Source organism: Cardiobacterium valvarum (assembly GCF_900460955.1).
GTDB classification, from domain to species: domain Bacteria; phylum Pseudomonadota; class Gammaproteobacteria; order Cardiobacteriales; family Cardiobacteriaceae; genus Cardiobacterium; species Cardiobacterium valvarum.
The window spans coordinates 454,044-684,729 of sequence record NZ_UFUW01000001.1 but is presented as its reverse complement, the minus strand read 5'-3'; the positions used below and the strand labels follow the sequence as shown (position 1 = coordinate 684,729).

Below are 230,686 nucleotides of genomic sequence, written 5' to 3'. Positions count from 1 at the left end.
ACGGTGAGGCCTTTACCGCCGACGGTGATATCCACTGCTTGCGCACGGTTAACGGCATCGCGTTGCCAGCCATCCACGTGAACGGTCATATCGATAGCAGGGTTGGCGGTGATAGTGATGACTTCCATTGGTTCTCCTTAGATCTTTGGGGGGATGTCAGACGCCGCAAGCGGCGGGTTAAGGGTAAATTTAGTAAAAATTTGCGCGCATTATACGGTTTCGTTATAGGGGCGGCGTTTTTTGTGCCCGTTTTCCGGCATGACGCCCGCCAAATGGAGCCTGCGCGCGGTTTTAGCCATCGCTGTGCTTGGCGCTTCGGCTGTAAAAACGGCGCAGTTCTTCGGCAAAAGCCGGAGCACGCCAAGTGTTGCTGGCGGTGATATGTGCGGCATGCGGGATGATCCACAAATCGGCATCGGGGATGGTGTGATACATCTCGCAGGCGTCCGTCAGCGGGGCAATGGGGTCGCGGTCACCGGTGATGATGAGGACGGGACAGGTGATGGCGGCAAGGTCGTGCAGGCGGTGCGCATGTTCGCTGCCGGTGGCGTGCAGGGCGTCGCCGACGCGGGCAATGACTTGTTTCCACGCGTCCGCACCGCCTTGCGGGCTGTGCAGTTTTGATAACCAGGCGGCGAGTCCGAAGTTTTCCCAGTAGCCGGGGTCGGCCATGCTGTGTACTTGTGCGTGGATGTCGGTATTGCTGCGGTAGCTGATGCGGTAGAGGGCGAGGCGTTTGACGCGTTCGGGGTGTTTCAGGGTCAGCCACAGGGCGACGGCGCCCCCCATGCTGGAGCCGCAGAAATTGGCTTCGCGGATGCCTTCGGCGTCAAGCATTTCCAGCACGGCATCGGCCATCAGGCTGATGGTGAGGCGTTCGCTGTCGAGCGGGCTTTTGCCGTGCCCGGGCAGGTCGGGAACGAGGACGCGGTAACGCTGTGCGAGGGTGGGGATTTGCGGCTGCCATTCTTCGCCGGCCATGCCGCCGCTGTGCAGGAGGACGGCGGCTTGCGAGGCTTCGTGGCCGTAGGTTTGGTAGTAGATCATGGATCGAGTTTTTTCAGCAGGTAGTTCATGAGGTGGGAAATGGGTTTGTCACGGCCGTGAGTGGCGTAGTAGAGCTCGTGTTCATCACGTGCGGCACGCTGCATCCGCCAGCCGATTTCTTCGCGGTGGTAGAGGATCAGCACCTGGTCGCCCGCTTGCAGCGAGGTGGCGGCGTTAGGCAGGACGAGTTCCTGCTGGTTGCGTAGCAGTAGCAGTGGGATGGCGTCGTTAGCGGTCTGCGGGTCGTTCGGCAGCATCCACAGGCTTTGCAGGCGCAGCAGGTGGCCACTCTGCATTTCATTCATGATGGCGGGCGCGCGCTGCGCATCAACTTTGAGGACGAAGTGATGCGGGTTGTGTTCGCCGGTGAGCAGGGTAATGCGTTGCAAGAGGCGCTGGCCCCAAGTGTCGTCCTGATGCCAGAGGACTTTCATGAAGCGGCTGAGCAGGGACTGGGCGATGCGCGGGAAGACTTCGCTGACGATAAGGTCGGCTTCGGCCATGACGCGGTCAAAGCCAGCAACGGCAAAGAGGCGCTGGTCGGCGCTGTGGTTCTGTTTGCCGACAACGAAGAGCGAGGGGTGCATGGCTTTGGCAGTGACGGCGATGGAAAGGTTGTCCGAGTCCGATTTGTAGGCAGCGACGATGGCCTGGGCGCGGTCGATACGCGCTTCACGCAGGGTGACGGCTTCGGTGCCGAGGCCGCGCACTTGCCCCGGTGCACTTGGCAGGCCGGGGTCAATCATGGTGCAGTCCACTCCTTCGTAATCGAGGAAGCGTTTCAGGGTTTTGCCGAGGGCGTCGTTGCCGCAGATGATCCAGCGTCCGCCGGGCGGCTGTGGCGGCGGTTCATGGCGCTCACCAGGGCGGCCTTGCAGGCGGGCGACGAGTTCGGCGATTGCCGGGCGGCGCAGCGCGGTGATGAGGCGCAAGGCAAAAATCTGGTTGGTATTGATGACGGCGTCGGTGTTGAAGGATTTGGCGTTGGCGCTGCCGGCTCGGGTGTAGGTGCGGCAGATAATCTGGAAACGCGTCTGATCGGTGGTGAGTAAGCGGGCGGCCAGCGCCACCTTGATGTTCACCGCTTCAGAATCGGTGATGGCGATGACGGCGCGGCAGTAAGGCGACTGAATCCCCGATTTGAGCAGGAGTTCGACGCTGAACGCGTCGCCATTGATGGCAAGCACGCTGTGCATCACGGGATCAAGCGCCATGCGACTGATGCGCACGGGATCTTTATCAATGACGATGCACTGGTAACCGGCATTCAGCAGCAGATGGACAAGGCGCTGCCCCGCTTCGCCAAAACCGCAGACGATACAGAAACGGCGCCGCTGCTTCGCCACCTGGCGGGCAAAACGGCTCTCGCTGAGGGCGTGCTGGAAGGTCGGGTCCTGCAACAGCGCGATGACTTTACCGATGGCATAGAACCACGCCGGTACGGTGTAATAAATGCTGAGAGCCACCCACATCCGCTGCCACTCGGAAAACGGTAGCGGCAGCTCGCCATAGCCGATGGTGGTCGCGGTGTAGCTGACCCAGTAAAACGCCTGAAAAAGAGTGAGGTATGAAGGTTCGCCCTCGCTATTCATCGTCGGAATCAGGGTGATACCGAGCATGGCGACGGCGTAGGCGATGAGCAGAATCAGCGCCGGGCGGCGCATCTGCCGCAGAATGAGATAAACGACTTCATTCATTGCGCGTCAGCGGCGCAGGGTGGCAGCTTCGATGACGACCAGCACCACCGAGACAATATTGGCAATGAGCGCGCCGGCAGTGAAAGAGACGATAGTCGCCATCGTGCTGGATTCAAGCAACGAGACGGAAAACGTCCAGGCACAGACGGCGCAGAAAAGCTGGACATCGGCGACGAGGCTGGCAGCGAGCATGAACGAGCCGAGATGCGAGCGGTCACCAAATTTCATGATGGTGCAGACCAGGCTGATGATAAAAGCAAAGAACAGTTCGAGCTTGTCGTGATGCTCAGGATTGGCGACATCGCCATAGACGAACCCGAAATTGAGGGTCAGCGCCAAAAGGACGAAAAAGCCGAACCAGACACGTTCACTGCGCATGATGACTCCGTAATCAAAAGAAAAGCGGCGGTATTCTAGCAGCGACGGGCAGGAGAATTAGCAAAGGGACGGCAACTGCCGCATAACACCTTGAACAGGCAATAAAAAAGCCGTTTGCGGAAACAAACGGCTTTTATTGGAAGCAATATTGGTAGGCCCGGAGGGACTTGAACCCCCGACCAAGCGATTATGAGTCGCCTGCTCTAACCGACTGAGCTACAGGCCCGAAAAGAGGCGCGAATCATACGGGATTTACTGCCCGTTGTGAATGGGGTACGCCACTTTTATCCCGCACAGCATTAGTCATCATCGTCACGGTCAAGATAATAACCGTCGCCGTGGCCATGTTTGCCGTAATAACCGTAATAACCGTGTGGATCATAATTGCTATCGGGATAAACCCGTACATTGTCATCGGTATGAGGATAGACATCGCCATTATCATCCGGATATACCTCGATATCATCATTGTTATACCTGTCTATTATCTGGCCGGTTTTAGCATCCACATAAACCTCATAATCGCGACCACCTTTGCGGATTTCGACTTCATAATAACCGCGACCGTCGCGGCGCTCATAATCCACATCCACCACACGCCCCTGCACGACCGAATTGGCGATGAGTGCCGCCTCTTCTGCGCTGATGCGATGTTTCTTGGCCAGTGCCGCCGGACTGGTCATGGCCAGTGCCGTTGTGGCAAACGCTGCCAGCAGCCATTGTTTTTTCAGCATAATACGCTCCGGTTGTTGAAGTGCGGGCATTGTAGCGCCGGGCAGATGAGCGGGGGCAGACGATAAAATGAAAAGCTGCTCATCATTGGGGCGTGATATATACTCGCCGCCCCTATCTCTCATTCCATCTTTCATCTCTATTTATATTACGGTCGCTACACCCTCCCCTTTCCCCTTATATCAAGGAATCCTGCCATGTCATCACAACCAGTCATCCAGACCGTCCACCTCTACAAACGCTTTGGCGACATCATCGCGCTGGACGACGTCAACATCACTGTCGCGCGCGGCGAATTTGTCGCCATCATGGGCTCAAGCGGATCGGGCAAAACCACCCTGATGAACATCCTTACCTGCCTTGATACCCCTAGCGAGGGACAGGTTCTTCTGAACGGCACTGACGCCGCCGTACTCGACGAAGAAGCCCGCCGCACTTTCCGCGCCCGCACCATCGGCCTCGTCTTCCAGCAATTCCACCTCCTGCCCTACCTCACCGCCTGCGAAAACGTCATGCTGGCGCAGTATTACCACAGCGTGACCGACAAGGCAGCGGCGCTGGCCGCGCTCGAACGCGTCGGCCTTGGCCACCGCAGCAGCCACCTGCCAAAACAGCTCTCCGGCGGAGAACAGCAACGCGTCTGCATCGCCCGCGCACTCATCAACGAACCGGAAATCCTCTTTGCCGACGAGCCAACCGGCAACCTCGACGCCGAAAACGAGCGCATCGTCCTCAATATCTTCGCTGAACTGCACGCACAGGGGCGCACCATCGTGATGGTGACGCACAACCCCGACCTTGGCCAACAGACCGACCGCATTATTCAGCTGCAACACGGAAAAATCATCGAATAACACCGAATAACGGCAAAAGCAGGCATTGGCCTGCTTTTTTGCGCTGGTGTTTTGTCATAAAAATCCCTTCCCCAACGAGGCAGGTTCTTTGGTAAGAAGAGCTGTCAAGCGGAGCCACGCCACTATAAAAAACTGCCCCGGAGGGCTGTTGTGTCGCTGCCGTTTATAAGCTCGGAGTCAATATAGCCTTTCTCACCACCGTTGAACATGGTGGCGCAGTCGGGCGTGTTCAGCGGGGCGTTTTGGCGGAAACATTCCGGCAAGTCGGGGTTGGCGAGGAAGCTGCTGCCAAAGACGACCAACTTGGCAATGCCGCGTTGCGGCTCGGCTTCTGCCGTGTCGCAGGTGTAGGCGGTGCCGGCAATCAGCGTTTGTACGATGCTGACGGCAATGGCGACGCTGCAAAACAACGCGCTGGAGCAGATCAATCACAACAGCTTCACGCTGATTTGAGACCCTGCGGGTCGTGCCATTCTTTTCTGGACGGGCTGAACCCCGCCTAGCATCATCTTCGCCCGACGATGCCGGATGCCCCGTGAAAAAATCCTTGCACCGCCGCATCCGCGTGGGGCGTAAACACTGACTCCGCCAAGCGGCGTAAACGCTGGTTTCGTAGGGTGAAGTTCAACTTACCGAGCAGGCGCAGCCTGCCACCTTGCGGCCGGTAATCGGGAAAGAGGGTGTTTCGCTCCATGTTTTTGCCATCGGTTGGTGGCGGAATTTGGCCTGAACGAAGATAGACTATCCCGGACGGTTACCTATGGCTCCGGCCTATCCCGCCACAGGGCGGGATTTTTGGTGCCTAGCGGCAGCCACGGTAATCATCCCGCTTGACGATCCATCCCAACCACAACAACGACAATCTATGGCACGCAAAAAAATCCACGGCGTCCTCCTGCTCGACAAACCCGTCGGCATCAGCAGCAACAGCGCCCTGCAACAAGCCCGCTGGCTCTACCAGGCCGAAAAAGCCGGGCACGGCGGCACCCTCGACCCCTTCGCCAGCGGCCTCCTGCCTGTCCTCTTCGGCGAAGCGGCGAAGTTTGGCCGCTACTACCTTGACGGCGACAAAACCTACGAAGCCACCCTTGCCTTCGGTCACGAGACGGACAGCGGCGACCTTACCGGCACGCCTACCCGCCATGCGCCCGTGCCCAATCTTGACTGCGTGGACTGGGCTGCCCTTTGCGCCCGCTTCAGCGGCACGCAACAACAAACCCCGCCCGCCTACTCCGCGCTGAAAATCGACGGCAAACGCGCTTACAATCTCGCCCGACGCGGCGAAACCCCAGAACTCGCCGCCCGCCCCATCACCATCCACGAACTGCACTACCTCGGCCCCGCCCCCGCCGTAGCGGATAGCGCCCGTTTCCGGGTGCGGTGCAGCAAAGGCACCTATATTCGCAGCCTGCTGCAAGACCTCGCTGCCGCCCTGGACAGCGCCGGACACACCGCCGCCCTGCGCCGCATCGCCGTCGCCGACCACCACGACATGACCCCGCTCGCGACCCTGCGCGACTGGCAGGAAAGCGGCGACGAAGCCGCCATGCAACACATCCTGCTGCCGCTGGATACCTGCACTGCCCACCTGCCGCGTCTCGACATCCCCGCCGCCAAACAGCGCTTCATCCGTAACGGCAACGACATCGCCTGCGCCAACGCCGGCGGCGAATACGCCCTCTATGCCGACGGCACCTTCATCGGCGTCGGCCTCGGCAAAGACGGGCGCATCTATCCCGTGCGCCTCTGCGCCCTGCCGTCCACGGAATAAAACGTTTTCAGCCTGCCAAGCGGAATAAACACAGGGTTCGTAGGCAGCCGTCAAGCGGAATAGACACTGGGCTTACGGACTGCCGCCAAGCGGGATAAACCCTGGGTTCGTGGGCAACCGCCAAGGGAGAAATCCTGGTTTTGTATTCCCCCCTTCCGGCCTTCGGCCACCTTCCCCCGCAAGCGGGGGAAGGGATTTTTTCGTGCAATGTTCGGACTTGGGAGCGCGCCAAGCAGGATAAACGCTGGGCTCGTAGCCGGGCCGTCAAGCGGGATAAATGCTGGGCTCGTGGCGAGCCGCCAAGCGGGATAAATGCTGGGCTCGTGGGCAGCCGCCAAGCGGGATAAACGCTGGGCTCGTGGCAAGCCGCCAAACGGGATAAACACTGGGCTTACGGACTGCCGCCAAGCGGGATAAACACTGGGTTCGTGGGCAACCGCCAAGGGGAGAAATCCTGGTTTTGTATTCCCCCCTTCCGGCCTTCGGCCACCTTCCCCCGCAAGCGGGGAAAGGGATTTTTTCGTGCAATGTTCGGACTTGGGAGCGCGCCAAGCAGGATAAACGCTGGGCTCGTGGGCAACCGCCAAGGGGAGAAATCCTGGTTTTGTATTCCCCCCTTCCGGCCTTCGGCCACCTTCCCCCGCAAGCGGGGGAAGGGATTTTTTCGTGCAATGTTCGGACTTGGGAGCGCGCCAAGCAGGATAAACGCTGGGCTCGTAGCCGGGCCGTCAAGCGGGATAAATGCTGGGCTCGTGGCGAGCCGCCAAGCGGGATAAATGCTGGGCTCGTGGCGAGCCGCCAAGCGGGATAAATGCTGGGCTCGTGGGCAGCCGCCAAGCGGGATAAACGCTGGGGTCGTGGCAAGCCGTCAAGCGGGATAAATCCTGGTCTCGCGGCCTTTTCACCCGTTCAGACGGCGCAGGGCGGCGGCGATTTGTGTGCGGGCGTCGTTTGTGTCTGCCGGGCGGAGGGTGTTTTGCCCGTCGTGGTGGACGAGGGCCGGCAGGTCGCGCAGGTAGGTTTCGATGTCGTGCGCTTTGAGCAGGCGGCCATGCAGGTCGTAGCCGACGTTGAGCAGACGGCCGGGCAGCGGCGCGAGGCGGTCGTGCACGTGGCCGTAGAGGTGGTAGCGGCCTTTGCCGCAGCCGTCCCATTCTTGGATCGGGTAATGGAAAAGCACCAGAGGCTGGCTGCAACCGTCGCATACCACCTGGCGGTAGTTTTTGATGGAGGCGAGCAGCGGCCTGCCATCGGCTTTCGTGGTATGGAGGAAGTAGTCGCGGTTTTTGGCGATGACTTCGTCGTGGTTGCCGAGGATGAGGTGGTGCTCGCCGTTGAGCTGATGCAGGACGCGGGCGATGCTGGCGGCGTCACGGGCGAAGGAGATGTCGCCGAGGTTATAGACGGTGTCTTCCGGCGCAACAGTCGCGTTCCATTGGGCAATCAGCGCCGCATCCATTTCTTTGATGGAGGCATAGGAACGGAACTGCGGGCAGAATTTCATGATGTTTTTGTGCGAGAAGTGCAGGTCGGAGGTGAAGTAGGTCGTAGGCATGGTTTTTCCGGGGTTTTGAGCTGATTTGCGGCAAGGGATTTGCTGCGCAGGGTTCAGATGCTGTTGCGCAGGTATTCCTGGATGTAGGCTATTTTTTCTAATTCGGTCATCGCCTTGAAGGTCTCGCGGTTTTCTTTGAGGTGGTCAATGAGCGAGTAGTATTCTTCGTCCACGTGTTTTTTATCCAGTTTGTGGTTGAGGTTTTTGTCGTTGCTGCGTCCCAGGAATTTGGAGATGAGGTAATACGGCGATTTGAGTTTAAAGAGCATTTCTTTGTTTTCGCCGTCAAAGACCATATAGCCTTCGTGTTCGACGGTTTTCAGTTTTTCTTTGAGTTCGCCGAAGGTCAGGTTTTCTAAAAGCGGCGGGCGGTGCAGCGGGTTGGCGTGCGTCGCGTTGTAAGCGGCAGCGATGTCGTTCAGTTCGCGTTCGCTGTATTGGCGGCCGGTCGCCACGTCGATGAGGCCGATCAGGGTTTCGCCCAGTCTTTCTTTGATGATGTGCACGTCGTCGGCGTCGGTGATTTCAAAGAGGAAGGTGTGGTTGGGGTAGGCGCGGAAGAGGTCTTCGTATGGTTGGCAATGCGCGCGCGTCAGGTCGGCAAAGCGGCTGTCCAGCGAGCCGGTGGTGGAGTAGAGCACTTGGTGGTTGTGGTTTGCCGCGTCGTCCGCGCGCGCAACGTAGGTGCAGCAGCCGAGAAAGCCGTTGATTTTCTGCACGGCTTCGACCGGGTGGTCGTCGACAAGGTGCAGCGGGTAACGGCTGTTTTCGGCGGTGCGCTCGCTGTAATTGAAGACTTTTTTGAAAGGGCGGACGATGATGTTGTCGTCGTCATCCAGGATGATGCCGCGCATTTCCAGCAGGGCGTCGTCGAAGCGGTTTTCGTAGAAGACGCTGCGCGCGTATTTGAGGACGCGCAGGGCGGGGTAGCGCGCGGATTTTTTCGCGATGTAGTCGCGGTGGCCGCCGCGCAGGTAAGCGGCGGTGATGTAGGTGTGGCGGGCCGTGTCGTATTCGGGTTTGCGGCTTTGGTGCGCTTCTATTTCGGCGATGAGGGCGGCGGTGGCAGCATCCATCGGTTTTGTCGGCGGCACGTCTTCTTCGTCGCGCAGGCGGTTGTGGTTCAGACGGACGTAGGCGGCGAGCACTTCGGCTTCGCGCACGCCGTGCTGGTTCGGATAGAAGTTGTGCAGGCGGTAGATTTTTTCGGCGAATTTGTGTTTGCGCGCGAGTCGCAGCAGGTGGATGCAGGCGGCGGATTTTTGGTTGGTGTTGGAGTTGATGATGAGGATGTGTTCGTGCGGGTTGGCGCGGCCGCGTTCGCAGGCTTTCTGCATCATGGCGAGGCCTTGTCGTTGTGCGGCGTCCACTGCTTTGCCGGAGAAGCGGTATTCGCCGTTTTCGTCGGTCATGAGCAGGTCGTTTTCGATGTGGACGATGTGCGCGTCCGGGTATTGTTTTTGGAAGGCGGCGATTTGTGCGTGGGCGAAGGTGGTTTTGCCCGATCCTTGGTGGCCGCGCAGGAGGATGAATTTTTGCATGGGGTTTCCTTTTGTCATGTTGGTGCTTTTTGTTGGTCAGTACGTTGCCGAGGCGATGATGCCGGTGTAGCGGCCGTTATGCGGGCTGTACACCGTCCAGAAGTGAGCGCCCCACCATTCTTTGCCGGCATCGAAGTAGTCGCTGCAAGCGGTGTCCCAGGCGTAGGCTTCGATGTCGTGCAGGGTGCCGAACAGCAGGGTGCAGAAGTCGAGGAAGTATTGGCCACTCTCGCGGATGCTGCGCCCGAAGGTGGCCGGATAGGGTGGCTCCAGGAAGGCGTGGCAGAAGGCGGGGGTGTTTTCCCGCAGGATGACGGCGTTGTCCGGGGTGATGGCGGCGTCGTGGCGGTAGTAGCGGTTTTCTTGCGCGCGGATGAGCAGGCGTTGCTGCGCCGGTTCGTATGTCGGCCCCCAAAAGGCGGCAGCGTTGATGCGTCTGCCATGTTGTTCTGCCAACGGGAAATGTTGCCGATAGGCGTCGGGCAGGGTGTCCGCCCCGGCACGGGCGGCGAGTCGCCGTCGTTCTGCGCTGCGGACGGTGATGACGCTGTGCAGGGTGTATGCCGCTGCGCGCAGGTGTTGCTGATGACTTGGTGTGCCGTCGGCACTGGTGCAGGTTCTGATATCCAAAACGCCGCCGCAGCGATGGTAGTCGCGGATAGCGGCGGCGATGGCAGGGTTTTCTTCGGCACTGAGGCAGGCGGTTTTCATAGCTGTGGTGGGGTTGTTCGGGCGGTGTTTTTTGCCGCTTGGCGGACTGGATTTATTGGGTTGAAGACGCGCCAAGCGGCGTAGATGCCGGTTTTTGTTGTTTTTCGATGGTTTTTGTCAACCATCGGGGTTTGAAAGTTCGTCCTGCGGACGAATGCCCTCTCCCCAGCCCTCCCCCACGGGGGAGGGGACATTGCGCTGCGCGCAAGGTCGGGTTTTATCCCGCTTGGTGGAAGTTGTCATTTATTTGGCGGGCTGAAGCCCGCCCTACAAGAATGCAGGTTTTGTCCCGCATGGCGGGTTTATGCGGCGTAACGGTTTCCCGCGCCACCCTCCCTCGTTATTTCAAGCCGATATCTGGTTGTATGGGTTCGTTGTGTGGGTTGCTGTTGCGCTGTTGGATGAGCGATGTTGGGCGGTCGTTGTTCGGTTTAACGGTAGCCCGCTACCAGCTCCAATTGCTTTTAAGGGTTTGACATCCACATCTTGAAGTAACTACTGAAACGGTTATGCCGCTTGGGTTTTATGGTCCTTTTTGCTGCATGGCGTAAGGGTTATGAGGAAGTATTTTCCATCCCCCATCCTTTCGCCGCTTGCCCGCCAAAACGCTTGCGTGGTTGTGGGCGCGGCCACGGGGAAGGGCCTCAATGCCATGATTTTATGCCTTAGCCAGCCTCCTCTTCCGCAATGTCGTTTTCCCAGTTTGCCTGCTGGATTTGGATGTCCAGTTCGCGGCAGCGTTTGGCGACGTTGTCCGCCTCAACCCGCAGGGCACGGATGTCCACGGCGGCGAGGGTGCGGATTTCGCTGCGGCTGTAGCGGGACTGGTCGGCCATGGCAGCGTCGGCGACTTTGCCGAGCATGGCGTGTTCGGCTTTCAAGCGGTCGCGCTCGGCCAGCGCCGCCAGCATGGTGGTGCCGTCGGCGAGGGTCACGTTGTGGTTGGCGCGGTTGATGGCAACAATAAGACGGGTCAGCGCCGCCGCACTGCGGCGGTAGTCGGTGAGCAGGTCCTGCGGGTCTTCGGCAGGCGCTTCGCCTTCCTGGTATTGGGCGTTTTGTTGCAGGCGGGCGCCGAGTTGCGCCAGTTTGCGTTGCAGGTCGGCGCGTTCGATAAGGGCTTGGGCAAGTTTCATGGTTGTTGTTCCTTTTTATTCAAATGGGTTTTCCAGCATCAGCGGTAATCCTTGGAAATCTCGCACGTTACGGGTAACAAGGGTCAGGTTATGCGCGATAGCGGTTGCCGCGATATAGGCGTCGTTTATTGGCCGTTTAGCGGGGATGTGTAATTGTGCGCATATGAGCGCGACTTCTGTATCAACTGACAATGTCCTGGTACGGTAGGCAGGCAAGAGGCGGTTGGTGAACCAGTTATCGAGCGATGCCGCCTGCGCTTGGTCTTTGCGGGCAAGGGACAGGATGCCCGTGCGTATTTCGGTGATGCTGACGACGCTGACTTTGGTCTGCATCAGGTTAATGCTGTATGCCCAACGCTGTACTTGCGGGTGTATTTTTCCTGAATCGAGCTTTTTCAATTCGGAAATGATGTTGGTGTCGAGCAGATACATTTAGTCAAACTCTATGGTGCGGGGTAATGATTTGTCACGCTCAAATTCGATTTCTATTTCTGCGGCGGGATGGTAGCCGCCAAGGGCTTCCGCGATGGTGAGTGTTTCCGGTTCTGCCGGTTCGGTTTGCCGGGCGATAAAGCTGCGCATGTAATTGCGCAGGAGTTCGGCGGCATCAAGGTGTTGACGGGCAGCGGCACGGTTAAAGGCTTGTTGCAGGGCGTCGTCGACGCTGAATGTGTAGTGGCTTTGGTGCATGGTGTTTTCCTTTTTCCGGTGATGTCCGGCTACTTTATGTTGTCCCGCTTGCCTGGGCAATGCGTTATCGCATCCCCTTCCCCCGCAAGCGGAGGAAGGGATTGGGCGTTATGCCGCTTCGCGCAGCAGTTCGATGGCTTCAATGCTGCGCACCCAGTGGTCGTCGCCGCTGTTCTGCGTCGCGAAGTCGCCGAGCAGGGTGAAGACGTGGTCGCTGAAGCCGCCGATGTTGAGGATGTCCGCGCGGTTTTTCGCGGGCGTCGTCACATATGGCTGGATGTCGATGCAGACGAGTTTGGCCTGCGGGCAGCGTCGTTTCAGGGTATCCCATTCGGCAAGCAGGGCGCTTTTGTGGCCGTGCGCCTGATCCGCCCACGATTCGTTGTCCGAGACGATGATGACCATGTCAACGCGCGCTTTTTCGCGATTGAGCAGGCGTAGCGGCGCGCTGCACGCGGTGCCGCCCCCGCCGATGTCCGCCAGTTTTTCGGCGTTGGTCATGATGCTGTCGCGCGGGTTGAGGCGCACGTTCACCGTGACCATTTCGAACGGGATGACGCGCGCCTGCGGGTTATGGCGCAGCACGGCGGCGCTGATGAGCGCGGCGACGTCGATACAGCGGGTTTTGCTGGTTGCACCTGCGCGATAGCCGGTAACGGGGCTTTGCATCGAGCCGGAGACGTCCGGGCAGACGACGATGTTGCCCGGTAGCTGCGGCACGTTCTGCACCGCGATTTCCATCGCATCCTGCAAGGCGTCGCGGATGGCACCCGGTATGGCATCACCGGCGGCCTGCCAGGTGGTCAGCAGTTGGTACGGCATGGCGCGGGCACGGGCGATGGCAGCCGGGTCGCGCAGTTTGGCGGCGACGCTGCGGATGTATCTGTCTTTGTTGTGTTTGTCTTTATCAAAAACGCCGTGGCGCGCGAAGGTGTTGAGATTCTGCCGCACTTGCTGCCATGAGCCGTTCTTCGCGATTTGCGCCCAGGCATCGCCGTCCAGGTTGAGCGCGGTCAGCATCTGGAAGGGGACAGGCGGCAGCGCGCCACGCGGTTTGCTTTTGTTGCGTTTGTAGGTTTCAAAGGCGGCGGTCAAAGGCGGCAGGGCGGCGTATTCGTACGGCTTGCCGATGAGCCAGGCGAACCAGGCGGCGCGCCATGCTTCGCGCGGCTGCGGGTGCACCATTTTCACTACGTCCGCCAGCGACGGGTTGTTGCCGATGGCGGCATTAAGCAGTTGCGTTTCCGTCGCGGTGTTCAGCCAGTGCTGAATGAGTTTTTTCGGACGGGTACCGAAGGATTTGCGCCCTACTACGCCGCTGCGCACGATTTGCGCGAAGTTGCGCAGCATTTTGCCGCTGTCCACGACGCGGTCAAACACCGCCGCACACAGCGCTACGTCGCGCGCCGCCAGCACCGCCAACAGCAGCGCGGGCATGTCTTTCATGTAGCCGCGTTCGCGGGCGTAAATCGCGGTCTTGGCGAGAAATTCCGGGGAAACCTGCCGGGCGAGTTCGAGCACTTGCGTCAGTTGGGTTTCCGCGCTTGCGTAGTAGGTGCTGTTCAGGCAGCCGGTAGCGGCAAGCTGCGCCAGTTGTTGTGCCGGGGTTTGCGTGTAGGCGCGGCCGCCCGCTTCGTTGTAGGTGTCGGTGGCAGTCTGTTTTTGTTTGCGCGATGGGAACAGTTTGAAATTAGCCATGATTTTTGTCCTTCTTATATGAATTTGTGATGGCGACAAGTCGTGGCAGGACGTCATTTTCGAGATGTAATCCTGCCGGCATTCGCCAGATGCGCCGTGCTGCACGGCAGCGTGATGCGGCGGGTTGCCCGGATGCCCACAACGGACATCCGGCAAACAAAACGGCTATGCAACCCGCCAGGCCACAGCGGCGCAACGCAGAGCGGACAACAAGAGTGAAGAAACAGACGGTCGTGTTCTACCGCTAAACTACCCTGCCATCGTGCAGCAGGGGCGAGATTCGAACCCGCGCCACGACCCGGGAATGCTGTAATTCCTTCGGCATTTGTCCGCTCTGCGCTACACCGCGCGACGCAGCGCAGGACAGTCAACGAGGGGTGAAGAAATCGTTACGTGCTCTACCTCTGAGCTACCCTGCCATTGATGGCGGCAGGGGCGGGATTCGAACCCGCGACCACGAGCGTTGGAGGCTGTAATTCCTTCGGCATTTGACTGCCCTGCGCTACGCCGTAAGGGCATAGCGCCGCGCCGACGAGGTTGCGGGAAACGCTCCATGTTCTATCCAACTGAACTACCCGTTGGCGGGCCAACGGGGCGGGACTCGAACCCGCGACCTTGTTTTTCTGTAGTTTCCCGCGCATTCGGCGCGTACAGATAACGAGGGGTGAAGAAACCCTTTCCGCGCGGCTACCCTTTCGCCTCGGCATCCGGAGACACCGGCGGGACTCGAACCCGCTCTCACGGAACCCTTGATGTAGTTCCTTCGGCATTTATCTGCACTTACCCTATTGCCGAAAATGTGCCAACTCGCGAAAGGCAGCAAAAAACTTTCACAACACACTGATAATAAAGAGAGAAATTGAAGAACATGTGGCAAGAGATTTATCCAGGAATCGTAAGAAAACTATCCAGATAAATCGTTATCTAGAAAATAAGATAGCTATCTTGCGCGAGCCTGCCCTGCCCGCTTGGCAGTGTTCTTGCAAAGGACGCAGAAAGCAGGCGGCGCTTGCCCGGTGGGCTAAAGTCCATCCTACGCGCGAGCCCAGATTTATCCCGCTTGGCGCCCTGCCCTTCCCACAAACCCAGTGTTTGTCCCGCTTGGCGGCTGCTCACGAGCCCAGCGTCTATCCCGCTTGGCGGCCTGTTCAGTCTTTTTCGAATTCGTAGAGGAAGTCGATGGCGTTGCCGCCGCTTTTGCTGCCCGCGCCGGCGCTGCCCTCCACGCTGAAACGTTTGTTGATCTGGTAGCGGGCGATAAATTCGGTCACGCCGGTGAAGAAGTTGCTTTTCATGCCGACGTAGATATCCGAGGTGAGGTATTTGCCCGCTTTGAGCCCGCTGACACCGAGGTCGAATACGTCCAGCCCCGTTTGTTTGCCGATGCTGCCGCCGGGCAGGACGCCGCCCAGCGACAGGCCGGCGGCGGTTTGCAGCAGCGCTTCGTTGTCCATGGTGCCATCCGGTGATTTGCCGAAGAGGAGGTAGGAGAGGATGGCGGAGTCCGGCATTTTCGGGGTGGAGGTGAGTTTCAGGCGCAGGCGGTCTGCGGCGCCGGTCACGGAGGCGCCGACCTGGATATCTTTGTTGTCAATGTTGCGCAGGGCGAGGACGTCGATGGTGGGGTTGGCGATGCTGCCGCCGCTGTAGGTGGCGCGGCCATGTTTGATGTCAAGTTCCTGGCCGTAGAGTTGGTAGATACCGCTCGCGACTTCAATGGTGCCTTTGGCGGTGAGCGGGCGTTTCGGGCGCTCGATGATGGTGATGCCGCCTTTGAGGCGGATGTTCACGTCTTTGTTTTTGAAGTAAACCTTGTCCCCCAGGGTAACGGCGATGTCAGCTTTGAAGGGCACGGGGGGCGGTGCCGCCAGGCGCTTTTTTGCGGCTTCTTCTTTGCTTTCGCCTTCGCCGAGGACGACCACGTCTTTGGAGATGTCCACGCCGCCGCTGGTGTCGGGGATGGAGATGTTGGCTTTGGGGACGTGGATTTTGCCTTGTACGTCGATGCCGTCTGCGGGGTCGATGCGGATTTTGAAGTCCGGGCTGATGGTGATTTGCATTTTTTTGCTGTTCGCAATCAGCATGTTGTGTCCGTTCAGGCGCAGGTCAAGGCGGGTGGGGGCAAGGTTGAGGGTGCCTGTGGTATCGAGGTTGCCGTCCGGGGTGCCGATGTTGCCGTTGATGTCGATTTGTCCGCTGCGCGCAGCGCTGAGTTTGAGGCGGATGTTGTTGAGTTCGGTGGCGTATTCGGGGATTTTCAGGCTGCCGCCTTCGAGTTGCAGGCTGCCGCTCGCGACCGGGGCGCTGACGGTGCCGCCGAGATTGAGGGTGCCGTTGATGCGGCCTTTGAGTTCGCTCGCTTTGGGGATGAAGTTGCGGTATTTGCCGATGTCGGGCAGGTTGAGGCTGATGTCGCCGCTCAGGTTTTGCCGGCGGTAATCGCTGATGCGGGCGTGGCCGTTGATGTGGCCGTTGTCGCCCATGTCGATGGTGAGGGTGCTCTCGGCCTGTTTGTCGGTGAAGCGGGTGGCAAGACGCGCGGTTTTGAGCGGCAGGTTGAGCGGCGGTTGGCCTTTGGCGCGGATGGTGATGTTGCCAGGTTTGAGTTGCAGGTCGGCATCGCCCCGGATTTGGCCGCTGGCGCTGCGGGTGAGGTTGCCGTTGCCGGTGAGGACGGTGTTGAGCGAGACGCTATCCGGCAGGTGTTTGCCGAGGCTTTTCGGGTTGATTTCGCGGATGCGGTAGGCGAGTTCGGTTTGTTTGTCGTGTTTGAGGTCGAGGCAGAGGCTGCTGTATTGGTCGGCGAGGCAGAGGTCGCGCACGGCGAGGTTTTTCGCGCCGAGTTCCAGGGCGGCGCGGTGTTGCAGGCGCAGGGTGTTGTCGTAGGCGGCGAGTTCGAGGGTGCTGAGGTCGCCGCGCCATTGATCGGCGGCGCTGAAGCCGCCCTGCATGGCGAGTTTGAGGTTGGCTTCGCCACCGGTGGTCGCGAGGTTGAGGCGGTGGTTTTGGTAGGTGCCGTCGGTGGTGAGCTGGATGTTCTGCCAGCGCTGGCCGCCCGTTTGCACGCCGCCGAGCTGGATGCGGTTGTGGTAGGCGCCGTTTTTTTGGTGCGCGGTGTTGATGTCGGCTTGCAGGCTGGCGATTTTGTGCACGCCCCAGGCAAGGTTTTGTCCGCTGAGTTGGCTTTGGATGGCGGGGTTCGCGAGTTTGCCGCTGAGTTTGCCTTTGCCGCGCAAATTGCCGCCAAGGCCGGGGTAGAGGGCGGCGAGTTGTTTGCCGTCGGCGCTGTAGTTGAGGTCGAGGTCGCTGCCGTGCAGTTTGCCGCTGGCGGTGAGTTGGTTGTCGCCGAGGCGCAGGTCGAGGGTGTCCAGGTCGAGGTTTTGGCCGTCGAGTTTGATGGCGGCGTTGCCACTGAGCGGCTGTTTGCGCCAGTTGCCGCGCAGTTTGTTGATGCTGGCGGTGAGGGTGGTTTTGTTGTCGCGGTAGCCGCCTTTGCTCGCGAGTTCGGCGCTCAGGCTGCTGTTTTGCAGGGTTTTGAGCAGCGGCCAGTCGCCGGGGTGCAGGTTTTCGGCGGTGGCGCGGGCATCCCAGGCAACGTGCGGCAGGTAGTCGCTGCTGCCGGTGAGGTGGATTTTGCCTTGCAGGCTGCGGATGTCGAAGTCGATGTTCTCGACGCGGTGCAGCGGGTCGAGGGTGGCGGTGCCTTTAAGGGTGAGCGGCGGATAGTGTCTGCCGCGCGCGTCGCCGTTCACGGTTACGGCGAGGCGGTTAAACGGGCCTTCGGCGTGGGCGCTGCCTTGTTTTGAGTAGGTGATGGGGTTTTGTTTGTCGCCAACGGTGAGGTTGCGCCAGTTGAGGTCGCCGTTGATGGTCGGGGCGAGCAGGTTGCCGCCGAGGTGGACGCGCGCCTGGATGTCGCCAGCCACAATGGGGACGAGTCGTTCGAGGGCGGGCACGGTGAGGTTGAGGTCGAGGTCGGCGCGCTCCGGTGCGGCGCTGCCGTTGGCACGGACGCTGTTGCCGGCGAGGGCGAGTTGCAGGTCGCGCGCGGTGAGGGTGTTGCCGTCGTAGTCGAGGCTGCCGCTGCCGCTGACGGGGTGGTTTTGCCAGCGCCCTTTGAGGCTTTCGATGGTGAGGGCGGCGTGGCCGTCGCCGCCGTGGGTGCGGATGTCGCCGTCGAGTTGCAGGTCAAGGGCGGTGTTGTGTTTTTTGCTGTCGATGTCACGGATGGTGAGAGTGCCGTGCCATGCGGGACTGCCGCTGAAATCGGCGTCGCCGCTGTATTCGGCGCGGCCACCGAGGGCGGCGAGGTTGAGGCGGGTGTTTTTCAGGGCAGCGCCGTGGATGTCGGTATTGAGGGTGAGGTGGGCCGGTGGGGTGCCGGGGTGACTGTAGTCAGCGTCGAGGGTGGCGCTGAGGGTATCGAAGGTGCCGTTGAGGTCGAGGCTGCCGTGGCTGCGGTGTTCTTCGTAAGCGAGGTTGTGCCAGGCGAGGGTGCTGTGCAGGCGGCGCGCTTCAAGGTCGATGTTGCCGTCGAAGTCAATGCTGCCGCTTGCCATGCCGCCAAGGGCGAGGCTGAGTCGGGGTTTGAGCAGGCTTTGTTGCCAGTCGAGGGTGAGGGTTTGCGGCGGGGTGGTGAGCGGGGTGTCGCCACTGAGTTTGAGGGTGATCGGGTAGTCGTCGCGGGTGGTGAGGCTGGCGTCAAGGTCGAAGCTGCCTTTGTCGGTGTGGGCGTTGCCGCGTGTAGTGAGGGTGCTGTCGCGGTAGGCGGCAGCGAGGTCGGCGCTTTCGATGTGCAGGATGGGTTTTTGTTGTTGGTTCAGGGTGATGTTGGCGAGGCGGAGTTGGTCGATATTGAGGTCAACGGGCAGGTCAATAGCAGGCAGTTGGGCGGGGATGGTCGCGGGTTCGCCGGTGCTGGCGGGTTTGGGGGCGTCGCTGGCAGGCGGCAGGGTGATGGTGGCGTCGCTCAGGGCGACTTCTGCCAGATGGATGTTGCCGTGCAGCAGTTCGCTTGCGCGCAGGTCGAGGTACAGTTCGGCGGCGCGGATGTCGAGGCCGCCGCCGCTGAGGTGCAGGTTCTGCCAGCGCTGGCTGCCGAGCAGGGCGCCGTCAAGCTGGTCGTAGGTGAGGGTGTAGGGGGTGAGGTGGTTGATGAGCTTGGGCAGTTGGCGGTAACCGCTGGCGATACCCAGCAGCCAGTAGGCGAGCGCAAGTATAAGCAGGAGGAGGGTGATGAGGGTCAGCAGGATGCGCTTGACAAGGCGGCGCCAACGGCGGGGACGGCGCGGAGCGGAGACGGGGGCTTGGTCGGCAGTGGTCGGGGTGGTCATGGGAGGCTGGGTTCGTGTGGGTTATGTATGGGCCGGAGATTGGGAATAGTCTATCAGGCTTCGCGCAGGTCCATACCGGCAGGCGGGGCACAGTTACACGGTCAGGTTATTTTTGGATGGATCTTTGCACACGATAAAAAGCCCCTCGCGCGGGGCGAGGGGCTTGGGTTTGTGGAGCGGCTATGCTATTCGCCGCTTCACAAGGTGCCATAGAGCGCGTCGTAGGCATTGGCGGCTTTATGCCAGCCGAAATCGGCCTGCATCGCGTTGTGCTGAATGCCCGCCCATTGTCCGGTGTTCTGCCAGGTCTCCAGCATCCGTCCGGCGGCGCCGAGCAGGGCGTCCGCAGTCGGCTGGTGGAAGACGAAGCCGGTCGCACTGTGGCTGGCAACGCTGTCTTCGTTGCTATCAACGACGGTATCGGCGAGGCCGCCTGTGGCGCGTACCAGCGGCAATGTGCCATATTTGAGGCCGTAGAGTTGGGTGAGGCCGCAGGGTTCGAAGCGGCTCGGCACAAGGATGACGTCGCCACCCGCGATCATTTGGTGCGAGAGGGCTTCGTTATAGGTAATGCGCACGCCGACTTTGTCCGGATGACGCCCGGCGAGGTCGCGGAAGGCGGCTTCGAGGTCGGGCGCGCCGGTGCCGAGGATGGCAAGTTGTAGTGGCCGTGAGAGCAGACTTTCGGCGGCGCCGAGGAGGATGTCCGCACCTTTTTGTTCGGTGAGGCGGGTGATCATCACGAGTAGCGGCACACTGTCATCTGTCGGCAGATTGAAGGTTTGTTGCAGGGTGTGTTTGTTGGTGCGTTTGCCCTGCATGTAATCCATGGTGTAGGGCTTATCAATATGCGGGTCGGTGCCGGGGTTCCAGGTGGTATCGTCCACGCCGTTCAGGATGCCGGTAAGCCGTCCTTGTGCGGCACGTTCGCCGAGCAGGCCATGCAGGCCATAGCCGTGTTCAGGCACGGTGATTTCGCGCGCGTAGGTCGGGCTGACGGTCGTGATGTGGTCGGCGTAGTAGAGGCCTGCTTTGAGGTAGGACATTTGCCCGTAGAATTCGAAGCCGTAGGGACCGTACATGTTTTGCGGCAGGCCCAGCTCAATCATGTGACGGCTGTTGAAAATGCCCGCATAGGCGAGGTTGTGGATGGTGAAGACGGTTTTGACCGGCACTTCCCAAGCGGCGAGGTAGGCGGGCGCGAGGCCGGCCTGCCAGTCGTGGCAGTGCAGGACGTCTGGGCGCCACCAGCTATCGGCTCCGGCGGCGAGCGAGGCGCCGACCCAGCCGAGGAGGCCGAAGCGCAGGTAGTTGTCGCCGTAGTCGGCGTAGTGCTGGTCGTGGTAGGGGTTGCCCGGCCGCTGGTAGAGGTGCGGGCAGTCTATGAGGTAGATGCCGACGCCGTTGTAGTTGGTATGACGCAGTTCGATATCGCCCGCGAAGGTGTGGTAGTAGCCAACATGGCCGGTTTCGCCGATTTTTTCCGCAACTTGCGGATAGAGCGGCAAAACGACGCGCACGTCTTGTCCCGCAGCATGTTGGGCAAAAGGCAGGGCGCCCAAAACATCGGCCAGGCCGCCGGTTTTGATGAGCGGGTAGAGTTCTGAACATACGTGCAGGATTTTCATGGTGGGTTCCTCTTGTCAGGTGGTTCTGGTTGGTAGGTTAGTGGTTGGGTTTGTATTGTCTTGCCGGGTTGGTCCTTTCGCGTGGTTCTCCCGCTTGGCGGGGCTATTGGTCAACGGTAAAGATGACGTGGCGATTTGCTGCCGCTGCGCGTTGGTAGAAGTCGCGGACGTTTCGAAACCAGTCCCAGACATAGTCGCAGTCATCTTCACTCAGGGGGTAGCCGTATGCTTTCTCGTCGAGAGCAAAATAGCGGCGGCGGAGGGTTTCTTCGTCTATGGTCATCAGGGCTTGGGCGATGTCCTGTACTTGTGCCGGTGTTTTCAGGCTGATGATGTAGGTGTCGTCTTCGCCCCTACCGATAAGGATTTCACCGCCTATCACGGTGTGGTTGAGCGGGTATTCGCCATTTTGGTATTCCAGTCGCCCATCAGTCAGAAGGCGGTGCATGGCGTCCCAGGCTTTGCCGCTTTCTGCGCTGTGTTCCCCGCCTTCTTCGCCGAGGTAACGCGCTTCGAGGTTAGCGAGGTAGTTTTGTAGTGCCTCTTCGTCGTGCAAGTCTGTTTGGCGCAGTTCGGCCATGTCGTCGGCATTGAGTGCGAAATGTACACCTAAGCAGCTCATGGTCTATCTCCAATTGGTTTTTGTTCAGGTTGTGTGCTTGTTCCGCTTGGTGGGGTTGTCTCTTACGCGGTTCTCTAACCTCTCCCCTCCTCCCAATGGAGGAGGGGGGCTGTGTCAGCGGGAAGCCGTGTGGTTTCCCGCTTATGGGGTTATTGTTCGGCGGCTTCCTCCGCTTGTTTTTGTTTAGCGGCAAGGGCAGCCAGCATGGTTTTGGTGACGAGCACGACGCCGCCTTTGCTGACGCGGAAGCGCTGTTTGTCCAGCTCGGCATCAACGCCGATTTGCATGCCATCCGGGATGCCGCAGTTGCGGTCGATGATGCAGCGGCGCAGGACGCAGTTCTTGCCAATACGCACTTGTGGCAAGACGACGGCGTATTCGATGTGGCTGCCTTCGGCGACCTGGACGCGGTCAAAGAGGACGGAGTTACTGATTTCCGCATCGGTAATCACGCCGCTACCGCCGATCAGCGAGTTGTCGATGGTGCGGGTATGGTTGTGCTTGTAGAAGAATTTGGTCGGTGCGGTTTGTTTCGGCACGGTACGGATCGGCCAGCTTTCGTCAAACATGTCGAGTTGCGGGTATTCGCTAACGAGGTCGATGTTCGCGCTCCAGTAGCTGTCGATGGTACCCACGTCGCGCCAGTAGATGGTGCCCTGGGTGTTGCGGCCCTTGCTGGATTTTTCGAAGGGGTGGGCATAGAGCACGCCTTCGCGCACGGCAGCCGGGATGACGTCGTTACCGAAGTCGTGCGAGGTATCGGGACTCGTCGCTTCGCGTTCGAGGACTTCGTAGAGGTAGTCGGCGTCGAAGACGTAGATGCCCATCGAGGCCAGTGATGAGCCGGGGCGGTCAGGCATGGCGGGCGGATCTTCGGGTTTTTCGACGAAGGCTTTGACTTTGAGTTTTTCGTTCACCGCCATGACGCCGAAGGCGACGGCTTGTTCGCGCGGGACTTCGATGCAGCCGACGGTGGCTTTGGCGCCAGCGGCGACGTGGTCACGCAGCATTTGCATGTAGTCCATTTTGTAGATGTGGTCACCAGCGAGGATGAGGACGTATTTGGGCCGGTAGTGATCTCTCATGATATGCACGTTTTGCCACACGGCATCAGCGGTGCCCCGGTACCAGGTTTGGTCATTGAGCTGCTGACGCGCCGGCAGCATATCGACGAACTGGTCACGTTCGCGCGGCAGGAAGGACCAGCCGTGTTGCAGATGGCGCAGCAGTGAGTGCGCTTCGTATTGGGTGATGACGCCGATTTTGAGGAGACCCGAGTTGATGCAGTTAGATAGTGCAAAGTCGATGATGCGGTGACCGCCGCCGAAGTACACGGCCGGTTTGGCACGCTGATCAGTCAGTTCGTAGAGGCGTGAGCCGCGTCCGCCGGCCAGGATCAGGACAAGGGTTTGGTTGGCGATTTCTTCGGTGGAAGGCAGGGTATTTTCTTTAGCACTCATGTTTGTCTCCGTTATGTTGCCGGTTGTGTTTTCGCGCTGTTTTTGCGCAGGATGGTGATTCCTTTGTGGGCAAGGGTGGCGCGGTCGTTTTCTTGGGTATAGCCATCGTCAGCGAGCAGCGGTTGCCACGAGCCTTCGGGTAGGCAGTAGGTTTGCGGGCAGCGGTTGGCATTGATAAGCAGCAGGTAGTTGTCCTGCAACGCCAGCACCAGCGCTTTGCTCGCTTCGTTGTGCCAGTCGGCATCTTGCATCGGTTGTCCGTCTGCGCTGTACCAACGGGCGTCGTCGTGGTGCCACCAGTTGTCGTACACACCTGCTTGCGCCAGCTCGCGGCGCAGAGTGATAAGGGTGCGGACGTATGGCACCAAAGGGGCCGGTTTTTCCCAGTCCAGCCAGGTGGTTTCGTTGTCCTGGCAGTAGCTGTTGTTGTTACCGTGCTGGGTGTGGCCAAGTTCGTCACCAGCAAGCAGCATGGGCACGCCGTTGGCGAGGAGCAGGCTGGCCAGCAGGGCTTTCTGGCTGTGGTGGCGGGCAAGGTTAATGGCAGGATCGTCGGTTTCGCCTTCGACGCCGTGGTTCCAGGAGTAGTTGTGGCTGTCGCCGTCCCGGTTGTCTTCGCCGTTCGCTTCGTTGTGCTTGTAGCTGTAGCTGGTGAGGTCGCGCAGGGTGAAGCCGTCGTGGGCGGTGTTGAAGTTGATGGAGCTGTACACGCCGCGCCAGTCGTGGCGGTAGATGTCGCTGCTGCCAGAAAGGCGCTGCGCCAGCGCACCAAGCCAGCCGTTTTCCCACAGCCAGAAACCGCGCATGTCGTCGCGGTAGCGGCCATTCCATTCGGCGAATCCTTGCGGGAAGCCGCCGAGGTTGTAGCCGTCGGAACCGGTATCCCAGGGCTCGGAGATGTGTTTGCAGCGCGAGAGGATGGGGTCCTGGCGGATGGCGGTGAAAAAGGCGGCGTAAGGGTCGAAGGTCGGTTTCCGCCCCAAGGTGGCGCCGAGGTCGTAGCGGAAGCCGTCAATATGGAATGCTTCTACCCAGTAGCGCAGGCTGTCAAGCATCCAGCGCAGGACATGCGGTTCGCTGGCGTTTAGGGTGTTACCGCAGCCGGTGTTGTTGATGTAGTCGCCGTGTGCGTTCTGCCAGTAGTAGAGGCGGTTGTCGATGCCGCGCTGGCAGAGCATGGGGCCGTGAATATCCTGCTCGGCGGTGTGGTTGTAAACGACGTCGAGGATGACTTCTATCCCCGCGCGGTGCAGGGTTTTGACCATGTCGCGCAGGTCATTGTGGCTGCCGTAGCGGCGGTCGGGGATGTTGTGCGCATAGACGTTGTAGCCCCAGTAGTTGCTCATGCCGCGCCGTTGCAGGTGGACTTCGTCAAGGTGCTGGCTGATGGGCAGGAGCTCAACGGCGGTAATGCCAAGCTCTTTGAGGTGGCGGATGCTGGCTTCGTGCGCAAGTCCGGCAAAGGTGCCGCGTATGGCTGGCGGAATGGCAGGGTTACGCTGGCTGTAGCCTTTGACGTGCAGTTCGTAAATGATGGTGTCGCGCCACGGGGTGCGCAGCGGAACGTCGCCTTCCCAGTCGTAGTCGCTGGGAGCGACGACGATGCTTTTCGCCGCCACCGCCGCGTTATCGCGCGGATCCGTATGGTGATAGAGCGCGAGTTCGTCCGCCGTGCGGTATTCCGGCAGGTGGTTCAGCGCGCGGGCGTAGGGATCCAGCAGGAGTTTCTGCGGGTTGTAGCAATTGCCCGCTTCCATAGGGCCGTCCACACGCCAGCCGTAACGCTGCCCCGCTTTGATACCTGCCACGAAGATGTGCCAGATGTCGTCGCTGCGGTTCTGCACGTCAATACGGGTCTCCACCCCATCCCGGCCATAGAGGCAGAGGGTCACGGCGCTGGCATGGCGACTGACCAACGCGAAGTTCACGCCGTCTGTGTCGCCGATAGTGGTGGGGGTGCTGCCGAGCGGATAGGGTCGTCCACGATGGCAGCGCAGCGGGGAACGCTGTTGTTTCATCGTTTTTTGTTTCCTTTTTTGCCGTGTTTATCGCTGTTATCCGCGTGCTGGACGGCAGCTTCTGCAATTTGTTCGTAGGCCAGGAAGATGGTGCCAAGCGGCGGCAGAGTAAGGTTGAGCGATTGGTCTCTACCGTGGCTGGGAATGTCTTCAGTGTGCAGGTGTTCACCTCCACTGACGCCACTGCCGTTGTATTGGGTACTGTCAGAGTTGAGGATTTCGCGGTAATGCCCCGCCTGGCTGACGCCGATGCGGTAGTTTTCGCGCGGCACCGGGGTGAAGTTGCTGACGATGATGACGGGTTTGCCGTCGCCGCCGTGACGGGCAAAGGCGATGACGGATTGTTCGGCATCATCCACCACCAGCCATTCGAAGCCTTCCGGATTGCAGTCTTGTTTCCACAATGCCGGGTGTTCCTGGTAGGCGTGGTTAAGATCGCGCACCCATTTTTGTACGCCTTCGTGCCAACCGCCGTATTGCGGTTCAAGCAGGAACCAGTCAAGGCTTTCCTGGTAGTTCCATTCGCGACCCTGGGCAAATTCGCCGCCCATAAAGAGCAGTTTTTTGCCCGGGTAACCCCACATGTAGCCGTAGTAGGCGCGCAGATTGGCGAATTGTTGCCAGCAGTCGCCCGGCATTTTCGAGAGTAGCGAGCCTTTGCCGTGCACGACTTCGTCATGCGAGAGCGGCAGCACGAAATGTTCGCTGTACTGGTAGATCATGCCGAAAGTAAGCAGATTGTGGTGGTATTTGCGGTGTACCGGGTCTTCTTGCATATAGCGCAGGGTGTCGTTCATCCAGCCCATGTTCCATTTGTACTGGAAGCCGAGGCCACCGCTTTCCGTCGGGTGGCTGACACCGGTGAAGGCGGTGCTTTCTTCGGCAATGGAGACGGCGCCGCGCTGTTCGTTTTGCAGGATGGCGTTGGTGCGTTGCAGGAAGTTGATGGCTTCGAGGTTTTCGCGCCCGCCGTAGCGGTTCGGTATCCATTCGCCTTCTTTGCGCGAGTAGTCGCGGTAGATCATCGAAGCGACGGCGTCCACGCGCAGGCCGTCCACGCCGTAGTGTTCGATCCAGTAGAGGGCGTTGGCGGTCAGGAAGTTGCGTACTTCGTAGCGACCGAAGTTGTAAATGAGGGTATTCCAGTCCTGATGGTAGCCTTCGCGCGGATCGGCGTGCTCGTAAAGCGGGGTACCGTCGAAGCGGTTGAGGCCGTATTCGTCAGTCGGGAAGTGACCGACCACCCAATCAAGGAGGACATGGATGCCCGCATCGTGGGCTTTTTCGATGAAGTCGCACAATTCTTGCGGAGTACCGAAGCGGCTGGTCGGCGCGTAGAGCCCCAGCGGCTGATAGCCCCAAGAGCCGTCAAACGGGAATTCGGCGACGGGCAACAGTTCGATGTGGGTGAAGCCCATGTCCTTGACGTAGGGGATGAGTTCGTCGGCAAGCTGGGCGTAGCTGAGCCAGAAGTTGTTTTCGGGGTTTCGGCGCCAGGAACCGAGGTGAACTTCGTAGATGCTGATCGGCGCATCAATGCTGTTCGCGGTGACGCGCTCAGGGTCATAGGGCAGGCGTTCCGGCAGGCGGGTAACGACGGAGGCAGTATCCGGCCGCAGTTGCGCGCCGAAAGCGTAGGGATCCGATTTCAGGCGGATGTTGCCGTTTACATCCAGGATTTCGTATTTGTAGAGCGCGTGCTCACCGATACCGGGGATGAAGATGTCCCAAATGCCGCTTTGCGGGTGGAAACGCATGACATGGCGGCGACCATCCCACAAGTTGAAGTCACCGACGACGGAGACGCGCCGCGCATTCGGCGCCCAGACACTGAAGCTGACACCTGCAACACCATCGATTTCGACGAGGTGCGAACCGAATTGTTCGTAAGGCCGTAGGTGGGTGCCTTCGGCAAGCAGCCAGTTGTCATAGTCGTGCAGGGTAGTGCCGAAGCGGTAGGGGTCTTCAATGGTGACGGTGTTTTTGTCGCCGTAGCGGACTTGCAGGAGGTAACGGCGCACATCCGCTTCGAGGCGGGCGATAAAGAAACCCCGCTCATCCAGGAGGCTCATGTCGGCCAGCACTTTTTTCGGGTTGTCATGATCAAGCACGCGCACGGCTTCGGCACCGGGCAGGAGGACGCGCAGGGCAGTGCCATTGCTGTTTTCATGCGGCCCCAAATAAGAGAAGGGGTCGGCAAAGGTTCCAGAAAACAGTTGGTCTATCAGGTATTTATCGACGGATGTCACTTCGATTCCTCCGGTAGTAGTAGTGATGGCGGTGGTAGCGGCCGTGATAGGGAGCGGCTCGCGTGGTTGAGCACGAGTGGCGACGATTTGCCGCAGCATGTCATGCAGTTGGGGGTTTTTGCCCATGGCAGCGGTGTCTTCCGGCAGGCGGTAGCGCCAGTTGGGGTAGGTATTGGCAATACCAGGGATGTTGAAGGAGGCGGTGACGCCCAGGAGGTTTTCCGGCTGGATGGCAAAGAGTCGGCTACGACTCATCGCCACGAAGCGGTGCAGTGCCAGGGTGATGGTGTCATCAAGTTTGCCGCCGTCTTCGCTTTCACCCAGCAGTTCAGTCTGATGCAGCGCAGCGATGATTTGCCCTTTGCGGCTTTCGCGCTGGGCGAGCAGGTTCTGGTATTGGGCATCGCTGGTGAAGACGCCGAGACGCTGCATGGTGTCGAGATCGTTCTTTTCCCAGTAACCGGCGAGCGGCGCGAGATCGTGTGTGCTGACGACGGCCAGGGCGTGCTCCGGATATTCTTCCGGCAGCAGATAGCGCGCGCCGTTATGGTTGAAGTACATCACGCCGTAGGAATAGACGCCGTATTCACCGAGAGCGACACGCATTTCGTCCGGCACGATACCGAGGTCTTCGCCGACGATGACGCAACGAGCGCGGCGACTTTCTAGGGCAAGGATGGCCATCAGTTCAGCCAGCGGGTAACGCACGTAAGCACCGAGATTGGCGCTGTTGCCGTAGGCAATCCACCATAGACGGTGTAGCGCCATGACGTGGTCAATACGCAGGACGCCGTAATAGCGCATGTTGGCGCGCAACATGTTGATAAAGATTTGATAGCCGCTGCGTTTCAGGCGTTGCGGATGCAGTGGCGGCAAGCCCCAGTTCTGCCCTGTGGGACCGAATTCGTCCGGCGGCGCACCGACCGAGACTTGCAGGCAGTACATATCGCGGTGCATCCAGGTATCCGCCCCGCCGCGCGAGACACCGACGGCCAGATCGCCATAGAGGCCGAGAATCATGCCCTGTTCACCGCAGTAATGGCGCAGGTTGTCGAGTTGATCAGCCAAAAGCCATTGCAACCACATGTAATAACGGATGTCCGCCTCATGCGCAGCGGAGAAAGCAAGAACGGCGGCACTATCCGGATAGCGATAAGCCTCCGGCCAGCCCAGCCAGCCGACACTATCTTCGCTGAACGGCACAGTGGCATTCTGCGCATAGAAGTAGTGATCCAGCGCTTCAAAGGTGCCGTAGAGACGCAACTCGCGCCCCTGTTCTTCGACGAATTTGGCAAAAGCTTCGCGTGCGGCGGCAAAGATAGGGTCATCGCTATCACAGAAGTCGCGGAAGACGAGATACAGCGCGCGCAGCTTGAAAGGCAACACCTGCGCATAATCCACCCATTCGGCGGCCCGTAGTTCGGCTAGCTGCTTCTGTGTCGCAGCTTCGTTGTACCACGCCTGCGCCGAAGGCGAGATGTGGAAGAGCCGCATGTCGTCAATGTCGAGATAGATAGGGTTCAGCCAACGCCGTGAAGAGGGGCTGTATGGGCTCGCCCAATTAGGATGGGTGGTAAAGAGGGCATGCAGCGGGTTGATACCGATGAAATCAATGCCGTCAGTGGTGAAATCGGCTACCAGGCGGCGCAAATCCCCAAAATCCCCAATTCCCCAGTTGTGCTGTGAACGCAGGCTGTACAGCTGCACATTGATTCCACTCAACCGCTCGCCACGCCGTAACGCCGCCGGCTGGTACACGGAATGCGGGGCAACAATCAGCAGACAACGCCGCATCTGGTGCGCGCTATGCAGTTCCAGCGAATAATAGCCGCTGGGCAGTGGCGGCAGCTCAATGCGTCCACCCTCTATCATGATGGATGAACAGGGAATGCTCTGCCCGTGTTCATTCAAAAGAAAGACCGCTGCCACGCGTGGCAACAGCCCGCCAATCGGCAGCAACGCCACCATTTCCGGCAACACCGTGAATACTTCGTCGAAATGAACACTCGTGGAGAGATGCTGTCCGGGAGCGGTAAGAATGGCTGCCAGCGAGGACAACACCTCATCAGAAACGCGCACAAAACTGCCATCTGCGGCAAAGTAATCCGTTTCAATTCCCAGCAACCTGAACTGTTCGCTGTTCATGACGCGCTCCTGGCCGTCTTCTCTAACGGTCGTGTTAATTTCACATAATGTAAAAATAACACATCCGCATGCAATGTCTAACAAAAAAACACACAACATTGTTTTATCAACAATTAAATCCTCAAACTAACGTGCTTTTTTGTGTTGCAAAACCCTACTACCCGCCTGTTATTCAAGAACATGTACGCCAGCAAAAGCATTTGGCAATGAAATGTTAAGCCGCTAAAATAATTGCCCTCATAATGTCCAACTCACCCATCGCGAGAAGAGAATACCGTGAAAGACCTCATCCTGTCGGGACTGACCAGCGCCCTGCAAGCGGTTGCGCATGAGCGCGCCATTGACGCAGAACTACTTGATTTGCCAAAGGAACTGGAACGCTGCAAAAATCCGGAACATGGGGATTTCGCCAGTAACGTTGCCCTGCAAAACGCCAAAATTTTCAAGAGCAACCCGCGTCAACTCGCAGACGCCATTGTTGCCGCCATGCCACAGGGCGCGGGTATCGCTGCGCTGGAAGTCGCCGGACCGGGATTCATTAACATACGTCTCGGCAGTGGGCATGACAGCGCCGTGCTGGTCAGCATTGTCAAAGAAGGTGGAAACTTTGGCCGTCATCAGGCGGCGAACCCGCAAAAAATCCTGCTTGAATTTGTCTCGGCCAACCCGACCGGGCCGCTGCACGTTGGCCACGGACGCGGTGCGGCCTATGGCGCGACACTGGCCAACATCCTGCGCGCCAACGGGCATCAGGTGGACAACGAATACTACGTCAACGACGCCGGGCGACAGATGGATATCCTTGCCCTGTCCGTCTATTGGCGCTATATGCAGCACTGCGGCAGCGACCATGCCCTGCCGCAGGGTATCTATCAGGGCGACTACGTTATCGACATTGCCCGCGAACTCTACGCTCAGCAGGGCGAAATGCTCTACCGTACTCCGGAAAACTGGGTGCCGCCACACCCTGATACATGGACGGCAGAAGCGGTGGATAACGGCGAACGCGACGCCTGGATTGACGCCGCCATTGCTGCGCTGAAAGCAACATTGGGCGAAACGGATTATCGTATCGTGTTCGATGCCGGACTTGATGCTGAAGTCGCCGACATCCGTGAAGACCTGCTGCAATTCGGCGTACGCTTTGACCGCTGGTTTTCCGAACATTCCCTCGTCACCAGTGGACGCATCACAGAAATGCTGGATGTGCTGTGCGCACGCGGCTACCTCTATGAAAAAGACGGTGCCCTGTGGTTCCGTGCCAGCGACTTCGGCGACGAAAAAGACCGCGTCGTGCGTCGCGAAAACGGCGTAACCACCTACTTCGCGTCCGATATCGCCTACCACTATGACAAATACGAACGCGGTTACGACCACATGATCGACATCTTCGGCGCCGACCACCACGGTTACATGGCGCGCGTTCGTGCCTCGCTTGCCGCCCTCGGTTTGGAACCGGACAAACTCACCATCGCCCTGGTGCAGTTTGCCGTGCTCTACAAAGACGGCGCAAAAATGCAGATGTCCACCCGCAGCGGGCAGTTCGTCACCTTGCGCGACCTGCGCGCACAAGTTGGCTCGGATGCCGCGCGTTTCTTCTACGTCATGCGCCGCCCCGAACAACACCTGGATTTCGACCTTGACCTCGCTGTCTCACACAGCAAGGACAACCCCTACTACTACGTCCAGTACGCGCATGCGCGCACCAGCCGCGTCCTTGAACGCGCCGCAGAAGCGGGCATCACCTTTGATCCGCAGACAGCACTCGCCGAGCGGGAACGTCTCGTTGAGCCTGCCGAAAAAGCATTGTTGCGCGAACTCGCCCGCTACCCTGACATCATCACTGCCGCCGGCAGCCAGATGGCAGGGCATCTTGTCGTCAACTACCTGAAAGAACTCGCGGGTGCCTGGCACCAGTACTACGACGCCGGACACAAAGTCCTGCACGACGACCCTGCCATGCGCGAAGCACGCCTGCTGCTCACCCATGCCGTGCGCCAAGTGCTGCGTAACGGTCTTGATATCATCGGCGTTGCCGCCAGGGAAAGGATGTAATGGCCAGAAAACGTAAAAACCAGCCCAAGGACAACTACCTCGCCGCCCGCCTGCTCGGTGGCTCAATGATGGCTGTCGTGCTCATCGTCTTCGGCTTCGTCCTCGGCAACATGTTCGGACAAAAAGACGGCCACGACGGCACCGCCGCGCATGCTCAATCGCCACTGAGTAAAGCCACCCAACCGCGCCCATCCATAGGTGCCGCCCGCCCTGTCAACCGCAGCGGAGAGCCAAAATATTCCTTCTACGACGAACTGCAAAAACGCAGCAATGAAGTCCGCTTGGCTCCTCCGCCACCACCGCTCCCTATGCCGGAACCCGTTACCCTCAGACCGGCCAAGGCACAACCGGAAACCGTCACTAAAACCAAACCAGCGAAAAAGACCGCTGCCGAAAAACTGACTGAAGCACCTGCCGCCAAGCCTGCAGCAGCAGGCAAAGTAGCGAAAACACTGACAGAACCTGCAAAGCCGGTAAAAAAAGCCGCCGCCGAACACCTGAGCACACCGCCAGAGCCTAGCGGCAAAGCCACTGCCAAAGCGGATGCCAGACGCAGCAAAACCGACTCTGCCGCCAAAACAGATGCCAAACCGACAAAAGCCGAGCCGGCAGCAAAAACAGCCAAAACCGAGAACAAACAGCCCGCCAATAGTCGTCTGACTGCTCCGCCTGAATCCGTCGGCAAAACCAGCGCGAAAGTAGACAGCAAACTTGCCGCCAAGGACAGCAAGGAAAAGGAAACCGCCACAAACAGCAAAGACGCAAAAAAAAGCCACCCTGTTACCGGCAAGCGGATAAATTACCGCATCCAGGTTGGCGCTTTTAAAAATAAGGCTCAGGCGGAACAACTGCGTGCCAAAATGGCTCAACGCGGCCTGCCGGTGGACATCCGTCCACCAAGCGACAACAACAAGCTCTACCTCGTACAAATCGGCCCTTACGCCAGCGAGAGCCAGGCTACGGGCATCCAGGCCAAGCTGAAAGCGGACGGGCAGGCCGCCCAACTGAAAACCTTTAACAGCGGCGCCGACAGCAAATAACGATGACACTGGTACTCTGGCATTACCTGCTGCTTGTCGTTCTCGGCGTTATTTGCGGTGTTATCAACGTCATGGCGGGCGGCGGCTCCAATATCATCTTGCCGGCCATGATGATGATGGGCTTCCCGCCGCAAGTGGCTAATGCTACCAACCGCATCGGTATCATCCTGCAAAGCATCATTGGTGTACGCGGCTTTTACCGCGCCGGCAAACTGCCGACGCACGACCTGTCCGGCATCCTTGCCCCGACCATCATCGGCGGCATCTGCGGTTCCATCATCGCCGCCTTTGCCCCGCATGACCTCATCAAACCACTCCTGCTTGGCACCATGCTGGCCATGGCCGGCATCATGCTTTTCGTGCCATCCGTGGTCATGCCGCCGCCCGGTACCGTACCGCTCACCGTCAAAGAAAGCGGCGCGCGCGCCTGGTTCTGGCTGTGGCTCGGCGGCGTCTATGGCGGTTTCGTGCAAGCGGGCGTCGGTTTCGTGCTGATTACCGCCATCGCCGGCTGCCTGCGCTACGACATCGTCCGTTCCAGCGCTCTGAAACTCGCCTGCACCCTATTCTTCACCCTGCCCGCCCTCGTCATCTTCGTCGCGCGCGGTCAAGTCGAATGGCTGCCGGGCATCGTCCTCGCCGCCGGCAACATGATAGGCGCCCATTACGGCGTGCGCCTTGCCGTCAAAATCCAGCCGAAAACCCTCAAATGGGTCATGTTCCTGATGACCCTCGTGGCAGTCGTTGCCGCTTTCCTGAAAAAATAACGTCAACCCTACCCAAGGAGTCCCCATGACCCAGCACATCCAATGGCACAAAACCCTGTCCACCGAAGGCCTTACCGCCTTGCAACAACCGGGTGGCGTCATCGTCTGCCCGACCAAAGTCGGCTACATCATCATGGCGACCGACAAAGCAGGCTTAGAGCGAAAATTCGACGCCAAAGAGCGCAAGCGTAACAAACCCGGCGTCGTCCTCTGCGGCAGCATGGAGCAACTGCGCGCGCTGGCCCAGCTCAACCCCGAAATTGAGGCTTTCTACCAAAAACACTGGGATGAAGACATCCTGCTTGGCTGCATCCTGCCGTGGCGGGCGGACGCCAAAGCAGCGCTGACCAAAGACGGACGCGAAGAGCTGATGATGGATAAACGCGGCACCAGCTGCTTCGTCATCAAATTCGGTCTGCCGGGCGAACAACTGGCCGAACACCTGTGGCGCAGCGAAGGCAAGATGATCTACGCCTCATCCGCCAACCCGTCCGGCAAGGGCAATCGCGGCAAAGTCCAAGGCATCGGCGAGCGCATCGAAAGCAAAGTGGATCTGGTGATAGAGGCCGACGACTACGTCGCTTCCATCCAGCCGGACAAGACCGTGGAAACCCGCTATGAGCAGGGCGTGATGGTGTCAATGGTCGATAAAGACGGCAAGCTCGTTCCTGAACAGAAAAGCGAACGCAGCGTGCATCCCTGCCCGGTCGTCATCCGCAAAGGGCTGGCCATCGACCGCATCATGATGCACCTTGCCGACGGCTTTAACACCTGGGACTACCGCCACGGTGAATACTACTGATGAAACGCGTTATGACCGCATGGGACGACTTCCTCGCCCCCGAATTTGCCCACATCGTTGACCTGCTGCAAGAACTGCCGCACAGCGAAGCCCAATTCGTCATCCTTGACCGGCACAACGAAAACGACAGCTTCATTCAGGCGACACTGGCAAACCCTGAGCAGGACGAAAACAGCCGCTTCCTGATCGAAACCCGCCGCTACGAGACCGACGGCAGCTGGCGGCACTACCGCCGCTTCAGCGCGAACGCGACGGAAGCCCTACCCTACTTCGCGCAGTTCTACCGCGACGAACCCTTTGCCGCCGACGGCTGGGAAGACGTCAGCGACGAATTCGAGGACTGAGCGATGCGGGTGCGCGTCAAAATCTGCGGCCTGACCCGTCTTGAAGATGTGCAGGCGGCAGTGGACGCAGGTGCGGACGCACTCGGTTTCGTCTTTCACCCACGCTCGCCACGCCACCTCGACCTCGCCCAGGCAGCGCGCCTTATCGCCGCCGTACCGCCGCTGGTCAGCGTCGTCGGCCTCTTCGCCGATGCCGATGCCGATACCGTGCGCGCCGCCTGCGCCGTGCTGCCGCTGGACCAGCTGCAATTCCACGGTTTTGAAACTGCCGCCTACTGCCGCCAGTTTGGCCGCCGCTGGTACAAGGCCGTGCCGATGCGCGACCTTGGCGATGCGCAAGCGGTCACGGACTGGCTCGCCGCTTACCCGGACAGCAGCGGTTTCCTTTATGACACTTACGGCAAGAGCCATAGCGGTGGCAGCGGTACGGCCTTTGACTGGGGCAAATTGCCCGTCCATTGCGCACCTCGCCTTCTCGCCGGCGGCCTGAATCCCGATAACGTCGCCGCCGCCATCCGGGCCTGCCATCCCTTTGCCGTGGACGTATCCAGCAGCGTGGAAAGCGCGCCCGGCATAAAGTCCTCTGCTAAAATGCAGCGCTTCATTACTGCAGTACATAACGCCTATGACGACTAACACCTACCCAGACGCGCGCGGTTACTTCGGCCGCTATGGCGGCCAATTCGTCGCCGAAACCTTGATGCAGGCTGTCCTGCAACTACAAGACGCTTACAGCGCCGCGCAAAATGACCCCGCCTTCTGGGCACGCTTCCGCCAAGAACTTGCTGACTACGTCGGTCGCCCTTCCCCGCTTTACCACGCCAAACGCCTCAGCGACAAAAGCGGTGGTGCGGAAATCTGGCTGAAGCGGGAAGACCTGAACCACACCGGTGCCCACAAAATCAACAACACCATCGGTCAGGCCCTGCTCGCCGAACGCCTCGGCAAGCACCGCGTCATCGCCGAAACCGGCGCCGGACAACACGGCGTGGCCAGTGCCACCATCGCCGCCCGCCTCGGTATGGAATGCATCGTGTACATGGGTGCCGATGACGTCATCCGTCAGGCGCCAAACGTGTACCGCATGAAACTGCTCGGTGCGACCGTTGTTCCCGTGACCGCCGGCAGCCGTACCCTGAAAGACGCGCTAAACGAAGCCCTGCGCGACTGGGCGGCCAACGTCGATAACACCTTCTACATCATCGGCACCGCCGCCGGCCCGCACCCCTATCCCATGCTGGTGCGCGACTTCCAGAAAATCATCGGCGAAGAAGCCAAAGCACAGGCGCAGGCCCACTTCGGCGCCCTGCCCGATGCCGTTGTTGCCTGCGTCGGCGGCGGCTCAAATGCCATCGGCCTCTTTTACCCCTTCTACAACGAGCCCGTCGCCCTCTACGGCGTGGAAGCGGGCGGACACGGCCTCGCCAGCGGTGAACATGCCGCCCCTCTAAGCGACAGCACCACCCCGGTCGGCGTCCTGCACGGCAACCGCACCTACGTCATGTGCAACGCCGACGGACAAATCGCCGAAACCCATTCCGTCTCGGCCGGCCTTGATTACCCCGGCGTCGGACCCGAACATGCCTGGCTGAAAGACACAGGCCGTGCCCGCTACGTCGCCATCAACGACGACGAAGCCCTGGCTGCCTTCCACGACCTCTGCCTGCTTGAAGGCATCATCCCCGCGCTCGAATCCGCACACGCCGTCGCCTACGCACAAAAACTGGCGCGTGAACTGGGCAAAGGCAAACGCATCATCGTCAGCCTGTCCGGGCGCGGTGACAAAGACATCAATACCATCGCCACACGCGACGGCATCACCCTGTGAGGCAGCCATGACCCGACTCTCAGACCGCTTCGCCGCCCTGCGCGCGCAACAACGCAAAGCACTCATCCCCTACATCAGCGCGGGCGACCCCGACCCGGTACAGACCGCCGCCATCCTGCACGGCCTCGTCGCCGGCGGCGCCGATGCTCTCGAACTCGGCATACCCTTTTCCGACCCCGCCGCTGACGGCGAAACCATCCAGCAGGCCAACGAACGGGCACTGGCGCGCGGCGTCACCCTGCAACAAACCCTCGCCATCGTGCGTGAATTCCGCCGCAGCGACACGACCACCCCGCTCATCCTCATGGGCTACCTCAACAGCTTCGAGCGCGCCGGCTTCGCACACGTCATGAGCGAACTCAGCGCCGCAGGTGGTGATGCCGTCATCCTCGTGGACTGCCCGGTTGAAGCCCTGCCGGACTACGCCGCCGACCTGCAACACAGCGGCATCACCCCCATCCTGCTCGTCACCCCGACCACCAATCCTGAGCGCCGCCGTGCCATCGTTGCCCATGCAGGCGGCTTCCTCTACTTCGTTTCCCTGCGCGGCGTGACCGGCACCCAGCAGGCTGACGCCGATGCTATCGCTGCCGACATCCGGGCGCTTAAAGCCGATACCGACCTGCCCGTCTGCATCGGCTTCGGCATCCGCGACGGTGTGACCGCCCGCCGCATGGCTGAACTCGCCGATGGTGTCGTCATTGGCAGCACGCTCGTCGCCCGCCTGCACCAGGCGGCAGAAAGCGGGCAAAACCTGGCCGATACCGCACGTACCTTCACCGCCGACATCCGCGCCCACCTTGACCAAAAGGACTAACCCATGAGCTGGTTCGACAACCTGATGCCCTCGCGCATCAAAACCAAAAACAAAAACCAACAAGTGCCGGACGGCCTGTGGAAAAAATGCGACGGCTGCAACGAAGTCCTCTACGCGCAAGACCTCGACTACAACCAGCAAGTCTGCCCCAAATGCGGCTACCACATGCGCATCAGCGCGCGCAAACGCCTCGAACAACTCTTTGACGAAGGCTGCATGCCGACTGAAATCGGCCTCGGCCTGCAACCCGCTGACTTCCTCAAATTCAAAGACAGCAAACGCTACCGCGACCGCATCACCCAGGCGCAGAAAAAAACCGGCGAACATGACGCCCTCGTCGCCATGAGCGGCCTGCTCTACGACCGCCCGCTCACCGCCGCCGCCTTTGAATTCAACTACATGGGCGGTTCAATGGGCTCCGTCGTCGGCGAGCGCTTCGCCCTGGCTGCCGAATACGCCCTGGCCGAACGCACCCCCTTTGTCTGCTTCAGCGCCAGCGGCGGCGCGCGGATGCAAGAAGGCCTGACCTCGCTCATGCAAATGGCGAAAACCAGTGCCATCCTTACCCGCTTGGGCGACGCCGGCCTGCCCTTCATCTCGGTGCTGACCGACCCAACAATGGGCGGCGTCTCCGCCTCGCTGGCCATGCTCGGCGACATCAACATCGCCGAACCCGGTGCCCTCATCGGCTTTGCCGGCCCGCGCGTCATCGAACAAACCGTGCGTGAAAAACTGCCGGACGGCTTCCAGCGCAGCGAATTCCTGCTTGAAAAAGGCGCCATCGACATGATTGTGGACCGCCGCCACATGCGCGAAGAACTCGCTACCCTGCTCGGCTTGCTCATGCAAGAACCGCCGCTGCCGCACACCGCAGAAGACGAAGAAAACCCGCCAAGCGAGACAGCCACTGCGTCCGACTCTGTTGCCGACGTCCCCGCAGACGCCTCTCCCGATACAGCCCACAGCGCAGAAAACACAGAAACCCCATGAAACGCACCCTGAGCGAGTGGCTGGACTGGCAAGAAACCGCACACGACAAAGCCTGGGATCTCGGCCTCAAACGCGTCAGCACCGTCTGGCAGGCACTCGGTGCGCCGCGCCTCGCCACGCATATCATCACCGTCGCCGGTACCAACGGCAAAGGCTCTTGTGTCTGCTGGATTGAAGCCATCTGCCGCGCGCATGGCATCAGCGTCGCCAGCTTTACCTCGCCGCACCTGCACGACTACCGCGAACGCATCCGCTTTGACGGCGAATGGGTCACGGCGGACGCCCTCGTCGCCGCCTTTGAAACCATTGATACCGCGCGCGGCGACATCTCGCTCAGCTACTTCGAATGGTCGGCACTCGCCGCCTTCTGGCTCACCGCCCAACGGCAACCCACCATTGCCGTCCTTGAAGTCGGCCTCGGTGGCCGCCTGGACGCCACCAACATCATCGACGCCGACGCGGCCATCATCACCCGTATCGGCCTTGACCACCAGGACTGGTTGGGCCACAACATCCCCACCATCGCTGCCGAAAAAGCAGGCATCCTGCGCCCCGGTCAACGCGTTTACCTGCCTGACGCCCACCCGCCCGCCGTCCTCTGCGAACATGCCGCTGCCTTGGGGGCAAGCACATACCGCTACGGCCAAGAACTGCGCGTGGACGCCCAGGCGGATGGCCTGCACCTTGACCTGCCCGGCTACCACGGCATCCTGCCCTACCCGACCCACATGCACGGTGCGCACCAATACGGCCACCTCGCCGCTGCCATCGCCGCCCTTGCCCCGTGGCTGGCACTGGATACCGCCAAACTCGCCGCTGCCTGCGCCAGTGCGCAAAACCCGGCCCGTCTCACCCTGATTGACGGCGAACCACGCTGGCTCTACGACGTCGCGCACAACGCCGACAGCGCCGAAATCCTCGCCCGCTACCTGCACGACCTACCGCGCCGGGGCGGACGCACCATCGCCCTGTGCAGCATCCTGCGCGACAAAGACCAGCACGCCATCTACCGCCACCTTGCGCCGGAAATCGACGAATGGGTGCTGTCCGGCCTGCCCGGCGCACGCGGCAGCGACAGCGCCACCCTCACCGCGCACGCCATTGAAGCCGGCATCCCGCGCGAACACATCCACCCCTGCGACGACATCCCCACCGCCTGCCGGCGCGCCCGCGTCCTGGCAAACCCGGCTGACACCATCGCCGTCTTCGGCTCCTTCGTCACCGTCGCCGCCGTACAAAAAGAACAACTGCCATGAACAAATGGACCGTCCGCCTCATCGGCATCGCCATCCTCTTTGCCGCCACCCTCATCCTCTTCGACCGCTGGTTTACCCCGGACATCCCGCCCGCTATCCAGCAAAGCATCGAACTCAGCGTGCGCGGCGGCGAAACCCACACCATCAGCCCACCACCAGCGACTAACAGCGACAGGAGGGATCCCCGGCCCCCCTCACCGCCGCCACAGCCCGCCTTCACCCTCGCTTCACTTGACGAAGACAGCAGCGAACCCCAGCCTATCCTCAGCAACCCGAACGGCGGCGACAAAGCCAAAGCCCGCGAAGCCGAACAAACGGCAGCCAACCAGAAAGCCGCCGGCCAAGAAAAACCCGCCAATAGCGCCCTCGTCGAAAACAACGCAGAAACCGCCCCCGCCGCCGAAAAGCCGGCCGAAAAGCCCAAACCGCGACGCGGCGGCTCCTGGGTCCAGGCCGGCTCATTCAGCAGCAAAGAAAACGCGGACAAAATGATCGCGCAGCTGAAAAAACGCGGTTGGCCGGTTGAAACTGAAATCGCCAACATCAACGGTAAAGACTGGCACCGCGTCTTTATCGGCCCGCTCTCGGCGGCTGATGCCAACACTTATATTGACATCCTCGGCAAAGAAGGCACCAACGCCCGCCAAGTCAATCGTTGAGACCGCCAAGCGGGACAACCACGGGCTTTCGACCCCCCCCCTACCCCCAAAACCAACCGGAGAAAAACCACACCATGAACCTCGACACCCTCAACTGGATAGATGTTGCCCTCGGCGGCATCCTCGTCATCTCGGCGCTCATCGGCCTGATGCGCGGCTTCGTCAAAGAAATCCTCTCGCTCATCGCCTGGGGCGTTGCCGCCTACGCCGCCTGGATGCTGGCCGAACCCGTGGCCAAAGACTACGTCAGCCGTGTCTTCAATGACGAAAAAATCGCCTACATCGCCGCCCTCGGCGCCATCTTCATCGGCACCCTTTTCCTCATCGGCGTCGTCAACCTGCTCATCTCGCAAGTGCTGAAAATGACCGGCCTCGGCTTCCTTGACCGCCTGCTCGGTCTCATCCTCGGCACCGTGCGCGGCGTCCTCATCGGCGCACTCATCACCTTTGCCGCCCTGCTCTTCAGCGACGGCCACCCTGAAAAAGAACTGCCCGGCCCGCTTGACCAACAATGGAACAGCTCAATCCTCGCGCCCTACTACAAAAGCGCCGCCCAGTGGGGATACGACCAGATCGCCCCGACTGTGGACAGCTGGATACAAGACAAACTGAAAAAACAAGGTCGTGACCAAAAAAAGCCCGAAACAGCGAACGCCGATAACGGCGCTAATCCGGCAGCCGCTACCCTGCGCCCCAGCGGCGAAGACGTCGGCATCCTGCAAAGCCCGCCGGCCACCGCCCCTGCCGTACCCCAGCCGGAAGAACCGACCCTGCACGGCCTCGAATCCGCGCAATAACAGAATCCATAGCCAAAACGCCGCCCGTCAAACGGCGGCGTTTCTACCTACCATCCCAGCCGGGAACCCACCATGACCGACCACAACGACAAAGCCTTCGCCACCCGCGCCATCCGCGCCCACGAACAACAAAGCGCAAACCGCGAACACTCGCCCGCGCTCTACCTCACCTCATCCTTCACCTTCACGAGCGCCCAACAAGCTGCCGACATCTTCGCCGAACGCGAAGCCGCCTACCAATACAGCCGCTTCGGCAATCCCACCGTGCAACTCTTCGAAGCGCGCATGGCGGCGCTTGAAGGCGGCGCGCGCGGCACCGCGACCGCGAGCGGCATGGGCGCCGTCCTCACCCTCGGCCTTGCCGAACTCGAAGCGGGCGACCACATCATCTGCGCGCGTAACTGCTTCGGCTCCATCCTCAACATGTTCAGCAAAACCTTCGCCAAATACGGCATCGAAACCACCCTCGTCGAAGTGACCGACCTTGACGAATGGAAAAACGCCGTCCGCCCGAACACCAAACTCCTCTTCCTCGAAACCCCGTCCAACCCGCTGCTCGCCATCGGCGACATCGCGGCCATCGCCGACATCGCCCACCAGGCAGGCGCCAAACTGGCGGTGGATAACTGCTTCGCCACCCCCTACCTGCAACGCCCGCTCGACCTCGGCGCCGATTACAGCGTCCATTCCGCCACCAAATACCTTGACGGCCAGGGGCGCACCCTCGGCGGCATCATCATCAGCAAAAGCGCGGAAGACGGCGAAAAAATCTACCAACTCATGCGCGGCATCGGCACCACCATGAACGCCTTTGAAGGCTGGATCTACGCCAAAAGCCTGGAAACCCTGCACGTGCGTGTGCAGCGCCACAGCGAAAACGCCCTGCACGTCGCGCACTGGCTCGAACAACAACCGGAAGTCGCGCGTGTGTACTACCCCGGCCTCGAAAGCCACCCGCAACACGCCCTCGCGCAAAAACAAATGCACGGCGGCTTCGGCGGCATGGTCAGCTTCGACGTCAAAGGCGGCAAACAGGCGGCCTGGCACCTCATCGACAACTGCGACTGGCTGAGCGTCACCGGCAACCTCGGCGACGCCCGCACCATCATCACCCATCCGGACAGCACCACCCATGCCCGCGTTGCGCCGGAAGAAAAAGCCCTTATCGGCCTCGGCGAAGGCGCTATCCGCCTCTCCGTCGGCCTCGAAGACGCCACCGACATCTGCAACGCGCTCGCCAAAGGCCTGCGTTAAACGACCTTTACAACAAAAAAGCGGCGGGGAACACCCGCCGTTTTTTCATACCTGCTGAACCTGTGCTTCGCAAGCCCCGTGTTTATCCCGCTTGGCGACCTGCCCCAGTGTTTGACGGCTTCTTTATCTATTTTGCTTCCACAGCCATTTTTACAATTTTTGAGGTGTACAGATGCCTATGGCCAAGTGGGATAAACCTTCGCGCCACAAACAGCGCAACCGCGCTTCGTCAGATGACTTTGGAGAAGCGCTTGGCGTTTTCCGCCTTGTGCAAGTAAGCGTCGAAGATCATGGCGATGTTGCGGATGAGCAGGCGGCCAAGCGGGAGGACGTTGAGACGCTGTCCGTCCAGTTGTACCAGGCCGTCGGCGGCGAGCGGTTGCAGCGCCTGCCATTCGCGGGCGAAGTAGGCCGGGGCGTCGATGTGCCAGCGCGCGCTGACGGCGTCGAGGTCGAGGCGCAGGTTGCACATGATGTCGGTGATGACGTGCTGGCGGATGTGGTCGTCTGTGCTGAGTTCGATGCCGCGCAAGACGGGGATACCGCCGCCGTCCAGCGCTTTGTAGTAGCGGCTGCGCGCTTTTTCGTGCTGGCTGTAACAGCCGCCAAGCATGCTGATGGCGCTGATGCCGAAGCCGAGCAGGTCGCAGTCGGAGAAAGTCGAGTAGCCCTGGAAGTTGCGGTAGAGCGTGCCTTCGCGCTGGTGGCGGACGAGGCTGTCTTCCGGACGGGCGAAGTGGTCGAGGCCGATAAATTCGTAGCCGCCCGTGGTGAGCTGCTCGATGGTGGTTTGCAGCAGTTGCAGTTTGCCAGCGGCATCGGGCAGGTCGGCGGCATTGATTTGTTTCTGCGCACCGAAGATGTGCGGCATGTGCGCGTAGTTGAAAACAGCGAGGCGGTCGGGCGCCAGTTCGCCGATTTGTTCCAGGGTGCGGCGGAAGCTCGCCACAGTTTGCAGCGGTAGGCCGTAGATGAGGTCGGCGCTGATGCTGTGGTATCCCGCTTCGCGCGCCGCGACGATGGTATCGCGGACGTGTTCAAAGGACTGGATGCGGTTCACCGCTTTCTGCACGCGCGGGTCGAAGTCCTGCACGCCAAAGCTGACGCGGTTGAAGCCCAGTCCGCGCAGGAACCCAAGGTCGGCCGGGGTGACGGTGCGCGGGTCGATTTCGATGCTGAATTCGCCTTCGTTATCCGCAGCAAAATGCGGGAAATGCGCGTGCAGCATGGCAAGCAGGCGCTGCATCTGCGTGTGGTCAAGGAAGGTGGGCGTGCCGCCGCCGAGGTGCAGCTGGATGACGCGGCGGGTTTTGTCGATATGCGCCGCCTGACGGGCGATGTCGCGTTCGAGGTAATCAAGGTAATCGTCGGACTGGCCGTGGTTGTGGGTGATGATTTTGTTGCAGCCACAGTAGTAGCAGACGTGTTCGCAGAAGGGGATGTGGACGTAGAGCGAGAGGTCGCGTTTGCTCGCGTTGCTGGCGTCAAGGTGGCGGGTGTAGTCGGCGGCGGTGAAGCGGTCGTGAAATTCAACGGCGGTCGGGTAGGAGGTATAGCGCGGGCCGCTTTGGCTGTATTTCTGGATCAGTGCGGCGTCAAAGTATTGGCTCATGGTGATTCGGGTGTCGGATGAAAAGTGGCGCGATTGTAGCAAGCGGCAGACGGCGCAGCGTTGACTTCGGGCAGGCGGACGGCAAGCGGGATAAATGCTGGCTTTGTCTCTGGGCGGTTTGTTTGCTACCCCCATCCCAGCCTTCCCATTGTGGGAAGGAGATAAACGCCGCCAAGCGGCGTAATGACTGGCTTTGTCTCTGGGCGGCTTGTTTACTACCCCCATCCCGGCCTTCCCCCACAGGGGGAAGGGATAAACGCCGCTAAGCGGCGTAATGACTGGCTTTGTCTCTAGACGGCTTGTTTGCAGCCCCCATCCCGGCCTTCCCCCACAAGGGGAAGGAGGTAAACACCGCCAAGCGGCGCAAGTACTGGGCTCGCCAAGCGGGATAAATCTTGGGTTTTTATTCCCCCCTTCCGGCCTTCGGCCACCTTCCCGGGTACCCATGAAAAAAATGCGAGCATTTTTTTCATGGGAGCCCCGTCCCCCGCAAGTGGGGGAAGGGATTTTTCCCGTGCAAGTTTTGGGATTGCGCAGCGCGCCAAGCGGGATAAACGCTGGGCTCTCCCCCAAGCGGGATAAAACCTGAATTTGCCGCCAAGCGGCGTAATTACCGGGCTTTGTCTCTAGACGGCTTGTTTGCTGCCCCATCCCGGCCTTCCCCCACAAGGGGAAGGAGGTAAACACCGCCAAGCGGCGCAATTACTGGGCTCGCCAAGCGGGATAAATGCTGGCTTTATCTCTGGGCGGTTTGTTTGCTGCCCCCATCCCGGCCTTCCCCCACAGGGGAAGGAGGCAAACGCCGCCAAGCGGCGCAATTACTGGGCTCGCCAAGCGGGATAAATGCTGGCTTTATCTCTGGGCGGTTTGTTTGCTACCCCCATCCCAGCCTTCCCCCACAGGGGAAGGAGGCAAACGCCGCCAAGCGGCGCAATTACTGGGCTCGCCAAGCGGGATAAAACCTGAGTTTGCCGCCAAGCAGCGTAATTACCGGGTTTTGTCTCTGGGCGGCTTGTTTGCAGCCCCCATCCCGACCTTCCCCCACAAGGGGAAGGAGATAAACACCGCCAAGCGGTGCAATTACTGTGCTCGCCAAGCGGGATAAATGCTGGCCTCAGTCTTTCGGCGTGATGTCGGTGAGCAGTTGTTCGAGTTCGGCGAGGCGGTGCGTGAGGTCGGGGCTGTCGGGGTGGTGGATGGTGACGGCGGTGTTGCCGTTCAGGCGGTAGCGGTGCGGTTCGGTTTGCAGGCGCGTGAGCAGCGGTTCGGGGTTGATGCGGGTCGGGTCGGCAAAGCGGATGCGGGTTTCTGTTTCGCTCAGGCTGATGTGCTCAACGCCGAGCGGGTCGGCTTGCAGGCGCAGGCGGGTGCGGCTGATGAGGTTTTTTGCCGCTTCCGGCTGTTTGCCGAAGCGGTCGGTGAGTTCGGCGCTGATGGCGGCAAGCCCCGCTTCGTCTTTACTCTGAGCAAGGCGCTGGTAGAGATCGAGGCGTTCTTGCGGGTCGTAGATGTAGTCGGCGGGCAGGAGTGCGGGCGCGCCGAGTTCGATGGTGATGCGCGGCGCGTCCAGCTCGATGTCGCCGCTGCCGTTTTTGAGGGCGGCGATGCTGCGCTCCAGCAGGTCGAGGTAGTAGCTGATGCCGATTTGCTGGATTTGGCCGGATTGTTCGTCGCCAAGGATTTCGCCCGCGCCCCGGATTTCGAGGTCCTGGCTGGCGAGCAGGAAGCCGGCGCCGAGGCTGTCGAGGGTGGTGAAGGCCTCAAGGCGGCGTTGGGCGTCTTTGCCGAGGGTGTTCCAGTTGGGGATGATGAGGTAGGCGTAGGCCTGGTGGTGGCTGCGTCCGACCCGCCCACGCAGTTGGTGCAGTTGGGAGAGGCCGAGTTTGTCGGCGCGGTTGATGATGATGGTGTTGGCGTTGGGGATGTCGATGCCGGATTCGATGATGGTGGTGGCGATGAGGATGTCGTGGTGGCGGTTCTGGAAGTTCTGCATGATGTGTTCGAGTTCGCGTTCGCGCATTTGCCCGTGGGCGATGGCGATGCGTTGCTCGGGCAGGTGTTCCTGGATGAGGCGGGCGATGCGTTCGATGCTGTCGATGTCGTTGTGCAGGATGTAGGTTTGCCCGCCCCGGCGGTGTTCGCGTTCACAGGCGTCGGTGATGGTGTCGATGTCCCATTCGCTGAGGATGGTCTGGATGTTTTGTCGTCCGGCGGGCGGGGTGGCGATGATGCTGATGTCGCGCAGGCCGCTGAGGGCGAGGTTGAGGGTGCGCGGGATGGGGGTGGCGGTGAGGGTGAGCAGGTTGGTGTCGCTTCTGAGGCTTTTGAGTTTTTCTTTGTGGCGGACGCCGAAGCGTTGTTCTTCGTCGATGATGACGAGGCCGAGGTTGTGGAAGGCCACGTCTTTTTGCAGGAGGCGGTGGGTGCCGATGATGAGGTCGGTTTGTCCCGCTTTAAGGCGCTCGATGGCTTTTTTGGCTTCAGTGGCGCTTTTGAAGCGGCTGATGTTGTCGATGGTGATGGGGTGGTTGGCGAAGCGGTCTTGCAGGTTGTGGTAGTGCTGTTCGGCGAGCAGGGTGGTCGGGGCGATGAGGGCAGTCTGGTAGCCGGCGCTGGCGACGGCGTGGATGGCGCGCACGGCGACTTCGGTTTTGCCGAAGCCGACGTCGCCGCAGATGATGCGGTCCATCGGCTGTGCTTTGGCGAGGTCGGCGAGGACGGCGTTGATGGCGTGCTGCTGGTCGGGGGTGGCGGTATAGGGGAATTCGGCGGCAAGCGCAGCTTGTGTGGCGGGGTCGTGGGGGATGGTAATGCCGCTTGTTGCTTCGCGTTTGGCGTAGAGGGCGAGGAGTTCGGCGGCGGTGTCGTGCAGGTTGTCGCGGATTTTGCGGCGGGTGGTTTGCCATTGTTTGCCGCCGAGTTCGTGCAGCGGGGCGTTGTCCGGATCGGCACCGCCGTAGCGGCTGATGAGGTCGATGTCGGTGGTGGGGACGTAGAGTTTGGCGCCTTTGGCGTAGTCGATCTGGATGAGTTCGTCGCCGCCTTCTTCGAGGGTGGTGAGGCCCTGGTAACGGCCAACGCCGTAGTCAGCGTGGACGACGGCGGTGCCGGGGGTGAGGTTGTGCAGGTTGTGGATGAGGCTGGCCGGATCGCGACCGGGCGGGCGGCGGTAGTCGGTGGTGGGCGGACTGGTGTGCAGGTCGGCTTCGGCGAGGTGGATGGTGTCGCCATGCCGGAAGCTGTGGCGGTTCGGGCTGACGGTGTGGGTGATGGCGGGATAGGCGCCGAGGCGTTCTTGCCATTGTTCGCGCACGCCGCCCGTCGGATAGTGGATGGTGATGCTGCCGCCCTGTTTGGCGAGGGCGAGCCATTCTTTTTCGCGTTCGGCAGCGCTGCCGTGGATGTCAATGGGCGTGGCTCTTTCGGGGTAGGGGTGGGTGGGGATGCGCGCGAGTTTGGCAAGGACTTCGTCCGGTTGTAGCCACAGTGCGGCGGGCGGCAGGAGTTGGTTTTCGCGTAACGGGTTGGTGCGCTGGTAGCGTTTTTCGCACCAGGCGGCGTGTTGGGCGAGGGTGTCCGCGAGGTTGTCGCAGGCGATGTGGCGGCTGTGCGCGGGCAGGTAGTCGAAGAGGGTCGCGGTCTCGTCGTAGAAGAGCGGCAGGTAGTATTCGAGGCCTTGCGGGGTCTGCCCGTCGCTGATTTGCCGGTAGAGCGGGCTGTTGGTGATTTTTTCGCCGTAGTGCAGGCGGGCGTTCTGGCGGTAGCAGACGCGGCCGGCATCGGAGAGGTCGATTTCGCTGCGCGGCAGGATGCTGATGTGCGGGTGTTTTTCGAGGGTGAGCTGGCTATCGACCGCGAAGGTGCGGATGCTGTCGATGTCGTCATCGAACCATTCAAGGCGGATGGGATCAGGCGCGTTCATCGGGTAGAGGTCGATGATGCTGCCGCGCGCGGCGTATTCGCCTTTGCTGGTGATGTGGACGGTGTGCTGGTAGCCCGCCTGTCCGAGGCGGTGGATGAGGTCGTCACGTTTGAGGCGGTCGCCAACGCTGAGGTGGATGCCGTAGCGGTCGAGGTGGGTCTGCGGGCAGAGGCGCTGGCTGAGTGCGGCGGCGCTGGTGACGACAACGCCGCGTTCACGCGTCGGCAGTTCGGCAAGCACGCGCAGGCGCTCGGCGATGAGGTCGGGATGCGGGGTGTATTGGTCGTAAGGCAGGGTTTCCCAGTCGCTGAACCAGTAGAGGTGTGCGGCGTCATTCGTCCAGTATTTGAGGTTCTGGTACCAGTATTCGGCCTGGCGGGCATCGGCGGCGATGAGGAGGTGGACGTGTTTGCCGGAGAGGTGGCGGTGCAGGTTATAGGGCAGGTAAAGGGGGTTCATGGTTTGTGCGGCGTTCGTGGGGCGCGCAATTATAGCGCTTGCGCCTGTAGGGGCCGGACGGCGGTTTACAGTAACAGGCTGTCCATTGGCAGAAACCGTATGCAATTCAGGAGCGATGCGTTCGCCACTATTCACGAAACGGCGGTCAATCTGTTTGCACACGGCATCATCAGCAAAAAGATGATGTGGGATTTTGATGCTGCCTGTTTGCGGCCATTGGTACCGTTATCGGCGGCGGAAATCCGCGCAGAGCGGCGGCAACACGATTCATAGCCCGCCAGCGGATATAGTGTTCTGGATAGCACGGCAGCACTACGACAGCGCGGAAAATGTAGAGACGTTGCCGACAACATCTCAAATAGAGAAACCGGCATTTATCCCGCTTGGCGGGGTTTGTATTGGCTGTGCCTTCGTACACGACAAAAATCTGCCAAGCGGCGTCGTTACTGGGCCCGTCAAGCGGTATAAATACTGGGCTCGCCGAGCGGCATCGTTGCGAGGCTTTTTGTCGTGTACGAATACGAAGGGCTGTGCATCAAAAAGCCCCGGCAGGCGGGGCTTTACCCGCTGGCAGCCTGTTCGAGCAGTTGCTGCGTGGCGTCGTCGAGGGGCAGGGTGATGTGGGACATGGTCGTTATCCGTGGTGGAAGTGATGCCGAGATTATGGTGCTTGCCCGCGAAGCCGGTATTTACGCCGCTTGGCGGGCAACCAGTGCCTATTTGTGGGAATTCGGGAGGACCCATTTCCGGCATCCTTCCGGTATCGGAGGGAGTGAGATGTATAGGCGCGATGCCATGGGCGACTCTTCGCAAGCTTTCAAATAGCGGGTGCGGGTGCCGTCATCCAGAAGCGGCTCAGCGAGGCGGCACCATTCGCGGCGCACTTTATCGTGGGCGGGGACGTTGTAGGGGTAGCAGGGCCATGCCGTCCACGCGCGGGCAAGATATTCATTTGCCATCCGGTGGCGGATAGCATTGTCCCAATGGCGATAGGCGGCGGCATGGTTGCCGGCGTCGTAATCCATGCTGCCAAGCAGCATCCGGACGGTATCGTCATAGTCAGCCTTGACGGATTTTTCCCAGTAGTAGCGGGCAGCGGCGTAACGCCCCTGCCGGTAGTACCAGTCGCCGGTCTTGATGCAGCTTGGGCCGCCCCAGATCTCGCAATGTCTAATCAGGTTTGCGCGTGGCGGGGTGGGATCGCCATCCGTCTTTGCCTGTGCGACGGCGAGGCGGGCGAGCCAGCGGGCGGTGGTGCGTGCGGCGGGGCTGTCAGACGATTGTTGCAGATAGAGGTAGCGCAGATAGTTTTCTGCAACGCTATCGCCGCGCGCAGCAGCTTTTTCCAGCCAGTGCCGCGCGGCAAAAGTGTGCGGCGGGCTGAGACTGAGGTAGTGCAGGCCGAGGCGGGTCATCGCGGCGGTACTACCGTTTGCTGCTGCCCGACGGTAATCCGCCAGCGCACGGGCGGCGTCGCCTGTCTGTTCTTCCTGCGAGGCGAGCAGCCATAAGGCAGTGGGATCGCCTGCAGCAGCAGCGGCATCCAGCATAGCGGGGTCATCAACAGCGAGGCGTAGACGAGCGCGATTGTCGCCAACGGCGGCAGCACGCTGCCAATGCTCGCGAGCACGGCTGGGATCATGCGGAAAACCGCTGCGTCCGCTCTCGTACAAATCGCCCAGCAGGACGTCAGCAGCGCTGATGCCGCTTGCGGCGGCGTAGTCCAGCAATTCGTGCAGATTGCGGGTCACGCCGTCGCCATAGTTGAGGATGGCGAGGTTGTACACGAGGGCGGGGTCGCCGCCGATGCTGGCAGACTCACCGTCGTGGCCGATCGCCTCCTGATACCAGTAACGCGCTTCGGCGATGTGGCCGGCGGCCAGCGCCAGTTCTGCCTGATGACGTGCGACATCGGCAGAGGATGGCTGGACTTCCTTGGCATTGACGGATGCGATGGCGATGAAGAAGGCGAGCAGGAAGGGCATGGCAGCGGGTTCGCCGTTGATATAAAAAAGCCCCGGCAGGTGGGGCTTTGCTCATGAGCGCTTATTTCCGTTCATCCAGAAAGACGACTTCTATCTGCGTCTTGCCGCCTTCCGGCAGGAGGACGTAATTGACGCTGTATTCCAGCTCGTCGCCGTTCATCTTCTTGTATTCGAATTTGGCGCTGTCTTCGCCGACTTCGTTCGCCGCCTCGGTCCAGCCGCGTTCCTGTGCTTTGGCCTGAATGTCGGCGGCAATATCGGCGAGTTTACCGCTGCTTTGTACGGTGAAATCAACGCCGCCGGTTTCGTCATCCGCGCCTTCAATGAAGGTCACGCCAGCGGGAATGTAGGCATCTTTCGGCAGGTCTTGCAGCGCTTTCAGCGGCACTTCGGCAAAAGCAGCTCCGGCGGTGAGGGCGGCGGCAAGTGTGGCGAGCAGGGTTTTTCTCATGGTTGTCTCCTTAGTGGGGGATTGAGGCGGCGCATCTTAGCGGATTCGCGGCGATGCGTCCTTTACGCTTGGTTAGGATTGGCGCCGCGCGGCATCCGCCTGCCGGGTCAACCACGCGCTTTCACCGCAGCATGACAAAGCGGCAGGATTGCCCGCGCAAGCGGTAAAGTATGCGCCCATCCCGCTATAATGCGGGTAGTTTTTCAACCGGAGTCAGCCATGACCTACCCGCTTCGTTCCCTCCTCGCCGCTACCCTCTTCACCGCCCTCACCACCCCTGTCACACTGGCGGAACAAGCTGCCCCTGCAGCTGCCCCGGAAACCACCACCCCTGCCGCCACCTCAGAAACCACTGCTTCTGCCGCTACCACGGAAATGGCTGCCGATGCGGTGCCAACCGGTACCGCCGTGCCGACCGCGCCGCCCGTCATCGGCGATACCTACCACTTCGCCCTGACCGGCCCGGAAGACAAACCCGTGACCGATGCCGATGCGCCTTTTGCCGACAAATACCTGCTGCTCGCCTTCGGCTTCACCTCCTGCCCGGACGTCTGCCCGACGACCTTGTACGAATTCGGTGAAATGCTGAAAAAGGTGAAAGAGCCGGACGTCATCCAGCCCGTGTTCATCAGCATTGACCCGCTGCGTGACAATTCAAAAGTGCTCAACCAGTACACCAATTATTTCAGCCCGCGCATCATCGGCCTCACCGGCGACATGCCGACCATTGAGGCAACCGCCAAGCGCTTCAATGCCACCTTCGGCTACCGCCACAAAGGCAAAAAAGTGACCCCGCCCGACCTGCCCCAGGGCTACACCGTCTATCACAGCACCATGATTTACCTGCTCTCGCCGAAGCGCGAAATGATCGACGTCTTCGACTACCAAAGTGGCGCAGACAAACTCGCGCGCGACATTGAAAAAGCCATCGCCAAAGACCGGGGGGACAAGGCATGAAAACCCGTCACGCCCTTGCTGCCCTGCTGCTCGCCGCTACGGCGGCGCTGGCGGGGCCAGCGGTTATCCTGCCCATGAACCCGCCCAAAGCCGAATGCACCCCGCCGGAAGGTTTCCTGCCTGCCTCCGCTGCTACCCCGCTGGGCGAACTCATCAAATATGACGGCAAGCACAAAGTAGCGCTGCTTAACGTCTGGGCGCTGTGGTGCACGCCCTGCCGCGCCGAACTGCCGCTGCTTGACCAGCTCGCGCAACGCGAAGACACGCCATTTGACATCATCACCCTCAACCTCGGCGATGATGCCGCGCAAATAGATGCCCTCTTCGCCGATCTGAAAATCAACAAACTGCCGCGCGATAACAGCGGTGACAGCAGCCTGCTGAAGAGACTCGGCGGCGTCGGCCTGCCGCTCTCCGCCTGGTATGTGGACGGCAAAATGGTCGCCAAATCCACCGGCGCCCTGCACGACGGCGACGCGCTTCTCGCCTATGCGCAGTGCCTCGCCAGGCAGGCAGGAGATACGCCATGAAGCGTCGTCACCTCGTTCTTGGCGGTGCAGCGCTGCTTGCCCGCCCGCTCTGGGCGCAAGATGCGCCTGAAACGCCCGCTGCCACGCCGGAAAGCCTCTATGATCCGACCCGCTACGTCTTCGTCGGCAGCAGCGGTATGCCGCAAGTCGCCGTCGTTGACCTCGAAGCCGGGCGGCAGACCGATACCATCCGCTTCCCCGTCGCCGTGCGCGTTCTCTCATCCAGCACCGACAAACCCTACCTTGCCGTCAGCGACCAGCTCCGCTACGCCATCGTCCTCTACGACCTCGAAAACCGCGACATGCGGGAAATCCCCATCCCCAGCCGCGCCATGCGCCTCGTCTTCGTGCCGGAGAGCAGCAAACTCGCCGTCGTCTTCGAAGACCGCATCGGCATGATCGATTACCGCAGCGGCGAAGTGAGCGTGCCGGAAAAAACCTTCCAGAACCTCTACACCCGCTTCTCCACCATCTTCAGCATCTACAGCCAGACCTTCTGGGTGCTGCAAGAAAACACCCCGCTGATTTACCAATACAGCTTCCTGAACCCGGAGGCGGGCTGGCAGACCATCGATATCGGTGAAACGCGTGGCTTGGGGCGCGGCGCACCGAGCTTTGAAGACCGCCTCATCGCCTTTAACACCTACTACGCCGACGAAGGCATCATCTACTTCGCCGACAGCGGCAAAATCATCAAAACCGGGCCGATGTACAAATCGCGCAAGCTGAACGAACCGCTCCTGGAGCCCTTCATCGACAACGGCATGCGTCACGTCATCTTTGGCGACACCAGCGGGCGGCTGCTCATCTACGAACTCGACAAAGGCGACGAACCGCAGCGCCTTGACCTCGGCTACCGCCCGCGCGTCTTCCGCACCGGCTGGCTGGACCGCTACCTTGTCGTCGGCGGCGACCGCCACCTCAGCATCCACCCCTTCGCTGACTTGAACAACCGCACCCAGCTCGATTTCGGCTACGACGAAGACGTGCTCGATATGTGGATCAGCGGCGACAGCAAAAAAGTGCTGTTCGGGCGGCAATACCAACCGCTGCTTGGCTGCTACGACCTGCAACACATGGAACGCCTGCCGGATATCCCGTTGACGGGCATCGTCCAGCCGAACTTCATCCGTATGAGCAGCACCAACAACGTCTGTTACTAAACCGCCGCTTGTGCCCAAGAAAAGCCCTTCCTCACGGAAGGGCTTTTTAACAACCCAGCAACCACGCCGCTTGGCGGCTATTCACACGGTGGGAATAACCAGGAACTGAAAAACCACGGTAAACCACTGAAACATCCACGTAAAACCCTGCCAGTAAACGCAAACCCGTTGCGTCATCCACAATAAAAACGCAGCCCTGCCGCAGGCCGCCTCCCTACACTGGGCTCACCCCAAACTAACCCCCACGAGGTGAAAAATGAGCGGAAAACTGCGCATCAACGGCAAACGACTGCTGGACAACCTTTTTGAACTCGGCAAACTCGGCGCCCTGCCCGGCGGCGACTGTTGCCGTCTCGCCGCGACCACCGAGGACAAACTCGGCCGTGATTACGTCGTCGGCAAAATGAAGGCGCTCGGCATGAGCATCCGTGTCGATGAAATCGGCAACGTTACCGGCGTCTATGCCGGTGAAACCGACCTGCCGCCGGTCATGATCGGCTCGCACATCGACACCGGCGGCACCGGCGGCCTCTATGACGGCAACTACGGCGTCCTCTCCGGCCTTGAAGTCGTCGCCACCCTGAAAGACGCCGGCATCCGCCCGCACCGCCCGGTCGCCGTCACCTTCCTCACCAACGAATAAGGCGTGCGCTTCCAGCCGGACATGATGGGCAGCGTCGTCTGGTCGAAACAGTACCCGCTTGCGGACGTGCTCGCCGCCAAAGACCTGGACGGTATCAGCGTCGGCGAAGCCCTTGCCACCATCGGCTACAAGGGCGAGGCGAAAACGGGCGATTTCGCGGTGGACAGCTACCTTGAGCTGCACATCGAGCAGGGGCCGATTCTCGACAAAGACAAGATCAACATCGGCGTCGTTACCGGCGTGCAGGGCATTTCCTGGAACGAATACACCATCAAGGGCGTGACCAACCACGCCGGCACCACGCCGATGAGCATGCGCCACGACGCCGGACTGGTCGCAACGAAAATCACCACCTACGCGCGTGAAATCAGCAAAACCCCCGGCGGCAACCAGGTCGCGATCGTCGGCTATATCGACTTCAAACCGAACCTGATCAACGTCATCCCCGACCATGCCGTCGGCACCATTGACCTGCGCAACACCGACAACGAGCTGCTGAAACAGGCGGAAAAGATGCTGCACGACTACGCCCTCGCCGCCGCTAAGGAAGAAGGCACGGAAATCAGCTACCGCTCGCTGGTGCGCTTCAACCCGGTCGTCTTCGCCGCAGAAATCGTTGGCGCAGTGGAAGCGGAGGCAAAAGCGCAAGGCTTCAGCAACCGCCACATGCCGAGCGGCGCAGGCCACGATGTGCAATTCATGGCAGGTGTCTGCCCGGCGGGGATGATCTTCGTGCCCTGCAAGGACGGCATCAGCCACAACGTCACGGAATACAGCGCCCCGGAAGATCTGGAAAACGGCGCTAACGTGCTGCCGAACGTGGTCTATGTCCGCGCGATGCGGCAATGACACGTCACCGCCCGGTAAGCCCGCCACGTGCGGGCTTTTTTTTGCAGAGAACGCGTGGTGTTATCCCGCTTGGCGGGCCCAGCAATGACGACGCTTGGCGGCTTCAGCCCGCCGCAAAAACGCTTTCACCCCCTCAATGGCGGGCCAAAGTCCGTCCTACGCAAGAGCCCAGTAACCACGCCGCTTGGCGAGGCCAGTGTTTTCACCGCTTGACGGGGTCCAGTATTTACGCCGCTTGGCGGCTTCCCAAAACGTAGGGCGGGCTTCAGCCCGCCGCAAAAATACTTTCACTTCCTTGATGGCGGGCTAAAGCCTGCCCTACGCAAGAGCCCAGTAACCGCGCCACTTGGCGAGGCCAGTGTTTTCACCGCTTGATGGGGTCCAGTATTTACGCCGCTTGGCAGCTTCCCAAAACGTAGGGCGGGCTTCAGCCCGCCGCAAAAATACTTTCACTTCCTTAATGGCGGGCTAAAGCCCGCCCTACGCAAGAGCCCAGTAACCACGCCGCTTGGCGAGGCCAGTGTTTTCACCGCTTGACGGGGTCCAGTATTTACGCCGCTTGGCGGCTTCCCAAAACGTAGGGCGGGCTTCAGCCCGCCGCAAAAACGCTTTCACTCCCTCAATGACGGGCCAAAGTCCGCCCTACGCAAGAGCCCAGTAACCGCGCCGCTTGGCGGCCACCTATCAATCCGCCAGCACGCTCAATCCCTGTTTCACCTGCTGCATCGCAACCAGGGTGCGGAAGTGTTTGAGGTTATCGGAGGCGAAAAAGAGTTCCTGCGTGAGCGCCTCGTATTCCGCCATGTCGCGCACCACGAAAATCAGCAGGAAATCAAACTCGCCGGTAACGTAATACACCTGCTGCACCTGCAGGCATTCGCTGAAACACCGTTTTGCCTCGCGCAGCAAATCGAGGCGCTCGTTGGCAAGCGCCACTTCAGCAATCACCGTAATCGGCCGGCCGATTTTCGCCGCATCCACCACGACGACGCTGCCTTTAATCACCCCTTCTTTTTCCATCGCGGCGATGCGGCGGTTGATGGCGGAGGCGGACAGATTCACTTTTTCCGCCAGATCGCGCTGGGCGATGCGGTTGTCCTCCTGCAAGTACTGCAAGATTTTCTTGTCGAAGGCATCGAGTTTCATGTTGGTCTCCGGGGCTGTGCAACTATGTTGCGATATTAACCCAAAAACACATCAAAACCGCAATAATCCCCATAAAACTGCGGCAAAACACCGTTGGAAGTGCCGATAATGCCTTCATCCCGCCTCAAACATGATAAGGAAAAGCAGATGAACGACATGATTCTTTACCAGGCCAATACGATGAAGAAAGCGCGCGGACAAGGTGCCGGGACTGACATCGTCAACGCCGCTGCTGCCGCCACCGCGCACCGTTTCCACCAGAAATTCGCCAACTATGCGCCGACCGCGCTGCTTGCCCTGCCGCATCTCGCGCACAAGCTGGATCTTGCTTCCATCCACGTCAAGAACGAGGCGGAACGCTTCGGCCTCAACGCTTTCAAGAGTCTCGGCGGTTCTTACGCCATCGGCCGCTATCTGGCGCAGCGGCTGGGGCGCGACATCCATGATCTCAGCTTCGCCGAACTCGCTTCGCCGGAAGTGAAAGCGCAACTGGGCGACCTCACCTTCATCACCGCCACCGACGGCAACCACGGGCGTGGCATCGCCTGGGCGGCGGAACAGCTCGGCATGAAAGCGGTGGTACTGATGCCGCACGGTTCCTCGCCAGTGCGTGCGGAAAATATCCGCAAACACGGCGCGCTGTGCACCATCACGGAATTCAACTACGACGACGCCGTACGCGAAGCAAACCGCCTTGCCGAAGTCAACGGCTGGGTGATGGTGCAGGACACCGCCTGGGACGGCTACGAAGAAATCCCGACCTGGATCATGCAGGGCTACCTCACCCTCGCCCACGAAACTGCCGCGCAACTGCCCGCCGCACCGACCCACCTCATCCTGCAAGCGGGCGTCGGCTCCTTCGCGGGCGCCATCGCCGGTTACTTCGTCTCGACGATGGCGGACAGTCCGCCCACCATCATCATCACCGAGCCGCATCAGGCGCACTGCCTCTACCGGTCCGCCGTGGCAGCCGACGGCAAAACGCACAACGTCAGCGGCGCCATGCAGACCATCATGGCGGGGCTGGCCTGCGGCGAGCCGAACATCATCAGCTGGCCTATTCTGCGCGATTACGCCGCCGCCTTCATCTCCGCCGACGACCACCTCGCTGCAAACGGCATGCGCATTGCCGCCGCGCCGCGCCCCGGCACCGATCCGGCCTTCACCTCCGGTGAATCCGGCGCGATCGGCCTGGGGCTGCTCTATGAATTAAAAACCTGTCCGCAATATCAGGCGATTTGCCGCGACTTGGCGCTGGATGATCAAGCGAGGGTATTGCTCATCAGCACCGAAGGCGATACTTCGCCGGACATTTACGAAGCAATCGTTTGGCAAGGTCGCAATCATTAACCCAACCCAAGAGGAACGAACCATGAACGAGAAAGCACTGCATCAGCAAATGATCGAATGGCGTCATTATCTGCACCAGCATCCGGAAAGTGCCTTTGAAGAAGAGAACACAGCGCGCTTCGTTGCCGACAGGCTGGAAGCGCTGGGGCTGACCGTGCACCGCAACATCGGCAAAACCGGTGTCGTCGGCGTGCTGAAATGCGGCGACGGCAAAAGGGTTATCGGCATCCGTGCCGATATGGACTGTCTGCAAATGGTCGAACAGGGCGATGTCCCCTACAAATCGCAGACCGAAAACCGCATGCACGCCTGCGGCCACGACGGTCACACCTCAATGGTGCTCGGTGCTGCGCACCTGCTGGCAGCACGCAAGAACTTCAACGGCACTGTTTGTTTTGTCTTCCAGCCCGCTGAAGAACCCGGCAAGGGCGCGCAGGCAATGCTAGATGACGGTTTCATTGAGCGCTTCGGCATCGAAGAAATCTACGGCCTGCACAATATGCCGGGTATGCGCACCGGCACAATCTCTACCCGCGTCGGCGGCATCATGGGCAGCGAAGACAACTTCATCATCCGCATCAAGGGGCAGGGTTCACACGCCGCCCGCCCGCATATGAGCCGCGATCCGATGGTGATTGCAGCAGAAATCATCCTCGCCCTGCAAACCATCGTCTCGCGCAACATTGACCCAAGCATCCCCATCGTTATTTCCTGTACCGAACTGCATACCGACGGCATCCGCAACGCCATCCCGACCCATATCGAAATCAAGGGCGATACCCGTAGCTATGCGCCGGAAACGCAGCGGATGATTGAAGAACGGATGCGCAGCATTTGTGAGCATATCTGTGTGATGAACGGCGCCGAATGCGAATTTATCTATACCCATGAATTTGCGCCAACCGTAAATTGGGAAGCCTGCGTCAATACCGCATTGCAGGCGGCGAACAACACCGTCAGCGCGGAAAACGTTGATGGCAACGTCCAGCAAATGATGATTTCCGAAGATTTCGGCACCTTCCTGCAAAAGATACCCGGCTGTTTCGTCTTTTTGGGTAACGGCACTGAGGAAGAAGGCATTGGCTACCTGCCGCTTCACAATGCCAAATACGATTTCAACGACAATATTCTGCTGACTGGCGCTGAATATTTTGCTGAATTAATCCGCATCCGTCTGCCGCAATAAAAAATTGGCCGCCCGTAGTGGCGGCCCATTCCTGAAGGCCTTTGCCATCGCTGTTTCTTTTTTACCTTAAGAAACGGCAGTGTTTTTGCACGCCAAAAATAGGGAGAAGCCAATAAAAAATGATGCACATCCCTTACCAAAAACATTCGCTGCTTCTTATCCTTCATTACTATCGAGGTCATTATGGAACTCTTGAAAACCATTAACGGCATCTTTTGGGGCTGGCTGGTCGCAGGACTGCTGCTCGGTACCGGTATTTTTTTCGCCTTCCGCCTCTCCTTCCCGCAAATCCGCTATTTCCCCAAACTCTTCGGCGCACTCATGCACAACCGCAAAGCGGACGACGGCAAAGGTGTATCCGGCTTCGGCGCCCTTTGCGCGGCACTGAGCAGCCAGCTCGGCACCGGCAGCCTCGTCGGCGTCGCGACTGCGCTGGCCTCCGGCGGCCCCGGTGCCATCTTCTGGATGTGGGTCACGGCTCTACTCGGCATGGGCATCAGCTTCAGCGAAGCTATCCTCGCCATCCTCTTCCGTGAAAGCAACGGCGACGGCACCTATCGCGGCGGCCCCGCCTACTACATGTCGCGCGGCCTCCACTGCCGCCCGCTCGCCATCGCCTTCTCCCTCAGCATGATCATCGGCATGGGTTTCTTCTACACCATGGTGCAGGGCAATTCCGTCATCCTCGCCACCAAAACCGTCATCAACGTCCACCCTGTCCTCATCGGCCTGGTGCTCGTCTCTCTCGTCGCCATCATCGTCTTTGGCGGCGTCAAGCGCATCAGCGAATTTGCCTCGCTCTTCGTGCCCTTCCTTGCCGTGACCTACCTCCTCCTCTCCCTGTTCATCATCCTGGGCAACCTCGAAAAAATCCCGGAAGTGCTGGCACTCATCGTGAAATCCGCCTTCAGCTTCGACTCAGCCGCCGGCGGCGTCGCGGGCTACACCATCTTCACCGCCTTCCGCTACGGCGTGGCGCGCGGTCTCTTCTCCAACGACGCCGGTAACGGCACCGCGCCCAGCATGCACGCCACTGCCAACGTCGAACATCCCGTGCTGCAAGGCTTTTCCGCCATGTTCGGCACCTTCTTCACCACCGTCATCATCTGCAGCTGCACCGCTTTTACCATCCTGCTCACCGGCGCACTCGACAGCGGCGAAACCGGCATCGAACTGACCCAGCGCGCCTTCAACCTCGGCATCGGCGATTGGGGCAAATACGTTGTCTTTGTCGCCATGCTGATGTTCGGCTTCAAATCCGTCATTGCCGACATGTATTACGGCGAAGTCAACCTGCGCTGGATAAACAACAATCCACATATCGTCCTCGCTTACCGCCTCTTCTGCTGCGCACTGGTAACCATCTGCGGACTAATTCCCGTGACCACCCTGTGGGAATTAATCGATTTCGCCTCGGCATTGCTGATAATCTTTAACGTACCGGCCTTGCTATTACTGTCCAAATACGTCCTCTTTACCCTGCGCGATTTCGCCGCACAAAAGAAAAAAGGCATCGAAAACCCACACTGGGATTACCAAAGCGATATCGTTTCCCGCTATGCCGGCGAGACAAAATAATCCTGACAACATGCCGTGTTACCATACGCGCGGCAATTTCCCTGCCATGCATTTCCTTTCAACATACGGAGATTACCCATGCAGAAAGTCATTCATACCGACAAAGCCCCCGCCGCTATCGGCCCCTATGTGCAAGCGATGGATCTGGGCAACCTCGTCATCACCTCGGGGCAAATCCCCGTCAACCCGGCAACCGGCGAAATGCCCGCCGACATCAAGGCGCAAACCCGCCAATCGCTGGATAACATCAAGGCCATCATTGAGCAGGCCGGCTTGCAGGTAGGCAATATCGTGAAAACCACCGTCTTCGTGAAAGACCTCAACCACTTCGCCGACGTGAACAGCGTCTATGAAGCGTTTTTCACCGAATTCGGCGGTGGTGTCTTCCCGGCGCGCTCCTGCGTGGAAGTCGCCCGCCTGCCGAAAGATGCGGGGGTGGAGATAGAAGTGATAGCGGTCAGGCCGTAATCGCGATGACGGCGACAGGGCGGGATTTCCCGCCCTTTTTGCTGCCCTCATCGTGACGAATCCAGTATTAATGCCGCTTGGCGGGCTCAGCATTTACGCCGCTTGGCGAAATGCTGTCGTGCACAAAGGGGATGCTCCCCCATCTTTTTATCGCTTGCAACTTCCCGGTCAGGCGCTCTTGTAAAATAGGCGACGCTTTCCAGATGGAAAACCATTTTTTCATTCATTTTCAATCGATAAAGGAGATTCTCATGGCCGGCGCCAGCCTCGAACCCAAACAAATCCTTGCGTACAGCGCCGACAAGGGCACGGCGAAAGCGGAAAATCGTTTTGACCGTCCCGCCGTCCTCGGCTTTCTCGGCGGTGCTTTCATTTCGGTGGGCTATCTCGCCTATATCCGCATCGTCGCTGCCATGCCGCACGAACTCGCCGGTCTCGGCAAACTGCTCGGTGCTGCCGTTTTCCCCGTTGGCCTCGTCTGCATCCTCCTCGGCGGCGGCGAACTTATCACCGGCAACATGATGGCGCTGCCTGTCGCCTGGCTGCAAAAGCGCATCAAGCTGCGGCAGTGGGCGCGCAACTGGCTCATCGTCACCGCGACCAACGTCCTGGGCGCCTTCTTCGTTGCCTGGTTTTTCGGCCACTACGTCGGCCTGACCGAAGGCGCGGCGCTGGCGGAAACCGTCGCTGTCGCTCACGGCAAAACAGACGTCAGCTTCGGCCAGGCGGTGGTATCGGGCATCGGCTGCAACTGGCTGGTGTGCATGGGGCTGTGGCTGTGCTACGGCGCGGACACGTTCAGCGGCAAAATCCTCGGCTGCTGGTTCCCGGTGATGGTATTCGTCGCCATCGGCTTCCAGCACGTCGTGGCCAATATGTTTGTCATCCCGGCAGCGATTTGGGGCGGCGGCGATATCACCTGGGCGCAGTTCGCGGAGAACATGGTCTCCGTCTATCTCGGCAATGTCCTGGGCGGCGCGGTCATGGTCGGCGCGCTTTATCATCTCGCCTACCGCGATTGAGCGACGACGGCACAAAAAAAGAGGGCGAACCGGAAGGTCCGCCCTCTTTTTTTGTGCTGCAACCGGAGGAAACCTCAGCTGCGTTTGACGAAGGAGAAAATATGACGCAAACAATACCCGTCATTCTTTTTTTTTGACAGGTATGCAGATACGTTTGTGGATTATGTAGCGGTAATTGGCAGAGCGCGGAAATTTGACGAAATCCGGAAAGTCTGATTGGCAAAACCGGTATTGCTCCTGATTTTTGCCCAATTCCTTTTCATGGAATTGCAGAAAAAAGAAAGCATAACCGCGATAGCCGCTTAACCTTATGCCCTTGAACCGCAGGGTTCAAGTGGGGGTCTTAACAAGCTTTCGGGCTTCTTGCTTGAAAACAAGCTTGCTCACCCAGTTGCGTCTGACCCCCAAGGCGAGATGTAATTAGGGTCAAGGGGTTTGTAGGAAACGCAAACTTCGCAGTTATGCTTTGCGGGTACTATAGCGCGAGGTTTTCACGCTGTAAAGCCGTTTTATCTGGAATTATCGGCTGTAAAAAAGACAATTTATCAATATATTGCGGAAAAGGATTTTTTTATCCGATTCCGCATTGTCAATATTGCCGCTTTTTTACAGGATGATGACCCGTCCCAGGCTGCCATCGATTTTCACCCGCTGGCCGTTCGTCAGGCGGTGGCAGGCATCGCGGATGCCCATCACCGCCGGGATGCCGAGTTCGCGCGCGGTCACGGCGCCGTGCGAGAGTGGGCCGCCGCTTTCGGTGATGACGCCGGCGGCGTGGTAGAAAAGCGGTGTCCAGGCAGGGTTGGTGGTGCGGGCGACAAGAATGGCGCCCTGCGGGAAGTCGGCGAATTGTGCCGGGTCGGTGATGATGAAGACTTCGCCGCTGATGCTGCCGGGGCTGCCGCCCAGTCCCTGCCAGCTGTTCGCGCTATCCGTCGCAGGTGCGCTGTCCGTGCCGTATTCCCAGGCCGGGGCGCGGGCGCAGGCGTCCTGATAGGCAGTTTTTTCACGCGCAGCGGTGGCGCGGAGGTTGTGGTAATCGCCGCTTGTTATGGCATGTTCGAGTTCGGCAGGCGGCAGGAAGAAGATGTCCATCGCCTCGTCCAGCGCGCCTTGTTTGACGAGGTGTTCGCCGACAGCGCGGGCGGCGCGGCGGAAGGGCAGGGTGAGGCGGGTTGTCTGGTAGTGTTCGATGTCATCCAGCGCGGTGTAGGTACGCGCCAGGCGGATGAGTTCTTGCAGGAAGAAGCGCAGTCCGACCGGCGCGCGCGCCAGCAGTTCGCGTTCGCTGGCGTACATGGCGCTTTTTTTATCCCAGTATTGGTCGTCGTGGGTGCTGTCGTCCTGGCTTGCCATCATCTGTATCTGGGTGAAGACGGTTTGCGGCGCTTCCAGCCAGGTAGGGTGGTAGGCGTCAAAATCGACTTCGCGGTGGCCGTGCTGAGTGAGGAAGCGGACAAAATCGTCGCGCACGTCAGGGTAGGCATCAAGCGCGGTGTTCAGGCTTTCGGCGTCGTGGTAGCGCGTATTGATGAGTTCGGGATGGGCACGCAGGCGGCGTGAGAGTTGCCACATGGCGCGGTTGACGGCACCGGTTTTGGTTTCGACGACGCTGATGAGGCGATCGAAGGTGTCTTGGGCACTGGCGGGTTCGAGCAGGTCAAGGACGTGACGCAGGACGCGGTAGAGCAGGGTTTGCGTGAGCGAGATGGCGATATTTGGCAGAAAGTAGGCAGTGCCGAGGTCGTTAATGTCTTGCAGGATGCGCCAGCTTTCGGCGAGGGTTTTGCCGGTGTAGTCGATAGCGTTGTAGCGACCGAGCTCGAGCAGGTAGTGGTCAAGGTCGTTCATCCAGCGGGTCGGCAGTTCGCTGATCCAGGTGTAGCGCGCAAGACCGCCGTTTTCGATGAAGGTGTTGAGGCTGGCGGTGTTGCGCAGCGGCGCGAGCGGCAATCGCCCGGCATAGACGCCCACAGCGTTCTGGTTGCCGTAGATATAGCCGTCTTTTTTGCTGAACCACGGGTCGTGCAGCGGCGGCAGCCCCATCAGCGCAAAGGAGTAGTTGAGCGACTGGTGGAAGCCTGCTGCGCAGAGTTCCCAGGTGAGCGGGGTGACGGGGTTGGGGAAGCGTTCGGCGGATTCATCCCGCGTCCAGCGCGGTGCGAAGCGGGTGATAGGGCGCGATTGCAGGAGGTAGAGCGAGCTGCCTTCGTAGGCCCATTCGATATCCTGCGGAAAGCCGAAGTGGGCTTCGGCCTGGCGCGCCAGTACGGCGATTTGCGCCGCCTGCACGGGTTTGATGACCGGACGTGTCTGCTGCACAGGCGGCAGGTCGATGGCGCCTGCGCGGGTGAGCGCCTGCGGTTTGGCGGCGATGCTCTGGCTGCTGACGCTGCCGTTTTTATCCACGCGGTATTCGTCCACCGGGGCTTCACCGGCGACGACGGTTTCGCCGAGGCCGAAGGCGGCATTGATGAGTACGGTGTTAAGGTCGCCGCGCACGGGGTCAATGGAGAAAGCGACGCCCGCCGCACTGTCTGCCGCCACATCCACCATTTGCTGGATGACAACCGCCATTGCCGCGCTTTCATGTGCCACACCGAGACGCTCGCGGTAAGGCAGGACTTCGGCATTCCACAAGCTGAGCCAGCATTGTTTGACGGCGGCAGCAAGGGCATCCACGCCATGCACGTTGAGCAGGGTGTCGTGCAAGCCGGCAAAGGCGGCGCCGGGCAGGTCTTCGGCGCTGCCGGAGGAGCGCACCGCAAAATAGCGTTCAGAATGGGCAGTTTGCAGGACGTTGAGTTGCGCGGTGAGCACGTCCGGCAGGGGTTGGGTGGCAAGGTAGGCGGTGATGGCGGCGCTTTGTGCCTGCGCGTCGCGGTTTGCGGCGAGCAGGGCGGCAACCTGCGCCTGATAGGGGACGAACCAAGCGCGATAAGCGTCGGTCGGCAGGATGACGCCGTCAGGTACGGGCAGTCCGGCCTGAGTGGCACGAGCAAGGCCAAAGCCTTTGCCACCAACGCGGGCGACATCAAGCGCTTCGGGGGCGGTGAATGCGAGCAGCATGGAGATGTCCTTATGGGTTGCGGATGAAGCGGGGATTATATAGCGGTGCTCCGGGAAAGCCGTGCCGATCAGGCGCTTTTGCCGAGAGTATGCGGGATGGGGCAAACATTACCTGAACGTATGTTGTGCCATTACAACAGATGACTATACTGCGCCCCGATTCCTTCCTTAAACAAACGAGGTACTTATTATGACAATGCGCGCACTCCTTTTGGCTGCTTTGACTGCTGCCGGTGTTTTGACCGCCTGCTCGGACGAAACCAAAGACAAGAGCAAAGAAGCCGCCGCTTCTGCTGCCAAAGACATGAAAGAAACCGCCGCTGCGGCGACCGACAAGGCAAAAGAAGCTGCCAGTGAAGCCGCCGACAAAGCTGCTGCCGCTGGTGAAGCCGTGAAAGAAAAAGTGGGTGAAGCTGCCGACAAGGCGAAAGAAGTCGCTACCGAAGCCGCCGATAAAGCCGCTGCCGCCGGTGAAGCCGTGAAAGAAAAAGCGGGTGAAGCCGTTGATGCCGCCAAGGCACACGTTCACGAAGCCGCCAGCAGTGTCGCCGAAGTCACCGCGCCGGCTGCTGCGGAAAAACCTGCCGAAGCTGCTCCGGCAGAAAGCGGCAAATAATCCGCCATCACCACCAAAAGCCCGCATAAGCGGGCTTTTTTCACGCTTATGACCACGACGACCCACTACTACATCGGCATCATGACTGGTACCAGTCTCGACGGCATCGACGCCGCGCTCATCCGCGCCGACGGCGACCATTACACCTACCTCGCCCACAGCGAGCAACCCATGCCGCCTGCCCTGCGCGCCGCGCTCTACGCCCTCTATCAGCCGGGCGACAACGAACTGCATCGCGCCGCTGTCGCCGCCTGGGAACATGCCGCCGCAAGTGCCGCTGCCGTCGCTGCCCTGCTCCGGGAAACCGGCCTGGATGCCGCCGCCATCACCGCCATTGGTGCCCACGGCCAAACCCTGCGGCACGAACCCGATCACGATCCGCCCTACACCATCCAACTGCAAAACCCCGCCCGCCTCGCCGAACAGAGCGGTATCGACACCATCGCCGATTTCCGCAGCCGCGACATCGCCTCCGGCGGTCAAGGTGCGCCGCTTGCACCACTCTTCCAGCGTGGCCTGCTCGGCCTAGAACGCGGCACCATCATCAATATCGGCGGCATCGCCAATATCAGCCTGCTCACCGCACAAGGCAGCAGCGGCTACGACACCGGCCCCGGTAACAGCCTCATGGATGGCTGGATACAGACTCATCGCGGCCTGCCCTTTGATGCCGACGGCGACTGGGCGCGCAGCGGCACTCTCCTGCCCGACCTGCTCGCCCGCTTCCTCGCTGACCCGTATTTCCACCGCCCACCGCCGAAAAGCAGCGGCCGCGACCATTTCCATCACGACTGGCTCAATCGCCATCTGCTCGGCATTGAAGCGGCGGCAGACGTGCAGCGCACCCTGCTCGAACTCACCGCGCGCAGCATCAGTGATGCCATCCTTGCCCGGCCGACAGGCGGAGAAATCATCCTTGCCGGCGGCGGCGCCAAGAATGCCTTTTTGGTCGAGCGCATCAATACCCACCTTGCCACGCACGGCTATCGCTGCACCCCCTGCCCTATTCCGACTCAGGCACTGGAAGCAGCAGGCTTTGCCTGGCTCGCCGCACAATTCATCCAACGCCGCCCGCTGGCCCTCGCCGCAACCACAGGCGGCCAACCGCGCATCCTCGGCGCCCTCTATCCGGCATGAATAGCCGCCTGCAAAACCTACAATCCCCATCCCGATGAGAAGCGGGAATGGGGATTAAAACGAAGACACAACTGTGCGCTATCTGCGCACCATACCGCTGTACCTCTTCACCATCACTGCCGATGCGATTGACGTTAACCGTCCCAAATTTAGCCCCTCGTTATCGTTATCGACCAGGCACACATCCTGAGGAAAAAACAGCATGGCCGAGACCCAGCATTCTTCCCGCTTGGCACGAAACCAGCATTCTTCCCGCTTGGCGCAAACCCAGTATTCTTCCCGTTTGGCTCGAACCCAGTATTCATCCCGCTTGGCGCAAACCCTGCATTCTTCCCGCCTGGCGCAAACCCAACATTCTTCTACTTGGCGCAAACCCTGCATTCTTCCCGCTTGACGCAAACCCTGCATTCTTCCCGCTTGGCGCGAACCCTGTATTCATCCCGCTTGGCGCAAACCCTGCATTCTTCCCGCTTGGCGCAAACCCTGCATTCTTCCCGCTTGGCGCGAACCCTGCATTCTTCCCGCTTGGCGCAAACCCAGTATTCTTTCCGTTTGGCTCGAACCCAGTATTCATCCCGCTTGGCGCAAACCCAGCATCCTTCCCGCCTGGCGCAGACCCAGCATTCTTCTCGTTTGGCGGCAATTCTTATTCAAAAAAAAAACAAGCAGGCCTGAACCTGCTTGTTTACTGCGCCTGCTGACCGCCGGAACTGCTCAGGGGTTATCGAGGCGGATGACCGGCTCGCTGGCGGACGTGGGTTCGCCGTGTTTGGGGTGGCGGCGTTTGCCCTTGATTTGCCAGCTATTGTCGGCGGGAGCAAGGGTGAGGTACCACGTCGCCTGTTTTAGCGTGTCGCGGACAGCGGGCGGCAGCGGATAATGATTCGGCGCGGTAGCCGTCAGGGTGAGGCTCTGGTCGTATTCAGCCTTGCTGGCATGTTGCAGACTGAGAGTCAGCGGCTCTATGGACGGTGGTTCGCGCTCAAGGGTAATCGTGCCACCATCTATGTTGAGCGTGGCGGTGATAGCGGTGTGACCCATGTCGCGCTTTTGCGGCGAGAGGCCGGTTTTATAGTAATCCGGCAGCACGGGCGCTTCTTTGCTGCTCACCGCAAGGTAGATGGTGTAGATGCTGCCGCAGACGGTCGCAAGCGGGATGGCAATGATGAGCAGCAGGATGTGGTTTTTGTACCAGGGACGGTTGTCGGTATTCATTTGCTGAGGAATTTGCTGGTTTCGCGATGGGCGGCGGCGGGGGCGTCGTCGGGGGTGACAATAAATTCGAGGTTCATGTTAGTGCTGGTCAGGTTTTTACGCGGGACGTTGACGCGCAGCACGGTTTCGGACACGGCGCCGATATCAACGCTGAGGTGGGTTTTACCATCAATTTCCGCACCGGCAATGCCGGCGACGCTGAGGGTATAGCGGCGCGGGTGCTCGGTTTTGTTGAGGATTTTCACGGTGTAGATGTTCTGGATGCGGCCACCGCTGATTTTGCGCGCCAGCACGTTACGGTCGCGCAAGATATTTACATCGAGGTCGCTTTTGCCGGTAATGCTCAAGGCAAAGAGGAGGGCAGCAACGCAGAGTACGGCGCCGTAAGCGAGGGTTTTCGGGCGCAACAGACGCGTTTTCTGCCCTGTGAGGCGGTTGGTCGAGGTGTAGCGAATGAGGCCGCGCGGCGCCTTGAGCTGATCCATCATGTTGTCGCAGGCATCAATACAGGCAGCACAGGCGATACATTCGAGTTGCAGGCCGTCACGGATGTCAATGCCGGTCGGGCAGACTTGCACACACATGGTGCAATCCACACAGAAACCGAGCGTTTCAGGGTGCTCACGGTCCTGTTTTTTCAGGCGACGGCGTGGTTCGCCGCGTTTGGCGTCGTAGGCAATGATGAGGGTGTCGCGGTCAAACATCGCTCCCTGGAAACGGGCATAGGGGCAGAGATATTTGCAGAATTGTTCGCGCACAATGCCTGCTTGCAGGTAACAGAAGCCGCCGTAGAGGGCAATCCACAAGTAGGCGTTCAGGTCGGCGCGCAGGGTGAAGAAGTCGGGGATGAGCTGGCGGATGGGGGTGAAATAGCCTACAAAACCGATACCGGCGGCAAGCGCCACCCCTGCCCACAGGCTATATTTGAGGATACGCTTGCGCCCTTTTCTGCCATGCCACGGCTCGCGCGCGAGTTTGAGCTGCTCAGAACGGTTACCTTCGATTTTCTGCTCAATCCAAAGAAAAACTTCGGTGTAAACGGTGTGCGGACAGGCATAGCCGCACCAGACACGCCCCAAAAGGGCGGTCGCGAAGAAAAGTAGCAGCGCGAGACCGAGGAGGATAAAGGTGAGGAGGATGAAGTCTTGCGGCCAGATGTTGAGGCCGAAGATGTAGAAACGGCGGTGCGGCAGGTCAAAAAAGATGGCCTGACGCCCGCCCCACTGGAAGAACGGCAGGATGTGGAAGATGCCGAGCAGCACCAGCAGGGCGGTTTTGCGCAGGCTGGCAAAGCGCCCCTTGACGGGACGCGGGCGGATTTTGACGTGTTTTTCGTAGAGGGTTTCGCTGGTTATCGCGGTGTTCATGATGATGCCTGTTATTAATATCGCAATTGGGCGACATTATAGTGGCGGTACGAGTGTTGCTCGTTGTTTTCTCGGCGGTTTTTTCCGATTTTTTCGTTTGGTTTTTTTACAGGGACAGGAAAGGGCAGGTATCTGTTTTATTAACGTCAGTTAATGACTTTTTACGGCACCTGTAATTTTTGCCTTTTCTGTCGGTATGTAGTTTTTTTGCAACGTTTTCAGGGAGAAACTGCGTATTTTTAACCACAGTAACGCTTGCCAATACTGCTGGACGGCGAGCAGCCAAGGAACATGCTGCAAACATCGACTTTTTGCGCTATCCACTGTTTTTATTTATATTTTTTACATTGGCACAGTTTGCGCATTTAATTAAGTGTGACAGTAAGCTTAGGACAAGCGCACATTCTTTGGTCGAGAATGTTACGGTCACGACCTTGTGCAGGATGCATTGCGAGGAAGGGGCAAGACGCCTGAATGTGTGAGTTATTCCCCCCTGCTGTGGCAGGGGGATTTTTTTTGCGCGTGTACAACAGGGTTGTTGTATAGCTACAAATCCGGCGGCATTTGGTATGAGCTAGCAGCTTCCCGCTGCCAAGTCAACCACACGCTTTCTACCGAGCACGCCTAACAAAAAAGGAAGGCTTACGCCTTCCTTTTCGCTTGATTGTGAACGGCTTATTTTTTTGCCGGTTCAGCAGGAGCTTTGGCTTCTACGCCACCCGCCATCGGGCCTGGCGCTTTGACTTGCTCCATCAGGTCGTTGTTCCACTCGCCATCAACGCGGACATGACCAGCGGCGCCAAGGTTGAACGCTTCGATCAGGTTGTGGTTGACATAGGCATAGGTGCCCGGCTGCTTGAAGGTGTACATCGCCGCCCCGGCTGAACCTGCGGCGATAGACCAGGTTTCCAGATCTTGTGCCGGCGGATCGGCGAGATTACCGCGTTCCCAAACGTATTCACCGTGACCGCCGATGATGTGCGGGTAGGTGTAGCGGTTGGCTTGCGAGTGGTAGAACATCACGGTTTCGCCGACTTTCGCGGTCATGGCGTTGTCGCCGGCCAGCGAGCCCTTGCTTTCGCCGAAGACGATGTGGGTCGGTACCAGGCCATCCATGACCGCCTTGTCGTCGGCAAACGAGGCAGACGGGTTGTCATAGCGTTTGTAGTTGCCTTTTTCGTCTTTCGGGATGTAGTAGTCCTGTTCGCCAATATAGTAGGCCCTGTCGTAGGTCAGTTTGTTGCCGTTCTTGTCTTTAATGCCATCTTTCGGAATGACGAGAATCGCGCCGTTCATGCCATGCACGACGTGCCACGGAATCATCGCGCCGCCCGGTGCGCAGTGGTAGATGAACACGCCCGGCTTGGTTGCCTTGAAGCGCAGCACAACTTCCTGCCCCGGTGCAACGTGAGTCAATTCACCTGCACCAAGGGCACCCGTTGAAGCGTGGAAGTCAATATTGTGGATGAGCTGGTTCTTGGCGTCATTTTTCAGGGTGAGTTCGACATAATCATCTTGGTGAACGACAATCATCGGACCCGGTACATGACCGTCATACGCAAAAGCCCACATGAACACGCCTGGCTCGACTTCGATTTCCTTTTCCTGGATGGTCATCTCCACTTCGACGATGCGCGGTTTAGCCGGTGCTTCGAGAGTGTGCTCCGGTACGCCGGGCGGGGCGACGAGCTTCTGCTTGACGCGTTCCAGCTTGTCAAGTCCTTCGGCCTGCACGCCGACTTTATAGCCTTCAATACCGCCGGTGTGCGGAGCACCTTCTGCGGCATAGCTGAGAGGGGCAGCAGCCAGCATGGATGCTGCGACGGAGAGGGATAGCCAAGTTTTTCGCATGATGCGCTCCTGTCTTGCTTGTTGTGAATAAAAGGTGATTTTTTTTAAAAATTGTAGAGAAGTATCGAAATACGGTGATTGACCTGCATCAATAAGCAGGAAATATAGCCGCACCTGACAACCACGCGGTGTTCCATTAAGATTGCCGCCCCCCAAAAATAGAAGGAGGACCAAGGATATGCCCGATAAAAACCTCACCCTGCGCGAACGCCGCGCCATCACCGCCTGCGATGCCGATGGCCTCATCACCCTGCTTGCCGCCGAGGAAAAAGCCCTGACCATGCTGCGCTACCTCGCCGAATGGCTACGTCAGGGTGGTGTGGCACAAGCCAACGACCGCCTGCTTACCTTCAACCGCGCCCTCGAAAAACACGACGCCCCGCGCGAACACATCAGCCGCGCCCTGCATCAATGGCTGCAAGCGCTGCACGTCTATGCCAGCTTCGTCAACGTCGGCATCTTCGCACGCACCGGCATCCTGCATGAAACCCGCACCCTGCTCTATGACCGCATCAATCCGCTGCCGGTTGACGAAAGCCAGTTGCAAGACGTGCTCGACAGCGTCTTCAACGGTAGCAAAGACCTCGAATGGCTCGCTACCATCAGCCCGCTACACTGGGTCGGCCTCTACACCCGCCTCAGCCCCGATGCCGAACAAAGCCGCCGCACCCGCCTGCTCATGCGCGACGAACTCACCTATGCGCTGGAAATGCTCGCCATCCGCCTTAGCGCTGAAGACCTTGCGCCTGACCTTATCCGTCTCGACAAACGCCTCCTCGACATTGACTCACCCTTCGTCTCGCTTGAACGCGAACTGGTACGGCTCATCGATAACTGGCGCAGCGAACCGGACAGCCGTCCCGATGCCGACACCCTCGCCCAGGCGGGCGTCCTCATCGACCAGGCACGGCAACAACTGCACCACCTGAGTAGCCGTGCCATCGCCTCCGGCAGCTCGCTCGCAACCGCACACCTATTAGAACGCCTTACCCAAAGCCTTGACCGCCTCGAAGCCCTGCTGGCTGTGCTTACCGCCGAAAGCAGCGAAAACGAAGCGCGACACTGGCTGGCGCTCATCAACCAGCTCATCGACAGTGGCCTGCGCCGCCGTAACATCCGCCACCTGTGGCGCAGCAGCGCTTACCTCCTCAGCCAGTCCATCACCCAGCACAAAAGCGCGCACGGCGAACACTACATCGCCCGTGACTGGCGCAGCCTTGGCCGCCTCTTCGCCAGCGCGGCAGGCGCGGGCATCCTTATCGCCCTCATGGCCGGGCTGAAAATCCACCTCGGCACCCTCAACATCAGCTACAACACCTACATCCTGCTCTCCAGCCTCGACTACAGCATCGGCTTCGTCCTCATCTACCTCTGCCACTGCACTGTCGCCACCAAACAACCGGCGATGACTGCCGCGCGCATGGCCGAAGCCGTGGAAAAAAGCAGCGGCGGACGGGCAGCGGCGCGGAAAATTGCCCAACTGCTCATCGACGTAAACCGCTCGCAGACCGCCGCCGTGCTCGGCAACATCACCGTCGCCATGAGCGTCGCCGCCCTTATCAGCTGGACCTACGCGGCGAACAACGGCACCGCCCTGCTCAGTGCCAAAACCGCCGCCAAACAAATGCACGCCCTCAGCCTGCCCGCTGCACTTTTCTACGCCGCCATCGCCGCCGTGTGGCTCTTCTGCTCCGGCATCATCGCCGGCTACTACGACAACCGTGCCCAATACCTGCGCCTGCGCGAACGCCTGCGCGTCAACCCGCTGCTGCGCCGCATCACCACGGCAAACATGCGCGCACGCATCGCCGATTTCATCCATGACCACCTGGGCGCACTGGCCAGCAACTTCATCTTCGGCCTGCTGCTCGGCATCACCCCGTGGATCGGCAAAACCCTCGAACTGCCGCTGGACATCCGCCACATCGCCTTCTCCTCGGCGAACCTCGCCTACGCCGCCGCCAGCCAGCCGCCTGGCTTCTGGGTGTTCCTGCAAGGCTTCCTGGCGGTCATTGCCATCGGCCTCGTCAACCTCTGGGTGAGCTTCTACCTGGCGCTGCGCATCGCCCTGCGCGCCCGCGACAGCCGCTTTCCCGAACTGCGCCAGTTCTACAGCGTTCTCAAAGAAGAAATCCGCCGCGACCCGAAAAGCCTCATTTTCCCGGCGGAACGCAAGGGAGTCTAAAAACCCGTCCAGCGGGATAAATACTGGCCCCGCGCTAGGCAGATCAATGGAACGATCATGTCTGCGGTAACATTGTTTTGAGCGCGGCAGCAAGGGCAGCGAGCACTGCCCCGCCTTGCCGCCATAAGGCAAAACCGCTAGCATAAACCCATCATTAACAGGCATTAACCGTACCGTCTCATGGCATATTCCTTCCGCCTCATCGCGTGGCACGCCGTCGCCCCGCGCCTGCATACCCCTGCCGACTGGCAGCAATGGGCGGAACACCCGGAAAGCCTGGCCGACCTCCCTGAGCGCGCCCCAGACCTCACCCACATTCCCGCCCTGCAACGCCGCCGGCTCGCCCCCGCCGCACGCCTGATGACCGCCGCTCTGCAACCGCTTGCCGCCTACGGCTCCGCTCCGCTTATCTACATCTCGCACGACGGCGAAATCAACCGCAGCTTCGCCCTTTGGGACGAACTCATCCGTGCAGACACCATCTCGCCGCTCTCCTTCGGCCTCTCCGTTCACAACGCCCTTCCCGGACAATACGCCATCCTGCACGACGACACGAGCGAACAAACCGCCCTCTGCGCACGTGAAGCCTGCCTGGAAACCGCCGTCATCGAAGCTTGTGCCACCCTCGCCGATGGCGCGCCGCAAGTACGCCTCGCCGTCGTCGAAAATCCGCCCGACGCTGCCCACCCGCTTGCGGGCAGTGCCCCCTTCCCCTTCGCCCTCGCCCTGCTGATCGCCCCCGGCGATAGCCATCGTCTGCGCCGCGAAACGGCCGACGACACCGACTGTGGCAAATACTGGACGGCTCTGGACTGGATACGCGCCGAAATCCGCCATGATGCCGCGCAAACCGTCACCTGCCGGGGCATATGCTGGCAGTGGGAGCACCTATGAGTATGCTCAGCCGCACCCTGCGCCTTATCAGCACCCTCATCGCCTACCTCGCCTTTGGCCTGGTCGGCGCGAGTTTCGCCCTTATCCTGCCGTTTGCCCTGCGCCGCCTGCCCGAAGGACTTGCCGGCCAGCGCCGCGCCCGTCGCATCGTTGCCCGCATCTGGACAGGCTACCTCACTGCCATGCGCTGGGGCGGCATCTACCGCGTCACCTGGCATGGCCGCGAACGCCTTGGCCGTCCCGGTCAGCTCATCCTCGTCAACCATCCCTCGCTGATGGATGTGCTCTTCATGATCAGCGCCGTGCCGGAAGGCAACTGCGTCGTCAAAGCCTCGCTGCTCACGAACCCCAGCATGCGCCCGGCCATCCGCGCCTGCGGCTACATCCCGAACGACGCCTCACTCGAACTCATCGAAAAAACCGCCGCCGTGCTTGCCGAAGGCCAGACCCTCATCCTCTTCCCCGAAGGCACGCGCACCGGCTACGACGGCATCATCCGCTTAAATCGCGGCGCCGTCTCCATCGGCCTGCGCGGTGCACACGTTATCACCCCGGTCGTTATCCGCATGACGCCGCCCGGCCTCAAACGCGGCGACCCGTGGTACAAAATCCCGCCGCGCCCCTATCGCTACGACATCCGCGTCGGCGACGACATTGATCCTGAGGACTACCTGCGGCGCAAACCGCTGCCACTCGCGGCGCGCCTCTTGAACGACGACCTCACCCACTACTTCCAAAAGGAAACCACATGACAGACAACCTCAAACAACAACTCAAAGCCCTCATCATCGACAAACTGGGGCTGGAAGATATCACCCCGGCCGACATCGGCGACGACACAGCGCTCTTCGCCGACGACGGCCTCGGTCTCGACTCCGTCGATGCCCTCGAACTCGGCCTCGCCATCCAGAAAGCCTACAACTTCCCGATGGAAAACGACGCCCAAACCCTGCGCGATCACTTCTACAGCGTCAACACCCTCGCCGCCTGGATCGAAACCAAACAAGGACAAGCCCATGCTGGATGAAGCCCAAATCTACGACATCCTGAAAACCACCCTGACCGAACTCTTCGAAATCGAGCCGGCGCGCATCCACAAAGACGCCAACCTCTACGAAGACCTCGAAATCGACAGCATTGACGCCATTGACCTCATCGACCACGTCAAACGCAAAACCGGCTACCGCCTCGTCGCCGAAGACTTCCGCCACGTGCGCACCATCGGCGACGTCATTGCCGCCGTGTTGCGCAAACAAGAGCAGGACAAAACGTAACAACCCGCACAGGGCGAATCTTGGCCCACGCCCTAGAACAACCTCCGGCGTAGCCCACCGCTAACCCGAAGCATAAAAACCCCACCGTATGCCCAACTACCGCAGAGATTACACCTTGGGCGGGTGCTACTTCTTCACCGTCGTCCTGCAAGACCGGCGGGCAAACTGGCTCATCCGCTACATAGATGCCTTCCGCGCCGCCTGGCGGGCAGTCGCCGTGCACTATCCGTTCACCACTATCGCCGTCACCCTCCTGCCGGAACACTTCCATGCCGTCCTGACACTACCGGAAAACGACCACGACTACTCCCAACGTCTGGGCGCCCTGAAAAGCCTGTTCAGCCGCAGCATCCCGCCGATATGTCGCCAAACAAACGCCAGCAAACAAAACAAGCGGGAAAGTGGCATCTGGCAACGCCGCTTCTGGGAACACCGCATCCGTGACCGCCACGATCTCGAACGGCACATCCACTACACCTACTACAACCCTGTAAAACACGGCTACGTCCGGCGAGTTGCCGACTGGCCTTACACCTCCTTCCACCGCGACGTCAAAAACGGCCTTTTCCTGCCGGATTGGGGCGAAGCCATCGCCTCGTCAAGCCAAAACCTCTATGACGACTAACCCTTCCCAACCGCATGGTGGGCCAAGGCCCACCCTACGTCCGCAAATACCATCCATGCCCATCCGCCACCTCATCCGCCCCACCATCTGGCTGCTCACCCTCGCCTACCCGTGGCTGTGGTACTACGGTCGCGGCGCACGCGCCCTTGCCCTCCTCATGGCCGCCGCCTGGCTGCTGCGCGCCATACTCGCGCCGCGTCGCGCCGTCCGCCTCGGCGCACTGGCACTCGCCGCCTACTTCACCGCCACCACCTTGCTTGACAACAAAAACGCGCTGACCCTCTACCCGCTCATCATCAACGCCACCCTGCTTATCGCCTTCACCGCCAGCCTTATCCACCCGCCGAGCGCCATCGAGCGCCTCGCCCGCCTGCAACATCCCGACCTGCCACCGGCAGGCATCGCCTACACCCGCCGCGTCACACAAATCTGGTGCGGTTACTTCATCGTGAACGGCGGCATCATCGCCACCCTCAGCCTCATCGGCGCCGAACGCGCCTGGGCGCTCTACACCGGCGTCATCTCCTACATTCTCATGGGCCTCCTCCTCGCCGGCGAATGGCTCTACCGCCGCTACCGACTCAAAACATGAACATCATCCTCACCGAAGCCCTCGCCCGCAGCCCGCATGGTGCAGCCATCCGCGCTGCCGCCTGCGCCCTCGCCCCACACCTCCGCCACCCGCAACGCCTCGCCTGCGACAATCCGCTCACCCTTGCCGCCGCCCTCATCGCTTGCGCCATCACCGGCGAGCCCGCCGAACTCCTGCCACGCGACGACGGTGCACCCGATACCCTGCGCGACAGCGACATTCCGCTGACGTCCGCTGCCCACAGCGCGCCCCCCCTGCCATCCTTGCATGACATCCCCCTCACCCTCTCTACCTCCGGCACCACCGGCACCGGCAGCCGCGTCCCCAAAACCCTCGGCGCGATGCTGAGCGAAAGCGCGGCCCTGCTCACCCTGCCGCACTGGCCCCGCAGCGCCACCGCCCTCGGCAGCGTCCATCCGCAGCACCTCTACGGCCTCACCTTCCGCACCATCCACAGCCTCCTCGCCGGTTGGCATATCGACCCAGCCCAGCACCGCTACCCCGAACTGCTGCTTGACGCCAGCCGTCGCAGCACCACCCCGCAAGTCTGGATCAGCACCCCGGCACTGCTGCACACCCTCGTCGCCGGACACGACCTTACCCCGTGGCGCGGCCGCGTTGCCTGCATTACCAGCGCGGGCGGCGCGCTCGACCCCGCCGTTGCTGCCGCCCTGCGCGCCCAACTCGGCTGTGCCGTGCTCGACATCTACGGCAGCACCGAAAGCGGCGTCATCAGCATCGACGACGGCACGGGTCGCCACCCGCTGCCCGGCGTTACCACCCGCCGCGACCCCGACGGCGCACTACACGTCAAAAGCCCGTGGACCCACGGCTGGATTGCCACCGGCGACCTTGTGGACGAAGCGCACAACCTCCTCGGCAGAAGCGACCGCATCATCAAACGCGGCGACAAACGCATCGCCCTGAACGCCCTCGAACACAGCCTGAACAACGACCCGACCATCGCCGACAGCCACTGCGCCCTGCACCCCGACAGCGGCCACCTCTACGCCTGGATCGCCCTCAGCGACGATGGCATCCGCGCCTGGCGCGACGAAGGCCGCCCTGCCCTGCTCGCCCGCTGGCGCGCCCTGCTCCTGCAACAGCACGATCGCCTCGCCGTGCCGCGCCACATCCGCGTTACCGACCGCCTGCCGCGCAACAGCCAGGGCAAAATCGCCCGTGCCGACTGGGAACGCGCCCTGCGCGAGCCCATCCTCAATCCCGCCTGGCAGCCGCCGCAAGTTGACGGCGACACCCACATCTACCGCGCCCGCGTCCCGCTCGACCTGCACTACTGCAAAGGCCACTTCGACCGGATCGCCCTCGTGCCGGGCGTGGTGCAATGCCGCTGGGCGCTTGACCTCGCCGCGCACGACCTCGGCCTCAACGCCACCATCAGCGCCATCGAACAACTCAAATACCAACAATTCCTGCGCCCCTACGACCTCCTGACCCTCACCCTGCGCTACGACGCAGCACGCGGCAAACTGCACTTCACCTGCGACAACGGCCACGGCAAATGCGCCTCCGGCCGCATCGTGTACCGCCTGAACGACGCACCTGTCTGATGGCATTCCCGCTGACACGACCCTGCTACCACTGTGATTCCCGCCATGCACCCCATCGCCCTCATCCCCCATTACAACCACGGCTGCACCCTCGCCGCCGTCACTGCCGCCCTGCGCGCGCTCGACCTGCCCGTCCTCATCGTTGATGACGGCTCAAGCGCTGCCGATCTGGCCGCCGCGCAAGCCCTCGCCGCCGGTAATCCTGACATCCATCTCCTCGCCCGCGCCAAAAACGGCGGCAAAGGCGCCGCCGTCAAGGACGGCATCCGCTGGGCGGCAGCACACGGCTACAGCCACGCCTTGCAGGTGGACGCCGACGGCCAGCACGACCTCGCCGACGTCGCCCGCTTCCTTGCTGCCGGACGCACCAACCCGCAGGCGCTTGTCTGCGGCCGCCCCGCCTACGGCGACGATGCACCGAAAAGCCGTCTTTACGGGCGCAAAATCACCAACTTCTGGCTGTGGGTCAACACCGGCAGCCGCGCCATCCACGATGGTATGTGCGGCTACCGCCTCTATCCCGTGGCCAGCACCGCCGCTCTCCTGCAACGGCACCGCTGCGGCGACCGCATGGATTTCGACATCGAAATCCTCGTTCACCACTACCGCCACGGCACGCCGCTCGTCTGGCTCGATACCCGTGTCCGCTACCAGGCGGATGGTATCTCGCATTTCCGCCTCTGGCGCGACAATCTGCGCATCAGCGCCATGCATGCCCGCCTCTTTTTCAGCGGCATCCTGTGGCGGCTGCAAAAGCTATGGCGCAAAGCATGAACGACAACCACTGGGCCGCGCAGCACGAACGCGGCAACCCGCTCGCCCTGTGGCTGACCACGCAAATCGTGCGCCACTTCCCCGCCTGGCTGCTGCCGCTTGCCGTCGCCGTCATCAGCGGCTACTACTACGGCACCAGCCCGCGTGCGCGGCGCAACATCGCCCGCTATCAGCGCCGCCTCGTCGCCAGCACCCCCGACCTGCACCTGCCGCGATTTGCCGCCTACCGACAAATCCGCAGCTTCGCCGAAGCGATTGCCGACCGCTTCGCCGTGTGGCAACGCCGCCTCACCTACCGCGACCTCACCGTCTCCGACCCGGACAACATCTACCACCGCATGGATCACCCTGCCGCCGGGGCGCGCGGTGAAATCCTGCTGTGCAGCCACCACGGCAACATGGAAATCTGCCGTGCACTGGTCGCCCATCACCGACATTTCGCGCTGAACATCCTCGTCCACAACAAGCACGCCCCCGCCTACAACCGCGCCCTGCAAAAAGCGGGCGCCGACGACATCCGCATGATTCAGGTGAGCGAACTCGACGCCGCCATCATGCTTGAACTGCAACAACGCGTGGAGCGCGGCGAATGGCTGGCGATCGCCGCCGACCGCGTGCCGCTGCGCGGCGAAAAGACCGTGCGCGTCCCCTTCCTCGGCGACGATGCCATCTTCGCGCAGGGGCCGTGGCTGCTCGCCGGGCTCCTGCATACCCGCCTCAACACCCTCTTTTGCCGCAAAGTGCGTGGCCGCTACCACTTGCATCTTGCCAACTTCGCCACAAGCATCACCTGGCAGAAAAGCACCCGTCACGCCATCATTCATGCTGCTGCCGCACGCTACGCCCGCCTGCTCGAAGACGAATGCCGCCGCGCACCGCTGCAATGGTTCAACTTCTACGACTTCTGGAACGACGATGAAAAACGCCCGCCTCATCCTTGAATACCCGCACCACATTCCCTTCTTCGACGTGGACAGCATGCATATCGTCTGGCACGGCCACTACATCAAATACCTCGAACTGGCGCGCTGCGCCTGGCTCGACCGCCTGGATTACGGCTACGCGCAAATGGCAGCAGCAGGCTACGGCTGGCCCGTCGCCCAACTCAACCTCAAATACATCCGCCCGGCACGCTTCGGCCACCACATCACCATCCGCACCGGCCTGCGCGAATACGAAAGCTGCCTGAAACTCGACTACACCATCCATGACCGCGACAGCGGCGCATTGCTCACCAAAGCATCCACCATGCAAATCGCGGTGCGCCTCGATAATGGCGAAACCCAGTACCAAACCCCCGCTGACTGGCAGGCCCGCATCCACGCGGCGCTAGCGCGTGAGGCGGCGGAGGGGCAGTGGTATCGTCGTTTCAAATAGAACTGATACGGTGTTGGCGAGCCCCGCCAGGCGGCATCAATATCGGGCCCGCCAAGCGGTGTAATTACTGGGCCCGTCAAGCGGCATCAATACCGGACCCGTCAAGCGGGATAAACACTGGGCCCGCCAAGCGGCGTAATTACAGGCCCTGCCAAGCGACGTAAACACTGGGCCCGCCAGGCGGTATGGTTTGCGGGCTTTGTCGCTGCGAGATTTATCTCATTCCTTCCTTAAATGCTTCCCCCACGGAGAAAGCCTTTGGTTATCCCCACCACACTTTTCCTTATTGGCATTTCTGCCGGGGGCAGTGTAAGGTTTTGCCCCTTCTTTTCTTGCGGAGGTTTTGATGGATATCGCTGGGCGCCTGCGGCGCTGGTCTGTTCAGGGGCTGCTGCTTTTGGCAGTGGCAGGCGTCGCCTGGCTGCTGTGGCGCAACACGGCGGCAAATATGGCATCACACGGCATGTCGCTCAGCTTTGCGTTTCTCGACAACCCTGCCGGTTTTGCCGTCAGCCAGCATTTGCTGCCGTATCAGGAAAGCGACAGTTATGCCCGCGTGTTTGTCGTCGGGCTGTTGAACACGCTGCTGGTGTCGGCGCTTGCGATTGTCGCCGCCACCATCCTCGGCACGGTCGTCGGTGTGCTGCGCGTGTCGCGTAACTGGCTGATGCGCCAACTCGCCGCCGTGTATGTCGAGCTGTTCCGCAATGTGCCGCTACTGTTGCAGCTTTTTTTCTGGTACTTCGCCGTGCTTGCTGTCCTGCCCGCACCGCGTGCCAGCACGCTGCGCTGGGGTTGCGAAGAAACGGGCTGTCTCGCTGCGCTCAGTAATCGTGGTCTCGTCCTCGCTGCACCGCTATGGCAGGCAGCGCTGCAATGGGCGGTTGCCGCCTTGGTGAGTGGCGTCGTTGCTGCCTTTCTGCTGCGTGGCTGGAACCGTCGCCGGCAGCGGCGAAGCGGGCAGGTGCTGCGCCTGTGGTGGGCGTATGCACTGCTTGTCGTCGTGTTGCCGCAGGCGGTGTTTTTCGCGCTGGTCGAGCCGGCGCAGGTCAGCCGTCCGCTGTTGCAGGGTTTTAATTTTCGCGGCGGTGTGACGCTGCTGCCGGAGCTGCTGGCGCTGTGGCTGGCGCTATCGCTGTATAGCGCCTCGTATGTGGCGGAATATGTGCGCAGCGGTATCGCCTCGGTGCCGCGCGGGCAGTATGAAGCGGCGGAGTCGCTCGGCCTGCCGCCGGCGCGGGTGATGCGCCTCGTCGTGCTGCCGCAGGCGCTGCGGGTGATGGTGCCGCCGCTGACCAGCCAGTTTGCCAATGTGGTGAAAAACTCGTCGCTGGCAACCGCGATTGCTTACCCCGACCTGGTCTCGGTCTTTACCGGCACGGCGCTCAATCAGACGGGGCGCGCGGTCGAGATTATTGTGATGACGATGGCGGTCTATCTCGCTATCAGTCTGGTGATTTCTTTATTGATGAACGGCTATAACCGCCGTGTCCGCCTGGTGGAACGATGAGTGATTTTTCCTATTTGCCTGACCGCGCCCCGCCCGCGTCCGAATTTGGCCTGTGGTGCTGGCTGCGCCGTAACCTGTTCGCCTCACCGCTGCACGTCTGCCTGACCCTGCTGGCTCTGTACCTGCTTTACCGCATCCTGCCGCCGCTCTTTCTCTGGGCAGTATGGCACGCCGATTTTCGCGGCACGACTGCTGCCGATTGCGCCTCCGGCGGCGCCTGCTGGGTCTTCATCAAGATGCGCCTGGCGCAATTCCTCTACGGCTTTTACCCCGAAGCAGAACGCTGGCGGGTGTGGCTGCTGTTCCTCGGCATCGTCCCCGCCACCTTCGCCGCATTGTGGTTTGGGCGCGGGCGGATGCGACTGTGGACGCTGGTCTTCACCCTCTTCATCCTGCCGCCGCTATCGTGGTTCCTGCTACGCGGCGGCATCCTCGGCCTGCCGCTGGTGCGCAGCAACCAATGGGGCGGGATGATGCTGACCTTCGTCGTCGCCTCCGCCGGGCTGGTCTTCGCCCTGCCGCTTGGCATCCTGCTTGCGCTGGGGCGCACCTCGCGCCTGCCGGTGCTGCGCCTCTGCTGCACCGTTTTCATTGAACTGTGGCGCGGCGTGCCGCTTATTACCGTCCTCTTCATGGCGAACGTCATGCTGCCGCTCTTCCTGCCTCCACATATCCACGTCGATAACCTCCTGCGCGCGCTGATAGGCGTGGCGCTCTTTGCCTCGGCCTACATGGCGGAAGTGGTGCGCGGCGGTTTGCAGGCCATCCCGCGCGGCCAATATGAAGCAGCGGACAGCCTCGGCCTCGGCTACATCGCGAAAATGCGCCTCGTCATCCTGCCGCAGGCGCTGGTGACCGTCATCCCCGGCATCACCAACACCTTCGTCGGCCTCTTCAAAGACACCACCCTGGTCTCCATCATCGGCCTCTTCGACTTCCTCGGCATCGTCCACTCGGCAGGACAGGATCCCGCCTGGCTCGGCCACGGCATGGAAGGCTACGCCTTCTGCGCCCTCGTTTACTTCCTGCTCTGCTACGGCATGAGCCACACCAGCTACCGCATCGAACGCCACTTCACCCCGGAACGCCCATGACAGACGCCATCAACATCCACCACCTCAACAAGTGGTACGGCAAATACCACGCCCTGAAAAACATTGACCTGAACGTAAAAAAAGGCGAGCGCCTCGTCATCTGCGGCCCGTCCGGTTCGGGCAAATCGACGCTGATCCGCTGCATCAACCGCCTGGAAAACTATCAAGAAGGCGAAATCCGTCTGGACGGCGAAGTCCTCACCGGCAGTACCAAACAGACGCGCGATCTCAGGCGCAAAGTCGGCATGGTCTTCCAGCAGTTCAACCTCTTCCCGCACCTCACCATCCTCGACAACCTCACCCTCGGCCCCATCTGGGTGAACAAACAGCCGCGCGCACAGGCGGAAGCGACGGCGCGGCAATACCTGGAACGCGTCGGCATCCGCGAACAGGCGGACAAATACCCCGGCCAACTCTCCGGCGGACAGCAACAACGCGTCGCCATCGCCCGCGCCCTGTGCATGGACTGCGAAGTGCTGCTCTTCGACGAACCGACCTCGGCGCTCGACCCGGAAATGATCAAAGAAGTGCTGGACGTCATGATCGAACTCGCGGAAAACAGCCGCATCACCATGCTGGTGGTCACACACGAAATGGGCTTCGCGCGCACCGTCGCCGACCGCATTGTTTTCATGGACAAAGGGGAAATCCTCGAAACCGCTCCGCCGGAAAAGTTTTTCACCAACGCCCGCCACCCGCGCGCGCAGGAGTTTTTGAGCCAAATCTTGCAGCAGCCGGGGTAGGGGGATGCGGGTTTATACCGCTTGACACGGTGCCGAAAAAAACCTTCCCCCGCGCTTGAGGGGAAAGGTGGCCGAAGGCCGGAAGGGGGGCTCACTGATTATGCTGCTTGGCGCCCCAGTATTTACGCCATCTCTCAATGGAGAAAGGTCTTTTTTATCATGCGCGGAGAGTACTGCGATAAAAATGAAGGACTGAAGCCCCCTTAAGGCTTGGGCAGCCGCCAAGCGGCGTAAACACTGGGCCCGGCAAGCGGCGTAAATAGCGGTCTCGCATCCGCGACCGCAAAAAAAGCAGACCACTATGATCTTGCCTTTTTCACGACCCAAGCGGGGTATCTCAGCCGTTAATCTTCGCAATCAGTGCGTCGGCGAAGGCGCTGGTGGTAACTTCGGTCGCGCCGGTCATCAGGCGGGCGAAGTCGTAGGTGACGGTTTTGTCGGCAATTACCGCCGTAAAGGCGCGGTTGATGATGTCTGCCGCTTCCTGCCAGCCGATGTATTCGAGCATCATTACCCCGGAGAGCAGGATCGAGCTGGGGTTGACGCGGTTTTGTCCCGCGTGCTTCGGCGCGCTGCCGTGCGTCGCTTCAAAGATGGCCAGCCCTTCGCCGATGTTTGCCCCCGGCGCGATACCGATGCCGCCCACTTGTGCGGCGAGGGCGTCCGAGAGGTAGTCGCCGTTCAGGTTCGGCGTGGCGATGACGTCGTATTCCGCCGGGCGCAGCAGCATTTGCTGGAACATGGCGTCGGCGATTCGGTCTTTGATGACGATTTTGCCGTCAGGCACCACGCCGCCGTGTTTTTCATCCACTTCTTTTTCGCTGATGGTCTGCGCCGGATATTCGTCGCGCGCCACTTCGTAACCCCAGGTGCGGAAGGCGCCTTCGGTGTATTTCATGATGTTGCCTTTGTGCACCAGGGTTACGCTTTTGCGTTTATGGGTGATGGCGTGCTCGATGGCCATGCGTACCAGGCGCTTGCTGCCGTATTCGGAGATGGGCTTGATACCGAGTCCCGCCCCTTCGAAGAAGTGCGCGCCGAGTTCGTGGCGCAGGAAGTCGGCGAGTTTGCGGTTTTCTTCGCTGCCGGCGGCGTATTCGATACCGGCATAGACGTCTTCGGTGTTTTCGCGGTAGATGACCACGTCCACTTCTTCCGGACGCAGCATCGGCGAGGGGACGCCAGGGTAGTAGCGCACCGGGCGGACGCAGGCATAGAGGTCGAGTGTTTGGCGCAGGCTGACGTTGAGCGAGCGGAAGCCGCCGCCGACGGGCGTGGTGAACGGCCCTTTGATGGCGATGCGCAGTTCGCGCAGGGCGTCGCGGGTGCTGTCCGGGTAGTAGGTGCCGTATTGGGCGAAGGCGTCTTCGCCCAGCGGCAGTTCGACCCAGTGGATGCGGCGGGCATCGCCGTAGCTGCGGGCGATGGCAACGTCCCAGACGCGGCGCGCGGCCTGCATGATTTCCGGGCCGATGCCGTCGCCGCTGATGCAGCCGATGCGCGGCTGGGCGGGAACGTGCCACTGGCCGTTGTCGTAGCGGATGGTTTCGCCAGAGGGGGATGTGGTCATGGTGGACTCCTTGGGTTGGGTTAGTCGTTATTGGCAACGACTATATTAGAAGTGGGGATGTACTTTCCACAGCATATGGGCGGCGATGATCAGGAGATACAGGCCGAAGGCGCGTTGCAGGGCGCTGTCGGGCAAGCGGTGCGCGATTTTCACCCCCACGGGTGCGAGACAGAGGGTACTCAGCGCTAGCACGGCAGCGGCGGGCAGGTAGCAGTAGCCGAGTGAACCTGACGGCAGGCCGGTGACGTGCCAGCCAGCGAGCAGGTAGCCGACGGCACCGGACAGCGCCATTGGCCAGGCCAGTGCGCCCGAGGTGCCGATTGCCTGATGCACGGGCACGTTGCCACGCAGCATGAACGGCACCGACAGGGTGCCGCCGCCGATGCCCACCCAGCTTGAGAGCAGGCCGATCACGCCGCCGCTCAGGCAGATGCCGACAGTGCCGGGCAGGTGTCGCCCCGTCTGCGGGCGATAGCGGCAGAGCATTTGCAGGGCGATGGCGCAGACGAAGGCGATGAAGAAGAGTTGCAGGTAGTGGGCAGGAATGCGGGCGGCAAGCAGGGAGCCGAGCAGGGCACCGCCGACCATGGTCGGGGCCATGCGGCAGACGATATCCCAACGCACGCTACGCCGGCGGGCGTGCGCCAGCGCGCCGCTGAATGTGGTGCAGACCATGACGGCGAACGAGGTACCGATGGCGAGGTGCTGGATGTGCATACCGCCGAGATGTTGTGTTTCCAGCAGCCAGAGGACGATGGGCACGATAAGCAGGCCGCCGCCGATGCCGAACAGTCCGGCGAGAAATCCGGCCAGTGCGCCAGCCGTCAGCAGGGGAATAAGGACACTCAGGGCAAGCATGGCTTTCTCAGCCGCAGTCCCAGTTGTACCAGGCGCGCTCGAAGCGGCGGGCGGCAAGATCGGCCGGGTCGATAAAGAAAGCACCGACACCGATGTCGCCCCAGCAGACGTCCACCCCTTCGCCGACGTAAGAATCGAGCTGGAAAAGAAGGGCGGAAGCGGCGAGGTCGCTGTCATAAAAGCGCGGGTCGGTCTGGGTGAAGAAGGCGTGACCGCCGAGATGATTCGTGCCTTGCTGCGCGAAGGCGGCATTGATCACATCGTTGTCGTAGCAGTTCAGCCATTGCCCGTATTCCATACTGTAGAGTGCGGCAAAATCGGCGGTTTCGGTGAGGAGATAGTGCGGTGCGGGCGGCGCGAAGTGCATGGCATATTCGCCGGCGGCAGGGTGATACCACCCTTCCCCCTGTACCTGGTCAAACAACGCCTGCTGCGTTGCGCGCGCAAGCGACGGGGCGGCGGTGTCGGCGAAATAAACGCAGCGGTAGCGGCTGTTGCCGCGCAAGTCGTCGAAATCCTGCCCCAGCACATCGTCATAAGCGTCGATGTAGAAGACGAGGATGCCATACGCTGGCAGGCCGAGCGCCTGCGCCGCCCCTGCGGGCAGTTCTTCAAGATTGACCTGCGCCAACAGCGCCAGCGGCAGCCCTTCGGGGTTGACGGGGTAAGGCTGCGCCTGCGGCCAGTAGCCGATACCGCCGACACGCGAAGCGGTGAGCGGCAAATCGGCGGCCACGCTCAGACGGTAAGGGATGGAGGGACGCGCCGTGGCACGGACTTGCGCAAGCACATCGGCGGGAAGGTGCGGCTGTAACAGGGCGAGTATGTCGGACATGGTGCTTTCCTGATTGGAGTGTGTAACTATTGTAGGATAAATGTGGTTTTGTTGGGTTTCTCTGTGGTCAGGGTGTTGATGTCCGTGCCTGACGATCCCGCTTGACGGACCCAGTAATGATGCCGCTTGGTGCGAGAAACCCTCCCCCAATGGGGGAGGGTTTGGGAGAGGGTTGGATAAATCGCGAAGCGGCAAAACCCGACAACCACGCCGCTTAACGGGCCAGCTAAAAGTCGCGCACTAAAAAAAACCGCGCCGGAGCGCGGTTTGGTCGCAGAAGCGCTGGTTATTGGCGAATAGCACCGAAGCTGCCGGAAAGACGTTGGACGGTGTCGCTGAACAGGCCGCCAAGTTCGCGGGCATTGTCACCGTAGAAGTGACCGCCGCTGCTGACGGCAGCGCCGTTGGCGGTAGCGAAGCTGTTACCGCTGATGGTAGCGTTGATGGTCACTGGCGTGAAGGTCACGCTGTTATCCGTTGAGGTGATGGTGCCGTTTAGGGTTTTGGCAGCGAAGTCGGCGGTAAAGCGGCTGTCGCCGGTGCCGGCCTCGCCGTTGCGTACAAAGGCCGCCTGTCCGGCGTATTGGGCGCTGCCGCCGGTCGGCATGTTTGCAGTCGGCGTGCCCTGGCTGAAGATGTAGTCTTCGTCGCCGGATTTGATGTAACCGTAGCGGCTGTTTTGGTAGTCGAAGTTGCTGACGACAAAGATTTCGTAGCTTTTGCCATTTCTGCTGCGGATGTTGGTCGTCGTGATACTGCCGTTTTCGTTAACGGGGCGCAGGTTGAACTGTTTGCCGTTGACGTTCAGGGTATTGAGGTTGTCGCTGCCGATGTTGAGGGTGCGGTGGCTGCTGTTGATGGTGCTACCGCTGCGCACAACGACAGCGGTGCCGCGATAGAGGCCGCTTACGCTGTTGCCGGCGTTGTTGCCGGGGATATTGGCGGGCGGGGTGCCGGGGTCAAGCGGCGGATTGTTGTCGCCGCCACCACCGCCGCAGGCGCTCAGTAGCAGGGCAGTGCTCAGGCTCAGGGATAGGCGGATGTTGGTTTGCATGGGTACTCCTCTGTTGGTGGGATGGTTGTTCATAGTGCTTCATCGTCCAGTTCGCCGGTGCGGATGCGCACCACCCGTTCCAGCGAGGTGACGAAGATTTTGCCGTCGCCGATTTTGCCGGAGTTGGCAGTGTCGCGGATGGTTTCCACCACCCGCCCGGCAAGATCATCGCTGACCGCGATTTCCAGTTTCAGTTTCGGCAGGAAATCAATAACGTATTCCGCGCCGCGATAGAGTTCGGTGTGCCCTTTCTGCCGTCCGAAGCCTTTTACTTCGGTGACAGTGATGCCCTGCACGCCGATGTCGGACAGGGCTTCGCGCACGTCATCGAGTTTGAACGGCTTGATGATGGCGGTGATCATCTTCATCGGCGTGCTTCACTTAGTCGAATTGGTAGAAATCGGCGTCGCTGTCGCTGTAACGACGCGGGCGGTAGCCTTCCCACTTATGGAAGTGGCGGTCAATGTCCTTGTGCACGTCCAGCGCCATTGCAAACATCGCCATGCGCATGGTCACGCCGTTGTCCGCCTGGCGGAAGATGGCGAGATTCGGCAGGGTGTCGAGGTCGGTAGCGAGGTCGAAGGCGCCGGGACGGCTGTCGCGCGGCAGCGGGTGCATGATGATGATGTCTTTCGGCGCATATTCCGTGATGGCGGTGTGATTGATGCGGTAATCCTCGCTGTAGCCTTCCATTTCTTCGCCGCCTTCGATGCGCTCGCGCTGAATGCGGGTGGCGTACACCACATCCGCGCCGGGCAGGCCACTGGCGATGCTGTCAAACTCGCGCACGTGGTGGCCGGCGGTTTTCAAGCTGTCGAGCAGTTCCTGCGGCGCGGCAAGGGCGGGCGGAGCGACGAAATGGAAGGTGATGTTGCGGAAGAGGCGCAGCAGGCGGCAGAGCGAATGGATGGTGCGGCCATGTTTCAGGTCGCCGACCATGGCGATGGTCATGCCGTCGATGGTTTTGCCGAGGCGGGCAAACTCGCTGCTGATGGTGTAGTAGTCCAGCAGTGCCTGGCTGGGGTGTTCGCCGGTGCCGTCGCCTGCATTGATGACCGGCACGCGCAGGCCCTTGGCGAATTGGGCGACCGAGCCGGTTTCCGGGTGGCGCATGACGATAGCGTCAGCATAGCCGGCGATAACGCGCGCAGTATCTTCCAGCGATTCGCCTTTGGAAATGGAGGAGAAGGTGAAGCCGGTGGTGTCGCAGACGCGGCCACCCAGGCGGGAGAAGGCGGTATGGAAGCTGATGCGGGTGCGGGTGCTGGCTTCAAAGAAGAGGTTGGCCATGACCGCGCCGTCAAGAACATTGCAGCGGTACTGGCGGCGGGCGACCGGTTCGAGCGTCTGCGCGACAGCGAGCAGGGCTTCGAGATCGGGGCGGGTGAATTGGTCGATGGAAAGGATATGACGACCGGCTAGTGACATGGTTTTGGCTCCGTGTGAATTTACTGCATTATAAACCTGTCATGTTTCAACACACAGAACAACATATAAAGCGTTACCCTAATGTTGCCCTGAAATGGAAGAGCTCTTGCCTCTCCCCTTTAAATCTTCTGCCATAAATGACAGGGGTTCAACTAAAAAGGAAATTCTGATGAACATCCGGAGAGAATGAATGATTGCCCTGATTCAGCGGGTCAATGAAGCCTCGGTGACAGTGGACGACGCAACGGTCGCCGCCATCGGGCACGGCCTCCTGGCGCTTATCGGCATCGAAAAAACCGATACCGCCGCACAGGCCGCCCGCTTGCAGCAAAAACTGCTGAACTACCGCGTATTTGCCGACGCCGACGGCAAAATGAACCTGAATGTGATTGATGCGGCGGGCGAACTGCTGCTCGTCTCGCAATTCACCCTCGCCGCCAACACCGCAAAAGGCAACCGTCCCGGCTTCGACCCGGCGATGCCACCGGATGCGGCGGAAGCGATGTTCGCCCGCTTCTGCGCCGACGTGCAGCGGGAATACCCGCGCGTGCAAAGCGGCGTCTTCGGCGCGCATATGCAGGTGGCGCTGGTTAACGACGGCCCGGTGACGTTCTGGTTGCAGGTGTAGCGAAGCGCCTTCGTGCACGATAAAAAATCTCCCCCAGTGGGGGAGGTCTTTATGGAGAGCAGGCGCAAGCCTGCTTTTGCGTTCTTGGTAAGGGGGGCATCAATGCCGCCCGCCAAGCGGCGTCATTACTGGCCCCGCCAAGCGGCAGGGTTGCCGGGTTTGTGAGATATGGAAAAACCGCCCCGGAGGGCGGTTTTTTGTAGGTTGTTAAGCGGTCGCTTACTGGATGTTGATGGTTTGTGCCGCCTGACGGGCGTGTTCTTCCGGACGGTACATGTTTTCCAGGGTTGCACCAGGAGCATGCCAGGTGCCGGCGCCGGTCGTTCTGCCGTAGATGGTGTAGCTGAACGGTTGCGGTTTGCCGTAGGCGGTGAAGGCGGCGATATGGCGGTCGTCGCGGTTTTCCCGGTACTGGTAGTGCATGGTGTTATCGTCTTCACCATCCCCGTCGGCGTCGTTCGGGTTATCGCGCAGGGCGCTCAGTTTGATGCCTGCCGGAACGGGGTAGGTGTAGATGAGGTCGCTCTGGCTGCCGCTGTTATCCGCAAGTTTCGGGGTGAAGGTCGCGGTGATGCTGATGTCGGTGTTGTTCGGCAGTTTGGCCGGATCCAGCGCGGTGCCGTTTGCATCTTCGTAGCGCAGGGTGATTTCCCAGCCGTTGTTGTCCGCTTTGTCCGCAGGCGGGGTGTGCAGGTCTTGCGCGTCCAGCCACAGGGCGTCTTTGCCCGGGTTGGTGATGCGCACCGCGCCGTTGTATTCGCTTTTTTCGAGGTCGGCGAGGGTCGCTTTTTTGCCGTTGATTTCGATCGGGGTGTCAGCGGCAAGTTTGGGTGCAACCACGGCGAGGCGCACCAGCCAGGCGAGTTCCTGGGTGCTGTGGTAGCGGTCATGCGCGAGCGCGGCGGCGAGTTTGTCGCGTTCGATGTCACGCAGGCGGCTGATGGTTTTTTGGGTTTGCTGCGGGTCGTTGCTGATGTTTTGCCACAGGGTTTCGAGTTGTTTCAGGCGGACGAGGTTGTGCGCGGCGAGGCTGGTCGTGCTGCTGTAGCCGTAGGTCTTGGCGTCGTCTTCGCTGCTGCCGCCGGCCAGGCGTTCGCTCGCGGTCTGGTATTCGCCAAGCAGGGCGAGGGCGGTTGCGATGTCGAGGCTGTCGCTGAGGCTGAGTTTGTCGCCGGCTTCGCGGTGGTAACGCAGGAGGTTGCCGCGTACGGGTTCTTCGGCGTACGCCAGGGTGTAGTAGGCGTAGCTGTCTTCATGCGCGGTTTCGGGGCGGTAGCTGCCGTCGTTGCCGCTGCGCAATTGTCCGAGCAGGCGGGTGAGCTGTGAGGGGTTCAGCAGTTCCTGGCGTTTTTGCAGCTGGATGAGGGCTTCGCCGATGTAGGCGGTGAGCCAGCGGTTTTCTTTGCCGTAGCCCCACAGGCTGTAGCTGCCGTCCCAGTGCGCAAGGTTGGCCAGACGGTTTTCGGCGGCGCGGATGGCGTCACGGTCGGCTTTTTCGGCGCCGATGAGTCCCCACAGTTTGCCGGTGGTTTGTTCGCTGCAACCCAGCGGGTAGTCGGCGAGTTGTTGCTGGTACGGCGTCGGGTTGTAGGGGATGCCGCTGTTCAGGCTGAGGCGGGCATCGCGCAGGTCGCTGTATTCGAGGGTAGCGCCGCCATCCAGGCGTTGGTACTGGGTGCGCACTTGCGGCAGGGCAGCTGCACGGATGGGGATGCGCCGTTCGAGGCTCTGGGTGTTGTCACCGCTGATTTCTGCTTTGATGTGGGCATCGCCGCTCGCGGTAACGCGGTAGGGGTATTTGAGGGTGACGGTTTGGTCGGGCTCGAGGGTGGTTTCCGGGATGGCTTCGCCCGCGAGTTCGAGGTTGTCGGTACTCAGGTTGATTTTGAGGTTCTGCGCTTTGTCGGTGGTGTTGTGCAGGCGCAGGGTGAAGATGCCGCTGTCGTCCGCGCTCAGGTAGCGCGGAGCATGCAGTTCGGCGACGACCGGCGCTTTGATGATGGCGGTTTCTTCGGCGGTGCCGGTTTTGTCCGCGTTGTAGGCGGCAGCCATGATGCGCAGGCGGCCGTTGTAGTGCGGCACGGGCATGGTGTAGTTCACGTTGCCGTCGGCATCGACTTTGAGCGGGCCGCTCCAGGCGCTGATGAGGTCGATATCGAGGTCGGGCAGGTCGGCAAGGGCCGCACGTTCGCTGGCGGCTCCGCCATCGGCACCGCTACGCAGGGCAGCGAGGCGGGCGTTGGTCTGGCGGATGATGCTGCCGAAGGTGTCGTAGAGGGCGAGGGTGGGTTGTTTTTTGCCGAAGAAGGCTTCGAGCGGGTCGGTGAAGCTTGGCGCGGCGATTTGGTAGAGGCCGTCGTCAATGATGGCGAGGTTGACCCAGGTGTTGTCACCCGCTTCGGGGACGTGAACGCCAACGGTGTAGGGTTGTTCTGGCTGCGGGTTTTCCGGCAGTTTGAGTTGCGGCACGAGGCGGCGGTCGGCCAGGTCGGCGCCGACCCAGTAGAGGCCGACGGCGCGGCGGTTGTGGTCGCGGGCGTTGTCGTTCCAGGCGTTCGCCAGCAGCCAGACGCCTTGTTCCCAGTTGTCTTGCCACGGGATCTGGATTTGGCCTTTGCCGTTTTTGAGTTCGAGTTCGTGGTTTTCGGCGATGGTGTCACGGCTGGCGACTTTGACGGTGGCTTTGCCGTCAAACGGGGCTTGTACGTTGACGGTGAGGGTGTCGCCTTTTTTGTAGGTCGGCTGGTTGGTGGCGAGGGTGATGGTCGCCGGGCTGTTCTGGTTGGGGTCGCCGTACCAGCCGCGCGTGATTTCGAGGCTGGCGGCGCTGGCCGGGGTTTTGCCGCGCACTTCGAGGACGTAGATGCCGTCGCCGTCAAAGGGCAGGTCAAGGTTGGCCGGGGTTTTGCCGTCGGTGTTGATGCTGCCTTTTTTCAGCGGTTCGCGGCTGTCGTTGTTTTCGTATTTCCACTCGCCTTCGCTGTTGTACCAGTACCAGTTGCGTTCGACGCGGTAGAGCGTCCATTCGAGGGTGTCGGCTTGTTGGGCGCCTTTGTCGTCGATAGCGGCGATTTGTGCGCCGTTTTCGCCCGCCTTGAGGGCGATGTAGGGAGCGGTGCGCGGTAGCGGTGCAGTGTGGTTAGCGCTGATGGTGCTGCCGTCCGGCGCGGTGAGGCGGACTTCGGCGTAGAGGGCTTGCGGGCGGGTGCCGGCGGGGCGGTCCAGTGCCTCGATGGCGATGTGGCGTTTGCCGTCTTTGTCGGTGTCGCCGTTTTCTATTTTCTGGTTGTTGCCACTAGGCGCGGCTTCGTCGTGGCGGCCAATCTGCCAGCCTGTCCATTCGTTGTGGGTTTGCGCGAAGTCGTCGTTGGTGATGCGCCACTGGCCGTCGGTCAGGAGGCTGGCGGCAGGTGCCCCGTAGAGCCAGTCGGCGCTGTAATCGAGTTCGGCTTTGTTTTCTTCGGCTTTGACGGCGAGTTTGTTTTCGATTTGTTGCGGGATGATGCTATCCACGAGGTAGGTTTCGTCCACAACGATGGTGCCGCCTTTGCCGAGGCTGATGCGGATGTTCCAGTTACCCAGGCGCGCGGTGGCAGGGATTTCGGCGCTGTAGCGGTAGGCTCCGCTGGCGTCGGCTTCAAGCAGCTGGCTGTGCACAAGGGTGCCGTCCGGACGGTAGATGTCCAGCCACAGCGGGGTATCGCTGAAGGCTTTGCCGTCCGGGGTTTTGAAGAGCCACAGGGCGTTGATGGTGTCTTTCGGGCGGTAAGCGCCGCGATCGTGCCAGGTCCAGTGGTCGAGGGTTGGATTGGCCTGTTTGTCGCCGTTCGCGCCTTTGTCCGAGAGGTCGACGCCTTGTCCGGCAACGCGCAGGTAGGCGAGGTGGTGTTCTTTTTGGCTGATGATGTGGCTGGGGGCGTCTGCTTCTTTGCCGCTGGTTTGCGCACGGGTGAAGCGGGCGATGCCTTGGCCATCGGTTTCGGCTTCGCCGAGGATGCGGTTATTTTGGGCGTAGAGGGTGACTTTCTGGTGGGTGACGGGGGAGCTGGTTTTCAGGTCGCGCAGTTCGGCAAGGATGCCGTCGCGGGTCTGATAGGCGGTCAGCCCCTGATCGGTGACGGTGAAGCCAAGCAGGGTGTTCTGGTAGCTGTCGTCGTCGCGCACGCTGAGGACGTACACGCCTGCACGGGCATCGTCACCCGCCATGTCTTTGAAAGCGAGGCGGCTTTGCGTGATGGCGTTACGCTCGCTTTTTTCCGGTTCAAAGCTGCCTTGCCAGATAAGGCTGGCGTTATCGTGGAGGTCGTATTTTTCGAAGCTGTCGGGGTTGTCAATGGCGTTGTGCGCGTCGCCGGCGAGGTTGTTACCGGGAATTTGCCACAGTTCGACGTTGATTTTGCCGCCGGTGTTCGCGGTTTCGATGGTCAGCGCGGCGTCCGGGGTGAGTTCGAGGGTTTTGCCACGGGTGGCGAAACGCACCAGCGGCGCACGGTCGTCGGTGTCAACGGTGCGCTCAATCGCCATACCGAGTTCCATGTGGTTCTGGGCGGCGAGTTTGGGATCGATTTTGAAGGTGTATTCGGTCTGCCACTGGCCGGTGTAGCAGAGTTTATCGCCAGAATAGCGGCCTTCGCCTTCGGGCGCGGGGGTGACGCTGATGTACTGTTTCCAGTTTTGCAGCGGCTCGGCGAGGACGGGGTTATTAAATTCAAGGCAGATACGCGGTTTGTCCTGGTTGTTGTCACTGTCGATGCTGCTCAGGTTGAAGGCAAAACGCTCGCGCAGATAGGCATATTGTTTGCGCTGTTCTTCGCTGTACTGGCTGCTCAGTTTGTCGAGAGCGGCAATGGCAAAGGGGATGCTGTCGCTGTCGTCGCGCATGATGGCTTCGTAGAGGGCGAGGGTGTCGTCAATATAGGCGGTTTGCGAGCCGCGCACGTCGGGGGAAGCGACGAGCAGGGCGCGGTAAGCGGTTTCCTGGGTGTTGTCGCCATACGCGCTATATGCGCTGCGGTTGATAAGTTTGCCCAGCAACTCCGCCCGGTTTTGCAGGCGGGCATAACTCTTGATGTCAGGTGCCCCCTTTTTGACTTTGCTGTATTTGGCGTTGGCCAGCCAGGCACGGATGTCTTCGTTGGCGAGTTTGGCAACCGGGCCGCTGCCTTTTTGCAGGTATTGATCAATGTCGGCTTCGGCTTTGGCGCGGGCGGCAGCGAGGGTTTTATCGTCCCAGCGTGGCGCGGCGTGGGCGGTGATGGCGAGGACGGCAGCAATGGCGGCAGCGAGGTGGTTTTTGAAGTTCATGGGGCATCCTGTTGGGTGTGTGGGAAACGGTGTGGATTTTAGCAAATCCGCATTGGTTTTTCGGGATACATTGCAAGGAAACCGCCCCGCTTGAAGCCTGCTAGACTATCGGCAAATTATCATTTGCGCCCCGTAACACCCGTGAACACCCTGCCCCTACCCGACCTCGGCGACACTCTCATCACCTACCAGCAATGGCTACGCCCGCTGGTGGACGACAAAACCTACCGCAACAGCGAACAGGCGCTGGCCGACTTCCGCCACCTCGACGCGCCGAAACTGCAACGCCTGCTTGAACAGCGCGCCGCCATCGCCGCGCCCGATTCCTGGCTGATTGACTACTGGCGCAACCTGCGCCTTGCCAACCGTGGCAGCCTACCTCTTGCCGGCAACCAGACCATGAAAATCGAATGGAAAGCGCCGCAGAGCGGGCTGAAGCGCGTCTCCCATTTCGTCCATGCTCTTGCACGAGTACACCGCGACTACCTGCACGGCGAGATAACGTGCGGCGACGACACCTGTCGCGAACAATGGCGCATCCTACTCGGTGCTTGTCGCCGCCCCATGCCGGAGTGCGACCAGTACCTTTTCAACGAAGACGACAGCTCCGCCCGCCACATCAACATTCTCTACAAAGGGCGCGGCTGGACGATGGACATCCTCGACAACAAGGGCGGTATCGCGAGCCCGGCGCAAATCGAAAACACCCTCTACCGGCTCATCCATAACGACGCGGAAGCACCTGACCTGCCCTTTGCCGCGCCGAGTGTTTTCCCGAACGAACAGGCACGCGAAATCCGCGCCCAGCTCAACAGCCGTAGCGAAAACGCCGCCATCTGGCAGAGCATTGAAAAATCCCTCTTTATCCTGAGCCTTGACGACGCGCACATCATCGACGACGAAGACGCGCTGAATGACGCTGCTTTTTCCGACGGCAGCGCCTTCTGGGCCTACAAACCGCTCAACTACCGCTGCAACCTCAGCGACGACCGCTACTTCCTGCACAGCGAAAGCAGCTGGATTGACGCCTCCAGCCTTGCCGACATCCTTGCCCTTGCACAAAAAAACCAGCACGACGGCAAAATCCAGCGCAAGAATACCCTGCCGGACGACCTCAACCTCGCCCCGCTTGACTGGCAAATCGACAAACACGAAACCAAAGAACAGGACAGCGGCACCTACAAACTCATCAAAGAAGCGCTGGCCGAATACCGTCACCACGCCGAAAGCTATACCACCGGCATCTACGACCTCTACCTCAACGACCAGGAACAACACCTGCTCAAACACAACGACCCCGACGCGCTGATGCAAATCGCCCTGCAATACGCCCAATACAAAGTGCACAAAACCGTGCGCAGCAGCCGCGAAAACATCGACATGCGCCACTACACCAACGGGCGCAAATGCTATATGCAGACCGTCACCGCCACCTCAAAAGCCGCTGCCACCGCTATCTACAGCCTTGCCGACAGCAGCAGTATCCTGCCGCTTATCGAGGCATACAACGAAGAACATCTGATGCGTAAAGCGCACTGCCTGCACGGCGAAGACGTGTACGGCCACTTGCTCGGCCTGGAAAGCATCGCCCGCGAACAAAAACAGGACATCCCCGCCTTCTTCACCGACCCCGGCTACCTCACCCTCACACAAAACTACATCTCGACCATCAGCCTCGGCTGCCACGGCATCCTCAGCTACATCGCTTTCACCGCCGGCAGAGCGGAAAACATCGCCATCAACTACACCTACAACCGCAACAACATCAACCTCGTCCTCACTCACCCGCGCAACCGCACGCGGGAAATACAGAAATTCGCCACGGCGGTGCAGGCGGGCATCAAACAACTGTTGCGTATCCTGGCGCTGAGTGAGCCGCAGGATGAAGTATAGAGCCGGGTTTTATAGTCGTTTCAGATAAGACTGAGAACGTGTTTATAGTCTTCGTAGCAGGACTCCCAAGAAAGCCAAAACTACCATTTGCAGACGGGTACTCAACTTACGCTCACAGTTTTTCCAAAGCCGCCTGTTCTTTTCCAACCAGTTCCGGCAGCGGTGAAATCGCGCAAACGAAACCAGGCACACCCACCCAAATCAGGGATAATGCCACGCCTTACGCCATTTCTATCTGCCCATGAACCTGCTCGAAGCCGACAACCTCACCTTGCTCAAAGGCAGCACCCTGTTGCTGCGCCATTATCACCTGCACATTGCTGCAGGCGACATCATCCACCTCACCGGCGAGAACGGCAGCGGTAAAACCACGCTGTTGCAGGCACTGGCGGGGCTACTCACGCCGCAACACGGCACCATCCGCCGCCATGTACCGCTGCTCTATCTCGGCCACCGCCCGGGTATCAAGGGCACATTGAGCGTGCGCGAGAATTTGCGCTATGCCGCCCGCCTCTATCACGGCATGAGCGGAGCCGGGCTGGAAACACGGCTGGACGCAGCCCTGGCTGCCGTCGGCATTGACCACCTCGACGGGCGGCAAAGCCGCCTGTTGTCGGCAGGACAGCAGCGGCGTTGCCAACTGGCCCGTCTGTGGTTGGATACGCCGCCGCTGTGGCTGCTGGACGAACCGCTGACGGCCCTGGATGCAGCGACCACCACCCTCCTGCTGCAACATCTCGAACGGCACCGCGCCGGCGGCGGTGCGGCGGTAATTACCAGCCACCAGCCGCTGGCGCTGCCCCGCCTGACGGTATGCGCGGTAGGACAATGAAGCGCCGCCCGCAATAAAAAAACCCGCGCAAGCGGGCTTTTTTGTGGTATTGCCAGATGAAAGATTAAGCACCCGGTACGATGAGGGTTTTGGCCAGTGCCAAACCGACTAAACAGGCGGTCACAACACCAACCAAACCCGGCGCCATGAAGCTGTGGTTGAAATACCATTTGCCGATTTTTGTCGTCCCGGTCACGTCGAAGTTGATAGTTGCAATATCGGACGGATAGTTCGGGATGAAGAAGTAGGCGTAGGTAGCCGGCATGAGGCCGATGAGAGTTGGCGCAGGGATACCGAGGCCAATGCCGACCGGTAGCAGGATTTTTGCCGTTGCCGCCTGGCTGTTGATGAGTACGGACACGGCGAAGAGCGCGAAGGCAAAGGTCCACGGCGCATTCTTGACCATTTCCGTGACGCTTTCCTTGAACACCGGCAAGGCGTAGTTGAAGTAGGTGTCGCTCATCCAGGCAATACCGAAGATGGCAACCGTCGCCACCATGCCCGATTTGAAGACAACGCCGTTTGGGACTTTTGACACGCTGGTGCGGGTGGCGAGGAGGATGACGCCGCCGAAGGCGAGCATCAGCATTTGAATCATCACGCCCATAGAGATCAGCAGCGGTTTGCCTTCGGGGCCGACCACGGTGCGAATCGGTTTGTACATGGCAACAAAGACGATGCAGATGAGGGCGAGGATGAAGAGCAGCACGGAGTTACGCGCAGCAGGCGGCAACTGCTCGTTCAGGGTGGTGCTGGTGGTGTTCTGGATACGCTCACGCCATTCCGGATCTTGCATGCGGCGCTGGTATTCCGGATCGTCCTGCAATTCCTTGCCGCGACGCAGACTGTACAGCGAGAGCGCAATCGTGCCGCAGAAGGTGGCGGTGATGGTGACGGTCACGATCTGAATCAGCGACACGCCTTCAAAGAAGTGGATCTTGGTGATGTCATCCAAATAGAGCGCGACCACAGCCGAGACGGGGCTGGCGGTAATTGCCAGCTGTGAGGCGACGGAAGCAGCCGCCATCGGGCGTTCCGGACGGATATTGTTCTTCAGGGCGATGTCGCCAATGATCGGCATGATGGAATAGACGGCGTGGCCGGTACCGAGCATAACCGTCATTGCCCAGGTAACAATGGGGCCCAAAATGGTGACCCGCTTCGGATTCTTGCGCAGGATTTTCTCGGCAACCTGCAACATATATTTCAGGCCGCCCGCCGCTTCGAGCACAGAGGCACAGGTAACGACGGCAAGAATAACGAGCATAACCTCGACTGGCGGTTTGCCGGGCGGCATACGCAGTACCAGCACTTCAAAAAGCAGACCGATACCGGAAACGACACCGAGACCGATGCCGCCGAAACGGCTGCCCGCGTAAAGAAAGCCGATGAGCATGACGAACTCGAAAACGAGCGCGTGCTCAAGGAAAAAAGACATGATGCCTCCTAATGATGATGAAAAAAAGCGCACGTATGATACGCCTTGCCATCTGTCCATGCAGAGCTTTGTGCGCGCCGCTTAACGGGGCCAGTATCTACGCGCCCCCAGCATTTACACCGCTTGGCGGGCCCAGTGGTTATCCCGCTTGAGCGCCTGTTCCCCGCCACCTCGCAAGTACAAAAAAGCGCCGCCTTCCGGCAGCGCTTTTTGCTATGCACGGGTTTATTTCGGATGCACCATGTCTTCCGGTTTGACCAGTTCGTCAAACTCTTCGCCGGAAAGAAGACCAAGCTCAATCGCGGTTTCGCGCAGCGATTTATCGTTCTTGTAGGCGGTTTTCGCTACTTTCGCCGCGTTTTCGTAGCCGATCTTGCGGTTCAGCGCGGTGACCAGCATCAGCGAGTGGTGCAGGAAGTAGTCGATTTTTTCCGGTACCGGCTCAATGCCGACGGCGCAGTGGTCGTTGAAGCTGTTGCAGGCGTCACCAAGCAGGCGGATGGATTGCAGCAGGTTGTAGGCGATGACCGGCATATAGACGTTCAGCTCGAAGTTGCCGGAAGCACCTGCGAAGTTGATGGTGACGTCGTTGCCGAAAACCTGGCAGCAGACCATGGACAACGCTTCGCACTGGGTCGGGTTGACTTTGCCCGGCATGATGGAGGAGCCTGGCTCGTTTTCCGGAATTTTGATTTCGCCGAGGCCGCAGCGCGGGCCGGAAGCCAGCCAGCGCACGTCGTTGGCGATTTTGTTCAGGCTGGCGGCGAGTGTTTTCAATGCGCCGGATGTGAAGACGGCGGCATCACGACCGCCAAGCGCTTCAAATTTGTTCGGCGCAGTGACAAACGGCAGGCCGGACAGGTCGGCGAGCTGTTTCGCGACTTTGACGGCGTAGTCGGGGTGGCTGTTCAAGCCGGTACCGACTGCAGTACCGCCGAGCGGCAGTTCATAAAGCCCTTGCAGCGCATCTTGCAGGCGGGTGAGGCCATGATCAAGCTGGCTGACATAGCCGGAAAATTCCTGGCCGAGGGTCAGCGGGGTGGCGTCTTGCAGGTGGGTGCGGCCGATTTTGACGATGGGGGCAAATTCTTTCGCTTTTTTATCCAGCGTATCGCGCAGTTTCTTCACCGCCGGAATCAGCAAGCGGTTGATTTCCTGCGCGGCGGCGACGTGAATGGCGGTCGGGAAGCTGTCGTTGGTAGATTGCGCGTGGTTGACATGATCGTTCGGGTGCACGGGCTTATAAGCGGCAAGCCCGGTACCGGCGAGTTCGTTAGCGCGGTTGGCCAGCACCTCGTTCATGTTCATATTTGACTGCGTACCGGAACCTGTCTGCCAGACGACGAGCGGGAATTGCGTATCCAGCTTGCCGGCGAGCACGTCATCAACGGCGCGGACAATCAAATCCGCCTGTTCCTGCTGGATGCGGCCCAGCCCGGCATTGGTCTGCGCGGCGGCCTTCTTGATCAGCGCCAGCGCATAAATCACCGGTTTGGGCAGTGTTTCCCCGCCGATTTTGAAGTTCTGATAGCTGCGCTGCGTTTGCGCGCCCCAGTAGGCTTCGGAAGGAACTTGCACTTCACCCATAGTGTCGTGTTCGGTACGTGTCGTCATGGTGTTTACCTCGTGTTGAAAAGTGTGGCAATTATAACACCCGCACCGTGCAGGGGCGCCGCAATGCGCCTACAATATCCACACCCATCACCAGGAAAGGACACCACCATGCTCATCATCACCGGATTGGCCGGGGCAGGCAAAACCATTGCCCTCGACACCCTCGAAGACCTCGGCTACTACTGCATCGACAACCTGCCGAGCGCACTGCTTGACAGCCTCGTGCGCGATTTTGCCGGCAAACAGCCGCAGCCCGTCGCCGTCGCCATGGACTCGCGTAACGCTGCCGACCTTGCCGCCCTGCCGGAAAAAATCCGCCACCTGCGCACGCTGGCGGACATCCAGATCCTCTTCCTCACTGCCGACACAGACATCCTCGTACGCCGCTACAGCGAAACGCGCCGCCCGCACCCGCTGCACATCCATGCCGAAAACCCGCGCGCCCTGCCGGAAGCCATCGAATACGAGCGGCACCTTCTGAACCCGCTGATGAACCTTGCCGACATCATCCTCGACACCAGCCATTACAGCGTTTACCAGCTCAAAGACCGCCTGCGCACCGTCCTCGGCGATGCCGCGCCCTCGCTCATCATCACCCTGCAATCCTTCGGCTTCAAACACGGCACACCGGTGAATGCCGACTTCCTCTTCGACGTGCGTTTCCTGCCGAACCCCTACTGGGATCCCGCCATCCGTGCCTACAGCGGCAGCGATGCGCCCATTATCGAATTCCTCGAACGCTACGACGAACCGCGCCGCTTCGTCGCCGACACCGCCGCCTACCTGAAAAACTGGCTACCCGCCTTCGTCCAGGGCAGCAACCGCGCCTACCTCACTATCGGCATCGGCTGCACCGGCGGCCAGCACCGCAGCGTGTACGTCACCGAAAAAATCGGCGCCCTGCTCAAACCCGACTTCCCCGGCCTGCACATCGAACACCGCGACAGAAAAGCCTACGCGTCAGGCAGCAACCATGAATAAATTTACCACAACCCAGGAGCCAACCATGAAACTCTACATCTACGACCATTGTCCCTTCTGTGTGCGCGCCCGCATGATTTTCGGCCTGCGCGGCCTGCCCGTAGAGCTTGAGGTCTTCGCCAATGATGACGAAGCGGGGCCGACCGCACTCATCGGGGAAAAAGTGGTGCCGATACTTGTCAAGCCGGACGGCACGGCGATGGACGAAAGCCTCGACATCGTGCGCTTCGTGGACGAATACGCCGGCAAAGAACACCTGGATGACACCATCCGCCCGGAAATACAGGCCTGGCTGGATAAAGTTGGCAAATACGCCAACAAACTGATTATGCCGCGCTGCGTACAAATCGGCCTGCCGGAATTTGCGACCGCATCGTCCCGCGCTTATTACATAGAAAAGAAAACCGCCATTACTGGTGATTTTGCAGAGAACATAGCCCGCACCGACGAATACCTTGCGCAACTGCACACCGACCTGCCCGAACTGGCGGCGCTCATCCATAGCGAGGCGCATATCGGCGAAAAATTAGGCTATGAAGACATCATCACCTTCCCGCTACTGCGCAACCTGACCATGGTCAAAGGACTGCAATATCCGGAGCAAATCCGCTTATACGTTGAGCATATGGCCAAACAAAGCGGTGTGCCGCTTTATTGCGACAAGGCGGTATGAACAGCCGAAAAGGCGGCTCAAGCCGCCTTTTTCATTGTCATCTTCTCTTCCCGCACAAGTTGTGCGGGTCAGCCCAAGCGGGATAAATACAGGGTTTTACCCTAATGGCTGCGCAGTTTTCCCGGGCGGCATCGGCTAGAAACCCGCTGCGGCTGCCACTATGGGTTTTGACATAGTCATCAATGGCGGCGAGCAGGTTTTCCGGCAGGGTGGCATGGAAGCGTTTGGCGCGGGTGGTCAGGCGGGACGTGTCAATAGCAAGTAATCACCAAGCAGAATAAACTCGCGCTTCCCCGTCTGCACAAAAAAGCCCTTCCCCCACAGGGGAAGGGCTTTACAATGCCGCGCCATGCCAAAGCACTCCGCATCTATGGCACCCATTTCTCTCACACCGATAACCAAGGAACCGCATTGAACCAACAAACCGACTGGACCATTGCCGACGCCGACGAACTCTACCGCATCAGCGGCTGGGGAGCGGGCTACTTCCGCCTGAACGACGACGGCAACCTCGTCATCAACGCCCCGCTTGCAAGCGGCAAAACCGCTGAAATCGCCATGCTCGACCTCATTGAAGGCATGGAAGTACGCGGCAAAACCATGCCCGTGATGCTGCGCGTGCAAAACCTGCTCGAAAACCAGATCCGCCTCATCAACGAAAGCTTCGCCAAGGCCATCGCGAGCAGCCATTACCGGGGCAAATACCGGGGCGTCTTCCCCATCAAGGTGAACCAGCAGGCGCAAGTCATCGAAGACATCGTCCGCTTCGGCAAACCCTGGCAGCACGGCCTCGAAGCCGGCTCCAAAGCCGAACTCATGATTGCCCTCTCCATGCTGACCGAGCCCGGCCCGCTCATCGTCTGCAACGGCTACAAAGACCGCGAATTCGTCGAACTCGGCCTCGGCATGACCAAACTCGGCTTCCAGGTCATCTTCGTTATCGAAACCCCGGCAGAATTGCCCATCATCGTCGAAAGCTCGCAGGCGATGGGCGTGCGCCCCGTTATCGGCGTACGCGCCAAACTCTTCTCGCACGTCTCCGGCCACTGGAACGCCACCAGCGGCGACCGCTCCATGTTCGGCCTGAACGCCAGCCAACTCGTCGGCGTCATCGACGGCCTCAAAGCGGCCGGAATGCTTGACTGCCTGCAATTCCTGCACTACCACCTCGGCTCGCAAATCCCGAATATCCGCGACATCCGCACCGGCGTGCGCGAAGCCTGCCGCTACTACGTCGAACTCGTCGAAGAAGGCGCACCGATGCGCTTCCTCGACCTCGGTGGTGGCCTCGCTGTGGACTACGACGGCAGCCGCACCTCCGCCATCCACTCGCGCAACTACACCCTCGAAGAATACTGCGTGGACGTGGTTGAAACCATCCAGGCGGTGATGGACGAAAAAGGCATCGAACACCCGACCATCGTCACCGAATCGGGCCGTTCCACCGTCGCCTACTCCACCGTCCTCATGTTCAACATCCTGGACGTGACCGGCTACACCGACGCCCGCCTGCCCGCCGACAACAACGAAGACAACGAACTCGTGCACAACCTCATGGAAAGCTACCGCATGCTGTCGGACAAAACCGTGCAGGAATGCTTCAACGACGCCGTGTACTACCGAGACGAAGCACGCGACGGCTTCATGCGCGGCCAGCTTGACCTGCGCACCCGCTCCCGCGTCGAACAAATCTTCATGGTCGTCATGACCGAAGTGCAGAAAATCGCCGAGCGCAACCCAGACGCCCTCTCCGAGCCCGAAGTACTGAAAACCATGCTCGCCGACATCTACTATGGCAACTTCAGCGTCTTCCAGTCCCTGCCGGACGCCTGGGCGATTGACCAAATCTTCCCCGTCGTGCCGCTGCACCGCCACCTCGAACGCCCGACGCGCAACAGCATCATCGCCGACATGACCTGCGACAGCGACGGCAAAATCGACCGCTTCCCGGAAAACGGCGAAGTCAGCCGCGCCCTGCCGCTGCACCACATCAAAGAAGGCGAAGAATACTACCTCGGCGCCTTCCTCGTCGGCGCCTACCAGGAAACCCTGGGCGACCTGCACAACCTGCTTGGCGACACCCACGTCGTCTCGATCTACATCAACGAAGACGGCAGCTACGACTTCGTCGGCGAAGTCGAAGGCGACTCCGTGGCAGACGTGCTCAGCTACGTCGAATACCAGCCGAACAACCTGCTCGCCCAATTCCGCCAAACCGCCGAGCGCGCCGTGCGCAGCGGCACCATCAGCGCCGCCGAACGCCAGCACCTCGTCAACGCCTTCGAAGCGGGCCTGCGCGGCTACACCTACTACGAACAGTGAGCCGAAATCCCTTTTCCCCGTCTCAAAAGCCCTTCCTCTGGAAGGGCTTTTTCTATCCCTGCTTTTCAGCCGCCAAGCGGCGTCAATACTGCCCCCGTCAAGCGGTGTAAATACTGTGCTCGCCAAGCGGCGTCATTACTGAGCCCGCCAAGCGGGATAAATACAGGTTCACAGCCAAGCTGCGTAAGCATTACCCCGTTCAGCGGGGAAGGTGATGCTTCTTTGCGGATTAGAAATTTTCCGCTCGCCAAGACAGGCAGATACCTATGCCTGTTTGGCTAACGCGGAGTGAATCAGCATTTGTGTACCGAACCAGCCCCAGTAGATACGGTGGCGGTAGATTTTACCGTCGCGGTGCTGCATGAGTTCGAGGATGTCCACCTGGTTGCCGTCCGGGGTTTGCCGTGGGTATTCCCAGATAAGGATGTCGCCACCAGTGTAGTAGTTGGCGTCTCGGTACCAGCGTACCCATTCATTCGGGCGACGGCGTGTGCCTTCTTCGAGGAAGGCTCGGATTTCGGCTTTGCCACGCAAGATGCCGTCTTCGCGTTGCAGAATGATGGGCACCAGCGGCGATTCTAGCTCAGCGTCATCGTGGTAGAGGGCGATAAGGGCATCGGTGTCGCGGTTTTTGGCCGCCTCATGCCAGGCGTGATAGAGGTAATTTGCGGTATTCATCGTGGTTTCGATACTCCACTAAGTTTGAGAAAAGCCCAGGTACGCGGTTTGGCCATGTGGTTATGGGCGGGCGGAATTAAAACAGGCGGCAGTAGGCCGCCTGTTTTGCGCTGTCTGTTTCGAGACAGGTCAGATGTCGTAATGGAAGCGCATAGTCTGTATGAGTTCGGCGGACAGGCTGTTCGCGACCGGGCAATGGCGTGCGGCGGTTTCGATGATGCGGCGGGTGTCAGTGTCCAGCGTCCGGCTGAGATGGAAATCAATGATGATTTCGCTGACGCGTAACGGGTCGTTGGCCATGTTTTTACCGACGTCCGCGCTGACGGCCAGGTTGTCGATGCCTTGCGCCGCCGCTTTTTTCGCCATTTGTGTCAGGCAGCAGAAGGCCAGCGCAGCGGCGAAGTGGTCCAGTGGCGAGAAGTGCTCGCCCTTGCCGCCGCTGCCCGCAGGCGCGTCGCTAGCGACGCTGCTTTGGTTGTCATAGCGGGTGGCGCGGTTGCGCAGGGCTCCCAGGTGTTCAACGCGGATGGTAGGCATGATAGGCAGTTCCTCTTCAGGGTGTTTGCGTGGCAGCTTTGCTCTGCGTGCTCTGGTAGTTGCGCAACCAGTCGCGGTAAGGCTGGCCGTCGAGCCACAGGCTTTCGGCGACAATTTGCCCGTCCTTGATGCGTACACCGAGGGTGGCGTTGCTGTGCGGGCTTTCGTTGTTGCGGAAGCGGAACAGTTCATCGATTTTCACCGCGTCTTCTTCCGGCAGGTAGTAGCGGGTGAGCGGGATGTTGATGCTGATGGTGTCGCCCGCTTTGTATCCGTCCGGGATTTTGTAGGCAAAGGCGCCATCCTGCACGCTGCGACTCAGGCGGGTGATGTGGGCGAGGCCGTCTTTGCCTGTTTCCAGCACGACGTAGATGGTGTCGCCGCCTTGTACGCCGGGGGGCAGGATGTGTTTTTTCTCCTCTTCCGGGAATGCTAACGCCAGATAGCGGCCACGCAGCACATCAAGCGGGTCAACCGGCTGCAATTCCAGACGCAGCGCGACGCCTTCGCGCAAAATGCCCTCACCGTGCACCACCTGCATCAGGGGAACGGCCCATTGCAGGGCAAAAACCAGGGGCAGCAACAATAAGACGAGACGGTTTTTCATGCGGAGACTCCGGTCGGACGCGGACGGCGGGCGAGGTGCAGGTTGACGATGAAGAAGGCAAGACCGGCGATGATGAAGACCAGCCCCTTGATCCACAGCGGCATATTATCGCCAACGAAGCGCAGGAACAGTGCCATCAGCACCCAAATCAGCGCCGAATTGACGGCAAAGAGACTGCGGTCAAGGTCAAGCCGTGCGCGCCACAGGCCGAGGCCGGTGATAAAAATAGTCGGCAGCCACGGCCAGGCGCCGCCGTAACGGAGATGCACACCCTGTCGGGCGAGGAGATAAACCGCGATGCCGCTCGCGACAAACAGCACATCCCACAGATCCAGGCGGCGCCAGCGGCAGGCAGCAAAGAGCAGCAGCACGCCGCTCACCGTCAGCAGCCGCAGATCGGCCAGCAGGAAATCGACGAAATCGTTGCGCATCGAAAAATCCGCGCTGAACAGGAGCAGCACGGCGAGGGCGATTTTACTGAGCAGCGCCATTACATTGCGCCAGGCGGGCAACAAGGTGCGGCTGGCGAGATAAAAAGCGGAAAGGCAGACCCAGGCGGAGAGGAAGCTGACATTGCGGCCGTTGAGGCAGAGCGTCAAGGCAAAAACGACGCTATGCAGCGCGGCAAACGTACGCCACACGCCCGTCTGTGCGCCATAAAACTGCCCGCGCTGCCGCTGCCACCAGAGCCAGGGCAGGAACGCGGCGACATAACCGAGGTACTCCCACTGCGAGAAGACGGAGGAATAGCCATGCGCGCCGAAAACATGCGTCAACAGCACGGCAAAAAACGCCACCGCCCAACTGCGCGCCACATACACCAGCGGCAGCGTCAGCAGCAACCAGATGCGCAAAAATGCAGGTAGGTTTTCTTCCACATGATACGTCTGCGCGATAAGGGCAATCGCCGCACCGACTGCCAGCGTAACCAAGAGGGCGCTGCCCTCACGCCACACCGCACTCGCCGCACGGCGCCAGCAGGCGAAAAAAAGCGCTGCCTGCGACAGCACTAGCGGCGTCAGCGACAGCGCCACCCGCACGGGACGGCTCAGAGCGGCCCAGTTGGCGGCAAAAAGCGCAATGACCCCCGCGCCAACACAGAGCGCGGCAAAAAGCGACAGCACCATCTGCCACCACTGCCCCCGGTGCTGCACCGGCAGCGCATAGCGCGCCCGCAACAGCGCCGCCTGCTCAGGGGAAATCCAGCCACTTGCCTCCCACTGGGGCAGTTCGGCCAACAACTCACGGGAAAACGCAGCGCGTTGGTTCATACGACTCTCCTTGAAGAAAACGACGCCATGATACGCAAAAGCACTGCGGGCAATCATGACAAAACCCGCTATTTCCCCCGGCCATCAGCGCAGAGTCCGTGACATTTTTATTACAGCCCTTGTATCGGACAAAAACTCGCCGCTTGCCGGGGTTAACGTACCGATGCCCTGCCAAGCGGCGTAAACGCCGACATCACATAAAGCTGTCTGCCGGCTGACAACCCCTTCACCGGGTCGCTTCGCGGTGCGCCCGCCCCCAGGCGCACATCGCATCCAGCACTGGCAGCAGCGATCGGCCGCGTGCGGTCAGGGCGTATTCGACTTTCGGCGGGATTTGCGGGTATTCGGTGCGCGAGATAAGGCCGTCGCGTTCCAGTTCTTTCAGGGTGGCGGCCAGTGTCTTGTAGGAAATGCCGCCGATGCGGCGTTGCAGTTCGTTGAAACGGGTCGGCGATTGCCGCTGTAACCAGTAGAGAATCACCATTTTGTATTTGCCGCCGATGAGCGACAGGGTATAGCCGAAGCCGGTATCGACGAGCAATTGTGCTTCTTCCTGACAGGGGGTGTGCAGCATGGGCTTTCCTTGGGGTTAGTGCTTACGCGGACGTGCGTACTGGGCGTGGATGGCGCGAAATTGTAAGCTGCGCGCCGCACTTGTACCAAAGGACAACCGATGATTCCGATTGATCGCTACACCTATATCTCCGCCCCGCTTGCTGCCGCCCTGCGCACGCTGGGTGACGGTATCGAGCCCGCTGCCACCGCCGAGCTTTACGCGCCGTTGCAGGCACGCGAACCGTATGCGGGCGTGACCGTGCAACGCGACCTTGCTTATGGCGACGACCCGCGCCACCGTCTTGACCTGTTCCTGCCTGCTAATGATGACCGCCCGCGCCCGCTACTGCTGTTTGTGCATGGCGGTGGTTTTGTGCGTGGTGACAAGCGCAGCGGTGACAGCCCGTTTTACGACAATGTCGCACTGTGGGCACTGCGCCACGGCTGCCATGCCGCCAACATGACTTACCGCCTTGCCCCCACCCATCCGTGGCCGGCGGCGCAGCGCGATCTGGCGGCCGCACTGACGTGGTTGCAGGCGCACCATCCCGCGCCCGTCATCCTGATGGGGCATTCGGCAGGTGCGGTGCATATCGCGCAGTATCTCGCTCATCCGGCGCTGCGCCGGGCCGATGACGGTGTGCGCGCCGCCGTGCTGCTATCCGGTATCTATGATTTGTGTACGGGCGTTTACGATGTGCAGACAGCCAACACGGCGGCAGTACGCGCCTATTTCGGTGACGATCCGGCACAGTACCCCGCCCGCTCCGCCCTGCCCGGGCTGACCACCTGCGGTGTGCCGCTCTGTATCGCCTACGCCGCGCACGATCCGGCTGATTTTCAGCAACAGGCGCTGCTCCTTGCGGAAGCCTGCGCCCTCCCTGCCTACCGCCTGATGGAACACACGCACATGTCCGAAATCTATGCCGTCAATGCCGATGAAGCCCTGACCGCCCCGTTTTCCCGTTTTATCGGGGTACACAGCGCATGAAAACCCTCGTCATTCTCGCCCATCCCAACCTCGCCCAATCCACCGCGAACCGCGCCTGGGCGGACGCGCTGGCGCAGCAGCCCGAGCGCTACACCGTGCATGAGCTCTACCGTCGCTATCCCGACAGGCGCATTGACATTGCCACCGAACAGGCACTGGTAGACACACACGCCGCTTTCGTCCTGCAATTCCCCGTGTACTGGTTCAACTGCCCGCCGCTCCTGAAACAATGGCTGGACGACGTGCTCACCCACGGTTGGGCCTACGGCTCGCGCGCCACCGCCCTCGCCGGCAAAAAAGCGGGGATTGCTGTCTCGCTCGGCGCGCCCGCCGCTGATTACCGCGCTGACGGTGCCGTCGGCTGCGCCGTCGCCGAAGCCCTGCGCCCCTTTGAACTCACCCTGCGCTACTGCCACGCCGCCTGGCAGCCGCCCTTCCACTGGCACGGTATCGACAGCAACGCTGCCTACGACGACACCACCCGCGCTGCTGTGGCACAAAGCGCGCAGGACTATCTCGTCCATCTGGCGCGCTACTATCCCTGAACAGCCGCAAATACCGGTCAAGCGCCACTCGTATATTGGTCAACCATTCATTGCACCCACCGCCTGATAATGGCAATATAGCGCTCGTGATAGGCACAAACTGTCCGGCGTTCTGCCCTGGTGACAAAACAGCAGACAATTTTGGTTTATCAATCTGTGCAAGTCATTGCATGTTCGTAATCTGTTTGAGACTGAGGTGAATGATGAAGATGAAAAAACGCACGTTTACAACACTGGCGGCCTCCTGCCTGCTTGCCTGTGTATCGCCGCTGGCCTGGGGCAAAGCGGAAGTGACGCTGAAGCTTGGCCACATCGCCAACGAGCAGCATTCCTGGCACAAGGGTTCACTGAAATTTGCCGAAGAGGTCGCAAAGTTGACCAATGGCCGTATTGAGGTGCAGGTGTTCCCCAACGACTCGCTCGGCAAGGAAATTGACCTGATTAACGGCATGCAGCTCGGCACAGTTGATATGACGATTACCGGCGAGAGCCTGCAAAACTGGTCGCCCAAAGCTGCCCTGCTGGCTATTCCTTATGCTTACCAGTCGCTGGATTACATGGACAAGGTGGCTTCCGGCGATATCGGCAAAGATATTGAAGCGGACATCATTGCCAAGGCGCAGGTACGCCCGCTGACTTATTTTGCCCGTGGCCCGCGCAATCTCACCGCCAACCGCGAAATCAAGACGCCAGACGATTTGAAGGCAATCAAGCTGCGTGTGCCGAACGTACCGCTCTTCGTGCAGACCTGGAAGGCGCTGGGCGCATCACCAACGCCGATGGCGTTCAGCGAGGTCTTTACCTCGTTGCAAAACGGCACGATTGATGCGCAGGAGAACCCGCTGTCGCTGATTGATTCCGCCACGTTGTATGAAGTGCAGAAATACGTCAACCAGACCGAGCACGTCCGCTCCTGGATTTATCTCGCCATTTCCGAAATTACCTGGAACAAATTATCCGAAGCCGATCAGAAGGCCTTGCTGGAAGCCGCTAAAACCGCGCAAAAATATGAACGCGAAGTATTCCTTGCCGATGAAACGCAATTGCAAAAAACGCTGGAAGCAAAAGGTATGACATTTGTGCCGGTTGACCAGAAAGCCTTTGCGGAAAAGGCTAAGGCTGCCGTATTGGAAAGTGCGGCTAAAGACATTCAGCCAATTATCGAGAAGATTTTTGCCGAACAGCCGTAATGATAATTGTCCGGGGAATATCCCGGACTTTCCCCTGAAAGGAAAAGAATTATGTCCAGATTAATTCAACTCGTAAGCAGTGTTTTGCGCTGGGCGACGGGGCTTGCTTTCGCCGTATTAATGGCTGCAGTATTGATTCAGGTCGTGATGCGGACTTTCAGCAGTGACGGTTCACCGGTATGGACGGAGGAGGTTACCCGCTATGCCCTGCTTTATATTGGTGGCTTTGGCGCAGCGTTATCGCTGTGGACAGGGGTAATGGTCAATGTGGATTTATTGTCCGAACATTTGCCAGGGCGTCTGCCTTGGGTTATGCGCTTATTGGCGGCAGTGACGGTTTTTATCTTCGCAGTGATGCTGATTGAGCCCGCCTGGCGTTTTACCAAAATCGGCATGATACAGACTTCACCCTCGATGCCTTTTATCAAGATGGCCTATATTCATGCCAGTGTCTTTATTTTGCTGGCAACCCTCGCTTTGACTTCCGGCATCCGCATTATCGGGATGCTGTGCGGTAAATTGGATGGGCACCCTGAATTGAAAGAAGAAGAGGAATTGCCATGAGCCTGTTCTTGTTGACAGCAGTTTTTCTGCTTGGTTTATTGATTGGTGTGCCGGTTGCCGTGACTTTAGGCGTGGCCTCATTGGTTTATATTGTCAGTGCCGGAATCCCGCTGGTGGTAGTTCCGCAAAAGATGTTTGCCGGCATGGATATTTATGTCCTGCTCTGTATTCCGGGTTTTGTGCTGGCCGGGAATTTGATGAATGCGGGCGGGATTACGCCGCGCATTATCAGTTTTGCCCAGGCAGGCGTCGGCTGGATGCGTGGCGGTTTGGGGATGACGAATGTCGCTTCTTCCATGCTGTTCGGTGGTATTTCCGGTACGGCGCTGGCTGATGCCGCTTCCATCGGCGGCATGATGATTCCGGGGATGAAGCGCGCCGGTTATCCGGCAGATTTTTCCGCAGCGGTGACTTCTGCATCATCCACGATTGGCCCGATTATTCCGCCATCGGTGCCGATGATTATTGTTGGTGCACTATCGGGCATTTCCGTTGGCAAGATGTTTATTGCCGGTATTATTCCTGGTTTGTTGCTCGGTGTAGGGATGTTAATCGTTACTTACATTCTTTCCGTGCGCAATCATTACCCACGTCATCCCTGGCAGGGCTGGTTTCATCTCTGGCAAACATTTGTGGGTGCCTTCTGGGCGCTCGCCATGACAGCATTAATTGTCGGTGGTATGGTCAGCGGTTTTGCCACACCAACGGAAACATCCATTGTTGCCGCTGTGTATGCCATTGCGGTCGGCCATCTAATTTATCGCGAATTGCCACTGAGAAGAATCCCGACCCTATTAATTGATAGCGCGGTTTCTTCAGCAGCCATTCTGCTGTTGGTCGGTACAGCCAATGTCTTTGGCTGGATTCTCGTTTCCGAACATATTCCGCAGATGATTGCCGATACGGTGTTATCACTGACCACCAACAAGTATTTGGTAATTTTGCTGCTGAATATCGTCCTGGTTTTTGTCGGGATGTTTATGGAGACGATTGCTGCGCTAATTATTCTCTTTATCCCACTTTTAACGGTAGCGCAGGGCGTGGGTATTGACCCGATTCATTTTGCCGTCTTTGCCGTGCTCAATCTGATGATTGGCCTGTCAACTCCGCCGGTTGGCGTTTGCCTTTTCGTATGTGCCAATATTGCCCGTGAACCACTGATGCGGGTAGTCAAGGCATTAATTCCTTATATTGTGACCAACCTGATTGTCTTGATGCTGGTTTCTTATATTCCGGCATTATCCACCTGGTTGCCTTCTTTACTGAAAAATTAGAGGTATGTGATGAAAGCTGTTTTGGTGCGAGCCCCGCTTGCAGTCGAAATTGTTGATGTGCCCAAGCCGGAGATTACGGCAGCGGATGATGTCTTAATCAAGGTCCGTTATGGCGGCATTTGCGGTTCGGATATCGGTATTTTTAGCGGTAGCAATTCGTTTGCCACGTATCCGCGCATTATTGGTCATGAATTTTCCGGTATTGTCGAAGCGGTCGGCAGCAGCGTGCATGACCTCGCTCCAGGCGATCTGGTTTCGATCGATATCGTCAACAGTTGCGGTCACTGCTATGCCTGCCGTACGGGACATCACAATGTCTGCAAGGATTTGGAAGTGACCGGCGTACACCGCGACGGCGGTTTTGCCGAGTATTTCAAGGCATCGCGCAAGATGGTGTACAAGCTTGACAAGAGCAAACTGAGCGAGGCGGAAGCCTGCCTGGTTGAGCCGTATTCCGTCGGTGCTGAGGTCAATGCCCGTGCCTCTACTGCCGCCGGCGATAAGGTGGTGGTCTTCGGTGCCGGCCCAGCAGGGCTTGCCATCATGCAGGTGGCCCGCGCCAAAGGGGCGGAGGTGCTGATTACCGATATTTTCCCGCAGCGTTTGGCGCTCGCTCGCGAAATGGGCGCGGACCGCACCGTCAACGTCAAGGAAGAAGACCTGAAAACCGCCGTCATGGGCTTCACCAACGGCGACGGTGCCCACGTTCTCGCCGATGCCGTCTGCTCGCCGCAGAGCATCCTTGATGCGCTTGATCTGCTTGCGCCCTCTGGCCGCTTCGTCGTCCTCGGCACCGGCAGCACGCCATCGGAAATCCCGCAGGCGGCGTTCACCAAGAAAGGCATCAACGTCTTCGGCACCCGCGTCAACAATCACCGCTTCCCCGAAGTCATTGCCCTCTTTGAACAGGGCAAAGTCAAGCCGGCGCTGATGCACACCCACACTTTCAAATTCACCGACATTGCCCGAGCCTTTGAGCAACTGCGCACGGACAAGAGCAAAGTCTGCAAAATTCTTCTTGAATGGTAAGGAGCTGATATGAAAACCACATTCCGCTGGTACGGCGAAGGCAACGACACCGTATCCCTCGAAGCCATCCGGCAAATCCCCAGCATGACCGGCGTCGTTTGGGCGCTGCACGATATGGCTGCCGGTGAAGTCTGGCCGGAAAACCGCATCATCGAAGTCAAAGAACAGGCAGCGAAATACGGCCTCAATATCGACGTCGTCGAAAGCGTCAACGTTCACGAAGCGATCAAGCTCGGCCTGCCGGAGCGCGAGCAATACATTGAAAACTATAAAGAAAGCCTGAAAAATCTCGGCAAGCACGGGGTGAAGGTCGTCTGCTACAACTTCATGCCCGTTTTCGACTGGATGCGCACCGACCTCTTCCACCCCAGTTTCAATGGCGACGGCTCAACTGCGCTCTTCTACGATCACGGTGCGATGAAAGACCTTGATCCGAAGCAGCTGGTAAAAAGCGTCGCCAAAGGTTCGCAAGGGCTGACCCTGCCCGGCTGGGAACCGGAGCGGCTCGCGCATCTCGACAAGCTCTTTGACGCTTATAAAGACGTGAGCGAAGACGATTTGCGCAAAAACCTCAAATACTTCCTCGAAGCCATCATCCCAACCGCCGAAGCCGCCGGCATCAAAATGGGCATCCATCCGGACGATCCGCCATTTTCCATCTTCGGCCTGCCGCGTATCGTCAAGAATCACGCCGACCTCAAAGCCATTGTGGAAATGGTGGACAGCCCCAGCAATGGCCTGACCCTGTGCAGCGGTGCGCTCGGCCCGAATCCGGACAACGACCTCCCGCAGATGATTCGTGATTTCCACGACCGCATCCCTTTCGCCCACATCCGCAACATCAAGCGTTTTGACAACGGCGACTTCATCGAAACTTCGCACCTGAGCAGCGACGGCTCGCTCGACATCGCCGAAATCGTGCGCACTTATCACGACGTGGGCTTCACCGGCTACTGGCGCCCCGATCATGGCCGCCACATTTGGGGGGAACAGTGCCGCCCCGGCTACGGTCTTTACGATCGCGCCCTCGGCGTCATGTATGTAGAGGGCGTGTGGGATGAATGCGAGAAACGCAAGGGTAAGGCCTGAAACGCAGTAACCACGCCGCTTGGCGGGCCCAGTAACTACGCCGCTTGGCGGGGCCAGTAACCACGCCGCTTGGCGGGCCCAGTAACCACGCCGCTTGGCAGCCGCTGGTAAACTGCTTCTGCCACCAGCGGCAAAAGTTTGCCGTACACAAAGCCGCACCGTGATAATGCACCGCTCAATGCCCCACCGGAGAACCCCATGAAGACCATCCTCTGCCTGACCTTCGCCCTGCTGCTCGGCGGCTGCCTGCGTGACAACAACAGTAGCGTCCAGGATTCACCCGTTGCGCAACTGCCCGCCGGCGTTCCGCAAAGCCTGCAATACAACGGGCAAACCTATCGCCTGCAACATTGGGACGGCGAAAGCGGCGAGTACTACCTGCGCGACGAACGGGACTATGGCTGGAGCAAGCTGCTCACCCTGATGTTCGTGACCGAAGGAAAAACCTTTGACGATTTTGCCGCCAACATGGAGCGTCTGCTCAAACAGGAAAATGTCCGCTACCGCCTGAACAAACGGGATGGCGCCCTGCAACTCACCATGCTCTACCCGCCCCAGCCCAGACATCCGCACTTTGCCGGCTACGAAAGCAACCTGATGCGCTACCAGCCGCTGCCCTGCGGCTTCGCCGGACTGCAATACGGCGAACATCACCCCGCGACCGCCGACGGTGCACACCTCTTCACCGCTGCACAAAATGCGCAAAAAGACTTCCAGCCGCAGGCGGCGCAAATCCTCGCGACCCTGCGCTGCCCGGATAGCCGCTAAGCCAGATACTTACCAACCCAGGGAGACACCATGAAAATCATCCTCTGCCTTCCCGTCATGCTGCTACTCAGCGGCTGCCTGTCCCTCGGCCCCGATGGGCGCGGCACCTTCCAGGCCACGCCCGGCGAAATTCTTTACGGGGCCGACAGCATCATCGAATGCAAATACAACGTCGGCTGTTACAGCGTCCCGCAACCCTGAGGATTGCCATCATGCCGCGATACCCCTACCTCTTTCTCGCCCTGCTCGGTGGCGCCGCCTGCGCGCAAGCTCTCACGCCTACGCAGATGATGGAGCAAAGCGCCGCTGCTGCCGTCCAGCAACAACAAATTCAGCAGCAGCAAATGATGGGACACATCTTCGACAACATCGCCCGCTGCGGCGATGCCTATGGCCATGGCTGCCGGCAACCGCAGCAAGAAGTCGATAACTCGCGCCCCGCCGAATGGACGATGACCGGCCTCGAAGACAGCTATGGCGGCATCGCCATCGCCTATAGAAATGACATCATCCTTGACGATTACTCCAACCCGCTGCCGTTCAGCTGGGAAGCCTACCGCGACTACACCTCCATTATTGATGGTATGGCGATGCACGAAGTCAGCCCTTTCGGATTCTATTCGCCGTTCCGCATATACAGAGCAGGTACCTTCCGCAACCAGCCCGGCAGTGAAGCGGACGTCCGCGCCAAACTGCGCGAAGAGTGCGGGGAAGACGCCTGCATCGTCGCCACCGTGTACCGCAACGTCTGTAACGCCGTTGCCGTCGGCTGGTTACCCGATTACAGCGGCGTACGCATCTACACCGCGCGCCAGGCGCATCACGGCAACACCGCCTACGGCAAGGGCTGGTACGGCCACACCGACCCCGAAGAGAGGCGTACCGCCCACACTATGATTGAGGCCCCCGTCGCGGATGCCCTCAGCCGCTGCCAGAGCGATCCTGCCGTCCTGGCGGCAAGCTGCACCGCGCCGCCCGATCAAGCAAAGGAGTGTGCCCTGCCGAAGAAACTCGGCGAATACCGCTAACCCCACCCCTGACAACAGGCACGTGCCATGAAAACCCTCCTCTGCCTTCCCGCCATGCTGCTCCTCAGCGGCTGCCTGTCCCTCGGCCCCGATGGGCGCGGTACCTTCCAGGCCACGCCCGGCGAAATCCTTTACGGGGCCGACAGCATCGTCGAATGCAAATACAACGTCGGCTGTTACAGCGTCCCGCAACCCTGAGGATTACCATCATGCCGCAATACCCCTACCTCCTCCTCGCCCTGCTCGGTGGCGCCGCCTGCGCGCAAACTCCGGAGCAGCTGATGCAGCAAAGCGCTGCCGCCACCTACCAGCAGCAACAATTCCAGCAGCAACAGCTGATGAACCAGATACAGCACAATATGGTCTACTGCGGCGATGCCAACGGCTATGGCTGCCGGCAACCGCAGCAAGTGGTCGATAACCCGCGTCCTGCCGAATGGACGATGACCGGCCTCGAAGACCGCTACGGCGGCATCGCCATCGCCTATAAAAACGACATCATCCTCGATAATTACGCCAACCCGCTGCCGTTCAGCTGGGAAGCCTACCGCGACCAAACTGGCGATCTTGACGGCATGGCGATGAACGAAGTCAGCCCCATCGGCAGTGGCTCCTACTTGCCGTATGTTGCGTTCAGCGCGGGAACCTTCCGCAACCAGCCCGGCAGCGAAGCGGCCGTTCACGCCAAATTGCGTGAAGAGTGCGGGGAAGACACCTGCACCACCGCCGCCGTGTACCGCAATACCTGCAACGCCTACGCCGCCGGCTGGCTCACCGATTACAGCGGCGTGCGCATCTACACCGCGCGCCAGGCGCATCACGGCAACACCGCCTACGGCAAAGGCTATCACGGCCACATTGACGCCGAAGACTGGGATACCGCCCGCGCCATGGTGGCTGCCCCCATCGCGGATGCCCTCAGCCGCTGCCAGAGCGATCCCGCTGTCCTGGCGGCGAGCTGCTCCGCCCGCTCCGCTAAAGAGCAGGCATATTACTGCGCCCTGCCGGGCAACCTCGGCGAATTCCGCTAACCCAACCCTTAACAACGGACACACACCATGAAACTCACCTACAACGGCCTGCTCAACAAAGCCTACTGGCAAGAACGCGGTTACCAACTGCCGCTCTACGATATCCCGCGCGTGCGCGCCGCCACCCTCACCACGCCGCGCTGGCTGCACCTCGGTGCCGGCAACATCTTCCGCGCCTTCCTGGCCAACCTGCAACAGCGGCTGCTTGACCAGCGCGACGCCGAGACCGGCATCATCGTCGCCGAAGGCTACGACGACGAAATCATCCAGAAAGCCTACCGTCCCTACGATAACCTCAGCATCTACGTCCGCCTCAAAGGCGACCGCAGCCTCGACAAAATCATCCTCGCCAGCGTCACCGAATCGCTGACCATGCAGGACGACCTTGACCGCCTGCGCGACATCGCCGCCACCCCCAGCCTGCAAATCATCAGCCTCACCATCACCGAAAAGGGCTACCACATCAAAGACCGGGACGGCCACTACTACCCGGCCGTCGCAAGCGACCTCGAAAGCGGCACCGCCCGCCCGCAAAGCTACATCGGCAACCTCGTCACCCTGCTCTACACCCGCTGGCAAAAAGGCGCCACCCCGCTGGCGCTGGTCAGCATGGACAACATGTCGCATAACGGCGAAAAACTGCGCGCCACCGTGCTCGAATTTGCGCACGGCTGGCAGCAGACCGGGCACGTCCCGCCCGAATTTGTCGCCTGGCTGGAAAGCAAACACGTCAGCTTCCCCTGGACCATGATCGACAAAATCACCCCGCGCCCCGATGCCAGCGTCGCCGCGCTGCTTGCCGCCGACGGCCTTAAAGACATCGCGCCGCTGGAAACCGCCAAACACAGCTATACCGCGCCCTACGTCAACGCCGAAGAACTCGAATACCTCGTCATCGAAGACGACTTCCCGAATGGCCGGCCCGCACTGGAAAAAGCAGGCGTGCACTTCACCGACCGCGACACCGTCAACAAAGTCGAGACCATGAAAGTCACCACCTGCCTGAACCCCATCCATACCGCGCTCGCCATCTACGGCTGCCTGCTCGGCTACACCAGCATCCACGCCGAAATGCAGGACAAAGAGCTCGTCCGCCTCGCGCGCGCCGTCGGCTACCGCGAAGGCCTGCCCGTTGTGGTCGATCCCGGCATCCTGAACCCGCAACAATTCATCGACGAAGTCGTCAACATCCGCCTGCCCAACCCCTACATCCCCGACACCCCGCAGCGCATCGCCACCGACACCTCGCAAAAACTCGCCATCCGCTTCGGCCACACCATCAAGGCGCACGGCGTAAACGCCACCCACCTCACCGCCATCCCGCTGGTGCTGGCCGGCTGGTGCCGCTACCTGCTCGGCGTGGACGACAACGGCAAGCCCTTCACCTGCAGCCCCGACCCGCGCCTCGCCGAAGCCCAGGGCAAACTCAAAGACGTACACATCGGCAGCACCCACCTCGGCGACGTCCGCGCCCTGCTGAGCGATGCGGACATCTTCGGCATCAACCTCTACGACGTCGGCCTCGGCGAAAAAGTGGAGGGTTACCTGCGCGATATGCTCGCCGGCAACGGCGCCGTGCGCACCACCCTGCAAAAATACCTGCCGGAATAACGACAAACGTAGGGCGGGCTTCAGCCCGCCACTACCACCAAGCGGGATAACCACAGGATTTCCCGCTTGCAGGACTGAAACAATTTGGCAGCAAGAAAGCGTTGGGGGTGAGGATATGCGTCCGCAGAACGAACCCCAAACAGCCTTCAAGCGGGACAAACACTGACATTTCCACCCATATAACCCATCATCGCAATGCCAATACCCTATCGCCAACGTATCCAGGACTGGTGTACACAAAACAACATCACCATCCCGCCCGGCTTCTATCGACATCCGGCAAGCCGCTACGCCGCTATTGATCTTGCATTTGAACCGCCCAAACTCATTGCAACGACCTGGTTCAAACAAGAAGACCTGCTCTACTACCTGACCCACAACGCCGGACGCCACTACCGTATCCTTGACTTCAAAGAACGTTGCGAACTTATCTGGCATGACAGCAGGCCGCATCGCAGTCAATCATTGTGAACCAAGCAGATACCCCCGGCCCTTTCCCTCACCCAACCGGAGACACCCATGAAAAAAACACTCTTTTCCTTCATGCTTGCCGCTGCCCCCGCTGCCTACGCCTTTGACGGCCTCACCTACGACGGCGGCCCCATCGAAACCGGCGCCGGAATGCAGCCACCGCACTGGATACTCGTCTGCGACAACACCGGCACCTGCCGCGCCGCCGGCTACCAGCACAACAACACCGAACACCAAACCTTCCTGCCCGTATCGCTGCTGCTCACCCGCCAGGCCGGGGCGGACGCCAAAGTCGAAGCGCAAGTGCGCCTCCTGCCCGCTGCCGGGCAAGAACGAAATACGGGCGGCATCACCCTGCAACTCACCGACTGGAGCCAAAAAAACGCCAAACCGGTGGACTACGGCCCCGTCCAGACAGACGACAAAGGCATCGCCACCCTCAGCGACAGCCAAACCGCCGCCCTGCTTGCCCACCTGCGCACCCCGGAGCCGAGCATCAAATTCATCGCGGACGACGGCAGCGATAACGCCCCCTACTGGACGCCATACAGCAACCGCGAACACCTTGCCATCCTCGCCAAAATGGACGAATACCAGGGACGCAGCGGCACACCATCGGCACTGCTCAACCCGGGCACAAGCGACAAAGCCGTGCCGCCGCCCGCCCCTGCGCCCGAGATCAGCGCGGCCGCCGTCAAAGAAGACGGCAGCGGCGACACCATTACCCCGGAGAACAAAAAACACGCCGCCCTGCTGAAACTGCTCCAACCCTACGGGCAAGAAAAAAACTGCGCCTTCAGCAGCAGCGCCCCCGACAAGCGCGGACAAAACATCACCCTTTACCCGCTGAACGACAAACAAACCCTGGCCGAAACCATCTGCCAATACGGCGAAGAAAAAGGCTTCTACCTCTTTGCCATCCTCAGCGCCGACCTCAAAAAAGTCGAAAAAACCGTCGGCGGCCCGATCAGCACCGGTTACAACGGCTACGGCGAAATCCTCGGCGCGCGCCAGCTAGACGACAAAGGCTGCGGCATCGACGACCTCTACCTCTGGAACGGCACCGACTTCGTCCTTGCGAGCAAAAACAGCAACGGCCTGTGCGGCAAAGGCTTCCCCAGTGGCGCCTGGAACAGCCTGCCGAACTACACCAGCAACATCCGCGAAGCCAATGAAAAAGCCGCCCACTAACCCGCTAAGCGGCATAACCAGCGCTCCCCATCCCCACTCGGGATGGGGACGCGCGGTGCGCGTGACAGCGACAAAAAACCGCCCCATTCCCCCGTTACTCCTCGCCCTGAGCCTTGCCGCCGCCCCTGCCGCCTTCGCCCAGGCCCCCACGCCTGAGCAGATGATGCAACAGAGCGCTGCCGCCACCTACCAGCAGCAGCAACAACAGCAACAAGCCCTGATGGGACACATCCACAGCAACATCGCCCGCTGCGGCGATGCTCACGGCCACGGCTGCCAACCCCCCGCGCCCGCCGGGGGCGGCGAATACATCCAGTGGCACATGACGGGGCTGCGCGACAACTACGGCGGCCTGGCGGTGATGTACCGCGACGATGCCCTCGTTGACAACGACCACGAACCGATGCCCTTCACCTGGGAAGCCTATCTCAACCAACACGACATCAACGGCAAAAACAAACCCGCCGAGATCGACATGGAAAAAGAGCTTGACCCCATCAACGGCGATTACCTCCCCTACGAAATCCGCACCATCAGTACATTCCGCGACACCCATTACCCCGACGCAGAAAGCGTCGCCGCCGCCCTGCCGAAACACTGCGACGACGACAAAACCTGCGTGCTCGCCGCCGTGTACCGCAACACCTGCAACGCCTACGCTGTCGGCTGGCTCACCGACTACAGTGGCGTGCGCATCTACACCGCCCGCCGCGCCTACGGCAGCCGCGACTACGGTGAAGCGGCCTACCACCACCCGGATCCCGAAGAAAGGAGCACCGCCGAAAAAATGGTCGAAGCGCCGATTGCCGACGCGCTGGCACGCTGCCGCAGCGACCCTGCCGTCAATCCGCGCACCTGCGCCGCCCCGCCTGCCGAGGGATACAACATTGACAAATACAAACAACAGAGCGACCACTGCGCCCTGCCGAAAAAAACCGGCCGCCACTACTGAATCCGTCAACCCAGAGCACAACACCCATGAAAACCATCGCTATCATCGGCGAATGCATGATTGAACTGAATGGCACCCCCTTCGGCACCATGCAGCAAACCTACGGCGGCGATACCCTGAACACCGCCACCTACCTCGCCCGCAACACCGCCCGCGATACCCTGCGTGTGGACTACATTACCGCGCTCGGCACCGACCCGCTCAGCCACGGCATGCGCGTGCGCTGGGAAGCGGACGGCATCGACACCCGTCACGTCCACACCGACCCCGCACACTCGCCCGGCCTCTACCTCATCCAGCTCGATGCCAGCGGTGAACGCACCTTCCTCTACTGGCGCAACAACAGCGCCGCGCGTCACCTCCTGCAACAGCCTGCCTGGCCGCAGACCGCCGCCGCGCTCGCCGGCTACGACCATCTCTACCTGAGCGGCATCAGCCTCGCTATCCTGCCGCCCGCCGACCGCGAACACCTTATCGACATCCTCAACACCAGCCGCGTTCCCATCACCTTTGACGGCAACTATCGCCCGGCGCTGTGGAAAGACCCCGCCGAGACCCGCACCGCCTACGCCCGCCTGCTGCCGCACGTCCAACTGGCGCTGATGACCTGGGACGACGAACAGGCCCTGTGGGGCGACGCCGACCCGGAAGCCGCCATCCGCCGCCTACAACAAGCGGGCGTCCGCGAAATCGTCCTCAAAAACGGCGCAGCGGGGGCGACCTACGCCACGGGCGACACCCGCCACCACATCCCCGCCGAACGCGTCGAACACATCGTGGACACCACCGCCGCCGGCGACGCCTTCAATGCCGGCTACCTCGCCGCGCGCCTGCAAGGCGCCAACCCCGTCACCAGCTGCAAAAACGGCAACCGCCTCGCTGCCCGCGTCATCCAGCACAAAGGCGCCATCATCGCGGCAGAACACAGCCGCCTGAACTAAGCCGTAGGGCGGGCTTCAGCCCGCCGCCCCAATAGCCAACCCGAAAGGAACCCACATGAACATCACCACCCTGACCGAACGCCTGCGCGCCATCAAAATCGTCCCCGTCATCGCACTGGATAACGCTGCCGATGCCGTCCCGCTTGGCGCCGCCCTGCGGGAAAGCGGCATCCCCGTTGCCGAAATCACCTTCCGCTCCCCCGCTGCTGCCGAAGCCATCCGCCGCCTGCGCGATGCCGACCCGGACATCCTTATCGCCGCCGGCACCGTCCTCAACGCTGCCCAGGCCAAAGCCGCCCAACAGGCAGGCGCAGACTTCATCGTCAGCCCCGGCTTCAACCCGAACACCGTCAAAGCCTGCCAGGACATGGACATCCCCATCACCCCCGGCATCAACAACCCGACCGCCATCGAAGCCGCCCTCGAACACGGCATCGACACCGTCAAATACTTCCCGGCAGAAGCGAGCGGCGGCATCCCCATGCTCAAAGCCCTGCTCGCGCCCTACGCCATGCTGAAAATCATGCCGACCGGCGGCATCAACACGAAAAACATCCGCGACTACCTCGCCATCAAAAACGTCATCGCCTGCGGCGGCTCGTGGATGGTGGAAAAAAGCCTGCTACAAGCGCAAAACTGGGCGGAAGTCGAACGCCTCGGTAAAGAAGCAGTGGCACTGGTGCAGGGATAGAACCCAGCCTTCATCCCGCTTGGCGGCTACCGACAATCCCAGTATTTATCCCGCCTGGCGGCTGCCGACAAACCCAGCATTCATCCCGCTCGGCGGCTGCCCACGAACCCAGCATTCATCCCGCTCGGCGGCTGCCCACGAACCCAGCCTTCATCCCGCTTGGCGGCCGCCCACGAACCCAGCGTTTATCCCGCTCGGCGGTTATCCGGCAAACTCGGCATCTTCGTATTCACCGTCAGCGTTGATGCTGACCATGATGACGTGGCCCCAAAAGATGTTGTCGTCGTCAAACCAGGCGGTAAAGGCACCGTCTTCGCTAATGGTGATTTCTTCCAGGCGGATGCGGCGGGCAAATTCAGCTTCGCTGAGGTTGGGGTTACCGTTTTCTGCGTCTTCCTGCCATTCGCGGGCGGTTGTAATGAGTGCGCGCGCGGCGTGAGCAGTGAGGCGGTCGTGCCAATCCTGTGGCGCAGCGTAGAGGCGGTGCAGGGTGGCGATAGCGGCGGCGGTGGGGCGTTCTTGTTCGTCGTCGCTATCAAGCGCGAGGCGGATGGTATGCCCCAGCCATTCGCCTTCACCGTTGTAGGTGTTGAATTTTTTGTTCAACACGAAGGGGGCAAACGGCGCCTCCTGCCAGGTGATGGCTTGCTGATAAGCGCTGCGGATGGTTTCCAGCTCACGATCGGCGGTGTCTGCCGCGAGTATGTCCAGCAGCCGGAAGTAGTGCGGCGCGGTTTTGTGCGGGCAGACACGTAAGCGGTAGAGGGTGAGGTCGCGGAAGCGGGGGCGATCGTCGCTTTTGAGTTCGGCATCGTTTGCCGGCCAGGAGACGCTGCCTTCTTCGTGGTGCAGTTGGTCACCGTCTTTGTAGGCGATGATGTCGCAATTGGCAGACCAGATAAGCGCTTTGCCCGCCCTGCCTGCCCCTTCGCAGTCTTCGCCGCTGAGGATGGTGATTTCCCGGGCTTCGTCATGGTAAAGGGCGGCGAAGGCGGCGCGTTCGTTTTTTTCTTGGGTGTTCATGGTCGTCCCGGCTGGTGTGGTTTGTTAAGACAGAGCCTGTGTTTATCCCGCTTGGCGGCGCGTCGCTCAGAACCAGATGACTTTGCGGCGGTTGCGGGGGGTAAAGGTGCCGCCGACCATTTCGCAGTTGCTTTGTGTCATTTCTTCGCGGTATTCGCGGCCATCCGCGCGGATGCCGCGACAGTCGCCTTTGGAGAGGTTGTGTTTGCCGACGGCGGCGGTGGTGTCGCCACGGGCGCAGGCGGTGAGGGTGAGGGCGGCAGCCAGGCCGAGGGTGAGCAGGGTTTTGTTCATGCGGTTCATGGGGTTTGTGTGGGTGGGTTAGGGTTTGTGAAAGGTTTGGATGGCCGCCCAGAGGATGTCCGGCTGGGCTTTGATGGCTTCGTGGCCGGCGAAGGGGATGTGCAGCAGGTGCGCGGCGGGGTTTTGTTCGCGCAGCGCCGCCCAGCCGGACAAGCTCAACAGGAAATCGTCTTCGCCGCGTACCGCCAGGATGGGTTGTTTGATGGCGGCAACGCGTTCGTTGGGGTAGCCCGTCGCGCTGTTGTCCAGCCACAGGCGGCGCAGGTCGGCGGTCAGGGTGGTGAGGTCGGGCTGCGGGTTTTGCTGTTCGTAGGCGGCGACTTGCGCGGGCATATGTTCGCGGAGGAAATCGGGAGTGAGGTTTTCGTACATGTCGCGCGCGGGTTCGATTTGGCTGCTGTGCCAGTTGGCGCCGATGGTCAGCACGCTTTGTACGCGTTCGTCGCTGAGGGCGAGGTGGTAGGCAGCGGTGCCGCCATCGCTGAAGCCGAGGATGTGGTAGGTGTCGAGGCGGAGGGTGTCGATGAGGTGTTTGGCATCAGCGGCGATTTGCGCGTAGGTGAGGGGGACGCTGCCGCGTGTGGATTGGCCGTGGCCGCGTGTGTCGTTTTCGATGACGCGGTAGTGTGGGTGCAGGCGCGGCAGGAGCGGGGCGAAGTCGTCTGCCGCTGTGCCCAGTCCGCCGTGCAGGAGGAGGAGCGCAGGGGCGTCAGTTTTGCCGTTATCGCGGTAGTGGAGGGCTGCGTCGTGGTAGGTGTGGGTGGTCATGGGTTTTTCTTGGCTGGGTTGGGCTTCGCTCAGGCGCGGGGTGAAGGCAGCAAGGGCGGCAGCGGTGAGCAGGGTACGGCGGCTGGTTTTCATGCGCAGTCAGCGACGCAAGCGGCCCAGCGGGTCGGCGGGGTCGATGCCGTCCATGAATTGCAGGCGTCTGTCCTGGTGGGTGAGTTGGTAAACGAGGCCGAGCCAGTTGGCGAAGAGGGCTTTGGCGGTGTCGCGCCAGGTCACGTCCACTTCTTCGAGTAGCGCTGCTTCGGGGAAGTCGCTGATGGGGGCACCGCTGGCAAGATAGGCGTTGGCGAGGCGGATGCCGGCCGGGGTGAAGTAGTGTTCGGGCAGGTAGGGCGCGCGTCCGCTGTTGCCTTCGCGGTATTGTTGCAGGTCGCGGCGGTATTCTTTGAGCAGGCTGTTGTGGTCGTATTCGGGGTGGCCCTGGAAGTAGATTTGCCGGAAGCCGTCCGGCGAGCTGGCCATCGCCACGCCGCTTTCTTCGCCGGCGACGAGGACAGGCAGGCCGCAGGCGGTGAAGGATTCGGCGCCGACGTCGTTCCAGCGGGAATGCGGCATGTCGAAGCGGGTGTTGATGTTGGTGAGCATGGGGTGGCTGCGGTCCAGGACGCGGTGGCTGTACACGCCGAAGAGTTTGTTGGCGCGGCGCAGGCGCGGGATGCCGTAGAAGTGGCGCAGGGCGAGGTGCGAGGCGAGGCAGGAGCAGAGGACGGAGGTAACGTTTTTGTCCGCCCAGTCGAAGACGCGCTGGACGTGCGGCCAGTAGTCTTCTTGGGCGAGGTCGGCGTGGACGGGGTTGGTGCCGGTGAAGATGATGGCGTCGAGTCCTTCAGCGGCGAGGTCGTCGAAGTTTTCGTAGTGGGCGTCAATGTAGGCCTGGATGTCGGCGCTGCGCGGTACGCCGGGGACGGTGAAGATGTGGACGTAGAACTGGGCGATGCGGTTCGAGTTGCCAATCAGGCGCAGGAATTGGCGCTCGGTGGCTTTGAGCGCGCCGTCGGGCATGATGTTCAGCAGGCCGATGTGCAGTTCGCGGATGTCCTGGCGGTGGGCGCGTTCGACGTCGAGGATTTCTTGGCCTTCGGCGCGCAGGCGGTCCAGGGCGGCAAGGGGGCGGTGGGCGACAAGCGGCATGGTCAGTTCCTTTGTGCGGCGTTGAGCAGGTCGTGGAAGTCGGCGGCGTCGCGCAGTTGCCAGATGTCGCGCGCGTTCAGGATGATGCCGCCGTATTGGACGATGAGCTCGCGGTAGCGTTCGCGGCGGTGCGCCATCATGCGCGGGGTGACGTAGCGGATGAAGTCGTCGGATTCGAAGCGGTCGGGGGTCAGGCCGCCTTTCATCAGGCCGTATTCGCCGATCATTTGTTGCAGGAAGTGCGGGTGGTAGCAGATGGGTTTGGGGTAGGCGATGGCGCGTGCTTCGAGTTCGGCGTAGTGGGCTTCGTCGGTGTCGATGTAGATGTAGCAGGTGTGCGCGGCCAGCGTCTGGAACATGGCGGGATCGTCAATTTCGCAGATGCTGCCGCCGGCGTCGTTAATGAAGGCTTTGTAGCCGTAGAGGCGTTCGGCGCGTTTGATGAAGGCGGGCACGTCCTGCATCGCCGCTTGTTCGGCGGCGCGAAAGAGGTGCTGCCGCTCGATGAAGGTAGCGGCGTCGTAACCGTCGCGCCCCAGTTTGCCGATGTAGGCGGAGAGGATGTGCAGCCGTTCGATGCTGACTTTGCCCTGCACGCTCACGGCGTCGTCGCGCAAGAGGGAGGCGAGGGCCGGTTCGCGGCGGGCGAGTCCGGTCAGCCAGTCGCTGATGGGCTCGTTCAGGTAACGGGTAGCGATGCGGTAGTCGCCGGAGTAGTGAAACCAGCCAGCGGCAGCAAGCATGGTCGCCAGGGTGGTTTTGCCGACGCCTGAGGTGCCCATCAGGGTGATGCGGGATATTGGGGTCATTTCATCATCCGTTTGCACAAAAACGCGCGCTATATTACACCAGCCAGCTAAAATGAATTTTTCCCTACGATAGCGCCGCTTATGAACGTCATCCGCACCCAGATTTATCCTTCTCCCACCGGTGATTTGCTGCTGGGGGACTGGCGCGGCGAGCTTGTCCTCTGCGACTGGCTGTTATCCACGAACGGCTATGCCAGCGACAGCCGTGTGCCGCATCATTTGCAAGCGGTCATGCAGGAAGCGGTCACGGATCTTCTTTGCGAAACGGTGGCACAGTTGAACGCGTATTTCGTTGGCCACCTGCGCACGTTCGACTTGCCGCTGCACGGCGCGGGTACGCCCTTCCAGCAAAGTGTCTGGCTGGCGCTCAGGGAAATTCCATACGGCGTGACGCGCAGTTATCAGGACATCGCCTGTGCCATCGGCAATCCGCGCGGCACACGGGCAGTCGCAGGCGCCATCCGCCACAATCCGCTGTCCGTCATTGTCCCCTGCCACCGCGTCATCGGCAAAAACGGCCAGCTCACCGGCTACAACGGCGGCACTGGCGCTCTTTATATTAAGGAGCGGCTGCTGGCGCTGGAACAACGCGTCGCCGCAAGCGCGGCACCAAAAAACTGACAAAACCGTTATAATCGCCGCCACTCCGCCAACCGTCTGAACCCGCATGAATTCCTTTCCCCGCCTGCTTGGCTTCATCCTGCTGCTAAGTGCCATCTTCATCCCCGCCTGCATGGGAATCTTCCGCTGATGACCCGCGACCACAAAGCCATCGTCAAACAACAATACCTCGGCATCCGGGGCATGGCGCTGTACCTCGTGCAACTGCCGTTGTGGCTGAGCATCCCGATCAACCTGATATTTTTCAAGCCGCTGAATATCATTAGCGCAGGCGTTGCCAGTGCCTTGCTCTGCTACGCCGCTTACCTCACCCAGCGCCATTACCGCTCGCGCCGCGACAACTACGTCAAAACCGGACAAGATCACGCCGACGAAGACAACCGCCTCTACGCCCTTGGCTTCACCGCGCTGGCCGCTGCCGTCCTCGCCTTCACTGCCCGCCCGCAACCGCTCTTTGGCCTGATAAACGCGCTGATTGCCGCCGGCGGTTACTACCTCAGCTACCTCTATAGCGACACCCCGACTGCCGACGTGCGCCCGCCGCGCGACATCCCGTCCGCCCTGAACGACACCCTGCGCGACATGCTCGCAGGGGGCTACGACGCCGTCGAACAACTCGAACACTACGCGCAGCGCCTGCAACTGCTCGCCGAAGAACGCGGCATCGCCGCCCAGCTCGACAAAATCGCCGCCCAGGCGCGAGCCATCATCAAACACATCGGGACAAACGCCGAGCACATCCGCGCCGCACGCAGCTTCCTGATCGTCCACCTTGGCGAACTGCGCCGCATCAGCGAACAATACATCGCCGACATCGGCAACCCCGGCCACAGCGCACAACAAACCCGTTTCCTTACCCTGCTGCACGACAGCGAACAAGCCTTCACCGCGCAACACCTGCAACTGACGAGCCAGCAGCAAATCCAGCTCGACACGCAAATGCAAGTCCTGCGCGAACAACTCAACCCGAGCCAATCCCATGACCAACACTGAACTCACCACGACGACTACGACGACCACGACTGCCCCGGCCCATCTGGACGACGTGCGCGTCAAACAACTCGCGCAAACCCTCAACATCACCGACACCAACAGCATCCTCAGCTTCGGTGCCGCCGCGCAAAAACAGCTGACCGCCGTCGCCGACACCATGCTCACCGACATCAAAAGCGAAGACGCGGGCAAAGCGGGACAACTGCTTTCCAACATGGTTTCGCTGCTGCGCGGCTTCCAGGGCGCGGAACTCAAAATGCAGGAAAAACCCTCGCTTCTTACCCGCCTCTTTAACAAAGCCAAGCCGCTGCAAACCTTCCTGCAAAAATTCGACACCATCAGCGAACAAATTGACCAAATCAGCAACGCCCTCGAAAGCCACAAACAAAAACTGCTGGTGGACATCAAATCGCTGGACAAACTCTACGACGCCAACCTCGACTACTACCGCGAACTCGAATACCACATCGCCGCTGCCGAAGACGTGCTGGCCACAACCGACGCCGAAGTCCTGCCCGCACTTGCCAAAGAAGCTGAAGACGGCGAAATGGAAAGCGCGCAACGCCTGCGCGACCGGCAAATGCAGCGCGACGAACTTGACCGCCGCCTGCACGACCTGCGCCTGACCAAACAAGTCTCGATGCAGGCCCTGCCGAGCATCCGCATGGTGCAGGAAAACAACAAAGGCCTCGTCAACAAAATCAACACCACCCTCGTCAACACCGTGCCGCTGTGGCGGCAACAACTCGCCCAGTCCATCGCCATCTACCGTTCCGGCGAAGCGGCGATTGCCCTCAAACAAAGTAGCGACCTCACCAACGAACTGCTCACCGCCAACGCCGAAAACCTGAAAATTGCCAACCGCGAAAGCCGCACCCAGCTCGAACGCGGCGTCTTCGACATCGCCTCCGTCGAAAAAGCCAACCAAATGCTCATCGAAACCATCGAAGAAAGCATCCAGATTCACGAAACCGGCCGCAAACAACGCCAGGAAGCCGCCGAAAAACTGCTCGCCGCCGAAGAAGCCCTCAAACAAAGCCTGAAATCGGCCGCACAAATCACCCAGGGAACCCCGCATGAAAGGACTGTTTGACACCCTGCTCAACAAAATCCGGCCCATCGTCAGTGCACGGCCACGCATCCTCGCCGCGCACTTCCCGCCGGACAGCCTGCTCTACCATTACAGCCAGTACAACCTGCTCGAAAGCAGCACCCTGCACATTGATGCGGGACAAGTCGCCTACCTCATCATCAACGAACAATACACCCCCGCCTACCGCGAAGGCGAATACCCGCTCGATCCGGACAACATCCCGCAGACCGAAACCGCCGACATCCTCTTCCTCAACATCGTCACCATCGCCAACCGCCTCTGGCAAAGCGCCTACCAGCCCTCGCAGCGCCCGCTGGACCAGCCGCTTTCCGGCACATACAGCGTCAGCATCCATGATGCCGATGCCGTCTGCCGCACCGTCATCGAACACCAGGCCATCAACCTGGATGACGACCTCATCGACCAATGGGTAAGCTACACCATCGATCACACCCTCATCAACGAACACATCAGCGCGGACGACATCGAAAACCAGGCCGAAGCCCTGCAAAACTTCCTCAAAGCCCGCCTGCGCACCCAGCTGAACGCCCAAGGCCTCACCCTGCACGACCTGCGCATCGGCCGCCGTCCGCCCGCTGCCAAAGCCGAGCGCGAACGTCGCGTTGCCTACACAGAAACGCCCGTATTCGCCCCGGCGCGCGAAGCCGCCCCTGCCGCGTCTGCCACCATCGCCATCAACGACGACACCCCGCGCAGCCCGCTGTCCGAAGACAAAATCTACTACCGCGTCCACCACGGCCAGCAAATCGGCCCGCTGAGCGCGCTCGACATCCAGAAACTCATCGACGAAGGCCAAATCCTCGCGCGCGACCTGCTCTGGCAAAAAGGCATGACTGCCTGGCTGCCCGCCCAGGCATTCAGCCACTTCAACTGGAACTGACCCCGCATGGAAAAAACCTATAACAAGGCCGGAAGCCTCGCCCTGTGCATCCTGCTCGCCCTCAACTACCCCACTGTCCACGCGCGGGACGCCACCGCCGGCCTCTACATCTGTACCGGCGCCGACGGCATGAACAACATCACCAGCCGGCCAGACGGCAATAACTGCCGCCCCTACCAAAAAGGCGCCATCGGTGGCGACAGCGCGCCAGCACCCGCTGCGCCCGCAATGCCCGTCGCCCAACCGATTCCGCAACCCGCGCCCAGGCCGCTTGCCGCCCCGCCTGCCAGTGACGACGGCGGTTTCACCTGGGACGATGGCGACGCGCCTGCCACCCCGCAACCCGCCAAAACCCCAACACGGAAAACCCCCGCCGCCAGACCGGCGCCGCAAGCCGCGGCTGCCCCCGTTGCCCCGGTAAGCGAAAACAACGACGACAGCGGCTTTACCTGGGATGACGGCGACACTCCGGCCAAACCTGCCGCCCCGGCCAAAGCGGACAAAAAAGTAGCTGGCAAAAAAGACAAACCCGCTGCCAAACCCGCAGAAACCGCCGATAAAACGCCGCCTGCCGCACCCCAGCCATCGGCACAGCCCACACCACCGGCCAACAACAACCCCCTCTTCCCGCCTGCGCCCGGCTACACCAGCAACCCGCAAGGCAGTGGCAAATACTACCAACACATCGCGCGCGGCACGGGCAAAGCCCCCGCCCAGCCCACGGCCCCCGTCGCCGAACAAGAAGAAAAAACCATCGCCACCGTCACCCCGCAGGGCACGCAAATCTGGATGTGCCCGCAACCTGACGGCACCCCGACCATCGTCGAAACCGCTACCCCGCCGCAAGGCAACTGCCAGCCGCTGGGACGCAAAGGCGGCAGCGGCGACGTGTCCGCCCCCGCCCTGCCCGCACCGAACCGGGGCAAACCGCTGGTCGGTGAAAGCACCCCGCAAGAAGCCCCGGCACAAGACATCTACAAATGCTTCGACAACGAAGGCAAACCCAACTTCGTTCCCGCCAACAAACGCGACAAATACAAAGGCTGCACCTTCTTCTCGCGTTCATACAGCGGCGTCAAACAACAATTCATCGAACGGGCGGGACAAACCCAATCCCTCGAATCCCTCGCCAGCGCCGGCGTCCAGCAAAACAAAAATGGCAAACCCACGGGCGGCCCCGGCCTGCAATGCACCGGTGCCGGTGCTGTCACCTTCAACGGCGAAACCCGCGAATTCAACTGCGCCACCCGCTCCTTCGACTACACCCCGGGTACCAGCGGCGGCGAAGCGCGCCTCGGTAACCGCCAGACCAGTATCGCCGCGCACAACCTCGACTACCTCAACACCCAGGGCAGTTGCGGCGGCACCGTCACCAGCGAGAATGGCCGCGTCTTCCACCTCGAACCCACCAAAGACTGCCCGCAAAGCTACATCATCGAAGCCGAGCGCATCGCCGCGCAAGTGCGCAAAGAACTCAACATCAACGTCAGCGGCGCCTTCCGCGAACGCCAGCGCAACCTCAGCGCGCAAATCAACCAGATTGCGCGCGAAGTCGGCGTCGAACCGCACTTCGTCCACGCCATCATCTCGGCCGAATCCGCTTACAAACCCGGCGCCAAATCCCACGCCGGTGCGATGGGCCTGATGCAGCTCATGCCGGGCACCGCCCGCCGCTTCGGCGTCGCCGAACCCTACAATACCGGACAAAACATCCGGGGTGGTGCGACCTACCTCAAATGGCTGCTCAACGAATTCGGCGGCGACATGCAACTGGCGGCAGCAGGCTACAACGCGGGTGAAGGCAACGTACGCAAATACGGCCGGAAAATCCCGCCCTTCATCGAAACCCGCGCCTACGTGCCGAAAGTCATGGAATACTACCGCCGCTACAAAAACAACCCAAGCGAGATCGGCCTATGACGCGGCATGACTACTCGCCTGCGCGGCTCCCAAACCACGCAGTTGTCCCGCTTGGCCGCCTAAAAACGCCCCCAATTGCCCTCTCCCGTCTGGCGGGCATCCTCCTCGCTTGCGCCCTCATCCAGAGCGCACAGGCCGCCACCTGCGGCACCGTCGTGTACCAGGGCAAAAAAACCAACATCTCCTGCCGCGTCGCCCTGCCCGGCGGCAAAAAACCATCGAAACCCGCGCAACCCGCCGCCGCGCCTGCGACCACCACCGGCAACACGACCGCCCAGCCCGCATTACTCAACAACAGCCCGGCAGCAGCGGCCAAACCCGCCGCTCCCGCCTACGGCACGGGCTACTGCACCCGCACCGGCACCTTCAACGGCAGAAAAATCAAAATCCGCCAACACTGCCCGCTCCTGCCGCTCAGCCCGCTTGCCGCCCCCAACGTGCGCGAACCCAGCGGTGACTTCAAAACCCGCCAGACACAACACAAACAACTCATCAACCAGCTTGCCGCCAAATACCAAATAGACCCCGCGCTCGTCCACGCCGTCATCAGCGTCGAATCCGGCTACCAAAGCAACGCCCGCTCCCACGCCGGCGCCATCGGCATGATGCAGCTCATGCCCGGCACCGCCGGCGAACTTAACGTCGCTGACCCCTACGACCCCGCGCACAACATCGAAGGCGGCATCAAATACCTCAGCCAACAACTCCAACGCTACCAGAACACCGAACTCGCGCTGGCCGCCTACAATGCCGGCCCGCAAAGCATCCTGCGCTACGGCGGGCAAATCCCGCCGTACAACGAAACCCGCGCCTACGTCAAACGCGTCATGCACTACAAAGAACGCTACCAGAACGACTGGCAACAACACATCAAATAAGGCACACCATGCACAAAGTCCTGCTTACCCTCATCCTCAGCCTCGGCAGCCTCACCGGCAGCAACGCCGAAAACATCCTTGACGCCGAAAACGCCATCAAAAACGGGGCTCCGCTTGCAGCTTACCAGCACCTTGCACCGCACCCGCTCTACCCCTACCTGCAAGCACGCGCCTACCGCGACGACCCCGCCACCCCGGTCGAGACCATCATCGCCTTCCTCAAACAATACCCGGCCGACCCCTTCTCCACCCAGCTTGCCAAACAAAAATTCCCGCTGTGGCTCGCCAGCGGCAACAACGACGCCATCATCGCCGCCTACAGCGCCGACTACGCCGATGCCGGCATCGAATGCGACTACCGCCTGGCCCAACTCAACAAAAACCACACCCGCGCCGCCACCCAAAAACTCGACGAACTCTGGGAACAGGACAAAAACCTTGACGCCGAATGCAACACCCTCTTTGACCGCCTCGCCCACGGCGGCCACATCAGCGAAACCCAGACCGCTGCACGCTTCCGCCAGGCGATGGACAAAAACAACCGCCTGATCGCCAGCTACCTCGCCGGCGGCCTGCACGGCAGCGCCGCCCAGGCCGCGCAAACCTGGCTCGACATCGACCAGGGCAACCTGCCGCTGGATGCCGCCTACAACCTTGCCCCCGACTGGCGCAGCGCCCTGCTCGCGCAACAACTCGGCAAACGCCTGAAAAAAGACCCGGGCGCCATCGCCCAGGCTGCAAACGCCGCCGCCTTCGGCTACCTCTCGAACCCCAAAGACGCGGGCAAACTCTACAACCCGCTCCTGCGCAAACTCGCCGACAACGACGACCCGCACACCCTCACCATCTGGAACGCCATCCCTACCGGCGAACACGAAGACAACACCATCTACGACCTCATCGCCTACGACCTGCGCCGCAGCGACTGGCGCGGCCTCGTCTCACACCTCGGCAAACTCGGCCCCGAAGCACAAGACAAAGCCGAAATCCAATACTGGCTCGGCAAAGCCCTCGAAAAAAACGGTGACCGTGCCGGTGCCGACACACACTACCGCCGCGCCGCCACCCAGCGCGACTTCTACGGCTTCCTTGCCGCCGAAAAACTCGGCGAAACCTTCCGCCTGAACGACCGCCCCGTGCGCCGCGACCAGCACTACACCACCATCGTCGGCCGCCCCGCCGCCTACCGCGCCCGCATCTTCCATAACCTCGGCGACGACGCCCGCGCCAGCCAGGAGTGGCAGGCATTCACCAAAAACCTCAGCCCTGCCGAAAACGCCCAGGCCGCCCTCTACGCCAGCGAAATCGGCTGGAACATCCAGGCCATCACCACCCTCGGCAAAGGCAAAAACTGGGACGCCCTCGAACTGCGCTTCCCCGTCGCCTACGAAAACCAGGTACGCCGACTCGCCAGCCGCCACGGCATCAGTCCGGCACAAATACTGGCCATCATCCGCAAAGAAAGCATCTTCCAGCCGGGCATCGCCTCCAAAGCAGGCGCCATCGGCCTCATGCAAGTCATGCCCGCAACCGCCAGCCACACCGCCCAAAAAAACGGCATCCCGTACAGCGGCAAATGGCAGCTGACCGAACCGGACACCAACCTCGAAATCGGCAGCCAGTACCTCGCCGACCGCCTGAACGAATTCGGTCACCTCGCCTACGCGGCGGCAGCCTACAACGCCGGCCCCTCACGCGTGCGCCAATGGCAGGCACAATTCGCCGGCCTGCCGCTGGACGAATGGATCGCGCAAATCCCGTTCAACGAAACCCGCGACTACGTCAAACGCGTCCTCGAATACGAAAAAGTGTACGAATACCGCCTCGGCCTGCCGCACACCTCCTACAACAACGGCGCCGTCCGCCTGTGGTAAAGGAACAGCCATGAACAACAGACAACTCGCCCCCGCCCTCATCCTCTCCCTGCTGCTCACCGCCTGCGGCAGCGACAACCAAACCCCGCCGCGCATCACCCTCGAAAGCGAAACGCCGGACGAGGTGCCCGAATACCGGCATGCGCCCCGCCAGCTCAACCTGCCCATCACCAACCAGTGGGACAACTGGCACTGCAACGAAGGCGACCTCACCGTGCACTACGCCGACAGCAGCAAAGCGCGCCTGCAAGTGCGCTACGCAGGCGGCGAACAAACCCTGGAAGCGCGCCCCGGCAACAACCCCGCCACCTTTGAAAACGGCCAGCTCGCCTTCCACAGCGACGGCAAACAGGCTGTCCTCGCCCGCCCTGCCTCAGCCGACATCCTCATGAGCGGCTGCCGCCCCTGACACATCGCCAGATAAAAAAACCGCTGCCTATGCAGCGGTTTTTTATGCGATAAGTGTCAAGGAATAGTAACGAAGAAAAAGAAGCAGGGAGAACTGAAACCCAGCCTGGCAAGGACCCTGTGTTTACGCCGCTTGGTGAGGCCAGTGTTTATCCCGCTTGACGGCGTTTACAGGATGCTCACCACGCCCAGCACTTCTTCCTGCGTCAGCGTGTGACCGTCGTGCGCGTGCAGGGTGATGCTGTTGTGGTAGCTGTGGTTGGCGTTGTCGTGCAAGGTGTAGCTGAGCAGGCGGCTGTCCGCGTCGTATTGCAGGTCGCTGATACTTTCGCCTTGGCCTGTAACGAGGCGGATGCGGTCTTCCCCCGGGTTGAGATCTAGGATTTGGTTCAGCGCCGGGCTTTCCGCGTTTTTCAGCGGGTTGGTGATGAAGACGAACTGGTCTGCGCCGTTGCCGCCTTTGAGGGTGTTCGCGCCGCCAACAGCGACGAGGTTGTCGTTGCCGTCTGTACCGGTGAGATTGTGCGGGGTCTCTGCGGCGTCGAAGGTGAAGGCATCACCGCCCCGCTCACCGAGGTAGTCGAGGATTTCCGCGCTGCTCTTGCCCGCGAGTTCTGCCTGCGCACTGGCTTTGAGAGGCGCGCTGAGGTGGACGGGCGCGTCGGTATCACCCAAGGTGTGCGGGGCGTTGTCGGTTGCGCCATCATGCTGCGCGTGGTCAGCGGCGGTATGGGTGTCGCTGTTGTCTTTGCGGTAATGCGCCGCCCAGTCGATCTGGATGTTTGAGGCGGCAGGGGTGTGCGCGCCGGGGATGGCGTTATCAATGCTTTCGCTCTGTGCGGCGCTGCCGTTGGGGTCTTGCGAGCCGGTCTGCATGCCCAGCCACATCATTTCGCTGGTGGCGGGGACGTTTTTCAGGGTGTACCACGGTTTGCCGTCGAAGGTGTAGGTAATGGTGCCGGCGTCGGGGTCGATGATGGCGCCGTAGGTGTGCCAGTCGGTCAGGTCGGCGTTGCGGAGGAACTGGTTGTCCTGCTGGTGATCGGCTGCCGTGCCCCAGTGGTAGGTGCCCATGATGTTCGGGTCGCGCGCACGGCCTTCGGCAAAGTCCACTTCCGGCGGCCATTTTTCGCTTTTCGGCCAGAGCAGGAAGGCGTAGCCGATGCCTTTGGCGTCGGAGAATCTGGCGCGGATTTCCCAGCGTCCGCCGCTCGCCGCGAAGGTGTCGCCGCTGCTGATGCCAGCGCTTGTCCAGGCGCCGTTGTGGTATTGGTTCTGGATGTTGAGGACACCGTCGGCGGTGTAGGCGTTGCTTTGCTGGTAGCGCCCCATGCCGCCGTGTTCGGGGGTTTGCCAGCCCCAGCCGTAGCGTGCCCAGCCGCTTTCTTCGACGGATTTGTCGAAGGTGTCGTGCCAGTCGAGTTTCCAGCCGTCGTATTCGGCGACGGCACTGTTGCGCCCGCCTGCGCCGCTGTTTTGGCTGTCGTTGTTGTGCGCGTGCACGCGGCCGCCGGCGGCAAGGATGCTGGATGGCAGGGTAACGCTGCCGCTATCCGGGTCTATCGTGGCCGCAGTCGTGCGTTTGTCCGGGTTGACTTCGCTGAGGTGCCAGCGGTTGTTGTCGTCACGCCAGGCGTTCAGGGTGACGCTGCCGAACTGGTTGTCTTGGTAGGTGATGTGGATGTGCCGCGCGCCTGCTGTCGGAGTGATGGTGGTGCCGTCAGCGCCTTCACGCACACTCGGTGCGGCGATGGTGCCGTCGTTATCGCGGATTTCGCCGGTGAGCGAGGCTTTCCAGTCCGGCACGGTCGCACCGCCATCGGCGCTCGTGATGCTGACTTTGTAGGTTTCGATACGCTCGGCGTTTGTGTCATCACGGGTGTCAATGCGGAAGGTGGCGTGGCTTTCGCCGGCGCGGATGGTGACGGTCTGGGTGCTGTCATCAAGATCACCTGCGTCGGTATCTTTATGGCTGACACGGACGTTGAAGGTAAGGTCGCGTTCGGCGGGCCGGTTCAGGCGGATCAGGTAGTGCGCGCTGCCGCCTTCGTTGACCGGGGCATCGCTCGCGGCAAAGAGGTAGGCTTCGAGCGGGGTGTTATCGGCACCGCTGCGCAGGGTGGTTTCTGCGCTTTGTGCGCCATTTTGTCCGCCGCTGGCGCGGACGGTGCTGTTGTCGAGGATGCTCTCTGGCGGCAGGGTGATGGTGCCGCTTGCCGGGTCGATGCTGGCGCTGGTTCCGGCGGCGGTAATGCGCCATTCGCCGTTTTCTTTGGCGGCGCTGAGAGTTCTGGCGATGCCGTTGCTGTCGGTGTAGGCCATACTCAGGCTGTCGTTGTCAGCGGCGGGGGTGAGGGTGATGCCGCCGCTGTGGGCGGGGTCATGCGCGAGGGTCGGCACGCCGATACGGCCACTGTCGCTGTCGGCGGTCAGGGTGGCGACGCGGTCGGCATGGATGCCGCGCGCGGCATTGCCCGCCATGACGGTGCTGCCGTCTTGTACTTGTCCGGGCGCGAGGGTGATAACGCCGCTTTGCGGGTCAACGCTCAGGCTGCTGTCGGACGCCTGCCAGCGGCCATTGTGTTTGACGAGGTCGATATCGTGCATCCGCCCGCTTTCGTCGCGGTAGCGCAGGTGCAGGCTGTCCGCGCCATGGGCGGGGGTGATGGTGATGCCGCCGCGCTGCACGTCGTCGCGGGCAATGTTCGGCGCATCAGGCACGGTGATGCCCGCTTGCGGGTCATGCGCGGGGGCGGCGGGCAACGGACTGGCCGCGCCTTTGTTGCCTTCGTCTTTGACTTGCACGGCGATGTCCCGGCTGTACGCCGCGCCGTGGTTGTCGGTCGCCGTCACGGTGAGCTGGATGCGTTTTTCTTCGCCGTAGTGAACGCTCTGCCCGTCTTTGAGTTTGAGGGTACCGTCGGCGGTGATTTCAAAGCGGCTGTCGCTGACGGTGTAGCTGTGGGTATCGCCGCTGTCGGGATCGCTGACGCCCAGTTTGCCCACGGTGGCCCCGCCGCTCTCGGCTTTGACCCAGTACGAGGCGCTGTCGCCCGCGTTCAGGGTGATGGCGGTCGGGCTGTGGTTCGGCGTGCCGCTGTCGATATCCAGCGGGCTGCTGAGCGGTTTTTCGTCGTATCCGGCGTTGTCTTTATAGGTGGCGCGCACGGTGATTTTGTGCCCGGCGTCGTCGCTGGTGAGCGTGTAGGTCTTGCCGTTGGCCTTGGCGATGGGATTGCCGTCGCGCAGCCATTGGTACTGCACGTTGTCAGCGGCGAAGCCGTCGCTGTCGCTGATGGTGGCGGTGAGTTCGCTGCCGACTTTCGCTTCGCCGCTGAGGGTGATTTTGCCTTCGTGGTTTGTGGGCGGGGTTGTTTCGTCGTGAACGGTGGTCGCGACGCTGTCTTTGCCTGCGGTAATCGTCGCCCCTTGCGGGTTGCGGATTTTGACGGTGTAGGTTTCGTCGCCCTCGGCCTTGCCGTCGGCGGCCACGTCCACGGTGAAGGTGGCACTGCTTTCGCCTTTACGGATGGTGACGCGGTGAGTGCTGAGGGTGAGGTCACCGTCGTCGGTCGTGCCGTGTTCGACGGTAACATCAACGCTGATATCGCGGTCGGCAACGCGGGTGAGCAGCAGTTGTTTGGCAAAAGCCTTGAAATTCTCCGCCAGTTCTTCGCCCGCTTTCGGAACGTAGATGTCGTTATCGCCCCAGTTTGCCCAGGTCATCATGTAGGCGATTTTGCGCGCATCCGGATCGGCGAGGATGCCTTTGAGCAGGTCGGTGTAGAACTCGGGGTCAACGTTGCCCTGCGGCTTGATCATCTTGTCGCCGCCGCGCCCGAATTCGGTCAGCGCCGCAACCTTGCCACGCGCTTCGGCCATACGGGCGAGCATCGCCATGTCTTCCACGACTTCTTTGACCCAGCCGTCTTTGGCGAGTTTGGCAGCATTCGTGTCGTAGCCGTCATAGCCGAGGATATCCACCACATCATCGCCCGGATAGAGCAGACGATAGCGGCTTTCATCGCCGTTAAAGTTGCCGTTCGGTGCAAAGGCGGTGAGGATTTGCCCGTCTGCGCCGTGTTCCTTGACGTAGTTGACGATATAACGGAAGAGTTCTTTGTAGGTTTCCACGCCGCCGCGTTCGTAGTACCACCACGCCCATTCGCCGTTGCCTTCGTGCAGCGGACGGAAGATGAAGGGGATTTTGCTACCGTCGGCGCGCACCGCGTGCTGCGCCATCGCGACGATGGTATCCAGCCATTCATTCAGCGTGCCGTTCAGGTCACCGCCCGGCAGCAGGCGTTTGAGGTTGACCTGGGAAAAATCGTTAGCGCCATTCGGGCCCGGCATCGGGTTGTCCCAATGCGCAGACACGGCGGCGATACCGCCCAATGCATCGATTTTGGCGATTGCCGCCCCCATCGCCTTGCCGTTTTCAGCGACGGTTTTGCTGCGATCCATCGGCGGTTCCATCATCGCCAAACCGACGATGGAGGGATAACGGCCGGTCAGCGCGTGGATATCGGAAGTGTAGCCCTGCCCGTCGGCAGCGCTGCGCCCGGCACTCAGCCCCTGATGCTGACCGAAAAGAATGCCGCGTCCGGCGTTTTGCCGCAGGGTGTCAAGCAACTCGGCGGCACTGTGCGCCCTGGGCAGCGGCGCAAGATCGAGATCAACGGTGTACGTCGCCTTGCCACCTTCGCTGATTTCGCCTGGACCGCGCAGAGTAACGCCCGGCACATCGGCAGGCGGCGGATTGGCGGCAATATCCAGCGGGCTGCTGAGCGGTTTTTCGTCGTATCCGGCGTTGTCTTTATAGGTGGCGCGCACGGTGATTTTGTGCCCGGCGTCGTCGCTGGTGAGCGTGTAGGTCTTGCCGTTGGCATTGGCGATGGGATTGCCGTCGCGCAGCCACTGGTACTGCACGTTGTCAGCGGCAAAACCGTCGCCGTCTTTGACGGTCGCGGTCAGGGTTGAGCCGGGTTTGGCCTCACCGCTGATGCTGACCGTGCCTTGCTGGTTGGGTTGCGGACTCGGCGCGGGATAGTCCGGATCGTCCTGCACGAAGACGTAGATGCGTTTCCGCACGCTAAGGCCGCCGCTGTCGGTTGAGGTGATGGTGAGGTCCACGGTTTTTTCCGTGGCGTAGTCGATGTGATAGCCCGCTTTCAGTTTGAGGGTGCCGTCAGCGGTCACTTCAAAGCGGCCATCACTGACGGTGTAGGTGTGCTTGTCGCCAACATCGGGGTCGGTGGTGGTGAGGCGGCCCACGACTGCGCCGTCTTTGCCTTCGGCGATTTTGTTGGTACTGAGGCTGATATCGGTCGGGGCATGGTTGACGGGTGGTGGATTTGCGCCGTTGTCGAGGATATCCACTGTGAGGGTGCTGTGTTTGGTGCCGCCGGTCTGTCCAGCCGCGCTACGGATAACGCCGACAGCGGGTTTTTCTTTGCCGTCGTGCGTCCACAGGCCGAAGTAGTTTTCGCGGTTTGCCTTGTCGAGGGCATCGGGGATGCCATTGCCGTCGGCATCAAGGTTGGCATCGGGTTTGCCATCGCCGTCGGTGTCAATGTTGACGTCCGGTTTGCCGTCGCCGTCGGCATCGCGGCTGACGATGCCTGGCACATAGGGGGCACGGTCATTCTGCGCCTGGTAGAGGATCATCGGTCCCTCACCGGTCTTGGCGTGTTGTTCGAGCAGGGTTTTAATGACGGTGGCCTGTTGCGTTTCGTCCAGGCCCTGATACATGGCTTCGCGGCCAACTTCGGTTGCCCAGATTTTTTTGTCGCCGTCGCCATGTTCCTGCATGATTTGTTTCAGGGTTTTTTCGCCAGGGGGCGGGGCAACAACGTCGCCGTTCATCAGTGCCCAGCCATTTGATTTGAATTCGCGCGAGGTGATGCCGTAAGGGTGGTGCGAGAGGGTGTCGAAATGGCCTTTGGCGCCCGCCGCATACATCTGTTCGAGGAAATCACGCGGGTCAATGTAGCCATCCGAGCTGCGCGTCTCACCCACAGTCATACCGCCCGCCAGCACGTTGACATCGGGTGCTGCGTCATGCGCGGCTTTGTAGGCGAGTTTGAGCAGGTTGGTGTAGTGCGCGGCGTTGGGTTTGAGGTTACCCGGGCTGTCGTGCCAAAAGCCGGGGTTGCCCGGCTCGTTCCAGACTTCGTAATCCTTGATGCCCTGCGGCGCGTAGCGTTTGACCACAGCGGCCATGAATTTGGCGTAGTCCGCATCGTGTTCGGGTTTGGGCGCGAAGTTGCTGACCCAGTAGCCCCGCTTGTCCAGCGCTTCTTTTTCAGCGGCACTGAGCTGGTCCGCACCACTCGCCCATTCCGGCGTGCCGCTGACCTGCATCAGCACTTTCATGCCGTATTTCTGCGCGAGTTTGACGGCAGCGTCGAGGTCTTCCCAGTTGTAATCGCCGTTTTCCGCCGCTTGCGCGCGGTGCCACGAGGCGACGATGCGCACCCATTTGACGCCCAGTTTTGCCGCGCGCGCGTAGCTTTCTTCGGCTGCGGCAAGGTTTGCGCCCCAGGCGGGGTTGAGCGGCTGTACGCCGATGCCGTTTGTGCCGCGGAAGCCTTCCCGTCCAATCGCGACATCAATGATTTCGCGCACATTGTCGAAACCCGGCTGCTCTTTCGGATCGTAGGTGTAATGCAGGGTGCCGCTCGCGCGGTCGTAACCGGTCAGCGTCAGTGTGCCCTTGTCGTTATCCAGCACGGTCTGCGGCTGCTGCGCAAGGTTGCCCAGTCTGGCGAGATTGAGGGTGGTGTTGCCGATGGTCACGGCTTCACCGTCGGCGAGGCTGCCGATGTGCATGGTGCCCGCGATGGGGCCGTCGGTTTCCTTGACGGTGAGGTGACCGGCATCCTGCGGGACGATGGTCTGCGCCTCGCTGAGCGGGGACTCATCGTGTCCGGCGTTGTCTTTATACGTCGCGCGCACGCTGATTTTGTGCCCGGCGTCGTCTTGGGTCAGGGTGTAGGTCTTGCCGGTGGCTTGACTGATGGGCTGACCGTCGCGCTGCCATTGGTAGGTGACACCTGTATCCGGCACGCCATCGGCATCGCTGATGTTGGCGGTGAGTTCGCTACCGACTTTTGCTTCACCCGTGATGCTCACCGTGCCTGCGTTATTCGGTTGCGGCTGCGGGTTGTCAGCAACGGTAGCGGTGGCCTCACTTAGCGGATTTTCGTGGTATCCGGCATTGTCTTTATAGGTGGCGCGCACAGCGATTTTGTGTCCGGCATCGTCGGTAGTGAGGCGGTAGGTTGCACCCGTCTGTCCACCGATGGGTTGGCCGTCGCGTAGCCACTGGTATTGCACGTTATTGGGGATGCCGTCGTCATCGGTAACGGTAGCAGTCAACGTTTGCCCGACTTTGGCTTCGCCACTGATGCTGATTTTGCCCGCATGGTTGGGTTGGGGTTGCGGCTGTGGATTCGGGTTGGGTTGCGGATTCGGGTTGGGTTGTGGATTCGGGTTGGGTTGTGGATTCGGGTTGGGTTGCGGATTCGGGTTGGGTTGTGGGTTCGGGTTGGGTTGTGGGTTCGGGTTGGGTTGTGGGTTCGGGTTCGGTTGTGGATTCGGATTCGGTTGTGGGTTCGGATTGGGTTGTGGATTCGGGTTGGGTTGTGGATTCGGGTTGGGTTGTGGATTCGGGTTGGGTTGTGGATTCGGGTTCGGTTGCGGATTCGGGTTCGGTTGTGGGTTCGGTTGTGGGTTCGGGTTGGGTTGTGGGTTCGGGTTGGGTTGTGGGTTCGGGTTGGGTTGTGGATTCGGGTTGGGTTGTGGGTTCGGGTTCGGTTGCGGATTCGGGTTGGGTTGTGGATTCGGGTTCGGTTGTGGATTCGGACCCGGTTGTGGATTCGGGTTGGGTTGTGGATTAGGACCCGGTTGTGGTTCGGGTTGCGGCTGCGGTGCAATGTTGTCGCCGTGATGGTGTTTGTCGTGGTTATGCGCGGCAAGTGCGATACCACCGCCAATCAGGGCGAGTCCGCCGAGGGCGGCCAGTCCGGCTTTGTCCACCGTGTTGGGTGCAAACGCCTGCGCAGCGGCAACTTCCGCCGCCAGTTCATGTTCACTAAGGGTGGCGACGGGGTAGTTGTACAGCCCGCCGTTTACCTGTGTACCAACCAGCGCGCCCTGTCCCTGGCTGAAATAGTGGTCGATGATAAGGTCAGTGCCATCATCGAAGGCGATGTAGAGATCGTCGCCTTTACGCTCAGTTATCAGCTGCTCCGGCCCGATCCCGCTTGCGGCATCCGTAAATTGGTAGTACGCCCCATGCATGGCCTCAATGTGCTGCGGCGCGCCGACAGTATCAAGCGCGTAGGTGGCAAGGGTGTCGCCGGCGGGGTTTTTCAGGCTAAGGGTGATATGGGCCATGATCGGGTCTCCTGGTTAAGCGGTTGTTTTCCAGTTTTTTTGCTTCTAAATCAACTGGTAATGTAATAGTAGCATTCTGTCACGAAGCGAGTGAAAGCTTGGCGGAAAAGCGTGTTTATTCTGTTCGGTGTCAAGCGGGATAAAACCTGACCTCGCCAAGCGGGATAAACACGGGGTTTGTGGATGTTCGCCATCGCGAAAAAACCTCCCCCAGCGGGGGAGGTTTTTTCGCGATGGCGAGCCGAAGCCCGTTTTACGCCGCTTGACGGCGTTTACAGGATGCTCACTGCCGCCAGCACTTCTTCCTGGGTCAGGGTATGTCCGTCGTGCGCGTGCAGGGTGATGCTGTTGTGGTAGCTGTGGTTTGCGCCGTCGTCAAGGTCGTAGTCAAGGGTGTGTTTTTCGGCGTTGTAGTGCAGGTTTTTTATGGTTCCGCCTTTGCCCGCGACGAGGCGGATGCGGTCTTCCCCGGTGTTGAGGTCGAGGATTTGGTTCAGCGCCGGGCTTTCCGCGTTTTTCAGCGGGTTGGTGATGAAGACGAACTGGTCCGCGCCGTTGCCGCCTTTGAGGGTGTCCGCGCCACTCGCGGCTACAAGGGTGTCGTTACCGTCTGTGCCAGTGAGGTTGTGCGGGGTCTCTGCGGCGTCGAAGGTGAAAGCGTCGCCACCCCGCTCACCGAGGTAGTCGAGGATTTCCGCGCTGCTCTTGCCCGCGAGTTCTGCCTGCGCGCTGGCTTTGAGGGGCGCGCTGAGGTGGACGGGCGCGTCGCTATCGCCCAGGGTGTGCGGGGCGTTGTCGGTCGCACCATTGTGCTGGGTGTGATCAGCGGCGGCATGGGTGTCGCTGCTTTTCGCCTGGCTATGTCCGCTGTCGTGTCCGTCGCTGTAAGAAGCGGTTTGGGCGCCGTTGTGATGACCGTCATTGTTGTCCGCATCGTGTCTGTGCAGGGCATCGCCCGCCTCCGTGGCACTGTGGATGTCCGCTGAGCTGGGTGGCTCGCTGTTGCCGATCGGCGGGTAATTCGGATCGTCTTCGACGTGCAGGGTGAAGGTTTTGCGTATGGTTTGACCGCCGCTGTTGCTGACGGTCACGCTGACGCTGATGGTTTTTTCTTGGTCGTAGTTGACTTTCTGCCCGGCTTTGAGTTTGAGAGTGCCATCCACGATTTCGAAACGCGGGTCGTTCACGTGGTAGGTGTAATCTTTGCCGACGCTGCGGTCGCGCAGGGTGAGTTTGCCGACACTGGCGCCGTCTTTGCCTTCCATCAGTTTGTTGGCAGACAGGGTGAGGTCGTAATAGTCGAAGCCGGGCATTCCTTTCGGCGCGCGCACGTAGGCGGTGAAGGTTTTACTGTAGCTCGCCCCCATCTGGTCGGTCGCAGTGACGGTGAGGGTGACGCTGTTCACTTTGTCGTAGTCAAGGCTTTGTCCTTTTTTCAGGCGCAGCATGTCGCCGTTAACTTCGAAACGCTCGTCGTTCACGGTGTAGGTGAAGCGGTCGCCCTTGTCCGCGTCAATGGCTTTGAGGGTGCCAACTTCAGCCTGGTCTTCGTTGCCGTAGATGACGCGCGGGTCAAGGGTGATGTCGGTCGGGGCGTGGTTTTTGTAGCCAACCGGCATGGTACCGGCGCTGGTGGCGCTTTCTTCTTGTCCGGCGATGTCGGTGTAGGCGATTTTGACGGTGATGACTTTGCCCCTTTCCGCCTCGGTCAGGGTGTAGGTAGATCCGTGCGCCCCTTCGATTTCAACGCCGTCGGCGTACCAGCGGTAGCTGGTAACGGATTTGGGCGGCACTTTGACGCTGACGTGGCGGTACAGTTCGCCGTAGTCACCGTCATAGACTTCGGCGGTGAGGGTTTGCCCCGGCTGGGCGGTGCCCTTGATGTACACGGCGCTCTTGAAGTGGTTGGTGCCGATGGTGTTGCCGCTGGTGTGGCGGTCAATGACGTTGCCACCGTAGAGGTCGTTGTCGCTGACGGTAACGCCGGTAGTCGAATGCACGGCACCGTTGCGCAGCTCTATGCCGTACTGGTGGTGATAGGGGTATTTCTCGGGCATATCGTGTTTTTGACGCACGGTGTTGTGGCGGATGGTGCCGCCTTCGACGCCGACGTAAAGGATGCCAACGTGGTTATCCTCGACGATGTTGTTTTCGAAGGTGATGTTTTTCACCGCCGTGCTGCCGCCGTGCATGTGGTTCGAGGCAACGATACCGTAGCGGTTGCCGGAGAAGGTGTTGCCGCGCAATTCCACGTCGCTAACTTGCTCGTTTTTGTTCGGCTCAATGTCAATGCCGGCGCGCGGGTCGGTGCCGTCAGTGTCCTTGAAGACGGAGTTGAGGACTTTGATACCCTTGCCGTGGGTGATGGAGATGCCCTGGCGGCGATTGTGGTCGGCGTTCACCTGATAGAAGGTGATGTTTTGGGTCTCAATGTCGCTGCTGCCGCGCTTGCCGACGTAGAAGCCGTCGCCCCAGTTATTTTTGGAGGTGACTTTTTCCACAACAACGTTGGTGGAGTTGGTGATACGCACACCATGCCCCCATTCGCCATATTCACCGGTATGGCTGTCACGGTCACCTTCAATAGTGCCGCCGTATATGTGGGCATTGTTGGCGTCTTTGATGGTGACGACGGAGGCAAACTGCGAGTTGTTGGGCAACGATTTGAGCACGGTACCGTCAGCCATGCGCAGGGTAACGTTGCTTTTCAGGACGAGGCCGCTGGTTTCATAGGACGAGGTTTCCTGGCGCAGGGCGTCAATCAGGTAGGTGCCGTTTGGAATATCAACAATGCCACCGCCTTTTGCTGCGACCGCATCAATGGCTTTTTGAATCGCAGCAGTGTCGTCCGTTTTCCCGTCGCCCTTCGCGCCATATTCCGCATCTTTGACGTTGGCGACGAAGTCAGTGGTCGGTTTCGGCACGTATTCGCCAACTTTGCCGGAGGGCGGCGGGGTGGGGATGTCTTGCGCGTCGCTGATCGGGGCTTCGTCGTGCCCGGCGTTGTCTTTATACGTCGCGCGCACGGTGATTTTGTGCCCGGCATCGTCTTGGGTCAGTGTGTAGGTCTTGCCATTGGCGCTATCAATGGGATTGCCGTCACGCAGCCATTGATATTGGACTTTGTCGGCGGTAAAACCGTCGCCGTCGGTCACGGTAGCGGTAAGGGTACTGCCCACTTTGGCTTCGCCGCTGATGGCAATGCTACCCGGTTGGTTCGGCGGTGGAGCAGGGATGTCGGTCACCTCGCTCGTCGGGTTTTCATCATGCCCGGCGTTGTCTTTGTAGGTGGCGCGCACGCTGATTTTGTGCCCGGCATCGTCGCTGGTGAGAGTATAGGTCTTGCCTGTTTGTCCGTTAATGGCTTGACCATCGCGTAGCCATTGGTATTGCACTTTGTCAGCAGCGAAGCCATCACTGTCGCTGAGTTGCGCGGTGAGTTCGCTGCCCACTTTGGCTTCGCCGCTAATGGTGATTTTACCCGCGTGATTGGGCTGCGGCGGGGGCGTGTCTTCACTCACTTTATCGGTCGGGCGGCTTTCGATGTCCTCCGCGTGGCCTTTGTCGTCGGTGTAGTTCGCTTTGGCGGTGAGGCTCTTGCCTTTGTCCCCCGCTTGTACGGTGTAGGTTTTACCCTCGCCGACTTTCTTGCCATCGGCGTACCAGCTGTACTGGATGTTCGCCTTGTCGGTGCCGTCTTTGTCCGTGACGGTTGCGGTGAGGGTCTTGCCTACTTTGGCTTCGCCCGTGATGGTGATCACGCCTTCGTTATTCGGTTGCGACGGTGGCGCATCTTCGCTCACTTTATCGGTCGGGCGGCTTTCGATGTCCTCCGCGTGGCCTTTGTCGTCGGTGTAGTTCGCTTTGGCGGTGAGGCTCTTGCCTTTGTCCCCCGCTTGTACGGTGTAGGTTTTACCCTCGCCGACTTTCTTGCCATCGGCGTACCAGCTGTACTGGATGTTCGCCTTGTCGGTGCCGTCTTTGTCCGTGACGGTTGCGGTGAGGGTCTTGCCCACTTTGGCTTCGCCCGTGATGGTGATCACGCCTTCGTTATTCGGTTGCGACGGGGGCGCGTCTTCGCTCACTTTATCGGTCGGGCGGCTTTCGATGTCCTCCGCGTGGCCTTTGTCGTCGGTGTAGTTCGCTTTGGCGGTGAGGCTCTTGCCTTTGTCTCCTGCTTGTACGGTGTAGGTTTTACCCTCGCCGACTTTCTTGCCATCGGCATACCAGCTGTACTGAATGTTCGCCTTGTCGGTGCCGTCTTTGTCCGTGACGGTTGCGGTGAGGGTCTTGCCCACTTTGGCTTCGCCCGTGATGGTGATCACGCCTTCGTTATTCGGCTGCGGCGGGGGCGCGTCTTCGCTCACTTTATCGGTCGGGCGGCTTTCGATGTCCTCCGCGTGGCCTTTGTCGTCGGTGTAGCTCGCTTTGGCGGTGAGGCTCTTGCCTTTGTCTCCCGCTTGTACGGTGTAGGTTTTACCCTCGCCGACTTTCTTGCCATCGGCATACCAGCTGTACTGGATGTTCGCCTTGTCGGTGCCGTCTTTGTCCGTGACGGTTGCGGTGAGGGTCTTGCCCACTTTGGCTTCGCCCGTGATGGTGATCACGCCTTCGTTATTCGGTTGCGACGGGGGCGCGTCTTCGCTCACTTTATCGGTCGGGCGGCTTTCGATGTTCTCCGCGTGGCCTTTGTCGTCGGTATAGTTCGCTTTGGCGGTGAGGCTCTTGCCTTTGTCCCCCGCTTGTACGGTGTAGGTTTTACCCTCGCCGACTTTCTTGCCATCGGCATACCAGCTGTACTGGATGTTCGCCTTGTCGGTGCCGTCTTTGTCCGTGACGGTTGCGGTGAGGGTCTTGCCCACTTTGGCTTCGCCCGTGATGGTGATCACGCCTTCGTTATTCGGTTGCGACGGGGGCGCGTCTTCGCTCACTTTATCGGTCGGGCGGCTTTCGATGTTCTCCGCGTGGCCTTTGTCGTCGGTATAGTTCGCTTTGGCGGTGAGGCTCTTGCCTTTGTCCCCCGCTTGTACGGTGTAGGTTTTACCCTCGCCGACTTTCTTGCCATCGGCATACCAGCTGTACTGGATGTTCGCCTTGTCGGTGCCGTCTTTGTCCGTGACGGTTGCGGTGAGGGTCTTGCCCACTTTGGCTTCGCCCGTGATGGTGATCACGCCTTCGTTATTCGGTTGCGACGGGGGCGCGTCTTCGCTCACTTTATCGGTCGGGCGGCTTTCGATGTTCTCCGCGTGGCCTTTGTCGTCGGTGTAGTCCGCTTTGGCGGTGAGGCTCTTGCCTTTGTCCCCCGCTTGTACGGTGTAGGTTTTACCCTCACCGACTTTCTTGCCATCGGCATACCAGCTGTACTGGATGTTCGCCTTGTCGGTACCGTCTTTGTCCGTGACGGTTGCGGTGAGGGTCTTGCCCACTTTGGCTTCGCCCGTGATGGTGATCACGCCTTCGTTATTCGGTTGCGACGGGGGCGCGTCTTCGCTCACTTTATCGGTCGGGCGGCTTTCGATGTTCTCCGCGTGGCCTTTGTCGTCGGTGTAGTTCGCTTTGGCGGTGAGGCTCTTGCCTTTGTCCCCCGCTTGTACGGTGTAGGTTTTACCCTCGCCGACTTTCTTGCCATCGGCGTACCAGCTGTACTGGATGTTCGCCTTGTCGGTGCCGTCTTTGTCCGTGACGGTTGCGGTGAGGGTCTTGCCCACTTTGGCTTCGCCGCTAATGGTGATTTTGCCCGCATGGTTGGGTTGGGGTCGCGGCTGGGGATTCGGTTGTGGGTTCGGGTTAGGTTGTGGATTCGGGTTAGGTTGTGGATTCGGGTTGGGTTGCGGATTCGGGTTGGGTTGTGGATTAGGACCCGGTTGTGGTTCGGGTTGCGGCTGCGGTGCAATGTTGTCGCCGTGATGGTGTTTGTCGTGGTTATGCGCGGCAAGTGCGATACCACCGCCAATCAGGGCGAGTCCGCCGAGGGCGGCCAGTCCGGCTTTGTCCACCGTGTTGGGTGCAAACGCCTGCGCGGCGGCAACTTCCGCCGCCAGTTCATGTTCGCTAAGGGTGGCGACGGGGTAGTTGTACAGCCCGCCGTTTACCTGTGTACCAACCAGCGCGCCCTGTCCCTGGCTGAAATAGTGGTCGATGATAAGGTCAGTGCCATCATCGAAGGCGATGTAGAGATCGTCGCCTTTACGCTCAGTTATCAGCTGCTCCGGCCCGATCCCGCTTGCGGCATCCGTAAACTGGTAGTACGCCCCATGCATGGCCTCAATGTGCTGCGGCGCGCCGGCAGTATCAAGCGCGTGGGTAGCAAGGGTATCGCCGGCGGGGTTTTTCAGGCTAAGGGTGATATGGGCCATAATCGGATCTCCTAGTTAAGCGGTTATTTTCCCGATCCTTTCATAACCTTGTAAATAGACCGGTAATGTGACGGTAATATTTTGCCACAAAATGGTAGATTGCGGGGCTCTGGCAGATGCCATTCCTCTTTAATCAGCTGCAGCGACCGATGCCATCACTGCAATTTTTAGCATGCGGCTCTGAAAAGGCGGTTTCCAGGCCGAGATAACGGGAGATGTATTGCCAATGGGCATCGGGGGGAGCGCGCAGATCAAGCGCTTCTCCGCTCCACGGATGGGGGAATTGCAGGCGGGTGGCGTGTAGCATCAGGCGTAAGCCAGGACCCGTCATTGCCGTGGTGTAGCGCGGATCGCCGAGGTGGCCGCCAAGAACACGGTTTTGGCGGTTGTCGCCATGGCTGGTGTCACCGAGGATGGGATGGAAGATGTGTTTTAGATGGCGGCGCAGTTGGTGTTTGCGGCCATGCCGCGGATTGAGCTCGGCCAGGCTGTAGCGCGAGGTGGGGTGGCGACCGTCGCTCGCCAGCGGGATTTCGCTGCGCCGCAGGCAGCGGTAGTGGGTCAGCGCTGCTTGTGGTGCTTTGTCACGGCTGCGGTCACGATCGGCAATTTTGTCCGGCAGGTAGCTGAGTGGGTAGTCAATGTTGCCCGCATCCGCCAGCCAGCCGCGCACAACGGCGTGGTAGGTTTTGTGCAGACGGTTTGCTGCGATGTGGGCGCCGCACAGGCGTGCGGTTTCGGGATCGAGCGCGAAGAGCAGGACACCGCTGGTCGGGCGATCAAGACGGTGGACAGGATAAGGTTTGCAGCCTATTTGTTGTTGCAGTTGCTCAACGACGCTGCTCGCGGCATATCGATCGAGTGGGCTGGGATGGACGAAGAGGCCGGCCGGTTTGTTGACGGCCAGCAGACGGTCATCGCGGTAAAGGATGGCGAGTGGCGAGAGCATAGCGGTTTGTCATGCGAACGAAAAAGCCCGCCGGAGCGGGCTTTGTGCGGTGCGTATTACCAGCTGTTGCCGCCGAAGTTACCGCCGCCGACGCGGTCGCGGCGCGGGCGTTCTTCACGCGGGCGTGCTTCGTTGATTTTGAGCGGTCTGCCGCCAACTTCTTTACCGTTCAAGGCTTCGATGGCACGCAGGCCTTCGCTGTTGTCGTGCATTTCGACGAAGCCGAAGCCTTTGCTGCGGCCGCTGCCGCGCTCGGTGATGATGCTGGCGTTGCTGACGCTGCCGTAAGGCGCAAAGAGGTCGCGCAGTTCTTGTTCGGTGGCCCGGTAGGAGAGGTTACCGACGTAGATGTTGATCATAGGGATGGGTTCCTTTTTTCATGCGTTATCAATGTGCAACTCCCGGAATCTAACGCATGATTTCGACAGTGTTTTGCCGGATGGCAAATAGGGGTTGGCCGTTATTTCAGTTTGTCCCGCGCTTCTGCCGGATTGAGTTGTTCGGCAGAGCGGCGAAGCAGGGATTTTTTGCCGTTACCGTCGTAGTCGTCGATGTAGAAGGCAAAGAGCAGCAGGCCGTTTTCGCGGCGGTCGCCGAAGAGGCCTTCTGCGTCGCACTGTGCCAGTGCTTCGAGCAGGCAGGTTTCGAAGTCGCGGCGCAAGGTTTGGTATTGGGCTTCGTCATCGGCGGCTTGTTCGGCCAGCAGCCAGGTTTCTTTGTACAGGGCGGACTGGTTGTCCGGCCATGCGCCCGTGTGCGGGTCAACGGCCCGGTAGCTACCTTCGTAGAGTTTGCAGCGGCCATCCCAGATAGCACCCAAGAGGGTGCTGTCCGGGTCGAAGGCCTGCATGTCTTCGTGGGTAATAGCGTTGTCGGCGGCGGCAAAGAAGTCGTCCACCAGCGCGAAGTAATAGGCGGCCAGGTGTTTGCCCGCTTGTCCGGCTTCTGCCCGGATGAGGGGGAAAGAGTAGCGGATGAGGTCGGCGGCATGTTGGCGGATGCGGGCTTTTTCTGCTGCGTTCATGGTGGGCGGCATTTTTTCAGGATGCGGCGGCAACGGCTTTTTCGATGCGTCTCAATGCTTCTTCAAGCATCTCGCGCGGGCAGCCGAAGTTGAGGCGGACGAAACCGGGCGCGCCGAAGTCCGCACCGTCGTTCATGCCGACGCCGTGTTCTTCGAAGTAGCGCTGCGGGTTGTCCACACCGAGGCCGCGTGCGTCAATCCAGGCGAGAAAGGTCGCCTCGACCGGCGTCATGTGCAGTTTGCCGGTGGCGTTGACGCGTTGTTCGGCAAGCCGGGCGTTTTCGCGCAGGTAGGCAATCATTTCCTGCCGCCATTTTTCGCCGTGTTCGAGGGCGGCGATGCCCGCCGTCATGCCGAGGACGTTTACGTCGCCGGTCATGCCTACGCTGACGCGGCGGAATTCCTGGCGTAGTGCAGCGTTCGGAATGATGGTAAAGGCGCAGGAGAGCCCCGCGATGTTGTAGGTTTTTCCCATTGACATCAGGGTGATGGTGCGGTCGCGTGCGTCGTCATCCAGGCTGGCGAAGGGGCGGTGACGCGTGCCGTTGAGGATGATGTCGCAGTGGATTTCGTCCGAGCAGACGAGCAGATCGTATTTTTGGGCGATGTCGTGGTAGCGGCCAAGTTCGGCGTCCGTGTAGGTGCGGCCGATAGGGTTGTGCGGGTGGCAGAGGAGCAGCAGGCCGGTCTCGTCGTCTATGTTGGCTTCAAGTGCGTCGAAATCGGGGGTCCAGCGACCGCTTTCGAGTATGCAGGGCGAGCCTGCATTGGTGTAGTCGGGCAGCAGGGCCGGGTTTTTACGCAGGTGCGGGTAAACGGGTTCGACGATCACGGCACGGTTTTTACCGCGCAGGCGGGCGATGGCGCGGCTGAAGTTGAGGCCGGGCACGCAACCGGTGAGCGGGATAATCCAGTCAGCATCCACATGCCAGCCATAATGGGTCTCGCAGTGGCGGATGATGCCGTCAATGAAGCGGGCTTGTTGCTGGTTTCCGTAGCCGAAGACGCCATGCTCAATGCGCGCTTGCAGGGCATCGTTGATGGCGGGCGAGGCAAGGAATTCGGTATCGGCAATCCACATCGGCAGGATGCTGGTACCGCTGTATTTGTGCCATTTTTCCGAGTCGCTGTGGGCGCGGCTGTCACTGCTTTGTAACATGATGGGTTCCTTGGTTTGGGGTATTCGTTGGCGCTAGTTTTTTTTCAGCCATTGCCACAGGCCGATCACGGCCATGAGGCTGAGGACGGTATGCTGGGCGGCGCTCTGCGGCCGGACGGTGAGCCACAGGGTAACGGCGGCAATCAGCAGCAGGGTGCCGGCGATAAGGCGCGGGTTGCCGCTTGCACCCCTGGTGCGCGGGCTGGGCGGCTGGTCGAGTTGTTGTTGCAGGATGCGGCTTGCGAGCAGCGGCAGTTGCGGCAGGGCTTTGGCGTATTCGTGGGCGTGGTAGCGCATTTGTTTGATGACGGCGCGCGGGCCGATCTGGGTTTTCATCCAGGCTTCGAGGACGGGTTTGGCGGTCGTCCACAGGTCGAGTTCGGGGTAGAGGCGGCGGCCCAGTCCTTCGACGTTGAAGAAGGTTTTTTGCAGGAGGACGAGCTGCGGCTGGATGTGCATGTTGAAGCGGCGCGCGGTCTGGAAGAGGCTGATGAGGAAGGTGCCGAAGGAGATTTCTTTGATGGGTTTGCCGAAGATGGGTTCGCTGACTTTGCGGATGGCGGCCTCAAAGTCGGTGATGCGGGTGTCGCCCGGCACCCAGCCGGATTCAACGTGCAGTTCGGCGACACGGCGGTAGTCGCGGTTGAAGAAGGCGAGGAAGTTTTCGGCGAGGTAGTGCTGGTCTTCGGGGGTGAGCGAGCCCATGATGCCGAAGTCGATGGCGCAGTAGCGCGGTGCTTCGGGATTGCTGGTGTCCACGAAGATGTTGCCGGGGTGCATGTCGGCGTGGAAGAAGCTGTCGCGGAAGACTTGGGTGAAGAAGATTTCCACGCCGCGCTGGGCGAGGACTTTCATGTTGGTGTGGGCGGCGTGGATGGCGTCCTGGTCGGCGATGTTGGTGGCGTAGATGCGTTCCATCGTCAGGATGTTTTTGCGGCAGTAGCGCCAGTGGATTTCCGGGACGTAGAGCAGCGGCGAATCGGTGAAGTTGGCGCGCAGCTGGCTGGCGTTGGCCGCTTCAAACATGAGGTCGAGCTCGTTCGCCATGGTGTTTTCGAATTCGCGCACGACTTCGACCGGACGCAGGCGGCGGCCTTCGCCGGTGCAGCTGGCAAGCCGCGCCAGTTGGTACATCAGCGCGATGTCGGCAGCGACGGCTTTTTCCACGCCAGGGCGCAGTACTTTGATGATGACGTTTTCGCCGCTGTGCAGGGTGGCGGTGTGGACTTGCGCGACGGAAGCGGAGGCGAGCGCGGTTTCGTCGAAGTCGGCGAAGTGGTTTTCCAGCGGCTCGCCCAGGGCGGTTTCGATGATGCGGCGCGCCTCAAGACCGGGGAAAGGCGGGACCCGGTCTTGCAGTTTGCTCAGTTCTTCGAGCAGGTCGGGACTGAGCAGGTCGGGGCGGGTGGAGAGGGTCTGGCCGAGTTTGACGAAGATGGGGCCGAGGTCTTGCAGGGCGAGGCGCAGGCGTTTGCCGAGGGTGGCGTGTTCGGCGGCATCGCGGTAGTAGGCGGGATGCAGGCGGGCGGCAAGACGCAGCCAGCGGAAGATGCCTTCGTCCGGCAGGTATTCGTGCAGGCGGTAGCGGATGAGGACGCGGGCGATGTGGTAGCTGCGGCGGGCGGATGCAAGCATCAGCGGGTTTCCTTGGCGAGACGGGTTTCGAGGCGGTCGATACGGCTGATGAGCGCGGCGAGGCGGGCGGCGAAGGCGGCGGCATCGGTGCGTGTGGCGCAGCCGTGGTTTTCAAGATAGTCACGCAGCTTGGCTTCACAAGCGGCTTTGGCGCTTGTCCCCGCGCTTTGCAGGCGGCGCAGGGCGTCAGCGAGCAGGCTGCCAAAGTCGTCGCCGAAGCGGGCGCGCAGTACGGCGGCGTAGTCGGGGGCAAGTTCGCCCATGACGCGCTGGAATTGTTGCGCGGTGTGCAGGTCGCCTTCGATATGCAGTTTGCCGCGCGGGGTGTCGCTGGGCGTGCGTTTGAAGAGTTGCAGGTAGCCGGCGAGGTCGCCGCTGAGGCGCACGTCGCAGAGGGTGGCGTGGTCGTCGGAAAGACGGACGGTACCGCCTTCGATTTCGGCAATCCACGGGGTATCGCGGCCGTTCAGGTCGATGCTGATGCGGCGGCCATTCAGCACCGCCAGTTTGTCGCGCGCCGCCGGATCAAGGCGCAGCGCGCCGTTGATGAGTTGTTCGACCAAAAGGCGCGCGTCGAGGTAGTTTTCAAGCATGGGGTTTTATGCCTTTGTGGATGGCGACGATGCCGTTGCTGAGGTTCTGGTATTCGCAGTTTTCGAGGCCTGCCGCCGCAAACATCGCTTTCAGTTCTTCTTGCGGCGGGTGTATGCGGATGGATTCGGCGAGGTACTGGTAGCTGTCGCGGTCACGGACGATGAGTTCGCCCATTTTCGGCAGGAAGGTGAAGCTGTACCAGTCGTAGAAGCGGCTGACGACGGGATTCTTCGGCCGCGAGAATTCGAGGACGAGGACACGGCCGCCCGGTTTGAGCACGCGCGCGATTTCCGATAGGGCTTTGTCCTGATGGGTGACGTTGCGCAGGCCGAAGGACATGGTGATGAGGTCGAAGCTGTTATCCGGGAAGGGCAGCGCTTCGACGTTGGCGATGACAAATTCGAGGTTTTTCAGCCAGCCCTTGTTGGTCAGGCGTTCCTCACCGATTTTCAGCATGGAGGCGTTGATGTCGGAGGACACCAGCCGTCCTTCGATGTCGCCGTCTTTACCGCGCATCCGTTTCGCGAGACGCAGGGTGATGTCGCCGGTGCCGGCGGCGAGGTCGAGGACGTGTTCGCCCGGTTTGACTTCGGTCTGCCAGATGTACCAGTTCTTCCACATACGGTGGATGCCGGCGCTCATCACGTCATTCATCAAATCGTATTTGGTGGCGACGGAATCAAACACGTCGGCGACGCGGCCTTCCTTTTCCTCGCTGTTGATGGTTTCGTAGCCGAAGTGGGTTTGCTCTTTCTCTGTCATCGTGTATCTCGTGTTTTGCCTTGAGCGGCAAGCGCCTGTTCATAGCGCTGCCAGTAATCGTCTGCGTTGACCGCGAGGTCGTGTAAGGTGTCCCAGGTGTAAATGCCGCTGAAATGGCCGTCGCTGAAATACAGGCGCACGGCATAACTGCCAACCGGCTCGACGCGGCGGATCAGCACATTGCGCCGCCCGGCGACCAGCGTCCACGCGCCGCCGTGCCCGCGCACCTCGGCAGACGGCGAGCAGACGCGCAAATATTCGGCGGAAAGCGGGTAGGCAGTGCCGGCAAAGGAGACGGTCAACGTCGCGCCGCCTTTGGCCAGTCGCAATTCATCGGGAACCATATTCATCAAACAAACGCAGGACTTCATCGTGGTGGCGGATGGTGCGCCAGGCGCGCGCCGCCAAATCGGGGCTTATCATACCGTAACCCGGCAGAATCAGGGTAAGACAGCCTGCCGTGATCGCGGCTTCCACGCCCGGCGGCGAGTCCTCGACTACCAGCAGATTGGCGGGGTCAACGCCTAACGCTTCCGCCGCGCGACGGTAAGGTTCTGGATCGGGTTTCGGGTTTGCCACATCCTCATAAGTGATGACGTGGGCAAAACAGGCGAACAACTCAGGACGGCTGCTGCGGGCAAAATCGCGCTCGACATTGCGGCGGAAATCGCCCGTGACCAGCGCCAGCGGCACACCGCGCGCGTGCAGGGAGGCAATCAGCGCATCCGCCCCCGGCATGAACGGCGCGCCTTCGTTAGCAAAAATCTCGTCGCGCAGCGCGAACCAGCGCGCGATGAAATCATCAAGCGACATCGCCTGCCCCAGCGCCTCGTTCAGCACCTGCAAATACACCTGCGGCGGCTTGCCGACCAATTCCTCAAACAGTTCCGGCCGGATCGGTAGGCGCTCGCGGACAATCAGCTCGCGGAACGCGCGATAAATCAGACGCTCCGTGTCGAAAACGACGCCGTCCTTATCCAGCGCGACCGCCTTAATCACTGGCTTCATGACAAAAACTCCCACACCTCGTCGTGATGACGGATCACGCGCAACACCGCCTGCGCCGTCGCAGCAGGCGGGGCAGCATCAGCGGCGAACAGCAGCGTCGGGCAGCCCGCCGCCAGCGCCGCCTGCACACCCACCGCCGAATCCTCCACCGCCAGCATCCGCGCCGTCTCCACGCCCAAATAAGCGGCGGCACGCAAATACGGCTCGGCATCCGGCTTGGTCTTCGCGACATTACCAGCAGTGATGATTACCGAAAAACACCGCAACAATTCCGGCTTGGCGCTGCGCTGAAAATCAGCCAGCACATTCTCCTCATCATCCGCCGACACCAGCGCCAGCGGGTAGCCCTCGGCATAAAGCCGCTCAATCAATGCATCCGCGCCGGGCATGAAGGGCACACCGTGCGCCTCAATAATGGCGTCGCGCCGCGCAAACCAGTCGGCAAAAAACACCTTCATATCCACCGCATCACCCAGCGCCGCCTGCAAAATCGCAGCTGTCGCGGTGCTACTCTCGCCGCTGCACCGTGCCGCCAGCGCCTCCGGTTCGGGATACGGCTTGGGCAGGGCGCGCAACGTTGAGAGTAGCGCGTCAGCATAAATGCGCTCGGAATCGAAAGTAACGCCGTCCTTGTCGAGGGCAACGGCGGCGATGGGCAAAGCAGACATTGAAGGCTCCGGGTGGTGGATGAAGACAGGCATTGTAGCGCGCGACGGGGGCTGATTTTCCGCCGCTTGGCAGCGAACCGCATCGCGTCAAATACAAGCACATTCAATAACGCATGTCACAAAAAAGCCCCGTAAGGGGGCTTTTCTTATGTATGGCAACTTTTAATCTGTTACGGCTCTATTGCTTTTTCAGTTCTTTCAAACTGCCATCCAAATTAAACAGAGCACGGTATTGAGCGCGCGGACTGTCTATATCTGGAGTAATCCATTGCAATTCCTGATTATCGACCAACAGTTTGAAGAGGATAAAATCAGGTTCGTTTTTTTTCGCCTCCACTTCTTTGGCTTTATCGTGCCAATTTTGGGCAACAATAGCCACGGTGGCGAATTTGATTTTATCCAGCGGGAAAACATTGTCTTTCATATTGCCACCGCCCGTAATTTGCACCGGCTGCGGCTCACCCCATTGACCGTTTTGGTAAATATAGTGGTCTATATTGTCGGACTTTTCGGGATCTTGTATATCGACTTCAATTTTCGGTTGTCCGCCACCGTGAAATTCTATGCTTTGAAAAATATTGAGTGGTTTTCCGCTAAATTGGGGCAGGGATTTGAGAGTATCTTCCGCAGCTTGCAAGGCTTGGGTATCGCTTAAAAAGTTGTTTTGACTCTCGGTCTGCTGCTTGCTATCAGTTGGTGCGATGGCGTTCTGATTTTGCGCCTGCTCTTCTTTTTTCGGCGCAGGTGCTTTGCTACCACCATCGCAGGCACTCAACCCGAACGCTGTCGACAGACACAACAACCACAATACGGAATGTTTTGAATTCATATCGAACTCCTTGGTTGGAAAAAACATAAAGATGAGGACAGGAATGGTAAATGATTTTTTAAAAACGGTAAATAAAGTAAACAAAATGCCGCCTGAACAACATGGGGGGAATATTTAAAGCGGACTTTCAGCCCGTCGCAAACCCAAAAACCATCCTGCTTGGCGACGTGTCCAAGCTTTATCCCACCTGGCGGGAACCCAGCATTATCCCGCTTGACGGCGTGCTCCTACGCCGTCAAATGACGGTTCGCCTGCCACACCTGATTCAAGGCCGCCTGAATCAGGCGGAGGGTACCCGGTGTTATCCCCACATGCCGGGCATGAGCGGCAAAACCGCCGAGCACATCAAGGGTGTGCCGCAGGATGCGCTGCGCATCGGGCCAGTCCAGCCCCGCGTGGCGGGCGAGCTTTTGCATGGCAGACACGCTGGGGGTTTTGCCAAAACCGGCAAAGGCGGTCGCGTGTTCGCCGAAGCGCTGCGGGCTGAACGTCGCATCATAAAAAGGCGATACCTGCCACTCGCCCGCGTCATTTTGCAAAAAGGCCCAGTTTTTGCCGTGATCATCCTGATTGCAGGCAAAAAGATTGAACACCGCGCGGCGGAACTGGATTTCCCCCACCGCGACCGATTGGCAGAGCTGCCTGCTCGCCTTGATCAAGTCTTCATAATCCAGACTCGGCAAGCGGAAATCGGCGTTGAGCAAGCCCGCGAGGCTATGCTGGTGCAGCCTGCCGTTTTCACCGTGCCAGTCAAAGCGCCGCACGGCCAGCCACTGCGCGGCACCGCTGGCGGGCGGGGCTTCAAGCAGCCGCCAGGTGCAGGGATTCAGCTGCGCCTCGGCTGCCATCGTCAAATACACCGCCTCGCACAACCCTTCTTCATGCCCCAGCGGCAGATGCGGCGAGGTGAATTTCACAATCCACGCCTCATCGCCGGGCTGCGGCGCGGAACGCACCAGCGCCGCACCTGAGGCCGGCATGAACACCTGCGCCTTCGGCCTGGCCCCACCCGAACTGCCCGCTGCCAGCAGACTTTGCAACACGTCCTCGCTCTGCCTGTCGAACACTGCCTGCGCTGCCAAACCCAGTGCCGCCATATCCGCCACATCCTCGGCATCAACGCTCTGATCAGGCTCAAAAAACAGGCCGCCGATACCGCGATGGCCGACAAACGCCAAGCGGTCCAGCGGCGTGAGCTGCTGCGGCAAAATGCCCTGGCGGCGGAAAAAACGGTCTTGCAACAATAGCCCCCAGCCGTCGGGCAGGCTGTCGGCAAAAACACCGTGCAAACCGTCATACGGCTCACTTGGGGCAAGTTGCAACGCCGTATCCGCTCGCAGGGCAAACGGCGATAGGTTGCCGAAGCGCGCCAGATAATCGTCCTGATAAGCGAAAAAAATCCCCTGCCGGTTTTGCGCCAACGTACCGACCGCCACCTGCTCGCCGCTGGCCAGCGTCCGCCCGACATGCAACTGCCGCAGCGGCTTAAAAATCGTCATCCAATACCTCGGCGATGGTCACAGGCAGCGGATTTTGCGGCTTTTCCGCGAGAGCAAACAGGCGGCGCAGATCGTCCAGACACTGCCACAGCAACAAAAACTGACGCAGCGAAATCTGCCCGGTGAGCTCAAACTTCTTGATAGTGGCGGCAGGCACGGTACTGCGCTCGGCCAACGCCTGCCGCGACCATTTCTTCTGCCGCCGCAAACGGCGCAAATAGGCAGCCAATGCGGACTGCACATCCGCTTCATCCAGTAGCAATATAGACATCATCATATCCAGAAAAGGGGAAATAACAGGATTTTTGATATTATAGTGTCTTTATACCTGTCTAAGCAGCTGGTGTTTCCCTGCTTGGCGACGTGTCCTGTGTTTTCGCAAAAAAATCCGGCGCTCACGCGCCGGATTTTTTGTGTCTGCCATCAAGCGGCAGATGCCCCTTGCAAAGGCGGTCCTTTTTTCGAGGTTAGATATCAGATGGGTAAATCGCGGCGTTCTGCGCGACGCGGTTGTGCCGCACGGGCAGCGAGGTAGGCGGCAAGGTATTCGTCCATGTTCTGGCTGGTTTCTACGGCGGCACGGAAGGTCAGGCGGGCGGCAACGGCGTTCAGGTCGAAGTACCAGTACAGCGGCATCAGCGGGTTGATAAATTGTTCGCTGCCACGGGTGCGTGCGCTGCTGTGGTGGTCACCGAAGGCGCCACGCATGGCGCTGGCGATGGCGATGGCGTTGTTGATGATGCTTTTGTGGCTCGGCAGGCGCTCGTTAAGGGTATGAATAAGGTCAAGGTAGGCGGCGCCTTCGGGCATGTCCGCGCTCAGGCTGTGGCTGCCGAGGTAGGCGCCAAGCGCGGTGAGGTCAGCGATGTTGTGCAGCAGTGGGTAGTGATCCAGGCCTTGTTCGATGCCGAAAGCGTTGATGCTGAGGTAGGCAGCAGGGTAGTCCGCGCCTGCGGCGGCAATGACGGACAGGGAGTCTTCGACAAGGGTACCGACGCCGGTTTCGTCGCCGCGCATGAGGCTGTCCGTGCCGCCGTCCACGAGGATGAGGGTGTCAAGCCGGTGTTCTTCGCGCAGGTAGCGGTAGGCGGCACGCAGCGGCTGTACGCCGAGGCGGTTGCTGTAGGCGTATATTTGCGGTGCGGTTTCGCCTTGTTGTTTAAGCCAGTCGTAGAGGTGTTTTTCGGGAAAGTACGGCATCGGTGCGGGGGTGTCGTCGATGCGATAGCAGCCCGGGCTGGGTTGGGCGCAGTCGGTAAAGTCAAGTTGGGTGAAGGACAGGTTGGCAAAGACGACGGCCTTTCCTTGCGCGCGCAGGTAGTGCCAGAGCGGAATGGCACTGGCGACGTCGTATCCGCCACCGCAGCCGGCAAGCAGGACACTGCGGCTGTGAGCAAGGCGGTTGAAGATGGGGAGTTCATTTGTGTTCAGGGCGGGGTGTTGCCCCTCCCTGCCCTTGTCTGTGGTGTTATCGCTTCGCTTTTTTCCGTTCGTTTTCGGTGAGCAGTTTTTTGCGGATGCGCACGGATTTGGGCGTGACTTCGACGAGTTCGTCATCGTCAATGAATTCCAGCGCCTGTTCGAGGGTGTTGCGGATCGGCGGGGTGAGGATGAGGTTTTCGTCCGAACCTGCCGCGCGGATGTTGGTCAGCTGTTTGGCTTTGAGCGGGTTGACGGTGAGGTCGTTGTCGCGGCTGTGGATGCCGATGACCATGCCTTCGTACACTTCGTCGCCGTGGCCGATGAAGAGGCGGCCGCGTTCTTGCAGGTTGAAGAGGGCGTAGGCCAGCGCTTTGCCGGTCGCCATGGCGACGAGCACGCCGTTGTGCCGTGTTTTGCCCAGGCCTTCTTTTTTCGGCGCGTAGTGGTCGAAGGTCTGGAATTTGAGCCCGCTGCCGGAGGTGAGGGTCATGAATTCGGTCTGGAAGCCGATGAGGCCGCGCGTCGGGATGAGGTATTCGAGGCGGATGCGGCCTTTTCCGTCCGGCATCATGTTGCGCAGTTCGCCTTTGCGCTCGCCCATGCGTTCCATCACCGCTCCCTGGTGCTGTTCGTCAAGGTCAAGGACGACGAATTCGTAGGGTTCGTGGATTTCGCCGTCGATTTCTTTGTAGATGACTTCGGGACGCGAGACGCCGAGTTCGTAGCCTTCGCGCCGCATGGTTTCGATGAGCACGGAGAGGTGCAGTTCGCCCCGGCCGCTGACTTTGAATTTGTCGGGGTCGTCCATTTCTTCGACGCGCAGGGCGACGTTGTGGATGAGTTCGCGCTCCAGGCGTTCTTTGATTTGCCGGCTGGTGACGAATTTGCCTTCGCGTCCGGCGAAGGGGGAGTTGTTGACCTGGAAGGTCATGCTCATGGTCGGCTCGTCCACGGAGAGGTGCGGCAGGGCTTCGACGTGGTTCGGGTCGCAGAGGGTGTCGGAGATGTAGAGCGGGTCAATGCCGGTGAAGGAGATGATGTCACCGGCGGCGGCGCTGTCGACTTCGACTTTTTCCAGGCCGAGGAATTTGTAGATTTGCAGGATGCGGCCGTTACGGATGCCGCCGTCGCGGCCGATGATTTTGACCTGGGTGTTGCTGCTGATGCTGCCGCGTCCGATGCGGCCAATGCCGATGACACCGGTGTAGCTGGAGTAGTCAAGCGAGGAGACTTGCATGCGGAAGGGTTTGTCGCGTTCGACTTGCGGCGGTTTGACGTGGTTGACGATGGCTTCGAAGAGCGGTGTCATGTCGCCGCTGCGGATGTCGGGGTTGTCGCCGGCGTAGCCGTTCAGGCCGGAGGCGTAGATGATGGGGAAGTCGAGTTGTTCATCGGTGGCGCCAAGGCGGTCGAAGAGGTCGAAGGTTTCGTTCAGCACCCAGTCGGCGCGCGCGCCGGGGCGGTCGATTTTGTTGATGACGACGATGGGATTCAGCCCCATGTCGAAGGCTTTTTGGGTGACGAAGCGGGTTTGCGGCATGGGGCCGTCCATGGCGTCCACAAGGAGGAGGACGCTGTCCACCATGGAGAGGACGCGCTCGACTTCGCCACCGAAGTCGGCGTGTCCGGGGGTGTCCACGATGTTGATTTGGTAGTCTTTCCAGCGGATGGCGGTGTTTTTCGCCATGATGGTGATGCCGCGTTCGCGTTCGAGGTCCATGGAGTCCATCATGCGCTCGTAGATTTCGGCGCGCTCGGTGAGGGTGTCGGATTGGCGGAAGAGTTGGTCAACGAGGGTGGTTTTGCCGTGGTCAACGTGAGCGACGATGGCGATGTTGCGGATTTTGTTTATGTCTTGGATATCAGTCACGGGGTTCTCGGTTTGTGATGTGGTTTTGTTGCATATAGCCGGAGTAATTACTTTTTTATTCAAGGCGGTGCGCCGAAGGCAATGCAGGTTGATGCGGCGAGGCTCGCCAACCCGGAATGAGGGAGTAAGGGCTTTGGCTATAAAGAACGCCGCTGGCGCGGCGTCTTGCAGGTTGGTAATTATAGCGCTTCGCAGCAGGGCATGGGGTTGTCCCGCACCGTCAGGCTTTGAGTTTTTCTTGCAGCAGGGCGTTGACGGTTTTCGGGTTCGCCTGACCTTGTGAACGTTTCAGCACTTGTCCGGTGAGGAAGCCGAGCATTTTGCCTTGTCCCGCGCGGTAGGCGGCGGCTTGTTCGGGGTGCGCGGCGATGACTTCGTCCACCCAGGCGGCGATTTGCCCGTCGTCATTCACCTGGCGCAGGCCTTGTGCGTCAATCAGTTCGTCCGCCGTGGCATCACCCGCCCACAGTTGCGGCAGCAGTTTTTTCGCGGCGGAGGCGGAGATGGTGTTGTCCTGCACGCGTTGCAGCAGGCCGGCGAAGCGCGCAGCCGTGAGCGGGATGTCTTTGATGCTGCCCGCGTGTTCGTTGTACAGCCGTGCGAATTCGCCCTGCATCCAGTTTGCCGCCAGTTTGCCGTCGCCACAGGCCGCTGTCAGTGTGTCGTAGTAATCAGCCATGTCACGCATCTGCAGGATGAACTGGATGGCGTCCGCATCCAGGCCGTAATCCTGCCGGTAGCGCTCCGCCCGCGCCTGCGGCAGCTCCGGCAGCATGGCGCGCGTTTCTTCAATCCACTCCGGAGCAAGGTCAAGCGGCAGCAGGTCGGGATCAGGAAAGTAGCGGTAGTCGTTGGCTTCTTCTTTGCTGCGCATGGTGCGGGTTTCCATGCGGTCGGGATCAAACAGGCGGGTTTCCTGCTCGACGGCTTTGCCGCTGTCCATGAGGTCACTCTGCCGTTCGATTTCCAGGTTGATGGCCTGCTCGACGAAGCGGAAGGAGTTGATGTTTTTCAGCTCGACGCGCGGGTTGAGGTCATCGCTGCCTGCGGCACGGATGGATACGTTGGCATCGCAACGGAAGGAGCCTTCCTGCATGTTGCCGTCGCTGATGCCGAGGTAGCGCACGAGGTGGTGCAACTGGCGCATATAGGCCACCGCTTCCGCCGCCGAGCGCAAATCCGGTTCGGAAACCAGCTCAATTAGCGGCACTCCGGCGCGGTTGAGGTCAATACCTGTACGGTCGGGAAAGGCATCATGCACCGATTTGCCGGCATCTTCTTCCAGCTGTCCGCGATTGATGCGCACCTTGCGCACACCGTCTGCTGTCTCAACCGTCACCACGCCGCCACGAATGATAGCATCGTCCAGCTGGCTGATCTGATAGCCTTTCGGCAGGTCGGGGTAAAAATAATTCTTGCGCATGAAGAAGGCGTGCGGGTTGATTTCCGCACCAATCGCCAGCCCGAACAACGTCGCAAATCGCACTGCCTGCGCATTTAATACTGGCAATACCCCCGGAAAACCCAGATCAATTTCATTGACGTGGGCATTGGGTTCTGCGCCAAATGTCGCAGAAGAAGGAGAAAAGAGTTTGCTTGCGGTCGCCAGTTGAATATGCAATTCCAGACCAATCACGGGTTCATAGCGCATTGAAATATCCTCAAAAGAAAACCCCACCAAGGTGGGGCGAAGTGGTATGGAAAGTGTAAATGCTGCTTATCGGCTTGGCAAGTTGGAGAACTTGTCATTATCCACCAAGCGCTTATCAACAATACGCGGGGTGACAAAAATCAGCATTTCACTCTTATTGAAGGTACGTGAGTTTTTCTTGAAGGCATTGCCGATGACCGGAATATCACCCAAAAGCGGAACTTTATTGGTAGAAGCCTTTTGCGTTTGCTTATAAACACCACCCAAGACAATTGTCTCACCGTTATCCACCAAGACATTGGTTTTCACGCCACTAGTCAGCTTGGTAACTTGCGTTTGTCCCGCAACTGAAACATTATTACCTAACTCATCATTGTTGATGTTCAATTCCATATCTACCATGTTATTCGGCGCGATACGCGGGGTAACATTCAAACGCAAGGCTGCGGTCACGGTTTCCAGATTATTGGTGCCATCTTCATCTTTGGTGACAATCGGCACTTCGGTACCTGACCATACTTCAGCGACTGCACCGTCCTGGGTTACAACACGCGGGCTGGAAAGGATTTCTACGCGGCCTTCAGTTTGCAGCGCAGAGAGTTCCAGGTCCACCAAGAAATCACCGCTCAGGATAGACAGACCATAACTGGCGGGATTTCCTGAACCAGAAGTAACCGGCATATTGACACCCAAGCGGTTAGACAAATCCGGTAGAGTTCTCGGCGTGGTTCCATTCAGCGTATCAAGGGCTAATTTTGTTGTCGCCTCATTTTTACCACTGCCCGCAACTAAACTGTTTCTATTAGGGTTAACGAAAGAAACACCGAAACGAGCACCCAAATCACGGGCATAGTTATCTTCGGTGAGCACAATCCGAGAATCAATCAACACCTGTTTAACCGGTTTATCCAGTTCGGCAACAAGTTCGCGTACTGCCTGGATTTTTTCCGGAATATCATTAACGATAAGGGTATTGGTTCTTTCATCAACTGATACTGAACCACGGTCAGAAAGAATAGAATCTACTGTATTATTATATGAGGTTCCACTCGTAGAAGAACTTGAATTCTTCTTAGCTTCTTCTATGAGTTTCTTAAGATCTATAGCACGCGCGAATTGCACTTGGATGCGATCAATGCGCGTAGGCGTCAAATCCCTTTTCTCTTTGAGAGTTGAGAGAACTTTTAGCTCAGAATCTCTTAATTCATCCAAGGTAGCAACATAGATGACACCACCACTTTCGCGTTTATCCAGTCCTTTGGTTTTCAGAATAATATCCAGCGCTTGATCCCAAGGCACATTATCCAAACGCAAAGTGATATTGCCAGTCACACCATCACTAACCACGATATTGTTTTTGGTGAATTCCGAGATGATTTGTAAGACAGCACGCACTTCAATATCCTGGAAGTTCAAAGATAAAGGCTCGCCTCGATATTGCTTACCACTGCCAAAGCCCAGCAGTTCCTGCACTTTACGATCTTGAGTACTTTGTGCCGGTTTTCTAATTTCAATCGTATAAGCCGTACCGCTCTGGTAGTTTACGAATTCATAGGCATTGCCACCCATATCTAGGGTTATCTTGGCACCACGACCAGCTCTTTGAATCGTTGCCGTATTGACAGGCGTGCTGTAATCGCGTACATCCAGTTGTTTCTGCTCATTATTAGCTATGCTGATACCTGGAATCTCAGCAACAACACGATTGCCATCCTTACGGAGATTAACAACGGTATCGGGAGAAGGAAGATTGAATGTAAACTGAGCACCGTTACCATTCCCCAACTTATTGAATTTAGGAGCAAGTGCAGTAACCGTATTGACCCCCCGACCCACAGTTGCCGTACCAACACCAACTTGCCTGTTAACAGCTCCGCGGAATCCACCAGTAGCATTATTATTTGCAGGTTTTGCTACCCGCCCGGTATTGGCAGCCACACTAACGACAACATCTTGCCCTTGCAGGCTAACGTTATATGTCGTCGGTGCAGACAGATTAATAACGGCACGCGTACGTCCTTGTCCCGGTATAACTTCAACGTTATAAATACCATTTTGCGCAACATCAACGCCACGGCTTCTCATACTGGAAGTCGTGTTGGGGAAATCCAGCACAATAGAGGAATCTGTATTAAAGGCCTGTGGCTTGACTCCGGCATTTTTGAATATCACCTGATATCCACCAGCACCACTACCATGTTCTACACCGCTAATACTAGCCGCATACAGACTTGAAGAAAGCAACAATAAGCTACCGGTAAAAATATGTTTCATATCCATAACCTCTAAAAATCAATAAGTAAATAATTCCAAAATGGCAATTCTATTCTGCCAACCGCGCGGAATTCTATGTTTCTCACGTACTACAACTTGGTCGGGCTTGATTGAGATAATCAGGCCATTATTTTTTCCCATGTATTCGCCCTGTACGACATTAACCACACCGGCATCCGGCGTTTGGATCAAAGCCGCACGCCGTTGATTCTTCTTGAGAACAGTACCCACCATCCATAATTGATTTAACTCGTAATTTTCAAGAAAATATTTTTCATGGGGTGTGGGGGCGCCGTCACCACAATCATCGTCGCTACAAGCATTAGTACTACCATCTGCCGGCACACTTGCATCAACTACAAACGACTTTAGTGCAAACGGATCAGCATCTTCCGCGCTATAGACATAAGGATGATATTCCTGGTTCACTGGCAATGGTCCCAAATCCAGATTGGCACTCGGCTTGACGGTATTCTGGGTGTCTTGAATGAATTGGGTCGCTTCAGTTTCGGGATTACTTCCAATGAATCCTGTAGTAAAACAGATAGCGAGTGGCAATATCGCAAACTGATACAATATTGACTTATTGGCCATTTGCATTTTCCCCTCCACTATTCTTGAGCTGGCTTATATCCTGTTTGAGGAACTCATCCAGGTTTTGGTTATAGACATAAGTTTGCAACTGACTTTTAATGGATAATTTATTTGGATCTTTTTCATCAATCTTAATTGACATATCAGAGACATTCAAGATACGTTGCAAGGCAGATATTCTACTAGTAAATTGAGAAAAATTCGCATATTTAGTATCTGCATCCAAATCAATAGGTTTAACATCATAAAAGCTCAACTTCACATCAGCTTTCGGCTGGAACTGATTGAAGATAATATTATTATCAATTCCTGACTCATATACATTATCAATCAAATCAGGCATTTCATCCTGTGAGGGCAGAAATTCCAGCAAAGATTTTAGGATAGCAACCAGTTCTGCCGAACGTTCCTGATATTTTGGCAAATCCTGCGTATATTGATATAGCTGTTTATATTGTGCCTTTAAGGAATCGATTTCAGCCTGGTTTGCGCTTTGTTGTTCCATTAAGGGTTCTCGGACAAATTTATTATAAACAAATGCGCCAAGACCAATAAGAGCCACCCATAATATGATCTTATAATATATTGGCCAAGTCCCAGGATTACTGGTATCTAGCTGACCCGGTGATACAAATTTCATCCCTGACCTCCTTCTGTAGTGGTAGATTCACGCTTCACTTTTACATGAATAACAAATTCTTTTACTTCGCTGTTCGGGGGTACAGTAAAACTCTTTTCATCACCAACTGTACCCGTAATTCTTTCTACATTAGCCGGCGGCGAGAAATAGGAGAATTTTTCCATATTACGAATAAATTGCGCTACCGCACTGTCATTCATTGCAATACCTTTGATTGCAACTTTTCCGTCCTGGCCAATTCCACCAGCTTGGTAATCAACGGATCGCAAAAAGATAGTTTCCGGTGTATTTTTTGCTACATAATCAAGCATTTCAGTAACTAAACCGCGTTGTGCCTGTAATCCTTGAATAACTTCAATCTGCAAATTGACTTGTCTGTTCAATTCTTTCAGTCGTTCAACTTCGCTTTTAGCTTTAGACAGTTTTGCGGTTTCGCTCTTTATCTGCTCCTTAGCCGCTTCCTGTTGCTCTATATATTGGGTTTCATACCAATAATTAGCAGCTAATGCAAGCGCACAGGCAATAACTATTGCTATGGTTGCGTAGGCGAAAGTTTTTCTTTGTTCTTCGCGACGTTGTGCTCGCCACGGTTGCAGGTTAAATTTTCTAGCCATTAGTTTGTGCCTTCCATCGCTAAGCCTATTGCCAAGGCGTGATTGATACCAGACTGCAAGGTTTCATCTGATCGTTGCGAACCGGACAGTTTGATATACGGTGCTAAATTCAACAATCTGATGTTATGGGAAACGTTTGCAGCCCCCAGTGCTTCTACAAAGCCGCTCAGTCGTGAACCACCGCCGGTTAGATAAATGGCCCGCAGTGGATCACTGCTTTCGCTGACGTTATTAGCTTCGTAGAAATCCATCGCCAAATGCAGCTGTTCTGTGAAGGTCTGCACATAAGGGGTCAGGACTAAATCTCTGTATTCATCGCCAAAGCTGCGACCAATTTTCCTGTTCTCCGCCGATTCGGCGTCAATGTCGAAAACATCCATGATGATTTCGTTCACGGTATTACCGCCAATTTGCTGTTCGCGACTGAACAACAGTTCACCGCCTTTGCAGACATAGAAACGACTGCGGTTGAAACCAATATCAATTAACATGACACGCCCCCCCCTTCCAACAGCGCTGTCATTTCTGACGACATAATTCAGAACACGGTTGAAGGCGAAAGCATCAACATCCACATGGGGTGCAGTAAAGGTCTTAGGCAGATTGTTGAGCAGTGCAGTTTTTTCGTCAGCAACATCACGGCGTACAGCGACTACGAGGCGGGTACCTTTTTTATTGGGCACTTCGTCGAAGTCGAAATAGACTTGATCCATGCCAAAAGGGATGGCATCGTTCAGTTCGAGTTCGATAGCACCTTCCAGTTCGTTGCCGCGCAAACCTGCATCTACGGTAACTTCCCGCATGATGGCGTCGCCGGTATTGATATGCAGCACCGGCAGTCCTTTGGAAAGTTTTTGTTTTTTCAAGGTCGCCGCAACGATTCTGCCTAAGGTAACGCGATCCCGCTGCTGACGTACATCCGGCGGTATCACTTCGTAAGCGAGGTGATTCGCGGTAAAGCTTTTACCGGACTGTTTGACCCGGGCAATTTTGATGCTGTATTGCCCGATATCTACCCCGATAATCTCAGGTTTTCCCAACATATGTCATAACTCCTTTTAAGTCTGCCACAAGGATGAAACGATTTGACGGACAATACGAGGCGTCGTTCTGCCAAGTTCGCTCCCGTTACCGGGTTTCATCGTTACAACAGTCTTGAAACGTTCTTATCAAATCCCAAGCTCAATTTAGCCACTTTCTGAACAAAAATCAATATTCGGTTAGTCTTTTATTAAGCATTTTGCAATGTTTCATTTCATGCTTATGAAAGGTAAGGGAAATTTTTGCGTGTCCGGAAAACAACAAATTTTGCATGGGCGTATTGTAACATAAATTTCATGTTTGTCTGCACGTCATTTCCTTGCAATCTTGCGTAGAACCTGCCAAGGCGCTTAACAATAAACACCCCGCGTTAACGGGGTGTCATATTGTAGAAAGTGTTTTGGATACAGCGGTTTCCCGGCCTCCGCCAAGCGGGATGTTTACTGTCCTCGCCAAGCGACTTGCTAGACTTGCTATCGGATCAGGTATTTCCACAGGTCTTTAAGGACAACGAAGACCATCAGCGCGTACACCAGTGAGCCGCCGAAGCGCAGTGCCCATTTCATGGTGCGTGCGGACAGCGGTTTGCCGCGTATGATTTCCAGGGCGTAAAAGAGCATATGGCCGCCGTCCAGTAGCGGTACCGGCAGCAGGTTAATGGCCGCCAGTGACAGGCTGACCACACCAAGGAAGTTCAGAAAGATGTCCCAGCCGTATGTCAGCGTCCGTCCGGCGGCGTCGCCGATGGTGATGGGGCCGCCGATGTTGTCCAGCGAGACTTTACCCGCGAACATTCTGCCGAACATGTTATAGGTCAGGCGAGTGTAATAGACGACTTTGCCCCAGCCGTGTTGCAGAGCTTGCCAAAGGCCGTAACGTTCGACGGCAATGTAGGCGGATATGTCCGCCCGCTGCCATCGGGTGCCGAGATAGCCCCGCTGTTTTTCTTTGTCATCGGGACGTGCACCGAGAGTGCCGTGCAGGGTGTGTTCACTGCCATCGCGGATGATGGTCACGCGCACGGCATCGCCTGGTTTGCCAGCGGCGATGCTGCGGCCAATGCGGATCAGATCAATGGTTTTGTCGTTGAGCGCAATGATGCGGTCGCCTTTTTTGATACCCATTGCAACGGCCGGGCTGTCCGGTATGACTTCTGCCACGGTCGCGGGCAACCATTCATCCACGAGGTAGAGACCCGTCGCTTCGTCCATTTTCAGCTCGTCACCTTTTTGCAGTCCGCTCAGGTCAAGGCGCAGGACTTCTTCTTGTCCGCCCCGTTCGATAACGATGGTTACGTCATCACGGCGAGGCGCACCGACCAGGGCGACGTGGGTATCGCCGCCGAGTTTGACACTCTTGCCTTCCACAGCACGAATCAGGTCACCTACTTGTAATCCGGCGCGGGCCGCGAGACTGTCCGGCGCAACGTAGGCGACTTCCGGACGCAGTCCCTGTACGCCGAAGAGGTAGAGGGCGGCAAAAACGAGCACAGCGAAGAGCAGGTTGACCGCCGGTCCCGCGAAAGCGATCAGGAAGCGTTGCCAGGCTTTTTTCGCGGCGAAGGTACGGTGTTTTTCTGCATCATTGACCGCTTCGCCGTCGCTTTCACCGAGCATTTGCACGTAACCGCCAAGCGGTATCCAGGCGAGAGTGTAGAGAGTGCCATCTTTTTTGCCGCGCCATTTCAGCAGCGGGTGGCCAAAGCCAAGCGAGAAGCGGAGGATTTTGACGTCGAAACAACGCGCCATCTGGAAGTGGCCCCATTCGTGGATGGTGACGAGGATACCGATGGTGATGGCGAAGCCTAGGATGCCCCAGAGGATGGGTAAGAGGGAGGTCATAAGGGTACAGGATGTTTGTCAGTAGAGGCCGGCGTAAAGGAAACCCGCTGCCCACAACACCATCGCCGATAACCAGCTGTCGATGCGGTCAAGAATGCCGCCGTGACCAGGCAGGATGTTGCTGCTGTCCTTGATGCCGGCGCGACGTTTCAGCACGCTTTCCCACAGGTCGCCAATGACGGCGTAGATAACGACCAGCACGGTCAGCGACAGGAAGTGGGGCAGCGATAGCGGTAATGACACACACAGTGCCAGCACCACGGCAGCCAGCATCGCCGCGACAAAGCCACCGATGAAGCCTTCCACAGTTTTTTTCGGGCTGATATGTTCTGCCAGTTTGCGTTTACCGTAGTAACGGCCCGCGAAGTAGGCGCCGATGTCGCTGCACCAGACAATGATGAAGAGTCCCAGCAGGCCACCACCATGAATTTGCTGCCGGATGGCAACGGTTGCCCAGACGAAGGCAAGCAGCATCACGGAACCGATGACGCTGAGGATGCTATCCGAGAGATTGAGGCGCTGATCGCGGCTGTAGCGATAGAGCGCGTAGGGCACGACAAACAGCCACAGCAGGCTGGCGATAATTAGGAACCAGAACAGCAGGGTCGCGTGTTGCACCTTGCATCCGGCTTCCACCACCAGCAAGCCAAGAAAGGCAAAGGCGGCATTCACCAGGGCAAATTTCCACTGCCGCGCCCTATCCCAGCGCAGCAGATTGCCCCACTCGCGGGCGGCAAGCGCCACCAGCGCCAGCCAGAAGGCGTTGAACCAGAAGGTATTGGCATAGAGGTTGACCCAAAAGAATAGCGGGGCGATGACCAGCACGGTCAGAATTCGATAGAGCAGCATAGTAAATAGTCTCAGGAATGCGACAGGGCGCCGAAGCGGCGGTCGCGGTGATGATAGGCGGCGAATGCCGCGTCGAGTTGTGCCTCGCCGAAATCCGGCCAAAGCACGTCGGTGAACCATAATTCGGCGTAAGCGAGTTCCCACAAGTGGAAATTGCTCAGGCGCATCTCGCCGCTACTGCGAATCAGCAGGTCAACGGGTGGCAAATCGGGCATGGGGCGGTAAGCGGCAAAAGTTTGTTCATCCAGCGTGGTGGGGACGATTTCCCTGGCGGCAGCGGCTTGCGCCAAGCGGCGCGCAGTTTCGATCAACGCCCACTGACCGCTGTAATTGATAGCCAGCACTACGTCCATACGTGAACACGCGGCGGTAAGGGTTTCCGCCGCGTCAATCGCGTCACGCAATGAACCGGATAGCGGCAGGCGGTCACCCAGCACGCGCAAGCGGATGTCGTTGCGCTGCATCTTCGCCGCTTCCTCGCGCAGTGCCGCTTCAATCAATTCCATCAGCACCTTCACTTCATGCGGCGGTCGCCGCCAGTTTTCCGTGCTGAACGCGTACAGACTGAGCGTTTTCACCCCGCGCTGTGCGCAAGCGGTGACGACACGATCCACCGCCAACCGCCCGGCCTTGTGCCCAAACGCCCGCGGGCGCAGATGTTGCTGCGCCCAGCGGCCATTGCCATCCATGATGATGGCAACATGGGCAGGCGGGGGAAGCGTGGCGGCCATCAGACCTCCATCAGTTCCTTTTCCTTTTCAGACAACACCTTATCCACCTGTTCGATATATTTATCTGTCAGCTTCTGGATTTCCGTTTCCGCGCGGCGTTCATCATCCTCGGACGCCTGCTTGTCATTCACCAACTGCTTGACGCTTTGAATGGCATCGCGGCGCACATTGCGGATAGCAACCTTGGCCTGCTCGCCTTCGCCGCGCACGATCTTCACCAAGTCTTTGCGGCGTTCCTCGGTGAGCGGCGGCAGATTAATATGAATCGTCTGCCCGGCGGTGTTCGGGGTCAGGCCCAAATCCGAATTGATAATGGCCTTCTCAATGACAGCAATCATATTGCGCTCCCATACCTGAATGCTCAGGCTGCGGTGATCGGTGACGGAAACATTCGCCGCCTGCGACAGCGGCACCATCGAGCCGTAATACTCAACCTGCACATGATCCAGCAAACTTGTATTGGCACGGCCGGTGCGAATTTTGCTCAATTCATGTTCCAGCGACTTGACGGATTTCTCCATGCGGGCGCCAGCGTCCTTAAAAATATCTTGCAACATAAAAACTCCATTAAGCGTGGATAACAGTGCCGACGCCGTCATCAAACACGGCGCGGACAATCTCATCGGGTTTGGTCATATTAAATACCACCAGCGGCATGTCATTGTCGCGGCACATCACCACGGAAGTCGCGTCCATCACATTCAAATTGTCAGCAAGCACCTGACGATAGCTGAGGTCATCGTATTTTACCGCATCATCAAAACGTTTAGGGTCCTTGGAATAGACGCCATCGACCTTCGTCGCCTTGAACATCGCATCCACTTCCAGCTCGACTGCACGCAAACTGGCAGCACTGTCGGTGGTGAAAAACGGATTGCCGGTGCCGGCGGCGCAAATCACCACCCTGCCCTTTTCCAAGTGACGAATGGCGCGACGACGGATGAACGGCTCGCAGACTTGGTCGATAATCAGCGCCGACATCACCCGCACCGGTACTTCAATCTGCTCCAGGGCATCCTGAATGGCAAGCGCATTCATCAGGGTAGCGAGCATCCCCATATGGTCGCCCGTCACCCGCTCCATACCCAGCGCGGCAAGCTGCGCGCCCCGGAACAAATTGCCGCCGCCAACGACAATGGCGACCTCCACCCCTGCCTCGGCAAGCTGGCGGATTTCCCCGGCGATACGGCGCACCACATTGGCATCCAGCCCGAAAGCCTGCTCGCCCATCAGCGCCTCGCCGCTCATTTTCAGCAAAATTCTTTTATATTTAGGGGACTTATTGATAGACATGTGAGTTCTCCGACGTTAAAAACCGCCGTGCATTATAGACGCGGCGGGGATACGGGCGGCCTTCGCACACGACAAATTTCGCCAAGCTGCATAAACATTGAAGTTTTGCGACGCCCTGAATCTCGCAGGTCCTTTTTACTCTTGCCCTCTGTCAGGCATGCCCGTAGTCTGGATACGGCGGATGTCCGCTGTTTTCCGGTGGCGTCCCGCTATCTGCCGGGGCTGCGGGTATCTGTCCCGCCGTGTCTATGTCGTCATCCGTCCCGTCCAGCGTGGCGTATTGCGTCGCCAGCGCGTCAAGGCGTTGCAGAATAGGTTGCAGGGCAGCATCCGGATTGTTGAACCAGTCGGTTGACCAAATTCGGTACATCTCCCAGCCGAGATTTTCGAGGATTTCCTGGCGCAGGCGGTCGCGGTCGCGGACGGATTTGGCGGAATGGTAGGTCGCGCCGTCGCATTCGATGCCCAGCAGGAAGTGTCCTTCGCGGTGCGGGTTTTTCACGGCGATGTCGATGAAGAAGCCGTTGACACCGACTTGCGGCTCGCACTGGTAGCCGTATTGGGCGAGCGCATCCATAACGGCGATTTCAAAGTCGCTGTCCGGGGCTTTATGGGTAATGATATTTTGATGCAGATGTCCTTTTTCGCAGTAGTCGAGGAAGGCACGCAGGGCACGCAAGCCTTTTTTGCTGTCGGCGGTAGTGAGGATGTCTGCCGCATTCATGGACGAGAAGATGTGCATCCGTTTTTTGGCGCGGGTGAAAAGAACATTGAGGCGGCGCCAGCCTTCGTTGCTGTTGATCGGGCCAAAACGCTGATAGACGCGACCGCCGGGCTGCTGCGGGCCGTAGGTCATGGAAATCAGGATGACGTCGCGCTCATCCCCCTGGACGTTTTCCAGGTTTTTGATGAATACAGGCGTGGTTTTGGCTTTGTCTTCGTATATTTTTTGCAGCAGGGGATTGTCTTTCAGCATTTGCTCGAAGCGGGCGGCGATTTCTTCCTGCTGCGGATTGTTCATGGCGACGATGCCCAGGCTTTCTTCGGGGTGTTGTCGCAATATATCGGCAGCTTCTTCCACGATGGCAGCGGCTTCTTCTTTATTGTGCTTCTCGTTGAAGCAGCCGTCTATTTTCTTGTAGCGGATGCCCAATTCCGTCGATGTGGCTTGCGGCGAGGGGAAGAGGATCAGTTTTGAGTCATAGAAATGGTGATTGGAAAAGGCGATGAGGGATTCATGCCGCGAGCGGTAGTGCCAGGTCAGGCGGCGGGTCTGGAAGGTAGCGTCCGGGATGACGGCATCCAAGATGCTTTCCATCTCCTGCACGGCAACAGTGCCGCCGTCCCCGTCATCGCCGTCGTCTCCGTCATTGCCATCCACCACTTTCTGGAAAAAACGGGTCGGCGGCAGTTGTTTCGGGTCACCGACAATCACCGCCGAACCATTTTTGTGGGCACTGCGGGCAATCGCGCCGATGGCGTCTTCGGACAGGATTTGCGAGGCTTCATCCATGATGACAACGTCGAACTGGAAATGCCCGGGCTTCAGGTATTGCGCGACCGATAGCGGGCTCATCATGAAGCAGGGTTTCAGCGCCAATATGGCGGCAGAAGCGCGATCCAGTAAATGACGAATGGCGATATGCCGCGTCTTTTTCTGGCTTTCGTGGCGGATCAGCGAGGCTTCGCTCAACATGGACACCCGGCCTGAGCTGATGCCGAGGGGAACGGTTTTCTGTGCAGCGTTGTAAGCGATTTGTTCCCGCTGCAAATGCAGCAGTTTTTTGTCACATTCGCGAAAGCGCTGGATGGCGGCATTGTGCGTCATGCCCGCAAAGTCGCGGATGAGCGGGTCGCTGGCAAAGATGTCTTGCGCGAGACGGTGGTGGATGGCAAGTTCGATGGCGGAAAGTAGCTGCTCGGGCGGTAATACGCCGCTTTCCAAGTGCTGAATGATGTTGCCCAGCGCCCCGGCCGCCAGACGGTTGCGGATACTCAGATATTGCCCCCAAGTGCCCAGCCAGCGAGGTTGCGACAGAGCGGTGCGGTTGCGTTGCATGATGGCAGCAAGGCTTTCACCGCTTGGTAGCCATGCGGTTTTATCTACCGCACCACAGCGCAAGAAATGTTGTTCTGACTGTGCTGCCGCGTTCAGGCAACGGGCAAGCTGTGCCGCCAGCGCCTGCAAACGGGTGTAATGCACGGCGGTAAAAGCGGGCAATACGATGCCTGCCACGGCAGGATGCGCCTGCACTGCCGCGATGAGCGCCAGGGTGCTTCTGGCCGAGGCGACCTCTGCCGGATTGAAATGATGGGGCGGCGGCGGGAAATGCCATGCCTGCGGCAGGAAGGCAAATTGCGCCTTTTGCGTTTGCAGTTGCTGCGCCAGGGTCAGCGCAGTTTGTAATTTGTCCACCGCTTGCACGAGTTCGTGCAGGCTGATGTCGTTGCGGGCAAGATGCCGCTGTAAGATGGGCAAATGCAGTTTGAGGTCTTCAATGAGCGGCATGAGGTTGATGTTACCGTTCGCATCGGTCGGTATTGTGACGTTTTTGAAGGTATGACGGATCGTGGGTATTTGTTGCAGCACGTGGGTCAGGGTTTCGTGCAATTTATCCGTATAGGTATCGGCGATGTCGTAAGCGAGATTGCGTTCCAAGGTAAAGAGTGTCGTACCGGTAGCGCTGTTTTCATCGAATCTTGCGCCGTATTGGCGACGGATATTTTTATACCACGCCCGTAATTCCCGGTATTGTGCGACAGGAGTATCCACGCCGTGATAGAGCGGGGCAAAGGCGGGGAATCGGCGTTGCAATCTTTCGATGTCTGCCAGTTGCCGCCGGTAGTGAACGAGATCCGGCAATGCAGCAGTTATTTCCTGCCAGTCCGGTTTGGCGCGCCGTATCAGTCCGGCGATTTCCGCCCGGGCTGCCCGCCATTGTGGTGATAAAACGCGAAACAGTCCGTGGTCATCCAATATGTCCTGATATTGTTGCAGGGTATCCATATCCGGCAGGTCGTCCATATGGAAAGTACCGGACAGATTTTTGTGCAATTTTTGGGCTTCATTCAGCAACGGCTGCAATTGATCCAGAAAGGAATCGATATCCGGGTTATCGAATACATCGCGCCGATATTGCCATAATTCGGCAGGTAATTGCTTGATGAAACCCGCAAATGTGGCCAAGGCTTGTTGATTATCCGGATGTACGGCAAAGAGATGACGGATGTTTTCCGGTATTTCGCAGCGTATCTTTGCGAGCTTCTCATCCAGTTGGTTAATCATCATTTGGGTATCCCAAGCGGTTTTGCCACAGGCACTGATGGCCTTCGGACTGCTGGCCGGATCGCCGCAGAGGTTGTGCAGTTGGGCGAGTGTTTGCGTAAAAGCATGCCAATCTTCCGCTTTGTCGACAGTATCCATTTTGAAGATATCTGCTAATGCGGCAATATGTCGGTGGTTATCCTCGTACCGATCAAGAAATCCGGTAAATACCGCTTCTTCCTGCATAATCTGATGCGGATTCACGGAAAAGTCTTCATTGCCTTGCAAGGCGGGTAATTGTTGCAAAGCCACCAGCAATGCCTGCAAATCATCATGGCTGAACGAAGAAATATCCTGGTTGAATGCCTGTTGCCACTCGTTATGGAATTGTGCCAGTTGTGCCAGAGCGGTATCCCATGCCTGCAAGGCGTCAAGTAGTTGCCGGGTTTCGTAATCGGTCAGGATTGTTTTTCCGATGCCGTACCAGTAATGGCCGCTAATCGTGCCGGTGGGCGATTGTGCGGTGGTTTCTTTGAAAACACTTTCCAGTATTTGCCCGCTGTCCCGCAGTTTTTCAATCGTTACTGCATTGAGCTGCATATCATCGGGTGGAGTTAAGACAATGGCGTCGGGCGGCAATGACAGCGCCAGACGGAAGCGGGTTGCGCGATTGAGGATGCAGTGGATACTGAGGCCGCTGTCTTGCCAAGGTTGATTAATCCTCTCGGCATAGTCGAGTAATTGTTTTTTATAGTTCTCGTAGTATTGGATGTCAGTATAGATTTTCGCCGGATGACGATATTGCCCTTGTTTGTCCAGTTTCTGTTCCAGTGCATGCAACAGCTCTTTTTTATTGGTTTTATGGCTATGCAATTCCAGACAGAATTCGCCCAATCCTGCTTTATCCAGGCGGTCTTTGACGACATTCAAGGCGGCCATTTTTTCGGCGACAAAGAGGACGGTCTTGCCGCTATTCAGGCAGGCGGCAATCAGGTTGGTGATGGTTTGGGACTTGCCGGTGCCGGGCGGTCCCTCTATCACAAGATTTTTGCCCTTAACCGCATCTATCAGCGCGCTGTGCTGGGAACTGTCGGCATCATAAATCAGGGGAAAATCGTCATGAATTTGCGGAATATGGTCAATATCATGCTCTTCCGCATAATGAATGCTGATATCGGCATGACTTTCCTCGCTCTTATTGCTGAACAGTTTCTTGATAATGGGGTGTTCTTCAAGAGGCGCGCTTTTTGGCCAATTGGCTGGATCCAGATCCTGATACATCGCCTGTTTGGTGAAATTCAGTAGGGTCAGGGTTACCCGGCGTTTTATCTGCCATGCAGGTTTTATCTTTAATAATGTTTGCTCAATGTACGCAAAATAGTCTTCCGGGGCTTGTCCTTCGTTGATGGACGGCAATCGCAGATTGAAGTCATGCCACAACTTTTCCTGTAAAGTCACGTTGCTGAATACGTCATCGTCACGCAGACTGATGTGGTATCGGCGTTCCCCGCTGTTCCTGGCTGGATCGCTGGCTTCCAGTTTCACCGGCAGGGTAAATAAGGGCGCTAGGCGCTTGCCGGACTTGCCGTCATTGTCCGCCCATTCCAGAAAACCCAAGGTCAGATACAGAATGTTGGAGCCCGTTTCATCCATGGCGCTACCTGCCAGTGCGCGGATTTTTTGCAGGCGGGAGGCGAGTGTGGCAGGGTAAAGCAAGGTTTGCAGGTCATCTTTTTTGCTTTCAGCCGTTATGGGAGCGGTTAATTCTAAAGCAGTATTGATGCCCAACCGTTTCGCCCATTCTTCGGCATTCGGGGTTTTATTCCCGCTGCCCCATAATTCACTCTGCTGTAATTCCTTTGACCCCGGTTCCGGTACGTGTCGGAATTTCAGTTTTTCCCCGCCCTGCAATGCGGCGTAGATGCGGTCTGCCGCATCAGCAACGATGGAAATACATCTGTCCTGCGGGTGACGGTAATGCAGCAAGATATTATTTGCCGTCAAATCCAATAGGCGTTTGCGGGTTTCAGTCAGGGAGGCATAGGCAAAATCGGACATTCCTGTTTCTCACGTTTCTTTTTTGTTGGTTGTTTACGGTTCTCTCTCATCTTCATACAAGCGCGATTTCCAGCGCGGAAGAAGGGGATTTTTCACCAAATATTTAACTTTTCTGTAATTATTTTACCGTCTCAAAGCGGTAAAAACATCTGTGCCCACCGGAACTTCCTGCTTTTTCGGCGGTTGGAGCGGTAGCCTTGGGTATAAAAAAACCGCCGACGAGCGGCGGTTTTGCAGACAGTGCTGGGCGAATTTATACGCCTTTTGCCTGTGCCATGACTTCGGCGACGAAATCAGACTCTTCTTTCTCGATGCCTTCGCCCAACTCGTAGCGGGTGAAACGCACGACTTCCGCGCCTTTTTCTTTCAGCAGTTGTTCAACGGTGATGTCGCCGTTCTTGACGAAGCTCTGCCCTTTCAGGGTCACTTCGCTGAACAGTTTTTTCATCGCACCTTCGACCATTTTTTCGATGATGTTGGCCGGTTTGCCGCTTTGTTCGGCTTTAGCCTGGGCGATTTCACGCTCTTTGGCGATGAATTCCGGTGACAAAGAGGCGGCATCAAGGGCAAGAGGGTTGCTGGCAGCAATGTGCATGGCAATGTCTTTGGCGAGTTCGAGGTCACCAGTGCTGATTTCCACCAGTACGCCGATTTTTTTGCCGTGCAGGTAGGAGCCGACCACACCGTTGCCGGCGTTGTAGGTTTCAAAGCGGCGGATGTTCATGTTTTCGCCGATTTTGGCGACAAGCTCGCGGCGGCGTTCGTCAGCAGTGACGCCCGGGGCAAATTCGGCGGCATTCAGCGCATCCACACCGGCGAGGTTTTGGCTGCGGGCGATGTCGGCAAGGCGTTCGGCGAAGCTGCGGAATTCGTCGCCCATGGCAACAAAGTCGGTTTCGCAGTTGGCTTCGAGGATGGTGACGTGTTTGTTGTCATCGCTGGCGGATACGACCAGCACGCCTTCGGCGGCGACGCGGCCCGCTTTTTTGTCGGCTTTGGCGAGGCCGGTTTTGCGCATGTGTTCAATGGCAGCCTCAATGTCGCCCTTCATTTCGACGAGGGCTTTTTTGCATTCCATCATGCCTGCGCCAGTGCGTTCGCGCAGTTCTTTGACCAGTTTGGCGGATATTTCTGACATGGGTACTCCTGAAACAGGGACGGCTGCGGTTGTTATGCCGCAGCCTTTTATTCACAGATTGGGATTGAAGAAATGGCGCGTTTTATTCGGCAGCCGGGGTTTCTTCGACAATGACGGTCTCTTCAGCCACGACGACGGCTTCTTCCAGCGCCTTTTCAGCGTTTTCTCCACCGCCGGTAGTGACGGATGCCTTGGCTTCCTGAATGGTGTCGGCAACGGCGTTGACGTAGAGGTTGATGGCGCGGACGGAGTCATCGTTACCCGGGATGATGTAATCAACGCCTTCCAGCAGGTTGTTGGTATCAACGACGCCGACGACCGGGATGCCGAGTTTTCTCGCTTCCTGGACGGCGATGTGTTCATGGCCTACGTCAATGATGAAGAGGACGTCAGGCAGGCGGCGCATATGGCGGATGCCGGTGAGTGAGCGGGCGAGTTTGTCGCGTTCGCGGCCAAGTACGATGACTTCTTTTTTCACCAGTTTCTGGAAGGTGCCGTCTTCGGCCATGCGTTCAATGGCTTCGAGGCGGTTGATGGACTGGCGGATGGTTTTGAAGTTGGTCATCATCCCGCCGAGCCAGCGGAAGTTGACGTACGGCATTCCGCAACGGGCGGCAGCAGTGCCAACAGCTTCGGAGGCGCTGCGTTTGGTGCCGACGAACATGACGGTGCCGCCGCTGGCAACGACGGTGCCGACAAAGTTCAGCGCGTCGTTGAGCATCGGCACGGTCTTTTCGAGGTTGATGATGTGAATATCGCCCCGTTTGCCGTAGATATACGGTGCCATTTTCGGGTTCCAGAAGCGGGTGCGGTGTCCAAAGTGCGCGCCTGCCTCAAACAGCTCGCGCATACTGACTTTACTCAATTTGATTCTCCATTTTTAAAGGGTTAAGCCTCCAAACGCGTGACCACCCCAACCGTAAGGCACCCGGGGCGTCAACTACCGCGTTTGTGTGTTTTAGTTGCCAGAAAGGCGCGCGCTTTATACCATAGCCGCTCTTGATTACCAAACAGAAAATTCCATGACCATCTCCCTGAAAAGCGACGCGGATTTGGAAAAAATGCGTGTCGCGGGACGCCTTGCCGCCGATGTCCTCGACATGATCGAGCCTTACGTCGTCTCCGGTGTCACCACCGCCGAACTTGACCGCCGCTGCCACGATTACATGGTCAACGAGCAGCACACCATCCCCGCCTGCCTCAACTACGGCAGCCCGCCGTTTCCCGCATCCACCTGCATTTCGGTCAACCACGTCATTTGCCACGGCATCCCGTCCGACAAGACCCTGAAAAACGGCGACATCGTCAATATTGACGTTACCGTCATCAAAGACGGCTGGCACGGCGACACCAACCGCACCTTCCTCGTCGGTGAGACCGGCGTCCTCGCCCAGCGCCTAGTGGACATCACCTACGAAGCCATGTGGCGCGGCATCCGCTGCGTCCGCCCCGGCGCAACCCTCGGCGACATCGGCCACGCCATCCAGCAATTCGCCGAGAACGAACGTTTCAGCGTCGTACGCGAATTCTGCGGACACGGCATCGGGCGCGGCTTCCACGAAGACCCGCAAGTCCTGCATTTTGGCCAGCCGGGCAAAGGTGTCGTCCTCGAAGCGGGCATGACCTTCACCATCGAGCCGATGATCAACGCCGGCAAACGCGACCTGAAAATCCTCAGTGACGGCTGGACCGTTGTCACCCGCGACCGCTCGCTGTCGGCACAATGGGAACACACCCTGGCCGTGACTGCCGACGGCTACGAAATCTTCACCCTGAGCGCTGCCGAACGTGCGCGCGGCGTCAGCCCCACCGGCACCATCCCACCCGCCCACTGACCATGCAGACCTACGACGACTACACCGCCTACCTCAACGCGCGCCTCGCCCGCTATACCCGCCAGCAAAGCGCCACCTTCGCCCGCCGCGTTGCCCGCGCGCTTGCTGCCGTCCTGCCTGACCCGACTTTTGCCACGGAAGACCCCTACCTGCGCCCGCACCTGCGTGCCCTTTACGAAGAAATCAGCGAAGGCAACTGGCGGCCCGCCTGCATCGGCGATGCCCTGAACGCACTGGCCGAAGAAGGAGGAGTGCCGGACGGCAACATCCTCGCCTTCCACAACGCCCTCGAACACTGGTACAACATCCATGACCCGGCAAGCGACCACCGCTTTGAGGCTGCCGCCTGCGCAGACCAGTACATGGCCCAGGCCGACCTCAACATCAGCGGCGACCCGCCCGACGACGCGCACTGGCTCACCCACCCCGCCATCAACGCCGCCTTCCGCCGCCTGCAACAATGGCTGCCCCCCGACAAACCCTGACCCTGCCGCCCTGCTGGCAACCGGCAGAACCGCCCGCCCCGCCCGACACCGAAGCCCGCCGCGCGCGCGACTACCTGCGCGGCCTGCGCCCCGCCCTCGCCGCGCACATCAAAGGCCGCGACTACGACGTGCACCGCCTCGTCACCCACTACACCGCACAAATCGATCACATCCTCACCGCCCTCTACCAACAAACCATCACCAACCCCGCCATCCGCCTCTACGCCATCGGCGGCTATGGCCGGGGCGAACACTTTCCCGCTTCCGACACCGACATCCTCATCCTCGCGCCGGATGACAGCACCGCCGCCGATCACGCGCAAATCGAAGCCTGCATCGCCCACCTCTGGCAACTCGGCCTCGACATCTCCCAGCACGTCCACCACGACCACGACCTCAACACCGCCGCCACCGCCGATACCGACCTGCTCACCGCCCTGCTCGAAAATCGCCAGCTTGCCGGCACACCGCACCCCATCGACCCCGCCCGCCCGCCGCTCATCGCCCGCACCGCCTACATCCGCGCCAAACAACAAGAACAACGCGCGCGCGACCACAAAGAAGAACAACACGGCCAGCTCGAACCCGACCTCAAAAACGGCAGCGGCGGCCTGCGTGACCTACACATGATCCGCTGGCTCAGCGCCTATTGCTACCACGACCACAGCTACACCACCCTCATCGCCAAAAACCTGCTCACCGCCAACGAAGCCGCCGCGCTGGACGAAAGCCGCGACAGCCTCTGGCGCATCCGCTTCGCCCTGCACAACAGCAACGGTGCGCACCGCAAAAACACCCTCGACTTCGGCCAGCAACAACACCTCGCGGCGGCCTTCGCCTACCACGACCAGCGCAACTACCCGGCCATCGAACAACTCATGCAGCACTACTACCGCCACACCATGCGCATCCGCCGCATCAACCAGCGCGTCGTCAGCCTCATCGAAGCCGACCACCAGCCACCACAGCCCGCCATCCCGCTAAACGCCGACTACGCCGCCAAAAACAACAAACTCATCCTGCGCCACCCCGAAAACCTCAACAACAAACCGCACCAACTGTGGGACATCTTCCACTACCTGCAACAAAACCCCACCATCAGCGACCTGCACCCCGACCTCGTCCGGCAAATCCGCCGCTCGCGCGACCGCCTCACCGACATCGCCACCCGCCGTGACGCCGACGACCGCCGCCGCTTCCTCGCCCTGCTCGCCCAGCCCGGCAACGTCTACCCCCAACTCAAACGCATCCACCAATACGGCCTGCTCTACCGCTACATCCCCGCCTTCGCCTACATCACCGGCCGCATGCAATACGACCTCTTCCACCAGCACACCGTGGACCAGCACACCCTCAACCTCATCAACACCCTCGACCAGCTCGTCCGCCCCGACCCCGCCTACCCCGAAGCCGCCGACACCCTGCGCCGCCTCAAACACCCTGCCATCCTCTACCTCGCCGCCCTCTTCCACGACATCGGCAAAGGCTACGACGGCGACCACAGCGACATCGGCGCACAAATCGCCGACCTCTACGCCCGCGAAAACGACGCCATCAGCCCGGCCGAACGCGATCTTCTCGTCTACCTCGTCAAACACCACCTCGACCACAGCCACACCGCACAAAAAAAAGACCTCGCCGACCCGGCCACCATCGCCGAATACGCCGCCCGCTTCCCGCAGCGCGACTACCTCGACTACCTCTACCTGCTCACCATCGCCGACATCCGCGCCACCAACCGCAACCTCTGGAACAACTGGCGCGCCAGCCTCATCCACAACCTCTACCGCCAGACCCGCCACCTGCTCGAACACCAGGAACACAGCCTGCACACCCGTCACCGGGCCGAACGCGAACGCGCCAAAACCCTCATCAAAAACGCCCATCCTGCCGCCATTGACGCGCTGTGGGCCAACCTGCCGGACGCCTACTACCTCGGCGAAAGCGCCGAACACATCGCCGCCAAAACCGAACACCTGCTCGCGCATGGCGACGCCCACGCCGTCAGCCTGAGCGCCGGCTACCCGCCGCGCCTCACCATCAGCAGCCCGCATCCGGCGGACATCCTCTTCGCCCGCGTGACCCACTACCTCGAAAAACACAACCACAACATCCACGAAGCGCGCCTGTACAGCACCCACGACCACCGCCTCACCATCCAGCAATACACCCTGGACGACACCCCGCCGCCCGCGCCCGGCCTTGCCGCCGACCTCGAACACCACATCGCGGACGACCGCCCGCCACCGCCACTCGGTGCGCGCCTGCCCAAACCCGCCTACCGCCACATGACCGTGCCCGCCCACGTCAACATCACCCACGACCCCGACCACGGGCGCACCACCCTCGAACTCACCTGCAAAGACCGGCACGGCCTGCTCTCACACATCAGCCGCATCCTGCTCGCGCACCACATCCACATCAGCCACGCCAAAATCGGCACCTACGGCGAAAAAGTCGAAGACACCTTCCACCTCACCGACAGCGAACACCGCCCGCTGACCGACCCCGCCACCATCGCCGCCCTGCAACAAGACCTCATGCAGGCGCTGCAATAGCGCCAGACCCCGTAACTCCCCGCTTGGCGGCCACTCACAAGCCCAGCATTTACGCCGCTTGGCGGGCCCAGCAAATACGCCGCTTGGCAGCCGCCCGAAAACCCAGCGTTTATCCCGCTTGGCGACCACTCACAAGCCCAACATTTACGCCGCTTGGCGGCCGCCTACAGACTCAGCATTTATCCCGCTTGGTGGCTTCCCGTTTACTAAAAAGCCCGCTTGCGCGGGCTTCCCCCGTAGGGGCAAAACGCTTTACAGCGTGGCAATGTCGATAACGAAACGGTATTTGACGTCACTTTTCAGCATCCGCTCATAGGCGGCGTTGATGTCGGCCATATTGATCATTTCCACGTCGGCGGTGATGTTGTGCTCGCCGCAGAAATCCAGCAGCTCCTGGGTCTCTTTGATGCCGCCGATGACAGAACCGGCGACCGTGCGGCGACCAAGGATCATCGGCACAGTATTCAGCGGCGGGGTGACTTCGCCCAGCAGGCCGACGTACACCAGCGTGCCGTCGAGTTTCAGCGTCGGGATGTAGGGGTTGACGTCGTGCGCGTAAGGCACGGTGTCGATGATGAGCTCGAACTGGTTCGCCACGCTTTGCATCTGCGCGGCATTGGTGGAAATCACCACGTTGTGCGCGCCGAGGCGTTTGGCATCCGCCGCTTTGCCGGGGCTGCGCGAGAAGAGAGACACTTCCGCACCGAGGGCGTGCGCGAGTTTGATTGCCATATGGCCGAGGCCGCCGAGGCCGATGACCGCAACTTTGCTGCCTTTGCCGACGTGCCAGTGGCGCAGCGGCGACCAGGTGGTGATGCCGGCGCAGAGAATGGGCGGCACGGCTTTGATATCGAGATTTTCCGGCACTTTCAGCACGAAGGCGTCGCTGACGGTGATGGTTTTGGCGTAGCCGCCGTAGGTGGGCTGGCCGTCGTGTTTGTCGATGCCGTTGTAGGTACCGACGAAGCCGTTTTCGCAGTATTGTTCGAGGTCGTGTTTGCAGGGTTCGCAGTGACGGCAGGAATCGACGAGGCAGCCGACACCGACAAGGTCGCCCGCTTTGTATTTGCTGACGCTCGCACCGACGCTGCGCACACGGCCGACGATTTCATGACCCGGCACCACGGGGTATATCGTGCCACCCCAGTCGTTGCGGGCGGTGTGCAGGTCGCTGTGGCAGACGCCGGTGTAGAGGATGTCAATAACGACATCATCAGCGCGCGGCGTGCGGTATGCAAAGGTGAAGGGGGTGAGCGGGCTGGTGGCAGATTGGGCGGCGTAGGCTTTGACAATTTCGGTCATGGCTGGGTTCTCCTTTGTGATGGAATGAGCGGGGCTGCTGCTAAATGCCCCAAGCGATTATCAGCGATGCGCGATGGGGGCGCAAATAGCGGCGTTTTCATAACGGTGCCGTGATATCCGCCCAGGTTAAGCCGAATTTGTGCAGGTATTTGCGCAGGCGGTCGCTGTCGTTGGCGGTGGCACGCTGCTCACGCGAGATGTGGTAGAGGGTGCGACCGGCGGCGGCGAGGGTTTTATGCTGACGGCAGACGGTGATGACGTTTTCCAGTTGCAGCCGGTCGAAAAGGTCAAGCCCGTCGGGATTTGCTTTGGCGGGGATGACGCTCGCGGCAGGGGCACTCGTGTCCTGCCACAGCCAGCGCAGGCGGGCGATTTCCGCCTGCACCAGTTCAGTAGTGATCCGCCCCTGTGGCGCGAGGGTGGCGAGGCGCATGATGCTGGCGGCGAGATCGCGGAAATTGCCGCGCCACGGTGCTTCCGGCGAGAGGGCGAAGTTGAGGTAGGCGGCGCGCGCTTCTTTATTGAAGCGGGTGGTGCGGCCAAGCTCTTGTGAGGCGAGGGCGAGCTGGTGGGCGATGTTGGGTTCGATGTCTTCGCGCCTGTCGGCCAGCGCGGGCAGCGGATAGTTCCAGATGTTGATGCGTGCGTAGAGGTCTTCGCGGAAGCGGCCCGCGCGCACGTCGTCGCGCAAGTCGCGGTTGGTGCCGCTGATGAGCTGGAAGTTGCTGGTGATTTCCGTGTCGCTGCCGACGGGATAGTAGTGTTTTTCTTCCAGTGCTTTCAGCAGCATGGCCTGTTCATCCAAGCCGAGTTCGCCGATTTCGTCGAGAAAGAGGACGCCGCCGTCGGCGCTTTTCAGGTAGCCGTCGCGTTTGTCCACTGCGCCGGTGAAGGCACCCTTTTTGTGGCCGAAAAGGGCGGAGGCCGCGCCGTCGCCACGCAGGGTGGCACAGTTGACGTCGATAAAGGCACCGCGCACCTGATGCCGTGCCTTTTTGAGCTCATAGATGCGCCGCGCCAGCATGGATTTGCCCGCGCCGGTCGGGCCGTTAAGGAGAATGGGCGAGGGGCTGTTCAGCGCGACTTGCTCGATTTCGGCAATCATGCGGTTGAAGGCGGCATTGCGCGTGGCGATGCCGCTTTTCAGATAACGCACGGCGTCGTCACGCACGGCGGCAAGACGGGCGGCCAGGGCGTCGTAGCGGGCGAGATCCAGGTCAATCAGCTCAACGCTGCCGACTTCGCCGCGCATCATTTGCCGTTTCTGGTTTTTCGGCGGTGCGGTTTGCAGAAGGACGCCGGGAATTTGCCGCGATTCAACGAGGAGGAAGAGACAGATTTGCGCGACGTGCGTGCCTGTCGTGATGTGTACCCAGTATTCTTCCTGCTCGCTGTCGAAGGGGTAATCCGCCGCCCAGTCGTGCAGGCGGGTATAGACTTCGCTGAAATCCCAGGGGTTTTCCAGTTCCATCGGCACGAGGTTGACGGCGGTATGCGGCGCGACGTGGCGGATGTCGGCGCGGACGTGTTCGGCGAGGTCGTGGAATTTTTCGGCGCAGAAGAGTTCGATGCGGTCCACGCTGAGATCCTGGCGCTGGTTGAGGGCGACGTTTGGCCGCCATTTCTGCCAGCGGCCTTCGCCCTGACCGCTGTCAAGGACGGTGCCGAGAAAGCTGATGACGACGGTGCGGCGTTTTTCGCTCATGGGGATTACTGGATAGTGGAAACGCGCGGATTATAGCCAGGCGGCATAAATACCGGCTTCTCGCGTAGTCGAAGCCCGCCCTATGACGCAATACCGCCAAGCGGCGTAGATAGGCGCAGCTTGTAGTAGTGGCTTTTCCCCGCCACCTGCACGCCGATGCAGAGGAGGATTTCCATCAGTTTTTCATCGACTGCACCGGTGCGGGGATGCGGCCGCCGCGCGCGATGAAGTCCGCACACGAGCCCGATTTCACCGGCATGATCGGCGCGTAGCCGAGCAGGCCGCCGAATTCGACGCGTTCGCCCACGCCTTTGCCCGGTACGGGGATGATGCGCACGGCGGTGGTTTTGCTGTTGATCATGCCGATGGCGGCTTCGTCGGCGATGATACCCGCAATGGTCGCCGCCGGGGTGTCGCCCGGCACGGCAACCATGTCGAGACCGACGGAGCACACTGCCGTCATCGCTTCGAGTTTGTCCAGGGTGAGGATGCCGCTGGCAGCGGCAGCAATCATGCCTTCGTCTTCGGAGACGGGGATGAAGGCGCCGCTCAGACCGCCAACGGCGGATGAGGCCATCATCCCGCCTTTTTTCACCGCGTCATTCAGCAGGGCAAGGGCGGCGGTGGTGCCGTGCGTGCCGCAGACGCTGAGGCCCATCGCTTCGAGAATGCGGGCGACGCTGTCACCGACGGCAGGGGTGGGCGCGAGCGAGAGGTCAAGAATGCCGAAGGGGATGCCGAGGAGCCGCGCCGCTTCCTGACCGATGAGCTCGCCGACGCGGGTGATTTTGAAGGCGGTTTTTTTGACGATTTCGGCGATTTCGGTGAGGTTCTTGCCGTCGCAGTGTTGCAGCGCCGCCTGCACCACGCCCGGCCCGGAGACGCCGACGTTGATGACGGCGTCCGCTTCGCCTGCGCCGTGGAAGGCGCCCGCCATGAAGGGGTTGTCTTCGACGGCGTTGCAGAAGACGACGATTTTGGCGCAGCCGAAGCCTTCCGGGGTGATGGCGGCGGTGTGCTTGATGGTGTCCGCCGCGAGCTTGACCGCGTCCATGTTGATGCCGGCGCGGGTACTGCCGATGTTGATGGAGGCGCAGACGATGTCGGTCATGCGCATCGCTTCCGGGATGCTGGCGATCAGGACGCGGTCGGCGGGCGAGAGGCCTTTGTGCACCAGGGCGGAGAAGCCGCCGATAAAGGAAACGCCGATGGCTTTGGCCGCCTTGTCCAGCGTCTCTGCCACGCTCACATAGCTGTCCGCCCCGGTCGCGGCGGCAATTTGCGCAATCGGCGTGACGGCAATACGCTGGTTGACGATGGGCACGCCGTATTTGGCGGAGAGTGTTGTGGCAGTCGTGACCAGGTCTTTGCCGATACGGGTGATTTTGTCGTAGATGTTGCGGTTGAGCTGTTCCAGGTCAGGACTGATGCAGTCGTGCAGGTCAATGCCGATGGTGATGGTGCGCACGTCAAAGTTTTGCTCGGACACCATGCGGATAGTTTCGAGGATTTCGGTGGAATGGATTTGCGTCATGGGAATTATCGTGATGAATGATGTGGGATATTGCGCAGATTATTTTGCGCTGACGTTTTCGCGCCGAATATTGCCCGTTTCTATTGCCTGTAAAAGATGTTGCGCGTCGCTGTCTTGCGGGAATAGTTGGAGATAGGTTTTCATTTCACGGATGGCATCTGCTTTTTTATCCTGCGCCAGCAATGCCATTGCCAATGCTTTATGCGCTTTTTTATTGCCGCCGGCAACGGCTGCCTGCAATACGGGAATGGCGCGCTCTATTTGTGCCGATGATGCCAGAAAGCTGCCGTATTCATATTGTATATCGGTCTTTTCTTTACCCGACAGGAGCGGTAGTAATTGCTGAAAATGTTTATCGGCTGCGGTAGCGGCATCCGGCACATCGAGATTGTGTGCGATCCAGTTCAGGCGCGCCAAGCGGAAGAGCATGCCGCGATAGTGTTCGTGTTCGGGGGTAATGATGTTTTCCGCGAGCATACCGTTAAAGAGGGTAATCAGGGCGCGCGTTTCTGTCGTGGCCTGTGCCTTGTCGTCAGCATTGTCGAATTGAGGTGGGTACATACCGGCGTGTGTGCTCAAATCGTCATAAATCTTGTCGGCGGCGGAAATATCGATGTGATTGGAAGTCAGCACCTGTCCCATGTCATGGGCAGGATAGGGTTTGGCAGTGGCTGTGGCACAAACGGCGGCGAGACAGAGGGTCAGCAGGGATTTTTTCATGGGATTCTCGGGTGATGAAAACAGGCGATCAGGCGGCTCAAATGCGGTGCATAGCGTTGAACAGCGCCTCGTTCTGCATGCGGATGTCTAGCGCAAGCACCTGGCTGGCCTGTGCGAAGATGTCGAGCATTTCCTGCCGCGATTTCGGGCATTGCGCGGTATCAACCAGAATAATCATGGTAAAGAATTCACCCATCAGTTGCTGACTGATATTGATAATGCTGATGCGGTTTTCAGTCAGGATTTTGGAGACGTCGTACACAATACCGATACGGTCTTTGCCGACAACGGAGATAACGGAATGGCTCATGTTTTTTCCCATTAAACGGTAAATGACTTTATCCCTTTCTTGCATGAAGAATGGTATAAAAACGGGGTGGAAAATGTATAACCTTCACTGCAAGCTGTCAAATAGGAATATTACCCCCGTTGGCACTGTTCATATCCTGTGGCTGCCGGGTTTATACCGGGGGAAACGTGTGAAAAAAATATCCCGGGAAGAAAGCGTTTGCGCTGCACGGCAATAGGTGTAGAGTGCGGTACCCCCCATCCATAACATATAGAGGAAATACCAATGAGCGATTTATCTGCGCTTTTTCAATCCATCAAACAGCGCGATCCGAATCAGGCACCCTTCCATCAAGCGGTGGAAGAGGTTTTCATGAGCCTGCAACCGTTTCTCGCCAAGAATCCGCAATACACGAAAAACGGTCTGCTGGAACGCATCGTCGAGCCGGAGCGCGTCATCATGTTCCGCGTCTCCTGGGTGGATGACAAAGGGCAGGTGCAGGTCAACCGGGGCTACCGCGTGCAGATGTCATCCGCCATCGGCCCCTACAAGGGCGGGCTGCGCTTCCACCCGACTGTGGATTTGGGCGTGCTGAAATTCCTCGCCTTTGAGCAGACATTCAAGAACGCGCTGACCACGCTGCCGATGGGTGGTGGCAAGGGCGGCGCGGATTTCGATCCGAAAGGCAAATCCGATGCCGAGGTGATGCGCTTCTGCCAGGCTTTCATGAGCGAGCTCTTCCGGCACATCGGCGCAGATACCGACGTACCGGCAGGCGACATCGGCGTCGGCGGGCGCGAAATCGGCTATCTTTTCGGTCAGTACAAGCGGCTGCACAACGAATTCACCTCTGTCCTCACCGGCAAGGGGCTTTCCTGGGGCGGCAGTCTGATCCGCCCGGAGGCAACGGGTTATGGCCTTATCTATTTTGTGCAGTCCATGCTGCGCACGAAAGGGCACAGCATGGAAGGCAAGCGCGTGCTGGTTTCCGGCGCGGGCAACGTCGCGCAATACGCCTGCGAGAAGGCCATTCAGGTCGGCGCGAAAGTGCTGACGGTTTCCGATTCCGGCGGCTTTGTGCAGTTTGCCGACAACGGCATGACCGAGGCGCAACTCGCCGCGCTGATTGAATTGAAAGAAGTGCGGCGCGAACGTCTCGCGGTGTACGCCAAAGAGCAGGGGCTGGCCTATTTCGCCGGGCAGCGACCGTGGGCCATTGCCTGCGACATCGCCCTGCCGTGCGCAACGCAAAACGAGCTGGACGGCAACGACGCCGCTACTTTGCTGAAAAACGGCGTGCTCTGCGTCGCCGAAGGGGCGAACATGCCATCCACCCTGGCAGCGGTCGAAGCCTTCCTCAAGGCAAAAATCCTCTACGCGCCGGGCAAAGCCTCAAACGCGGGCGGGGTCGCCACCTCAGGACTGGAAATGAGCCAGAACCACATCCGCTTGTCGTGGCCGCGTGAAGAAGTGGACAAACGCCTCTTCGACATCATGGCGAACATCCACGAAAACTGCCTGGCGAACGGCACGGAAGGCGGTTACACCAACTATGTGAACGGTGCGAATATCGCCGGTTTCAAGAAAGTGGCCGATGCGATGCTGGCGCAGGGGATTGTGTAAATCCCGACGCGCAACGCTTGCAAAAAAACCGCCTGCATCGTGCAGGCGGTTTTTTTGTGGCGGGATCAGTGTTTACGCCGCTTGGCGGGCTGCAAAGCGGACTTTTATAAGCACAGCCCCAGGCTGAACAGCAGGCTCACTCCGCAGGCGCAGCTGACGATGCGTTTCAGTTCGCAGCCGGCGCTCATCTGGTCGGCAGCGCGGTGCAGGGCGCGGGCGTGTGTGCTCACGAGTGGCAGAAGCAGCAGCCATAGCAGGCTGGTGTAGGCCTGGTTCAGCAGGGCGTAGGCAAGGTAGCAGCAGCCGGCGGCGACAAGGAGCATGTATTGGAGCTGTTTGGCACGCTCGAAGCCGAGTTTGACGGCAAGGGTCTGTTTGCCGGCGGCGCGGTCACTCACGATGTCACGGATGTTGTTGATGTTGAGCACGGTGGCGGCAAGCAGGCCGCAGCCGCTTGCGGGCAGGAGCAGGCCGGGCCGCCAGTTGCCGCTTTGCAGGTAGTAGCTGCCGAGGACACCGAGCAGGCCGAAGAAGGTGAAGACGCTGATTTCGCCGAGGGCGTGGTAGCCGTAGGCGCAGCGGCCAACGGTGTAGGTGATGGCAGCGGTGATGGCGAGCGCGCCGAGGCCGAGGAAGACGAGGAAGCCGCCCCGGCCAAGCGCGCTGACACTGAGTAGCGCGATACCGAGGACGAGGCTGGCGAGGGTGCAGACAACGAGCAGGCGGCGCATGTAAGCGGGGCTGACGCGGCCAGTAGCGGTAAGGCGGCGCGGGGCGCTGGCGGGGCGGACATAGTCGGTGCCACGGATGCCGTCGCCGTAGTCATTGGCGATGTTGGAGAGGATTTGCAGGGAAAGGGCGGTCAGCAGTGAGAGGATGAAGACGGGGGGGTGCCAGTTGCCGTCATGGTAGGCGAGCGCGTTACCACAGCAGATGACGGCGAAGGCGAGTGGCAGGGTACGCGGGCGGGACAGTTCGATGATTTGGCTCATGTGACTTTCTTGCATTTTATAAATTTGTAGCGGTATCGGCGGGCAGATTCTGCCTTATCGCCTCGTAAAGCACAATCGCAGCAGTGTTCGAGAGGTTGAGGCTGCGTGAGGTTTCCTGCATGGGCAGACGCAGTTTCTGCGCGGGGTCAAGCGCGGCGTGGAGGCTTTCCGGCAAGCCCGCCGTTTCGCTGCCGAAGAGGAGGATGTCATCCGCGCCGAAGCGGGCGTTGTAGAGGCCGCGCCTGCCTTTGGTGGTGAGCGCCCACAGGGTTTGCCCGGCAGTCGCGGCGCGGAAGGCAGTCCAATCGTCGTGGTGGCGGATGTGCGCGTATTCGGCGTAATCGAGGCCGGCACGGCGCAGGCGGCGGTCATCCCAGACGAAGCCGAGCGGGTGGATAAGATGCAGGGTGGCGCCGGTGTTGGCGCAGAGGCGGATGATGTTGCCGGTATTCGGCGCGATTTGCGGCTGGTAGAGGGCGATGTGTTGCATGGTTTAGCGGGGTTGGGCGGCAGCACGGCGGGCGGTGAGGCGCAGGACGATAAGCCAGCAGACAGGCGCGACCAGCACCGCTTCGGCCATCTGCCCGCTGATAACGCCGCGCGCGCCGAAGTAGTGGCCACCAAGGGTAATCAGCGGCAGGGAGCCGCAGGTGAGGCAGGCAAGGTTGGCGGCAGTGGCGTAAAACGGGCGGCCCAGGTTGTTGTAAGCGGCATTCATGAAGAAAATCATGCCTTTGCAGCCGTAGAGCAGGGCTATGCCGCTGCAAAAGTAGCGCAGCAGTGCTGCCGCTTCGCCGCTGAGGGTGAACCAGCCCGGCAAGGTGTCGCGCGCGGCGAAGAGCAGCAGGCAGACGGCAGCGGTCACGGCGAAATTGAAGACGAGCGCGTTATATAAGGTCTCGCGCACGCGGTCGAAGCGGGCCGCGCCCGCATTCTGGCCGACAATCGGCGCGACGGCGGCAGACAGCGAGAACAGCAGGGCGAAGCCGAGCGGCACCAGGCGCATGATGACGGCGAAGGCGGAAGCGGCGGCATCGCCGAACTGCGCCATGCTGCGCGCGGCGTAAGCGGTGGCAATCGGGCTGGTGAGGTTGGTCAGCATCGCCGGAAAGGCAATGGCGGCAATGGCGGGAATATCGGCGGCGAGCAGGCGCGGCGCGAGTGGTGCGCGCAAGCGGTAGCGGCAGAGCAGACAGTACCAGGCGACCGCCGCCATCACCGCCTGTGCGCACACCGCCGCAAGCGCCGCCCCGTGCAGTCCCCAGCCCAGGACGAAGATGAAGACAGGGTCGAGCGCCGCCTGCGTCAGCGTCGCGCTCAGGCTGACCAGCATGGCAAGCCGTGCGCTGCCGAGGGCGAACAGCGTCGCCGTGCCGCAGTTGCCGAGTGCCAGGAGCGGCAGGCCAATCAGGACGATGCCGAGATAGCCGCTGGCAAAATGCCGCGTCTCGCCCGACGCCCCGACCCAGGACAGCACCGTGCCCCGCCCCAGCCACACTGTGGCGGCAATCGTCGCCATCAGCACAAACGACAGCAGCGACAGGTTAAAGGCATAACGCGCCGCGCGCCGCCCGCTGCCGCTGCCGACCGCCTGCGCGACCAGCGCCGTGGTGGCAATGCCGAGGGCAATCGCAATCGCGCGGATAAAAAAGAGTGAAGCAGCGGAAAACCCGACCGCCGCCACCAGCCTGGCGTCGCCCAGGCGGCTGATGAACAGTACATCGACGAAATCGACCACGAACGTCGCCATGATGCCGACACTGCGCGCAGCGGTCATCGACAACAAATGCCGCCACAGGCCGCCTTCGGCAAAGACCGCCTTCACGACAGCGCCTGCGCGCACTGTGCGGCGACGCGGGCACTGCGCGAACCCTGGGCGAGGGCAAACTGCAACGCGCGCTGACGCTCGTCCGGCGCCAAATCGCGCCCCAGCCAGTGCGCAACCGTCGCCAGAAACTGCGCCTGATCGAGCGGATGAAAGGCCAGACGCAGCCCGAAACGTTCCGCCAGCGACACCTGCTCCTCCACATCCTCCTGCGGGTGCAGGGCGCGATCATCGCGGTGAAACTCGGCAAGCAAATGGCGGCGGTTCGAAGTCAGGCAAATCAGCACATTCGCCGCGACGCCGCCAAGCGCGCCATCCAGCACCGCTTTCAGCGCACGATAACTGCCGTCATCCGCGCCGAAGGACAAATCATCAATAAAGACCATAAACGGAGAGGGCGCCTGCGCCAGCGTCCACAACAAAAACGGCAAATCCGGCAAATCATCGCAGGCGACCTGCAAACACTTCAGTCCGCGCGGGCGGAAAAAGCGCAACGCGGCGCGCACCAGCGACGACTTCCCCGTGCCGCGCGCGCCCCAGAGCAGCGTGTGCTGATACGGCGCACCGCTGAAAAAACGCCCGATATTGGCGAGAAACGCCGCCTTCTGCGCCTCAATACCGAGCAGGTCATCAAGGGCGACATCGCCGCGCAGGGCGACCGGCACAACATGCGCCTCGCCCTGATAGCGCATACGGACAAACATATCGCCAGCGGCAAAAATATCGAGCAGACGGGCAGCGATGGGATGGGAAACGGACATAGTTCTTAAGAAGGTGGGAACGAAAGGCGCGAATCATACCGCATCAGCGGGGGAAGGCTGCGGCTGGGTGAAATAGCGAGGACAACCGCCCTGCCCTGCCAGCCCGGCATTTACCTCGCTTGACGGTGAGCCTAGTGTTTATCCCGCTTGGCGCGAACCCAGTGTTTATCTCGCTTGGCGGCGAGCCCAGTGTTTACCTCGCTTGGCGCGAACCCAGCATTTATCTCGCTTGGCGGTGAGCCCAGTATTTATCTCGCTTGGCGGCTGTTCACGAGGCCAGTGTTTATCCCGCTTGGTGCACGTCCAAGCCCGAACATTGCACGAAAAAATCCCTTCCCCCGCTTGCGGGGGAAGGTGGCCGCAGGCCGGAAGGGGGGAATAAAAACCCAGGATTTATCCCGCTTAGCGCAAACCCAGTGTTTATCCCGCTTGGCGCACTGTCCAATCCCGAATCTTGCACGAAAAAAAGCCCTTCCCCTGCTTGCGGGGGAAGGTGGCCGCAGGCCGGAAGGGGAGAATAAAAACCCAGGATTTATCCCGCTTAGCGCAAACCCAGTGTTTATCCCGCTTGGCGCGAACCCAGGTATTTATCCTGCTTGTCGGCGAGCCCAGTGTTTATCCCGTTTGGCGGCAAACCCAGCGTTTATCCCGTTTGCGGCGAACCCAGTGTTTATCCCGCTTGACGCGCTGTCCAATCCCGAATCTTGCACGAAAAAAAGCCCTTCCCCCGCTTGCGGGGGAAGGTGGCCGAAGGCCGGAAGGGGGGAATAAAAAACCAGGATTTATCCCGCTTGACGGGAAGCCGCCACCTCCCGGCGCAGATAAAAAAAGACGGCGGTTGCCGTCTTCCTTATTTTCCTACGATTCAAGCAAGCTCAATCGGACCGTGGTTATCGCAATGGCCGTCGTGCGGATGGTGCAGATGACCGTCCACAAGATAATCAACGTGGTCGCCATGTGGCACAGCTTCGTGACCGCAGCCGGGGCCGTGAACGTGGCCTGCTTCATGGCCGTTGCAGTGGTGATCCGGGGTGCAGACATCAGGATTGACCGCACTAACGGCAATGCGGTGTTCATCCACATGCCCCTCGTGCGGGTGGTGCAGATGGCCGTCGTGCAAGTAATCAATGTGGCCATCATGTTTAATGGCGGTGTGGCCGCAGTTCGCGCCGTGTTGATGCGCATGGTCGGCGTGATGTGGCAGGGTGCAGGTATCGGTCATGTTGATATTCCTTGTATTTTTGATGAAGACACCGCCCAAAGACGGGGGCGCGCATGGTAGGAGAGGATGCAGGAGATGGTCAAGTCATGCCATTGTACGGTCCATATCCCATCACCATCAGCGGGCAGAGTTATCTGGCATTTTGCGACGATGGCCATACGAGAAAACCCAAGTCCTCTATGCTTATGGCTATGTCGTCTTCACGCAGATAGTCGGGCAGAACGCGATGTGCGAGTATTCGGGAGATTTAACGGCGCTGAGCAGGATGGGCATGGAGAAATCCGCATGATTGTCTCGCTTGACGGCTACCTCTTGTTAACCTCCCTTTTGCCCGCCCAGCTTTTCTGCCAGAAAATCCACAAATACCCGGATTTTCGGGCTGACGGCATTGTCGCTGTAATAGACGGCATGGAACGGCTTGGCCACGTCCAGGGCACATCCGGGTAATAGTTCGCGCAGGCGACCGCTAGCAATATCCGCAGCGACCGTGAAATCCGACAGGCAGGCGATGCCGTTACCTGCGAGGCACAGTTGGCGGATGGTTTCGCCACTGTTGGCGACGAGGTGCGGCACGGCGGGATAAGGTGTATTGCCCGTGTCGGCAAACGGCCAGTCGTTCAGCGTTTTCGGCTCGGTGAAGCCGATAAGCGTGTGTCGCGCCAAATCAGCCACCGTCTCCGGTGTACCGCAACGAGTGAGGTAGTCGGGAGCTGCGATGAGTTTCAGGCGACTATCAAAGAGATGACGGGCGCGCAGGGCGGAATCATGCAGACTGCCGGCGCGGATGGCGACATCCACCCGCCGCTCAATCAGATTGATATAACCCTCGGATGACACCAACGACAGCATAACCTGCGGATAACGCTCGCAAAATGGCCGCACTAATGGCGCAATCAGATGCAGCAGTATCGGCGTGGCGGAATCCACCCGTAGCAACCCTTGCGGCGCGCAGCCCACCGAGACGATTTCCGCTTCTGCCGCCTCGATATCGTGCAGCACCTGCCGCGCCCGCTCGAAAAAGCGGCTGCCTTCCTCGGTGAGGCGCAGTTGGCGCGTGGTGCGGTTAATCAGGTTCGCCGACAGTTTTTCTTCCAGTCGCTTCACCGTGCGGCTTACCGCCGAATTGGCCAACCCCAGCCGCTCTGCCGCGCGGCTGAAACTGCCGCTTTCCACCACCTGCACGAACACGGCGAGTTCGTCCGAATGCGTCTTCATTGTTGCCCTCCTGCGAAAAGAGTTTTGCCATTTTTGCTGTTTTTTAGCATAAAACGCAGCGGCATAATGCCCGCCCTTTTTAATCTCACAGGAACAGCATCATGAATATCCTCTTGATTGACGGCGGCCAGGCTTTCAGTTTTACCGGGGGCCGCCTGAACCACACCCTGCAGCAAACCGCGCGCGAGACGCTTTCCGCGCTTGGTCACGCCATCAAGGAAACCGTGATTGAAGATGGCTACGACAAAGAGGCCGAAGTGGAAAAATGGCTGTGGATGGATGCCGTCATCTGGCAAATGCCCGGCTGGTGGATGGGCGAACCGTGGACGGTGAAAAAATACATTGATGAAGTGTTTTCAGCCGGTGTGGGCGAAGGCAAACTGGTCATGAACGATGGCCGCCACCGCAACAAGCCGACGGAAGGCTACGGTACCGGCGGCTTGTTGCACGGTAAAAAACACATGATTTCATCCACCTGGAACGCGCCGATAGAAGCATTCACCCGTGCAGGGGATTTCTTTGAAGGCGTGGGTGTGGACGGCGTCTATCTGCACTTCCACAAAGCCAACGAATTTCTCGGCACGACGCGGCTGCCTTCGTTCATCTGCAACGATGTCATCAAAAACCCGCAGGTAGAAAAATACATCACCGATTACCGCGCACATTTGCAACAAGTATTTGCCCCGACTGCCTGATAAGGCAGCGGTGATAGCAGCCCAAGCCGTTTTTATGACGGGCGTTGGCTTTTCTTGCAGACTGCTCTGCCCTCTCGCAAACCCAGGTTTTATCCCGCCTGGCGGTCAGTTCTGACGAAAGACGATGAAGCAGGCGCACCTGCTTGGTGAGCCAAAGCTAATTACGCTGTTTGACGAAGCCATTTTTACACGCCGCATACAAGAAACCCCGCTGCAGCGGGGTTTCTTGTTATTTGCAGCGGGGATTATTTCGCCATCGCTTTGGCGGCTTCTTGAGCCATCGCTTCAGATGCTTTTTTCATCACGGCGATATCAAGGTCGCAGGCTTTGTAGGTTTCTTCGTTTTTCTTTTCCTGCGCGGTCATTTCGGCGGTCATCTCGGTTTGCGGATTAGCCATTTGTTTTTCGATGAGGGCGAACATGCCTTCGTAATCGGTCTTATCGGTCACGCAGGCACAGTTACTGGCTTTGTCCTGGCCGTAGAGGTTCGTGCAATCTTCCGTCGCGCCTTTTTTCAATTCAGCAAGGTTGGCACGCATTTTGTCGGCCATTTTTTTGCCCAGCATTTTGCCGATTTCTTCTTGGGAAGGCTGCTTACCGCCGGCTTTCTGCACTTCGGCCATAACTTCCATCATGACTTCGTTGGCAATTTTCTGCCCGAGTTCTTGTGAGGTTTTTCCGGCAAAGTTCTGCGCGGATGCACTCACGGCCAGGCCGGCGAGGGTGACGACGGCAAGGGTGTTTTTTATCAAGGTTTTCATAGAGGGCTCCAAAGGTAAAGGAAGGGGAATTTGTCTATTGATCAAGACGGCGCGGATTGTAAGGGATTTGTCCGCCATTTTCTGTTTTTTCCGCTGGCGGGTGATGCCGCCACGCCGGGGCGTTTTTATAAGAAAATACCGTTTCCCCACCCAGCTCAGAGGTTCGTATGAAAAAAATCCCCTGCATGATTATTCGCGGCGGCACTTCCAAAGGTGTCTATTTCCGCCAAGATGATCTGCCCGCCGATCCCGCCGCACGCGACCGCGTCCTGCTCGCCATCATGGGCTCCGGCGAGGCGTCACAGATTAACGGCCTCGGCGGTGCGACCAGCCTCACCAGCAAGATCGGCATCATCAGCAAATCGGCGCGCCCCGGCATCGACCTCGATTATCTCTTTGCCCAGGCGGGTATCGAGCAGAAGACTATCGACACCCGCCCTTCCTGCGGCAATATTCTCTCCGGCATCATCTGCTATGCCAGCGAAAGCGGCCTGATTGACTTGGAAAGCGGCGTTACCACGGTCAAGGTTTATAACGTCAATACCGACAGCATCATCGAGGTCTCCGCCGAAACGCCGAACGGGGTACTGAAATATGACGGCGACACGGTGATTTCCGGTGTAGCCGGCAGCGGTTCGCCGGTGCGGCTCAATTTCAGCCAGATTGAAGGCGCGAAGACGGGCAAAATTTTCCCGACCGGCCACAGGCGCGACTGCATCAATGGTCTGAACGTGACCTGCATCGACGTTGCCATGCCGATGGTACTGTTCAGCGCCGCCGAACTCGGTCTGCGCGGCGATGAAAGCAAGGCCGAGCTGGACGCACAAGGCGAGCTGATGGCGCGCATGGAAGCGGTGCGGTTACAAGCGGGCGAGTTGATGGGGCTGGGCGATGTACGCGGCAGCGTCGTGCCGAAAATGGGCGTGCTCTCCGCACCGCGCAGCGATGGCAGCATCACATCGCGCTATTTCGTGCCGGATAAGTGTCACGCCGCCCATGCTGTTACCGGCGCCATTTGTGTTGCAGCGGCGGCGAATATTCCCGGCACTGTCGCCCATGACTGTTACCGCGCGAGCGGCAGCGTCGTCACCATCGAGCATCCCTCCGGCTTTATCAGCGTGGATATGGTCTGCGAGCCGGATGGCGACAGTTACCGCTTTACCCGCGCCGCGCTGGTGCGCACCGCCAAGCCGTTGATGACCGGCTTTGCCTATTACGAGGCGGAGTGATGTCATAAAAAAAGCCGCCTGCGGGCGGCTTTGTCGTTATACGGCTTTTGCTTTACAGATCAAACGCCGCGCGCATCAGACGCTGTGCATATTCTGTCTGCGGCGCGTTGAAGATTTGTTCGGCGCTGCCGCGTTCGACCACTTCGCCCTGTTTCATCACGAGGACATCGTCGCTCATGGCGCGCACCACCGAGAGATCGTGGCTGATGAAGACGTAGGAGAGGCGGTATTTTTGTTGCAGGTCGCGCAGGAGTTCGACGACTTTCACTTGTATCGAGCGGTCAAGCGCCGAAGTCGGTTCGTCAAGGAGGATGAATTTGGGTTCGAGGATAACGGCGCGGGCAATGGCGATGCGCTGCCGCTGTCCGCCGGAAAATTCGTGCGGGTAGCGGTTGATCATGGAAGGCGACAGCGAGACTTCTTCCAGCATCGCCGCCACTTTTTCCTGCCGCTGTTTGCTACTGAGCTGCGGCTGGTGCACAAGCAGGCCTTCGCCGATGATTTCGCCGATGGTCAGGCGCGGCGAGAGGGAGCCGTAGGGATCTTGGAAGACGATTTGCATATCCGCCTTGAGTTTTTGCAGGTCTTTGCCGCCGACGCTGCCGAGGTCATGTGTTTCAAAGCGGATGTCGCCCCGGTACGGCAGCATGTGCAGGAGGGCTTTGCCGAAGGTGCTTTTGCCCGAACCGGATTCGCCGACGATACCGACGGTCTGCCCCTGGTGCAGGTCGAGGTCGATGCCTTTCACCGCGTGGAAGGTTTTGCGCGGTTTGCCGAAGAAGCTGCGTTCGGTGACGAATTCGACGTGCACGTTTTTAGCGGAGAGCAGGAGCGGCGCATCTGCCGCGACCGGGGTTTTCATGCCTTCCGGCTTGGCGTTGATGAGTTCGATGGTGTAGGCGTGCTGCGGCGCGGCAAAGACCTGCTTGATGCTGCCCTGTTCGACGATTTCCCCAAGACGCATGACGCAGACGGTTTCCGCGTAGTGGTGGGCGAGGCCGAGGTCATGGGTGATGAAGAGGATGGCCATGCCCATCTGCCGTTGCAGGTCGTGCAGGAGATCAAGGATTTCCGCCTGGATGGTGACATCCAGCGCGGTGGTCGGTTCGTCGGCGATGAGCAGGTCGGGTTCGTTGATCAGCGCCATCGCAATCATGATGCGCTGCAACTGTCCGCCGGAGAACTCGTGCGGGTATTGTTGCAGGCGGCGTTCGACGTCGTTGATGCCGACGCGTTCGAGCAGGGTTTTGCAGCGGGTGTGGATGTCAGCGGCGGCGGTTTCCGGGTGGTGCGCGCTGATCGCTTCGCCAAGCTGTTCGCCGATGCGCATGTAGGGGTTGAGCGAGGTCATCGGCTCCTGGAAGATCATGCCGATGCGGTTGCCCCGAAGGCGGCGCAGGGTGCTTTCGTCGGCATCGAGCACGGAGGTGCCGTCGAATTCGATGCGCGAGTTGCTGCCATAGGCGGTGATGTGCGGCGGATGCAGGCGGACGATGCTCATCGCGGTCACGGATTTGCCCGAACCGGATTCGCCGACCAGCGCCAGGGTTTCGCCTTTGTGCAGGTCGAGGCTGACGCCGCGCACGGCGTGGACGGTATCGTCGTTGATGTGGAAGCTGACGTTGAGATCGGTGATCCGCAGCAAGAGGGGATTGGCAGGGTTATTCATGGCTACTCACCGGTCTTTCGGGTCAAGGGCGTCGCGCAGGCCGTCGCCGATAAAGTTGAAGCAGAAAAGGATGGTGGCAAGGATAAGCGCCGGGAACAGCAGCAGCCACGGCGCGCTTTCCATTTGTTTCGCCCCTTCGGAAATCAGCACGCCGAGGCTGGTCATCGGTTCCTGCACGCCGAGGCCGAGGAAGCTCAAGAAGCTCTCGGTGAGGATGACGGCGGGGATGGTGAGCGTCACGTACACAATCACCGTGCCCAGCGTATTCGGCACGATATGCCGCTTGATGATGCTCTCGCTCAAGACACCAAGCGCATCAGCGGCGGCGATAAATTCCTTGTGCCGCAGGCTCATCGCCTGACCACGCACGATGCGCGCCATGGTCAGCCATTCGATGGCGCCGATGGCGGCAAACATCAGATAGATGTTCTTGCCGAAAAAGACCATCAGCAGGATGACGAAAAACATGAACGGCATGGCGTAGAGCACATCCACCACGCGCATCATCACACTGTCGAGGCGGCCACCGACGTAGCCGGCGATGGCGCCGTAGGTAACGCCGATGATGAGGCTGACCACTGTCGCGCACAGGCCGACGAGCAACGAGATGCGGATGCCGAACATGGTGCGGATAAAGAGGTCGCGGCCGTTGACGTCGGTGCCGAACCAGTGGCCGTTTTCCAGACTGGGCGCCGTGCCCATGTCGTCCCAGAAGACTTCGTCAATGGCAAACGGGCGCAGATACGGCGTAATCAGGGCAAAAACGGCGAGGAGGACGAGGATGACGAAGGAAACCATCGCCGCCTTGTTGCGCAGCAGACGGCGCCGGGCCAGTTGCCACAGGCTCTGCCCCTGCGGGGCAGCGGATTTGTTCAAAGAAACAGCTTGGCTCATGATTGCAGTCTCACTTTCGGATCAAGATAGGCATAGGCGAGGTCAACCAGCAGGTTGAACAGCATGATCAGCGCGCCATAGAACACGACTACGCCGAGAACGAGGGTGTAATCGCGGTTCAGCGCCCCCTGGACAAAATAGCGGCCGATGCCGGGAATACCGAAAATCTGCTCAATGACGACCGAACCGGTCATCACCGCCGCGCAGGCCGGGCCGAGATAACTGACCACCGGCAGCAGCGCCGGTTTCAGGCAGTGGCGGACAATCACCTGCCATTCTGTCAGCCCCTTGGCGCGGGCAGTGCGCACATGATTGGTATGCAGCACCTCGATCATCGAGCCGCGCATCAGGCGGGCAACATAGGCAATCTGCGGCAGGGCAAGGCAGGTCACGGGCAAAATCGCCTGCGTCAGACCGTATTCGCCCCAGCCACCGGCGCGCGGCAGCCAGGCATCATTCCAGCCGTGCTGCAAAAACCAGGCGCGCAGATCAACTGCGAACAGCAACGTGAGCAGCGGCGCCATGACAAAATTCGGAATGGTGATACCGATCATGGCAAAGCTCATGATGCCATAATCAGCGTTGCTGTTCTGGCGGATGGCGGCGCTGATGCCGAGCAGCGAACCCAGCAGCACGGCGATCACGATCGCCGTCATGCCCAGCTGGAAGGATACGGCAAAACCGTCGCTGATCATCTCGTTCACCGTGCGGTCGGGATACTGGAACGACGGCCCCAGATCCCCGCGCAGCACATTGCCCATATAGCGGAAATACTGCTGATAAAGCGGCTCGTCAAGATGATAGACGCGGTTCAGGTTCGCCTCGATCTCCGGCGGCAGCTTGCGCTCCAGATCAAACGGCCCACCGGGTGCGGCACGCACCATAAAAAACGCCAGAGAAATAATCACCAGCAGCGTCGGAATCGCCACCAGCAGGCGGCGCAACACATAACGGAACATAAGCAGACTCCCATAAGTCTTGCAAAATCATGATGATAAAAAATAAAGCGCCGATAGGCGTCGCCGGATAATAACGCATGAAAAATGATTGTGGTAGGCTGAAAAATCTCCTTACAGACGAAAAATCGGAGCAAAACCATGAAAACCCGACAAAAAACACTACTAACCCTGCTTGCCGTAGCCATAAGCGGCATCATGCAGAGCGCTCATGCTGAAACCGTGCTGCGCCGAGGCAACGGCTCCGAGCCAAAAACCATCGACCCGCAAATCGCCGAGGGTACGCCGGAAGCAAACATCATGCTGGACCTCTTCGAAGGCCTGACCACGCGCGACGGCGCCGCCAACATCATCCCCGGCGTCGCCGAAAAATGGGACATCTCGGCAGATGGCAAAACCTACACCTTCCACCTGCGCCACACCACCTGGTCGGACGGCACCCCGCTGACCGCCGCCGATGTCGTCTATGCCTGGCAGCGCGACGTTGACCCCGCTGCCGGTGGCAAATACGGATTCCTCCTCTACCCGGTGAAAAACGCCCAAGCCATCGCCGAAGGCGAAATCAAAGACCTCAGCCAGCTCGGCATCAAAGCGCTGGACGAATACACCGTGCAAGTCGAACTCGAAGCCAGTACCCCCTACTTCCTTGACATGCTCACCCACGCCAGCACTGCGCCCGTACCGCAACACGTCGTGGAAAAACACGGCAAAGCCTGGATCCGCCCGGAAAACATCGTCAGCAACGGTGCCTACAAAATGACCGCCTGGCAGCCGAACGCGCACATCACCCTGGCCAAATCCGACACCTATTGGGATAAAGACACCGTCAAAATCGACCAAGTCATCTACTACCCGACCGAAGACAAAAATACCGAGATCAAGCGCTATCGGGCGGGCGAACTCGACATGACCTACGAAATCCCCGACGACCAGATCAAATGGCTGCGGGAAAACCTGAAAGACGAACTCCTCATCGGCCCCTATCTCGGCACCTACTTCTACGGCTTCAACCTCACCCGTCCACCCTTCAAGGACAACCCGAAACTGCGCGAAGCCCTGTCGCTCGCCATCGATCGCGACATCATCACCGGCAAAATCACCGGTGTCGGCGAAAAACCCGCCTACGGCATGGTGCCGCCGGGCATCAACGGCTACGACAACTACCGCCCTGCCTACGCCGACCTCAGCCAGCAAGAGCGCAACGAGCGGGCGCAAAAACTCTACGCCGAAGCGGGCTATAGTAAAGACAAACCACTGCATGTCGAACTGCTTTACAACACCGACGTGAACCACAAAAAAATCGCCGTCGCTATTGCCGCCATGTGGAAAAAGACCCTGGGCGTTGAGACTGAGATGACCAACCAGGAATGGAAAGTCTTCCTCGCCACCCGCCAGGAAAAACAGCAAACCCAAATCTTCCGCGCGGGCTGGATCGGCGATTACAACGATGCCAACACCTTCCTCGAACTCTACACCAGCAAGGCGGGGCTAAATGACTCCGGCTACAGCAGCGCCAAATATGACGAACTGCTGCAACAGGCAAGCCAGGAACAGGATACGGGCAAACGCGCCGCGCTGCTGCAAGCTGCTGAAAAACAACTGGTGGATGATTACGTCATCGCGCCGATTTACAGCTACGTCAGCAAACGCCTGGTCAAACCCTACGTCAAAGGCTATACCGCCAACGTCATAAACCTGAACCCGTCCCGCTTCCTGCGGATCGAAAAATAAAGCGCCTTGTGCAAATAAAAAAGCCGCCTGCGGGCGGCTTTTTTATTTGCTGATACAAGAGTTCCGGGAGAAATCTCGTAGTGACGGAGGAGGATAGAGGGACATCCTCCTTATATCGCTTAACCACCGTATCCACCTATCTCAACAGACGGATAATCCCCATAAAAACAAAGAGAAGGTTCTTGCCGCTTATGAATGAGAGGCGGAACGAAACCATGACCAAGCGGGATACATGCTGGCATTACGGTAGGTCGCCAAGCGGGGCGGTTACTGGGTTCGCGGCAGCCGCCAAGCGGGACGGTTACTGGGCTCGCAGCGGCTGCCAAGCGGGACGGTTACTGGGCTCGCAGCGGCTGCCAAGCGGGACGGTTACTGGGCTCGCAGCGGCTGCCAAGCGGGACGGTTACTGGGTTCGCGGCAGCCGCCAAGCGGGCTGACCGCGTGGTTTCCCCGCAATATTCAGTATTCCGCACCCAATGCAGCGCCGAACAGGTCACGCATGAAGTCGGCGAGTTCGTCGTCGCTCAGGGGTTTGCCGTTGAGTTGATAGCCGTCGGTGTTGATAGCGAAGTCGAGGGTGTAGCGGTCGTCGGCGGCGGCGAAGTGCATTCTTTCCAGTTCGTCCGCACTGAGGAGCTGGCCGAGCAGGCCGCCGAGGACAGCGCGGTCAATGTGGGCGTGCAGGCGGCTGCCGTGCAAGTATTGCGCGAGCGGCGGTTTGCCGCTGTTTTTGAAGGTTTCCAGGTCGGCTTCGCTCTTGATGTGTTCGGCGAGGGTGATGTCAACACCGATGCCTTTGCCTGCGCCATTCAGGGCGAAGGCGAGGTGCAGGCCGAGGTCGCGCGCAAGCAGGTCGCGTTGTAGTTGGTCGACCAGCACTTCGCTGCGTTCTTTGCTGTCCACCATGGCATCCAGGGTGTTGGACGGCAGGTTTTGCGTAAGCTGACTAATGCTGTCCGTCGCGAGTGCGGCAGCGCTGTTGTCGCCACGTAGCGCTTTGGCTTGCCGGAAGAGGTCGGCAGCGGCTTGTACGCTTTGCGGGCTGAGGTTTTTCAGGGTGTAGTCGAAGTGAAACTGGTCGGGGACGACGGGCAGCAGCATTTTGATTTGGCTTGCGGTCTCGCCAGCGATGGTGAACTGGCTGTCGAGACGGGCGATGAGGTTGTAGGTGCTGCTCTCTTCTTCGATACCGAGGAGGAGGCTGTTTTCGCGCAGGCTCAGGTCGATATCGCCATCGTCGGTTTTGAAGCTGCTTTCGCCAAGGCGGTATTCGACACGGGCGGGCAGGTGTTTGCCGTCCACGGTGATGAAGGGCAGGCTGACTTGCGGGTTGCGCAGGGTAGCCTGGATGTCGTCATCGCGATAGTGAATGACCGGGCTGTTCAGGGTCAGGCCGCTTTCGGTGTAGTTGAAGGTGATTTGCGCCGGTTCGAAGGTGCTCTTGCCCTGCTGGACGCCGTGCATGTCGAGGGTGAGGGTGTTGTTGAGCGGGAAGCCTTTCTCCGGGCCTTTGATGGTGATATCCGCGCCCTTGAAGCTATTGCCATTTTTTTCTTCGGCGGGGACGTGTTGGGTATAGGTGAGGTTGCGCAGCAGGTTGACGCGCAAATCTCCGTCGGGTAATTGCGCCTCTGTGGGGTGCTTGATGGTGATGCGGGTGATGTCGAAGCCGGTGAAGGTCAGCGGCGCGTGGCGGATGTTGAGCGGGTAACGGCGGATATGCTCGCCTTCGCTAATGGTGAGGGTGGCGGTCGAGCTGGCATAGCCGCGCTGGTAGTTTTCCAGGCCGAGTTTGAGGTTCAGGTGTTCAGCAGCGCGTTGGCCAAGTGAGCCGTCGATTTTGTTGTGCAGGTGGTTTTCGGTGAATTGGCCGGCAAGGTAGGGGGCACCGGCGACGGTAATGCCGAGGATGACGGCAAGGGTGAGGATTTTTTTCATGTTTTTTAGGGAATTGCTTATGAAAAAGCCGGATTCCCGTGGAAATCCGGCTAATGCTTGGCTCAAGCGGGGCTTACATCATGCCCATGCCGCCCATGCCTCCCATACCGTCCATGCCCGGAGCGGCAGCTTCTTCTTTCTTCGGGATTTCGGCGACCATCGCTTCGGTGGTGATCATCAGGCCCGCGATAGAAGCGGCGTTTTGCAGGGCAAAACGGGTCACTTTGGTCGGGTCAATGATACCGGCGGCGAGCATGTCGACGTATTTGTCGGTCGCAGCGTCGTAGCCGTCGTTGCCTTTACCGCTCTTGACGCGGTCAACGACGACAGCGGCTTCGCCACCGGCGTTGGCAACGATGGTGCGCAGCGGGTATTCCATCGCACGACGGACGATATCAATGCCGACTTGCTGATCGTCGTTGTCTCCTTTCAGACCTTCGAGGGTATTGACGGCGCGGATGAGGGCAACACCGCCACCCGGCACGATGCCTTCTTCCACGGCAGCACGGGTAGCGTGCAGCGCGTCTTCTACACGGTCTTTTTTCTCTTTCATCTCGACTTCGGTTGCCGCGCCCACTTTGATGACGGCAACACCGCCGGCCAGTTTGGCGACGCGTTCTTGCAGTTTTTCGCGGTCGTAATCAGAAGTGGATTCTTCGATTTGCGCACGGATGCTGGTAACACGGGCTTCGATTTTTTTCGTATCGCCGTTGCCACCGATGATAGTGGTGTTTTCTTTGGCGACGACAACACGTTTGGCAGTACCAAGCACGGTCATGTCGGAGCTTTCCAGGGTCATGCCGAGTTCTTCGGAAATGACCTGGCCGTTGGTGAGGATGGCGATATCTTCGAGCATGGCTTTGCGGCGATCGCCGAAGCCTGGCGCTTTCACAGCGGCAACTTTGACGATGCCGCGCATGCTGTTGATAACGAGGGTGGCGAGCGCTTCGCCTTCCACGTCTTCGGCGACGATGAGGAGCGGTTTGCCGGCTTTGGCGACACCTTCGAGGATCGGCAGCAGGTCGCGGATGTTGCTGATTTTTTTGTCGTGCAGGAGGATGTAGGGCGCATCCAGTTCAACGCTTTGGTTCTGCGCGTTGTTGATGAAGTAGGGCGAGAGGTAGCCGCGATCGAACTGCATACCTTCGACGACTTCGAGCGAGTCTTCGAGACCCTGGCCTTCTTCGACGGTGATGACGCCTTCTTTACCCACTTTTTCCATCGCTTCGGCGATTTTTTCACCGACGGTACTGTCGGAGTTGGCGGAGATGGTGCCGACCTGCGCAATTTCTTTGTGGGTTTCGCACGGTTTGGACATGTCGTGCAGTGCTTTAACGGCGCCGGCAACGGCTTTGTCGATACCGCGTTTGACATCCATCGGGTTCATGCCGGCGGCAACGGCTTTCAGGCCTTCGCTGACAATCGCTTGGGCGAGGACGGTCGCCGTGGTGGTGCCGTCACCGGCAACGTCGTTGGTCTTGGAAGCGACTTCCTTCACCATTTGCGCGCCCATGTTCTGGAATTTGTCTTCCAGCTCGATTTCTTTGGCGACAGAAACGCCGTCTTTGGTGATGGTCGGGGCACCATAGGCTTTGTCGAGGATGACGTTGCGGCCTTTCGGGCCGAGGGTAACTTTCACGGTGTTAGCGAGGATGTTCACACCTTTGAGCATTTCTTTGCGGGCGTTTTCACCGAAGCGGACTTCTTTGGCTGACATATGTTTGGACTCCTAAAATGTTATTGAAATCGGATGGTTACTGGATGACGGCAAAAATCTCTTCTTCGCGCATAATGACGTAGTCTTCGCCATCTACTTTGACTTCGGAACCGGTGTATTTGCCGAAGAGGACGCGGTCGCCGGCTTTGACATCCAGCGGGCGGAGGCTGCCATCTACGAGTTTGCCCGGGCCGACAGCGACGACAACGCCTTCTGAGGGTTTTTCAGCGGCGCTGCTGGCGAGGACGATACCGCCGGCGGTGGTGGTTTCTTTTTCCTGGCGTTTGACGATGACGCGGTCGTGCAAGGGTCGAAGGTTCATGTTTTTCTCCTAATGTAAAAATGAAAGCCCGCCGGGAAGCGGGGGTGTTAATCACACAACGCCCTAAATAGGGTTGGGAGTTTCCGCTTTCAAGGATTCGGTGAATTTTTTTCGTAGGGCATTGTTTTTGTTGTGATGAAAGCGGCACAAGCCACAAAAAAAGACGGCATTCGCCGTCTTTTCTGCCCGGATGAAAGGACGGTCAAATCCGCCGCACGATGTTTTCCACCATCTCGGCAGAATGTACCGAGGCGGTTTGCAGGAACTGCTCGAAGCTGTATTCGGCTTCGCCGTCGGCCAGATCGGAAATGGCACGGATGATGACGCAGGGGCGGCTGAAGTGGTAACTGGTCTGCGCGATGGCAGCGGCTTCCATTTCGACCGCCATGGCATCGGGGAAATGGGTGCGGATGGTCGCAATTTTGTCGGCACTGTTGATGAACTGGTCACCACTAACGATGAGGCCGTGGTGCACGGCGGCGCCATCGAAGACAGTTGCCGCATGCTCGGCGTGCTCGATGAGGGTCGCGTCGCTGTCAAAACGCGGCGGCATTTGCGGGATTTGCCCGATGGCATAGCCGAAGGCGCTGGCGTCGGCGTCGTGGTGCGCGGTCTGCACGCCGATGACGACATCGCCCTGTTTCATGCCACTTTGCAGGCCACCGGCGCTACCGGTATTGATAATGTAGGCGGCATTGTATTTGTCGAGCAGGATAGCGGTGGTGATGGCAGCGTTCACTTTGCCGATGCCGCTTTGCGCGAGCAGGACGGGTTTGCCGGCGAGTGTGCCGTGCGTGATGCTGATGTGAGCGACAGTATCGGTTTTCGCTTGGCTGATGCGACTTTGCAGCAAGGCAACTTCTTGTTGCATCGCGCCGATGATAGCGATGGGGGCGTTATTCATGCGGTTTCTCCATGTTGGGTGCGCGGGCATTGTACGACGAATGCCCGTATCTATGCGGTTTCATTGATAGTTTATTAAAGTTTTTATATGATTTCCGCGCTGTGCGACAGCCGGATGTCTGCCGGTATGTGGCGGGGCGATACCCCGCTTTTTTATCACCCCCGTAAACGATATGAAGAGAGTAGTAACACAATGATTCCATTGATTGTTGCCTGCCACGGGCGGTTTGCCGACGAACTCGTCAAATCCGCCGCGATGGTGTACGGCGAAGTGGGGAGCGTGCATGCGGTAACGTTCATGCCCGGAGAAGGGCCGGATGACCTGTTGCGCAAATATGAAGAGATTGTCACCGCCGAGGGCTCGCCTGAGGCGGTGTTGTTGCTGGTCGATTTGTTCGGCGGCAGCCCGTACAACGCGGCGGTGCGTCTCGCTTCTGCGCACGAAGGTATGGACGTGCTGTCCGGCGTCAACCTGCCAATGCTGCTGGAACTGCTGGACAGCCGCGATGAAAACAGCACGGTGCCGCAACTGGTCGAAAGCGCTTATAACGCCTCGCGCGAAGGCACCAAGTCCTTCCGCACCCCGCTTGCTGCCGCTGCCGCCCCCGCTGCACCCGCCGCTGAGGAAGCACCGGTGGTTGACCGCCGTGCCGGTCGCCCAACTTCCGGCCATATGGAAATCCCGCTGCTGCGCATTGATAACCGCCTGATTCACGGTCAGGTCGCCTCCAGCTGGGCCAAGGTGGTGAAATGCGATGCCATTTTTGCCATTGATGATGATGTGGCGAAAGACCCGCTGCGCGCCAAGCTGCTTTTGCAGGTCGCGCCCGCGCATTTGCAGGCTTATGTCATTTCGGTCGACAAGGCGATCAAGGTCTGGCACAACCCGATGTATGCCGACCGCAAGATACTGTGGCTAGTATCCCGCCCCGGCGACATCGTCCGCCTCATCGAAGGCGGCGTGGACATCAAGAAAGTCAACGTTGGCGGCATGACACACCGCGAAGGCTGCAAACTCATCAGCCAGGCGGTCGCCATTGATGCCGATGATCTGGCCGCGTTCAAGAAACTGAACGAGATGGGTGTGAAGATGACGCTGCAACAGCTGCCGACCAACGCTGAAGAAGACGTCATGCCGAAACTGGCCAACATTCAATTCTAGGAGAAAAAACATGGGTTTAGACATTATCCTCGTCTCCCTGGTGGGACTTATCTGCGGCATGGGCTCGGTACTTGACGAACGGCAAACGCACCGCCCGCTCGTCGCCTGCACCCTTATCGGCCTCGTCCTCGGCAATTTGACTACCGGCATCATGGTCGGCAGCGCGCTCGAACTGCTTGCCCTCGGCTGGATGAACGTTGGTGCGGCGATGGCACCGGATGCGGCGCTCGCCAGCGTCGTTTCCGCCATTCTCGTCATCAAGGGTGGCCTGCCGGTGACGGAAAGTATGGGGATTGCCGTTTCCGTCGCCATCGTCGGTCAGGTGCTGACCATCTTCGTGCGCACCATCGCCGTATTCTTCCAGCACATGGCGGACAATTTCGCCAAAGAGGCCAATTTCCGGGGTATCGAATTCTGCCACTTCGGCGCACTGCTGCTGCAAGGCCTGCGCGTCGCCATTCCGGCTGCTATCGTTGCCCATTACGCCAATGCCGATAACGTGAAAGCCTATTTCGACATGGTGCCCGCTTTCGTATCCGAAGGCCTGCGCATCGCCGGTGGCGTCATCGTCGTCGTCGGTTATGCAATGGTCATCAACATGATGAGCGTGCGCGCGCTGATGCCGTTCTTCTTCCTCGGCTTCGTCGTCGCCGTCTTCTCCAGCTACAACCTCATCGCCCTCGGCATCATCGGCACCGTGCTGGCCATCCTCTACATCCAGCTCAGTCCACGCTTCAACAAGACCGCCATCATCGGCAATGCGCCGCGCCGCACCCCGCTGGCCGATGACGAACTCGAAGGACTATAAGGAGACCCCCCATGAGCGAGAACCAAACCAAAAAACTGACCAAGGGCGATCTCTACCGCATGTACGCCCGCTCCACCTTCCTCCTCGGCTCGTTCAACTTCGAGCGGATGCAGTCGATGGGCTTCTGCGTCACCATGATGCCCGCCATCAAGCGGCTATACAGCAGCAAAGAAGAACGCGCTGCCGCCCTGAAACGCCACCTCGAATTCTTCAACACCCAGCCGTGGATCGGCTCTGCCATCATGGGCGTGACAGCCGCGATGGAGGAACAGCGTGCCAACGGTGCCGCGATTGACGATGGTGCCATCAGCGGCGTGAAAGTCGGTCTGATGGGCCCCTTGGCCGGCGTCGGCGACCCGATCTACTGGGGTACCGCGCGCATAATCCTCGCCGCCCTCGGTGCTTCGCTGGCTGCGAGCGGCAGCATCATGGGACCGCTGCTCTTCTTTATCGGCATCAACGTCATCCGTATCCTCACCCGCTGGTACAGCATGAGATACGGCTACGAGAAAGGCACAGAAATCGTCAGCGACATGGAAGGCGGCCAGTTGCAAAAACTGACCACCGGCGCCTCCATCCTTGGCCTCTTCGTCATGGGCGGACTGGTAGCGCGCTGGGCCAGCCTCAACATCCCCTACGTTATCGCGGAGTACACCAACCAAGAGGGAACGGAAGTCACCGTCACCGTACAGTCGGTGCTGAATGACCTCCTGCCCAACCTCGTGCCACTGCTCTTGACCTTCCTCTGCATGTTCCTGCTCAAACGCAAGGTCAACGCCATCGTCATCATCATTGCGATGTTCATTCTCGGCATCCTTGGCCGCTACTTCAACATTCTCGGCCTTTAGCCCCAACCGCACCGGAGCGCTTGCGCTCCGGTGCCGCATTTTCCCTCCCACGCAACAGTAAAGGAATACCCATGAACGGCACCCTCATCGGCAACACCCTGCGCGGCCTCGTCTATACCCTGCGCCCGGGTAACCTGTTCTATATCCTGCTCACTGCCGCCCTTATCGTCGTTGCGGGGACCCTCTACCTCGGCGATCTCACCACCTATCTCCTGGCGCGGGCAGAAACTGATACCTTCACCTGGATACCGCCCACGCCGCGCATATGGGGCATTCTGGCCGTTATCTTCCTGCTGTTTGTCGCCAAAACCCTGGATAACGCCGCCCGTATTTGCGCCAGTCACAAAAATGCCAGCTTCCTGCCACTCAGCGAAGTCACTGTCGGCGACCTGCTCCTTTACCTCATCGGTCTGCTCCTCCTGGCCATCCTCCTCGGTGCCGCCCCATTCATCTGCTACAACCTCGACATCGGCAACAACATCACCTCCTACCTCAACCGTGCCTGCGCCCTCATCGCCTGCCTCCTCCTGCCCGCACTCCCCCTCAGCTACCTGAACGAACGCAATGCCAGCACCATGCTTGATTTCCCCAGCCTTGCCACCGCCATCGGCAGCATCGGCATCCTGCGCTACCTTATCCTGCTCATCCTCATCAGCGGCGCCACTGCGGGCGTCGGCTACGCTATCGCGCACTTCTGGCAACAACACCTCGCCGGACAACTGCCCGCCATCATGGACAGCATTGCCGCGAGCGGCTACGACTACAGCAAAATCCCGCTCCATTATTACCAACACGCCGCCATCATCGCCGCCCTCGCCTGCTGGCTCATCACCTATATTTACAGCGCCGCCGCCTGGACCTACCCACGTGAAGACGAAGAGGACAACAACGAACCCGCTATGAGCCTGCACGAACGCACCCGCCTCGCCATTGCCAGCGGCCATCCTGCCACAACGGAACCTCCTAGCGACAACGCCCCACAAGAAGCCCCTGTCCCGGCCACAGAAAGCTCCCCCTCGCGCCTGCGCCGTGCCATCGCTGCCGCCCGCGCCGCCCACAAAACAGCCCCGCCCGGCAAACAAGAACCACAACTCACCGACCCCGATGCACCGCCGCCCCTGTTGCGCGACATCGGCCTGAGCAACGCCGCCGACAAAACCGTCCCTGCCGACAAACAGGAACCACAACTCACCCCGCCCGACGCACCACCACGCCTCCTGCGCGGACAAAAAACCAATACCGCCCCCGCGACCGATAAAAACGAACCACACCTCATCCCGCCCGAACTCGAACTGCTCAAAGAAGCCGACGTCACCCGTATGCGCCTCGAAGAACAACAAACCTTCGCCCGCGTCCTCGCCGAAGCCGATGAACACTTTAAACACGGACAAATTGACACCGGCCTCGCCCTGCTCGCCCCTTACACCGACGCCGACCACGACCCCGCTGTGTACTTCCCCGCCTACCAGCGCCGCTACGCCCTGCAACCCCAAGATACCTTGCTGCACCGCCTGATGGTGGCCGCCGCACGCGGCAGCGCCCACTGCTATGACCTCATCCAGCCCGAACTCAACCGCATCAACCCCGTCGAACTGCCCGCCGACATCATCCGCCCGCTCGCCCAACAAGCAGCAAAACAGCAGCAATACCTGACCGTCCTCGCGCTGACCCGTAACTTCGCCAAAAACCATCCCGAACACCCGCACCTTGCCGACAACTACTACCTCGCCGCCCTCGCCCTCGCCCACAGCGGCCAGACGGACAAAGCCCTGCCCATCCTGCAACAACTGCTGGCGCGCTACCCCGATCATCCGCATAGCGACCTCTTTCGCCGCGCGACCGCCCAACTGCAAGACGGACAAACCCCATGAACCCGGGCACCCTCATCGGCAACACCCTGCGCGGCCTCATCCACCCCTTCCGCCCCAGCAACCTCCTCTACATCCTCCTCGCTGCCGCACTCTTTACCCTGGCCGTCACCCTCCACCTCGGCCACCTCACCACCCACATCTACTACGAAAACGCGACGCCGCAACCCCTCATCTACCCCCTGCCCCGTCTCCTGCCGACAGCTACCACCATCACCATCAGCCTCGCCGCCCTGTTCATCCTCCTCACCAAAAACCTCGATAACGCCGCCCGCCTCTACAACGGCCACCGGCGCGGCAGCTTCGCCCCGCTGCGCGACACCGGCCTCAACCAGCTCATCCAATACCTCACCGGACTGGCACTGTGGGGCGTACTGCTCAGTGCCGCTCCCTTCATCTGCGCCAACCTCAACGTGGACGAACAAATCACCTGGTACGCCGATCGCGGCGCCGCCCTCCTTGCCGTCCTCCTCGCCCCGGCCATTACCCTCGCCTACATTGACGGCGGCGACACCGAATCCATGATCAACAGCGGCGCCCTGTACAACGCCGTGGCCGACATCGGCTTCATCCGCTACCTCATCCTGCTGGCACTCATCGCCTTCCTTATCACCGGCTTCTACCACGCCGAAACCTACCTCTGGCAGCAATACACACGAGTGCACATCATCGCCGCCATCGAACAACTCAGCTTGCAAGAAAGCTACGACTACCGCCGCCTGCCACTCGACTACTACCTCTACACCGGCCTGATGAATACCCTCCTCGCCTGGCTCATCACCGCCACCTACAGCCTTGCCGCCTGGAACTACCCGCGCGACGAAGAAGACGACGAAGCAGAAAACGAAGAAACCACCTTCCCGCCTGCCGCCGCGCCAACCACAGCACCGAGCGCACCCACTGCCACCGCTGCCGGCGAAGAAACCCCGGCGGACAGCGCGCCGACAGCCGACGACGAAGCGGCAAATGCTGCAACAAGCGAAGTCGAAGCTGACGCCGACCCGCAGGAAACCTTCGCCCACGACCTGGCGCGGGCCGACGAACACCTGCGCCAAGGCGACATCAAAACCGGTATCGCCCTGCTCAAACCCTACACTGACGCCGACCACGACCCCATCACCTACTTCCCTGCCTACCAGCGCCACTACGCCCTGCAACCCGACGGCGACCTGCTGCGCCGCATCGCTCAGGCGGCAGCACGCGGCGACGAAGCCTGCTACGACCTGATCCAGCCCGAACTCGAACAAATTGACCCCAGCGAACTCCTCGCCGGCAGCATCCGCCCGCTGGCGCAAATCGCCGCCCGCCGCCAACAATACCGCACCGTGGCCAACCTCACCCGCGACTTCGCCACCAAATACCCCGCCCACCCGCACCTTGTGGACAACCAATATCTGGCGGCGCTGGCACACGCCCATAGCGGCGAAGCCGAGCAAGTCCTGCCGCTGCTGGAAGAACTCTACGAACACTACCCGCAGCACGACCGCGCCCCGCAAATCGCCCGCCTCATCGAAGAACTGAAAAATACCTCACCCCAACAGCCATAAGGAAACCGCTCCATGAATGACCTCACTCCGATAGAAGCCCTGCAACGCAGCCTGTGCTACTCCTGCAAGCCCGGCAGCCTCATCTATACCCTGATAATCGGCATCATCGCCGGACAGGTACACATCATGCTGGTTAAAAAAGTGTATGCCGTCATGATGACCCATAGCGGCTTCGGCGGACTGACCCTCATATCACTGCTCTATCTCGCCATGCCTTTCATCCTCCTCGATGGCAAACTGCTGGATAACGCCATACGCATCCGCGCCGGCATGGGCAGCAAACCCGTGCCCATCACGCCATTCAGCCACATGACCGTGGGCGGCCTGCTCCGCTACTTCGGCGGCATGACCCTCCTTACCCTGCTCTTCCCGTTCAGCATCAACTTCATCGCCGGCTTCCTAGCTGCTGCCCTGGGCGCAAGAGAAACCTTCACCTATATCGTCATAGGACTCAACATCCTGCTGTTCCTACTGTTCCTCATCTACCTCCCTGCCATCAAACTGGTCTTCCTGGAACACGATAAGGCAGGCGCCATGACCAGCATCCGGAAAATCAGCACCGCCGTCAGCGACATTGGCGGCAAACGCTACTGCATCGCCCTACTCCTCAACCTCGGCGTCGCCATCGTTTTCCTGATACCGCCAGCCCTCCTCGACAACATCGGCTTCATCGCCGCCAAACAGAGTGAAGCCGACCTCATCCTGCGCCTGAGTGGTGAAGCCACACCCTTTCTCCGCATCAGTGCGGCTCTCGGCTATGCCATTGGCTTCTTCGCTAACACCATCAATTCCAACACCTTCGCCTTCCTCTACCCGCGCACCGACGAAGACAGTGCAGACAACGACCCCGCCCCCGAATTTCACAACAGCCGCAACAGCAATCCGGATTACGACCTAAGCCCTGCCGCCCCCAGCCTGCACAAAACCCCTCCCGCACAGCCCGCCGCAGCCGAACCGGATTTCCGCCTGCTCGCCGATGCTGACACCCGCGACATGGGCATCGAAACGCAAAAAGCCTTTGCCCTTACCCTCGCCCGTGCCGATGCCCTCATCCACCGTGGCGACAACCTGAGTGCCATTGCCCTGCTCAAAACCTACGCCAACGAACAGCGCGACATCGCCGCTTACTTCCCCGCCTACGCGCGCCTCTACCGGCTTGACCCGCAGCCTGCCCTGCTTGCCCGCCTCATCCACAGCGCCGCCGCCGGACACCGTCCGAGCTACGACCTCATCCACGACACCCTCGAACACAGCGATCCCGCCTCACTTCCCGCTGACAGCATCCTGCCACTCGCGCAACAGGCGGGCAAACAGCAGCACTACCGCACCGTGCTCAACCTCACCCGCAACTTCGCGAAAAACCACCCCAATCACCCGCACCTCGTCGAAAACTACTACCTCGCAGCACTAGCGCTAGCCAAAACCGGTGCAGCAGACAAAGCCCTGCCGCTCCTGCAACAACTGCACACGCGCTACCCCGATCACCCGCGTGCTGCCACCATTGCACAGGCCATCGCCCGCCTGCAAGGTAGCAGGCAGACGTGAACCCGCCTCACGGTACCGCCAAGCGGTGTCGTGCGGAAATAAAAAACCCCGCCCCACCGGATGCCCGGTGGGGAATTTGAGGGACTCGTAGCACTCGTGCAACGAAAAAGATTAAAAGAACGACTAAAACCGGCTATCGCGCCGCCTGATGAAACCTCAACGCACGCTATTTCGGTTAGCGGCATATTTTTAACGCATACAAAATGGCGGCCTTGTTACCTGCCATCAATCTTGCCTACCTGCATGACCGCCGCATCACGGCCATGTATAACCCCGCGCGGCTATAGGCGGCTGCACGCACTATCAGCGGACATCGCTACCTGACTATCGCGACGATCAATATCCTCATGGAGTGCGTCCCGTCGCTACTCCTTGCCTTGCCGTTTGTCATTTACTGGGATGAAACCGGCACCCTGCTCGCCGGCCAAGCACTCAATATTGCCGCCTGAATCCGCAGAGAAGAACCCCTACCAGATGCGGTGATGCGCCCCTATTGCCCCACAATGACCCTGATCCTTCTAAGCATCTCCCTGCTCCACAGCAACATCCGGCAAATCCTGACAGATAACGCCATACCGACGACCCCTGCCGACATCGCCGTGGCTGGTGTTTTCGTCTTCCTGCCACCGCTCGTCAACCTCGTCTATCTGCGGGAACAAAACATCACAACCCTATTCTCCCCATGCAAACTGCTACAAGCCTTGCACGATACCGGCGAGCTACACTACTTTGCCGTTACCGCGCCCGGACTCGCCCTTGTCCTCTTCCTGCCGCAACGCCTTCCCGTCACCTACACAGATATCAACGCGCTATATACCCTGCTTGCCATCCCCGCCTTCTACGCCCTTTGCAGCGGCATCTGCTGGCTACTTGCCGTCACCTATCCCGCTTGGTATTACCCACCAGAAGCTGATTGACCGAACACATGAATAACACTGCCCCGTGTCAATTCTGCTTGGCGCCCTTTCCACTTTCAGATCACAATTAACCTTTCCCCAACAACAGGAATCCCTATGTCACCCAAACCTCTGCTCATCATCACCCTGCTGCTCAGCGTTCCGCCTGCCCACGCCTACGACCTGAACGAAGCCTGGGCAGCGGCACGCGTCCATTCCGCTCAGTACGACGCCGCCCGCCACGCACGCAATGCCGCGCAAGAGCCGCAAACCCAGGCGAAAGCCCGCCTGCTGCCGCAAGTCTCGGCCAACGCCAACTACAGTGACCGCGCCCAAGACGCCTACGACAAATACCAAAGCCACGGCTGGAACGTACAAATCAGCCAGCCGTTGTACGACCGCGCCCGCTGGGACGCCTGGCGCGCTGAGAAAATCACCGCCCGCCTCGGCGACAGCCAGCTTGACAACACCACCAGCGAACTCCTGCTGGATGTTGGCAAAGCCTGCCTCGAAACCCTCACCGCTCGCGACAAACTCACCGCTGTCGCCGCTGAAAAAAAAGCCTACCAACTGCAAATCCGCCAGGCCAAAGCGCTCTTTCAGTCCGGCGAAGCCACCATCATTGACACCTACGAAGCCCAAGCGGGCTACGACAGCGCCAGCGCCAAAGAAGCCAAACTGCAAACCGAACTAGCCGTCGCCGAAAATCGCCTCGCCAACCTCACCGGCCTTGACCCCAGTCGCCTCGAAAGCCTCGCTGGCAAAACACTGCCCGACTACCTCACCGTCGCCGGCCAAAAAGAATGGGAAGAACAAGCGCTCGCGCACAGCACTGCCGTCCGTGTCCGCACGCAGGAAAGCGAAAAAAGCCACGCCGACATCGCTACCGCCAAAAGCGGCCATCAGCCGCAACTCAGCCTTACCGCCGGTTACCAAGATAACCGCAACGACATCACCTATACCGGCGGCAACAACAGCCGCAGCCGCAACAAAGGCGCCTATATCGGTGTGCAATTCACCATCCCCCTTTACAGCGGTGGTGAAATCGCGAGCCGCGTCCGCCAGCAAGAAGAAACCGCTGCACAAAAAGACGCCGAACTCGAAAACGAAAAAGCTACCGTGCGCCTGCAAGTGCGCCAGGCTTACGCCACCCTGCGCGGCCAGCAGGCACAAATCAAAGCACAAGAACAACTGCTCGCCACCAGCGACGCCAAACTTGAATCCATCCGCCTGGGCCGCCAAGTCGGCGTGCGCAACAACATGGACGAAATCAAAGCCGAACAAGAAAAAGCGCAGGCGGAAGAACAACTCGCCGAAGCCCGCTACGGCTACATCGGCGCCTACCTGCAACTGCTGCACCTCGCGGGCAAATTGCACGGTGAGGAGGGCAGGGCAGCGGCGCGCAGACTGTATGGATACCAATGACCTTCGCACACGCCCTTCGTACACGACAAAAAAGCCCCTCCCCCACTGGCCGCTTCCCACAAAAACGCGAGCGTTTTTGTGGGTACCCGGCAGAAGGATTGGGATGAGGGCAGCAAACGAATCGCGAAGTGACAAAACCCCGCAACCACCCGCTTGGTAAAGCGCCAGCACACACTGCTTTAAACGAGCGACGAAAATTCGCGTCTGAATAACCCAAATTGTGGGAATACATGGGAAATCTGTGGATAATTAGTTGATGAATCATTGAAAAATGATGATTGGCATGATGTTTGCGTAATGACAGGAAGCTGCGTTTACAGGAAACATCACATGGAATATGGCAGACGCATCGGCGTACTCGCATTTTTGTTCTTCATGCGCTTTGCTGCTGCGGCGCAAAGCGCGGGAGAGCAAGCTATGCCCTACAAAAAATTGAAGAAGCATATCCCTGCTAAGTGCAGGGGATTGCACAAGGTGTAAAGATCTTGATGAGCTGTTGTTGTAAGGCAATAACAACTAGATAGCCATGTGTTTTTAATCTACTATAGTCGCTTCAAACAGAAATGATACGGTGTTGGCTCGCCTCGCTGTACTGTCTTTGGCTCGCCGCCTTGTCTCATCCCTGTTTGAAACGACTATAAATAGTAACCCTTAAAAAATTTGGAGAATTACTGTGCTTGGCAAACTATTATATAGATATATCCATATAGGATAGGGAGAAATTTTTAGAAAGTTTAGGCTTCTTATTGAAGCGCGTCTATCACGACTATTTGTGTTATTTCCTGGTAGAAAGCCCTATTCCTGATTAAAGAGAATTAATGTAACTAAAAAATATAATGTAATAATATCTAAAATCGAGCACTTCTCTACTAGCAAGTTGAAAATTAATGATATAAAATGTAGATGAGAAAATAGTTTATGAAGGCGTATACAAGAGATATGTAATGCGTAATGTCATTTTATATATTTTTATATGCATAATAGGTTGTTGGATGTTAAACTTTTTTATTATTATATTTAATAATAATTATGTTTATCTAACTGATGAAAAAATAATAAAATATTTTTATGAAAATCGAAAAGAATTTGTTGACTTAATTGAATTAAGACGCAAGGATTGTGGGAAATATTTTAAAGAAGAAGTAAGTGGCAAGGAAAAATGGTATAAAGATGAATTCTCTGAGAAGAGTATAGAAGCTAGATATTTTTTGGCGCGGCATTCTTTCATAAAAAACCTAGATTCGTGGCGTACTATTTATGTTCAAAGCACTGATGAAGATAGTGTACGGGGGCATACATTTGAAAAATCGTTAAATGAATGCCTTTCTTATCCTTACATGACTTTTTTATTAGGGGTATCTTTTTATAAGAAAGATTATCTGCTAGTTTTTAACAGAGATTACTCTGTAAGTAAAGCCATACTTTATCTACCTAATCCCAATTTAGATAAGGTAAAAGACTGGAATTTATATATGAAGAATCGCATTCAATATAATAGTTTTTTTGAAAAGGACTTTTCTTCTAGAAGAGATATCCTAAATGATAGTAATCTTAGTGGCAATAGTGATAATTATCCAAAGGATTCTTTATCACGCCCATCAGATGTTTCATCAGATTACAATTTCTTACATTGTCAAAATTATGCATCGTCTGGGTTTGTTCAGATTGAGAAAGATTGGTATATTTATGCCTTTGACAAAGATGGTTATTATTACAATGAATGTAATAATTGAAAATAAGACCAGACTTATTACCGTACTGTATTAATTATCTTTATTTATCCTAAAAAGAGGTGCTAAGATGAGATATGAAGAGAAAGCATTGGAACTAATTACAAAAATTTCTCAGCAAATTAACAAAGTGGCCAATATTTTAAATATTACTCCACAGTTGATTGCCAGTGCCATTGCTGAAGAATATACTTCTTCTCTGCAACATGGAAAAATCAAAGGGTGGTTTGATAAGTGGATTGATAATGGTGGAGCTAGTTTTCCAAAGTTTATGCATGGTATGCTTCCAAAGCCAATGAAAGGAATAGTACTTCTTACCGAAGATGAACTACGAGAGGATTATAATTTTATCAAGAATAATATAGATATAAAAAATAATGTTACTACTTTATTATTTCACGGAATGAGAGATATTGGTCCTGGTAATATTCGATTTGCTGTAGCCGTAAAAGAAATGGAAGAATCCCTAAATACGGAATATGGTAAAAAATTAGAATTATACAAGTATTCCAATAATTATCTTAGATTGGCTGTAGATTTATACGATCCTCTCGGGGAAGATGAAAATATAAAAGGTGATAGAAATAGACTTACAATCGCCGCAATCGTTGGATTGCATTTAAAAAGAGCAGAAGAATGGATTTTAAAAAAGGTTGATATTAACTATTGGAATAATATACCAAAAGTTACGCAAGATGCTATTTTAATGACTATATATAATAGAGGCGTAAGAAGTATTGAAGATTCTTATAATAGACAAATGCAGTTTTATGGTAATTATCAACCTATTCCTGGTGGAGGTGAGAGCGGTGGTATTAGTCATGAACAGAATGCAACTGATATAGGAAAAGCATTAGGAATTAAATCTGATGATTATGGAGAGTATGTAAGTAAATCAATGACTGATTATTCACATAATGATAGAGTTAGACTTTCTAATGGGAAGGATTTATTAAGTGGTGTATTACGATTTGATTTAAAAAATGATATTCGTAGTGTTTTTTTTAGAAATAATAAGGTTGTAGATATATTTGGATCAATTCCATTGTATAATGATGATAGATTGACAGGATTAACAGAAGAGTATATTAAAGATAAATCAGAAATGATCATGTGGAAGTCTATTTTTGATGAAAAAAAAGTAGATTATAATAAAAATATTAGTGCCATAAGTTATTTACCTTACCCAATAAAGGGAAACCATATTTTTAGTAGTATTAAGAATAATGTAAAATTAAAAATTAATGGTGTAAATGTATCTAATATTTCTGAACATTACCATATTTTTGGCTCTGAAAGAAATGATTATATTGATGGGGGATTGCTGAATGACTTCTTGTTTGGAGGGGATGGAAATGACATATTGAATGGGAAAGAAGGTAATGATTATATGGAAGGAGGTAGGGACTTTGACTCCTATGTCATCAATGGTAATGACACCGTTTTGGATGCTGATAACAAAGGTGAAATCTTTTTCAACGAAAAAACAGAAGACAACCGTGTCCAGTTTTTTGTATATGATGAAGGCAAAAAAGAATGGCATAGTTCTGATGCAAATGGAAAAAAGGATGGCAAATACATCGCCAGCTGCGAACCTTCATCCAATTCATTGAAAATCACCAAAGTAGGTAGCAAAGATAGCGTAGAAATAAAAGATTACTTCAGAAACGGTAATGATAAATTGGATGGTTCTTTGGGTTTGGAAACTGTTCCGGAGAAAGTGGAAGAAGAACCGCCCCCATCTTCGGAAGTTAAGGAATTTATAATAACCCCACCTGCTAAGAGGGGACATAATGACTTTTATCTAGGTTTTGATTCTTATCAGGTAAATGGTACTAAGTACAATGATACCATTTATGGTCGAACTGCCCGCCAGGGTAAAGGTGGGGTCGGTATTTATGCCCCAATGGGTGGTGGTAACGATTTGGCCTATGGCAGCTGGTACGATAATGTTATTGATGGAGGAGATGATACCGATATCATTTACGGCAGCGAGCCGGGCGGTTATATCACTCAAAAGCGGTCACGTGCGGACAAGGATAAGGATGGCGATACCATTGTTGGCGGTGCAGGTAGTGATTTCCTCTTCGGCATGGCGGGCAAGGATTTTATTTTTGGCGGCAGTCGCACAGAGCATGAAGAAACCAAACCTGTTGCCGGACAGGGCGATTGGGCTAATGGTGGTGATGGCAATGATCATATCTTTGGCAGCGCCGCGCAGGATGTGCTGCAAGGTGGTAAAGGACAGGATGAAATTAAAGGCGGCGCCGGCGATGACTTGATCATCGGCGATTCCGATGTGATGCCTAATGTAAAAATTATGCGTGGTGGCACCAGTGACGGCTTGCCTACTTTTTTGCATAAATACAACTTCAAGACCCATCAGATGGATAAGCCGGAAATCTATTACACGGTTAACCAGCTCGCAAAAGCAACGGCAGAATGGAAAATTGAAATAGCTGCCAATAATCGCGATTATAAAATTATCCGTTCAACCGAGCAGTTGCCGGAATTGGCTGGCGAACGCAGCACCATAGATGATTTACCCGCAAATAGTGATGCTTCTGCTTTGCCCGGCAGTGATAATGACACTTTGGAGGGTGGTCCGGGTAATGACTTCATCTTGGGTCAGCACGGCAGCGATTTCATTAATGGTGGAAGTGGTAACGATATAATTTATGGCGATGACCGAAGCTCACTGGGTTCAGAAGAAGTGTATTACAACGATCACCTAATCGGAGGTTCGGGCAGTGATTATCTGAATGGAGGCAGGGGCGCTGATAATTACTATTTTATTCGCGAAGATTTTCAACCTGAAAAAGACGGTGATGCCGTCCCCACTGACACTATTGATGATGACGGCACAGGTAATATTGGCGTGTCGGGTGGTCGTCATGACGCTATCTATTTGGATAGGGTAGATATCGCTGCCATGCAATGGGTGCGCGATGGCAACAACAATATCTGGAACACCGCCGACGGCTGGCGCATCAGCTACAGCGGCTCAACCCTGCAAATCTCGCATAAAGAGGAAGTAGGTAAAATCAACGTGCTGAACTTCGCCAATGGCGATTACGGTCTTAATTTGTCTGGTCTGCCGAATAACGGCGGCAACCCGCCGCAGCCGGATCCCCAACCGCAGCCGAATCCCAATCCGCCCACGCCGCCCACGCCGCCGACCAAGCGACCTCCGAAAACGGGTAAGGCGGTTGCCGCGCAGAGAGTGAACGAAAAAAGCCCGCTCAATTTCGCCTTACCGGATAGTGCCTTTACCAATCCTGACAACGTAGCCCTCAGCTACACCGCCACCCTTGCTGACGGCAAAGCCCTGCCGAAATGGCTGCATTTTGATGCCGCCAAGCGGACATTTAGCGGCACGCCGGGTAATGACGACGTGGGTAACCTCTCCATCCGCGTGACAGCGGCTGACGGCAGAGGTGGCAGCGCCATGCAAAACTTCACGCTGGAAGTGGTGAACGTCAACGATGCGCCGCAGATTGGCACCGCTCTTGCCAACCAGCAAGGCAAGGGTGGGCAAGCATGGCAATACCGCCTGCCGGCGAATGCTTTCCGTGATATTGACAAAGGTGACGTGCTGACCCTCTCCGCCAAACTGGATAACGGCCAGCCGCTGCCGTCATGGCTCAAATTTGACGGCAAAACCGGACAATTCAGCGCGACCTTGCCGAAAGAAGCCAAAGCCAGCGCCTACCGCATTGCCGTAACGGCAACTGACAAAGCAGGCGCGCAAGCGAAGCAGGCGTTTAACCTTGACATCACCCCGCCTGCCAACACCGCACCGCAGGCAGCGACGACAATCACTGCGCAAAAAGCCAACGAAAAATCCCGCTGGCAGTTCACCTTGCCCGCCAACGCCTTCCGTGACCCTGACGGCGACACACTCACCTACACCGCTAGCCTTGTCGACGGCAAAGCCCTACCGAAATGGCTGTATTTTGATGCCGCCAAACGAACATTCAGCGGCACGCCGGGCAATGATGACGTGGGCAACCTCTCCATCCGCGTGACGGCGAATGACGGCAGAGGCGGCAGCGCTGCGCAGAATTTCGCGCTGGAAGTGGTGAACGTCAATGACGCGCCACAAATCGGCGCAACCCTTGCCAATCAACAGGGTACGGGCGGCAAACCGTGGCAATACCGCCTGCCGACGAATGCTTTCCGTGATATTGACAAAGGCGACGTGCTGACCCTCTCCGCCAAACTGGATAACGGCCAGCCGCTGCCGTCATGGCTTGCTTTTGATGCCGCAACGGGACAATTCAGCGGCACACCGCCAAGCAGCGAACAAGCGGGCACCTATCGTATTGCCGTGACGGCAACTGACAAAGCGGGCGCGCAAACGAGACAGGCGTTCAATCTGAGCATTGCCGCAGACATCAGAACTTTTAAAGGTACGGCAGGAAATGACCAAATATCTGGTACTGACGGAAACGATGTGCTGGATGGTGGTGCCGGGAACGATTCCTTATTTCCGATGGGCGGTAGCGATATTATCCGTTTTAAAGGGAATTTTGGGCAGGATACCGTGTTTAATGGTAACAATGGATATGCACGGATTGCTGAGGATTATACCGTATTGGAATTCCCAGATCTAAAAGCAGAAGATATTGTGGTAAGTAATAAAAACAATACCGATCTGATTATTTCTACCAAGAATGGCAATAATAAAGTCACTGTCATTAATCACTTTCTGCGTGGCGAAGAAACCGGATATCGGATTGATGAAATTCGTTTGGCAGATGGCAGAAAATTAGGGCGCAGCGAAATCCGCAAACTGACCCAATTAAGCACTTCCGGAGACGATATACTCTACGGTACTGCTGACAGCGATACCCTTAACGGCGGTGCAGGTAATGATACGTTATGGGCCATGGAAGGGGATGATAATCTCAGTGGTGGCCCGGGTAACGATAAACTCATGGCAGATGTAGGTAATGACAAGCTTGATGGTGGCCTTGGCGATGATGAATTGCATGGTAGCGATGGTAATGATGAATTGAATGGAGGTGATGGCAATGATTATCTCGAAGGCGGGCCAGGTAACGATATCTACCGTTTCAATGGTAATTTTGGTCAGGACTATATTCAGAATAAAGACAGAAACAGTTTACGACCCGGTGATCAATTTGACCGCATTGATTTCACAGACCTGCAACAACAAGACCTGATTTTCCGCAGATCCGGCAATAATCTTCTGCTTGTCAGTAAAAAACATGCCAATAATCAAGTCACGGTATTGGATCATTTCCGCGATAACGGCAAAACCGCCGCGCGTATTGATGAAATCCGCTTCGCCGACGGTAGCCGCCTGGATTACGATGCAATTAACAGACTGGTGCAGCAGCCTGCGGGCAACCTACCGCGCGCCAATCTCGTGCAAGACCGCTATGCTGCCGACGCGGCACGGCAGGCGCAGGTCATGACGCAGGCGATGGCGGCATCTGGCTCAGGTCAGCCGCTGGATAATCTGATGGCGCCGTATAATCCGCCACTGGTGCCGCCGCTTTTTTCCAAT

Annotated in this window: 189 protein-coding genes, 2 tRNA genes, 1 other RNA gene and 1 pseudogene (2 of these 193 only partly in view); 92 read left to right on the top strand and 101 right to left on the bottom strand. The window is 59.2% G+C overall.

Translation table 11 applies throughout. From position 1 onward, the window contains the following. From pfkB to DY250_RS03260, 6 genes are all read right to left on the bottom strand, one after another. On the bottom strand, nt 1-128 hold the beginning of the coding sequence (gene pfkB / locus DY250_RS03285) for a 1-phosphofructokinase (protein WP_115610902.1). The gene continues 826 nt to the left of window position 1, outside the view; 128 of the gene's 954 nt are visible here — the first part of the coding sequence; the start codon lies at nt 126-128; its stop codon lies beyond the left edge, outside the window. A 163-nt stretch (nt 129-291) separates the two neighbouring features. Further along, the gene (locus DY250_RS03280; protein WP_115610901.1) at nt 292-1,047 is read right to left on the bottom strand and encodes an alpha/beta fold hydrolase; all 756 of its coding nucleotides are present in this window, start codon (nt 1,045-1,047) and stop codon (nt 292-294) included. Continuing rightward, nucleotides 1,044-2,744 carry an NAD-binding protein gene (locus DY250_RS03275; protein ID WP_115610900.1) on the bottom strand — a complete coding sequence of 567 codons (1,701 nt, stop codon included), beginning with the start codon at nt 2,742-2,744 and terminating at the stop codon, nt 1,044-1,046. The genes DY250_RS03280 and DY250_RS03275 overlap by 4 nt, the downstream gene beginning before the upstream one ends. Nucleotides 2,745-2,750: 6 nt before the next feature. Next, on the bottom strand, nt 2,751-3,122 hold the full coding sequence (locus tag DY250_RS03270; protein WP_040389256.1) for a DUF6394 family protein: 372 nt from the start codon (nt 3,120-3,122) through the stop codon (nt 2,751-2,753). Between the two features lie 149 nt (nt 3,123-3,271). After that, a tRNA-Ile gene (locus DY250_RS03265) sits at nt 3,272-3,348 on the bottom strand. Between the two features lie 73 nt (nt 3,349-3,421). Further along, a complete protein-coding gene (locus DY250_RS03260) occupies nt 3,422-3,856 on the bottom strand; it encodes a PepSY domain-containing protein (RefSeq protein ID WP_245951009.1) in 435 nt (144 codons plus the stop codon). A 195-nt stretch (nt 3,857-4,051) separates the two neighbouring features. Between DY250_RS03260 and DY250_RS03255 the strand changes: the two genes are divergently transcribed. Beyond that, nucleotides 4,052-4,708: an ABC transporter ATP-binding protein gene (locus DY250_RS03255; protein WP_115610899.1), complete on the top strand. Its 657-nt coding sequence runs from the start codon at nt 4,052-4,054 to the stop codon at nt 4,706-4,708. A gap of 122 nt (nt 4,709-4,830) precedes the next feature. Here DY250_RS03255 and DY250_RS03250 read toward each other — a convergent pair whose 3' ends face one another. After that, the gene (locus tag DY250_RS03250; protein ID WP_115610898.1) at nt 4,831-5,136 is read right to left on the bottom strand and encodes a hypothetical protein; all 306 of its coding nucleotides are present in this window, start codon (nt 5,134-5,136) and stop codon (nt 4,831-4,833) included. Nucleotides 5,137-5,573: 437 nt separating this feature from the next. Between DY250_RS03250 and truB the strand changes: the two genes are divergently transcribed. Then, nucleotides 5,574-6,479 (top strand): tRNA pseudouridine(55) synthase TruB, encoded by a 906-nt coding sequence (truB, locus tag DY250_RS03245; RefSeq protein ID WP_115610897.1) that lies wholly within the window; start codon nt 5,574-5,576, stop codon nt 6,477-6,479. 901 nt (nt 6,480-7,380) lie between these two features. On the opposite strand, the gene DY250_RS03240 is transcribed toward truB, so the two are convergent. The 14 genes from DY250_RS03240 to glgB form a co-directional block, all read right to left on the bottom strand. After that, complete coding sequence (locus DY250_RS03240; RefSeq protein ID WP_115610896.1) at nt 7,381-8,034, bottom strand: phosphoesterase; 654 nt, start codon at nt 8,032-8,034, stop codon at nt 7,381-7,383. Nucleotides 8,035-8,087: 53 nt separating this feature from the next. Continuing rightward, on the bottom strand, nt 8,088-9,575 hold the full coding sequence (locus DY250_RS03235; protein ID WP_115610895.1) for an RNA ligase: 1,488 nt from the start codon (nt 9,573-9,575) through the stop codon (nt 8,088-8,090). 36 nt (nt 9,576-9,611) lie between these two features. Then, nucleotides 9,612-10,286: a hypothetical protein gene (locus DY250_RS03230; protein ID WP_115610894.1), complete on the bottom strand. Its 675-nt coding sequence runs from the start codon at nt 10,284-10,286 to the stop codon at nt 9,612-9,614. A gap of 665 nt (nt 10,287-10,951) precedes the next feature. Beyond that, nucleotides 10,952-11,422, bottom strand: a complete 471-nt coding sequence (locus DY250_RS03225; RefSeq protein ID WP_004143370.1) for a DIP1984 family protein — start codon at nt 11,420-11,422, stop codon at nt 10,952-10,954. A 15-nt stretch (nt 11,423-11,437) separates the two neighbouring features. Next, nucleotides 11,438-11,854, bottom strand: a complete 417-nt coding sequence (locus DY250_RS03220; RefSeq protein ID WP_115610893.1) for a type II toxin-antitoxin system VapC family toxin — start codon at nt 11,852-11,854, stop codon at nt 11,438-11,440. Beyond that, nucleotides 11,855-12,112, bottom strand: a complete 258-nt coding sequence (locus DY250_RS03215) for a toxin-antitoxin system antitoxin subunit (RefSeq protein ID WP_115610892.1) — start codon at nt 12,110-12,112, stop codon at nt 11,855-11,857. Nucleotides 12,113-12,220: 108 nt separating this feature from the next. Next, nucleotides 12,221-13,810: a vWA domain-containing protein gene (locus DY250_RS03210; protein ID WP_115610891.1), complete on the bottom strand. Its 1,590-nt coding sequence runs from the start codon at nt 13,808-13,810 to the stop codon at nt 12,221-12,223. 579 nt (nt 13,811-14,389) lie between these two features. Further along, nucleotides 14,390-14,502: transfer RNA gene (locus tag DY250_RS13890), tRNA-OTHER, on the bottom strand. A 456-nt stretch (nt 14,503-14,958) separates the two neighbouring features. Next, nucleotides 14,959-19,143, bottom strand: a complete 4,185-nt coding sequence (locus tag DY250_RS03205) for a translocation/assembly module TamB domain-containing protein (protein WP_115610890.1) — start codon at nt 19,141-19,143, stop codon at nt 14,959-14,961. 197 nt (nt 19,144-19,340) lie between these two features. Further along, a complete protein-coding gene (glgA, locus tag DY250_RS03200) occupies nt 19,341-20,771 on the bottom strand; it encodes a glycogen synthase GlgA (protein ID WP_115610889.1) in 1,431 nt (476 codons plus the stop codon). Nucleotides 20,772-20,874: 103 nt separating this feature from the next. Next, entirely contained in the window at nt 20,875-21,393 is a 519-nt protein-coding gene (locus DY250_RS03195) for a YfbM family protein (RefSeq protein WP_115610888.1), read from the bottom strand. 149 nt (nt 21,394-21,542) lie between these two features. After that, nucleotides 21,543-22,853, bottom strand: a complete 1,311-nt coding sequence (gene glgC / locus DY250_RS03190) for a glucose-1-phosphate adenylyltransferase (protein WP_115610887.1) — start codon at nt 22,851-22,853, stop codon at nt 21,543-21,545. Nucleotides 22,854-22,864: 11 nt separating this feature from the next. After that, entirely contained in the window at nt 22,865-24,871 is a 2,007-nt protein-coding gene (glgX, locus tag DY250_RS03185) for a glycogen debranching protein GlgX (RefSeq protein WP_115610886.1), read from the bottom strand. Further along, a complete protein-coding gene (gene glgB / locus DY250_RS14845; RefSeq protein WP_342772551.1) occupies nt 24,868-29,265 on the bottom strand; it encodes a 1,4-alpha-glucan branching protein GlgB in 4,398 nt (1,465 codons plus the stop codon). The genes glgX and glgB overlap by 4 nt, the downstream gene beginning before the upstream one ends. A 276-nt stretch (nt 29,266-29,541) precedes the next feature. Here glgB and argS point away from each other — a divergent pair, with 276 nt between their 5' ends. From argS to DY250_RS03115, 13 genes are all read left to right on the top strand, one after another. Then, on the top strand, nt 29,542-31,320 hold the full coding sequence (gene argS / locus DY250_RS03175) for an arginine--tRNA ligase (RefSeq protein ID WP_115610884.1): 1,779 nt from the start codon (nt 29,542-29,544) through the stop codon (nt 31,318-31,320). Next, nucleotides 31,320-32,360, top strand: coding sequence for an SPOR domain-containing protein (locus tag DY250_RS03170; RefSeq protein ID WP_115610883.1), 1,041 nt, complete (start codon nt 31,320-31,322; stop codon nt 32,358-32,360). The genes argS and DY250_RS03170 overlap by 1 nt, the downstream gene beginning before the upstream one ends. Before the next feature lie 2 nt (nt 32,361-32,362). Then, the gene (locus DY250_RS03165; RefSeq protein ID WP_115610882.1) at nt 32,363-33,127 is read left to right on the top strand and encodes a sulfite exporter TauE/SafE family protein; all 765 of its coding nucleotides are present in this window, start codon (nt 32,363-32,365) and stop codon (nt 33,125-33,127) included. 25 nt (nt 33,128-33,152) lie between these two features. Further along, nucleotides 33,153-33,929, top strand: coding sequence for an L-threonylcarbamoyladenylate synthase (locus tag DY250_RS03160; protein ID WP_115610881.1), 777 nt, complete (start codon nt 33,153-33,155; stop codon nt 33,927-33,929). An 11-nt stretch (nt 33,930-33,940) separates the two neighbouring features. Beyond that, on the top strand, nt 33,941-34,273 hold the full coding sequence (locus DY250_RS03155; protein ID WP_147293441.1) for a hypothetical protein: 333 nt from the start codon (nt 33,941-33,943) through the stop codon (nt 34,271-34,273). Between the two features lie 3 nt (nt 34,274-34,276). Continuing rightward, nucleotides 34,277-34,909 carry a phosphoribosylanthranilate isomerase gene (locus tag DY250_RS03150; protein WP_115610879.1) on the top strand — a complete coding sequence of 211 codons (633 nt, stop codon included), beginning with the start codon at nt 34,277-34,279 and terminating at the stop codon, nt 34,907-34,909. Next, entirely contained in the window at nt 34,899-36,101 is a 1,203-nt protein-coding gene (gene trpB, locus DY250_RS03145; RefSeq protein WP_115610878.1) for a tryptophan synthase subunit beta, read from the top strand. Before DY250_RS03150 ends, trpB begins: the two co-directional genes overlap by 11 nt. A 7-nt stretch (nt 36,102-36,108) precedes the next feature. After that, nucleotides 36,109-36,918: a tryptophan synthase subunit alpha gene (gene trpA / locus DY250_RS03140; protein ID WP_115610877.1), complete on the top strand. Its 810-nt coding sequence runs from the start codon at nt 36,109-36,111 to the stop codon at nt 36,916-36,918. Nucleotides 36,919-36,921: 3 nt separating this feature from the next. Then, on the top strand, nt 36,922-37,908 hold the full coding sequence (accD, locus tag DY250_RS03135) for an acetyl-CoA carboxylase, carboxyltransferase subunit beta (RefSeq protein WP_115610876.1): 987 nt from the start codon (nt 36,922-36,924) through the stop codon (nt 37,906-37,908). Further along, complete coding sequence (locus tag DY250_RS03130) at nt 37,905-39,164, top strand: bifunctional folylpolyglutamate synthase/dihydrofolate synthase (protein WP_115610875.1); 1,260 nt, start codon at nt 37,905-37,907, stop codon at nt 39,162-39,164. The genes accD and DY250_RS03130 overlap by 4 nt, the downstream gene beginning before the upstream one ends. Then, complete coding sequence (locus DY250_RS03125; RefSeq protein ID WP_115610874.1) at nt 39,161-39,823, top strand: SPOR domain-containing protein; 663 nt, start codon at nt 39,161-39,163, stop codon at nt 39,821-39,823. The genes DY250_RS03130 and DY250_RS03125 overlap by 4 nt, the downstream gene beginning before the upstream one ends. A 74-nt stretch (nt 39,824-39,897) precedes the next feature. After that, nucleotides 39,898-40,620, top strand: a complete 723-nt coding sequence (locus tag DY250_RS03120; RefSeq protein ID WP_115610873.1) for a CvpA family protein — start codon at nt 39,898-39,900, stop codon at nt 40,618-40,620. 72 nt (nt 40,621-40,692) lie between these two features. Beyond that, nucleotides 40,693-41,874, top strand: a complete 1,182-nt coding sequence (locus DY250_RS03115) for an O-succinylhomoserine sulfhydrylase (protein WP_115610872.1) — start codon at nt 40,693-40,695, stop codon at nt 41,872-41,874. Nucleotides 41,875-42,103: 229 nt separating this feature from the next. Here the strand turns inward: DY250_RS03115 and hemN are convergent, their stop codons facing one another. Together hemN and mfd are read right to left on the bottom strand one after the other, a co-directional pair. After that, nucleotides 42,104-43,486 (bottom strand): oxygen-independent coproporphyrinogen III oxidase, encoded by a 1,383-nt coding sequence (gene hemN, locus DY250_RS03110; protein WP_115610871.1) that lies wholly within the window; start codon nt 43,484-43,486, stop codon nt 42,104-42,106. 1,114 nt (nt 43,487-44,600) lie between these two features. Further along, nucleotides 44,601-47,867 carry a transcription-repair coupling factor gene (gene mfd / locus DY250_RS03105; RefSeq protein ID WP_245951008.1) on the bottom strand — a complete coding sequence of 1,089 codons (3,267 nt, stop codon included), beginning with the start codon at nt 47,865-47,867 and terminating at the stop codon, nt 44,601-44,603. A gap of 99 nt (nt 47,868-47,966) precedes the next feature. Here mfd and DY250_RS13885 point away from each other — a divergent pair, with 99 nt between their 5' ends. Beyond that, nucleotides 47,967-48,140, top strand: a complete 174-nt coding sequence (locus tag DY250_RS13885) for a hypothetical protein (protein ID WP_172542095.1) — start codon at nt 47,967-47,969, stop codon at nt 48,138-48,140. A 443-nt stretch (nt 48,141-48,583) separates the two neighbouring features. On the opposite strand, the gene DY250_RS03100 is transcribed toward DY250_RS13885, so the two are convergent. Both DY250_RS03100 and DY250_RS03095 read right to left on the bottom strand, forming a co-directional pair. Further along, nucleotides 48,584-49,852, bottom strand: a complete 1,269-nt coding sequence (locus tag DY250_RS03100; protein WP_115610870.1) for a tetratricopeptide repeat protein — start codon at nt 49,850-49,852, stop codon at nt 48,584-48,586. A gap of 61 nt (nt 49,853-49,913) precedes the next feature. Next, nucleotides 49,914-50,303: a hypothetical protein gene (locus tag DY250_RS03095; protein WP_115610869.1), complete on the bottom strand. Its 390-nt coding sequence runs from the start codon at nt 50,301-50,303 to the stop codon at nt 49,914-49,916. Between the two features lie 219 nt (nt 50,304-50,522). Here DY250_RS03095 and DY250_RS03090 point away from each other — a divergent pair, with 219 nt between their 5' ends. The 4 genes and pseudogenes from DY250_RS03090 to DY250_RS03075 all read left to right on the top strand — a co-directional run bounded on the left by DY250_RS03090 (nt 50,523) and on the right by DY250_RS03075 (nt 54,445). Further along, entirely contained in the window at nt 50,523-51,260 is a 738-nt protein-coding gene (locus DY250_RS03090; RefSeq protein ID WP_245951007.1) for an SCO family protein, read from the top strand. Further along, nucleotides 51,257-51,790: a TlpA disulfide reductase family protein gene (locus DY250_RS03085; protein WP_115610867.1), complete on the top strand. Its 534-nt coding sequence runs from the start codon at nt 51,257-51,259 to the stop codon at nt 51,788-51,790. The genes DY250_RS03090 and DY250_RS03085 overlap by 4 nt, the downstream gene beginning before the upstream one ends. Beyond that, nucleotides 51,787-52,953: a YncE family protein gene (locus tag DY250_RS03080; RefSeq protein WP_115610866.1), complete on the top strand. Its 1,167-nt coding sequence runs from the start codon at nt 51,787-51,789 to the stop codon at nt 52,951-52,953. Before DY250_RS03085 ends, DY250_RS03080 begins: the two co-directional genes overlap by 4 nt. Before the next feature lie 256 nt (nt 52,954-53,209). Beyond that, nucleotides 53,210-54,445 (top strand): annotated as a pseudogene (locus tag DY250_RS03075) (Zn-dependent hydrolase). A gap of 684 nt (nt 54,446-55,129) precedes the next feature. Here DY250_RS03075 and DY250_RS03070 read toward each other — a convergent pair. Then, entirely contained in the window at nt 55,130-55,591 is a 462-nt protein-coding gene (locus tag DY250_RS03070; protein WP_115610865.1) for an Lrp/AsnC family transcriptional regulator, read from the bottom strand. Nucleotides 55,592-55,747: 156 nt separating this feature from the next. Between DY250_RS03070 and dpaL the strand changes: the two genes are divergently transcribed. The 5 genes from dpaL (at nt 55,748) to DY250_RS03045 (ending at nt 61,195) form a co-directional block, all read left to right on the top strand. Beyond that, on the top strand, nt 55,748-56,941 hold the full coding sequence (gene dpaL / locus DY250_RS03065; RefSeq protein ID WP_376799540.1) for a diaminopropionate ammonia-lyase: 1,194 nt from the start codon (nt 55,748-55,750) through the stop codon (nt 56,939-56,941). Between the two features lie 22 nt (nt 56,942-56,963). Then, nucleotides 56,964-58,127 (top strand): M20 aminoacylase family protein, encoded by a 1,164-nt coding sequence (locus tag DY250_RS03060; RefSeq protein ID WP_115610863.1) that lies wholly within the window; start codon nt 56,964-56,966, stop codon nt 58,125-58,127. A gap of 183 nt (nt 58,128-58,310) precedes the next feature. Next, nucleotides 58,311-59,705 carry an alanine/glycine:cation symporter family protein gene (locus DY250_RS03055; RefSeq protein ID WP_115610862.1) on the top strand — a complete coding sequence of 465 codons (1,395 nt, stop codon included), beginning with the start codon at nt 58,311-58,313 and terminating at the stop codon, nt 59,703-59,705. A gap of 78 nt (nt 59,706-59,783) precedes the next feature. After that, on the top strand, nt 59,784-60,173 hold the full coding sequence (locus tag DY250_RS03050; RefSeq protein ID WP_115610861.1) for a RidA family protein: 390 nt from the start codon (nt 59,784-59,786) through the stop codon (nt 60,171-60,173). Between the two features lie 251 nt (nt 60,174-60,424). After that, on the top strand, nt 60,425-61,195 hold the full coding sequence (locus tag DY250_RS03045) for a formate/nitrite transporter family protein (protein WP_115610860.1): 771 nt from the start codon (nt 60,425-60,427) through the stop codon (nt 61,193-61,195). Between the two features lie 282 nt (nt 61,196-61,477). Here the strand turns inward: DY250_RS03045 and ssrS are convergent. Together ssrS and DY250_RS03035 are read right to left on the bottom strand one after the other, a co-directional pair. After that, nucleotides 61,478-61,660, bottom strand: a non-coding RNA gene (gene ssrS / locus DY250_RS03040) — 6S RNA. A gap of 141 nt (nt 61,661-61,801) precedes the next feature. Beyond that, nucleotides 61,802-64,264 carry a PEP/pyruvate-binding domain-containing protein gene (locus DY250_RS03035; protein ID WP_115610859.1) on the bottom strand — a complete coding sequence of 821 codons (2,463 nt, stop codon included), beginning with the start codon at nt 64,262-64,264 and terminating at the stop codon, nt 61,802-61,804. Nucleotides 64,265-64,454: 190 nt separating this feature from the next. On the opposite strand from DY250_RS03035, the gene DY250_RS03030 reads away from it, so the two are divergent. From DY250_RS03030 to DY250_RS13600, 3 genes are all read left to right on the top strand, one after another. Continuing rightward, nucleotides 64,455-64,880: a hypothetical protein gene (locus DY250_RS03030; RefSeq protein WP_115610858.1), complete on the top strand. Its 426-nt coding sequence runs from the start codon at nt 64,455-64,457 to the stop codon at nt 64,878-64,880. Between the two features lie 48 nt (nt 64,881-64,928). After that, nucleotides 64,929-66,017 (top strand): anhydro-N-acetylmuramic acid kinase, encoded by a 1,089-nt coding sequence (locus DY250_RS03025; RefSeq protein WP_115610857.1) that lies wholly within the window; start codon nt 64,929-64,931, stop codon nt 66,015-66,017. A gap of 128 nt (nt 66,018-66,145) precedes the next feature. Next, nucleotides 66,146-66,718, top strand: a complete 573-nt coding sequence (locus DY250_RS13600) for a hypothetical protein (protein ID WP_147293440.1) — start codon at nt 66,146-66,148, stop codon at nt 66,716-66,718. Nucleotides 66,719-66,731: 13 nt separating this feature from the next. Here DY250_RS13600 and DY250_RS03020 read toward each other — a convergent pair whose 3' ends face one another. The 3 genes from DY250_RS03020 to nirK all read right to left on the bottom strand — a co-directional run bounded on the left by DY250_RS03020 (nt 66,732) and on the right by nirK (nt 70,450). Beyond that, nucleotides 66,732-67,232: a FixH family protein gene (locus DY250_RS03020; RefSeq protein WP_115610856.1), complete on the bottom strand. Its 501-nt coding sequence runs from the start codon at nt 67,230-67,232 to the stop codon at nt 66,732-66,734. Then, nucleotides 67,229-68,599, bottom strand: coding sequence for a cytochrome c oxidase accessory protein CcoG (gene ccoG / locus DY250_RS03015; protein WP_115610855.1), 1,371 nt, complete (start codon nt 68,597-68,599; stop codon nt 67,229-67,231). Before ccoG ends, DY250_RS03020 begins: the two co-directional genes overlap by 4 nt. A 675-nt stretch (nt 68,600-69,274) precedes the next feature. Next, on the bottom strand, nt 69,275-70,450 hold the full coding sequence (gene nirK, locus DY250_RS03010) for a copper-containing nitrite reductase (RefSeq protein WP_115610854.1): 1,176 nt from the start codon (nt 70,448-70,450) through the stop codon (nt 69,275-69,277). A 178-nt stretch (nt 70,451-70,628) separates the two neighbouring features. On the opposite strand from nirK, the gene DY250_RS03005 reads away from it, so the two are divergent. The 14 genes from DY250_RS03005 to DY250_RS02940 all read left to right on the top strand — a co-directional run bounded on the left by DY250_RS03005 (nt 70,629) and on the right by DY250_RS02940 (nt 83,089). Then, nucleotides 70,629-72,635, top strand: a complete 2,007-nt coding sequence (locus tag DY250_RS03005; RefSeq protein ID WP_115610853.1) for a site-specific recombinase — start codon at nt 70,629-70,631, stop codon at nt 72,633-72,635. A gap of 180 nt (nt 72,636-72,815) precedes the next feature. Then, nucleotides 72,816-73,529 carry a beta-ketoacyl synthase chain length factor gene (locus DY250_RS03000; RefSeq protein ID WP_115610852.1) on the top strand — a complete coding sequence of 238 codons (714 nt, stop codon included), beginning with the start codon at nt 72,816-72,818 and terminating at the stop codon, nt 73,527-73,529. Continuing rightward, nucleotides 73,526-74,281, top strand: a complete 756-nt coding sequence (locus DY250_RS02995; protein WP_115610851.1) for a lysophospholipid acyltransferase family protein — start codon at nt 73,526-73,528, stop codon at nt 74,279-74,281. Before DY250_RS03000 ends, DY250_RS02995 begins: the two co-directional genes overlap by 4 nt. Beyond that, nucleotides 74,278-74,556 (top strand): phosphopantetheine-binding protein, encoded by a 279-nt coding sequence (locus DY250_RS02990; RefSeq protein ID WP_115610850.1) that lies wholly within the window; start codon nt 74,278-74,280, stop codon nt 74,554-74,556. Before DY250_RS02995 ends, DY250_RS02990 begins: the two co-directional genes overlap by 4 nt. Beyond that, the gene (locus DY250_RS02985) at nt 74,549-74,803 is read left to right on the top strand and encodes an acyl carrier protein (protein WP_370639336.1); all 255 of its coding nucleotides are present in this window, start codon (nt 74,549-74,551) and stop codon (nt 74,801-74,803) included. Before DY250_RS02990 ends, DY250_RS02985 begins: the two co-directional genes overlap by 8 nt. Nucleotides 74,804-74,891: 88 nt before the next feature. Further along, the gene (locus DY250_RS02980) at nt 74,892-75,428 is read left to right on the top strand and encodes an REP-associated tyrosine transposase (RefSeq protein WP_115610849.1); all 537 of its coding nucleotides are present in this window, start codon (nt 74,892-74,894) and stop codon (nt 75,426-75,428) included. Nucleotides 75,429-75,483: 55 nt separating this feature from the next. Then, nucleotides 75,484-76,020: a COG4648 family protein gene (locus tag DY250_RS02975; protein WP_115610848.1), complete on the top strand. Its 537-nt coding sequence runs from the start codon at nt 75,484-75,486 to the stop codon at nt 76,018-76,020. Further along, entirely contained in the window at nt 76,017-77,591 is a 1,575-nt protein-coding gene (locus DY250_RS02970; protein ID WP_172542172.1) for an ApeI family dehydratase, read from the top strand. Before DY250_RS02975 ends, DY250_RS02970 begins: the two co-directional genes overlap by 4 nt. A 45-nt stretch (nt 77,592-77,636) precedes the next feature. Then, complete coding sequence (locus DY250_RS02965) at nt 77,637-78,365, top strand: glycosyltransferase family 2 protein (RefSeq protein ID WP_115612748.1); 729 nt, start codon at nt 77,637-77,639, stop codon at nt 78,363-78,365. Beyond that, the gene (locus DY250_RS02960; protein WP_115612749.1) at nt 78,362-79,306 is read left to right on the top strand and encodes a lysophospholipid acyltransferase family protein; all 945 of its coding nucleotides are present in this window, start codon (nt 78,362-78,364) and stop codon (nt 79,304-79,306) included. The genes DY250_RS02965 and DY250_RS02960 overlap by 4 nt, the downstream gene beginning before the upstream one ends. Further along, a complete protein-coding gene (locus tag DY250_RS02955; protein ID WP_115610846.1) occupies nt 79,281-79,742 on the top strand; it encodes an acyl-CoA thioesterase in 462 nt (153 codons plus the stop codon). Before DY250_RS02960 ends, DY250_RS02955 begins: the two co-directional genes overlap by 26 nt. 346 nt (nt 79,743-80,088) lie before the next feature. Beyond that, nucleotides 80,089-81,252 carry an amino acid ABC transporter permease gene (locus DY250_RS02950; RefSeq protein ID WP_115610845.1) on the top strand — a complete coding sequence of 388 codons (1,164 nt, stop codon included), beginning with the start codon at nt 80,089-80,091 and terminating at the stop codon, nt 81,250-81,252. Then, nucleotides 81,249-82,346, top strand: a complete 1,098-nt coding sequence (locus DY250_RS02945) for an amino acid ABC transporter permease (protein WP_115610844.1) — start codon at nt 81,249-81,251, stop codon at nt 82,344-82,346. Before DY250_RS02950 ends, DY250_RS02945 begins: the two co-directional genes overlap by 4 nt. After that, complete coding sequence (locus tag DY250_RS02940) at nt 82,343-83,089, top strand: amino acid ABC transporter ATP-binding protein (RefSeq protein ID WP_115610843.1); 747 nt, start codon at nt 82,343-82,345, stop codon at nt 83,087-83,089. Before DY250_RS02945 ends, DY250_RS02940 begins: the two co-directional genes overlap by 4 nt. Nucleotides 83,090-83,426: 337 nt before the next feature. Here the strand turns inward: DY250_RS02940 and icd are convergent, their stop codons facing one another. From icd to pyrB, 6 genes are all read right to left on the bottom strand, one after another. Continuing rightward, nucleotides 83,427-84,659 carry an isocitrate dehydrogenase (NADP(+)) gene (icd, locus tag DY250_RS02935; protein WP_115610842.1) on the bottom strand — a complete coding sequence of 411 codons (1,233 nt, stop codon included), beginning with the start codon at nt 84,657-84,659 and terminating at the stop codon, nt 83,427-83,429. A 45-nt stretch (nt 84,660-84,704) separates the two neighbouring features. Beyond that, nucleotides 84,705-85,517 carry a sulfite exporter TauE/SafE family protein gene (locus DY250_RS02930; RefSeq protein WP_115610841.1) on the bottom strand — a complete coding sequence of 271 codons (813 nt, stop codon included), beginning with the start codon at nt 85,515-85,517 and terminating at the stop codon, nt 84,705-84,707. Nucleotides 85,518-85,524: 7 nt separating this feature from the next. Continuing rightward, a complete protein-coding gene (locus tag DY250_RS02925; protein ID WP_115610840.1) occupies nt 85,525-86,352 on the bottom strand; it encodes a YwqG family protein in 828 nt (275 codons plus the stop codon). A 286-nt stretch (nt 86,353-86,638) separates the two neighbouring features. Then, on the bottom strand, nt 86,639-87,406 hold the full coding sequence (locus tag DY250_RS02920) for a transferrin-binding protein-like solute binding protein (RefSeq protein ID WP_245951006.1): 768 nt from the start codon (nt 87,404-87,406) through the stop codon (nt 86,639-86,641). 29 nt (nt 87,407-87,435) lie between these two features. Then, nucleotides 87,436-87,774 carry a P-II family nitrogen regulator gene (locus tag DY250_RS02915; protein ID WP_006986105.1) on the bottom strand — a complete coding sequence of 113 codons (339 nt, stop codon included), beginning with the start codon at nt 87,772-87,774 and terminating at the stop codon, nt 87,436-87,438. Between the two features lie 13 nt (nt 87,775-87,787). After that, nucleotides 87,788-88,834, bottom strand: a complete 1,047-nt coding sequence (gene pyrB, locus DY250_RS02910; protein WP_006986104.1) for an aspartate carbamoyltransferase — start codon at nt 88,832-88,834, stop codon at nt 87,788-87,790. A gap of 190 nt (nt 88,835-89,024) precedes the next feature. Between pyrB and dtd the strand changes: the two genes are divergently transcribed. Beyond that, a complete protein-coding gene (gene dtd / locus DY250_RS02905; RefSeq protein WP_115610838.1) occupies nt 89,025-89,462 on the top strand; it encodes a D-aminoacyl-tRNA deacylase in 438 nt (145 codons plus the stop codon). Between the two features lie 219 nt (nt 89,463-89,681). On the opposite strand, the gene DY250_RS02900 is transcribed toward dtd, so the two are convergent. Further along, complete coding sequence (locus DY250_RS02900) at nt 89,682-94,766, bottom strand: alpha-2-macroglobulin family protein (RefSeq protein WP_115610837.1); 5,085 nt, start codon at nt 94,764-94,766, stop codon at nt 89,682-89,684. Nucleotides 94,767-94,907: 141 nt separating this feature from the next. Between DY250_RS02900 and DY250_RS02895 the strand changes: the two genes are divergently transcribed. Continuing rightward, a complete protein-coding gene (locus tag DY250_RS02895) occupies nt 94,908-96,659 on the top strand; it encodes a choline/carnitine O-acyltransferase (RefSeq protein ID WP_115610836.1) in 1,752 nt (583 codons plus the stop codon). A 241-nt stretch (nt 96,660-96,900) separates the two neighbouring features. Then, nucleotides 96,901-97,491 (top strand): heme ABC exporter ATP-binding protein CcmA, encoded by a 591-nt coding sequence (ccmA, locus tag DY250_RS02885; RefSeq protein WP_115610835.1) that lies wholly within the window; start codon nt 96,901-96,903, stop codon nt 97,489-97,491. 64 nt (nt 97,492-97,555) lie between these two features. On the opposite strand, the gene DY250_RS02880 is transcribed toward ccmA, so the two are convergent. Further along, on the bottom strand, nt 97,556-98,929 hold the full coding sequence (locus DY250_RS02880) for an anaerobic C4-dicarboxylate transporter (protein WP_040389285.1): 1,374 nt from the start codon (nt 98,927-98,929) through the stop codon (nt 97,556-97,558). A gap of 225 nt (nt 98,930-99,154) precedes the next feature. Continuing rightward, the gene (fumC, locus tag DY250_RS02875) at nt 99,155-100,543 is read right to left on the bottom strand and encodes a class II fumarate hydratase (RefSeq protein ID WP_006986095.1); all 1,389 of its coding nucleotides are present in this window, start codon (nt 100,541-100,543) and stop codon (nt 99,155-99,157) included. 108 nt (nt 100,544-100,651) lie between these two features. On the opposite strand from fumC, the gene rapZ reads away from it, so the two are divergent. Both rapZ and grxB read left to right on the top strand, forming a co-directional pair. Continuing rightward, on the top strand, nt 100,652-101,524 hold the full coding sequence (rapZ, locus tag DY250_RS02870) for an RNase adapter RapZ (RefSeq protein WP_115610834.1): 873 nt from the start codon (nt 100,652-100,654) through the stop codon (nt 101,522-101,524). A 25-nt stretch (nt 101,525-101,549) separates the two neighbouring features. Further along, nucleotides 101,550-102,197 carry a glutaredoxin 2 gene (gene grxB, locus DY250_RS02865; protein WP_115610833.1) on the top strand — a complete coding sequence of 216 codons (648 nt, stop codon included), beginning with the start codon at nt 101,550-101,552 and terminating at the stop codon, nt 102,195-102,197. 37 nt (nt 102,198-102,234) lie between these two features. Here the strand turns inward: grxB and DY250_RS15030 are convergent, their stop codons facing one another. Next, entirely contained in the window at nt 102,235-102,453 is a 219-nt protein-coding gene (locus DY250_RS15030) for a type II toxin-antitoxin system HicB family antitoxin (protein WP_115612747.1), read from the bottom strand. A gap of 155 nt (nt 102,454-102,608) precedes the next feature. Between DY250_RS15030 and speA the strand changes: the two genes are divergently transcribed. Beyond that, nucleotides 102,609-104,519, top strand: coding sequence for a biosynthetic arginine decarboxylase (gene speA, locus DY250_RS02855; RefSeq protein WP_040389283.1), 1,911 nt, complete (start codon nt 102,609-102,611; stop codon nt 104,517-104,519). A 264-nt stretch (nt 104,520-104,783) separates the two neighbouring features. Here the strand turns inward: speA and DY250_RS02850 are convergent, their stop codons facing one another. The 5 genes from DY250_RS02850 to DY250_RS02830 all read right to left on the bottom strand — a co-directional run bounded on the left by DY250_RS02850 (nt 104,784) and on the right by DY250_RS02830 (nt 108,186). Continuing rightward, entirely contained in the window at nt 104,784-105,197 is a 414-nt protein-coding gene (locus DY250_RS02850) for a nuclear transport factor 2 family protein (RefSeq protein ID WP_115610832.1), read from the bottom strand. Between the two features lie 129 nt (nt 105,198-105,326). Continuing rightward, complete coding sequence (locus tag DY250_RS02845; protein WP_115610831.1) at nt 105,327-105,734, bottom strand: OsmC family protein; 408 nt, start codon at nt 105,732-105,734, stop codon at nt 105,327-105,329. Between the two features lie 16 nt (nt 105,735-105,750). Further along, nucleotides 105,751-106,341: a GDYXXLXY domain-containing protein gene (locus DY250_RS02840; RefSeq protein ID WP_115610830.1), complete on the bottom strand. Its 591-nt coding sequence runs from the start codon at nt 106,339-106,341 to the stop codon at nt 105,751-105,753. Beyond that, entirely contained in the window at nt 106,338-107,612 is a 1,275-nt protein-coding gene (locus tag DY250_RS02835) for a DUF2157 domain-containing protein (RefSeq protein WP_245951005.1), read from the bottom strand. The genes DY250_RS02840 and DY250_RS02835 overlap by 4 nt, the downstream gene beginning before the upstream one ends. Nucleotides 107,613-107,838: 226 nt before the next feature. Then, nucleotides 107,839-108,186 (bottom strand): winged helix-turn-helix transcriptional regulator, encoded by a 348-nt coding sequence (locus tag DY250_RS02830; protein ID WP_115610828.1) that lies wholly within the window; start codon nt 108,184-108,186, stop codon nt 107,839-107,841. Between the two features lie 99 nt (nt 108,187-108,285). On the opposite strand from DY250_RS02830, the gene DY250_RS02825 reads away from it, so the two are divergent. From DY250_RS02825 to DY250_RS02750, 18 genes are all read left to right on the top strand, one after another. Then, complete coding sequence (locus tag DY250_RS02825; protein WP_115610827.1) at nt 108,286-109,158, top strand: alpha/beta hydrolase; 873 nt, start codon at nt 108,286-108,288, stop codon at nt 109,156-109,158. Then, nucleotides 109,155-109,703, top strand: a complete 549-nt coding sequence (locus DY250_RS02820; RefSeq protein ID WP_115610826.1) for an NAD(P)H-dependent oxidoreductase — start codon at nt 109,155-109,157, stop codon at nt 109,701-109,703. Before DY250_RS02825 ends, DY250_RS02820 begins: the two co-directional genes overlap by 4 nt. A 200-nt stretch (nt 109,704-109,903) precedes the next feature. Further along, nucleotides 109,904-110,893: a TRAP transporter substrate-binding protein gene (locus DY250_RS02815; protein ID WP_218565521.1), complete on the top strand. Its 990-nt coding sequence runs from the start codon at nt 109,904-109,906 to the stop codon at nt 110,891-110,893. A gap of 51 nt (nt 110,894-110,944) precedes the next feature. After that, on the top strand, nt 110,945-111,457 hold the full coding sequence (locus tag DY250_RS02810) for a TRAP transporter small permease (RefSeq protein ID WP_115610825.1): 513 nt from the start codon (nt 110,945-110,947) through the stop codon (nt 111,455-111,457). Continuing rightward, the gene (locus tag DY250_RS02805; protein WP_115610824.1) at nt 111,454-112,731 is read left to right on the top strand and encodes a TRAP transporter large permease; all 1,278 of its coding nucleotides are present in this window, start codon (nt 111,454-111,456) and stop codon (nt 112,729-112,731) included. Before DY250_RS02810 ends, DY250_RS02805 begins: the two co-directional genes overlap by 4 nt. A 9-nt stretch (nt 112,732-112,740) precedes the next feature. Continuing rightward, a complete protein-coding gene (locus DY250_RS02800) occupies nt 112,741-113,760 on the top strand; it encodes a zinc-binding alcohol dehydrogenase family protein (RefSeq protein WP_115610823.1) in 1,020 nt (339 codons plus the stop codon). Nucleotides 113,761-113,769: 9 nt separating this feature from the next. Then, nucleotides 113,770-114,849 (top strand): mannonate dehydratase, encoded by a 1,080-nt coding sequence (uxuA, locus tag DY250_RS02795; protein ID WP_115610822.1) that lies wholly within the window; start codon nt 113,770-113,772, stop codon nt 114,847-114,849. 198 nt (nt 114,850-115,047) lie between these two features. Beyond that, a complete protein-coding gene (locus DY250_RS02790; RefSeq protein ID WP_115610821.1) occupies nt 115,048-115,617 on the top strand; it encodes a YdgH/BhsA/McbA family protein in 570 nt (189 codons plus the stop codon). A gap of 30 nt (nt 115,618-115,647) precedes the next feature. Next, nucleotides 115,648-115,818, top strand: a complete 171-nt coding sequence (locus tag DY250_RS13880) for a hypothetical protein (protein ID WP_172542169.1) — start codon at nt 115,648-115,650, stop codon at nt 115,816-115,818. Between the two features lie 11 nt (nt 115,819-115,829). Continuing rightward, nucleotides 115,830-116,645, top strand: a complete 816-nt coding sequence (locus tag DY250_RS02785; protein WP_115610820.1) for a hypothetical protein — start codon at nt 115,830-115,832, stop codon at nt 116,643-116,645. A 27-nt stretch (nt 116,646-116,672) separates the two neighbouring features. Next, nucleotides 116,673-116,843 (top strand): hypothetical protein, encoded by a 171-nt coding sequence (locus DY250_RS13875; RefSeq protein ID WP_006986077.1) that lies wholly within the window; start codon nt 116,673-116,675, stop codon nt 116,841-116,843. Nucleotides 116,844-116,854: 11 nt separating this feature from the next. Then, a complete protein-coding gene (locus DY250_RS02780) occupies nt 116,855-117,676 on the top strand; it encodes a hypothetical protein (protein WP_115610819.1) in 822 nt (273 codons plus the stop codon). 27 nt (nt 117,677-117,703) lie between these two features. Further along, on the top strand, nt 117,704-119,287 hold the full coding sequence (locus DY250_RS02775; RefSeq protein ID WP_115610818.1) for a mannitol dehydrogenase family protein: 1,584 nt from the start codon (nt 117,704-117,706) through the stop codon (nt 119,285-119,287). A gap of 195 nt (nt 119,288-119,482) precedes the next feature. Next, nucleotides 119,483-119,758: a hypothetical protein gene (locus tag DY250_RS02770; protein ID WP_006986073.1), complete on the top strand. Its 276-nt coding sequence runs from the start codon at nt 119,483-119,485 to the stop codon at nt 119,756-119,758. Between the two features lie 48 nt (nt 119,759-119,806). Further along, entirely contained in the window at nt 119,807-120,949 is a 1,143-nt protein-coding gene (locus DY250_RS02765; protein ID WP_115610817.1) for a DUF1176 domain-containing protein, read from the top strand. A 61-nt stretch (nt 120,950-121,010) separates the two neighbouring features. Next, nucleotides 121,011-121,901 carry a hypothetical protein gene (locus DY250_RS02760; RefSeq protein WP_147293439.1) on the top strand — a complete coding sequence of 297 codons (891 nt, stop codon included), beginning with the start codon at nt 121,011-121,013 and terminating at the stop codon, nt 121,899-121,901. Nucleotides 121,902-121,927: 26 nt separating this feature from the next. After that, on the top strand, nt 121,928-122,842 hold the full coding sequence (locus tag DY250_RS02755) for a sugar kinase (protein ID WP_115610815.1): 915 nt from the start codon (nt 121,928-121,930) through the stop codon (nt 122,840-122,842). A 55-nt stretch (nt 122,843-122,897) separates the two neighbouring features. Beyond that, nucleotides 122,898-123,533 (top strand): bifunctional 4-hydroxy-2-oxoglutarate aldolase/2-dehydro-3-deoxy-phosphogluconate aldolase, encoded by a 636-nt coding sequence (locus DY250_RS02750; protein WP_115610814.1) that lies wholly within the window; start codon nt 122,898-122,900, stop codon nt 123,531-123,533. 201 nt (nt 123,534-123,734) lie between these two features. On the opposite strand, the gene DY250_RS02745 is transcribed toward DY250_RS02750, so the two are convergent. From DY250_RS02745 to DY250_RS02725, 5 genes are all read right to left on the bottom strand, one after another. Further along, nucleotides 123,735-124,556: a DUF2262 domain-containing protein gene (locus DY250_RS02745; RefSeq protein WP_115610813.1), complete on the bottom strand. Its 822-nt coding sequence runs from the start codon at nt 124,554-124,556 to the stop codon at nt 123,735-123,737. A gap of 66 nt (nt 124,557-124,622) precedes the next feature. Further along, the gene (locus DY250_RS02740) at nt 124,623-124,859 is read right to left on the bottom strand and encodes a hypothetical protein (RefSeq protein ID WP_115610812.1); all 237 of its coding nucleotides are present in this window, start codon (nt 124,857-124,859) and stop codon (nt 124,623-124,625) included. An 18-nt stretch (nt 124,860-124,877) separates the two neighbouring features. Next, on the bottom strand, nt 124,878-125,720 hold the full coding sequence (locus tag DY250_RS02735) for an alpha/beta fold hydrolase (protein ID WP_115610811.1): 843 nt from the start codon (nt 125,718-125,720) through the stop codon (nt 124,878-124,880). A gap of 6 nt (nt 125,721-125,726) precedes the next feature. Next, nucleotides 125,727-126,779, bottom strand: coding sequence for a homoserine O-succinyltransferase MetA (gene metA / locus DY250_RS02730; RefSeq protein ID WP_115610810.1), 1,053 nt, complete (start codon nt 126,777-126,779; stop codon nt 125,727-125,729). 2 nt (nt 126,780-126,781) lie between these two features. After that, complete coding sequence (locus DY250_RS02725; RefSeq protein ID WP_115610809.1) at nt 126,782-127,588, bottom strand: hypothetical protein; 807 nt, start codon at nt 127,586-127,588, stop codon at nt 126,782-126,784. Between the two features lie 81 nt (nt 127,589-127,669). Between DY250_RS02725 and DY250_RS02720 the strand changes: the two genes are divergently transcribed. The 8 genes from DY250_RS02720 to DY250_RS02685 all read left to right on the top strand — a co-directional run bounded on the left by DY250_RS02720 (nt 127,670) and on the right by DY250_RS02685 (nt 136,277). After that, complete coding sequence (locus DY250_RS02720) at nt 127,670-128,209, top strand: methylated-DNA--[protein]-cysteine S-methyltransferase (RefSeq protein ID WP_115610808.1); 540 nt, start codon at nt 127,670-127,672, stop codon at nt 128,207-128,209. Nucleotides 128,210-128,338: 129 nt separating this feature from the next. Next, nucleotides 128,339-129,202 (top strand): 5-bromo-4-chloroindolyl phosphate hydrolysis family protein, encoded by an 864-nt coding sequence (locus DY250_RS02715; protein WP_115610807.1) that lies wholly within the window; start codon nt 128,339-128,341, stop codon nt 129,200-129,202. Continuing rightward, nucleotides 129,189-130,295 carry a toxic anion resistance protein gene (locus DY250_RS02710; protein WP_115610806.1) on the top strand — a complete coding sequence of 369 codons (1,107 nt, stop codon included), beginning with the start codon at nt 129,189-129,191 and terminating at the stop codon, nt 130,293-130,295. The genes DY250_RS02715 and DY250_RS02710 overlap by 14 nt, the downstream gene beginning before the upstream one ends. Beyond that, nucleotides 130,279-131,196, top strand: a complete 918-nt coding sequence (locus DY250_RS02705) for an SPFH domain-containing protein (RefSeq protein ID WP_115610805.1) — start codon at nt 130,279-130,281, stop codon at nt 131,194-131,196. Before DY250_RS02710 ends, DY250_RS02705 begins: the two co-directional genes overlap by 17 nt. 6 nt (nt 131,197-131,202) lie before the next feature. Further along, a complete protein-coding gene (locus tag DY250_RS15025) occupies nt 131,203-133,116 on the top strand; it encodes a lytic transglycosylase domain-containing protein (RefSeq protein WP_115610804.1) in 1,914 nt (637 codons plus the stop codon). After that, nucleotides 133,113-133,994 carry a lytic transglycosylase domain-containing protein gene (locus tag DY250_RS02695; RefSeq protein WP_115610803.1) on the top strand — a complete coding sequence of 294 codons (882 nt, stop codon included), beginning with the start codon at nt 133,113-133,115 and terminating at the stop codon, nt 133,992-133,994. The genes DY250_RS15025 and DY250_RS02695 overlap by 4 nt, the downstream gene beginning before the upstream one ends. An 8-nt stretch (nt 133,995-134,002) precedes the next feature. Further along, on the top strand, nt 134,003-135,868 hold the full coding sequence (locus tag DY250_RS02690) for a transglycosylase SLT domain-containing protein (protein WP_115610802.1): 1,866 nt from the start codon (nt 134,003-134,005) through the stop codon (nt 135,866-135,868). Nucleotides 135,869-135,878: 10 nt separating this feature from the next. Further along, on the top strand, nt 135,879-136,277 hold the full coding sequence (locus DY250_RS02685; protein WP_115610801.1) for an MliC family protein: 399 nt from the start codon (nt 135,879-135,881) through the stop codon (nt 136,275-136,277). A gap of 167 nt (nt 136,278-136,444) precedes the next feature. Here the strand turns inward: DY250_RS02685 and DY250_RS14715 are convergent, their stop codons facing one another. From DY250_RS14715 to rpsB, 31 genes are all read right to left on the bottom strand, one after another. Next, on the bottom strand, nt 136,445-144,676 hold the full coding sequence (locus tag DY250_RS14715) for a glycosyl hydrolase (protein ID WP_218565520.1): 8,232 nt from the start codon (nt 144,674-144,676) through the stop codon (nt 136,445-136,447). A 272-nt stretch (nt 144,677-144,948) separates the two neighbouring features. Beyond that, nucleotides 144,949-151,032 (bottom strand): glycosyl hydrolase family 28-related protein, encoded by a 6,084-nt coding sequence (locus tag DY250_RS02665; protein WP_115610800.1) that lies wholly within the window; start codon nt 151,030-151,032, stop codon nt 144,949-144,951. Between the two features lie 133 nt (nt 151,033-151,165). After that, nucleotides 151,166-151,981, bottom strand: coding sequence for a pseudouridine synthase (locus tag DY250_RS02660; RefSeq protein WP_115610799.1), 816 nt, complete (start codon nt 151,979-151,981; stop codon nt 151,166-151,168). Nucleotides 151,982-152,037: 56 nt separating this feature from the next. Continuing rightward, nucleotides 152,038-152,340 carry an RNA recognition motif domain-containing protein gene (locus DY250_RS02655; RefSeq protein WP_006985929.1) on the bottom strand — a complete coding sequence of 101 codons (303 nt, stop codon included), beginning with the start codon at nt 152,338-152,340 and terminating at the stop codon, nt 152,038-152,040. A 101-nt stretch (nt 152,341-152,441) separates the two neighbouring features. Then, entirely contained in the window at nt 152,442-153,005 is a 564-nt protein-coding gene (locus DY250_RS02650; protein WP_115612744.1) for a DUF4303 domain-containing protein, read from the bottom strand. A gap of 16 nt (nt 153,006-153,021) precedes the next feature. Further along, complete coding sequence (locus DY250_RS02645) at nt 153,022-154,164, bottom strand: MalY/PatB family protein (RefSeq protein WP_115610798.1); 1,143 nt, start codon at nt 154,162-154,164, stop codon at nt 153,022-153,024. Between the two features lie 33 nt (nt 154,165-154,197). Next, nucleotides 154,198-155,799, bottom strand: coding sequence for a ubiquinone biosynthesis regulatory protein kinase UbiB (ubiB, locus tag DY250_RS02640; protein ID WP_115610797.1), 1,602 nt, complete (start codon nt 155,797-155,799; stop codon nt 154,198-154,200). Next, complete coding sequence (locus tag DY250_RS02635) at nt 155,799-156,392, bottom strand: ubiquinone biosynthesis accessory factor UbiJ (RefSeq protein ID WP_115610796.1); 594 nt, start codon at nt 156,390-156,392, stop codon at nt 155,799-155,801. Before DY250_RS02635 ends, ubiB begins: the two co-directional genes overlap by 1 nt. After that, the gene (ubiE, locus tag DY250_RS02630; RefSeq protein WP_115610795.1) at nt 156,385-157,155 is read right to left on the bottom strand and encodes a bifunctional demethylmenaquinone methyltransferase/2-methoxy-6-polyprenyl-1,4-benzoquinol methylase UbiE; all 771 of its coding nucleotides are present in this window, start codon (nt 157,153-157,155) and stop codon (nt 156,385-156,387) included. Before ubiE ends, DY250_RS02635 begins: the two co-directional genes overlap by 8 nt. After that, nucleotides 157,152-157,505: a gamma-butyrobetaine hydroxylase family protein gene (locus tag DY250_RS02625; RefSeq protein WP_172542167.1), complete on the bottom strand. Its 354-nt coding sequence runs from the start codon at nt 157,503-157,505 to the stop codon at nt 157,152-157,154. Before DY250_RS02625 ends, ubiE begins: the two co-directional genes overlap by 4 nt. After that, nucleotides 157,486-158,163 carry an HAD family hydrolase gene (locus DY250_RS02620; protein ID WP_115610793.1) on the bottom strand — a complete coding sequence of 226 codons (678 nt, stop codon included), beginning with the start codon at nt 158,161-158,163 and terminating at the stop codon, nt 157,486-157,488. The genes DY250_RS02625 and DY250_RS02620 overlap by 20 nt, the downstream gene beginning before the upstream one ends. Further along, nucleotides 158,160-158,831, bottom strand: a complete 672-nt coding sequence (locus DY250_RS02615) for an HAD family hydrolase (protein WP_245951004.1) — start codon at nt 158,829-158,831, stop codon at nt 158,160-158,162. The genes DY250_RS02620 and DY250_RS02615 overlap by 4 nt, the downstream gene beginning before the upstream one ends. A 178-nt stretch (nt 158,832-159,009) precedes the next feature. After that, nucleotides 159,010-159,660: a hypothetical protein gene (locus DY250_RS02610; protein ID WP_115610791.1), complete on the bottom strand. Its 651-nt coding sequence runs from the start codon at nt 159,658-159,660 to the stop codon at nt 159,010-159,012. A gap of 227 nt (nt 159,661-159,887) precedes the next feature. After that, a complete protein-coding gene (locus DY250_RS02605) occupies nt 159,888-161,159 on the bottom strand; it encodes a type II toxin-antitoxin system HipA family toxin (protein ID WP_115610790.1) in 1,272 nt (423 codons plus the stop codon). Next, entirely contained in the window at nt 161,146-161,430 is a 285-nt protein-coding gene (locus tag DY250_RS02600) for a helix-turn-helix domain-containing protein (RefSeq protein WP_040389238.1), read from the bottom strand. The genes DY250_RS02605 and DY250_RS02600 overlap by 14 nt, the downstream gene beginning before the upstream one ends. A 203-nt stretch (nt 161,431-161,633) precedes the next feature. Further along, complete coding sequence (locus DY250_RS02595; protein WP_245951003.1) at nt 161,634-162,716, bottom strand: DUF1152 domain-containing protein; 1,083 nt, start codon at nt 162,714-162,716, stop codon at nt 161,634-161,636. Continuing rightward, a complete protein-coding gene (gene typA, locus DY250_RS02590) occupies nt 162,628-164,451 on the bottom strand; it encodes a translational GTPase TypA (protein WP_172542165.1) in 1,824 nt (607 codons plus the stop codon). The genes DY250_RS02595 and typA overlap by 89 nt, the downstream gene beginning before the upstream one ends. A 220-nt stretch (nt 164,452-164,671) precedes the next feature. After that, complete coding sequence (gatB, locus tag DY250_RS02585) at nt 164,672-166,102, bottom strand: Asp-tRNA(Asn)/Glu-tRNA(Gln) amidotransferase subunit GatB (RefSeq protein ID WP_115610789.1); 1,431 nt, start codon at nt 166,100-166,102, stop codon at nt 164,672-164,674. A gap of 66 nt (nt 166,103-166,168) precedes the next feature. Then, nucleotides 166,169-168,376, bottom strand: a complete 2,208-nt coding sequence (locus DY250_RS02580) for a type IV pilus secretin PilQ (RefSeq protein WP_172542163.1) — start codon at nt 168,374-168,376, stop codon at nt 166,169-166,171. An 18-nt stretch (nt 168,377-168,394) separates the two neighbouring features. After that, entirely contained in the window at nt 168,395-168,976 is a 582-nt protein-coding gene (locus tag DY250_RS02575; RefSeq protein WP_006985911.1) for a pilus assembly protein PilP, read from the bottom strand. Next, a complete protein-coding gene (locus DY250_RS02570; protein WP_115610787.1) occupies nt 168,960-169,610 on the bottom strand; it encodes a type IV pilus inner membrane component PilO in 651 nt (216 codons plus the stop codon). The genes DY250_RS02575 and DY250_RS02570 overlap by 17 nt, the downstream gene beginning before the upstream one ends. Further along, on the bottom strand, nt 169,607-170,224 hold the full coding sequence (locus tag DY250_RS02565; protein WP_006985909.1) for a PilN domain-containing protein: 618 nt from the start codon (nt 170,222-170,224) through the stop codon (nt 169,607-169,609). Before DY250_RS02565 ends, DY250_RS02570 begins: the two co-directional genes overlap by 4 nt. Further along, entirely contained in the window at nt 170,224-171,267 is a 1,044-nt protein-coding gene (gene pilM, locus DY250_RS02560) for a type IV pilus assembly protein PilM (RefSeq protein WP_115610786.1), read from the bottom strand. The genes DY250_RS02565 and pilM overlap by 1 nt, the downstream gene beginning before the upstream one ends. A gap of 471 nt (nt 171,268-171,738) precedes the next feature. Beyond that, nucleotides 171,739-173,106, bottom strand: coding sequence for an RIP metalloprotease RseP (rseP, locus tag DY250_RS02555; protein WP_115610785.1), 1,368 nt, complete (start codon nt 173,104-173,106; stop codon nt 171,739-171,741). 18 nt (nt 173,107-173,124) lie between these two features. Next, nucleotides 173,125-173,955, bottom strand: a complete 831-nt coding sequence (locus tag DY250_RS02550) for a phosphatidate cytidylyltransferase (protein ID WP_172542161.1) — start codon at nt 173,953-173,955, stop codon at nt 173,125-173,127. 11 nt (nt 173,956-173,966) lie between these two features. After that, nucleotides 173,967-174,686, bottom strand: a complete 720-nt coding sequence (uppS, locus tag DY250_RS02545) for a polyprenyl diphosphate synthase (protein ID WP_115610783.1) — start codon at nt 174,684-174,686, stop codon at nt 173,967-173,969. After that, nucleotides 174,686-175,243, bottom strand: a complete 558-nt coding sequence (gene frr, locus DY250_RS02540) for a ribosome recycling factor (protein WP_115610782.1) — start codon at nt 175,241-175,243, stop codon at nt 174,686-174,688. The genes uppS and frr overlap by 1 nt, the downstream gene beginning before the upstream one ends. A 10-nt stretch (nt 175,244-175,253) precedes the next feature. Continuing rightward, on the bottom strand, nt 175,254-175,979 hold the full coding sequence (pyrH, locus tag DY250_RS02535; RefSeq protein ID WP_006985902.1) for a UMP kinase: 726 nt from the start codon (nt 175,977-175,979) through the stop codon (nt 175,254-175,256). A gap of 151 nt (nt 175,980-176,130) precedes the next feature. Then, a complete protein-coding gene (locus DY250_RS02530) occupies nt 176,131-181,302 on the bottom strand; it encodes a DUF4011 domain-containing protein (protein ID WP_115610781.1) in 5,172 nt (1,723 codons plus the stop codon). Nucleotides 181,303-181,555: 253 nt separating this feature from the next. After that, nucleotides 181,556-182,440 (bottom strand): translation elongation factor Ts, encoded by an 885-nt coding sequence (gene tsf, locus DY250_RS02525; RefSeq protein ID WP_115610780.1) that lies wholly within the window; start codon nt 182,438-182,440, stop codon nt 181,556-181,558. An 82-nt stretch (nt 182,441-182,522) separates the two neighbouring features. Next, entirely contained in the window at nt 182,523-183,305 is a 783-nt protein-coding gene (gene rpsB / locus DY250_RS02520) for a 30S ribosomal protein S2 (RefSeq protein ID WP_115610779.1), read from the bottom strand. A gap of 157 nt (nt 183,306-183,462) precedes the next feature. Here rpsB and map point away from each other — a divergent pair, with 157 nt between their 5' ends. From map to glnD, 3 genes are read left to right on the top strand one after another with little or no spacing between them, the layout of a single operon-like run. Beyond that, entirely contained in the window at nt 183,463-184,275 is an 813-nt protein-coding gene (gene map / locus DY250_RS02515) for a type I methionyl aminopeptidase (protein ID WP_115610778.1), read from the top strand. A 2-nt stretch (nt 184,276-184,277) separates the two neighbouring features. Then, a complete protein-coding gene (locus DY250_RS13595) occupies nt 184,278-184,760 on the top strand; it encodes a hypothetical protein (RefSeq protein WP_006985897.1) in 483 nt (160 codons plus the stop codon). Next, entirely contained in the window at nt 184,736-187,318 is a 2,583-nt protein-coding gene (glnD, locus tag DY250_RS02505; protein ID WP_115610776.1) for a [protein-PII] uridylyltransferase, read from the top strand. The genes DY250_RS13595 and glnD overlap by 25 nt, the downstream gene beginning before the upstream one ends. A 252-nt stretch (nt 187,319-187,570) precedes the next feature. On the opposite strand, the gene DY250_RS02500 is transcribed toward glnD, so the two are convergent. The 5 genes from DY250_RS02500 to DY250_RS02480 all read right to left on the bottom strand — a co-directional run bounded on the left by DY250_RS02500 (nt 187,571) and on the right by DY250_RS02480 (nt 192,889). Further along, a complete protein-coding gene (locus tag DY250_RS02500) occupies nt 187,571-188,620 on the bottom strand; it encodes an NAD(P)-dependent alcohol dehydrogenase (RefSeq protein ID WP_115610775.1) in 1,050 nt (349 codons plus the stop codon). Nucleotides 188,621-188,717: 97 nt separating this feature from the next. Next, the gene (gene rtcR / locus DY250_RS02495; protein WP_115610774.1) at nt 188,718-190,325 is read right to left on the bottom strand and encodes an RNA repair transcriptional activator RtcR; all 1,608 of its coding nucleotides are present in this window, start codon (nt 190,323-190,325) and stop codon (nt 188,718-188,720) included. A 175-nt stretch (nt 190,326-190,500) separates the two neighbouring features. After that, nucleotides 190,501-191,859 (bottom strand): PFL family protein, encoded by a 1,359-nt coding sequence (locus tag DY250_RS02490; RefSeq protein WP_115610773.1) that lies wholly within the window; start codon nt 191,857-191,859, stop codon nt 190,501-190,503. Nucleotides 191,860-191,898: 39 nt separating this feature from the next. Next, nucleotides 191,899-192,579 carry a tetratricopeptide repeat protein gene (locus DY250_RS02485; RefSeq protein WP_115610772.1) on the bottom strand — a complete coding sequence of 227 codons (681 nt, stop codon included), beginning with the start codon at nt 192,577-192,579 and terminating at the stop codon, nt 191,899-191,901. 37 nt (nt 192,580-192,616) lie between these two features. Further along, complete coding sequence (locus tag DY250_RS02480) at nt 192,617-192,889, bottom strand: ACT domain-containing protein (protein ID WP_115612741.1); 273 nt, start codon at nt 192,887-192,889, stop codon at nt 192,617-192,619. 264 nt (nt 192,890-193,153) lie between these two features. On the opposite strand from DY250_RS02480, the gene gdhA reads away from it, so the two are divergent. Beyond that, entirely contained in the window at nt 193,154-194,491 is a 1,338-nt protein-coding gene (gene gdhA / locus DY250_RS02475) for an NADP-specific glutamate dehydrogenase (RefSeq protein WP_115610771.1), read from the top strand. Nucleotides 194,492-194,595: 104 nt separating this feature from the next. On the opposite strand, the gene menA is transcribed toward gdhA, so the two are convergent. From menA to DY250_RS02440, 6 genes are all read right to left on the bottom strand, one after another. Beyond that, on the bottom strand, nt 194,596-195,483 hold the full coding sequence (menA, locus tag DY250_RS02470) for a 1,4-dihydroxy-2-naphthoate octaprenyltransferase (RefSeq protein ID WP_245951002.1): 888 nt from the start codon (nt 195,481-195,483) through the stop codon (nt 194,596-194,598). Between the two features lie 16 nt (nt 195,484-195,499). After that, on the bottom strand, nt 195,500-195,973 hold the full coding sequence (locus DY250_RS02465) for a tRNA (cytidine(34)-2'-O)-methyltransferase (RefSeq protein WP_115610769.1): 474 nt from the start codon (nt 195,971-195,973) through the stop codon (nt 195,500-195,502). A 3-nt stretch (nt 195,974-195,976) separates the two neighbouring features. Continuing rightward, nucleotides 195,977-197,308, bottom strand: a complete 1,332-nt coding sequence (locus tag DY250_RS02460) for an MATE family efflux transporter (protein WP_245951001.1) — start codon at nt 197,306-197,308, stop codon at nt 195,977-195,979. After that, the gene (locus DY250_RS02455; protein WP_115610768.1) at nt 197,305-198,069 is read right to left on the bottom strand and encodes a DUF815 domain-containing protein; all 765 of its coding nucleotides are present in this window, start codon (nt 198,067-198,069) and stop codon (nt 197,305-197,307) included. Before DY250_RS02455 ends, DY250_RS02460 begins: the two co-directional genes overlap by 4 nt. Before the next feature lie 865 nt (nt 198,070-198,934). Then, nucleotides 198,935-199,291, bottom strand: coding sequence for a hypothetical protein (locus DY250_RS02450; protein WP_115610767.1), 357 nt, complete (start codon nt 199,289-199,291; stop codon nt 198,935-198,937). 315 nt (nt 199,292-199,606) lie between these two features. After that, a complete protein-coding gene (locus DY250_RS02440) occupies nt 199,607-200,506 on the bottom strand; it encodes a LysR family transcriptional regulator (protein WP_115610765.1) in 900 nt (299 codons plus the stop codon). A gap of 101 nt (nt 200,507-200,607) precedes the next feature. Here DY250_RS02440 and DY250_RS02435 point away from each other — a divergent pair, with 101 nt between their 5' ends. Further along, the gene (locus DY250_RS02435; protein ID WP_115610764.1) at nt 200,608-201,201 is read left to right on the top strand and encodes an NAD(P)H-dependent oxidoreductase; all 594 of its coding nucleotides are present in this window, start codon (nt 200,608-200,610) and stop codon (nt 201,199-201,201) included. A gap of 245 nt (nt 201,202-201,446) precedes the next feature. Here DY250_RS02435 and DY250_RS02430 read toward each other — a convergent pair whose 3' ends face one another. Then, on the bottom strand, nt 201,447-201,962 hold the full coding sequence (locus DY250_RS02430; protein WP_115610763.1) for a hypothetical protein: 516 nt from the start codon (nt 201,960-201,962) through the stop codon (nt 201,447-201,449). Nucleotides 201,963-202,129: 167 nt separating this feature from the next. Between DY250_RS02430 and DY250_RS02425 the strand changes: the two genes are divergently transcribed. Beyond that, complete coding sequence (locus tag DY250_RS02425) at nt 202,130-203,191, top strand: 4-oxalomesaconate tautomerase (RefSeq protein WP_115610762.1); 1,062 nt, start codon at nt 202,130-202,132, stop codon at nt 203,189-203,191. Nucleotides 203,192-203,243: 52 nt separating this feature from the next. Here DY250_RS02425 and DY250_RS02420 read toward each other — a convergent pair whose 3' ends face one another. The 3 genes from DY250_RS02420 to oppB are packed head-to-tail and all read right to left on the bottom strand — an operon-like array spanning nt 203,244 to nt 206,713. After that, complete coding sequence (locus tag DY250_RS02420; RefSeq protein WP_115610761.1) at nt 203,244-204,860, bottom strand: ABC transporter ATP-binding protein; 1,617 nt, start codon at nt 204,858-204,860, stop codon at nt 203,244-203,246. Nucleotides 204,861-204,866: 6 nt separating this feature from the next. Further along, nucleotides 204,867-205,754 (bottom strand): ABC transporter permease subunit, encoded by an 888-nt coding sequence (locus tag DY250_RS02415; protein ID WP_115610760.1) that lies wholly within the window; start codon nt 205,752-205,754, stop codon nt 204,867-204,869. Next, nucleotides 205,751-206,713 carry an oligopeptide ABC transporter permease OppB gene (gene oppB, locus DY250_RS02410; RefSeq protein ID WP_115610759.1) on the bottom strand — a complete coding sequence of 321 codons (963 nt, stop codon included), beginning with the start codon at nt 206,711-206,713 and terminating at the stop codon, nt 205,751-205,753. The genes DY250_RS02415 and oppB overlap by 4 nt, the downstream gene beginning before the upstream one ends. Before the next feature lie 138 nt (nt 206,714-206,851). Between oppB and DY250_RS02405 the strand changes: the two genes are divergently transcribed. Beyond that, nucleotides 206,852-208,441, top strand: a complete 1,590-nt coding sequence (locus DY250_RS02405) for a peptide ABC transporter substrate-binding protein (protein ID WP_115610758.1) — start codon at nt 206,852-206,854, stop codon at nt 208,439-208,441. Between the two features lie 459 nt (nt 208,442-208,900). On the opposite strand, the gene DY250_RS02400 is transcribed toward DY250_RS02405, so the two are convergent. The 4 genes from DY250_RS02400 to DY250_RS02385 form a co-directional block, all read right to left on the bottom strand. Continuing rightward, nucleotides 208,901-210,379 (bottom strand): DUF945 family protein, encoded by a 1,479-nt coding sequence (locus tag DY250_RS02400; protein WP_115610757.1) that lies wholly within the window; start codon nt 210,377-210,379, stop codon nt 208,901-208,903. A 73-nt stretch (nt 210,380-210,452) separates the two neighbouring features. After that, nucleotides 210,453-212,096, bottom strand: coding sequence for a chaperonin GroEL (gene groL, locus DY250_RS02395; protein WP_115610756.1), 1,644 nt, complete (start codon nt 212,094-212,096; stop codon nt 210,453-210,455). A gap of 37 nt (nt 212,097-212,133) precedes the next feature. Beyond that, nucleotides 212,134-212,418 carry a co-chaperone GroES gene (locus DY250_RS02390; protein ID WP_115610755.1) on the bottom strand — a complete coding sequence of 95 codons (285 nt, stop codon included), beginning with the start codon at nt 212,416-212,418 and terminating at the stop codon, nt 212,134-212,136. A gap of 202 nt (nt 212,419-212,620) precedes the next feature. After that, nucleotides 212,621-213,322 (bottom strand): 5'-methylthioadenosine/adenosylhomocysteine nucleosidase, encoded by a 702-nt coding sequence (locus DY250_RS02385; protein ID WP_115610754.1) that lies wholly within the window; start codon nt 213,320-213,322, stop codon nt 212,621-212,623. Between the two features lie 192 nt (nt 213,323-213,514). Between DY250_RS02385 and DY250_RS02380 the strand changes: the two genes are divergently transcribed. The 11 genes from DY250_RS02380 to DY250_RS02335 form a co-directional block, all read left to right on the top strand. Next, a complete protein-coding gene (locus tag DY250_RS02380; protein WP_172542159.1) occupies nt 213,515-214,483 on the top strand; it encodes a mannose/fructose/sorbose PTS transporter subunit IIB in 969 nt (322 codons plus the stop codon). Between the two features lie 10 nt (nt 214,484-214,493). Next, on the top strand, nt 214,494-215,291 hold the full coding sequence (locus tag DY250_RS02375; RefSeq protein WP_115610752.1) for a PTS mannose/fructose/sorbose transporter subunit IIC: 798 nt from the start codon (nt 214,494-214,496) through the stop codon (nt 215,289-215,291). Nucleotides 215,292-215,302: 11 nt separating this feature from the next. Then, nucleotides 215,303-216,139: a PTS system mannose/fructose/sorbose family transporter subunit IID gene (locus DY250_RS02370; RefSeq protein ID WP_115610751.1), complete on the top strand. Its 837-nt coding sequence runs from the start codon at nt 215,303-215,305 to the stop codon at nt 216,137-216,139. A gap of 71 nt (nt 216,140-216,210) precedes the next feature. Next, nucleotides 216,211-218,010, top strand: coding sequence for a tetratricopeptide repeat protein (locus DY250_RS02365; protein WP_115610750.1), 1,800 nt, complete (start codon nt 216,211-216,213; stop codon nt 218,008-218,010). Then, a complete protein-coding gene (locus DY250_RS13870) occupies nt 218,007-219,554 on the top strand; it encodes a tetratricopeptide repeat protein (protein WP_172542157.1) in 1,548 nt (515 codons plus the stop codon). The genes DY250_RS02365 and DY250_RS13870 overlap by 4 nt, the downstream gene beginning before the upstream one ends. Before the next feature lie 12 nt (nt 219,555-219,566). Continuing rightward, nucleotides 219,567-221,099 (top strand): tetratricopeptide repeat protein, encoded by a 1,533-nt coding sequence (locus DY250_RS02355; RefSeq protein ID WP_115610749.1) that lies wholly within the window; start codon nt 219,567-219,569, stop codon nt 221,097-221,099. A 503-nt stretch (nt 221,100-221,602) separates the two neighbouring features. Further along, nucleotides 221,603-222,016 (top strand): hypothetical protein, encoded by a 414-nt coding sequence (locus DY250_RS02350; RefSeq protein ID WP_115610748.1) that lies wholly within the window; start codon nt 221,603-221,605, stop codon nt 222,014-222,016. Between the two features lie 96 nt (nt 222,017-222,112). Continuing rightward, a complete protein-coding gene (locus tag DY250_RS02345) occupies nt 222,113-223,420 on the top strand; it encodes a TolC family outer membrane protein (protein ID WP_115610747.1) in 1,308 nt (435 codons plus the stop codon). 330 nt (nt 223,421-223,750) lie between these two features. After that, complete coding sequence (locus DY250_RS13865; RefSeq protein WP_172542155.1) at nt 223,751-223,900, top strand: hypothetical protein; 150 nt, start codon at nt 223,751-223,753, stop codon at nt 223,898-223,900. Between the two features lie 464 nt (nt 223,901-224,364). Beyond that, entirely contained in the window at nt 224,365-225,153 is a 789-nt protein-coding gene (locus tag DY250_RS13590) for a hypothetical protein (RefSeq protein WP_147293438.1), read from the top strand. Between the two features lie 67 nt (nt 225,154-225,220). After that, a protein-coding gene (locus tag DY250_RS02335; protein WP_115610745.1) for a putative Ig domain-containing protein crosses the window boundary here: on the top strand, nt 225,221-230,686 show its 5' portion. 12 nt of this gene lie beyond the right edge of the window; 5,466 of the gene's 5,478 nt are visible here — the first part of the coding sequence; the start codon lies at nt 225,221-225,223; its stop codon lies off the right edge, out of view.

What these genes read in the sequence shown, in the direction of transcription:
- DY250_RS03255 (WP_115610899.1), top strand. Translation starts at nt 4,052, where the DNA reads ATGTCATCACAACCAGTCATCCAGACCGTCCACCTCTACAAACGCTTT.
- DY250_RS02685 (WP_115610801.1), top strand. Translation starts at nt 135,879, where the DNA reads ATGAACAACAGACAACTCGCCCCCGCCCTCATCCTCTCCCTGCTGCTC.
- DY250_RS02690 (WP_115610802.1), top strand. Translation starts at nt 134,003, where the DNA reads ATGCACAAAGTCCTGCTTACCCTCATCCTCAGCCTCGGCAGCCTCACC.
- gatB (WP_115610789.1), bottom strand. Translation starts at nt 166,102, where the DNA reads ATGCGCTATGAACCCGTGATTGGTCTGGAATTGCATATTCAACTGGCG.
- DY250_RS02710 (WP_115610806.1), top strand. Translation starts at nt 129,189, where the DNA reads ATGACCAACACTGAACTCACCACGACGACTACGACGACCACGACTGCC.
- DY250_RS03055 (WP_115610862.1), top strand. Translation starts at nt 58,311, where the DNA reads ATGGAACTCTTGAAAACCATTAACGGCATCTTTTGGGGCTGGCTGGTC.
- hemN (WP_115610871.1), bottom strand. Translation starts at nt 43,486, where the DNA reads ATGAGCCAATACTTTGACGCCGCACTGATCCAGAAATACAGCCAAAGC.
- DY250_RS02775 (WP_115610818.1), top strand. Translation starts at nt 117,704, where the DNA reads ATGAAACTCACCTACAACGGCCTGCTCAACAAAGCCTACTGGCAAGAA.
- frr (WP_115610782.1), bottom strand. Translation starts at nt 175,243, where the DNA reads ATGTTGCAAGATATTTTTAAGGACGCTGGCGCCCGCATGGAGAAATCC.
- DY250_RS02600 (WP_040389238.1), bottom strand. Translation starts at nt 161,430, where the DNA reads ATGTCTATATTGCTACTGGATGAAGCGGATGTGCAGTCCGCATTGGCT.
- DY250_RS02785 (WP_115610820.1), top strand. Translation starts at nt 115,830, where the DNA reads ATGCCGCGATACCCCTACCTCTTTCTCGCCCTGCTCGGTGGCGCCGCC.
- DY250_RS02780 (WP_115610819.1), top strand. Translation starts at nt 116,855, where the DNA reads ATGCCGCAATACCCCTACCTCCTCCTCGCCCTGCTCGGTGGCGCCGCC.
- DY250_RS02620 (WP_115610793.1), bottom strand. Translation starts at nt 158,163, where the DNA reads ATGAAGCCAGTGATTAAGGCGGTCGCGCTGGATAAGGACGGCGTCGTT.
- DY250_RS02705 (WP_115610805.1), top strand. Translation starts at nt 130,279, where the DNA reads ATGAAAGGACTGTTTGACACCCTGCTCAACAAAATCCGGCCCATCGTC.
- DY250_RS13870 (WP_172542157.1), top strand. Translation starts at nt 218,007, where the DNA reads ATGAACCCGGGCACCCTCATCGGCAACACCCTGCGCGGCCTCATCCAC.
- glgX (WP_115610886.1), bottom strand. Translation starts at nt 24,871, where the DNA reads ATGAAACAACAGCGTTCCCCGCTGCGCTGCCATCGTGGACGACCCTAT.
- DY250_RS02740 (WP_115610812.1), bottom strand. Translation starts at nt 124,859, where the DNA reads ATGAACCGCATGAACAAAACCCTGCTCACCCTCGGCCTGGCTGCCGCC.
- DY250_RS02840 (WP_115610830.1), bottom strand. Translation starts at nt 106,341, where the DNA reads ATGAAAAACCGTCTCGTCTTATTGTTGCTGCCCCTGGTTTTTGCCCTG.
- DY250_RS02825 (WP_115610827.1), top strand. Translation starts at nt 108,286, where the DNA reads ATGATTCCGATTGATCGCTACACCTATATCTCCGCCCCGCTTGCTGCC.
- DY250_RS02500 (WP_115610775.1), bottom strand. Translation starts at nt 188,620, where the DNA reads ATGACCGAAATTGTCAAAGCCTACGCCGCCCAATCTGCCACCAGCCCG.
- DY250_RS03090 (WP_245951007.1), top strand. Translation starts at nt 50,523, where the DNA reads ATGACCTACCCGCTTCGTTCCCTCCTCGCCGCTACCCTCTTCACCGCC.
- uxuA (WP_115610822.1), top strand. Translation starts at nt 113,770, where the DNA reads ATGAAAACCACATTCCGCTGGTACGGCGAAGGCAACGACACCGTATCC.
- DY250_RS02820 (WP_115610826.1), top strand. Translation starts at nt 109,155, where the DNA reads ATGAAAACCCTCGTCATTCTCGCCCATCCCAACCTCGCCCAATCCACC.
- DY250_RS13885 (WP_172542095.1), top strand. Translation starts at nt 47,967, where the DNA reads ATGCAATTCAGGAGCGATGCGTTCGCCACTATTCACGAAACGGCGGTC.
- ubiB (WP_115610797.1), bottom strand. Translation starts at nt 155,799, where the DNA reads ATGCTTGCATCCGCCCGCCGCAGCTACCACATCGCCCGCGTCCTCATC.
- DY250_RS03205 (WP_115610890.1), bottom strand. Translation starts at nt 19,143, where the DNA reads ATGACCACCCCGACCACTGCCGACCAAGCCCCCGTCTCCGCTCCGCGC.
- DY250_RS03120 (WP_115610873.1), top strand. Translation starts at nt 39,898, where the DNA reads ATGAACCTCGACACCCTCAACTGGATAGATGTTGCCCTCGGCGGCATC.
- DY250_RS03100 (WP_115610870.1), bottom strand. Translation starts at nt 49,852, where the DNA reads ATGCCCTTCCTGCTCGCCTTCTTCATCGCCATCGCATCCGTCAATGCC.
- grxB (WP_115610833.1), top strand. Translation starts at nt 101,550, where the DNA reads ATGAAACTCTACATCTACGACCATTGTCCCTTCTGTGTGCGCGCCCGC.
- glgA (WP_115610889.1), bottom strand. Translation starts at nt 20,771, where the DNA reads ATGAAAATCCTGCACGTATGTTCAGAACTCTACCCGCTCATCAAAACC.
- DY250_RS02915 (WP_006986105.1), bottom strand. Translation starts at nt 87,774, where the DNA reads ATGAAGATGATCACCGCCATCATCAAGCCGTTCAAACTCGATGACGTG.
- DY250_RS02435 (WP_115610764.1), top strand. Translation starts at nt 200,608, where the DNA reads ATGAATATCCTCTTGATTGACGGCGGCCAGGCTTTCAGTTTTACCGGG.
- DY250_RS03025 (WP_115610857.1), top strand. Translation starts at nt 64,929, where the DNA reads ATGACCACGACGACCCACTACTACATCGGCATCATGACTGGTACCAGT.
- DY250_RS02345 (WP_115610747.1), top strand. Translation starts at nt 222,113, where the DNA reads ATGTCACCCAAACCTCTGCTCATCATCACCCTGCTGCTCAGCGTTCCG.
- DY250_RS02770 (WP_006986073.1), top strand. Translation starts at nt 119,483, where the DNA reads ATGCCAATACCCTATCGCCAACGTATCCAGGACTGGTGTACACAAAAC.
- DY250_RS02930 (WP_115610841.1), bottom strand. Translation starts at nt 85,517, where the DNA reads ATGCTTGCCCTGAGTGTCCTTATTCCCCTGCTGACGGCTGGCGCACTG.
- DY250_RS15025 (WP_115610804.1), top strand. Translation starts at nt 131,203, where the DNA reads ATGGAAAAAACCTATAACAAGGCCGGAAGCCTCGCCCTGTGCATCCTG.
- DY250_RS02415 (WP_115610760.1), bottom strand. Translation starts at nt 205,754, where the DNA reads ATGAGCCAAGCTGTTTCTTTGAACAAATCCGCTGCCCCGCAGGGGCAG.
- dtd (WP_115610838.1), top strand. Translation starts at nt 89,025, where the DNA reads ATGATTGCCCTGATTCAGCGGGTCAATGAAGCCTCGGTGACAGTGGAC.
- DY250_RS02610 (WP_115610791.1), bottom strand. Translation starts at nt 159,660, where the DNA reads ATGAATTCAAAACATTCCGTATTGTGGTTGTTGTGTCTGTCGACAGCG.
- groL (WP_115610756.1), bottom strand. Translation starts at nt 212,096, where the DNA reads ATGTCAGCCAAAGAAGTCCGCTTCGGTGAAAACGCCCGCAAAGAAATG.
- DY250_RS03070 (WP_115610865.1), bottom strand. Translation starts at nt 55,591, where the DNA reads ATGAAACTCGATGCCTTCGACAAGAAAATCTTGCAGTACTTGCAGGAG.
- map (WP_115610778.1), top strand. Translation starts at nt 183,463, where the DNA reads ATGACCATCTCCCTGAAAAGCGACGCGGATTTGGAAAAAATGCGTGTC.
- glgB (WP_342772551.1), bottom strand. Translation starts at nt 29,265, where the DNA reads ATGAACAGCGAACAGTTCAGGTTGCTGGGAATTGAAACGGATTACTTT.
- DY250_RS03000 (WP_115610852.1), top strand. Translation starts at nt 72,816, where the DNA reads ATGGCATATTCCTTCCGCCTCATCGCGTGGCACGCCGTCGCCCCGCGC.
- DY250_RS02745 (WP_115610813.1), bottom strand. Translation starts at nt 124,556, where the DNA reads ATGAACACCCAAGAAAAAAACGAACGCGCCGCCTTCGCCGCCCTTTAC.
- DY250_RS02810 (WP_115610825.1), top strand. Translation starts at nt 110,945, where the DNA reads ATGTCCAGATTAATTCAACTCGTAAGCAGTGTTTTGCGCTGGGCGACG.
- DY250_RS02355 (WP_115610749.1), top strand. Translation starts at nt 219,567, where the DNA reads ATGAATGACCTCACTCCGATAGAAGCCCTGCAACGCAGCCTGTGCTAC.
- glgC (WP_115610887.1), bottom strand. Translation starts at nt 22,853, where the DNA reads ATGAGTGCTAAAGAAAATACCCTGCCTTCCACCGAAGAAATCGCCAAC.
- DY250_RS02835 (WP_245951005.1), bottom strand. Translation starts at nt 107,612, where the DNA reads ATGAACCAACGCGCTGCGTTTTCCCGTGAGTTGTTGGCCGAACTGCCC.
- DY250_RS13875 (WP_006986077.1), top strand. Translation starts at nt 116,673, where the DNA reads ATGAAAACCCTCCTCTGCCTTCCCGCCATGCTGCTCCTCAGCGGCTGC.
- DY250_RS02485 (WP_115610772.1), bottom strand. Translation starts at nt 192,579, where the DNA reads ATGAAAAAATCCCTGCTGACCCTCTGTCTCGCCGCCGTTTGTGCCACA.
- DY250_RS03030 (WP_115610858.1), top strand. Translation starts at nt 64,455, where the DNA reads ATGACAATGCGCGCACTCCTTTTGGCTGCTTTGACTGCTGCCGGTGTT.
- rapZ (WP_115610834.1), top strand. Translation starts at nt 100,652, where the DNA reads ATGCTCATCATCACCGGATTGGCCGGGGCAGGCAAAACCATTGCCCTC.
- DY250_RS02580 (WP_172542163.1), bottom strand. Translation starts at nt 168,376, where the DNA reads ATGAAACATATTTTTACCGGTAGCTTATTGTTGCTTTCTTCAAGTCTG.
- DY250_RS02605 (WP_115610790.1), bottom strand. Translation starts at nt 161,159, where the DNA reads ATGACGATTTTTAAGCCGCTGCGGCAGTTGCATGTCGGGCGGACGCTG.
- DY250_RS02550 (WP_172542161.1), bottom strand. Translation starts at nt 173,955, where the DNA reads ATGCTGCTCTATCGAATTCTGACCGTGCTGGTCATCGCCCCGCTATTC.
- DY250_RS02790 (WP_115610821.1), top strand. Translation starts at nt 115,048, where the DNA reads ATGAAGACCATCCTCTGCCTGACCTTCGCCCTGCTGCTCGGCGGCTGC.
- DY250_RS03170 (WP_115610883.1), top strand. Translation starts at nt 31,320, where the DNA reads ATGGCCAGAAAACGTAAAAACCAGCCCAAGGACAACTACCTCGCCGCC.
- mfd (WP_245951008.1), bottom strand. Translation starts at nt 47,867, where the DNA reads ATGAACCCCCTTTACCTGCCCTATAACCTGCACCGCCACCTCTCCGGC.
- DY250_RS02720 (WP_115610808.1), top strand. Translation starts at nt 127,670, where the DNA reads ATGAACGTCATCCGCACCCAGATTTATCCTTCTCCCACCGGTGATTTG.
- DY250_RS02940 (WP_115610843.1), top strand. Translation starts at nt 82,343, where the DNA reads ATGACAGACGCCATCAACATCCACCACCTCAACAAGTGGTACGGCAAA.
- DY250_RS02695 (WP_115610803.1), top strand. Translation starts at nt 133,113, where the DNA reads ATGACGCGGCATGACTACTCGCCTGCGCGGCTCCCAAACCACGCAGTT.
- rtcR (WP_115610774.1), bottom strand. Translation starts at nt 190,325, where the DNA reads ATGAGCGAAAAACGCCGCACCGTCGTCATCAGCTTTCTCGGCACCGTC.
- DY250_RS02660 (WP_115610799.1), bottom strand. Translation starts at nt 151,981, where the DNA reads ATGCTCTCGCCACTCGCCATCCTTTACCGCGATGACCGTCTGCTGGCC.
- DY250_RS02420 (WP_115610761.1), bottom strand. Translation starts at nt 204,860, where the DNA reads ATGAATAACCCTGCCAATCCCCTCTTGCTGCGGATCACCGATCTCAAC.
- ubiE (WP_115610795.1), bottom strand. Translation starts at nt 157,155, where the DNA reads ATGACAGAGAAAGAGCAAACCCACTTCGGCTACGAAACCATCAACAGC.
- DY250_RS02575 (WP_006985911.1), bottom strand. Translation starts at nt 168,976, where the DNA reads ATGCAAATGGCCAATAAGTCAATATTGTATCAGTTTGCGATATTGCCA.
- DY250_RS02635 (WP_115610796.1), bottom strand. Translation starts at nt 156,392, where the DNA reads ATGCTTGAAAACTACCTCGACGCGCGCCTTTTGGTCGAACAACTCATC.
- DY250_RS02645 (WP_115610798.1), bottom strand. Translation starts at nt 154,164, where the DNA reads ATGTTACAAAGCAGTGACAGCCGCGCCCACAGCGACTCGGAAAAATGG.
- DY250_RS02805 (WP_115610824.1), top strand. Translation starts at nt 111,454, where the DNA reads ATGAGCCTGTTCTTGTTGACAGCAGTTTTTCTGCTTGGTTTATTGATT.
- DY250_RS13595 (WP_006985897.1), top strand. Translation starts at nt 184,278, where the DNA reads ATGCAGACCTACGACGACTACACCGCCTACCTCAACGCGCGCCTCGCC.
- DY250_RS02400 (WP_115610757.1), bottom strand. Translation starts at nt 210,379, where the DNA reads ATGAAAAAAATCCTCACCCTTGCCGTCATCCTCGGCATTACCGTCGCC.
- DY250_RS02900 (WP_115610837.1), bottom strand. Translation starts at nt 94,766, where the DNA reads ATGAACTTCAAAAACCACCTCGCTGCCGCCATTGCTGCCGTCCTCGCC.
- DY250_RS03085 (WP_115610867.1), top strand. Translation starts at nt 51,257, where the DNA reads ATGAAAACCCGTCACGCCCTTGCTGCCCTGCTGCTCGCCGCTACGGCG.
- DY250_RS02655 (WP_006985929.1), bottom strand. Translation starts at nt 152,340, where the DNA reads ATGATCAACATCTACGTCGGTAACCTCTCCTACCGGGCCACCGAACAA.
- DY250_RS03225 (WP_004143370.1), bottom strand. Translation starts at nt 11,422, where the DNA reads ATGAAACTTGCCCAAGCCCTTATCGAACGCGCCGACCTGCAACGCAAA.
- DY250_RS02970 (WP_172542172.1), top strand. Translation starts at nt 76,017, where the DNA reads ATGAACATCATCCTCACCGAAGCCCTCGCCCGCAGCCCGCATGGTGCA.
- DY250_RS02965 (WP_115612748.1), top strand. Translation starts at nt 77,637, where the DNA reads ATGCACCCCATCGCCCTCATCCCCCATTACAACCACGGCTGCACCCTC.
- DY250_RS02755 (WP_115610815.1), top strand. Translation starts at nt 121,928, where the DNA reads ATGAAAACCATCGCTATCATCGGCGAATGCATGATTGAACTGAATGGC.
- DY250_RS03215 (WP_115610892.1), bottom strand. Translation starts at nt 12,112, where the DNA reads ATGCACCAAAGCCACTACACATTCAGCGTCGACGACGCCCTGCAACAA.
- DY250_RS02650 (WP_115612744.1), bottom strand. Translation starts at nt 153,005, where the DNA reads ATGAACGCAGCAGAAAAAGCCCGCATCCGCCAACATGCCGCCGACCTC.
- DY250_RS03115 (WP_115610872.1), top strand. Translation starts at nt 40,693, where the DNA reads ATGACCGACCACAACGACAAAGCCTTCGCCACCCGCGCCATCCGCGCC.
- DY250_RS03020 (WP_115610856.1), bottom strand. Translation starts at nt 67,232, where the DNA reads ATGAATACCGACAACCGTCCCTGGTACAAAAACCACATCCTGCTGCTC.
- DY250_RS02425 (WP_115610762.1), top strand. Translation starts at nt 202,130, where the DNA reads ATGAAAAAAATCCCCTGCATGATTATTCGCGGCGGCACTTCCAAAGGT.
- DY250_RS02375 (WP_115610752.1), top strand. Translation starts at nt 214,494, where the DNA reads ATGGGTTTAGACATTATCCTCGTCTCCCTGGTGGGACTTATCTGCGGC.
- DY250_RS03280 (WP_115610901.1), bottom strand. Translation starts at nt 1,047, where the DNA reads ATGATCTACTACCAAACCTACGGCCACGAAGCCTCGCAAGCCGCCGTC.
- DY250_RS02765 (WP_115610817.1), top strand. Translation starts at nt 119,807, where the DNA reads ATGAAAAAAACACTCTTTTCCTTCATGCTTGCCGCTGCCCCCGCTGCC.
- DY250_RS02440 (WP_115610765.1), bottom strand. Translation starts at nt 200,506, where the DNA reads ATGAAGACGCATTCGGACGAACTCGCCGTGTTCGTGCAGGTGGTGGAA.
- DY250_RS13590 (WP_147293438.1), top strand. Translation starts at nt 224,365, where the DNA reads ATGCGTAATGTCATTTTATATATTTTTATATGCATAATAGGTTGTTGG.
- DY250_RS02880 (WP_040389285.1), bottom strand. Translation starts at nt 98,929, where the DNA reads ATGTCTTTTTTCCTTGAGCACGCGCTCGTTTTCGAGTTCGTCATGCTC.
- ccmA (WP_115610835.1), top strand. Translation starts at nt 96,901, where the DNA reads ATGAACCTGCTCGAAGCCGACAACCTCACCTTGCTCAAAGGCAGCACC.
- nirK (WP_115610854.1), bottom strand. Translation starts at nt 70,450, where the DNA reads ATGCGAAAAACTTGGCTATCCCTCTCCGTCGCAGCATCCATGCTGGCT.
- DY250_RS02955 (WP_115610846.1), top strand. Translation starts at nt 79,281, where the DNA reads ATGAAAAACGCCCGCCTCATCCTTGAATACCCGCACCACATTCCCTTC.
- DY250_RS02980 (WP_115610849.1), top strand. Translation starts at nt 74,892, where the DNA reads ATGCCCAACTACCGCAGAGATTACACCTTGGGCGGGTGCTACTTCTTC.
- pyrH (WP_006985902.1), bottom strand. Translation starts at nt 175,979, where the DNA reads ATGTCTATCAATAAGTCCCCTAAATATAAAAGAATTTTGCTGAAAATG.
- DY250_RS02370 (WP_115610751.1), top strand. Translation starts at nt 215,303, where the DNA reads ATGAGCGAGAACCAAACCAAAAAACTGACCAAGGGCGATCTCTACCGC.
- DY250_RS14715 (WP_218565520.1), bottom strand. Translation starts at nt 144,676, where the DNA reads ATGGCCCATATCACCCTTAGCCTGAAAAACCCCGCCGGCGACACCCTT.
- menA (WP_245951002.1), bottom strand. Translation starts at nt 195,483, where the DNA reads ATGAGCCAAATCATCGAACTGTCCCGCCCGCGTACCCTGCCACTCGCC.
- pilM (WP_115610786.1), bottom strand. Translation starts at nt 171,267, where the DNA reads ATGTTGGGAAAACCTGAGATTATCGGGGTAGATATCGGGCAATACAGC.
- DY250_RS02845 (WP_115610831.1), bottom strand. Translation starts at nt 105,734, where the DNA reads ATGCCTACCATCCGCGTTGAACACCTGGGAGCCCTGCGCAACCGCGCC.
- DY250_RS03080 (WP_115610866.1), top strand. Translation starts at nt 51,787, where the DNA reads ATGAAGCGTCGTCACCTCGTTCTTGGCGGTGCAGCGCTGCTTGCCCGC.
- DY250_RS03160 (WP_115610881.1), top strand. Translation starts at nt 33,153, where the DNA reads ATGACCCAGCACATCCAATGGCACAAAACCCTGTCCACCGAAGGCCTT.
- trpB (WP_115610878.1), top strand. Translation starts at nt 34,899, where the DNA reads ATGACGACTAACACCTACCCAGACGCGCGCGGTTACTTCGGCCGCTAT.
- DY250_RS02995 (WP_115610851.1), top strand. Translation starts at nt 73,526, where the DNA reads ATGAGTATGCTCAGCCGCACCCTGCGCCTTATCAGCACCCTCATCGCC.
- DY250_RS02390 (WP_115610755.1), bottom strand. Translation starts at nt 212,418, where the DNA reads ATGAACCTTCGACCCTTGCACGACCGCGTCATCGTCAAACGCCAGGAA.
- DY250_RS03195 (WP_115610888.1), bottom strand. Translation starts at nt 21,393, where the DNA reads ATGAGCTGCTTAGGTGTACATTTCGCACTCAATGCCGACGACATGGCC.
- DY250_RS02735 (WP_115610811.1), bottom strand. Translation starts at nt 125,720, where the DNA reads ATGAAAACCAGCCGCCGTACCCTGCTCACCGCTGCCGCCCTTGCTGCC.
- DY250_RS02405 (WP_115610758.1), top strand. Translation starts at nt 206,852, where the DNA reads ATGAAAACCCGACAAAAAACACTACTAACCCTGCTTGCCGTAGCCATA.
- gdhA (WP_115610771.1), top strand. Translation starts at nt 193,154, where the DNA reads ATGAGCGATTTATCTGCGCTTTTTCAATCCATCAAACAGCGCGATCCG.
- DY250_RS03275 (WP_115610900.1), bottom strand. Translation starts at nt 2,744, where the DNA reads ATGAATGAAGTCGTTTATCTCATTCTGCGGCAGATGCGCCGCCCGGCG.
- DY250_RS02950 (WP_115610845.1), top strand. Translation starts at nt 80,089, where the DNA reads ATGGATATCGCTGGGCGCCTGCGGCGCTGGTCTGTTCAGGGGCTGCTG.
- DY250_RS02430 (WP_115610763.1), bottom strand. Translation starts at nt 201,962, where the DNA reads ATGAAAACCTTGATAAAAAACACCCTTGCCGTCGTCACCCTCGCCGGC.
- DY250_RS03060 (WP_115610863.1), top strand. Translation starts at nt 56,964, where the DNA reads ATGAACGAGAAAGCACTGCATCAGCAAATGATCGAATGGCGTCATTAT.
- DY250_RS13880 (WP_172542169.1), top strand. Translation starts at nt 115,648, where the DNA reads ATGAAAATCATCCTCTGCCTTCCCGTCATGCTGCTACTCAGCGGCTGC.
- DY250_RS02990 (WP_115610850.1), top strand. Translation starts at nt 74,278, where the DNA reads ATGACAGACAACCTCAAACAACAACTCAAAGCCCTCATCATCGACAAA.
- dpaL (WP_376799540.1), top strand. Translation starts at nt 55,748, where the DNA reads ATGATTCTTTACCAGGCCAATACGATGAAGAAAGCGCGCGGACAAGGT.
- fumC (WP_006986095.1), bottom strand. Translation starts at nt 100,543, where the DNA reads ATGACGACACGTACCGAACACGACACTATGGGTGAAGTGCAAGTTCCT.
- DY250_RS02725 (WP_115610809.1), bottom strand. Translation starts at nt 127,588, where the DNA reads ATGACCCCAATATCCCGCATCACCCTGATGGGCACCTCAGGCGTCGGC.
- DY250_RS02625 (WP_172542167.1), bottom strand. Translation starts at nt 157,505, where the DNA reads ATGAATATGGTTCCCGATGAATTGCGACTGGCCAAAGGCGGCGCGACG.
- DY250_RS03130 (WP_115610875.1), top strand. Translation starts at nt 37,905, where the DNA reads ATGAAACGCACCCTGAGCGAGTGGCTGGACTGGCAAGAAACCGCACAC.
- DY250_RS03050 (WP_115610861.1), top strand. Translation starts at nt 59,784, where the DNA reads ATGCAGAAAGTCATTCATACCGACAAAGCCCCCGCCGCTATCGGCCCC.
- DY250_RS03230 (WP_115610894.1), bottom strand. Translation starts at nt 10,286, where the DNA reads ATGAAAACCGCCTGCCTCAGTGCCGAAGAAAACCCTGCCATCGCCGCC.
- DY250_RS02565 (WP_006985909.1), bottom strand. Translation starts at nt 170,224, where the DNA reads ATGGCTAGAAAATTTAACCTGCAACCGTGGCGAGCACAACGTCGCGAA.
- DY250_RS02385 (WP_115610754.1), bottom strand. Translation starts at nt 213,322, where the DNA reads ATGAATAACGCCCCCATCGCTATCATCGGCGCGATGCAACAAGAAGTT.
- DY250_RS03125 (WP_115610874.1), top strand. Translation starts at nt 39,161, where the DNA reads ATGAACAAATGGACCGTCCGCCTCATCGGCATCGCCATCCTCTTTGCC.
- DY250_RS03270 (WP_040389256.1), bottom strand. Translation starts at nt 3,122, where the DNA reads ATGCGCAGTGAACGTGTCTGGTTCGGCTTTTTCGTCCTTTTGGCGCTG.
- trpA (WP_115610877.1), top strand. Translation starts at nt 36,109, where the DNA reads ATGACCCGACTCTCAGACCGCTTCGCCGCCCTGCGCGCGCAACAACGC.
- DY250_RS03260 (WP_245951009.1), bottom strand. Translation starts at nt 3,856, where the DNA reads ATGCTGAAAAAACAATGGCTGCTGGCAGCGTTTGCCACAACGGCACTG.
- DY250_RS03150 (WP_115610879.1), top strand. Translation starts at nt 34,277, where the DNA reads ATGCGGGTGCGCGTCAAAATCTGCGGCCTGACCCGTCTTGAAGATGTG.
- DY250_RS02615 (WP_245951004.1), bottom strand. Translation starts at nt 158,831, where the DNA reads ATGTCTGCTTTGCCCATCGCCGCCGTTGCCCTCGACAAGGACGGCGTT.
- DY250_RS03240 (WP_115610896.1), bottom strand. Translation starts at nt 8,034, where the DNA reads ATGCCTACGACCTACTTCACCTCCGACCTGCACTTCTCGCACAAAAAC.
- DY250_RS02750 (WP_115610814.1), top strand. Translation starts at nt 122,898, where the DNA reads ATGAACATCACCACCCTGACCGAACGCCTGCGCGCCATCAAAATCGTC.
- DY250_RS02960 (WP_115612749.1), top strand. Translation starts at nt 78,362, where the DNA reads ATGAACGACAACCACTGGGCCGCGCAGCACGAACGCGGCAACCCGCTC.
- DY250_RS02380 (WP_172542159.1), top strand. Translation starts at nt 213,515, where the DNA reads ATGATTCCATTGATTGTTGCCTGCCACGGGCGGTTTGCCGACGAACTC.
- DY250_RS02850 (WP_115610832.1), bottom strand. Translation starts at nt 105,197, where the DNA reads ATGAATACCGCAAATTACCTCTATCACGCCTGGCATGAGGCGGCCAAA.
- DY250_RS02570 (WP_115610787.1), bottom strand. Translation starts at nt 169,610, where the DNA reads ATGAAATTTGTATCACCGGGTCAGCTAGATACCAGTAATCCTGGGACT.
- DY250_RS03220 (WP_115610893.1), bottom strand. Translation starts at nt 11,854, where the DNA reads ATGTATCTGCTCGACACCAACATCATTTCCGAATTGAAAAAGCTCGAT.
- DY250_RS02450 (WP_115610767.1), bottom strand. Translation starts at nt 199,291, where the DNA reads ATGACCGATACCTGCACCCTGCCACATCACGCCGACCATGCGCATCAA.
- DY250_RS03155 (WP_147293441.1), top strand. Translation starts at nt 33,941, where the DNA reads ATGACCGCATGGGACGACTTCCTCGCCCCCGAATTTGCCCACATCGTT.
- ccoG (WP_115610855.1), bottom strand. Translation starts at nt 68,599, where the DNA reads ATGAACACCGCGATAACCAGCGAAACCCTCTACGAAAAACACGTCAAA.
- DY250_RS02465 (WP_115610769.1), bottom strand. Translation starts at nt 195,973, where the DNA reads ATGCAACACATCGCCCTCTACCAGCCGCAAATCGCGCCGAATACCGGC.
- glnD (WP_115610776.1), top strand. Translation starts at nt 184,736, where the DNA reads ATGGCTGCCCCCCGACAAACCCTGACCCTGCCGCCCTGCTGGCAACCG.
- tsf (WP_115610780.1), bottom strand. Translation starts at nt 182,440, where the DNA reads ATGTCAGAAATATCCGCCAAACTGGTCAAAGAACTGCGCGAACGCACT.
- DY250_RS02350 (WP_115610748.1), top strand. Translation starts at nt 221,603, where the DNA reads ATGACCCTGATCCTTCTAAGCATCTCCCTGCTCCACAGCAACATCCGG.
- DY250_RS13865 (WP_172542155.1), top strand. Translation starts at nt 223,751, where the DNA reads ATGGAATATGGCAGACGCATCGGCGTACTCGCATTTTTGTTCTTCATG.
- DY250_RS02920 (WP_245951006.1), bottom strand. Translation starts at nt 87,406, where the DNA reads ATGCAAACCAACATCCGCCTATCCCTGAGCCTGAGCACTGCCCTGCTA.
- DY250_RS02530 (WP_115610781.1), bottom strand. Translation starts at nt 181,302, where the DNA reads ATGTCCGATTTTGCCTATGCCTCCCTGACTGAAACCCGCAAACGCCTA.
- metA (WP_115610810.1), bottom strand. Translation starts at nt 126,779, where the DNA reads ATGCCGCTTGTCGCCCACCGCCCCCTTGCCGCCCTGGACCGCCTGCGC.
- DY250_RS02480 (WP_115612741.1), bottom strand. Translation starts at nt 192,889, where the DNA reads ATGAGCCATTCCGTTATCTCCGTTGTCGGCAAAGACCGTATCGGTATT.
- rseP (WP_115610785.1), bottom strand. Translation starts at nt 173,106, where the DNA reads ATGACCTCCCTCTTACCCATCCTCTGGGGCATCCTAGGCTTCGCCATC.
- DY250_RS02490 (WP_115610773.1), bottom strand. Translation starts at nt 191,859, where the DNA reads ATGACGCAAATCCATTCCACCGAAATCCTCGAAACTATCCGCATGGTG.
- uppS (WP_115610783.1), bottom strand. Translation starts at nt 174,686, where the DNA reads ATGGCCGCCACGCTTCCCCCGCCTGCCCATGTTGCCATCATCATGGAT.
- accD (WP_115610876.1), top strand. Translation starts at nt 36,922, where the DNA reads ATGAGCTGGTTCGACAACCTGATGCCCTCGCGCATCAAAACCAAAAAC.
- DY250_RS03035 (WP_115610859.1), bottom strand. Translation starts at nt 64,264, where the DNA reads ATGCTGCTCGCATTCACCGCCCCCGAAGCGCTTGATGTCGCCCGCGTT.
- DY250_RS03045 (WP_115610860.1), top strand. Translation starts at nt 60,425, where the DNA reads ATGGCCGGCGCCAGCCTCGAACCCAAACAAATCCTTGCGTACAGCGCC.
- DY250_RS02975 (WP_115610848.1), top strand. Translation starts at nt 75,484, where the DNA reads ATGCCCATCCGCCACCTCATCCGCCCCACCATCTGGCTGCTCACCCTC.
- DY250_RS03095 (WP_115610869.1), bottom strand. Translation starts at nt 50,303, where the DNA reads ATGAGAAAAACCCTGCTCGCCACACTTGCCGCCGCCCTCACCGCCGGA.
- DY250_RS02595 (WP_245951003.1), bottom strand. Translation starts at nt 162,716, where the DNA reads ATGACGAACTCGTCGAAGTCACGCCCAAATCCGTGCGCATCCGCAAAA.
- DY250_RS02925 (WP_115610840.1), bottom strand. Translation starts at nt 86,352, where the DNA reads ATGTCCGACATACTCGCCCTGTTACAGCCGCACCTTCCCGCCGATGTG.
- DY250_RS03235 (WP_115610895.1), bottom strand. Translation starts at nt 9,575, where the DNA reads ATGCAAAAATTCATCCTCCTGCGCGGCCACCAAGGATCGGGCAAAACC.
- DY250_RS03005 (WP_115610853.1), top strand. Translation starts at nt 70,629, where the DNA reads ATGCCCGATAAAAACCTCACCCTGCGCGAACGCCGCGCCATCACCGCC.
- DY250_RS02455 (WP_115610768.1), bottom strand. Translation starts at nt 198,069, where the DNA reads ATGTCCGTTTCCCATCCCATCGCTGCCCGTCTGCTCGATATTTTTGCC.
- DY250_RS02715 (WP_115610807.1), top strand. Translation starts at nt 128,339, where the DNA reads ATGACCCGCGACCACAAAGCCATCGTCAAACAACAATACCTCGGCATC.
- truB (WP_115610897.1), top strand. Translation starts at nt 5,574, where the DNA reads ATGGCACGCAAAAAAATCCACGGCGTCCTCCTGCTCGACAAACCCGTC.
- pyrB (WP_006986104.1), bottom strand. Translation starts at nt 88,834, where the DNA reads ATGTCACTAGCCGGTCGTCATATCCTTTCCATCGACCAATTCACCCGC.
- oppB (WP_115610759.1), bottom strand. Translation starts at nt 206,713, where the DNA reads ATGTTCCGTTATGTGTTGCGCCGCCTGCTGGTGGCGATTCCGACGCTG.
- DY250_RS02815 (WP_218565521.1), top strand. Translation starts at nt 109,904, where the DNA reads ATGATGAAGATGAAAAAACGCACGTTTACAACACTGGCGGCCTCCTGC.
- DY250_RS02365 (WP_115610750.1), top strand. Translation starts at nt 216,211, where the DNA reads ATGAACGGCACCCTCATCGGCAACACCCTGCGCGGCCTCGTCTATACC.
- DY250_RS02945 (WP_115610844.1), top strand. Translation starts at nt 81,249, where the DNA reads ATGAGTGATTTTTCCTATTTGCCTGACCGCGCCCCGCCCGCGTCCGAA.
- DY250_RS03210 (WP_115610891.1), bottom strand. Translation starts at nt 13,810, where the DNA reads ATGGCTAATTTCAAACTGTTCCCATCGCGCAAACAAAAACAGACTGCC.
- icd (WP_115610842.1), bottom strand. Translation starts at nt 84,659, where the DNA reads ATGACCACATCCCCCTCTGGCGAAACCATCCGCTACGACAACGGCCAG.
- DY250_RS02800 (WP_115610823.1), top strand. Translation starts at nt 112,741, where the DNA reads ATGAAAGCTGTTTTGGTGCGAGCCCCGCTTGCAGTCGAAATTGTTGAT.
- DY250_RS02665 (WP_115610800.1), bottom strand. Translation starts at nt 151,032, where the DNA reads ATGGCCCATATCACCCTTAGCCTGAAAAACCCCGCCGGCGATACCCTT.
- DY250_RS03165 (WP_115610882.1), top strand. Translation starts at nt 32,363, where the DNA reads ATGACACTGGTACTCTGGCATTACCTGCTGCTTGTCGTTCTCGGCGTT.
- DY250_RS02830 (WP_115610828.1), bottom strand. Translation starts at nt 108,186, where the DNA reads ATGCTGCACACCCCCTGTCAGGAAGAAGCACAATTGCTCGTCGATACC.